The sequence below is a fragment of the Trebonia kvetii genome (genome assembly GCF_007827045.1).
GTDB lineage: Bacteria > Actinomycetota > Actinomycetes > Streptosporangiales > Streptosporangiaceae > Trebonia > Trebonia kvetii.
Genome location: NZ_RPFW01000007.1, coordinates 171126 through 396255 on the forward strand (window position 1 = coordinate 171126; position 225130 = coordinate 396255).

223 protein-coding genes, 2 tRNA genes and 6 pseudogenes (2 of these 231 only partly in view) are annotated in these 225130 nt (G+C 69.6%); 116 read left to right on the forward strand and 115 right to left on the reverse strand.

Features of this window, described 5'->3' with window-relative positions; translation table 11 throughout:
- Positions 1-603: the beginning of an MFS transporter gene (locus EAS64_RS32720; RefSeq protein WP_222849782.1), read on the reverse strand. Its footprint begins 879 nt before the window's first position; only the first 603 of its 1482 coding nucleotides appear in the window; it begins with the start codon at positions 601-603; its stop codon lies beyond the left edge, outside the window.
- A gap of 142 nt (positions 604-745) precedes the next feature.
- Here EAS64_RS32720 and EAS64_RS32725 point away from each other — a divergent pair, with 142 nt between their 5' ends.
- Complete coding sequence (locus tag EAS64_RS32725) at positions 746-1525, forward strand: hotdog family protein (protein ID WP_222849783.1); 780 nt, start codon at positions 746-748, stop codon at positions 1523-1525.
- A 57-nt stretch (positions 1526-1582) separates the two neighbouring features.
- Here the strand turns inward: EAS64_RS32725 and EAS64_RS32730 are convergent, their stop codons facing one another.
- A complete protein-coding gene (locus EAS64_RS32730) occupies positions 1583-2656 on the reverse strand; it encodes a metallophosphoesterase family protein (protein WP_145859348.1) in 1074 nt (357 codons plus the stop codon).
- Positions 2657-2911: 255 nt separating this feature from the next.
- A complete protein-coding gene (locus EAS64_RS32735) occupies positions 2912-3337 on the reverse strand; it encodes a pyridoxamine 5'-phosphate oxidase family protein (RefSeq protein WP_145859350.1) in 426 nt (141 codons plus the stop codon).
- A gap of 39 nt (positions 3338-3376) precedes the next feature.
- On the opposite strand from EAS64_RS32735, the gene EAS64_RS32740 reads away from it, so the two are divergent.
- The gene (locus tag EAS64_RS32740; protein WP_145859351.1) at positions 3377-4009 is read left to right on the forward strand and encodes a hypothetical protein; all 633 of its coding nucleotides are present in this window, start codon (positions 3377-3379) and stop codon (positions 4007-4009) included.
- A 17-nt stretch (positions 4010-4026) separates the two neighbouring features.
- Here the strand turns inward: EAS64_RS32740 and EAS64_RS32745 are convergent, their stop codons facing one another.
- From EAS64_RS32745 to EAS64_RS32760, 4 genes are all read right to left on the reverse strand, one after another.
- Positions 4027-4632 carry a class I SAM-dependent methyltransferase gene (locus EAS64_RS32745; protein WP_145859353.1) on the reverse strand — a complete coding sequence of 202 codons (606 nt, stop codon included), beginning with the start codon at positions 4630-4632 and terminating at the stop codon, positions 4027-4029.
- A complete protein-coding gene (locus EAS64_RS32750; protein WP_246115970.1) occupies positions 4629-5099 on the reverse strand; it encodes a transglutaminase-like domain-containing protein in 471 nt (156 codons plus the stop codon). The genes EAS64_RS32745 and EAS64_RS32750 overlap by 4 nt, the downstream gene beginning before the upstream one ends.
- A 28-nt stretch (positions 5100-5127) precedes the next feature.
- Entirely contained in the window at positions 5128-5619 is a 492-nt protein-coding gene (locus EAS64_RS32755; RefSeq protein ID WP_145859354.1) for a metallophosphoesterase family protein, read from the reverse strand.
- Between the two features lie 218 nt (positions 5620-5837).
- A complete protein-coding gene (locus EAS64_RS32760; RefSeq protein WP_145859357.1) occupies positions 5838-6488 on the reverse strand; it encodes a pyridoxamine 5'-phosphate oxidase family protein in 651 nt (216 codons plus the stop codon).
- A gap of 59 nt (positions 6489-6547) precedes the next feature.
- Here EAS64_RS32760 and EAS64_RS32765 point away from each other — a divergent pair, with 59 nt between their 5' ends.
- Positions 6548-6889 (forward strand): VOC family protein, encoded by a 342-nt coding sequence (locus tag EAS64_RS32765; protein ID WP_145859359.1) that lies wholly within the window; start codon positions 6548-6550, stop codon positions 6887-6889.
- 53 nt (positions 6890-6942) lie between these two features.
- Here EAS64_RS32765 and EAS64_RS32770 read toward each other — a convergent pair whose 3' ends face one another.
- The 4 genes from EAS64_RS32770 to EAS64_RS32785 form a co-directional block, all read right to left on the reverse strand.
- Positions 6943-7905 (reverse strand): alpha/beta hydrolase, encoded by a 963-nt coding sequence (locus EAS64_RS32770; protein ID WP_145859361.1) that lies wholly within the window; start codon positions 7903-7905, stop codon positions 6943-6945.
- Positions 7906-7977: 72 nt separating this feature from the next.
- Positions 7978-8805, reverse strand: a complete 828-nt coding sequence (locus tag EAS64_RS32775; protein ID WP_145859362.1) for an alpha/beta hydrolase — start codon at positions 8803-8805, stop codon at positions 7978-7980.
- Positions 8802-10103 carry an amidohydrolase family protein gene (locus tag EAS64_RS32780; RefSeq protein WP_145859364.1) on the reverse strand — a complete coding sequence of 434 codons (1302 nt, stop codon included), beginning with the start codon at positions 10101-10103 and terminating at the stop codon, positions 8802-8804. Before EAS64_RS32780 ends, EAS64_RS32775 begins: the two co-directional genes overlap by 4 nt.
- Before the next feature lies 1 nt (position 10104).
- Positions 10105-10884 carry an SDR family NAD(P)-dependent oxidoreductase gene (locus EAS64_RS32785; protein WP_145859366.1) on the reverse strand — a complete coding sequence of 260 codons (780 nt, stop codon included), beginning with the start codon at positions 10882-10884 and terminating at the stop codon, positions 10105-10107.
- 101 nt (positions 10885-10985) lie between these two features.
- On the opposite strand from EAS64_RS32785, the gene EAS64_RS32790 reads away from it, so the two are divergent.
- Positions 10986-11870 carry a fumarylacetoacetate hydrolase family protein gene (locus EAS64_RS32790; RefSeq protein WP_145859368.1) on the forward strand — a complete coding sequence of 295 codons (885 nt, stop codon included), beginning with the start codon at positions 10986-10988 and terminating at the stop codon, positions 11868-11870.
- Between the two features lie 58 nt (positions 11871-11928).
- Here EAS64_RS32790 and EAS64_RS32795 read toward each other — a convergent pair whose 3' ends face one another.
- From EAS64_RS32795 to EAS64_RS32805, 3 genes are all read right to left on the reverse strand, one after another.
- Positions 11929-12360: a RidA family protein gene (locus EAS64_RS32795; RefSeq protein ID WP_246115971.1), complete on the reverse strand. Its 432-nt coding sequence runs from the start codon at positions 12358-12360 to the stop codon at positions 11929-11931.
- A gap of 198 nt (positions 12361-12558) precedes the next feature.
- Entirely contained in the window at positions 12559-13338 is a 780-nt protein-coding gene (locus tag EAS64_RS32800) for a DUF899 family protein (RefSeq protein WP_145859370.1), read from the reverse strand.
- Between the two features lie 180 nt (positions 13339-13518).
- On the reverse strand, positions 13519-14352 hold the full coding sequence (locus EAS64_RS32805; RefSeq protein ID WP_246115972.1) for an IclR family transcriptional regulator: 834 nt from the start codon (positions 14350-14352) through the stop codon (positions 13519-13521).
- Between the two features lie 157 nt (positions 14353-14509).
- Between EAS64_RS32805 and EAS64_RS32810 the strand changes: the two genes are divergently transcribed.
- A complete protein-coding gene (locus EAS64_RS32810) occupies positions 14510-16087 on the forward strand; it encodes an ABC transporter substrate-binding protein (RefSeq protein WP_145859371.1) in 1578 nt (525 codons plus the stop codon).
- A gap of 99 nt (positions 16088-16186) precedes the next feature.
- A pseudogene (locus EAS64_RS47720) lies at positions 16187-16432 on the forward strand (hypothetical protein); the annotation flags it as partial.
- On the opposite strand, the gene EAS64_RS46330 reads toward EAS64_RS47720, so the two are convergent.
- Positions 16396-16629 carry a hypothetical protein gene (locus tag EAS64_RS46330; protein WP_246115974.1) on the reverse strand — a complete coding sequence of 78 codons (234 nt, stop codon included), beginning with the start codon at positions 16627-16629 and terminating at the stop codon, positions 16396-16398. The pseudogene EAS64_RS47720 and the gene EAS64_RS46330 sit on opposite strands and share 37 nt — an antisense overlap.
- Before the next feature lie 89 nt (positions 16630-16718).
- Between EAS64_RS46330 and EAS64_RS46335 the strand changes: the two genes are divergently transcribed.
- The 9 genes and pseudogenes from EAS64_RS46335 to EAS64_RS46345 all read left to right on the forward strand — a co-directional run bounded on the left by EAS64_RS46335 (position 16719) and on the right by EAS64_RS46345 (position 27450).
- Positions 16719-17132, forward strand: a complete 414-nt coding sequence (locus tag EAS64_RS46335; RefSeq protein WP_246115975.1) for an ABC transporter permease subunit — start codon at positions 16719-16721, stop codon at positions 17130-17132.
- Entirely contained in the window at positions 17129-18160 is a 1032-nt protein-coding gene (locus EAS64_RS46340) for an ABC transporter permease (protein WP_145859373.1), read from the forward strand. Before EAS64_RS46335 ends, EAS64_RS46340 begins: the two co-directional genes overlap by 4 nt.
- Positions 18141-19205 carry an ABC transporter ATP-binding protein gene (locus EAS64_RS32825; protein WP_222849786.1) on the forward strand — a complete coding sequence of 355 codons (1065 nt, stop codon included), beginning with the start codon at positions 18141-18143 and terminating at the stop codon, positions 19203-19205. The genes EAS64_RS46340 and EAS64_RS32825 overlap by 20 nt, the downstream gene beginning before the upstream one ends.
- Positions 19202-20320: an oligopeptide/dipeptide ABC transporter ATP-binding protein gene (locus tag EAS64_RS32830; protein WP_145859376.1), complete on the forward strand. Its 1119-nt coding sequence runs from the start codon at positions 19202-19204 to the stop codon at positions 20318-20320. Before EAS64_RS32825 ends, EAS64_RS32830 begins: the two co-directional genes overlap by 4 nt.
- Entirely contained in the window at positions 20317-21573 is a 1257-nt protein-coding gene (locus EAS64_RS32835; RefSeq protein ID WP_145859378.1) for a family 1 glycosylhydrolase, read from the forward strand. Before EAS64_RS32830 ends, EAS64_RS32835 begins: the two co-directional genes overlap by 4 nt.
- On the forward strand, positions 21566-24328 hold the full coding sequence (locus EAS64_RS32840; protein WP_145859379.1) for a glycoside hydrolase family 78 protein: 2763 nt from the start codon (positions 21566-21568) through the stop codon (positions 24326-24328). The genes EAS64_RS32835 and EAS64_RS32840 overlap by 8 nt, the downstream gene beginning before the upstream one ends.
- A gap of 8 nt (positions 24329-24336) precedes the next feature.
- The gene (locus EAS64_RS32845; RefSeq protein WP_222849787.1) at positions 24337-27048 is read left to right on the forward strand and encodes an alpha-L-rhamnosidase; all 2712 of its coding nucleotides are present in this window, start codon (positions 24337-24339) and stop codon (positions 27046-27048) included.
- Positions 26996-27193 (forward strand): annotated as a pseudogene (locus EAS64_RS47725) (mycothiol transferase); the annotation flags it as partial. The gene EAS64_RS32845 and the pseudogene EAS64_RS47725, both read left to right, overlap by 53 nt.
- Complete coding sequence (locus EAS64_RS46345) at positions 27163-27450, forward strand: mycothiol transferase (protein WP_281283363.1); 288 nt, start codon at positions 27163-27165, stop codon at positions 27448-27450. The pseudogene EAS64_RS47725 and the gene EAS64_RS46345, both read left to right, overlap by 31 nt.
- A gap of 31 nt (positions 27451-27481) precedes the next feature.
- Here EAS64_RS46345 and EAS64_RS32855 read toward each other — a convergent pair whose 3' ends face one another.
- From EAS64_RS32855 to EAS64_RS32865, 3 genes are all read right to left on the reverse strand, one after another.
- Positions 27482-28399, reverse strand: coding sequence for an SAM-dependent methyltransferase (locus EAS64_RS32855; RefSeq protein WP_145859381.1), 918 nt, complete (start codon positions 28397-28399; stop codon positions 27482-27484).
- A 170-nt stretch (positions 28400-28569) separates the two neighbouring features.
- Positions 28570-28992 carry a type II toxin-antitoxin system VapC family toxin gene (locus tag EAS64_RS32860; RefSeq protein ID WP_145859383.1) on the reverse strand — a complete coding sequence of 141 codons (423 nt, stop codon included), beginning with the start codon at positions 28990-28992 and terminating at the stop codon, positions 28570-28572.
- Complete coding sequence (locus tag EAS64_RS32865) at positions 28989-29234, reverse strand: FitA-like ribbon-helix-helix domain-containing protein (protein WP_145859384.1); 246 nt, start codon at positions 29232-29234, stop codon at positions 28989-28991. The genes EAS64_RS32860 and EAS64_RS32865 overlap by 4 nt, the downstream gene beginning before the upstream one ends.
- A gap of 240 nt (positions 29235-29474) precedes the next feature.
- Here EAS64_RS32865 and EAS64_RS32870 point away from each other — a divergent pair, with 240 nt between their 5' ends.
- On the forward strand, positions 29475-30743 hold the full coding sequence (locus EAS64_RS32870; protein ID WP_187366343.1) for a YncE family protein: 1269 nt from the start codon (positions 29475-29477) through the stop codon (positions 30741-30743).
- Between the two features lie 46 nt (positions 30744-30789).
- On the opposite strand, the gene EAS64_RS32875 is transcribed toward EAS64_RS32870, so the two are convergent.
- Complete coding sequence (locus EAS64_RS32875) at positions 30790-31740, reverse strand: sigma-70 family RNA polymerase sigma factor (protein ID WP_145859985.1); 951 nt, start codon at positions 31738-31740, stop codon at positions 30790-30792.
- A 164-nt stretch (positions 31741-31904) separates the two neighbouring features.
- On the opposite strand from EAS64_RS32875, the gene EAS64_RS32880 reads away from it, so the two are divergent.
- On the forward strand, positions 31905-32405 hold the full coding sequence (locus EAS64_RS32880) for a nitroreductase/quinone reductase family protein (RefSeq protein ID WP_145859388.1): 501 nt from the start codon (positions 31905-31907) through the stop codon (positions 32403-32405).
- A 447-nt stretch (positions 32406-32852) separates the two neighbouring features.
- Here EAS64_RS32880 and EAS64_RS32885 read toward each other — a convergent pair whose 3' ends face one another.
- Both EAS64_RS32885 and EAS64_RS32890 read right to left on the reverse strand, forming a co-directional pair.
- Positions 32853-33953: an IS110 family RNA-guided transposase gene (locus EAS64_RS32885; RefSeq protein WP_187366344.1), complete on the reverse strand. Its 1101-nt coding sequence runs from the start codon at positions 33951-33953 to the stop codon at positions 32853-32855.
- 336 nt (positions 33954-34289) lie between these two features.
- Positions 34290-35567: an MFS transporter gene (locus EAS64_RS32890; RefSeq protein ID WP_145859392.1), complete on the reverse strand. Its 1278-nt coding sequence runs from the start codon at positions 35565-35567 to the stop codon at positions 34290-34292.
- 20 nt (positions 35568-35587) lie between these two features.
- Here EAS64_RS32890 and EAS64_RS32895 point away from each other — a divergent pair.
- Positions 35588-36079 (forward strand): annotated as a pseudogene (locus EAS64_RS32895) (TetR/AcrR family transcriptional regulator); the annotation flags it as partial.
- Here the strand turns inward: EAS64_RS32895 and EAS64_RS32900 are convergent.
- The 4 genes from EAS64_RS32900 to EAS64_RS32915 form a co-directional block, all read right to left on the reverse strand.
- Complete coding sequence (locus tag EAS64_RS32900; RefSeq protein ID WP_145859396.1) at positions 36060-36434, reverse strand: hypothetical protein; 375 nt, start codon at positions 36432-36434, stop codon at positions 36060-36062. The pseudogene EAS64_RS32895 and the gene EAS64_RS32900 overlap by 20 nt on opposite strands.
- Before the next feature lie 89 nt (positions 36435-36523).
- Positions 36524-37213, reverse strand: coding sequence for a 3-oxoacid CoA-transferase subunit B (locus EAS64_RS32905; protein ID WP_145859398.1), 690 nt, complete (start codon positions 37211-37213; stop codon positions 36524-36526).
- 2 nt (positions 37214-37215) lie between these two features.
- Complete coding sequence (locus tag EAS64_RS32910; RefSeq protein WP_145859399.1) at positions 37216-37911, reverse strand: 3-oxoacid CoA-transferase subunit A; 696 nt, start codon at positions 37909-37911, stop codon at positions 37216-37218.
- Positions 37912-38167: 256 nt separating this feature from the next.
- Positions 38168-39385 carry a YeiH family protein gene (locus EAS64_RS32915; protein ID WP_145859401.1) on the reverse strand — a complete coding sequence of 406 codons (1218 nt, stop codon included), beginning with the start codon at positions 39383-39385 and terminating at the stop codon, positions 38168-38170.
- A 249-nt stretch (positions 39386-39634) separates the two neighbouring features.
- On the opposite strand from EAS64_RS32915, the gene EAS64_RS32920 reads away from it, so the two are divergent.
- Positions 39635-40594: a LysR family transcriptional regulator gene (locus EAS64_RS32920; protein WP_145859402.1), complete on the forward strand. Its 960-nt coding sequence runs from the start codon at positions 39635-39637 to the stop codon at positions 40592-40594.
- Between the two features lie 159 nt (positions 40595-40753).
- Here the strand turns inward: EAS64_RS32920 and EAS64_RS32925 are convergent, their stop codons facing one another.
- From EAS64_RS32925 to EAS64_RS32940, 4 genes are all read right to left on the reverse strand, one after another.
- Complete coding sequence (locus EAS64_RS32925) at positions 40754-41992, reverse strand: Dyp-type peroxidase (RefSeq protein ID WP_145859404.1); 1239 nt, start codon at positions 41990-41992, stop codon at positions 40754-40756.
- Between the two features lie 85 nt (positions 41993-42077).
- Positions 42078-44228, reverse strand: coding sequence for an iron uptake transporter permease EfeU (gene efeU, locus EAS64_RS32930; RefSeq protein WP_145859405.1), 2151 nt, complete (start codon positions 44226-44228; stop codon positions 42078-42080).
- A 109-nt stretch (positions 44229-44337) separates the two neighbouring features.
- Complete coding sequence (locus EAS64_RS32935) at positions 44338-45234, reverse strand: NAD(P)-dependent oxidoreductase (protein ID WP_145859407.1); 897 nt, start codon at positions 45232-45234, stop codon at positions 44338-44340.
- Between the two features lie 238 nt (positions 45235-45472).
- Positions 45473-48535 (reverse strand): chorismate-binding protein, encoded by a 3063-nt coding sequence (locus EAS64_RS32940; protein ID WP_145859408.1) that lies wholly within the window; start codon positions 48533-48535, stop codon positions 45473-45475.
- A 225-nt stretch (positions 48536-48760) separates the two neighbouring features.
- Here EAS64_RS32940 and EAS64_RS32945 point away from each other — a divergent pair, with 225 nt between their 5' ends.
- Positions 48761-50944 (forward strand): phosphocholine-specific phospholipase C, encoded by a 2184-nt coding sequence (locus EAS64_RS32945; protein ID WP_145859410.1) that lies wholly within the window; start codon positions 48761-48763, stop codon positions 50942-50944.
- A 188-nt stretch (positions 50945-51132) separates the two neighbouring features.
- A complete protein-coding gene (locus tag EAS64_RS32950) occupies positions 51133-52176 on the forward strand; it encodes a DUF3048 domain-containing protein (protein WP_187366346.1) in 1044 nt (347 codons plus the stop codon).
- A gap of 103 nt (positions 52177-52279) precedes the next feature.
- On the opposite strand, the gene EAS64_RS32955 is transcribed toward EAS64_RS32950, so the two are convergent.
- Positions 52280-53326 carry a LacI family DNA-binding transcriptional regulator gene (locus tag EAS64_RS32955; protein WP_145859413.1) on the reverse strand — a complete coding sequence of 349 codons (1047 nt, stop codon included), beginning with the start codon at positions 53324-53326 and terminating at the stop codon, positions 52280-52282.
- 45 nt (positions 53327-53371) lie between these two features.
- Here EAS64_RS32955 and galT point away from each other — a divergent pair, with 45 nt between their 5' ends.
- The 3 genes from galT (at position 53372) to EAS64_RS32970 (ending at position 57164) form a co-directional block, all read left to right on the forward strand.
- Positions 53372-54478, forward strand: a complete 1107-nt coding sequence (gene galT, locus EAS64_RS32960; RefSeq protein WP_145859415.1) for a galactose-1-phosphate uridylyltransferase — start codon at positions 53372-53374, stop codon at positions 54476-54478.
- Between the two features lie 75 nt (positions 54479-54553).
- Positions 54554-55747 (forward strand): galactokinase, encoded by a 1194-nt coding sequence (galK, locus tag EAS64_RS32965; RefSeq protein ID WP_246115976.1) that lies wholly within the window; start codon positions 54554-54556, stop codon positions 55745-55747.
- Between the two features lie 112 nt (positions 55748-55859).
- Positions 55860-57164 (forward strand): MFS transporter, encoded by a 1305-nt coding sequence (locus EAS64_RS32970; RefSeq protein WP_145859417.1) that lies wholly within the window; start codon positions 55860-55862, stop codon positions 57162-57164.
- Between the two features lie 51 nt (positions 57165-57215).
- On the opposite strand, the gene EAS64_RS32975 is transcribed toward EAS64_RS32970, so the two are convergent.
- Positions 57216-58100, reverse strand: coding sequence for an arylamine N-acetyltransferase family protein (locus tag EAS64_RS32975; protein WP_145859419.1), 885 nt, complete (start codon positions 58098-58100; stop codon positions 57216-57218).
- Entirely contained in the window at positions 58097-58603 is a 507-nt protein-coding gene (locus EAS64_RS32980; RefSeq protein WP_145859420.1) for a DoxX family membrane protein, read from the reverse strand. Before EAS64_RS32980 ends, EAS64_RS32975 begins: the two co-directional genes overlap by 4 nt.
- A 239-nt stretch (positions 58604-58842) precedes the next feature.
- On the opposite strand from EAS64_RS32980, the gene EAS64_RS32985 reads away from it, so the two are divergent.
- A complete protein-coding gene (locus EAS64_RS32985; RefSeq protein ID WP_187366347.1) occupies positions 58843-60984 on the forward strand; it encodes an ATP-binding protein in 2142 nt (713 codons plus the stop codon).
- Between the two features lie 128 nt (positions 60985-61112).
- Here EAS64_RS32985 and EAS64_RS32990 read toward each other — a convergent pair whose 3' ends face one another.
- From EAS64_RS32990 to EAS64_RS33000, 3 genes are all read right to left on the reverse strand, one after another.
- On the reverse strand, positions 61113-61895 hold the full coding sequence (locus EAS64_RS32990) for an AraC family transcriptional regulator (protein WP_145859423.1): 783 nt from the start codon (positions 61893-61895) through the stop codon (positions 61113-61115).
- A 71-nt stretch (positions 61896-61966) separates the two neighbouring features.
- Entirely contained in the window at positions 61967-64300 is a 2334-nt protein-coding gene (locus EAS64_RS46945; protein WP_145859425.1) for an HD domain-containing protein, read from the reverse strand.
- A 15-nt stretch (positions 64301-64315) separates the two neighbouring features.
- On the reverse strand, positions 64316-64672 hold the full coding sequence (locus tag EAS64_RS33000; protein WP_145859426.1) for a nuclear transport factor 2 family protein: 357 nt from the start codon (positions 64670-64672) through the stop codon (positions 64316-64318).
- A gap of 106 nt (positions 64673-64778) precedes the next feature.
- Between EAS64_RS33000 and EAS64_RS33005 the strand changes: the two genes are divergently transcribed.
- The 4 genes from EAS64_RS33005 to EAS64_RS33020 all read left to right on the forward strand — a co-directional run bounded on the left by EAS64_RS33005 (position 64779) and on the right by EAS64_RS33020 (position 68767).
- On the forward strand, positions 64779-65282 hold the full coding sequence (locus tag EAS64_RS33005; RefSeq protein WP_145859427.1) for a hypothetical protein: 504 nt from the start codon (positions 64779-64781) through the stop codon (positions 65280-65282).
- Positions 65283-65390: 108 nt separating this feature from the next.
- Positions 65391-65879: a hypothetical protein gene (locus EAS64_RS33010; RefSeq protein ID WP_145859429.1), complete on the forward strand. Its 489-nt coding sequence runs from the start codon at positions 65391-65393 to the stop codon at positions 65877-65879.
- Between the two features lie 176 nt (positions 65880-66055).
- The gene (locus EAS64_RS33015) at positions 66056-68287 is read left to right on the forward strand and encodes a DEAD/DEAH box helicase (RefSeq protein ID WP_145859431.1); all 2232 of its coding nucleotides are present in this window, start codon (positions 66056-66058) and stop codon (positions 68285-68287) included.
- 276 nt (positions 68288-68563) lie between these two features.
- Positions 68564-68767, forward strand: a complete 204-nt coding sequence (locus tag EAS64_RS33020; RefSeq protein ID WP_145859432.1) for a cold-shock protein — start codon at positions 68564-68566, stop codon at positions 68765-68767.
- 164 nt (positions 68768-68931) lie between these two features.
- Here the strand turns inward: EAS64_RS33020 and EAS64_RS33025 are convergent, their stop codons facing one another.
- Positions 68932-70080 carry an FHA domain-containing protein gene (locus EAS64_RS33025; RefSeq protein WP_145859434.1) on the reverse strand — a complete coding sequence of 383 codons (1149 nt, stop codon included), beginning with the start codon at positions 70078-70080 and terminating at the stop codon, positions 68932-68934.
- 182 nt (positions 70081-70262) lie between these two features.
- Between EAS64_RS33025 and EAS64_RS33030 the strand changes: the two genes are divergently transcribed.
- Both EAS64_RS33030 and EAS64_RS33035 read left to right on the forward strand, forming a co-directional pair.
- Positions 70263-70901 carry an alpha-ketoglutarate-dependent dioxygenase AlkB gene (locus EAS64_RS33030; RefSeq protein WP_145859436.1) on the forward strand — a complete coding sequence of 213 codons (639 nt, stop codon included), beginning with the start codon at positions 70263-70265 and terminating at the stop codon, positions 70899-70901.
- 23 nt (positions 70902-70924) lie between these two features.
- On the forward strand, positions 70925-71722 hold the full coding sequence (locus EAS64_RS33035) for an HAD family hydrolase (RefSeq protein ID WP_145859437.1): 798 nt from the start codon (positions 70925-70927) through the stop codon (positions 71720-71722).
- A gap of 88 nt (positions 71723-71810) precedes the next feature.
- Here EAS64_RS33035 and EAS64_RS33040 read toward each other — a convergent pair whose 3' ends face one another.
- The 10 genes from EAS64_RS33040 to EAS64_RS33085 are packed head-to-tail and all read right to left on the reverse strand — an operon-like array spanning position 71811 to position 79685.
- Positions 71811-72611, reverse strand: coding sequence for a ferredoxin reductase (locus tag EAS64_RS33040; RefSeq protein ID WP_145859439.1), 801 nt, complete (start codon positions 72609-72611; stop codon positions 71811-71813).
- Positions 72581-73180 carry a molybdopterin-dependent oxidoreductase gene (locus EAS64_RS33045; RefSeq protein WP_145859441.1) on the reverse strand — a complete coding sequence of 200 codons (600 nt, stop codon included), beginning with the start codon at positions 73178-73180 and terminating at the stop codon, positions 72581-72583. The genes EAS64_RS33040 and EAS64_RS33045 overlap by 31 nt, the downstream gene beginning before the upstream one ends.
- Positions 73177-73533 carry a UBP-type zinc finger domain-containing protein gene (locus EAS64_RS33050; RefSeq protein WP_145859442.1) on the reverse strand — a complete coding sequence of 119 codons (357 nt, stop codon included), beginning with the start codon at positions 73531-73533 and terminating at the stop codon, positions 73177-73179. Before EAS64_RS33050 ends, EAS64_RS33045 begins: the two co-directional genes overlap by 4 nt.
- Positions 73530-74981: an ATP-binding protein gene (locus EAS64_RS33055; RefSeq protein WP_145859444.1), complete on the reverse strand. Its 1452-nt coding sequence runs from the start codon at positions 74979-74981 to the stop codon at positions 73530-73532. Before EAS64_RS33055 ends, EAS64_RS33050 begins: the two co-directional genes overlap by 4 nt.
- Positions 74978-76654, reverse strand: a complete 1677-nt coding sequence (locus tag EAS64_RS33060; RefSeq protein WP_145859446.1) for an NAD(P)/FAD-dependent oxidoreductase — start codon at positions 76652-76654, stop codon at positions 74978-74980. Before EAS64_RS33060 ends, EAS64_RS33055 begins: the two co-directional genes overlap by 4 nt.
- Before the next feature lie 31 nt (positions 76655-76685).
- Positions 76686-77561 (reverse strand): SAM-dependent methyltransferase, encoded by an 876-nt coding sequence (locus EAS64_RS33065; RefSeq protein WP_145859447.1) that lies wholly within the window; start codon positions 77559-77561, stop codon positions 76686-76688.
- Between the two features lie 45 nt (positions 77562-77606).
- The gene (locus tag EAS64_RS33070) at positions 77607-78518 is read right to left on the reverse strand and encodes a 2-hydroxyacid dehydrogenase (protein ID WP_222849791.1); all 912 of its coding nucleotides are present in this window, start codon (positions 78516-78518) and stop codon (positions 77607-77609) included.
- Positions 78515-78850: a GNAT family N-acetyltransferase gene (locus tag EAS64_RS33075; RefSeq protein WP_145859451.1), complete on the reverse strand. Its 336-nt coding sequence runs from the start codon at positions 78848-78850 to the stop codon at positions 78515-78517. The genes EAS64_RS33070 and EAS64_RS33075 overlap by 4 nt, the downstream gene beginning before the upstream one ends.
- 33 nt (positions 78851-78883) lie before the next feature.
- Positions 78884-79168 (reverse strand): DUF167 domain-containing protein, encoded by a 285-nt coding sequence (locus EAS64_RS33080; RefSeq protein WP_145859453.1) that lies wholly within the window; start codon positions 79166-79168, stop codon positions 78884-78886.
- Positions 79169-79187: 19 nt separating this feature from the next.
- Positions 79188-79685, reverse strand: a complete 498-nt coding sequence (locus EAS64_RS33085) for a universal stress protein (protein WP_145859454.1) — start codon at positions 79683-79685, stop codon at positions 79188-79190.
- Positions 79686-80276: 591 nt separating this feature from the next.
- Between EAS64_RS33085 and EAS64_RS33090 the strand changes: the two genes are divergently transcribed.
- Together EAS64_RS33090 and EAS64_RS33095 are read left to right on the forward strand one after the other, a co-directional pair.
- A complete protein-coding gene (locus EAS64_RS33090) occupies positions 80277-80537 on the forward strand; it encodes an ABC transporter permease family protein (RefSeq protein WP_145859456.1) in 261 nt (86 codons plus the stop codon).
- A 36-nt stretch (positions 80538-80573) separates the two neighbouring features.
- Positions 80574-81560 carry a hypothetical protein gene (locus EAS64_RS33095; RefSeq protein WP_145859458.1) on the forward strand — a complete coding sequence of 329 codons (987 nt, stop codon included), beginning with the start codon at positions 80574-80576 and terminating at the stop codon, positions 81558-81560.
- 416 nt (positions 81561-81976) lie between these two features.
- On the opposite strand, the gene EAS64_RS33100 is transcribed toward EAS64_RS33095, so the two are convergent.
- From EAS64_RS33100 to EAS64_RS33125, 7 genes and pseudogenes are all read right to left on the reverse strand, one after another.
- Positions 81977-82585 carry a hypothetical protein gene (locus EAS64_RS33100; protein WP_145859459.1) on the reverse strand — a complete coding sequence of 203 codons (609 nt, stop codon included), beginning with the start codon at positions 82583-82585 and terminating at the stop codon, positions 81977-81979.
- 132 nt (positions 82586-82717) lie between these two features.
- Positions 82718-85600, reverse strand: a complete 2883-nt coding sequence (locus EAS64_RS33105) for an AAA family ATPase (RefSeq protein WP_145859461.1) — start codon at positions 85598-85600, stop codon at positions 82718-82720.
- A gap of 2 nt (positions 85601-85602) precedes the next feature.
- Positions 85603-86907 (reverse strand): exonuclease SbcCD subunit D, encoded by a 1305-nt coding sequence (locus EAS64_RS33110; RefSeq protein ID WP_145859990.1) that lies wholly within the window; start codon positions 86905-86907, stop codon positions 85603-85605.
- A 67-nt stretch (positions 86908-86974) separates the two neighbouring features.
- Positions 86975-87301, reverse strand: a pseudogene (locus EAS64_RS47730) (LytR C-terminal domain-containing protein); the annotation flags it as partial.
- Positions 87195-87611 carry an LCP family protein gene (locus EAS64_RS44040; protein WP_187366348.1) on the reverse strand — a complete coding sequence of 139 codons (417 nt, stop codon included), beginning with the start codon at positions 87609-87611 and terminating at the stop codon, positions 87195-87197. The pseudogene EAS64_RS47730 and the gene EAS64_RS44040, both read right to left, overlap by 107 nt.
- Positions 87612-88052 (reverse strand): LCP family glycopolymer transferase, encoded by a 441-nt coding sequence (locus EAS64_RS33120; protein WP_145859462.1) that lies wholly within the window; start codon positions 88050-88052, stop codon positions 87612-87614. It lies immediately after the preceding gene.
- A gap of 92 nt (positions 88053-88144) precedes the next feature.
- A complete protein-coding gene (locus EAS64_RS33125; protein WP_145859464.1) occupies positions 88145-89578 on the reverse strand; it encodes an MFS transporter in 1434 nt (477 codons plus the stop codon).
- A gap of 120 nt (positions 89579-89698) precedes the next feature.
- On the opposite strand from EAS64_RS33125, the gene EAS64_RS33130 reads away from it, so the two are divergent.
- Positions 89699-90514, forward strand: coding sequence for a MerR family transcriptional regulator (locus tag EAS64_RS33130; protein ID WP_145859465.1), 816 nt, complete (start codon positions 89699-89701; stop codon positions 90512-90514).
- Between the two features lie 134 nt (positions 90515-90648).
- On the forward strand, positions 90649-94689 hold the full coding sequence (locus EAS64_RS33135) for an ABC transporter ATP-binding protein (protein WP_145859467.1): 4041 nt from the start codon (positions 90649-90651) through the stop codon (positions 94687-94689).
- Between the two features lie 95 nt (positions 94690-94784).
- Here the strand turns inward: EAS64_RS33135 and EAS64_RS33140 are convergent, their stop codons facing one another.
- From EAS64_RS33140 to EAS64_RS33155, 4 genes are all read right to left on the reverse strand, one after another.
- Positions 94785-95666, reverse strand: a complete 882-nt coding sequence (locus EAS64_RS33140) for an SDR family NAD(P)-dependent oxidoreductase (protein ID WP_145859469.1) — start codon at positions 95664-95666, stop codon at positions 94785-94787.
- Positions 95666-96700, reverse strand: coding sequence for an ABC transporter permease (locus EAS64_RS33145; protein ID WP_145859471.1), 1035 nt, complete (start codon positions 96698-96700; stop codon positions 95666-95668). The genes EAS64_RS33140 and EAS64_RS33145 overlap by 1 nt, the downstream gene beginning before the upstream one ends.
- A complete protein-coding gene (locus EAS64_RS33150; protein ID WP_187366349.1) occupies positions 96697-98406 on the reverse strand; it encodes a sugar ABC transporter ATP-binding protein in 1710 nt (569 codons plus the stop codon). Before EAS64_RS33150 ends, EAS64_RS33145 begins: the two co-directional genes overlap by 4 nt.
- A gap of 163 nt (positions 98407-98569) precedes the next feature.
- A complete protein-coding gene (locus tag EAS64_RS33155) occupies positions 98570-99886 on the reverse strand; it encodes a sugar ABC transporter substrate-binding protein (protein WP_187366350.1) in 1317 nt (438 codons plus the stop codon).
- A 341-nt stretch (positions 99887-100227) separates the two neighbouring features.
- Here EAS64_RS33155 and EAS64_RS33160 point away from each other — a divergent pair, with 341 nt between their 5' ends.
- From EAS64_RS33160 to EAS64_RS46955, 6 genes are all read left to right on the forward strand, one after another.
- Entirely contained in the window at positions 100228-101103 is an 876-nt protein-coding gene (locus EAS64_RS33160; RefSeq protein WP_145859476.1) for a transketolase, read from the forward strand.
- Positions 101096-102067 (forward strand): transketolase family protein, encoded by a 972-nt coding sequence (locus EAS64_RS33165; protein WP_187366351.1) that lies wholly within the window; start codon positions 101096-101098, stop codon positions 102065-102067. The genes EAS64_RS33160 and EAS64_RS33165 overlap by 8 nt, the downstream gene beginning before the upstream one ends.
- A 9-nt stretch (positions 102068-102076) precedes the next feature.
- A complete protein-coding gene (locus tag EAS64_RS46950; RefSeq protein WP_273701387.1) occupies positions 102077-102649 on the forward strand; it encodes a UGSC family (seleno)protein in 573 nt (190 codons plus the stop codon).
- Positions 102650-102662: 13 nt separating this feature from the next.
- Positions 102663-103772, forward strand: coding sequence for a hypothetical protein (locus EAS64_RS33180; RefSeq protein ID WP_145859482.1), 1110 nt, complete (start codon positions 102663-102665; stop codon positions 103770-103772).
- A gap of 307 nt (positions 103773-104079) precedes the next feature.
- Entirely contained in the window at positions 104080-105618 is a 1539-nt protein-coding gene (locus EAS64_RS33185; protein ID WP_145859484.1) for a ribonuclease E domain-containing protein, read from the forward strand.
- Between the two features lie 92 nt (positions 105619-105710).
- Positions 105711-107027 (forward strand): LysM peptidoglycan-binding domain-containing protein, encoded by a 1317-nt coding sequence (locus tag EAS64_RS46955; RefSeq protein ID WP_281283354.1) that lies wholly within the window; start codon positions 105711-105713, stop codon positions 107025-107027.
- Positions 107028-107118: 91 nt separating this feature from the next.
- Here the strand turns inward: EAS64_RS46955 and EAS64_RS33195 are convergent, their stop codons facing one another.
- From EAS64_RS33195 to EAS64_RS33205, 3 genes are all read right to left on the reverse strand, one after another.
- Positions 107119-107589, reverse strand: a complete 471-nt coding sequence (locus EAS64_RS33195) for a helix-turn-helix domain-containing protein (RefSeq protein WP_222849792.1) — start codon at positions 107587-107589, stop codon at positions 107119-107121.
- Between the two features lie 97 nt (positions 107590-107686).
- Positions 107687-109105, reverse strand: coding sequence for a hypothetical protein (locus EAS64_RS33200; protein WP_145859487.1), 1419 nt, complete (start codon positions 109103-109105; stop codon positions 107687-107689).
- A gap of 152 nt (positions 109106-109257) precedes the next feature.
- Positions 109258-109497, reverse strand: a complete 240-nt coding sequence (locus tag EAS64_RS33205) for a hypothetical protein (RefSeq protein ID WP_145859489.1) — start codon at positions 109495-109497, stop codon at positions 109258-109260.
- A 262-nt stretch (positions 109498-109759) separates the two neighbouring features.
- On the opposite strand from EAS64_RS33205, the gene EAS64_RS46960 reads away from it, so the two are divergent.
- Positions 109760-110038, forward strand: a complete 279-nt coding sequence (locus EAS64_RS46960; RefSeq protein WP_281283355.1) for an FAD-dependent oxidoreductase — start codon at positions 109760-109762, stop codon at positions 110036-110038.
- Positions 110013-111134, forward strand: coding sequence for an FAD-dependent oxidoreductase (locus EAS64_RS33210; protein WP_222849826.1), 1122 nt, complete (start codon positions 110013-110015; stop codon positions 111132-111134). Before EAS64_RS46960 ends, EAS64_RS33210 begins: the two co-directional genes overlap by 26 nt.
- A 16-nt stretch (positions 111135-111150) precedes the next feature.
- On the opposite strand, the gene EAS64_RS33215 is transcribed toward EAS64_RS33210, so the two are convergent.
- Complete coding sequence (locus EAS64_RS33215) at positions 111151-111636, reverse strand: LuxR C-terminal-related transcriptional regulator (RefSeq protein WP_145859491.1); 486 nt, start codon at positions 111634-111636, stop codon at positions 111151-111153.
- A gap of 196 nt (positions 111637-111832) precedes the next feature.
- Here EAS64_RS33215 and EAS64_RS33220 point away from each other — a divergent pair, with 196 nt between their 5' ends.
- The 4 genes from EAS64_RS33220 (at position 111833) to EAS64_RS33235 (ending at position 115986) form a co-directional block, all read left to right on the forward strand.
- Positions 111833-113203, forward strand: a complete 1371-nt coding sequence (locus tag EAS64_RS33220) for a dihydroxy-acid dehydratase domain-containing protein (protein WP_222849793.1) — start codon at positions 111833-111835, stop codon at positions 113201-113203.
- Positions 113204-113247: 44 nt separating this feature from the next.
- The gene (locus tag EAS64_RS33225; protein ID WP_222849794.1) at positions 113248-114243 is read left to right on the forward strand and encodes a zinc-dependent alcohol dehydrogenase; all 996 of its coding nucleotides are present in this window, start codon (positions 113248-113250) and stop codon (positions 114241-114243) included.
- A 35-nt stretch (positions 114244-114278) separates the two neighbouring features.
- On the forward strand, positions 114279-115142 hold the full coding sequence (locus EAS64_RS33230) for an SDR family NAD(P)-dependent oxidoreductase (protein ID WP_145859493.1): 864 nt from the start codon (positions 114279-114281) through the stop codon (positions 115140-115142).
- Positions 115143-115215: 73 nt separating this feature from the next.
- A complete protein-coding gene (locus EAS64_RS33235; protein WP_145859495.1) occupies positions 115216-115986 on the forward strand; it encodes an SDR family NAD(P)-dependent oxidoreductase in 771 nt (256 codons plus the stop codon).
- A 48-nt stretch (positions 115987-116034) separates the two neighbouring features.
- Here EAS64_RS33235 and EAS64_RS33240 read toward each other — a convergent pair whose 3' ends face one another.
- Entirely contained in the window at positions 116035-116562 is a 528-nt protein-coding gene (locus tag EAS64_RS33240) for a GNAT family N-acetyltransferase (protein WP_222849795.1), read from the reverse strand.
- Positions 116563-116706: 144 nt separating this feature from the next.
- Here EAS64_RS33240 and EAS64_RS33245 point away from each other — a divergent pair, with 144 nt between their 5' ends.
- From EAS64_RS33245 to EAS64_RS33275, 7 genes are all read left to right on the forward strand, one after another.
- On the forward strand, positions 116707-117036 hold the full coding sequence (locus tag EAS64_RS33245) for an ArsR/SmtB family transcription factor (protein ID WP_145859496.1): 330 nt from the start codon (positions 116707-116709) through the stop codon (positions 117034-117036).
- A 113-nt stretch (positions 117037-117149) separates the two neighbouring features.
- Positions 117150-117635, forward strand: a complete 486-nt coding sequence (locus tag EAS64_RS33250) for an NADH-quinone oxidoreductase subunit B family protein (RefSeq protein ID WP_187366352.1) — start codon at positions 117150-117152, stop codon at positions 117633-117635.
- Complete coding sequence (locus tag EAS64_RS33255) at positions 117632-119713, forward strand: proton-conducting transporter transmembrane domain-containing protein (protein ID WP_246115978.1); 2082 nt, start codon at positions 117632-117634, stop codon at positions 119711-119713. Before EAS64_RS33250 ends, EAS64_RS33255 begins: the two co-directional genes overlap by 4 nt.
- Positions 119710-120669: a respiratory chain complex I subunit 1 family protein gene (locus EAS64_RS33260; RefSeq protein WP_145859498.1), complete on the forward strand. Its 960-nt coding sequence runs from the start codon at positions 119710-119712 to the stop codon at positions 120667-120669. Before EAS64_RS33255 ends, EAS64_RS33260 begins: the two co-directional genes overlap by 4 nt.
- 4 nt (positions 120670-120673) lie before the next feature.
- Positions 120674-121354: a hypothetical protein gene (locus EAS64_RS33265; protein WP_145859499.1), complete on the forward strand. Its 681-nt coding sequence runs from the start codon at positions 120674-120676 to the stop codon at positions 121352-121354.
- Positions 121354-122970 carry a proton-conducting transporter transmembrane domain-containing protein gene (locus EAS64_RS33270; RefSeq protein ID WP_145859500.1) on the forward strand — a complete coding sequence of 539 codons (1617 nt, stop codon included), beginning with the start codon at positions 121354-121356 and terminating at the stop codon, positions 122968-122970. The genes EAS64_RS33265 and EAS64_RS33270 overlap by 1 nt, the downstream gene beginning before the upstream one ends.
- A 19-nt stretch (positions 122971-122989) precedes the next feature.
- Positions 122990-124549 carry a hydrogenase large subunit gene (locus tag EAS64_RS33275; RefSeq protein ID WP_246115979.1) on the forward strand — a complete coding sequence of 520 codons (1560 nt, stop codon included), beginning with the start codon at positions 122990-122992 and terminating at the stop codon, positions 124547-124549.
- Between the two features lie 70 nt (positions 124550-124619).
- On the opposite strand, the gene EAS64_RS33280 is transcribed toward EAS64_RS33275, so the two are convergent.
- Both EAS64_RS33280 and EAS64_RS33285 read right to left on the reverse strand, forming a co-directional pair.
- Positions 124620-125801: a hypothetical protein gene (locus EAS64_RS33280; RefSeq protein WP_145859503.1), complete on the reverse strand. Its 1182-nt coding sequence runs from the start codon at positions 125799-125801 to the stop codon at positions 124620-124622.
- A gap of 5 nt (positions 125802-125806) precedes the next feature.
- Entirely contained in the window at positions 125807-126364 is a 558-nt protein-coding gene (locus EAS64_RS33285) for an RNA polymerase sigma factor (protein WP_145859505.1), read from the reverse strand.
- 220 nt (positions 126365-126584) lie between these two features.
- Between EAS64_RS33285 and EAS64_RS33290 the strand changes: the two genes are divergently transcribed.
- The 7 genes from EAS64_RS33290 (at position 126585) to EAS64_RS33320 (ending at position 133986) form a co-directional block, all read left to right on the forward strand.
- Positions 126585-127655, forward strand: coding sequence for a quinone-dependent dihydroorotate dehydrogenase (locus EAS64_RS33290; protein WP_145860002.1), 1071 nt, complete (start codon positions 126585-126587; stop codon positions 127653-127655).
- A 61-nt stretch (positions 127656-127716) separates the two neighbouring features.
- Entirely contained in the window at positions 127717-128322 is a 606-nt protein-coding gene (locus EAS64_RS33295; RefSeq protein ID WP_222849796.1) for an LOG family protein, read from the forward strand.
- Positions 128323-128452: 130 nt separating this feature from the next.
- A complete protein-coding gene (locus EAS64_RS33300; RefSeq protein WP_187366353.1) occupies positions 128453-129694 on the forward strand; it encodes an acyl-CoA dehydrogenase family protein in 1242 nt (413 codons plus the stop codon).
- 27 nt (positions 129695-129721) lie between these two features.
- On the forward strand, positions 129722-130828 hold the full coding sequence (locus EAS64_RS33305; protein WP_145859508.1) for a 5-methyltetrahydropteroyltriglutamate--homocysteine S-methyltransferase: 1107 nt from the start codon (positions 129722-129724) through the stop codon (positions 130826-130828).
- Positions 130829-130833: 5 nt separating this feature from the next.
- Positions 130834-131760, forward strand: coding sequence for an alpha/beta fold hydrolase (locus EAS64_RS33310; RefSeq protein ID WP_145859510.1), 927 nt, complete (start codon positions 130834-130836; stop codon positions 131758-131760).
- Positions 131761-131776: 16 nt separating this feature from the next.
- Positions 131777-133186 carry a 3-oxoacid CoA-transferase gene (locus EAS64_RS33315; protein WP_145859511.1) on the forward strand — a complete coding sequence of 470 codons (1410 nt, stop codon included), beginning with the start codon at positions 131777-131779 and terminating at the stop codon, positions 133184-133186.
- A 32-nt stretch (positions 133187-133218) separates the two neighbouring features.
- On the forward strand, positions 133219-133986 hold the full coding sequence (locus tag EAS64_RS33320; RefSeq protein WP_145859513.1) for a tetratricopeptide repeat protein: 768 nt from the start codon (positions 133219-133221) through the stop codon (positions 133984-133986).
- On the opposite strand, the gene EAS64_RS33325 is transcribed toward EAS64_RS33320, so the two are convergent.
- The 4 genes from EAS64_RS33325 to EAS64_RS33340 form a co-directional block, all read right to left on the reverse strand.
- On the reverse strand, positions 133972-135042 hold the full coding sequence (locus EAS64_RS33325; RefSeq protein ID WP_145859516.1) for an LLM class flavin-dependent oxidoreductase: 1071 nt from the start codon (positions 135040-135042) through the stop codon (positions 133972-133974). The two genes, EAS64_RS33320 and EAS64_RS33325, sit on opposite strands and share 15 nt — an antisense overlap.
- On the reverse strand, positions 135039-135839 hold the full coding sequence (locus tag EAS64_RS33330; protein WP_145859518.1) for a hypothetical protein: 801 nt from the start codon (positions 135837-135839) through the stop codon (positions 135039-135041). The genes EAS64_RS33325 and EAS64_RS33330 overlap by 4 nt, the downstream gene beginning before the upstream one ends.
- Positions 135840-135948: 109 nt before the next feature.
- A complete protein-coding gene (locus EAS64_RS46370) occupies positions 135949-137049 on the reverse strand; it encodes an alpha/beta fold hydrolase (RefSeq protein ID WP_145859520.1) in 1101 nt (366 codons plus the stop codon).
- Positions 137050-137140: 91 nt separating this feature from the next.
- A complete protein-coding gene (locus EAS64_RS33340; protein WP_145859521.1) occupies positions 137141-138016 on the reverse strand; it encodes an amidohydrolase family protein in 876 nt (291 codons plus the stop codon).
- Positions 138017-138187: 171 nt separating this feature from the next.
- On the opposite strand from EAS64_RS33340, the gene EAS64_RS33345 reads away from it, so the two are divergent.
- Complete coding sequence (locus EAS64_RS33345; protein WP_222849797.1) at positions 138188-138847, forward strand: AAA family ATPase; 660 nt, start codon at positions 138188-138190, stop codon at positions 138845-138847.
- 21 nt (positions 138848-138868) lie between these two features.
- Here the strand turns inward: EAS64_RS33345 and EAS64_RS33350 are convergent, their stop codons facing one another.
- From EAS64_RS33350 to EAS64_RS33360, 3 genes are all read right to left on the reverse strand, one after another.
- Positions 138869-140188, reverse strand: coding sequence for an FGGY family carbohydrate kinase (locus tag EAS64_RS33350; RefSeq protein WP_187366354.1), 1320 nt, complete (start codon positions 140186-140188; stop codon positions 138869-138871).
- Positions 140189-140347: 159 nt separating this feature from the next.
- The gene (locus EAS64_RS33355) at positions 140348-140926 is read right to left on the reverse strand and encodes an NADPH-dependent FMN reductase (protein ID WP_145859526.1); all 579 of its coding nucleotides are present in this window, start codon (positions 140924-140926) and stop codon (positions 140348-140350) included.
- A gap of 98 nt (positions 140927-141024) precedes the next feature.
- Positions 141025-142134, reverse strand: a complete 1110-nt coding sequence (locus EAS64_RS33360; RefSeq protein WP_145859528.1) for an NAD(P)-dependent alcohol dehydrogenase — start codon at positions 142132-142134, stop codon at positions 141025-141027.
- Between the two features lie 322 nt (positions 142135-142456).
- Here EAS64_RS33360 and EAS64_RS33365 point away from each other — a divergent pair, with 322 nt between their 5' ends.
- Complete coding sequence (locus tag EAS64_RS33365) at positions 142457-143758, forward strand: IS110 family RNA-guided transposase (protein ID WP_145859530.1); 1302 nt, start codon at positions 142457-142459, stop codon at positions 143756-143758.
- 58 nt (positions 143759-143816) lie between these two features.
- On the opposite strand, the gene EAS64_RS44045 is transcribed toward EAS64_RS33365, so the two are convergent.
- From EAS64_RS44045 to EAS64_RS33390, 5 genes are all read right to left on the reverse strand, one after another.
- Positions 143817-144320 (reverse strand): nuclear transport factor 2 family protein, encoded by a 504-nt coding sequence (locus tag EAS64_RS44045; RefSeq protein WP_187366355.1) that lies wholly within the window; start codon positions 144318-144320, stop codon positions 143817-143819.
- Between the two features lie 43 nt (positions 144321-144363).
- Positions 144364-145239, reverse strand: a complete 876-nt coding sequence (locus EAS64_RS33375) for an alpha/beta hydrolase (RefSeq protein WP_145859533.1) — start codon at positions 145237-145239, stop codon at positions 144364-144366.
- 21 nt (positions 145240-145260) lie between these two features.
- Positions 145261-146079, reverse strand: a complete 819-nt coding sequence (locus tag EAS64_RS33380) for a CmcJ/NvfI family oxidoreductase (RefSeq protein WP_145859535.1) — start codon at positions 146077-146079, stop codon at positions 145261-145263.
- Between the two features lie 104 nt (positions 146080-146183).
- A complete protein-coding gene (locus EAS64_RS44050; protein WP_187366356.1) occupies positions 146184-148457 on the reverse strand; it encodes a hypothetical protein in 2274 nt (757 codons plus the stop codon).
- 131 nt (positions 148458-148588) lie between these two features.
- Positions 148589-150007, reverse strand: coding sequence for a carotenoid oxygenase family protein (locus EAS64_RS33390; RefSeq protein WP_145859536.1), 1419 nt, complete (start codon positions 150005-150007; stop codon positions 148589-148591).
- 143 nt (positions 150008-150150) lie between these two features.
- On the opposite strand from EAS64_RS33390, the gene EAS64_RS33395 reads away from it, so the two are divergent.
- Entirely contained in the window at positions 150151-151122 is a 972-nt protein-coding gene (locus EAS64_RS33395; protein ID WP_145859538.1) for a helix-turn-helix domain-containing protein, read from the forward strand.
- A gap of 23 nt (positions 151123-151145) precedes the next feature.
- Positions 151146-151712, forward strand: coding sequence for a flavin reductase family protein (locus EAS64_RS33400; RefSeq protein WP_145859539.1), 567 nt, complete (start codon positions 151146-151148; stop codon positions 151710-151712).
- A gap of 33 nt (positions 151713-151745) precedes the next feature.
- Here the strand turns inward: EAS64_RS33400 and EAS64_RS33405 are convergent, their stop codons facing one another.
- Both EAS64_RS33405 and EAS64_RS33410 read right to left on the reverse strand, forming a co-directional pair.
- Positions 151746-153398 carry a thiamine pyrophosphate-binding protein gene (locus EAS64_RS33405; protein ID WP_145859540.1) on the reverse strand — a complete coding sequence of 551 codons (1653 nt, stop codon included), beginning with the start codon at positions 153396-153398 and terminating at the stop codon, positions 151746-151748.
- Positions 153395-154165 carry a cyclase family protein gene (locus tag EAS64_RS33410; RefSeq protein ID WP_145859542.1) on the reverse strand — a complete coding sequence of 257 codons (771 nt, stop codon included), beginning with the start codon at positions 154163-154165 and terminating at the stop codon, positions 153395-153397. Before EAS64_RS33410 ends, EAS64_RS33405 begins: the two co-directional genes overlap by 4 nt.
- Positions 154166-154378: 213 nt before the next feature.
- Here EAS64_RS33410 and EAS64_RS33415 point away from each other — a divergent pair, with 213 nt between their 5' ends.
- From EAS64_RS33415 to EAS64_RS33435, 5 genes are all read left to right on the forward strand, one after another.
- On the forward strand, positions 154379-155956 hold the full coding sequence (locus tag EAS64_RS33415; RefSeq protein ID WP_145859544.1) for an outer membrane protein assembly factor BamB family protein: 1578 nt from the start codon (positions 154379-154381) through the stop codon (positions 155954-155956).
- A gap of 73 nt (positions 155957-156029) precedes the next feature.
- On the forward strand, positions 156030-156479 hold the full coding sequence (locus EAS64_RS33420) for a VOC family protein (protein ID WP_187366387.1): 450 nt from the start codon (positions 156030-156032) through the stop codon (positions 156477-156479).
- Positions 156476-157822, forward strand: a complete 1347-nt coding sequence (locus EAS64_RS33425; protein ID WP_145859548.1) for a dihydrolipoyl dehydrogenase family protein — start codon at positions 156476-156478, stop codon at positions 157820-157822. The genes EAS64_RS33420 and EAS64_RS33425 overlap by 4 nt, the downstream gene beginning before the upstream one ends.
- Positions 157823-157861: 39 nt before the next feature.
- Positions 157862-158446, forward strand: a complete 585-nt coding sequence (locus EAS64_RS33430) for a muconolactone Delta-isomerase family protein (protein WP_145859550.1) — start codon at positions 157862-157864, stop codon at positions 158444-158446.
- A 68-nt stretch (positions 158447-158514) separates the two neighbouring features.
- On the forward strand, positions 158515-159345 hold the full coding sequence (locus EAS64_RS33435; RefSeq protein ID WP_145859552.1) for a nuclear transport factor 2 family protein: 831 nt from the start codon (positions 158515-158517) through the stop codon (positions 159343-159345).
- A 38-nt stretch (positions 159346-159383) separates the two neighbouring features.
- On the opposite strand, the gene EAS64_RS33440 is transcribed toward EAS64_RS33435, so the two are convergent.
- From EAS64_RS33440 to EAS64_RS33460, 5 genes are all read right to left on the reverse strand, one after another.
- Positions 159384-159602 (reverse strand): dodecin, encoded by a 219-nt coding sequence (locus EAS64_RS33440; RefSeq protein WP_145859554.1) that lies wholly within the window; start codon positions 159600-159602, stop codon positions 159384-159386.
- A 94-nt stretch (positions 159603-159696) separates the two neighbouring features.
- The gene (locus EAS64_RS33445; protein WP_145859556.1) at positions 159697-160737 is read right to left on the reverse strand and encodes a cobalamin-independent methionine synthase II family protein; all 1041 of its coding nucleotides are present in this window, start codon (positions 160735-160737) and stop codon (positions 159697-159699) included.
- Entirely contained in the window at positions 160734-161537 is an 804-nt protein-coding gene (locus tag EAS64_RS33450; protein ID WP_145859557.1) for an inositol monophosphatase family protein, read from the reverse strand. Before EAS64_RS33450 ends, EAS64_RS33445 begins: the two co-directional genes overlap by 4 nt.
- Positions 161534-162766: a PEP/pyruvate-binding domain-containing protein gene (locus EAS64_RS33455; protein WP_145859559.1), complete on the reverse strand. Its 1233-nt coding sequence runs from the start codon at positions 162764-162766 to the stop codon at positions 161534-161536. The genes EAS64_RS33450 and EAS64_RS33455 overlap by 4 nt, the downstream gene beginning before the upstream one ends.
- 45 nt (positions 162767-162811) lie before the next feature.
- Positions 162812-164584 (reverse strand): PEP-utilizing enzyme, encoded by a 1773-nt coding sequence (locus tag EAS64_RS33460; protein WP_145859560.1) that lies wholly within the window; start codon positions 164582-164584, stop codon positions 162812-162814.
- A gap of 173 nt (positions 164585-164757) precedes the next feature.
- Between EAS64_RS33460 and EAS64_RS33465 the strand changes: the two genes are divergently transcribed.
- Together EAS64_RS33465 and EAS64_RS33470 are read left to right on the forward strand one after the other, a co-directional pair.
- The gene (locus EAS64_RS33465; protein WP_145859562.1) at positions 164758-165432 is read left to right on the forward strand and encodes an alpha/beta fold hydrolase; all 675 of its coding nucleotides are present in this window, start codon (positions 164758-164760) and stop codon (positions 165430-165432) included.
- A gap of 202 nt (positions 165433-165634) precedes the next feature.
- Complete coding sequence (locus tag EAS64_RS33470; RefSeq protein WP_187366358.1) at positions 165635-166939, forward strand: glycosyltransferase 87 family protein; 1305 nt, start codon at positions 165635-165637, stop codon at positions 166937-166939.
- A gap of 97 nt (positions 166940-167036) precedes the next feature.
- On the opposite strand, the gene EAS64_RS44055 is transcribed toward EAS64_RS33470, so the two are convergent.
- Both EAS64_RS44055 and EAS64_RS33475 read right to left on the reverse strand, forming a co-directional pair.
- Entirely contained in the window at positions 167037-167189 is a 153-nt protein-coding gene (locus tag EAS64_RS44055; protein ID WP_187366359.1) for a hypothetical protein, read from the reverse strand.
- A gap of 424 nt (positions 167190-167613) precedes the next feature.
- Positions 167614-168444, reverse strand: coding sequence for a mycofactocin-coupled SDR family oxidoreductase (locus EAS64_RS33475; protein WP_145859565.1), 831 nt, complete (start codon positions 168442-168444; stop codon positions 167614-167616).
- 799 nt (positions 168445-169243) lie between these two features.
- On the opposite strand from EAS64_RS33475, the gene EAS64_RS33480 reads away from it, so the two are divergent.
- Complete coding sequence (locus EAS64_RS33480) at positions 169244-170665, forward strand: WS/DGAT/MGAT family O-acyltransferase (protein ID WP_187366360.1); 1422 nt, start codon at positions 169244-169246, stop codon at positions 170663-170665.
- On the opposite strand, the gene EAS64_RS33485 is transcribed toward EAS64_RS33480, so the two are convergent.
- Positions 170651-171562 carry an alpha/beta fold hydrolase gene (locus tag EAS64_RS33485; RefSeq protein WP_187366361.1) on the reverse strand — a complete coding sequence of 304 codons (912 nt, stop codon included), beginning with the start codon at positions 171560-171562 and terminating at the stop codon, positions 170651-170653. The two genes, EAS64_RS33480 and EAS64_RS33485, sit on opposite strands and share 15 nt — an antisense overlap.
- Before the next feature lie 223 nt (positions 171563-171785).
- Here EAS64_RS33485 and EAS64_RS33490 point away from each other — a divergent pair, with 223 nt between their 5' ends.
- The 3 genes from EAS64_RS33490 (at position 171786) to EAS64_RS33500 (ending at position 173077) form a co-directional block, all read left to right on the forward strand.
- Entirely contained in the window at positions 171786-171989 is a 204-nt protein-coding gene (locus EAS64_RS33490; RefSeq protein WP_145859570.1) for a hypothetical protein, read from the forward strand.
- Positions 171990-172604: 615 nt separating this feature from the next.
- Entirely contained in the window at positions 172605-172850 is a 246-nt protein-coding gene (locus EAS64_RS33495) for a hypothetical protein (RefSeq protein ID WP_145859572.1), read from the forward strand.
- A gap of 17 nt (positions 172851-172867) precedes the next feature.
- A complete protein-coding gene (locus EAS64_RS33500) occupies positions 172868-173077 on the forward strand; it encodes a type II toxin-antitoxin system RelE family toxin (RefSeq protein ID WP_145859574.1) in 210 nt (69 codons plus the stop codon).
- Positions 173078-173625: 548 nt separating this feature from the next.
- Here EAS64_RS33500 and EAS64_RS33505 read toward each other — a convergent pair.
- The 3 genes from EAS64_RS33505 to EAS64_RS33515 form a co-directional block, all read right to left on the reverse strand.
- Entirely contained in the window at positions 173626-173838 is a 213-nt protein-coding gene (locus tag EAS64_RS33505; RefSeq protein ID WP_145859576.1) for a site-specific integrase, read from the reverse strand.
- 215 nt (positions 173839-174053) lie between these two features.
- Entirely contained in the window at positions 174054-175121 is a 1068-nt protein-coding gene (locus tag EAS64_RS33510; protein ID WP_246115980.1) for a sensor histidine kinase, read from the reverse strand.
- Positions 175122-175129: 8 nt separating this feature from the next.
- Entirely contained in the window at positions 175130-175792 is a 663-nt protein-coding gene (locus tag EAS64_RS33515; protein WP_145859578.1) for a response regulator transcription factor, read from the reverse strand.
- Positions 175793-175878: 86 nt separating this feature from the next.
- On the opposite strand from EAS64_RS33515, the gene EAS64_RS33520 reads away from it, so the two are divergent.
- Genes EAS64_RS33520 through EAS64_RS33530 form a run of 3 tightly spaced genes read left to right on the forward strand, consistent with a single transcriptional unit; the run spans position 175879 to position 179158 of the window.
- Positions 175879-176814, forward strand: coding sequence for an ABC transporter ATP-binding protein (locus EAS64_RS33520; protein WP_145859579.1), 936 nt, complete (start codon positions 175879-175881; stop codon positions 176812-176814).
- Entirely contained in the window at positions 176811-178337 is a 1527-nt protein-coding gene (locus EAS64_RS33525) for an ABC transporter permease subunit (RefSeq protein ID WP_145859581.1), read from the forward strand. The genes EAS64_RS33520 and EAS64_RS33525 overlap by 4 nt, the downstream gene beginning before the upstream one ends.
- A complete protein-coding gene (locus EAS64_RS33530) occupies positions 178334-179158 on the forward strand; it encodes an ABC transporter permease (protein ID WP_246115981.1) in 825 nt (274 codons plus the stop codon). The genes EAS64_RS33525 and EAS64_RS33530 overlap by 4 nt, the downstream gene beginning before the upstream one ends.
- Before the next feature lie 833 nt (positions 179159-179991).
- On the opposite strand, the gene EAS64_RS33535 is transcribed toward EAS64_RS33530, so the two are convergent.
- The 4 genes from EAS64_RS33535 to EAS64_RS33550 form a co-directional block, all read right to left on the reverse strand.
- Complete coding sequence (locus tag EAS64_RS33535) at positions 179992-180378, reverse strand: hypothetical protein (protein ID WP_145859582.1); 387 nt, start codon at positions 180376-180378, stop codon at positions 179992-179994.
- Between the two features lie 131 nt (positions 180379-180509).
- Positions 180510-180583 (reverse strand) — tRNA-Ile (locus EAS64_RS33540).
- Positions 180584-180634: 51 nt separating this feature from the next.
- Positions 180635-181231 (reverse strand): endonuclease domain-containing protein, encoded by a 597-nt coding sequence (locus EAS64_RS33545; protein WP_145859583.1) that lies wholly within the window; start codon positions 181229-181231, stop codon positions 180635-180637.
- Positions 181232-181247: 16 nt separating this feature from the next.
- Entirely contained in the window at positions 181248-181580 is a 333-nt protein-coding gene (locus EAS64_RS33550; RefSeq protein ID WP_145859585.1) for a hypothetical protein, read from the reverse strand.
- Positions 181581-181917: 337 nt separating this feature from the next.
- On the opposite strand from EAS64_RS33550, the pseudogene EAS64_RS47735 reads away from it, so the two are divergent.
- A pseudogene (locus EAS64_RS47735) lies at positions 181918-182136 on the forward strand (SRPBCC domain-containing protein); the annotation flags it as partial.
- A gap of 102 nt (positions 182137-182238) precedes the next feature.
- On the opposite strand, the gene EAS64_RS33560 reads toward EAS64_RS47735, so the two are convergent.
- The 5 genes from EAS64_RS33560 to EAS64_RS33580 form a co-directional block, all read right to left on the reverse strand.
- Complete coding sequence (locus EAS64_RS33560) at positions 182239-183987, reverse strand: thiamine pyrophosphate-requiring protein (RefSeq protein WP_222849799.1); 1749 nt, start codon at positions 183985-183987, stop codon at positions 182239-182241.
- A 124-nt stretch (positions 183988-184111) separates the two neighbouring features.
- Complete coding sequence (locus EAS64_RS33565; RefSeq protein WP_145860012.1) at positions 184112-184663, reverse strand: GTP-binding protein; 552 nt, start codon at positions 184661-184663, stop codon at positions 184112-184114.
- Positions 184664-184700: 37 nt separating this feature from the next.
- The gene (locus EAS64_RS33570) at positions 184701-185186 is read right to left on the reverse strand and encodes a DUF742 domain-containing protein (RefSeq protein WP_145859589.1); all 486 of its coding nucleotides are present in this window, start codon (positions 185184-185186) and stop codon (positions 184701-184703) included.
- Between the two features lie 33 nt (positions 185187-185219).
- Entirely contained in the window at positions 185220-185657 is a 438-nt protein-coding gene (locus EAS64_RS33575; protein ID WP_145859590.1) for a roadblock/LC7 domain-containing protein, read from the reverse strand.
- 76 nt (positions 185658-185733) lie between these two features.
- Positions 185734-188754, reverse strand: a complete 3021-nt coding sequence (locus tag EAS64_RS33580) for a sensor histidine kinase (protein WP_187366362.1) — start codon at positions 188752-188754, stop codon at positions 185734-185736.
- A 687-nt stretch (positions 188755-189441) separates the two neighbouring features.
- On the opposite strand from EAS64_RS33580, the gene EAS64_RS33585 reads away from it, so the two are divergent.
- The 5 genes from EAS64_RS33585 (at position 189442) to EAS64_RS33615 (ending at position 196737) form a co-directional block, all read left to right on the forward strand.
- Positions 189442-190053: an FHA domain-containing protein gene (locus EAS64_RS33585; RefSeq protein WP_145859595.1), complete on the forward strand. Its 612-nt coding sequence runs from the start codon at positions 189442-189444 to the stop codon at positions 190051-190053.
- A gap of 78 nt (positions 190054-190131) precedes the next feature.
- Positions 190132-192321, forward strand: coding sequence for a hypothetical protein (locus EAS64_RS44060; protein ID WP_187366363.1), 2190 nt, complete (start codon positions 190132-190134; stop codon positions 192319-192321).
- 12 nt (positions 192322-192333) lie between these two features.
- Positions 192334-193350, forward strand: coding sequence for an acetamidase/formamidase family protein (locus EAS64_RS33605; RefSeq protein WP_145859601.1), 1017 nt, complete (start codon positions 192334-192336; stop codon positions 193348-193350).
- Between the two features lie 133 nt (positions 193351-193483).
- On the forward strand, positions 193484-194920 hold the full coding sequence (locus EAS64_RS33610; protein ID WP_145859603.1) for an ATP-binding protein: 1437 nt from the start codon (positions 193484-193486) through the stop codon (positions 194918-194920).
- A gap of 29 nt (positions 194921-194949) precedes the next feature.
- Positions 194950-196737: a VOC family protein gene (locus tag EAS64_RS33615; protein ID WP_145859604.1), complete on the forward strand. Its 1788-nt coding sequence runs from the start codon at positions 194950-194952 to the stop codon at positions 196735-196737.
- A gap of 2 nt (positions 196738-196739) precedes the next feature.
- Here EAS64_RS33615 and EAS64_RS33620 read toward each other — a convergent pair whose 3' ends face one another.
- The gene (locus EAS64_RS33620; protein WP_145859605.1) at positions 196740-197243 is read right to left on the reverse strand and encodes a VOC family protein; all 504 of its coding nucleotides are present in this window, start codon (positions 197241-197243) and stop codon (positions 196740-196742) included.
- Between the two features lie 288 nt (positions 197244-197531).
- Here EAS64_RS33620 and EAS64_RS33625 point away from each other — a divergent pair, with 288 nt between their 5' ends.
- From EAS64_RS33625 to EAS64_RS44065, 25 genes and pseudogenes are all read left to right on the forward strand, one after another.
- Complete coding sequence (locus tag EAS64_RS33625; RefSeq protein ID WP_145859607.1) at positions 197532-198038, forward strand: hypothetical protein; 507 nt, start codon at positions 197532-197534, stop codon at positions 198036-198038.
- Between the two features lie 519 nt (positions 198039-198557).
- A complete protein-coding gene (locus tag EAS64_RS33630; protein WP_145859608.1) occupies positions 198558-198884 on the forward strand; it encodes a hypothetical protein in 327 nt (108 codons plus the stop codon).
- A 158-nt stretch (positions 198885-199042) separates the two neighbouring features.
- Entirely contained in the window at positions 199043-199495 is a 453-nt protein-coding gene (locus EAS64_RS33635; RefSeq protein WP_145859609.1) for a DUF7574 domain-containing protein, read from the forward strand.
- A complete protein-coding gene (locus EAS64_RS33640) occupies positions 199479-199676 on the forward strand; it encodes a PD-(D/E)XK nuclease family protein (protein WP_145859611.1) in 198 nt (65 codons plus the stop codon). The genes EAS64_RS33635 and EAS64_RS33640 overlap by 17 nt, the downstream gene beginning before the upstream one ends.
- A 66-nt stretch (positions 199677-199742) precedes the next feature.
- Positions 199743-199877 (forward strand): hypothetical protein, encoded by a 135-nt coding sequence (locus EAS64_RS46965; RefSeq protein ID WP_281283356.1) that lies wholly within the window; start codon positions 199743-199745, stop codon positions 199875-199877.
- On the forward strand, positions 199867-200571 hold the full coding sequence (locus EAS64_RS33645) for a PD-(D/E)XK nuclease family protein (RefSeq protein WP_145859612.1): 705 nt from the start codon (positions 199867-199869) through the stop codon (positions 200569-200571). The genes EAS64_RS46965 and EAS64_RS33645 overlap by 11 nt, the downstream gene beginning before the upstream one ends.
- Positions 200572-200603: 32 nt before the next feature.
- Positions 200604-201023 (forward strand): hypothetical protein, encoded by a 420-nt coding sequence (locus EAS64_RS33650; protein WP_145859614.1) that lies wholly within the window; start codon positions 200604-200606, stop codon positions 201021-201023.
- 67 nt (positions 201024-201090) lie between these two features.
- Positions 201091-201450, forward strand: coding sequence for an SLOG family protein (locus EAS64_RS33655; protein ID WP_145859616.1), 360 nt, complete (start codon positions 201091-201093; stop codon positions 201448-201450).
- On the forward strand, positions 201450-201668 hold the full coding sequence (locus tag EAS64_RS33660; protein WP_145859618.1) for a hypothetical protein: 219 nt from the start codon (positions 201450-201452) through the stop codon (positions 201666-201668). Before EAS64_RS33655 ends, EAS64_RS33660 begins: the two co-directional genes overlap by 1 nt.
- A complete protein-coding gene (locus EAS64_RS33665; RefSeq protein WP_145859620.1) occupies positions 201668-201928 on the forward strand; it encodes a hypothetical protein in 261 nt (86 codons plus the stop codon). Before EAS64_RS33660 ends, EAS64_RS33665 begins: the two co-directional genes overlap by 1 nt.
- Positions 201929-201980: 52 nt before the next feature.
- Positions 201981-202775, forward strand: a complete 795-nt coding sequence (locus tag EAS64_RS33670) for an ATP-binding protein (RefSeq protein ID WP_187366364.1) — start codon at positions 201981-201983, stop codon at positions 202773-202775.
- Positions 202776-203045: 270 nt separating this feature from the next.
- A complete protein-coding gene (locus tag EAS64_RS33680; RefSeq protein ID WP_145859626.1) occupies positions 203046-203384 on the forward strand; it encodes a hypothetical protein in 339 nt (112 codons plus the stop codon).
- 157 nt (positions 203385-203541) lie between these two features.
- Positions 203542-204171 (forward strand): hypothetical protein, encoded by a 630-nt coding sequence (locus tag EAS64_RS33685; protein WP_145859628.1) that lies wholly within the window; start codon positions 203542-203544, stop codon positions 204169-204171.
- A complete protein-coding gene (locus tag EAS64_RS33690) occupies positions 204164-204538 on the forward strand; it encodes a hypothetical protein (RefSeq protein ID WP_145859629.1) in 375 nt (124 codons plus the stop codon). Before EAS64_RS33685 ends, EAS64_RS33690 begins: the two co-directional genes overlap by 8 nt.
- Before the next feature lie 109 nt (positions 204539-204647).
- Positions 204648-204899 (forward strand): hypothetical protein, encoded by a 252-nt coding sequence (locus EAS64_RS33695; protein ID WP_145859631.1) that lies wholly within the window; start codon positions 204648-204650, stop codon positions 204897-204899.
- An 8-nt stretch (positions 204900-204907) separates the two neighbouring features.
- Entirely contained in the window at positions 204908-205306 is a 399-nt protein-coding gene (locus tag EAS64_RS33700) for a hypothetical protein (protein WP_222849800.1), read from the forward strand.
- A 3-nt stretch (positions 205307-205309) separates the two neighbouring features.
- On the forward strand, positions 205310-205894 hold the full coding sequence (locus EAS64_RS33705; protein ID WP_145859634.1) for a hypothetical protein: 585 nt from the start codon (positions 205310-205312) through the stop codon (positions 205892-205894).
- Positions 205895-205948: 54 nt separating this feature from the next.
- Positions 205949-206101 (forward strand): annotated as a pseudogene (locus EAS64_RS47740) (CHC2 zinc finger domain-containing protein); the annotation flags it as partial.
- Positions 206102-206156: 55 nt separating this feature from the next.
- Positions 206157-206780 (forward strand): toprim domain-containing protein, encoded by a 624-nt coding sequence (locus EAS64_RS46375; protein WP_246115983.1) that lies wholly within the window; start codon positions 206157-206159, stop codon positions 206778-206780.
- Positions 206764-206964, forward strand: a complete 201-nt coding sequence (locus EAS64_RS33720) for a hypothetical protein (RefSeq protein WP_145859640.1) — start codon at positions 206764-206766, stop codon at positions 206962-206964. The genes EAS64_RS46375 and EAS64_RS33720 overlap by 17 nt, the downstream gene beginning before the upstream one ends.
- On the forward strand, positions 206964-207311 hold the full coding sequence (locus EAS64_RS33725; RefSeq protein ID WP_145859641.1) for a hypothetical protein: 348 nt from the start codon (positions 206964-206966) through the stop codon (positions 207309-207311). The genes EAS64_RS33720 and EAS64_RS33725 overlap by 1 nt, the downstream gene beginning before the upstream one ends.
- Positions 207304-207690: a DUF3310 domain-containing protein gene (locus EAS64_RS46380; RefSeq protein WP_145859643.1), complete on the forward strand. Its 387-nt coding sequence runs from the start codon at positions 207304-207306 to the stop codon at positions 207688-207690. Before EAS64_RS33725 ends, EAS64_RS46380 begins: the two co-directional genes overlap by 8 nt.
- A gap of 607 nt (positions 207691-208297) precedes the next feature.
- On the forward strand, positions 208298-209035 hold the full coding sequence (locus tag EAS64_RS33740; RefSeq protein WP_145859646.1) for a ribonuclease H-like domain-containing protein: 738 nt from the start codon (positions 208298-208300) through the stop codon (positions 209033-209035).
- Positions 209028-209735: a hypothetical protein gene (locus EAS64_RS33745; protein WP_145859648.1), complete on the forward strand. Its 708-nt coding sequence runs from the start codon at positions 209028-209030 to the stop codon at positions 209733-209735. The genes EAS64_RS33740 and EAS64_RS33745 overlap by 8 nt, the downstream gene beginning before the upstream one ends.
- Positions 209723-209860 carry a hypothetical protein gene (locus EAS64_RS44065; protein ID WP_187366365.1) on the forward strand — a complete coding sequence of 46 codons (138 nt, stop codon included), beginning with the start codon at positions 209723-209725 and terminating at the stop codon, positions 209858-209860. The genes EAS64_RS33745 and EAS64_RS44065 overlap by 13 nt, the downstream gene beginning before the upstream one ends.
- A gap of 328 nt (positions 209861-210188) precedes the next feature.
- Here the strand turns inward: EAS64_RS44065 and EAS64_RS33750 are convergent, their stop codons facing one another.
- From EAS64_RS33750 to EAS64_RS44075, 16 genes are all read right to left on the reverse strand, one after another.
- Positions 210189-210533: a hypothetical protein gene (locus EAS64_RS33750; RefSeq protein ID WP_145859650.1), complete on the reverse strand. Its 345-nt coding sequence runs from the start codon at positions 210531-210533 to the stop codon at positions 210189-210191.
- A gap of 34 nt (positions 210534-210567) precedes the next feature.
- Positions 210568-210858 (reverse strand): hypothetical protein, encoded by a 291-nt coding sequence (locus EAS64_RS33755; RefSeq protein ID WP_222849801.1) that lies wholly within the window; start codon positions 210856-210858, stop codon positions 210568-210570.
- On the reverse strand, positions 210858-211214 hold the full coding sequence (locus tag EAS64_RS33760; protein ID WP_145859653.1) for a hypothetical protein: 357 nt from the start codon (positions 211212-211214) through the stop codon (positions 210858-210860). The genes EAS64_RS33755 and EAS64_RS33760 overlap by 1 nt, the downstream gene beginning before the upstream one ends.
- A gap of 9 nt (positions 211215-211223) precedes the next feature.
- Positions 211224-211514, reverse strand: a complete 291-nt coding sequence (locus EAS64_RS33765) for a hypothetical protein (protein WP_145859655.1) — start codon at positions 211512-211514, stop codon at positions 211224-211226.
- A complete protein-coding gene (locus tag EAS64_RS33770; protein ID WP_145859657.1) occupies positions 211507-211863 on the reverse strand; it encodes a WhiB family transcriptional regulator in 357 nt (118 codons plus the stop codon). The genes EAS64_RS33765 and EAS64_RS33770 overlap by 8 nt, the downstream gene beginning before the upstream one ends.
- 101 nt (positions 211864-211964) lie before the next feature.
- Positions 211965-212366: a hypothetical protein gene (locus EAS64_RS33775; protein WP_145859659.1), complete on the reverse strand. Its 402-nt coding sequence runs from the start codon at positions 212364-212366 to the stop codon at positions 211965-211967.
- Between the two features lie 89 nt (positions 212367-212455).
- On the reverse strand, positions 212456-213112 hold the full coding sequence (locus EAS64_RS33780) for a hypothetical protein (RefSeq protein WP_145859661.1): 657 nt from the start codon (positions 213110-213112) through the stop codon (positions 212456-212458).
- A gap of 90 nt (positions 213113-213202) precedes the next feature.
- Positions 213203-213394 carry a hypothetical protein gene (locus EAS64_RS33785; RefSeq protein ID WP_145859662.1) on the reverse strand — a complete coding sequence of 64 codons (192 nt, stop codon included), beginning with the start codon at positions 213392-213394 and terminating at the stop codon, positions 213203-213205.
- A 2-nt stretch (positions 213395-213396) separates the two neighbouring features.
- Entirely contained in the window at positions 213397-213693 is a 297-nt protein-coding gene (locus tag EAS64_RS33790) for a hypothetical protein (RefSeq protein WP_145859664.1), read from the reverse strand.
- Between the two features lie 97 nt (positions 213694-213790).
- Entirely contained in the window at positions 213791-213943 is a 153-nt protein-coding gene (locus tag EAS64_RS44070; protein WP_187366366.1) for a hypothetical protein, read from the reverse strand.
- A 10-nt stretch (positions 213944-213953) separates the two neighbouring features.
- Positions 213954-214172, reverse strand: a complete 219-nt coding sequence (locus EAS64_RS33795; RefSeq protein ID WP_145859666.1) for a hypothetical protein — start codon at positions 214170-214172, stop codon at positions 213954-213956.
- Positions 214173-214259: 87 nt separating this feature from the next.
- Positions 214260-214454 (reverse strand): hypothetical protein, encoded by a 195-nt coding sequence (locus EAS64_RS33800; protein ID WP_145859668.1) that lies wholly within the window; start codon positions 214452-214454, stop codon positions 214260-214262.
- A 95-nt stretch (positions 214455-214549) separates the two neighbouring features.
- Positions 214550-215461, reverse strand: coding sequence for a DUF7192 family protein (locus tag EAS64_RS33805; protein ID WP_145859670.1), 912 nt, complete (start codon positions 215459-215461; stop codon positions 214550-214552).
- An 85-nt stretch (positions 215462-215546) separates the two neighbouring features.
- The gene (locus EAS64_RS33810; protein WP_145859671.1) at positions 215547-216368 is read right to left on the reverse strand and encodes a DUF7192 family protein; all 822 of its coding nucleotides are present in this window, start codon (positions 216366-216368) and stop codon (positions 215547-215549) included.
- Positions 216369-216456: 88 nt separating this feature from the next.
- The gene (locus EAS64_RS33815) at positions 216457-217773 is read right to left on the reverse strand and encodes an AAA family ATPase (RefSeq protein WP_145859673.1); all 1317 of its coding nucleotides are present in this window, start codon (positions 217771-217773) and stop codon (positions 216457-216459) included.
- 1842 nt (positions 217774-219615) lie between these two features.
- Positions 219616-219855, reverse strand: a complete 240-nt coding sequence (locus tag EAS64_RS44075; RefSeq protein ID WP_187366367.1) for a GntR family transcriptional regulator — start codon at positions 219853-219855, stop codon at positions 219616-219618.
- Between the two features lie 139 nt (positions 219856-219994).
- Between EAS64_RS44075 and EAS64_RS44080 the strand changes: the two genes are divergently transcribed.
- The 6 genes from EAS64_RS44080 to EAS64_RS44085 all read left to right on the forward strand — a co-directional run.
- On the forward strand, positions 219995-220288 hold the full coding sequence (locus EAS64_RS44080; protein WP_187366368.1) for a hypothetical protein: 294 nt from the start codon (positions 219995-219997) through the stop codon (positions 220286-220288).
- A gap of 282 nt (positions 220289-220570) precedes the next feature.
- A tRNA-Asn gene (locus tag EAS64_RS33825) sits at positions 220571-220643 on the forward strand.
- Positions 220644-220870: 227 nt separating this feature from the next.
- The gene (locus EAS64_RS33830; RefSeq protein ID WP_145859677.1) at positions 220871-221284 is read left to right on the forward strand and encodes a hypothetical protein; all 414 of its coding nucleotides are present in this window, start codon (positions 220871-220873) and stop codon (positions 221282-221284) included.
- A gap of 74 nt (positions 221285-221358) precedes the next feature.
- Positions 221359-222813: a hypothetical protein gene (locus tag EAS64_RS33835; RefSeq protein ID WP_145859678.1), complete on the forward strand. Its 1455-nt coding sequence runs from the start codon at positions 221359-221361 to the stop codon at positions 222811-222813.
- Positions 222804-224675, forward strand: a complete 1872-nt coding sequence (locus EAS64_RS33840) for a hypothetical protein (RefSeq protein WP_145859680.1) — start codon at positions 222804-222806, stop codon at positions 224673-224675. Before EAS64_RS33835 ends, EAS64_RS33840 begins: the two co-directional genes overlap by 10 nt.
- Positions 224676-224893: 218 nt before the next feature.
- On the forward strand, positions 224894-225130 hold the 5' portion of the coding sequence (locus EAS64_RS44085; protein WP_187366369.1) for a phage minor head protein. Its footprint extends 159 nt past the window's final position; 237 of the gene's 396 nt are visible here — the first part of the coding sequence; its start codon is at positions 224894-224896; the stop codon falls past the right edge of the window.

Here is a 225130-nt window from a genome sequence, read left to right on the forward strand (position 1 = left end):
GGCCGCCAGCACCGCGATGCCGATCGGCGCGTTGATGAACAGCACCCAGCGCCAGCTGGCGTACTCGGTCAGCGTGCCGCCGAGCAGCAGGCCGACCACCGAACCGAGCCCGGCCATCGCGCCGTACACGCCGAGGGCCTTGGTCCGTGCCGGGCCGGCCGGGAAGGTGACGGCGAGCAGCGACAGCGCGCACGGGGCGGCCATCGCGGCGCCGCAGCCCTGCACGATGCGGGCGGTGATCAGCACCGTCTCGTTCGGCGCGAACCCGCCCGCCATCGACGCCAGGACGAAGACGGCGATCCCCGCGCGGAACAGCCGCAGCCTGCCGAACAGGTCGCCCGCGCGGCCGCCGGCCAGCTGCAGTCCGCCGAATGCGAGCGCGTAGAAGCTGATCACCCAGTTCAGGCTGGATGCGGGCAGGTGCAGCGAGCGCTGCATGGCGGGCAGCGCGACGTTCACGATGGTGTCGTCGAGCACCAGCATCAGCTGCGCGGTAGCGATGATGAGCAGCGCCAGGCCGAGACCGCGCGGGCCACCTGTTCGGCCGACGGCTTGACGTGCGGCGGGGCGTGCGGCGCCGCCGGTTTCCAGCTTGTGGTCCACGGTTCCTCCCATAAGATGATCCCGAGACCATAATGAGTCTGAGACTCATTTAGTGTCAAGTCTTAAACGAGTCTTGATGTCTTTTGCAGCTGGGGGTTGGCAGGGGGCAGGTCAGGCAGTTGTATGGAGCGGAGGCTATGGCGTGAGAACCGGCGAGGGAGCAATGACGGGTACCCGCAGCTGCACGATTACCGCGCGCAATCCGGCGACGGAAAGCGAGAACCGTATCCATGCCGACGATGTCGCCCGTCGCTATGGCTTCCAGGGCGGCTTGGTCCCCGGCGTCATCGTCTACGGCTATGTCGCGACGGCCCTGGCTGATCCCGGCTGGGTCGCGCGCGGCAGGACCGAGGTGCGCTTCCGCAAGCCTTGCTACGAGGGCGATCTGCTGGAGATCGAGCTAGGGCCCGATGGCGCCATCGCGGTGCGGTCGCGAGGCGAGGTCTGCGTGACCGGGCGGGCATCGGCAGGTGCGGACGACCGGGGGCCGGCCGTCGTGAGCCGCGACCCGGCGCCCGCCGCTAGCCGCCGACCCCCCGCGTCGGAGTCCGCACTCGCCACCGGCACCTCACTCGGCTGGATACCGCTGCCGGCCGGCGAGGAAGCTCTGACCAGCTACGTCGAGAAGATCGGCGCCGGCGAGTGGACCCTTGACGCGCTCCATCCAGGCATGCTGCTTGAGGGTGCGAACTGGGTGCTCGCGGCGAACGTGGTCCTGCCGCCGTGGATCCACGTCGAGTCGTCCATCACGCACCGGCGGGCCGTCAGGGTCGGCGAGGCCATAGCGGTGCACGCCGCCGTCGCCGAGGAGTGGGCGCACAAGGGGCACCGTTTCGTCGCCCTGGATGTGGCCTGGCGTTCGGCCGACGACGTGGTGGCGGCGGGCAGGCACGTCGCCATCTGGCGGCTCGCCGGTTCATGAAACGCCGGTGGCGCGGGTCCGGCCGGCCCGGACCCGCGCCATCGCGGTTTTGGATGGTTAGCCTCGGCAGGAGGCGCTACCCGAGTCGCTGTAGCTCATCGCCGTGGCGCTCGCGTTAGGCCCGGCGAGCGCGGGCTGGTAGTCCCAGCTGTAGCTGTGCTCGTGCAAGGTCAGCTTCATCACGCCGTACGCCTGATCCTGGGCGGTGACCACGTTCGGGTTGCTGTAGCTGCCGTCGGCATTGGTCGCGAGGGTGTCCAGGGCCTCGCCGCCGCTGCCGACGATGAACTGCGGTATGCCGTTGCGCGGGTCGTAGTTGCCTGCCGGGTCCATCGGGCGGAAGCGCGCGTAGTAGTGCTCGTGCCCGTTGAGTACCAGCGTCGCGTGCGACTTGTACAGCAGCTTCCACCAGGCGTCGGCGGCGAGGCCCTCGGCGCTGTCCGCGCCGGGGACGCTCGGGTTCGGGAGGGTGGCGCTAACCGGATCGGCCGCGGTGAATGTCGGCTGGTGCCAGTAGGCGATCGTGCACGCCTGGCGGTTGCTTGCCAGGTCCGTCGCCAGCCACTGGGTCTCCTGGGCGAGCAGGCCGCCGTCGGTGGTGGAGCAGTCGTTGTTGAACGCCGCCGAGTTGCACTCGATGTTCAGCGAGACGATGTGCCAGTTGCCCACGTTGTAGGAGTACCAGCCCTGGTTGGCGGCGGTGTCGTCACCTGCCTGCCCCTGCGCGTTCGGGGTGCCAGCCTGGGTGTGGCCGTTGAAGTAGGCGAAGTAGCCCGTGCCGTTCTGGCCGACCTCGTTGTCGCCCTTCTTGGTGTAGGCGTAGTACTCGTGGTTGCCAGGAGCCGGGCGCTCGAGCATCTTCAGGCCGCCCCAGGCCTGCTCGAAGGACTGCTCGAAGTCGGTGAGCTTGCCCACTTCGTACTGCTCGTCGCCGAGCAGGGCCACCGCGTCGGGGTGCATCGCGTCGGCCTGCTGCGCCGTCGCGAACTCGGCGGAGAAGCCGCCGAGCGAGGGGCTGCCGCACTTCAGTGCCGCCGGCGTGGCAGCGTTCTGCGCGTCGTCGGGCTCGCAGGCGATGTCGCCAACCGCCGCGAGTGTGTAGGACGTGTCACCGTGGGGGGGCTGCGGCATAGGGCCAGTCGTTCAAGGCCCGCTGGTCTGCTACGGCGCCGCCGGCGACCGCGAGCATGGTAACTCCGGCCAGGCCAAGCGCCATGATGTACGAACGAGATCGCACCCTCGGCTCCTTCTGCTAGAAGAGGCGTATCCGGGGGGAACCTAAGTGGAAGCCTCAATCCGCGCGTGGCCGACAGGAGAGCGGAAGGTGAATGGAACCTCTGTTTTCGCTCAGAGAATTCTTTAGCCTTTGACTGGGGTGGCTCTGGTTCAGGCGACGTCGCGGGCGGAGGACTCGAACTGGCCGCCGTTGATGCCCATGGACACGACGCGGGTCGGGCGGATGAGTATCCATGCCTGGGCGAACTGGAACGGTGCGCCGAGTCGCTTCCCTGTCTCCTCGCCGCCGTCGAGGCGAGCCTCCGCGTGCCCGCGGACCTCGAGGATCCGCGGTGACGGCGCGTCGATGACGACTGCCGCCTTCGGCCGGCGCTGGACGTCACGGAACTTCTTCGACTTGACCATGACCGTCTCGCCGAACTGCGCGTTCGCGCCGATGACCAGGGCTTCGGCGTCCGCGTCGTAGAAGACCGCCACCGGCACCACGTGCGGCATGCCATCGGCACCGACCGTGGCAAGCCTGCCAAGGCGCTGACTGTTCAGGAACTCGATCTCGGCATCGGTGAACACGCTCATGGGCACGAGCCTAGGCCTTGGCGCCGTACGATCGAAGCCGTGACCGAAGTCCGTGAGTGCGTGCAGTGCGGACTGCCGTTCACGCCGAGACGCGAGCACGCACGGTTCTGCTCGGCACACTGCCGGATGGCGTGGAACCGCGAGCACGCGGGCGTGGCTTCCGCGCCCGCGGTCGCGATCGACTGGTCCGTCACGGCGATGACGGAGGCGACGGGGCGGCTCGCCGTGTCCGGCGCCTGGGACCTGCCTCGGCTGGCGCCGGCGGTGGGCGAGACGGTGTGGTGGATCACGCTGGTTGACGCCACCCTCGTCCGCTACCACCCGCACGACTACGAAAACGCCCTCGCGAGCAAGGCCGTGCGGCGGCGGAAGACCGAGGAAGCCCTGGAAGGACTGCGCTATGTCCGCAATCAGCTGGGGAAATCCGTCGAGCCTGCCGAGTTCGTCTGCTCGGCCACTCGCGACGACGGCAGCACGGCCTGGACGTGGCGCCCGCAGCCGGAGCCAGGACTTGGCGCACTCACGCCGCGGGCGCGGCGCTGGGAGCTGAGCCGGTACCGCGCCTACCAGGCACGGCTCGCCGGACGTGACATCGTCCGCACCTTCAACCGCTGCACGGAGTTCCTCATCCAGGCCGCCGACTTCGCCGCCGGACGGACCCTGCCGGACTGACGCATCCGGCCGGCCGGCTATATCCGGTGGAGGGCGGCCCGCCAGGCGTGCACGGTGGTGACCGGCAGTGCTCCCGGGTTGACCTCGAAGGTGTCCGCGTCGATGCCGTCTACCGTCCAGCCGTCGGCGAATGCGGTGCGCAGCTCGCCCTGGGTGACCCGGCGCGGGCCGTAGTCACCCGGCTGGCGGTCGCTGAAGCACATCAGGTAGCAGCGGCCGCCCGATGGCAGCACCGAGGCGAGGCTCGCGACGTACCTGGCGCGGTCCTCGTCGCTGAAGACGTGGAACACTCCGCTGTCGATGATCGTGTCGAACGTCATGCCGAGCTGCCCGAGACTCAGCACGTCCGCGACCTCGAAGTTGGCCTGCACGCCCCGTTCCGCCGACTTCGCGCGGGCTTTCGCGATGGCATGCGCTGAAATGTCGACGCCCGTGGCCTGCGCGCCCCTGGCGGCAGCGAGCAGCGTGTGCTCTCCCGTGCCGCAGCCCGCGTCGAGCAGCCGCCCGGTCAGCAGTCCCTGGTCGGCCAGGCGGAGGAAAGCCTGCTGGGGTTTGCCGATGTCCCAGGGCGGCGGGGCCCCATCCGGTTCGTACATCGCGTCCCAGCTCGGCGGCGTGGTCATGAGCCGCCTTCCGTTCCCGCTGAGTCGAGCGCCGCGGGAAGTCCGGTGCGGCACAGCTCGAGCACGTCGTCGCTGCCGCGCAGCGCGGCGAGCACGGGCGGCGCGGGCCGCGCCATGATGTCGGGATAGTCCACCTCGCCCGCGGCCGGGTCGGCGATGAAGGCGACTCGCTCGCGGTAGCACAGGCCGGTGCGGGCGGCGAGCACCTCGGTCGCGGTCACCGTGACCGTGGGGTCCTGAGCGTCTACCGAGTGGGTGACCTGGTCGCGGACCCATTCGTACGCGGACCTGGTGAACGCGACGTCGTCTGGTGCGCCTGCACGGAGTTCCCCGGCGAGCCGGGCGATTTCCGCGTCGTCGCTCTGCACCACGTCGTCGGCTGCGAGGTACGCCGACGGGTCGGCGGCGGCGAGCGGCGGCGGCGTGCGGGCGGTATCGACCGCGGCCTCCACGTCGTATGCGGGCATCCGGCGTGACCTCCTGCTTCGTTGGCGGCTATCCGACCTCGACGATACGCGCCTCAACCAGGGCACCATCCGTCACGTCCAGCACACCGAGGGTGCCGTGCGGCTGGCGGCGCCGGTCGGTCGGCGAGCCGGGGTTGAAGATGCGCAGGGTCCCGCCGGCGGCGTCGAGCGGGATATGCGAATGACCGAAGACGACAAGGTCCGCCTCGGGGAACCTGGCCCGCATCCTGGGCAGCCGCCCGGTGGCCTGGCCGCTGTCATGGATCATGGCGATCCGCAGGCCTTCCGGCGCGAGCGAGGCCGTCTCCGCGGCGCCCCAGGCTTCGACGTCTGGGCCGTCGTTGTTGCCGACGACCGCGGTCACCGGGGCGTACTGGGCCAGTTCGTCGAGCACGGCGGCTGTGCACACGTCGCCCGCGTGCAGGATCAGGTCCGCGTCGCGCAGCTGGGCCGCGACCGCGGGCGGGCAGGACTTCCAGCGCCGTGGAGCGTGCGTGTCGGACAAGACGACGATCCGCATCGTGACCGGCCTCCCGTCTTCTCCCGCGGCCAGTGACCTAGAGCGTGCCTCGCCGCTCTTGGCGCGTCATTCACTGTAGGCCGTGGGAATGGCCGCGCCCGGCCGGCCTGGAGATCCCAGGCCGGCCGGGCGCGGATGCGCCTGCCGTCAGTGGAACTCACGCTCTTTGCCCGGTTTTCACTTTGAGAAAGGCAGGGATGATTCCGGGGCCGGCCCGGTTACCGCGCTAGCTGGCGGACCGAGGCGGGGACGGCGATGCCTGGCCTGAGGTCCGGGGCCGCGACGGGTTCTCCGTAGCCGGTGACGATGGGGAGCACGCCGGCCCAGGCGTCGCCTGCGATGTCAGACTCCGGGTCCTCGGACCAGCCGTCGGAGATCTTGAGCGACCACTCGGCGATGGGCAGGGCGAGCACCAGCGTCGCGGCGAGCTCCTTGGCGGTGGGCCTGCGGACTTCTCGTGTCCGGCCTGGGATGAGGTGCTCGGTGAGCACGTCGAGCGCCGCCTGCTTCTGCTCGCCGTCGAGAGACTCGCAGACGCCGAACAGCACGGCGCTGCGGTAGCGCAGCGACGACTCGAAGGCGGAGCGGGCAACGATGATCGCGTCGGCGGCGGTTACCTGCACACAGACCGGTGCGCCGCTCGCGGCGGCGCGCATCCAGGGAGAGCCGGTCGAGCCGTGCAGGAGCAAGCGGCCGCCGTCCCTGGCGATCGCGGTCGGCAGCACCACCGGGTAGCCGTCCGGCCTGACGAGGCCCACGTGGCCCATGATCTGCTCGTCGAGCAGCCGGTCGAGTGCCTCCCTGTCGGCCGATGCGTACTCGGGGAGCCGGGTGATGGCCGTGCGGCCGCGATCTATGCGGGAACTCATGATCATTAGTCTCGCCTGCCAGAGGGAGTCCGCTGAACGGCTTCGGCTAGGATCACGGCGTGATCAACGGACTGCATGCGATCATGTTCTCTCCGCAAGCGGAGCAGGTGCGCGCGTTCTTCGCCGACGTCCTCGGCATGCCGTCGGTGGACGCGGGGGGCGGCTGGCCCATCTTCGCGCTGCCGCCCGCCGAACTGGCGGTGCACCCGGCCGACGGGGACGGCTACCACGAGCTTTACCTCATGTGCGACGACATCCACGCGACCCTCGCAGAACTGCGCAGCAAGGGCGTCGAGGTGGCCCAGGAGGTCACCGACCAGCGCTGGGGGCTGCTCGCGGCGATCCGGCTGCCCGACGGCTCCGAGTTGCCGATCTACGAGCCCCGTCACCCCCGGCCGTAAGACGACCGTCGGCTGGCGTGACGGGTGGGGGCGACGGGATGGGGCAGGACGAGTCAGGACGCGATCGCCGCGGGGGTGTGGAGCACGGTTGCGATCAGGTCGAGGGCCTCGCCGACCGGGCCGATCGAGGCGGGCAGGTTGAGGAACCCGTGCAGCATCGAGGCGACCATGACCTGCCGGACGTCGGCCCCGGCGGCGGCGAGCGCGGCCGCGAACGCCTGCCCGGAGGCGCGCAGGTTGTCATACTCGGCGTTGAGCACCAGCGTGGGGCACATTCCGCGCAGGTCGGCGAGCGCGGGGAAGGCATAGCCGTTGGCGCTGCTGACGGGACCGCCGAGAAAATTCACGTTAAGGAAGCTCGTCGCCTCCGGCGGGAACTTGAACAGCGCGGGCACCTCGTGCATCAGCGCGGCGTGGTCGGCGGACATCGGCGGAATGACGTGGTGTGCCACGCCGTAGGCGAAGATGAGGTGTGCCGGCGGGAGCCCGTCCACATCCCGGAGCCGCAGCGCGGCGCCTGCCGCCAGGTTCGCTCCCGCGCTCGCGCCGCCGACCGAGATCCGGTCCGCGTCGATGTCCAGGTCCGCCGCGCTTTCCCTGGCCCAGCGCACCGCCGCCAGCACGTCGTCGTGCGGGACAGGGAAGTGCACCCCGTCGTTGCACAGCCGGTAGTCGACGCTGACCACCACCGAGCCGGCCCGCAGGGCAAGCTCGCGCGCCGTCCAGTCGGCCTCGGGCATGGCCAGGTTCCCGGCGACGAAGCCGCCGCCGTGCATCCAGACCAGGCACGGGCGGTCTGTGCCGCCGGCGGACTCTCCATAGACGCGCACAGGCACGGCGCCGTGCGGGCCCGGCACCTCGGCGCAGCGGACGCTCACCTCGGGCACCTGGTAATCGGGGTGGGACTCGAACTGCGCGCGGACCTGCGCGTAGGCCGGGTCCTCCACCAGCGCCTGCATCGAGGGCACGGAGTCGAGCAGCGGGAAACGCGAGCTCATCGCGGCATGAATCGGCATGACCGGCAGTCTGCCGGCCGAACGCGGCCGGCCGGAAGACCCCGTTTCATTGATTGGAGCTGGTGCCCCGGGTCAGGCATGCCGGGGGCTGAGCGACTGGACGAAGCCGGCCGAGCGCGCCACGATGCCGGGCACGTCGGCCGCGCCGTCCCAGAAATGCGACGCGCCGGGCACGAGTTCGAGCGCCGCCGATCCGCCGGCATCATTGAGTGCCTTGGCGAACCGGATGCTCTGGTCGGCCGGCACCATGGCGTCGCTGTCGCCGTGCATCAGGAGCACCGGCGGCGCGTCCGGATGGACGTGCGTGACCGGGCTGGCCTCCCGTGCCAGGTCGGGGACCTGGGCGGGCGGCGCGCCGAGGAACAGCGCCTCACGGGACGCAGGATCGTCGCCGTCCAGGCCGGCCAGGTCGGTGACGGGGAACCAGGCCACCACGCCGTCCACGTCGGTGCCGGTGAGCGCGGCGAGCAGCGCCAGGTGCCCGCCGGCCGAATCGCCCCACAGCGCCACAGGGCCAGCGGCGACACCGGTGCCGAGTGAACCGGAGCCGGCCGGTCCGTAGCTATGCAGCGCGGCGCGCGCCCACGCCACGGCGGCGCGCACGTCGTCGACCGCGGCCGGGTAGCGCGCCTCGCCGCTGAGCCGGTAGTCGATGGCCGCCACGGCGATGCCGCGGGCGGCGAGACCGGCGTAGAAGTTCTCGCCGAGCGCGGGCAGGGTATGGCGGCGCGAGCCGCGCCGCCACCCGCCCCCGTGCACGTGGATCACGACAGGCACCGGGCCGAGGCCGGCAAGGGGCGGCAGGTACAGGTCGAGTTCGAGCGGCCGGAACCCCGGAATCTCGGCGTACTCGATGTCCCGGTGGCAGGTCACCCCGGCGAGGCCGGGCGTGTCGCTCATGCCGTCGCCCGCTCCAGCCGCTCGGCCCGCTTGTGGAACCGGCCACCCTGCACGATGGCCAGCAGGTTGTCCGGGTCCTGCAGCACGGTGACGTCGTCGGCGGGCAAGCCGTCGACGACGAGGATGTCCGCGTGGTAGCCGGGCGTGAGCAGCCCCACCGGCATGTCCAGGACCAGCCCGCCGTAATAGGTCGCGGCCCGCAGCGCCTCGGCCGGGGTGTAGCCGAAGAGCCGGACGAACAGGTCGAGGTCCCTGGCGTTCCTGCCGATCGGGTTGTTCGGGAAGCCGTAGTCGCCGCCCGGCAGCACGCGAAGCCCGCGGCTGCGCAGCTCTGGGTACAGGAAGGTCATGGCTTCCAGCGAGCGCACCGAGCCCATCCGTTCGGCCATCGCTGTATCGATTCCGTACTCCGCACCCTCGTACACGTTCGCCCACATGATGCCGACGGCCGGGGACAGGAAGATGGAGTCCTTCGCCTCGTCGAGCATGTCGATGGTCTCGGGGTCGGCGTAGGAGCAGTGGTAGATGGAGCGGAACCCGTTGCGCACGGCGAGCTGGATGGACGACGGGTTCTGCGCATGGCAGTTGAGCCAGACGCCGGACTCGCGGGCCTGCTCGCCGGCGGCGGCGGCCTCCTCCTGGCTGTACTGGGTGACCATCGACCCGCCCTCGAAGAAGACGTCGTCGTTGGACAGCAGCAGCTTGACGCTGTCGAAGCCGATGGCAGCCTGCTCGGCGATGAACGCGCGCACCGCACCCGGGCCGGTCTCCTTGGGCCGCGGCCCGTCCGGGCCCATCTGCACCGGGTTGTTGTCCCGCTCGAAGGACGCGGCGCGCAGCCGCGGTCCCGGGGTGGCGCCCGCCGCGATCTGGTCGCGCAGGAACACCTCGGTCGGCACCGGGGTCAGCGACCCGGCCGAATAGGCGCTGGTGAAGCCGTGGTCGAGGAGGATCCTGGCGTTCCGCTTGGCGATTTCCAGGTGCTCATCCGGTGTCGGCATGTGGTGGAAGAAGCTGACGTCGACCGGCGGGTTGAACGACGGGTCGATGTGGCCGAGCGCCGAGGGGAACGTCAGGTGGCAGTGCGAGTCGATCAGGCCGGGCATGACGGTCAGCCCGGCGCAGTCGATCACCTGGTCGCCTGGCTCGGCCTCGGTGCCGCCGCCGACGCGGACCGACTCGATGGTGCCGCCGCGGACCACGACGTCGCCTGGCACGGCCGGCGCGCCCGAGCCGTCGAAGACGAGGCCGCCGCGGAAGACGATGCGCTGGTCAGCGGGCGCTGTCGGGTCGGACATGTCACGCTCCGATCATGTTGTAGCCGCCGTCGGCCACAAGATAGCCGCCGGTGATGTGCCCCGCGTCCTGGCTGGCCAGGAACAGGGCGGTGCCTGCCACCTCTTCGGGCTTGGGTATGTGGTGCATCGGGGTCATCTCGCGCAGCTTGTCGCCGCGCCCGTTCTTGTAGTCCTCGCGGTTAAGCATGCGCTCGGTCTCCATGAACCCGGGTGCGAACACGTTCACCCGGACCTTGGGCGCGAACGCGTGCGCGTAGGACTTGGTGAGGCCGACGATGCCGTACTTGGCCGCCGCGTACTGCGGCGCGCGGGCGCTTCCGCGCACGATCACGGTGGAGCCGATGTTGACGATTGACCCGCCGCTGTCCTGCTCGAGCATGCGGGAGCCGAACTCGTGCGTGCACATCAGGGTGCCCTTGATGTCGACCGCCAGGGTGTGGTCGATTGACTCCTCGGAGATGTCCCGCCAGGACATCTGTTCACTCGCCATGTCGCCGACGTTGTTGATCGCTACGTCCAGCCGGCCGAAGAAGTCCCATACCGCGTCGGCCATCCGCTTGATCTGCGCCCAGTCGGTGATATCGGCCTGGACCACGAAGGCCTTGCGTCCCTCGGCCTCGACGCGGGCGGCGGTCAGCCGCGCGCCATCCGCCGAGCTGCGGTAGTGCACGGCCACGTCGGCGCCCTCTTGCGCCGCGCGCACCGCGACCTCGGCGCCGAAGCCGGTGCCCGCGCCGGTGACCAGGACAGTCTTGCCAGTAAAGCGCTGCGGAAACGTCATGCTGAGCAGTGAAGACCAGGGTCGCGATCCGGACAATGTGCTGTTCCATTGATTGGCAACTCAGGCGGTCGCTCGGCGGCTTTCCTGGTGGGCTACGTGGCATGAAACTCGTGACCTTCAACGACGGCGCCGGCCTTAATCGCGTCGGCTATATCGACGGCGACCAGGTGATCGAGCTCGAGGTCGCCTCCGCCAGGGAGTTCTTCGAGCGCGACCGGCAGGTGGGCGAGACGGGCAACCGCTACCGGCTGGCCCAGGTGCGGCTGCGCGCGCCGATCGTGCCGAAGAAGTTCTTCCACACCGCGGGGAACTTCCGCGAGCATCACGAGGACCTGGCCCGGGTCAACTGGTCGCACCCGGTCAACAAGGGCATCGTCTTCTTCCAGAACGTGGACGCGATCATCGGCCCCGACGACCCGATCGTCTACCCAACGCAGCTGACCAGTGAGCTCGACTACGAGCTTGAGATGGCGATCGTCATCGGCAAGCCAGGCAAGTTCTTCTCCGCCGAGCAGGCGGTCGAGCACATCGGCGGCTACCTGGTCTTCAACGACATCACCGCGCGCGACATCCAGCGCAACGAGATGAAGTCGGGCGTCTTCTCCTTCTCCAAGGCGATCGACACCTTCTGCCCGATCGGCCCGTACATCCTCACCGCGGACGAGGTCGACGACCCGCACGACCTGGACATGGAGTTGCGCGTCAACGGCCAGGTCCGGCAGAAGTCCAACACCCGCAAGATGTCGGTGTCGATACCGCAGCTGGTGGCCTACCACTCGCCGCAGGTCTACAGCGCGGGCGACCTGCTCACCACCGGCACCGTGGCCGGGGTCGCGGCCAGCACCGACGACCCGTTCGCCAACTACCTCAAGCCTGGCGACGTGGTGGAGGCCGAGATCGAGAAGCTCGGCATCCTCCGCAACACCGTCGTCTCGTGGCGCGACGCTTACGGCACGGAGCCGCCGCCTGCCGACAGCTGGGTCTAGCCACTCGGCGGCGTCAGGGGTGGTCGGGGTCTCCCTGGGGTCGTGCCGGGGACGGCGGTCAGTCGTCGACCAGGGCCCAGGCCTCTACCTCGATCAGGTAGCCGGGTGCGAACAGGGCCGCCACCTGGACGGCGGTGCTCGCGGGCGGCTTCGCGGTGTCGATGACAGCGTCCCTGGCCACCCGCACCGCGGGCAGGTCGGCGACGTCGAGGAGGTAGAAACCGAACTTCACCACGTCGCCGAACCCGGCGCCCGCCGCGGCCAGGCAGCGGCCAAGGTTCTCGAACACCTGCCGCGCCTGGGCGCCGGCGTCGCCTGGTCCGACGAGCTCGCCGCGGGAGTCCTGCGCGACCTGCCCGCTCACCACCACCAGCCGCCCGCGGCCGGTGACCACGTGGCTATAGCCCTGCCCCGCGGCCATCCCCTCGGGAGCCGCCACATGCCGCAGCACCGTCATCGCCTTCTCCCCTCCGCGGCACGACGTCGCCACCGCGTTCAGTCTCGTCGCTTGTCCCGCCAAGGCATCACCCCATCGGCATCAGCCTTAGACCGTCAACCGATTTCCGGCTAGGAGGCGCCGCGCCAAATATCATCCCGAACGGCTGCCTCAACCACCCCACTGGTCACGCGCTGCCCCGGGTCGATGGCAGACGATCGTGGGCGGTTCGTGATCCTTGGCGGGGGCGGGTCAGTGCTGGTCGCCGCTGCGGCCGAGGGTTTGCTCGGGGGTTGCGTTCGGCCGGGTCCACTGCGGTGCGGGGCGGCCGGTCGGGCCCCAGGTGGGGTTTCCGTCCACGTCCGTGCGCCAGTACCAGCAGGGGTGCTGGCCCTCGGGCCAGCCCTCGGGGGTGTCCTGCCAGGCCTCGCCGCGGCCGTAGGGGGTCAGGTCGAGCAGGGCGAAGGAACCGCTGGCCACCTCGGTGCCGCGGCCCGTCGTGGAGTAGGTGAGGAAGACGCGGTCGCCGTCGCGCAGGAAGCAGGCGAAGTAGCCCATGTCACCGCCGACCGGCTCGTCCAGGCCGCGCACCGAGTACCAGGGCTGGGTGTAGCCCATGAACTCGGTGAAGGGTGCCACCTCGTCCCACGGGCCTGTGGTCAGGATGGCAAACGAGACGCCGCGGGCATTGAGGTAGGACGCGTCGCGCGTGTGCCAGGCCGCGACGGTGCAGCCCTCGCACTGCCCCTGGTGCGGCGAGCCGTCCCACCACATGTGCTTGTAGACCAGGAGCTCGTCGCGGCCCTGGAACAGGTCGGTGAACGGGACAGGGCCGTCGGCCCCGGTGATCTCGACGGTCCCGTCGAACTCCACCATCGGCAGCCGGCGGCGGGCCGCGGCGATGGCGTCGCCCTCGCGGGTGTGAGCCTTCTCGCGGACAAGCAGCTCCTCGCGGGCGGCCTGCCAGGTGGCCTGGTCGACCACGGGCGGGCGGCCCTTCAGTGCGGCGGTCGGGTCCGGCGTAGTCGTCATGGTCGTCCTCCGTGGTGTCTCGTGGCGGGCTGGGCCATCTTGCTGGGTCGTCTGGCTGGGCTCCCCGGCGTGCTGCGACGGTCACCAAGGCAGACGAGCGACCCAGCCGGAAGTCATCGGGGCGGCGATCGCAGCCTCGCGGCCGCCGGGACCGGCGCGTCAGGCTGTCGCCGCCGCGGGTCAGCCCTGCTCGTGGGCGCCGTGACGGCTCGCGTCGAGCATGCTCGGGGCGCCGAGCTGGCGGGAGATGCTCTGCGCGGCGGTCTGCACGGCGTAGCCGATCCGCCGAGGCTGGGCCTCGCGCTCCGGCAGCAGCAGGCCGATCGCGGCGATGGCCTCCTCGCGCTCGCCGAAGATCGGCGCGGCGACCGCCACGATCGGCGGCTCTTCCATGCGGCGGTAGATGGCCAGGCGTTCGCGGCGGACCTCGGCGAGCGTCCTGCGCATCACCGCGGGCGGTATCAGGTTCTGGTCCGGCTCGCCACGCAGCGGCTGGGCGAGCACCTCCTCCTGCACCTCGAGCGGCGCGAACGCGAGCAGCGCGAGCCCCATCCCCGTGCAGTGCAGCGGCAGCTTGCCGCCGACCCGGTACCGCACGGCAACCGCGCTGTGCGAGGAGAACCGCTCCACCAGGGTCGCCTCGTGCCCCTCGCGCACCGCGAGCTGGACGTGCTGCCTGGTCACCGCCGCGAGGTCGCTCATGAAGGGAAGGGCGACCTGCCGCAGGCCGTGGCCGCGGGGCGCGAGCGAGGCGACTTCGAGCAGCCGCAGCCCGATCGAGTACCGCCCCTGGTCGTCGCGCTCGAGCGCACCCCAGGCGAGCAGCCGGCCTGCCAGCCGCAGCGTCGAGCTGACCGGGATGCCACTGCGCCGGGACAGCTCGCGCAGGGACAGCGTCCGGCGGGACGCGTCGAACGCCGCGAGCAGCGCGAGCGCGCGGTCCACCACCGGCTCACCCTCCGGCGGGCGCTTGCCACGGACCCTGGTCACCGGCTCGGTCGCAGCCGTCGTCACGGGCCACCTCCGCGGACGCGACGATCCTCACCGTTGAGACGATCACCACAATCGCGTTCCATTCAATGGCATCATTCCTGACTGGGGCGAGCCACGCCACTCATTCTTCAGGGCAAGCCGGGTGAAGCGCCCGGCATGAAAACCCCGAGAGGCCTCGATGACCGGCTCCCCCTTCAAGCGCATCGGCGTCAGCGTGCTGACCGTCGCCGCCCTGTCACTGACGGCGTGCGGCAGCGCGGCGAGCAGCGGCGCAAGCGGCAGCGGCGCAAGCGGCAGCGGCGCAAGCGGCAGCGGCACGCCGAGCCAGACGCTGACCATCGGATATGACTCAGACCCCGCGCCCCAGGGCTACGACCCGCTGCTGTACGCGGGCGGGCAGCGGCTGTTCTACGAACCCCTGTACCAGTCACTGTTCGTCCAGACGGCGAACGGCGGCGTCGCGCCGCAGCTCGTCACCAGCTTCAGCTATAACGCCAAGAAGACCCAGCTGACGCTGAAGCTCAAGTCCGGCGTCACCTTCACCGACGGGTCGAAGCTGACCGGACAGCTCGTCAAGGAGAACCTGGACCGGCGCAGCAACGCCAAGCTCCAGTCCTACGGCGCCTTCGCCAAGGGCGGCGCCGAGGAGATCGCAAGCGTCACGGCTCCGGACGCCGGCACCGTCGTGCTGAACTTCGCCGCGCCGCAGGCCACCTTCCAGACCAACCTGGCGGGCGAGCCCGGCATGATCATCGGCCAGAAGGGCGTCAGCGACCCGGCCGGCCTGCAGACCACCCCCGACGGCTCCGGCCCGTACACGCTGGGGCAGGCCGTCGCGGGCAGTAGCTACACGATGACCAGGAAGGCCGGCGCCGCCGCCTCGGCCTACCCCTACACGACGATCGTCTACAAGGCGTTCCTCGACAAGCAGGCCCGGGTCAACGCGCAGATCTCCGGGCAGACCGACGTCTCCATGCTGGACGCCTCCACCGCGGCGACGGCCCAGTCCAACGGCGTCACGCTGGCCAAGAACGGCGGCACCATCCAGACGCTGCTGATCTTCGACAAGACCGGCGTCACCGCCAAGGCGTTCGGCAGCAAGGACGCGCGGCTCGCGCTCAGCTACGCCATCGACCGCGCGGCGTTCGCGAACGCCCTCGCCAAGGGCAGCCACCCGACGGCGAACGCCTTCCCGCAGGCCTCACCCGGCTACGACCCGGCGCTCGAGACCACCTACGCCTTCAGCGACACGAAGGCCAAGCAGCTGCTCGCCCAGGCGGGTTACCCGCATGGCTTCTCGCTCACCATCACATCCTCACCGACCGACGAGGTACAGATGGAGTTCCTGCAGAAGGAGTTCGCCGCGATCGGCGTCACGATGAACATCACCGAGACCACCTCCACCGCGCAGCTCTTCGCCGCCGTCAACACCCAGCCGATGGGCTTCATCCCGCTGACCTGGGCCAGCGAGATCGGCATCACGGCCGGCGTGCTCGTCGGCGGCTTCGCCAATCCGCACCGGGCGAGCGACCCGGTGATCGGGGCCGCGCTCGGCGCCGCGTCCAACGCGACGGGCGACGGCTACCCGGCGGCGCTCAAGAAGCTGAACGACGCGCTTATCGACGAGGGATGGGTGATTCCGGTCACCGAGCAGTACGCCTACGTCGGCTACAACGCCAAGAAGGTCGCCAAGCCGGTCTTCCCCGGCCAGGACGGCTACCCGCTGCTGACGTCGCTGCGGCCCGCCGCAGCCTGACGTCACCCGCCCGCCCAGGCGGCCGCGAGTACCGCGGCCTCGCGCAAACCCCGCGGCCGCCTGGCGCACCACAGCGCGAAACCAGAGAAGGGACGTGACATGCTCACCTACGTCGCCCGCCGGCTCGCCTTCGCCGTCGCCACCGTCCTGGCGGCGAGCGTGGTGAGCTTCCTGCTTGTGCACGCCTCCGGCAGCACCCCGGGGGCGATCACGGCCGGCGCCGGGGCCACTCCGGCCCTGATCGCCAAGGAAAACCTCCGCCTCGGCTGGGACCAGCCGCTTGTCACGCAGTACCTGACCTGGCTCGGTCACGCGGTACAGGGGAATCTCGGCGTCTCGCTCATCGACGGGCACAACATCTGGTCCGACCTGACGAGCCGGCTGCCGGTCACCGCCTCCATCGCCGTCTTCGCCACGCTGCTCAGCGGCATCCTCGGCACGGCGATCGGCGTCGCCGCCGCGGTACGCGGCGGCGTGGTCGACCGGGTGGTCACCGTCGGCGGCGGCATCGCGCTGTCGCTGCCCCAGTTCTGGATCGGCATCCTGCTCGTCTACCTGATCGCGATCAAGGCGGGCCTGTTGCCCGCCCGCCACCGGCTACATCGCGTTCAGCGCGTCACCGGGCCAGTACTTGCAGAGCCTGGCGCTCCCGGTCGTCACCCTGGCCATCACCGGCACGGCGATCATCGCGCGCACCACCCGCACCGGGATGGTCTCGGCGCTGCGGCAGGAGCACATCAGGACGCTGCACGCGCTCGGCACCCCGCCGTGGCGGATCCGCTACGTGCACGCGCTGCGCTTCGCCGGCGCGCCGGTGGTCTCTGTCCTCGGCATCCAGTTCATCGCGCTGTTCGGCGGCTCGGTGGTCATCGAGCAGCTCTTCGCGCTGCCCGGCCTCGGCCAGGCCGCGTCGAACGCGATCGGCAACAACGACCTCCCGGCCGTGCAGGGCGTCGTGATCATCGCCACCGTCGTCGTGGTCATCACCAACCTGGTGCTCGACCTGGTGCTCGCCGCCCTCGACCCCAAGGTGCGTACCGCATGACCGCCTCGCCCGTTAGCCCGGCAAGCACCGCGACCACCGTCCCGGCTCGCGGGCACGCCCTCCGCCGGACCGGCAGGGCACTGCGCGGCGGCGGACTGCTGGCGGCCGGCTGGCTCGTGCTGCTGCTGCTCGCGTCGCTCACCGCCGCGTGGTGGGAGCCGTACCAGACCGACGCCCAGGATTCGGCGCACACCCTGGCAGGCCCGTCGGGCAGTCACTGGCTCGGCACCGACGAACTCGGCCGTGACGTGCTGACCCGCATCGCGGCGGGCAGCTGGATCTCGGTCGGCCCGGCGCTGCTCGCGGTCGTCGTCGCCTTCGGCATCGGCATCCCGCTGGCGCTCGCCGCGGCCGAGCACGGCCGCTGGGTGGAGCGCGGGTCTAGCCGGTTCGCCGAACTGCTGCTCGCGCTGCCGGCGATCGTCATCCTGCTCGCCTTCGTCGGGGCGGTCGGCGTGCATCCCTGGGCGATCATGACCGTCCTTGGCGTGCTGCTCAGCGCGCCGGTGTACCGGGTGTTCCTCATCCAGGCGCAGTCGCTGCGCACCCGGCTCTACGTGGACGCGGCCCGGGTGAACGGCGTGTCGTCGGCCCAGGTCAACCTCAGGCACGTGCTGCCAGGCATGCTCACCGCGATCGCGGTGCAGGCGGCGCAGCTGTTCGCGATCGGCGTGCTCATCGAGGCCGGCCTGGCCTTCATGGGCTTCGGCCCCTCGGTCCCCTCCCCCAGCTGGGGCGGGCTGATCGCCGCCGCGTCGCAGCACATCTACGACGACCCGTGGCTCATGGTGCCGACCGGCCTGGTGCTCGCGTTGACCGTCATCGCCGCCAACGTGCTCGCCGACGCCGTCGGCACCGGCGGCGGCGAGCGCGAGCGGGTGCGCCTGCGGCCCTCCGCCCCCGAGCGGGGGAAGCGCCGTCCGGCCGGGGCCGGGCACACCGGAGCTCGCGTTCTGGTTGGTAGATGGTGTTACAGGTACGGGAGGTGCGACAGTTTCCGGTGTCGCGGTGGGCGAGCCGACGGCTGATCCCGGTGCGCTGCTCGACGTGCGCGACCTCACCGTCTCGGTGGCGGGCGGACCGGACCTGGTGACCGGCGTCTCGTTCGCGGTGCACGAGGGGACGGTGCTCGGCCTCGTCGGCGAGTCCGGCTGCGGCAAGACGATGACCGCGCGCGCCCTGCTCGGGCTGCTGCCAGAAGGAGTGGCGGTAACCGGCGGGACGATCGATTTCCGCGGACGAGATCTCACCGCACTGACCGAACGTGAGCTGCGCGCCGTCCGGGGCCGCGAGATCGCGCTGATCTCCCAGGAGCCGATGGTCGCACTCGACCCGATGTTCAGCGTCGGCTACCAGCTCACCCAGCCGATCCGCAGGTTCCGCAGTGCTGGCGGGCAGAGGGTAGGCCGCGCCGAGCCGCGGCGGATCGCCGCGGAACTGCTCCGCCAGGTCGGCATCGTCGACGCAAAGCGGGTGCTGCGCAGCTACCCGCATCAGCTGTCTGGCGGCATGGCGCAGCGGGTCTGCATCGCGCTCGCGCTTACCGGGTCGCCGAAGCTGCTCATCGCCGACGAGCCAACCACCGCACTCGACGTGACCGTGCAGGCGGAGATCCTCAGCCTGCTCCGCTCCCTGGTCCGCTCCCGCGGCCTGTCCGTCATCATCGTCAGCCACGACCTCGGCGTCATCGCCGACCTGGCGGATGAGGTGGCCGTCATGTACGCGGGCCAGGTCGTGGAGTCGGGCACTGTCGAGACGGTGCTCGGCCAGCCCAGCCACCCCTACACCGCGGCGCTGCTTGGCGCCAACCCGCACGTCGCCGAGGGCCTGCCGGTGCCTGAGCGGCTCGCCTCGATCCCCGGTACCGTGCCCGCGCCCGCCGACTGGCCGGCCGGCTGCCGGTTCGCCGGCCGATGCGCACTGGCGACCGAGGCGTGCGCTCAGCCAGTGCCGCTCACCCCGATGCACAGCACAGGGGCGCACGGCACGGGGGCGGTCCGCTGCGTCCACCCGCTTCGCTCACCGCAACCGCTGCGAGAAACGCGTCCCGTCGAGCCCGGAGTCCCCTCATGAGCACCGCCGTCCCCGCTCCCGCCCCGTCCGGCACCGCAGCGGCCGGCCCGGCCCTCGAGGTCCGCGATCTCACCGTCCGCTACGGCCGCCCTGTCCGCTTCGGAGGCACTGCCAAAACGTCGCCCGCCGTGGACGGCGTGTCCTTCGACATCGCCCCCGGCGAGACCCTCGGCCTGGTCGGCGAGTCCGGCTCGGGCAAGTCGACGATCGGCAAGGCCATCCTCGGTCTTCAGCCGGCCTCCGCGGGTCAGGTGCTGCTGCACGGCAGCGACATCACCAGGGCGTCGCTGCGGCAGCGCCGGGTCACGGCGATCGACCTGCGCGTGGTGTTCCAGGACCCGTACTCCTCGCTCAACCCGGCGCAAACCATCGGCAAGACGCTCACCGAGCCGCTGCGGGTGCTGCGGGTGCCGAAGGATCAGCACCGCCCGCGGGCCGCCGAGGCGCTCGCCGCGGTCGGCCTGCCCGCCGACGCGATCGACCGCTACCCAGCGCAGTTCTCCGGCGGGCAGCGGCAACGGATCGCGATCGCCAGGGCCCTGGTCTGCGACCCGCAGGTCATCGTGCTCGACGAGCCGGTCAGCTCTCTCGACGTCTCGACTCAGGCTCAGGTGCTCAACCTGCTCGCCGACCTGCGCGACGCTCGCGGTCTCGCGCTGCTGTTCATCGCGCACGACCTCGGCGTCGTCCGGTTCCTCGCCCAGCGGGCGGTGGTGCTCTACCGCGGCCAGGTGATGGAGTCCGGCCCTATCGAGGAGGTCACCCAGCGGCCGGGGCACCCGTACACCATCGCCCTGACCGCCGCGGCCCCGGTGCCGCAGCCCGCCGAGCAGGCCCGCCGCCGCGCCGCCCGCGAGGCGCTCGGCATCGGCACCGCGGGCGCCACGCCGACCGCCGCCGGCGGCTGCCCGTTCGCGACCCGCTGTCCGCTGGTCACCGACGTTTGCCGTACCGAACGGGTTCCGCTTACTCCGGCCGTCGACAGCGCCACCTCCGGTGCGGGGTGGGTCGTCGCCTGCCATCACGCCGGCCAGGCCGCGGGAATGCGTCCGGCGGCCGGAGTCAGCGGCAACCGTTCCTTATCCGATTTCCTTTCACTCTTCTTATGGAGATGACTGTGCAGCAGTTTCCCAACGGCTTCCTGTGGGGCGTCGCCAGCGCCGGGCACCAGAACGAGGGCGGCAACACCGACAGCGACACCTGGTTCGCCGAGCACGTGCAGCCGACCGTGTTCCGCGAGCGCTCGGGCCGCGCGTGCAACGGCTGGGAACTGTGGCGCGAGGACATCGACCTGGCCGCGGGGATGAACCTCAACGCCTACCGGTTCTCCGTCGAGTGGGCGCGGGTCGAGCCGGCCGAGGGCGAGTTCTCCGCCGCGGCGCTCGAGCACTACGCGGCGATGGCCCGCTACTGCGCCGAGCTCGGCCTCGCTCCCGTGGTGACGTTCAACCACTTCACCTCGCCGCACTGGTTCGCGAAGCGCGGCGGGTGGCTCGACCCGGAGGCGCCCGCCCTGTTCGCCAGGTACTGCGACCGGGTGATGGACGCGTTCGGCGAGCTGATCGCCTGCGCGGTCACGCTGAACGAGCCTGACCTGCCCGCCATGCTCGCCTGGTCCGGGCTACCGCCGTTCGTCCGCGACCTGGAGCGCGCCACCCTGGAGGCGGCGAGCCTGGCCGCGGGGGTGCCGCGGTACCGGATGAGCAACCTGGTCCTGCCCGAGGAACGGGACGCGATCTGCGACGGGATGACCGCCGGGCACCGCGCCGCGCGGGCCGCGATCAAGGCGCGGCGGCCCGAGCTGCCCGTCGGCTTCGCCCTCGCCATCGTGGACGACCAGGTGTGCGGCGACGACCCGAGCCTGCGGGACGGCAAGCGGGCCGAGGTCTACCAGCGCTGGCTCGACCTGGCCCGCGAGGACGACTTCATCGCCATCCAGAACTACGAGCGGCACTATTACGACGCGCAGCGGCGGGTCAACCCGGACGGGACACCCGCGCTCGGCGGGCCGATGAGCGGGCGCGACCCCGCGTCGCTCGGCTCCTGCGCGCGGTACGCGCACCAGGCGACCGGGGTGCCGGTGCTTGTCACCGAGCACGGCATGCAGACGCACGACGACGCGGAGCGTGCCGCGTTCATCGAGCCGTCGCTGCGCGGGCTGCGCGAGGCGATGGCCGACGGGGTGCCGGTGCTCGGCTACCACCACTGGACGCTGATGGACAACTACGAGTGGATCTTCGGCTACGGCGAGCAGCTCGGGCTGCATTCTGTTGACCGGGAGACGTTCGTGCGCACCGCCAAGCCGAGCGCCGGCGTGTACGCGGCGCTCGTGACTGAATTGTCAGCCAGGGGGGACCGGCGTGGATGAGCTCTCCCCGGTCCGCTTCGAGCACCACCGGGAGGCACTCGGCATTGGCGAGGCGGCACCCCGGCTGTCCTGGCAGGCTCTGCCATCGGAAGACTTCGCGGGGCCCGCGGAAGGCTTCGCGGGGCCCGCAGACGACTTCGCGGGACCGTCGGCCGGCTGCTCCGGGGCCGCGAAGCCGGGCTGGCGGCAGGCGGCCTACGAGCTGGCGATCGGCGACGAGGTGTTCCGGGTCGCGTCGCCGGATTCGGTGCTTGTGCCCTGGCCGGCGACGCCACTCGCACCCCGCCAGGCGCGGACGGTGCGGGTGCGGGTCACCGGCGAGGACGGCCGCGTGTCCGACTGGAGTGACCCCGCCGTCGTGGAGCGCGGCCTGGACGCCGGCTGCTGGCAGGCGTCGCTGATCGAGCCGTCACGCGACGAGCGCGGTCCCGCCGCGCTGTTCCGTCATTCGTTCACGGTGCCAGGCGGCATCGCATCGGCCCGGCTCTACGCGACCGCGCACGGGATCTATGTCGCGGAGATCAACGGCCGCCGGGTCGGCGACGACGCCCTGGCGCCCGGCTGGACCAGCTACCACCACCGGCTGCGCTACCAGGCCTACGACGTGACCGACCTGCTACGGGCCGGGGCGAACGCGATCGGCTTCACGGCCGCCGACGGCTGGTGGCGCGGCAGGCTCGGCTTCGTCCCCGGCGCGCGGGACACCTACGGGACCTCGCTCGGCGTGCTCGCGCAGCTCGAGATCACCGGCACGGACGGCAGCCGGACGGTGCTCGGCAGCGACGGGAGCTGGCGCTGCGCGACCGGGCCGGTGCGAGCTGCCGACCTGTACGACGGCGAGCACTACGACGCGACCCGTGAGGTGCCCGGCTGGTCGCAGCCCGGGTTCGACGACTCGGGCTGGTCCCTCGTCCGCTCCGGCTCGGTCGACCTGTCCACCCTGGTGGCGCCGGACGGGCCGGCGGTGCGCGCCACGGAGGGGCTCGCCGTCCGCTCGACGACCGTCACGCCAGCCGGCTCGGCCGTGCTCGACTTCGGGCAGAACCTGGTCGGACGGCTGCGGATCAGGGTGCGCGGGCGACGCGGCGCGACGGTCACCATCAGGCACGCAGAGGTGCTCGACGCCGACGGCGGGCTCGCGATCGGGCCGCTGCGGACCGCGAAGGCCACGGATCGCTACACGCTGCGCGGTTCCGCGGGCGATGGCGGTGCCGGCGGCGCACCCGGCGTGGAGGAGTGGGAGCCTGAGTTCACCATCCACGGCTTCCGCTATGCCGAGGTGTCGGGCGGCTACGACGAGCTGACCGCGGTCGCCGTCGTCTACCACTCGGACATGGCGCGAACCGGCTGGTTTTCCTGCTCCGACGAGCTGCTCACCCGGCTGCACGGCAACGTCGTGTGGGGCATGCGGGGCAACTTCACCGACGTGCCGACCGACTGCCCGCAGCGTGACGAGCGGCTCGGCTGGACAGGCGACCTCCAGGTGTTCGCGCCGACCGCCGCCTACCTGTACGACTGCGCGGGCTTCCTCACCTCCTGGCTCGGCGACCTGGCGGCGGACCAGACGGCGGAGGGGACGGTGCCGCTGTTCGTGCCGCGGGTCGACTTCCCGGGGCCGTTCAAGGAACCCGCGCCGACCGCCGGCTGGAGCGACGCGGCGGTGATCGTCCCCTGGGTGGCCTACCAGCGGTTCGGCGACGCCGGGGTACTGCGGCGGCAGTACGACAGCATGCGGGCCTGGGTGGACGGGCTGACCGACCTGCTCGGGCCCGGCACGCTGTTCGACCGGCCGGCCATGCAGCTGGGCGACTGGCTCGACCCGGCCGCCCCGCCGGACAAGCCGTGGGCGGCGACCACCGACCCGCACCTGGTGGCGACCGCGTACCGGGTGCACACGGCGGAACTGCTCGCGCGGATCGCCGCGGTGCTCGGCGAGGACTCTGACGCCGCGAGGTACGCGGAACTCGCCGAAGGGGTGCGGCAGGCGTTCCGCGACGCGTACGTGACACCGCGCGGCCGGGTGGTCAGCGATTCGCAGACGGCTTACGCGCTCGCGCTGCGGTTCGGCCTGCTGCGCGATGCCGAGCAGCGTTCGCTGGCCGGCGAGCGCCTGGTTTCGCTGGTCCGTGCTGCGGGGCATCACGTGGCGACCGGCTTCCTCGGCACCCCGCTGATCTGCGACGCGCTGACCGACGCGGGCGCCGTCGACGACGCTTACCTGCTGCTGCGGCAGACCGAATGCCCGTCCTGGCTGTACCCGGTGACGATGGGCGCGACCACGATCTGGGAGCGCTGGGACTCCCTGCTGCCGGACGGGACTGTCAACCCGGGCGCGATGACGTCGTTCAACCACTACGCACTCGGCGCGGTCGCGGACTGGATGCACCGGGTGATCGGCGGGCTCGCCCCCGCCGAGCCCGGCTACCGGCGGCTGCGGGTCGAGCCGCGGCCCGGCGGCGGCCTGACCTGGGCGCGGACCGCGCACCAGACGCCGTACGGCCTCGCCGAAGTGTCCTGGCGGCGTGCCGACGGGCGGCTGACCGTAGACATCACCGTGCCGGCCGGCACGACGGCGGACGTGGTGCTGCCCGGGGCCTCGCCGGTGACGGCCGGGCCTGGGCGGCATGAGTTCCGCTGTGCGTACCGGGACGTGGCTGACGACCCGGAATGGCGCCTATCCCGGATCCCGCCGGAGAGCGACGCCCCGCATGAGGCAGCCCCGCATGAGGCCGCCCCGCACCAGGGGGAACAGTGACGGGGCGGGTGGAACACGCAACCGTTCGGGATGAAGAGGAGCGCACCGCGGCTGGCGGGCTGCGGGCCGAGCACCTCAGCCAGCCGTTCGGCATCGGGGAGCGACGGCCGCGGCTGTCGTGGCTGCTGCCGGCCGGCGCGGCCGGGCAGTCGGCGTACCGGCTGCGGGCCTCCGCTGGCGGTGACGGCGGTGACGGCGCTCTTGGCTGCGGGAGTGACAGCGGGTGGATCGACGGCGCGGACAGCGTGCTCGTGCCGTGGCCGTTCGGTCCGCTCGGGTCGGCGGAGCGGGTCACCGTGCGGGTCGCGGTGCGGACCGACCTTGGCGAGAGTCCCTGGTCGGAGCCGCTGAGCGTGGAGACCGGGCTGCTGTCTGCCGCGGACTGGGCGGGTTTCGCCGACTGGGTTTCGCCGGACTCGGACCCGATGGCGCCGGCCGGGCAGCGGCCCGCCTGCTCGCTCCGCTCCTTCGTGACGTTGCGGCCTTCAGTTCCGGTCGTCAGCGCGCGGTTGTACGCGACCGCGCACGGGCTCTACGAGGTGTTCCTCGGCGGGGTGCGGGTCGGCGACCTGGAGCTGACGCCGGGGTTCACCCAGTACGACGCGCGGCTCCAAGTGCAGGCGTACGACGTAACCGGGCTGCTCAGCTCCGGGACGACGGAGATCTCCGCGCTGCTGAGCGACGGGTGGTGGCGCGGGCAGGTGGGGGCGCTGCGTTCCGCCGACCAGTGGGGCACCGAGACGGCCTTCCTCGCGCAGTTGCGCGTGCGCTACGCGGACGGGACCACGCAGGTGACCGGGACCGGGGCGTCCTGGGAGAGCCGGGTGTCGCACGTGCTCGCCGCCGACCTGATCGAGGGGCAGCGCACTGACCTGCGGCTTGCCGGGCGCGGTGATCTCGACGGGGGCTGGCGGCCGGTGCGGGTGGGCGATCATGGCTTTGACCGGCTGGTGTGGTCGCCGGCGCCGCCGGTGCGGCGGGTGGCGGAGATCAGGCCGGTCTCGGTCTCCAGGATCGGGGCGGGCCGGCAGGTCGTCGACCTCGGGCAGAACATCAACGGCTGGTTGCGGCTGTCCTGTCTTGGGGAGTCTGGTCTTGGGCCGGCCGGTACCGAGATCACGCTGACGCACGCCGAGTGGCTCGGGCCTGATGGCGACGTGACGGCGGAGCACATGCGGCCCGCGTTCCCGTTCCTGCCGCATCCGCTGCCTGCCGGGCAGGTGGACACGGTGGTGTCCGACGGGCGTTCCCCCGCCTTCGAACCGCGGCACACCACCCACGGCTTCCAGTACGCGCGCGTCGACGGATACCCGGGTGACCTCTCCCCCGACTCCGTCAGCGGCGTGCTGGTGCACACCGACATGCGCCGTACCGGGTGGTTCTCGTGCAGCGACGTCCGGGTGAACCGGTTCCACGACGCCGCGGTGTGGAGCTTGCGGGACAACGCCTGCGACATCCCCACCGACTGCCCGACCAGGGAGCGGGCCGGCTGGACGGGCGACTGGCAGCTCTTCCTCCCGGCCGCCGCGTTCGTCTACGACGTGGCCGGGTTCTCGGTGAAGTGGCTGCGCGACCTGGCCGCCGACCAGCGGTCGGACGGCGTGGTCGCGAACATGTCGCCGCTGCCGCGGTCCGAGGGGTGGAAGGGCCCGGTCGGCGGCTGGCATGGCTCGGCCGGCTGGGGCGACACCGCGGTGATCGTGCCGTGGGAGTTGTACCGCGCGTACGGCGACGCCGCGATCCTCGAGGAGCAGTGGGCGTCGATGACCGCCTGGCTCCGCTACGTGGAGCAGGCGGCCGCCGGCTCGCGGCACCCGTCGCGGGTTGCGCGCCCGGGAGCGGCCGCCCCGCACGAGCGTTACCTATGGGACACCGGGTTCCACTTCGGCGAGTGGAAGGTGCCCGGCGAGGAGATCGCCGACATGGCCGCGTATCAGGCCGTCGACAAGGGACACGTCGCGACCGCGTACTACTTCCGCTCCGCATCGCTGCTTGCCTCGATCGCCGCTGTGCTTGGCAGGCCTGCGGACGCCTCGCGTTATGCCGCGCTCGCCGAGTTGGTGCGGGACGCCTGGCAGCGGGAATTCATCGGGGCCGACGGGCAGATCCTCCCCGGTGACCAGCCGAACCTGGTGCGCGGGCTGGCGTTCGGGCTTGTGCCCTCCGGCCTGCGGGACGCCGCGGCCGGCCGGCTGGCCGCACTCATCCGGTCGGCGGGGACGCGGCTGGGGACCGGGTTCCTGTCCACGCCGTACCTGCTCCCGGTACTCGCCGAGCACGGGCAGGCCGGGCTGGCCTACGAACTGCTGCTCGCGGACACGCCGCCATCCTGGCTGACCATGACGGACCGCGGTGCGACGACCGTCTGGGAATCGTGGGAGGGGATCGACGCCGACGGGGTGCCGCACGAGTCGCTGAACCACTACTCCAAGGGGGCCGTGATCGACTTCCTGCACCGGTACGTGGCGGGCATCAGGCTTGGCGACTCCCCCGCTTACCGGTCCTTCGTTGTCGAGCCGGTGACGGGGGGCGGGCTGACCTCCGCTTCGGCCGCGCACGAGTCGCCGTACGGCCGGATCGAGTCGTCCTGGGCGATTCATGATGGCGTGCTGAGGCTGCGGGTGCTCGTGCCGCCCGGCACTTCGGCCCTGGTGCGGGCCGGCGGCTGTGAAATGGCCGCCGGGCCTGGCCGGCACGAGTTCACGGTTCCCGCGAGCTAGCACTGGCTTCGGCCGCGACCCGGGGCAGCTGGCGCGCCGGTCGGTGCCACCGTCGACCATGTCCCTGCTGGGCTTGCTCCGTCATCTTGCCGAGGCAGAACGGGACTGGCGCAACTGGATCGCGCCTGGAGATCCGGCACCGAAACTGTACGGGCGGGTGACGCCGCCTTTGGCGGAGCGGTCGCGGATCAGGTGCTGGCCGATGGCGCGTTCGCTGACCTTGCCCGCGAGCAGGCGGCAACCGATGCGGTGCTGGGCGGGTACTCGGACCTGGGCACGCGAGTAGGCCGCGACGGCATCGCCGTCCGGGAGATGTGGGTTCACCGGATCGAGGAGTACGCCCGCCACTGCGGACACGCTGACCTGCTGCGCGAATGCATCGACGGCCGGGTCGGGCAATAACAAGAGGGCAAAGCCCGTGCACCAACCGCCATCAGGGCTGATTCTTGATGCCGATCCCGCACAGGTTCCACGTGCTGCGATCGACCTCCTGGGACGGTTCCGGTATGACTACCTTGAGCGCGGGCGCATCATCGCCGACGTCGTCCCCCCATCGATCACGGAGGGGATTGTCCAGGTCCGGCCGCCACTGCGCGGGAGTCACCAGGCCGGGCTCAACTAGCGTGAACCCGTCAAAGAACCGGGTGATCTCAGCCCGGCTGCGAGAGATGAGCGGGGTGTTCCAGTGCAGGTCCTGAGTCATCTGGAAGACCGCTTGGGCCGCTTGCTCGTGAGTCTCGGTGGTCATCTGGCTCAGCGCCAGGTAGCTACCCGGCACCACCGCGTCCCGGAACTGCCGCACCACTCCCCACGGGTCTTCTTTGTCCCACAGACAGTGCAGCACGCAGATGAATATGATCCCGACCGGCTGCCCGAAGTCGAGCAGCTGACGGACCTGCGGGTTGCCCAGGACTTGCTCGGGTTCGCGCAGATCAGCCTGGAGCGTAATGACACCGGAGCCACCCATCAGGGCGCTGGCGTGACTAGACACCATCGGGTCGATGTCTACGTACACAACGCGTGCCCCGGCTGCCGCCCGCTGGGCGACCTGGTGTGTATTGGCCATGTTCGGCAGGCCAGAGCCCAGGTCAAGGAACTGGCGGGCGCCCTGTCCGAGCATGTAGTCCACCATTCGCTGCAGGAGGTGACGAGTCTCAACCGCAGTGTCGCGGGGAGACGGTACGCCCATCTTGCGGAAAAGTTCGTTGACCGCCGCGGCTGCCTTCCGGTCGGGCTCGAAGTTATCCTTTCCGCGCAGATGGTAGTTCCAGATGCGGGCCGTGTTGGGATAGCGGATACCGAGCGGATCACCGGCCTCTGATTCGGAGGACTCCGGAGGCAGGGCAGACATCAAATATCTTCTTCCGCGCGTCGGGACAAGGCACTCCCGATGATAACCACTCACATGCGAAGATGCCTGCGGGTGCGGGAACCCCGCGCGACACCAGCGAGCCACGCATCGGCATCCTTTGGATCAGTCGCTGGCATCGCGGGCCATGCGCGCTTCCCATTCGGGTTTGGTTAGCTGAGCTTCCAGGGATCGATAAGCTCGATTCCCGTTTCCTCGAAGTCAGGGGTGTTGCGAGTGGCCAGGGTCCCCTCCAGGTCGCGGCAGATGGCCGCGATCTGAGCGTCGGCGACGCCGATAGGCCTGCCAATTCGCTCGCGCCCGGTAACGATGTCCGCGTACCGGACTGATGCGCGCTCATCGAAGGGGAGAACCCGGCCGTAGAAGTCTTCGGTCAGGATGCCGCGGATTATCACCGTGAGTTCCCTCTTACGGTGACCGTCAGGCAGCCTTGCAACCCCGCACCTCAGCTCGGCGGCAGTGACCGCGGTCGTGGCCACGTCGGAGATTTCAAGGGAGTCAAGCCAGGAGAGCACTCCGGGGTCAGGCGCCTGGCGGGCCAATTCAGAGATGACATTGGTGTCGAGGACGATCATCGGTCGAATTCCGCCGCACGAGGCAGTTCGGCGCTGCGGTCGGGAAGCTCAAGGTCACCTTCAAGCCCCTGGAAACGAGCTCGGATGCGGCTGCCGAGGCCGCGCTCAGCCGAGCTGAGCATCAGCCGCTCGTGAAGGATTGCCCGGACCTCGGCTTCCATAGACCGGCCGTGCCGTGCTGCCTCAACGCGCAGCCGCGCATGCGTGACCGGGTCAAGCCCCCGGATCGTAAGCGTCGCCATCGCACCCCCTCCCCAACGTAACTGACTGCAATGCTAGCAGTGCTTCTAATGACAGCGCAACGCCAAGGCCCTGTCCAGCTGGCCGGGCAGCAGGAAGCTCGGCAACTTCTCGCCCGTGACCGATGTCTGCCGCGAATTCGCGCCAGAGTTGGTGCGGTTTCCGGGGGATATGCGGCCGGCGGGCGAGGGGGCCGGCGCCGCGGGAGAGGAATGGTCAGCATGGTCCGTTCTGGTGCTCGCATGTCCGGTGTGCCGCGCTTGCGGCGGGGCCGGATTGCCGTGCCCGCTCTGCTGTCCGGGATTGCCCTGGCCCTGGGGGTGCCGGCCGCCATGGCCGCGACCTCGGCAACGGCCGCGCACCCCAAGGTCATCGCCACCGTCAAGGTCGGAAGCGAACCGTCGGAGGTCGCGGTCAGCCCGCGAACCGGCGCGGCCTATGTCGTCAACAGAGGCAGCAGCACTGTGACGGTGATCAGCGCTCGGACCAACAAGGTCGCCGCCACCATCTGGATCAAGCCCGGCATGCGCAATCTGGCCCCGTTCGCGGTCGCGGTCAGCGCAGTCACCGGCGATGTCTACGTCACCAACTTCGCCGTGACATCTAGCGCAAAGGGCACGGTGACGGTGATCAGTGGCCGCACCAACAAGGTGATCGGTACCATCCCGGTCGGAATCGACCCAGGCCAAGCCTTCATCAGCCCGAAGACCGGCGATGTCTACGTCACCAACGCCGGAGCCAGCATCACCAGCAGCACGGTCACGGTGATCAACGGCCGCACCAACAAGGTCATCACCACCATCAAGCTCGGCGGCTCCTCCGGGACGGCGCAAGAGACCGCGATCAGCCCGAAGACCGGCGACATCTACATAGCCAACCCCGGCAAGGACAGCGTGTCCGTGATCAGCGGCAAGACCAACAAGGTCATCGCGTCCGTCTCGGTCGCCTATGCCAGCGAGCCCTCGCGCGAGCCCGTGGATCCCTACCAGGTCGCGGTCAGCCCGGTGACCGGCGCGGTCTACGTCGTCAGCGAGGGCTATCACACGGGCAACCTCGTAACGGCCATCAGCGGGAAGACCAACAAGGTCACCGCTGTGATCCCGAACGAGGTGGGGTATTTCGGCGGTTCCGGCCAGATCGCGATCAGCCCGAAGACCGGCACCGTCTACGTCGGCAACGACATATCCGGCAACGTGTCGGTGATCAGCGGGAAGACCAACAAGGTCACCGGCTTCATCGAATTCCCCGATGGCTACCTGCACGCCGAGGACGTCGCCGTCAGCCCGGTTACCGGCGACGTCTACGCGGAAACCGTGATCTACGACGATACCGGCCCCGGCGGGGTGAACACCGGGGGCGCCTTCTGGGTGATCAACGGCAAAACCAACAAGCTCTCCGGCCACGTGATCATCAAGGATGGCGTCTCGATCTCCCAGAACGCGATCAGCTCGCGCACTGGTGACGCCTACAGCACCGGTTACGCCAATGACGTGTCGGTGATCTCGGGCTAACGCGATGGGCCTGCTGAGCTGCCCGGCGGGTTGACCGCCGGGCGGGTCAGTCGAGGACGTCGGACAGGTCGAGCCGGGCGAGGCGCTCGGGGTCGGCGAGGATGTCCATCTCGGTGATCCTGTCTTCCTTGACCGTGAGCGAGATGACGGCGAACGGCTCGCCGTTGGTCACGACCATGAAGCCGGGGCTGCCGTTGACCGTGACCGGTCGCGAGTGGCGGCCGAGCGGCGCGAAGCGCTTGGCCTGCGCGATCACCGCGTGGGCGCCGCGGACGATCTGGGACGGGCCGAGCGCGCTTGCGCCGACGTCGGCGCGCAGCACGACGTCCGGGTCGAGGATGGTGAGCAGCCGGTCGAACTCGCCGTCGCGCGACGCGGCGAGGAAGGCTTCCACGACGCGGCGCTTGCGGGCGAAGTCGGTGACCGCGCCAGGGGTCCGGCCGCCGGCCTGGCGGGCTGAGGCAGTGCCGGCTGAGACTGGGCCGGCTGAGACTGGGCCGGCTGAGGCGGTTAGCCCGGCGACGTCGTCGCCGTCGCCGTCATCGCTCTCGATCGAGCCCGCGTCGCGCAGGCGGCGCCTTGCCCGGCTCGCCAGCTGCTTGGCGGCGGCGGGCGAGCGGTCGAGAATCTGGCCGATCTCCTCGAACGGCAGCGCGAAGATGTCGTGCAGCACGAACGCGAGCCGCTCCGACGGCGACAGCGTGTCGAGCACCACGAGCAGGGCCAGGCCGATTGAGTCGGCGAGCACCGCGTGCTCCTGCGGGTCGTCGCCCGCCCAGTTGTCGCCCGCCCTGGTCACGATCGGGTCGGGCACGTGCACGTCGTCAAGGGAATCCTCGCGGCGGGACGCCCGCGAGCGCAGCATGTCGAGGCACACCCGCGACACCACCGTGGTCAGCCAGGCCCGCAGGTCCCTGACCGTGCCGGTGTCCGAGCGGTTCAGCCGCAGCCAGGTCTCCTGCACCGCGTCTTCGGCCTCGCTCAGCGAGCCGAGCATCCGGTAGGCCACCGCCCGCAGGTGCGGCCGCTGCTCCTCGAAGTACTCCGGCCCCGTGCCGTTGTCCGTGCTGATCGCTGTCACCTTTCGCCGCCTCCTTCCGTCTTACCCGATGACGATCGGGAAACGGTCGAGGTAACACACCTGGCGAAGGGAAACTTGAGATGACCGAGCAAGGCCAGCCGGTGACCGGCGGCGTGACGGCGGCGCCAGCCCCGCGCGCCCAGAAGCTGGCGCTGCAGGGCGTGGCGAACGGCGTGGTACGCGGCCTGCTCCGCGCGCCGGTGCTGAGCAGGTTCGCGGGCGAGCGGCTCGTCACGCTGTACGTGACCGGGCGCAAGTCGGGCAAGCAGTTCACCATCCCCGTCGCCTACACCAGGCAGGGCAAGGACCTGCTCATCGGCAGCCCGTTCGGCTGGGGCCGCAACCTGCGCACCGGCGAGCCGCTGACCATCCGGCTCAAGGGGCGGCTGCGGCAGGCCGACGTGCGCGTGATGCTCGACGAGGCGGAGGTGGTGGCCGCGTACGAGACCATGGTTCGAGACAATAAGGCGTTCGCGAACTTCAACAAGATCGGCTTCGACGCCGAGGGCAACCCGAACCCGGACGACCTGCGCGCCGCCTGGCAGGCCGGCGCCCGCGCCTTCCGGCTGACGCCCCGCTAAGGACCCTTTTGATGCGCCCCGCCGAGGCGCAGGGCCGGCGACGCCGGGCCGGCCTTCCGCTTTGCTCATATGAAACGGCCTGTCAACTTTCGTGGTGGACATTGCCGTCGGCTGGGGTTGGCTGTGTTCCGGGGGGCGGGTGTTGCGTCTCGCTGGGGCGCGGGGGGCTGGCCTCGCGGCGTGCTGCTGTCTGCGAGGCTGTCCCTGTTGGCCTGCTTTGGCGGGCGGGGGCCGGGGGCGGTGGGGGCGGCGTGCCGGGACGTGGTCGTGGCTGTCGCCACTGCCAGGCTCATATTCGCGTGTCGGGATCGCAGGTCGGCTGTGCGCAGGACGGTGCCCCTCACTTAGCGCGGGAATCGGATCGCCCAAAGCAAAGACGGGGGTCTTTTCCTGCCGCGGCGTCGTCTCCCGGCACGCCGCCGGTCTTGCTGCTGGCCTCACCGCAGGTCAGCTGGTCATCTCGGCCCAGACGAACCCCGCGAGCTCGCGGGCGACGGCGGTGATCACGACGCCGTGCGGCTTGCCGCGGGCGGTCATCTTCTTGTAAGTCGCGTGGAGTCGCTGCTGCGCCTTCCAGGAGCGGGCCAGGGTTTCCGGGGAGAGCCCGGCCTGCCTGCGCCGCAGCCCGGCGCCGATCGCGGGACGATGCTGGTAGGCCCAGGCCGACTCGGTCAGCGCGGTCCGCACTCCTTCCGGCCCGGCCTTGGTGATCGATCCGCGCCTGGTGCGCGAGCCGCTGGAGTACTCCGACGGGATAAGCCCGGTGAACCCCATGAACGCCCGGGCGGCCGGGAACCGGTGCCAGTCCACGACCTCGGACGCGAGGGTGAGCGCGGTCAGCTCCGCGATCCCGCGGTAGCCGCTCAGCCGCGCCACCGCCGGGGCCAGCGGCTCCCGCCCGGCCCAGGCCGAGAGCCTGGCCTCGGCCGCGCGGAGCTCGGCCTCGCGCGCCTCGAGGCCGGCCCGGTAGGCATCGAGGGCCTCCTGCAGCGCGTCCTCGGCGAACTGCTGCCGGTCTACCCACAGGCGGTGGGCGATGGTCCACTTCCTCCCGCCGCTCCAGATACGGCCGTGGCGCAGCAGGAACGCGTTCAGCCGCTGCTGCATCCGCTTGCGGTCATCGAGCAGGTCACCGCGGGCGCGGACCAGGTCCCGGACCGCTTCCTCGGCCGGCGCCGGAACCCGCACCGGGGTCAGGATCCCGGCCCGCAGCCCCAGCGTGAGCCGCACCGCGTCGCGGCGGCCGGTCTTGACCCGCTCCGAGCCGCCCTTCGGGACCAGCGACGGCGCGATGACCTGGCACGCTACCCCCATCGACATGATGAGCCGGTGCAGTTCGTATCCCGACGGCCCGGCCTCGTAGCAGACCGCCAGCAGGTGCCGGCTGCCCAGCTTCCCGATCAGCCGCCGCACCGATTCCTCGTCATTGGGGATCCGCTCCACCGCCGGGACATCCATCCCCGGCCGCAGCACCCCGCACACGATCTCCCGCATCGAGGTGTCCATGCCCACGTGGACTACTTCTGGCCCTGATGGCAAACTGGCCATGACGGCTGGCTCCCTTCTGCCTGTGGCTCCGTCTCTGGTCGGCATTCCTGCAGACCAGCGTGAGACGATCCACGACATAAACCAAGAGGCCCCGCCTCTAACGGCACCTCTACCGGCAGAACCACGGAGCCGGCCGTTTCATGCTGACTTAACCGGCCGTGTTTGCTTAGCCAGCCGTGGGACATTTGCCGCAAACCAGACGCGAAAGTGGTCCGCTAGTAAGCAAAGGTGAAGAAAGTGGTCGCCGGCTGCCGGCTAAGCAAAGCGGGGCGGGCCGGGTTCGCGGGGCCGGGGTTCGCGCGGTCGGGGTTCGCTCGTCGGCGCTTGCGGCCGGGGTTAGCTGCGACCGCTCCTGCGGGGGAGACCGATGAGGGCGATCAGGAAGCCGGCGAGGGCGACGCCCGCGGCGACCGTCATGCCGAGGTCCATGCCGCTGCTGAACGCGGTGCGGGCGGCGTGCGCGAGCAGTTGGCCGCTCGCGCCTGGCAACTGTGCCGCGACGTTCAGCGCGCCGCCGACCCCGGACTCGACGGCGCCGAGCACGGCGGCGGGGACGTGCTGGCCTGCCAGGGCCGCGCCCATGGTGTCCTGGTACCGGGTGGACAAAAGGCTGCCGATCACCGCGACGCCGAGCGCGCCGCCGACCTGGAGCGCGGTGGTGTTGGTCGCGGACGCGACGCCAGCGTTGGCCCGCGGCACCGAGCCGAGCACCGAACCGCTCGCGGTCGGCAGCGCGAGCCCGGCGCCCGCGCCGATCAGGATCATCGCGGGCACGAGGGCGGCGTAGCCGCTGCCCGCCGTGAGAGTGCCCGCGTCCCACAGGCCGACGGCGATGAGGGCAAGCCCGGCCCCCATGGTGAGCCTTGGGCCGAGGAACCGGACACCGACGGCGGACAGCGGCGCGAGCACCACCACCGCCGCGGCGGCGGGCAGGATGCGGACGCCGGCCTGGAGCGGGTCGTAGCCGAGGGAGAACTGAAGCAGCTGCGTCATCACGAACAGCGCGCCGAACAGCCCGAAGTTCACCGTGGCCGCCGCGGGTATCGCGGCGCCGAACGCGCGGTTCCTGAAGTAGCCGAGGTTCAGCATGGGGTGGCTGCTGACCCGCTGCCAGTCGGCGAACAGGCCGAGCACCACGATGCCCGCGACGCCTGGCCAGATGACTGTCGCCGACGACCAGCCGTCGGACGGGCCTTCGATGATCGCCCACAGGATCAGCGCGATGCCGGCGGTCGACAAGAGGGCGCCGAGAATGTCGGGGAAGGACGCGCCGACGTTGCGCGAGTCCGGCACGAGCAGCGCGGCGGCGATCAGGCCGGCGACGGCGATCGGGACGTTGACCAGGAAGACCGAGCCCCACCAGAAGTGCGCTAGCAGCAGGCCGCCGACGATGGGGCCGAGGGCGACAGCGAACCCGGTGGTGCCCGCCCACAGGCTGATCGCGCGTTGCCGCTCGCGCGGGTCGCGGTACATGTCGGAGATGATCGACAGGGTCGACGGGATCAGCAGCGCGCCGCCGATGCCCATCGCCGCGCGGGCCGTGATCAGCATCGCGACAGACCCGGAGAAGGCGGCCCACGCCGACCCGGCGCCGAAGACCGCGAGGCCCGCGATGAAACGACACCACGACCGTCAGCGACATCGCCGCGGCGGCCGAGGTGTCGCCGCGCACCGTCGCGATGTACTTCCCGAGCAAGCAGGACATCGCGCTGAGCCGGTTCACCGCGGCCGCCGACTCCCTCACCGCGGACATCAGGGCGCGCGGCGCCGGCCAGCGGGTTACCGACGTCCTCGCGCGCTGGCTGCACGACGACCACAAGCGCACCGATCCCGATACCAAGCGGCTGGCGCTGCGGATGTTCGCCGCCAATCCCGAGCTGAACGCGCTGCGCACCGCGCGGATGGCCCCCGCCATCGACGCGGGCGCCACCGCTGTCGCCGAGGAGACGGGCCTGACCGCGGACTCCCCCGGGCCGCGGATGGCCGCGGTCGCGGCGGCGGCGATGCAGATCGAGATCTCCGACCTGATGCCCGGCGCCGAACGCGACGCGGCGGTCGAGACGCTGGTGACCTTCCTCGAGGCCGGGATCGGGACCTTGGGGCAGGCTAGAGGCGCGCGGCGCTGACGATGAGGACGGCGAGCGCGAGCGCGAGGAACAGCAGGTAGGCGCCGAGCGCGCGGCCGCGATCGCCGTGGCTGAGCTGGCGGGACAGCACCCAGCAGAAGACGGCTGCCTCGATGGCGCCGCCGATCACGCCGGCCACCGGCGCGAAGAGGCCGACGATGACCGCCGCACATCCCGCGGTGTGCACGACGCCAAGCAGGGAGACGACCCACAGGTTCTTGCCCTCGAGGACCCCGAGCCTGGTGAGCTGGTCAAGGCGCGTCAGCCCTGCCTTGGCGCGGGTCAGCCCGGCTAGCGCGGACGGCAGCGACTCCAGGAGCAGCAGGATGGTCAGGACGAGGGCCAGCACGAACACTTCGGCTCCTTATGAGAAGACGCGAGGGGGGAAGAGTAAGCCACAACCGTTCGGGATGATGAAGTTGGTGGTTTTGATCTTCGCCGGGGTCAGCCGAGGAGCTTGACCGGCACCCGGTCGCGGAGCTCCTCAAGCGAGATGCCGTAAGTAGCGAGGACGTGCACGCCATCGGACTGGATGTCGAAGACGGCGTAGTCGGTGTAGACGCGGCTGACGCAGGCGACCCCGGTGAGCGGGTAGCTGCACTGCTGCACCAACTTCGACTCGCCCTTCTTAGTGAACAGCGTCATCATCACGTACACGTCCTTGGCGCCGATGGCCAGGTCCATCGCGCCGCCGACGGCCGGGATGTCGTCCGGCTTGCCGGTGTGCCAGTTGGCCAGGTCGCCATTGGCCGCGACCTGGTAGGCGCCGAGCACGCAGACGTCGAGGTGGCCGCCGCGCATCATCGAGAACGAGTCGGCGTGGTGGAAGTAGGACGCGCCGGGCAGCTCGGTCACCGGGACCTTGCCTGCGTTTGTCAGGTCCGGGTCGGCCTGGTCGCCTTGCGCGGTGGGACCCATGCCGAGCATGCCGTTCTCGGTGTGCAGGATGACGGTCTGGTTGCCGTCTGCGTCAGTCGGCAGGTAGTCGGCGATCTTGGTGGGCTGGCCGATGCCGAGGTTGACGTAGGAGCCTGCCGGGATGTCGCGGCCGATCACCGCGGCGAGCTCGTCGGTGTTCAGCGGGCCGCGGCCCGTGTTCTCAAGCGCTGTGTGCTCTTGCGCTGCTTCGGACATGCTCAGCGGGCTCCCTGCACGGTGTAGCTGCGGGTTTCGACCTGCACGATCCTGTCGACGAAGATCGACGGGGTGACCACCGCCTCCGGGTCCAGCGTGCCGACCGGGACGACCTGGCTGACCTGCACGATCGTGGTGCGTGCGGCGGTCGCCATCACGGGGCCGAAGTTCCGCGCGGTCTTGCGGTAGACGAGGTTGCCCAGCGTGTCCGCCCGGTGCGCGGCGATCAGCGCGTAGTCGGCCTTGATCGGGTACTCGAGCACGTAGGTCCTGCCGTCGATCTCTCTTGTTTCTTTACCCTCCGCGAGCGGCGTGCCGACCGCCGTCGGGCAGAAGAACGCGCCGATGCCTGCCCCGGCGGCGCGCATCCGTTCGGCGAGATTGCCCTGGGGCACAAGCTCAAGCTCGATCTTGCCCTCGTGGTAGAGGCCATCGAAGACGTACGAGTCGGCCTGCCTGGGGAAGGAGCAGATGACCTTCCGTACCTGGCCGGCCTTGAGGAGGGCGGCGAGGCCGACGTCACCGTTGCCCGCGTTGTTCGAAACGATCGTCAGGTCCCTGGCACCCTGCCTGATCAGCGCGTCGATCAGGTCGAACGGCATGCCTGCCAGGCCGAAGCCCCCGACAAGGACCGTCGATCCGTCCTCGACGCCGGCGACCGCTTCGTCCGGCGTCTGGAGTAGCTGGGCCCGGCTCACCGCGTCGTGTCCCCTTCGTTCGATCAACGTCGTTCGATCGTCCCCAGCTTGCCATATGTGCTTGCGCTGGCGTGGGTGCCCGCGGGGGCTTTATGGCGTTTTGGCGGTGTATGTATTGGGGCTTCGGACGGGGTGCGGTGCGCGGCTGCGCCGGCCCCCGAGCTTGTGTATTGGGTTTGCATAGCTGGCGACCACTTTCAGTGGATTTGAGGTGGTCACGGGGTGCCGGGGCGCGACACCGGGTGGCGATGCGGGGTCAGATGGTGCCGGTGAGGGCCTGGAGGCCCAGGCTTGCGCCGGCCACGGTGATCCACAGCAGCGCGCCGAGCAGCAGCGGACGGTGTCCCGCCTGGCGGAGGGCAGCCACATCGGTGGACAGGCCGATGGCGGACAGCGCGACCGCAACGAGGAACACCGACACGTGCTGGATGGGTACGTGCGCGCCGACTGGGATCACGCCGGAGGAGTTGACCGCGGCGGCGATGACGAAACCGATCAGGAACCAGGGCACGAGCTTGACGATGCGCTTCGGCGACATCCGGGCGGCGCGGGCGGCCGGTGCGGGGGTGGTGGCGGCGGGGTCGGCCGGCGATGCGGTGGCCGTGGCGGCGGTGCGCTTGCGGGCGGTTAGGGCGGCTAGGCCCAGGCAGATCGGGATGATCATGAGCGTGCGGACCAGCTTGACGACGACGGCGTGGCTGGAGGCGGCGGCGCCGTAGGTGGCCGCGGTGGCGACGACGGAGGAGGTGTCGTTGACTGCCGTGCCCGCGAACAGGCCGAACGACTGCTGGCTCATCCCGAGCGCATGGCCGAGCAGCGGGAAGGCAAGGACCGCCGCGATGTTGAACAGGAAGATCGTTGAGATGGCGTAGGCGACGTCCGCGGACGCGGCCTCGATCACCGGGGCGACCGCGGCGATTGCCGAGCCGCCGCAGATCCCGGTGCCGACGCCGACCAGCGTGCGCAGGTCGTGCGGGATGTTGAGCAGCCGCCCGTACAGCCAGGCCGCGCCGAGGCAGATGGCGAGGGTGACGAGCATGACCGGCAGCGACGAGACACCGACCCTGGCCGCCTCGCCGATGGAGAGCTGGGCGCCGAGCAGAACCACTGAGCACTGCAGGACGAAGGTGCTCGCCCACTTCAGGCCGGGAGCCAGGCGCGCGCCTGGCCGGATGGCGAGCGCGATCCCGGCGCCGATGACCGCGCCGGGCACGGCACTGCCGACGAGTGGGACGTGCTGCCCGACGACCGTCGCTACCGCAGCCACTGTCAGCGCGAGGAGGAGGCCGGGAGCGATAGCGGCCACCCGGCCGCGGGGGTGGCTGCCGGCAACTGCGCCACCGGCCGGACGGGCTGATGCGCAGGCGGGGCGCTCGCCCGCGGACGGCTGGGCCGTGCGTGGCTCGCCCGTTAGCGTATCGCCCGTTAGCGGGGTCGGCGCGGTGCGGTGCAGGTGCAGGTGCAGAACGGTCATGGCTATTCCAGGCTCGCCGGCTCGCTGGCCTGCGGGAAGGACAGCGGCCTTGTGAGGGTACAAACTAGCCTTGTGGCCCTGGAACGCCGGATGGCGGAACGATGGCCGGGCAAACCGCGGGACGCTGCAGCAGTGCCGGTCCTGGTGCTTGTGCTCGGACTCGTGCTCGGGGACGGGACGACGACGGGCGGGGCGGCATGAACGAGACAGCGACGCGCCAGGCGCGGACGGCATGAGCAGGGCGGTGCGATGAGCGAGACGGTGCGGGATCTCGGCGCGCTGCGTGCGCTGCGCGAGGTGGGCAGGCAGGGGTCGATCGCCGCGGCTGCGGCCGTGCTCGGCGCATCGCAGCAGGCGGTGTCCGCCCGGATGCGAAGTCTGGAGCGGGCGATGGACATCACGCTGCTCGCCCGCAACCCGGCCGGGTCACACCTGACCGAGCAGGGGAGGCTTGTCGTGGGCTGGGCGGAAGACGTGCTCGACGCGGCCGACCGGCTTGAGGCGGGACTGCGGTCCATCAGGTCGGGCGTCTCCCATCGGCTGGCCATCGCGGCGAGTCAGACGATCGCGGAGCACCTCGTTCCGCACTGGCTGGTGGAGTTGCGCGCTGCCGAGCAATCCGCCGGGTACCCGCCGACCGTCGTCGAACTCACCGTCGGCAACTCCACCGGGGTCATCGAGCTTGTCCGCGATTCACGGGCCGGGCTTGGCTTCATCGAGACACCGCACCTGCCCGCCGACCTGGTAACCACGCCGCTGCGAGACGACGAGATGCTCGTGGTCGCCGCGCCCGGCCACCCGTGGGCGCGTCGCCGTAATCCGCTGCCGCTGGCCGAGATCGCCGCGACGCCGCTTGTCATGCGGGAGGCGGGCAGCGGCACCAGGGACACGCTCACCGACCACCTGGCGGCGCAGGATCCGCCGCTGCGGCCGCGGGTCGCGATGGAACTCGGCACGAGCGCCGCAGTCCGCTCGGCGATCGCCGCCGGCGTGGGGCCCGGCGTGCTCAGCAGGCTCGCGGTCCGCGACGACCTGGTGCTCGGCCGGCTCGTCGCGATCGAGATCGAAGGGCCGCCACTGACAAGGCAGCTCACCGTCGTCTGGCGGGCGGATCACGATCCGCTGTCGCCGGAGGCGGTCCGGCTCCTGGCGACTGCCGGACGGCCAGAGCCGCAGGGCCGCCGGCCTGGCCGCGGGCCGGCGGGATAAATTTCCGGCTAGATAAGAACGCATACAAAACTCAGAAAAATGAGTATAATTGTGGCTTCTTGTGAACTAGTTCTTTACTATCTGAACCGGCGCGAGCCCTGGGCTTCTGGCAAGCTCGGGACTTGAGGCAAGCCCCGGACTTCAGGAAAGCCCCGGACTTCAGGAAAGCAAGGTGCGGCCGTACCAGTCGCTCTGGCTGCGCACGCCGGGGAGGGTGAAGAAGTAGCCGCCGCCGAACGGCTGCACGTAGTCGACGAGCGGCTCATTGACCAGTCGCTTCTGCACGGTCTCGAACTGGCGCTCCAGGTCCTGCTGGTAGGCGATGAAGATGTGCCCCGCCTGCAGGTTGCCGTTGAGGTCCACGCCGAGGTCGTAGTTGTAGGAGCGGCGGATGAGCCGCTGGTTGGCGGTCTGCGCGGTGCGCGGGTTGGCCAGGCGGATGTGCGAGTCGAGCGGGATCACATTCCCGTCCGGGTCAGCCTTGTAGTCGGGCGTGTCGAACTCGTTCGTGCCGTCGAGCGGCGCGCCGGTGTCCCTGCGGCGGCCGAACATACCCTCCTGCTCGTTGATGGACACCCGGTCCCAGAACTCGACGAGCATCCGGATCAGCCGCACGACCAGGTAGGACCCGCCGATCGCCCACACCGGCTCCTTGGGGTCGTCCACCCAGATGAGGGAACTCGCGAGTGTCCCCGTCGGGTTCGCGGTGCCGTCCTTGAACCCGAGCAGGTTCCGCCCGCTGCCCGACGGGCGCGGCGGCGAGTTGTAGCCCTCGATCTTCCAGCGCAGCTGCATGCCGTCCCTGGTGTGCTTGAGCACGTCCCTGATCGCGTGATGCACCGTGTCCTGGTGGTTGGCGCTGAACTGCAGGACGAGATCGCCGTGTAGCCACGCGGGGTCCGGCGAGTCGTTGGGGAACGCGACGAGCGGCTTGAGCTTGAGGGGCTTGCGGTCCGCCAGGCCGAAGCGGTCGTCGAACAGCGTGGAACCCGCCGACATGGCCACGGTCAGCCCGTCGGACGGCACCACGGGGCCGAGCACGTCGCTGTCCGACGGCGGCTGGCTGACGCCCAGGTTTGGCGGCGTGCCGCCAGCGGCGAGGAACCGGGCCCTGGTGGTGATCGTCTGGAACAGTTCGGCGAGTGCCGTCTTGTTCTCCGCCGTGACGTCGAAGGCCGCGACGCAGGTGGCCGCCTGCTTGCCGGACGGCCCAGGAGTGAGGATGCCTGACTGATGCTCGCCGTGGAACGGGTACGACGCCGCCTCGGCCACCTCGGTCCCCTGGGTGGCCGCGTTTGCGTCGGCCCGCGCACCGCCGATCAGCACGCCGCCGGCCAGCGCGGTGCCCGCGGCACCCGTCGCGGTGCCCTGGAGGAACTTGCGGCGGCTGAGGTCCACGGGATTGCGCTCCTAGGTTGGTTTCGTGATGGCGGTCAGGTTCGGGTGGCGGTCAGGTCTCGCGATGGGCGGCCGGTCTCGGGTATTAGTGAGTGACCGGAACTTCGAGCAGGTCAGGAACGGCGGCGAGCGTCTCGACCAGCTCGCCGGTGGCCGCGTTCACCTGCTGGCGCTTGTCCAGGGAGACCGCCGTTAGCGGCTGCCATTGCCCGTTGGCCTTCGTCGCCTCGAGGGCCGCGTCGAGCGTGCCGAGCTGACGTTCGGCCGTGGCCACCAGGCCCGGCTGGCGCTGGTTGAGCAGCCTCGCTAGGTAGCCGAGCACCGCCCGGTCGACCCGGGTGTCGGCGTAGGTCATCGCGTACGCGGCGCCCGCGCCCTCGTCGTCGATGCCTGACAGGTGATCGCGGAGCGCGTCCTCGATGATCTCGTGCGCGCGCAGCGACAGGTTGGTCGGATCGCCGGTCAGGTCGTCTGAGGTCAGGTTCTGCTGGATCGCGGCGACATTCCTGGCGACCGCATCCGCGACGGGGAGCAGCTCGCTAGCCAGCTGGCCGTGCCACAGGCCGTACTCCAGGCGGTGCAGGCCGGTGAAGCCCTTGTCGCTGACGCCGTCGGCCAGGCCGTCGGGCAGGCCGTCGACCGCGAGGCCGAGGTCGCCGAAGCTGTTGTAGGACGCGCCGACCCGCTCCCAGGCGAGCTGGGCGGTCAGCCAGTCCTGCTTCGCCCGCGCGATGTCGCCGCGGCGCAGGTCTGCCTGGATCGCGGTGACATCCGCGGCGAGGTCCGTGAGCTGGACGGCCGCATAGCCCTGGTAGAGCTTGTTCGGCGGAGTCAGTTCCGCGACGGTGACGGGCTTTACGGCGACCGGGTCGGACACCTTGGTCCCTGTGCCCGCCGACACCGCCGACACCGCCACGGCCTGCGAGGACGTCGCCGGCTTGGAGCCCATCAGACACTGGAAGGTGTAGCTGCCGGTGCCGAGCGTCGCGGTCAGCGGCGCCGACGTGCCAGGGCCGAGGGTCTCGATCTCGCCGATGATCGCGCCGGCGGCATTGTCCAGCCTGATCTCGCCGGCCAGCCCGGAGTTGTTGGTCACGGTGATCGTCTGGGTGCCGGCTCCAGCCGACGTCCACTCTGGTGCGCACTTGGTGCGGGTCACCGAGACCGTGCTGGCGCCGCTCGACTGCGCGGCGGGCAGCACCGCGATCGTCACGCCCGCGGCGAGGGCGGGCACTGCGACGAGGACGCCGCCCACCAGCCACGGGCTGCCCGCGGCCGTCCGCTCCCAGCGGCCGATCGCGGTGCCGTTCGCGGCGGGGGCGACGACAGGGGCCGGGCGGGCGGCGGACACGGTGTCGACGGCGGGTGCGGCGGGCTTGACCGCGCTCTTCGTGGCGGCGCGGCCCGCGTTCACGAACGCGGGGATGACGAACGCGAGGTAGGCCAGCCAGGCGGTGACCTGAAGGACGGTCATCCGCGGCGACAGTTCGGTGAGGCCGGTGACGATCGACGCCCACCAGGAGCCCGGGTCGATGGGCGCGGTCAGGTCGAATGCGACCCAGGTGTGACCAGGCAGCCAGCCCGCATCCTGCAGGTCGCCGAAGCCATAGGCGAGCACGCCCGCCGCTATCACGATGAGCGCGAACGCTGTCCTGTTGAAGAACACGCCGACATTGAGCCGGACCGCCCGGCGGTACAGCAGCCAGCAGAGCGCGATCGCGGCGGCGATGCCGACCGCGGCGCCGATCAGCGGACCGACCGTCTGCCCCGATGCCTTGGCCGCCGTCCACAGGAACAGCGTCGTCTCCAGGCCCTCGCGGCCGACGGACAGGAACGCGGTCAGCGTGAGCGCTCCCGCGCCGATCGCCACGGCCCGTTCCACCTCGCCGCGCAGATGCGACGACAGGGTGGACGCGGTGCGGCGCATCCAGAAGATCATGCCGGTGACCAGGCAGACCGCGAGGACGCTGAGCAGGCCGCCGACCGCCTCCTGCTGTTGGCTGGACAAGACGCTGACCGAGAAGGTGAGCACCGCGGCGAAGGCGCCGACCAGGCTCACCGCGCCGACCACGCCGAGCCAGATCGGGCCGGCCGACAGTGCCGGCTCCCCGCCCTGCTCGGCTCGCGCCGCCGCGGTCTTCTTCACCGCGGCGAGCAGGATGGTCACCACGAGACCCGCCTCGAGTCCCTCACGGAGCCCGATCAGCAGGTTAGGTACGCTGTCCGCCCAAGTCACGGTGACTAAGGTTAGGCTTACCTAAGCGATGCGTCCACCGAATGTGGCCTAGCTCATGGTCAAGATGCGATGAAACCCCGCCGCCGGCTACCGACCGTGCATTGGATTGTCAGTGTTCGCCGAACTTATCCGCCCACCAGGACTGGTGCGCCCGCGACTGGTCGGCGGCCGCACCGAGTTCACCGAGCGCCGCGGCCCAGCGTTCGTCGGTGAGGGCTAGCACCGGGGCGTCGGCTCCGGTGGCGGCGATGATGCTCTGCGCGATCGCGACGTCCTTGGCCATCAGGCCGAGTGCGAACCCGGTCGCGTAGGCACCGTTGACCACGTTGGCGCCGATGACGTTCGCGCTGACGAATGAGCGCCCGGTGGATGCGTTGATGATGTCGATCATCGTCTTCGGGTCGAGCCCGAATCGCGCGCCCGCCACCACCGCCTCGGCGGTGGCGCAGTAAGTGGCGGCGCCGACGACGTTGTTCAGCGCCTTCATGGCGTGTCCGCTGCCCAGGCGGCCGGTGCGGAACTGCCGCGCCGGGTCGCCGAGCACGCGGAGCGCCGGCTGTGCGCTTGCCACGTCCTCGTCCGCACCGCCCACCATGATGGACAGCTCGCCGGTCTGCGCGCGTGGCACGCCGCCGGACACGGGCGCGTCCACCACCCGGACTCCCCGGGCCTCGAGCGCCGCGCCGAGTCGCAGCGTATCGGCGGGATCGGCGGAGCTCATCTCGATGACCAGCGCGCCGGGTCGCAGGGCAGCGCCGATCCCCCAGCCGAGGACGGCGTCGGCGACGATCCGCCCGTCGGGGAGCATGGTGACCACGATGTCCGCGGCCGCGAAGTCATCCGGCGCGGTCGCGGCGGCGGCGCCTGGGTGCGCCGCGGCGAAGCCGTCCTGCCGGCCCGCGTCCACGTCCCTGACGACGAGGGGGAACCCCGCGGCGTGCAGGTTCGCGGCCATGGGCCAGCCCATGTTGCCGAGCCCGACGAATCCGATGGTGAGTGCGCCCATGCCCCGATTGTCATCGCGCGCCGGCGTGCTGGCCATCCCCGTGCAGCACAAACGTGCCGCACCGTGGTTGGTGGTGCGGCGCCGGGATGTGGTTGGGTGCTCCGCGCGGGGGCGTGGTGAGTGGCCCGCGCCGCTTGTGGCTGGAAGCCCCCGGTGGAGTGCGGTTGCCTCCGCGGGCCGGGATGTGGTTGGCGGTCCCGCGCGGGACCGTGATGAGTGGCCGCGCACCAGCAGGGCGCTAGAGCGCGGGCCGTGCCTTGCGCGTCAGCGCCGTGAAGTTGCCGATGATGGTCGCGCCATGGGTGGTCAGGATCGACTCGGGGTGGAACTGGACGCCCTCGATGGGGAGGCTGCGGTGCCGCACGCCCATCGGGAGAGTCTCGGTGCGGGCGGTGACCGTCAGGTCGCCGGGGAGGGTGGACTCGTCGATGATCAGCGAATGGTAGCGGGTCGCCTCGAACGGCTCCGGCAGGCCGGCCAGCATCCCGCGGCCGTCGTGACTGACGGGGAACGCCTTGCCGTGCACCGGAACCGGCGCCCTGACGATCCGCGCGCCGAACGCGGCGCCGATCGCCTGATGGCCGAGGCAGATGCCGAGCAGCGGCACGCCGGCCGACGCGCACGCGGTCACCGTGGCGATGCTGATGCCCGCCTCGGCCGGTGCGCACGGGCCGGGAGAGATGACCACGCCCGCCGGGCCGGCGTCGATGATCGCGGCGGCGGTCACCTCGTCGCTGCGGATGACCTCGACTCGCGCGCCGGCGGTCTCGAGCAGGTGGGCGACGTTCCCGGTGAACGAATCGTAGTTGTCGAGCAGCACCACAAGAGGGCGGCCGGCGGCGCCGGCCGCGGTGCGCCACGGGATCCGCGGGGCGGGGCGGTCTTGGAGGCCGGTCGGGGCCAGCGGGGCTGCCGGCGCGGGGGGTGCGGAGGCGTGGGCGGCGGGCGCGGGCAGAGCGGCGGGCGCGGGCAGAGCGGCGGGCGCGGGGGGTGCCGCGGGCGGTGCGGCGAGGATGTCCGCCTCATCTGCCGGGCGGGCGGCGAGCGACGCGGCGAGAGCGGCCGTGACCGGGCCCGACGGCCAGGCGCGTCGCACACCCGCGACGGCACGCACCGCTAGCAAGCCGACCACGGCGTTGGTCACGAACACCTCGCTCGCGTCGGCGAGCTCGTCGAGAGTGAGCGGCTTCTGGCCGGTCCGCACGCCGAGCGCCCTCGCCGCGCGGAGCACGGCCGCACGGGTGGTGCCTGGCAGCAGGCGGCCGTCGGCGGGCGGGGTGAGCAGCACGCCGTCGATGACCGCGAACACGTTCGCCCGGTCGGTCTCGAGCAGTTCGCCGGTCTCGTCGGTGAGCAGCACCTGCTCACCGGGCGCGGCGGCTGCTGCGAGCGCTGTGAGCAGCCTGCGGTCGCGGTACTTGTGGCCGCCGATGCCGCCGGCCACGTTTACCGGGCGCAACATGACCGTGGCGGGCCCCGCGGAGAGCGGCACGACCTCGATGGCTGCCTGCAGCGGCCCGCCGACCGGCCGGACCGAGATCCGCAGCCGGCCAGTCGGCCCGCCGGCCAGGCAGCGCGCCAGGTCGTCACGGAGCGAGCTGGGCAGATCCTTACCGTAGAGCGCGCGGACGCTTGCCGCCAGGCGGGCCAGGTGCGCGTCGAGGCCACGGGTCACGCCGCCGGTCACGGTCAGCGAGCTGAAGATGCCCGCCGCGGGGTGCGGACGCAGCGCGGCGCGCTCATCCGAGCCGAAGACCCCGGGGGCGGGGCGTGCGTGCGATGCGGCGGGATGCGGGCGGGTCGCGGCGCGGTCGTCCTCGCCGGCCTGCTGGTACACCGTGGCAGTGGCGGCAATGCCTTGGGCAGCAGTGTCTTTGGTGGCAGTGTCCTTGGCGGCAGTGTCCATGGCGGCACTGTCCGGCGCGGTGGCGGCGTTGGCGTCCGCGGCGTCCAGCCGTGCGCCGATCGCGGTCAGCAGCGGGGTCGCCTTGATGAGGCACTCGGCGTACTCGGCGGCGGGGTCGGAGTCGGCGACTATGCCGCCGCCGGCGCCGAGCCAGGCCCGCCCGGGCGCGCCGCCGCGGCCCGGCGCGAACTCGAACGTGCGGATGGCGACGTTCAGCTCGAGGCCCGCGGCCGGCGAGCGGTAGCCGATCGCGCCGGTGTACACCTCGCGTGGCGTGGCCTCGAGCTCGTCGATGATCTCCAGGGCGCGGACCTTCGGCGCGCCGGTCACCGAGCCTGGCGGGAACGTGGCACGGATCAGGTCGCCATCGCTGGTGCCCTCGTGCAGCTTGCCGGTGACGGTGGAGACCAGGTGCCAGACGCCGGGGTGCGGCTCGGGGCCGAGCAGAACGGGCACGGTCACCGAGCCGGCGACGCAGACCCGGCTGAGGTCCGCGCGCACCAGGTCGACGATCATCACGTTCTCCGCGCGGTTCTTCGCGGAGGCCTCGAGGGTGGCGCGCTGCGCCGCCGCCTCGTCCGCGCCGCCGTCGCGGCGCGCGGTGCCCTTGATCGGCTTGGAGGCGACCGTGTCCGCCTCCCGGCGCAGGAACAGCTCCGGTGACAGCGACGCCACGGCGGCCCGGCCCTGAACGTCTCCGCCCGCGCGGGCGGAGACGCTCACGAACGCGGCATAGGGCGGGTCGAGCACGGCCGCGGCCCTGCAGAACGCGTCGAGCGGGTCGCCCGCGTACTCCGCCTGCGCCCGCAGCGTGATGTTCGCCTGGAAGATGTCTCCCTGGCGGATGTACTCCACCGCCGCGCGCACCGCGTCGATGTGCCCGTCGGCGCCGGGGACGAGACGGAACGGGCCGAACTCGCAGCCCTGGCCGGTGACGCGATCCGCGTCCGCGGCGGCCGCCCGGCGTTCGAGCTCGGCGAGGCGGGCCTCGATCGCGTCGGCCCGGCCCGGCGTCCACAGCGCCTCGAAGAACCACTCGCCCGTCGCCCGGTCGCGGCGCAGCACGTGGTCGTAATAGCCGAACCACCACAGGGGCAGGGCACGCGGCCCGCTCGCGGGCAGCGCCTCCCCCGCCGCGCTGTAGCCGAGATAGCCGATCCAGCCGCCGCCGAAGACGGGACCCGCGCCGTCGGCTTCCGGGTCAGGCGCGGCGGGAAGCCCTGGGTCGAACACCTGGTACGGCGACCAAGGCGCGGACCGTACGGTGACCGGTTCCGACGCGATGATGTCGGCGCCGCCGGCCCAGTCGCCGAACAGCGCCACCGGATGTGGATCGCACCTGACCAGGCGCAGCGCCGCCTCCCGGCTGAGCTGCCAGCTCAGCGGCCTGCGCATCAGACGCGGTGCATTTCCCCCCGGCATAGCCCGAGGCTACCGGCGGCCACGCCTCAAGGCGTTAGCGAACCCGACAAATCACCCACCCCGGCGCCTGCGTGCGCCCACTGAGTCACCGCCTGAGTTTCCTCCGTCGTTTCACTTGCGTTAAATCCCGGGCCGACCCAGGCTCGGCCAGTGCCCGTAGGTTCGTGCCGTCTCAGCACGCACCTGGAGGTCACCCCCATGCCCGAAATCTCGCGCAGAAACCTCATCCGCGGCGCCGCGGCAGTCGGCGGCGCCGCGGCGGTGACGGTCACGGCCGCCGCGCAGGACGCGGATGCCGCCGCCCGCCAGCAGGGCGCCAAGGGCGGCGTACCGCGCCACGGCGACATCCGCGACATCAAGCACGTGATGATCCTCATGCAGGAGAACCGGAGCTTCGACCACTACTACGGCTCGCTGCGCGGAGTGCGCGGGTTCGCCGACAAGGCCACCATCCTGCTGCCTGGTGGCCTGCCTGTCTGGCAGCAGCCGTCGACCGCGCCCGGCCTGCCGGTCACCGCCACCCAGTACCCGTGGCCGCTCAGCTCGGGCACATTCAGCGGCGCGCAGCCGCCGTCGCCTGAGCAGGGCGCGCAGAACTACGGCGGTACCGACCACTCCTGGCCCACCCAGCACGGCGCGTGGTACGGCGGGCTGATGAACGGGTGGCAGTACGCCAAGGGCGGGCCCACCACGCTCGGCTACCTCGCCCGCAACGACATCCCGTTCCACTACGCACTCGCCGACGCCTACACCATCGGCGACGCCTACCACTGCTCGGTGCTGTCGGCCACCGGCCCGAACCGCACCTACCTGTGGTCGGGGACCATCAACGCCGACCAGGCCAACGGCAGCTTCATCGCCAACAACGGCGGCGACGAGCTCGGCGAGTTCCTGCCCTGGCAGTCCTATCCGGAGACGCTGCATGCGGCCGGGGTGAGCTGGAAGGTCTACCAGGGCAGCGACAACTACGGCGACAACGGCGCGCAGTACTTCAAGACGTTCGCCGACCTCGACCCGTCGCAGGGCGGCACCGCCCCCGCGCCCGGCACCAACGTCTACTACGACAACGGCCTCGCGATCGTGCCCGAGCCGCTCGACGCGGATCTGTCCAACGGCGACAACCTCGCCAACGCCATCGCGGCCGACGTCACGGCGGGCTCGCTGCCCCAGGTCTCCTGGGTGGTCACCAACCAGCGGTACTCCGAGCACCCGGACGGCGCGCCGACCGACGGCGCGTACTACATCGGCAAGGTGCTGCAGGCCCTGGCCGCCGACATGGACGTGTTCAACTCGACGCTTGTCATCATCGACTTCGACGAGAACGACGGCCAGTTCGACCACGTGCCGCCGCCGGTGCCCGTGGCGGGGACCGCGGACGAGTTCGTCCTCGAGACCTCGGTCGCGCCCGCGCCGCTTCCCGTCGGCCTCGGCTTCCGTGTTCCGCTGCTGCTTGTCTCGCCGTGGACCCGCGGCGGCTGGGTCACCTCCGAGGTCAGCGACCACACCTCGGTGATCCAGTTCCTCGAGCAGTGGACGGCGGCGATCGGCAAGCCGGCGCACTGCCCGAACATCAGCGCCTGGCGGCGCGGCGTGTGCGGCGACCTCACCGGGGCGCTCGACTTCAAGAGCCCGGTCTACGGCCTGCCGAACCTGCCCTTCGTCACCGCCACCGTGGGCGAGGCGCACTCCTACTACCCGGTGCCGGCGAGCGACGTGATGCCGGTGCAGGAGGCGGGCCGCAAGCCGGCCCGTGCCCTGCCGTACCAGCCGAACGCGAGCCTGGCCGGCTTCGCCACCGCGAACGGGACGGTCACCGCCCAGCTGCTGCTCAGCAACAGCGGTCCGCACACATCGCGGTCCAGTCACTTCTCCGTCTATGACAACACCCTCACCACCTCCCCCGGCATCGCCGCCTACCCGGCCGCGTTCCCCGGCCAGTACACCGTGCCACCCTCGGCACACAAGGCCGAGACGGTCACCGCGACCGGACCCGTCGCCGCGAGCGGGGCGTACGATCTGACGGTGACCGGGCCGAACCGCTTCCTGCGCCGGTTCACCGGCAACGTCACCACGGCCGGCGCAAACGTCGTGGTGACCGCGGACTACTTCACCGACGGCTGGGGCCCGCGTCCCGCGCTCACCCTGGCGCTGGCTAACAACGGCCACGCGGACGTCACCTTCACCGTGACGGCGAACCAGTACGCCGCTGGCCCGGCGCGCACCTACCGGGTGCACGCGGGCAGGCGCGCGTCGCACGCGATCGACCCGATCGTGACCGCGCACGGCTGGTACGACGTGACGGTCACCGTCGACACGGACGCGTCCTGGTCGCAGCGGTTCACCGGGCACCTGGAGAACGGCCAGCCGAGCATCACCGGCTGACGTCTGTCGATGCGCCTGTCCGCCGCGGCGGCCGCTGCGGCGGACAGGTGCTTACCGGACTGTTACCTGTCCGCGTGAAGCAACCATCCGCGGGCAGCTGTGCGTCTACCATGCGAGTGCGATCACTGGCCGATGGAAGGCGGGGCATGGACTGGCGGCTGCATGGACGGAGCCGGAGGCTGGCCATCGTGCTGGCCATCAGCCTCGCGGTGGTCACGGCGGTCACGGGCACCGTCCTCGCCCTCACGCTGCACAGCGGCCCCGCGCCCGCCAAGCTCGCATCGGCGAAGCTGCAGCCACGCCCGACGGTGAAGGCGACACCGCCGCCACCGCGGCCGCACAAGAAGGGGCCGCTGCTCGACCCGTTCACCGGGGAGCGGATCAAGAAGCTCGACCCGGTGCTCGCGGTGAAGATCGACAACATCGTGTACGCCAGGCCGCAGACCGGGCTCCAGTCGGCCGACATCGTGTACGTGATCCCGGTCGAGGGCGGCCTCACCCGGTTCATGGCCGTCTTCTCCTCGCACTTCCCCTCGGTCATCGGCCCCGTGCGCAGCGCGCGGCAGAGCGACCTCGACCTGCTGCGTCAGTTCGGCAAGCCCGCATTCGCCTGGTCCGGCGCGACACCGCACCTGGTGCCGTTCATCGAGCGGGCGCCCATCTACGACCTGTACGCCAACCTGGTCGGCGGCTACTACCGCTCACCCAACCGGGTCGCGCCCTACAACCTGTACGCGAATACCAGGACTCTGCTGTCCGAGGCGCCGCGCGCGAGCAAGGCCAGGGACATCGGCTTCCGGTTCGGCTCGCTGCCGGCCGGCGGCAAGCCGACCGCGAAGTACTCGGTCAAGTACCCCGCTGCGTCCTATACCTTCCGCTGGTCGGCGAAGGACGGGCGCTGGCTCACCTGGATCGACGGCTCGCCCGCCGAGGCCACCGAGAGCGGCCAGCTCGGCGGCCGCACGGTGATCATCCAGTACACGCGGATCGCCACGTCCCGGTTCGAGGAGTACGGCGGCCGCCCGCCTTACGCGCAGTCCGTCGGTCATGGCAAGGCGGTCATCCTGCGCAACGGCCGCGCCTACATCGTCCGCTGGTCCCGGCCGAACCTCGAGGTGGGCACCACCTACACGCTGCGCAACGGCAAGCGAATGCTCTTCCAGCCCGGACAGGTCTGGGTCATCCTGGCCCCCGACAGCCACGCCAGCTACGTCAACGCGGCGAAGGTCTGAGGACGGAGCTCTTGTCCGCGTAGGCGGACATCGGGGGGTACAGGGGGTCGTCCCCCGGGAGATATGCCGTGCCGCGGGCCTGATATGGTCGCGGTTTTTGCGATCAGGCCCGCGGCACGGCGGTGCTGGCGCGGATGATCAGGCGGGTGGGGACGATCGTGGTGCCGGCCTCCGAGGCGGCGCCTGCCGAGACCTTGGCGAGCAGCCTGCGCACGCTGAGCCTGCCCACGGTGTCGAAGTCCTGGCGGACCGTGGTGAGCGGCGGCCAGAGCGAGGCGGCCACGTCCATGTCGTCGAAGCCGACGACGCTGACGTCGCCTGGGATGTCCCTGCCCAGTTCACGCAACGCCCGCATGACTCCGAGGGCCATCTGGTCGTTGGCGGCGAAGATCGCGGTGACGTCGGGGCGACGGGCGAGGGTCAGCCCGTGCCGGTAGCCGGATTCCGCGGTCCAGTCGCCGTGCAGCGGCGGGGGCGGTGTCAGGCCGGCGTCCCGCAGCGCGGCGGCCCAGGACTCGGCGCGGTGCGCGGCGGAAAACGACGTCTGCGGCCCGGCGATGTGCCAGACCTGGCGGTGCCCGAGGCCGAGCAGGTGCCCGGTGGCCTGCCTGGCGCCGAGGGCGTGGTCGGTGGCGACGATGGTATAACCGGGACTCGTCCCCGAGTCGATGACCACGACGGGAACACCGGGCGGCAGCGTGAACGCGGTCTCGTCAAGGAACCGCGCCTGCAGGATGATGACCGCGCCGTCGACGGCCTGCGCGGTCATCCGCCGGTAGGCGCCTGACACTCGCGGCAGGGTCGTGTCGGCGATCGGCATGAGCAGCACGGAGTATCCCGCACGGGCGGCCTCGGTCGAGATCGCGTCAAGCGCGCGGATGTTGCCGAGCGTCTGCAGGGAGGTCATGATCACGCCGATGGTGTGGAAGCGGCCGCTCTTGAGCGCGCGGGCCGCGCCGTTCGGCCGGTAGCCGAGGGCCGCCATGGCCTCGAGCACGCGGGTCCTTGTCGCCTCGTCCACGTTGGCCTGCCCATTGGAGACCCGGGAGACGGTCTGCGCCGAGACCCCCGCCATGCGGGCCACATCGGCCATGGACGGGCGCTGCGGCACCGCGCTTGTTCCGCTGACTGGTTTCCTCGCCGACGTCATGTCACTATGTTTACGCAAACATGGGACTGGAGGAAACAGGAACCGATGGCTGGGATCACCAAGCGTGTCACCAGGCTCAGTGACGGCAGGGAACTGCTCTACTTCGACGACGCGGACACCGCGCTGCCGCCCGAGCGTCCCGCCGACGCGAGACCCCCGGAGCCGAGGCCCGCGCTGCCCGCCCTGCGCCAGGACCCGCTGACCGGCGAATGGATCTCCATCGCCGCGGCGCGGCAGAACCGGGCCTTCCTGCCGCCGACCGAACTCGACCCGCTCGCCCCGTCGACCCCAGGCAACCTCACCGAGGTCCCGGGCGACTACGACGTGGCCGTGTTCGAGAACAAGTCGCCGTCGTTCGGGCCAGCCCTGCCCGCGGGCAAGCCCGCCTATGACCAGGCCGACCTGGACCGCATCGGGCTCGGCCGGTCGCTGCCCGGCTACGGACGGTGCGAGGTGGTGTGCTTCGGCCCGCAGCACACCGGCTCCTGGGCCGACTTCAGCGTGTCCCGGGCGCGGACCGTCGTCGAGGCGTGGGCCGACAGGACCGCGGCGCTGTCGGCGGTGCCCGGCGTCCGGCAGGTGTACGTGTTCGAGAACCGCGGCGCGGAGATCGGCGTCACGCTGCACCACCCGCACGGGCAGATCTACGGCTACCCGTACGTCACGCCGCGCACCAAGAACCTGCTCGACTCGATCGCGAACTACGGGCCTGGGCTGATGGGCGACATCCTGGAGTTCGAGGCCAAGTCGGAGCGGGTGCTCATCAGTGGCGAGCACTTCACCGTGTTCGTGCCGTTCGCCGCCCGCTGGCCGATCGAGGTGCACATGCTCCCGCACCGGCACGTCCCCGACTTCGCCGCGACGACCACGGCGGAGCGCGACGAGATCGCGGTGCTCTACCGGCGGATCCTGCGCGGGCTCGACCGGATCTACGGCACCCCCACCCCGTACATCGCCGCCTGGCTTCAGGCCCCCGTGCATGTCGGCCGCGCTGACATCCGACTGATGCTCCAGGTCACCTCGCCGCGGCGGGCCGCGGACAAGATGAAGTTCCGGGCCGGCTCAGAGACCGGCATGGGCGCGTTCATCGGCGACATCGAGCCCGAGGCGGGCGCCGCCCGGCTGCGGGCGGCGCTCGACGGGCTCGACTGACGGGGCGGTACAGCCGGTACACGCGGTACCAGCGGTACAGGAGGTACAGGCGGCATGTCGGAGGGCGGAGGAACAATGGGCAAGACACGGGCAATGGGCCGGGCGACGGTGCGCGACCGCGCCGTCCGCGGCTTCACCAGCCGATACGAGCGTGCCCCGGAGGCGGTATGGTCCGCGCCAGGGCGGGCAAACCTGATCGGCGAGCACACCGACTACAACGATGGCTTCGTACTGCCGTTCGCAATCGGCGAGCGGACCGCGGTGGCCGCCGCCCGCCGCCGCGACGACACGATCGCGGTCGCCTCCACGGGCTACCCCGCCGTCCGGGTCAGGCTCGCAGAGATCGCCCCTGGCACCGTGAGCGGCTGGTCCGCGTACCCGCTCGGCGTCGCCTGGGCGCTCGGCCAGGCCCGCGACCTCAACGGTTCGGCGGGGGCCGGCCCGGCGGGCGCCGACCTGTTCATCGACTCCGACGTGCCGCCCGGCGCCGGCCTGTCCTCCTCAGCCGCGCTCGAGATGGCGGTGGCCGGCGCGCTCGCCGAATTGTGGGGACTTAACCTCGGAACCGCCGAGTTCGCCCGGGCGGGCCAGCGGGCGGAGAACGAGGTCGTCGGCGCGCCCACCGGGGTGATGGACCAGTACGCGTCGCTGCTCGGCCGGGCGGACGCGGCCGTCTTCCTCGACTGCCGCAGCCTGGTGGCGCGGTCGGTGCCGCTGCGGCTCACGCCGGCCGGGATGGCGCTGGTGCTGACCGACACCGGAGAGCGGCACGCGCACGCCACCGGTGGCTACGCCGCCCGCCGCGCCTCCTGCGAGAAGGGCGCGGCGCTGCTCAGAGTCCCCGCGCTGCGCGACCTGTCTGTCGCGGACCTGCCGCGCGCCGAGGCAGCACTCGACGCCGAGACCGGTCGCCGGGTCAGGCACGTGGTGACGGAGAACGCGCGGGTTGAGGCGACCGTCGCCGACCTAGCGGCCGGCGACCTGGCGGCGGCGGGCCGCCGGCTGACCGCCTCGCACGCCTCCATGCGCGACGACTACGAGATCACCACACCCGCACTCGACCTGGCCGTGGAGGTGGCGCTGGCGGCAGGCGCGCTCGGCGCCCGGATGACCGGCGGCGGTTTCGGCGGTTCGGCGATCGCGCTGATCGAGGAGGCTCGGGTGGCCGACCTGACCGAGGCTGTCGCGGATGCCTTCGCCGCGGCGGGCTTCGGGCCGCCGCGGATCAGCCGGGTGACGCCGAGTGCCGGGGCGGGCACGGAGATGTGACATACCGGTCACCGCTCGCGGGCCCCGTGTCGTCGCGGGCGGGAACGGCCCGGCCGTTCGCGATGATTCGCTGGCTTATCCTTGGCGGGATGTCAGGTCAGAAGAGCCGCGGATGAGCCAGGGATTTCACCGGAGGCTGGCCAGGCATATCCTTCTCGACCTCACGCCGCTGCGCCGGTCGCGTGACTACCGCGCGCTGATCAGCGGGCTCGGCATCTCGGTGCTCGGCAATCAGCTCACCACAGTCGCGGTGCCGTTCCAGGTGTACGCGATCACCCGGTCCTCGCTCGTCGTCGGCCTGGTGTCGCTCGCGCAGCTGTTCCCGCTGATCTTCGGCTCGCTGCTCGGCGGGTCGCTCGTGGACGCGGTCGACCGGCGCAAGCTGCTGATCGTCGTGGAGGCGATCGGCGCCGCGTCGAGCGCCGGGCTCGCGCTCAACGCCGACGTCGGGCCTGCGCTGTGGCCGCTGTTCGTCTTCCCCGCGGTCAACGCGTCGCTGTCCGGCATCGACAGCTCGGCGCGCAACGCCATGCTGCCCGGCATGGTCGGCATGGACCTGCTGCCGTCCTCCAACGCGATCTTCCAGTCGATGTTCCAGACCGGCGCCATCGTCGGGCCGGCCGTCGCCGGACTGCTGCTCGCCGGGGCCGGGGTGCACTGGATCTACTGGATCGACGCGGTCAGCTTCCTGGCCGCGCTGACCGCGGCCGTGCTGATCGCGCCGCAGCCGCCATCGGCAGCGCCGGGCAGCACGGTCCGGCCGGGCTGGCGTTCCACGCTCGAGGGGCTGCGGTTCGTGCGGCGCACCCAGCCGGTGCTCGGCGCCTATGCGATCGACCTGAACGCGATGGTGTTCGGCATGCCGCGGGCGCTGTTCCCGGCACTCGCCGCCACCGTGTTCGGCGGCGGCGCGACCACTGTCGGGCTGCTGTACTCGGCACCCGGGGCAGGGGCGCTGCTTGGCGCGCTGACCAGCGGCTGGGTCGGCCGGGTACGCCGCCAGGGACTTGCCGTCATCGCCGCCGTGCTTGTCTGGGGCGCGGCGATCACCGGGTTCGGCATCGTGCGCTGGCTGCCCGCCGCCCTGGTGCTGCTCGCGGTCGCCGGCTGGGCCGACGTGCTGTCCGCCGTGTTCCGCAACACGATGGTCCAGTTCGCCGGGCCTGACGGGATGCGCGGCCGGCTGATGGGGGTGCAGATGGCCGTGGTGGCCGGCGGGCCGCGCCTGGGCGACCTGGAGGCAGGCGCGGTCGCCAATGCCTTCGGCGACACGGTGTCGGTGGTGTCCGGCGGGCTCGCCTGCATCGCCGGGGCGCTGCTCGTGGCGTGGTCGCTGCCCGGGTTCACCCGGGCGCGGTCCGGGCTGTCGCGGCATGCGGCCGAGCACGCCGGGGAGCCGGCGGTCGAGCCGGAGTAGCGCGGCCGAGCACGCCGGGGAGTCCGCGGCCGAGCCGCAGTAGCGCGGCCGTCAGGTCCCAGGAGCCACGCCGGCGGCGGGCTTCTTGTCGTGGCCGGTTGGCGCCGCGACAATCGCCGCCAGTTCTTCGTCGCTCAGCGTCAGGCCGAACTCGCCGGTCAGCGCCTCGGCGAACTCGGCGTCCGTCAACTCGCGGCGCTCCTTCTCCTTGCCAGGGCGGTTGACGGTGTAGCCGCGGCCGAGGATCGAGCGGATCGCGTCCGGGTCGCGCCTGACGATCACCGGCTGCCAGGTGAACCACGAGTCCGGGTAGGTCGACGTGTAGTGGTTGGACAGGACCACGTCCACCGGCTGCACCTTGCCGTAGTCCCAGCGGTGCAGCGTCACCCACTCCCCCGCCTGGTACTCGCGGAGCTTCCACACCTCCGCGCCGTGTTCGGTGTCCGGGGTGATGTCGTAGACCCAGCCGTCGACTTCCTGGGGCGAGCCCGAGCGGTACCTGCGCATGCTGAGCGGTGCGGGCGGCGACGAGCCGAAGCCGGGGTCCGCCAGCCACACGCCGCCGTCGGCGCTGACCCGGAGGGTCATGTGGGTGCGCGGGCGCGCCGGTCCGCCGTCCGGGCCGACGCGGGCGAGCAGCCGCTCGACGCCGAAGCCGAGCCGCTCGAGCACCGCGCCGAACAGTTGCGCCTGCTCGTAGCAGTAGCCGCCGCGGCCGCGGAAGATGATCTTGTCCTGGATGTCGCCGAGCGCCACGCTCACCCGGCCGTGCAGCAGCACGTCCAGGTTCTCGAACCTGATCGCGGCAAGATGCGCGCGGTACAGGGCGGTCAGCGTCGCCTCGGACGGCTGCGTCGGTCCCGAGTAATCGATCCTGCGCAGATAGGCGCCAAGATCAAGGTCGCTGACCGACCAGTCATCGCTTTCCAGGCTCAAGAATTCTCCTGTTCCGGCTCGGCCGGCGCGGGCTTGCTGGTGACCATCTTCGCGATGAGCGCGCCGGCGGCGGCGCCGCCGACGAGTGCGCCGACCGCGGCGAGCCTGCCGGGGATCGAGGGGCCGATCTTGTACTTGCCCGGGCCGGTCGCGGCCAGGGTGAGGGCAAGGGTCGCGTAGGCGACGGGAAGCTCGACGCCGTTGCGCGCGGCCATCAGGCCGCCGCCGCGGTTGAAGCCCGCGGCCACCGCCATCGCGCCGGCCACCGCGAGCGGACCCGCCGGGTCCGCGAACCCGGTGATGGTGAGCACGCCGCCGGCGATCTCGGTCGCCGCCGCGGCCATGGCCATCTCCCTGCCGGGGGCGAGGCCATTGTTCTCGAAGACCGGGGCGATCCCGTCGAGACCGGGACCGTGGAACTTGCCGAGCAGCTTCTGGCTCGCATGGATGCCCATGTAGCCACCGAGCAGGAGCCGGGCACCGAGCAGGGCGGCGTCGCGCATGTGGTCCTCCCTCTGACTGGCCGCTTCGATCGGTACCTTTATACCTAGCCGGCACCGCGGAAACAGCGGCCAGGCCCCCCAAAGCACGGCAGTGGCATCAGTGCTTCTACCTATTCGATCATCAGGTCTGGCCTTTGACAGTGACGCGACGTCGCGCTGAGTGATAGTTGTAGGCGAGTGATCCGCCGGGCTGGTCCCACGATCGCCCGTGACGCGTCGAGTTGGCGGTGATGGGTTCAATGACCGGACGCTTCCCGAGGGACGGGCATGCCGACTTTGTCGGCAGGCACGAGGAGCTCGCACGGATTGGCGAGCTGCTCGCGGACTCCCGCCTCGTGACGATCGCTGGGCCTGGCGGTGTCGGCAAGACGAGGATCGCGCGGTCGGCTGCCTCGCAGGCGGCGGGCCGGTACCCGGACGGCCCGTGGATCGTGGAGCTGTCCGGACTGCGCGACCCCGCGCTGCTGCCCAACACGGTCGCCAGCGTCCTCGGGCTGCCCGAGCAGGACCCGCGGTCGGCGCTGCAATCGGTGCTCGAGTACCTGAAGGACCGGCGCCTGCTGCTCATCCTCGACACCTGCGAGCACCTGCTCGACGCTTGCGCCGCGCTGAGCAGCGCCGTGCTTCGCGCCGCGCCTAGTGTGACCGTGCTAACCACCACCAGGCAGCCGCTCGACATGCCGGACGAGCAAGTCTTCCCCGTCGGCCCGCTGCCGGTGCCCGGGCACGCGGTCGACCTGTTCGAGCTGCGGGCCGCCGCCGTCATCGACGGGTTCGCGGTGACCGAGCAGAACGCGCCCGACGTCATCCGGCTGTGCCAGCGGCTCGACGGCATACCGCTCGCCATCGAACTGGCCGCCGTCCGGCTGCGGGAGCTGCCGCTGCCCGACCTCGTCCGGCGGCTCGACCGCCGGTTCGCGCTGCTGACCGGCGGCCAGCCGGGCGCGCTGCCCAGGCACCAGACGCTGCGCACCGCGATCGAGTGGTCCCACGAGCTGTGCTCGCCCGCCGAGCGGCGGCTATGGGCCAGGCTTTCTGTCTTCGCCGGGACGTTCAGCCTGGCCGCCGCCGAGGAAGTGTGCGCCGAGGTGTCGCTCGAACGGCCCGACGTGGTCAGCGCGCTCGTCGGCCTCGTCGACAAGTCCGTGGTCATCCGCGAGGACGAGCGGTACCGGATGCTCGACACGCTGCGGGAGTTCGGCGCGCAGCGGCTCGCGGAGTCCGGTGAGCTCGCCTCCTGCCGGGAGCGGCACATCGCGCGGTACCTGGCGATGGCGCAGTACTTCGGCGGGCACTTCGCCGACGACGACCAGATGGACCGCTACCACGAGCTGCGGGAGACGCACCCCAACCTGCGTGCGGCGCTTGAGTACGCGCTCGAGCTCGACGACGAGGCGCCGGAGGCGGACGAGGCGGGGAGCTGGCAGGCCATGGCGGCCGTGGCCTCCGCTTCGGTGGTCACCTCGGTAGCAGCCCAGGAACGGTGGCGCAGCGGTGCCGACCTGGCCTGCTCGCTCCACGGGTACTGGCAGATCTCCGGGCTGCTCGGCGAGGGCGGCTACTGGCTGACCAAGACGCTCGACCGGTTCACAGACCCCGGCCCGGAACGGGCACGCGCACTGGTCAACAGGGGATTCCTGCGGTCCTTCATGGGAGACATCGGCAGCGCGCTCGCCGACTGCGAGGCAGGCACCGCGATGGCGGTCGCGCTCGGCGATGACGCCGTGACCGCTCGCGGCTACCAGCACACGATGCTGACGCTCACCTTCCTCGGCAGGCACGACGAGGCGGCGCAGGTCGCCAAGGAGGCCAGGGCGCGGCTGCGCGCCTGCGGCGACCTGGCGGGCGAGCTGATGCTGATGGCGCAGCTCGGGCACCTGCACCAGCTGTCGGGCAAGCCCGACGAGTGCGTCGCGGTCTGCGACGAGGGCCTGGCGATGCTCGGGCCCGACAACCGCGAGCAGTGGATCAGCACCTATCTGCACGTCGTTTCGGGCTTCGCGCTCTTCCAGATGCCTGGACGGGAGGTCGAGTGCGAGGCCGCGCTGCGCAGGGCGCTGTACGGCAAGCAGGAACTCGGCGACGTCATCGGCATGGCCTACGCGCTCGACGTGCTCGGCTGGCTGTCGGTCAAGACGGGCTCGCCGGCGCGGACTGCCTGGCTGCTCGGCGCGGCGGAACCGCTGTGGGAGCGCGGCGGCAGCGTGCGGTTCAGCGGCACCGCGATCATGGAGGAACTTCATCAGCAGGCGGAACGTTCGGCGCGCGAGGCACTCGGAGTGTCGGATTATGCGGTGTCATTTGCGGCGGGGACCTGGTACGTGCGGGAGCGGCTGAACGCCGGGCCTGGCGGCGGCGCGCTGCGGCTGGAGATTCCGTAGCAGTTTCCGTGGGGGACCGGAGTAAGCCTTACGAACTCTTTCATCCTGGCGTTTGCGGGCTGCTCGGACTCCGAGGGGTCGAGGGCAGGATGAAAGAGCTCGCCGTTCGGGATGATCCTTGTCGGTATTCAGGGCGTGTAGAACCGGCCGGGGGTGGCGCCGAAGGCGCGCCTGAACGTGTCGATGAACGCGCTCGGGTTGGACCAGCCGCAGGCCAGCGCGGTGCTGGTCACCGGGGTGCCGTCGGCGAGCAGCAGCAGCGCGCGCAGCAGGCGGAACTGGGTGCGCCACTGCGGGAAGGTCATCCCCGCCTCCTCGCGGAACAGCCGGCTCAGCGTCCGTTCCGACGCGCCGACCACCGTGCCGAACTCGGCGAGGGTGCGCTCGTCGGCCGGGTTGGCGCGGAGCATGTCCGCGATGGCTGCCAGCCGGTCGTCTGTGACGGCGGGGAGCCTGACGGGCAGCTGGTCCACGCGGCGCAGTTCGTCGAGTGCGACGCTGCGCAGGTTGGCGCGCTGGTGTGCGTCGCGGCCGTTGTTCTTGTCGTCCGTGGTGAGGGCGATGATGACCTCGCGGAGCAGCGGGCTGACCGCGACGACGGCGGGGGCGTGCGGGGTTTCGCTGTCTTCTTGTTCTTGTTCCTGATGGGGCATCGGGAACGCCAGCGTACGCATCTGCACGCGGCCGTGGGCGCGGTGCGCGTGCGGGATGCCGGCGGGGATCCACACGGCGCGCTGCGGCGGAACCACCCAGGTGCCGCCCGCGGCGGAGATGGACAGCACGCCGCTGCTCGGGTACACGAGCTGCGGCACATCGTGGTAGTGCCAGTCGATCGTGTCGCGGTGGCCGAGTTCGGAGTAGGTGGGGCCGGTCAGCTCACGCTTATAAGCGTCTTGGCGGGTTTCCGGCATAATTCGTCAGTTTACTGGCGGCCGGGGCCGCGGCTCAATGTTGCCGCCGGTCAGCGGCTCTTCGGTGTCCGTCACCGGCTCTGGCCGCTCCCTGACTCCGCTGGCAGATCCTTTCCGCCGGACGCGCGCCAGTCGGCGATGCGGACGATCGTCTCCAGGTAGGCGAGCGTGAAAGGACCGTACCTGGCCAGCAGGCGCAGGACGGTCTGCCGCCAGGTCCCCCCGCCGTCCTGCCCGAACTGCCCGAACTGGGCGAGGTCGGTCAGCAAGGTGGTCGCGGGCTGGCCGAAGATCGCGGGGATCGGCGTCTTCACCCCTTGTGCCAGGCCGAACGCCGGCGGCGGCGCCGCGCCATGGGGGGCAACCGCGGATTCGATCACGTCGCGGACCTGGACGCGGAGCAGTCCGTGGTGCGCGAGGACCAGGTACCTGGTGAGATCGGGGTCGGGTGACGCGGCGAGCAGCACGGCGAGCGGGCCGTCGAGCAGCAGCAGTGACGCCAGTTCGTGCCGGAAGCCGACACCGCCTGCGAACTCGAGCCTGCCGTTCCTGCCCGACTTGGCCCAGGGGCGGCCCGCCTCGACCGCCGCCGCCTCCGATTCACCGGCGAGCGCGCACAGCGCGTCCTGCCAGAGCGGATGTGCCTTGCCCGCGTCGTGCAGGTGGGCCGCGACGATCGTGGCTCGCGCGGCGTCGGGCGATACTCGCGGCGCGAGCACGGTAAGCAGCGCCGCCGCCTGGTCGCGGACCTGATCGCTGTGCTCGGCAAGGGACTGCCACGGGCGGGGCGCGTCGACCGGGACAGCGGCTTCCGCGGCTGCCCGTTCGGCGATCTCGTCGGGAGTCAGCAGCTGCGGGCAATCGGGAACCGGCCCGGACGCCGCCGGATCGACGCCGGTTTCCTGGTCGTAACCGCCATCCATGGCGTTAACGAGCAGCAATTCCAGCGGTCGCGGCGGCGTGCCCGGGTACTCGCCGAGCCGTGTCGACCGGTTCGCGGACCGGTCGAATCGCCACACCGGACGCTGGCCGGCGAGGAGCAACACGTCGCCGATCGGGACGCGGCACCGGTACTCGGCGGGCGGATAGCGCACCTCAGGGTCCGGTGCGCCGTCCGGTCCCGGTGTCCAGGTCGCCCAGGCGAGTTCCACGTCCGGATCGTCACCGTCGCGCAGGTACGGGCCGGCATCCACGGCAGACGCGGTGTCGAAAAGTTCCGCGAACTCATCCCTGCCGATCGCCGCGACGTGCTGCGGACCGGACGGGACGGCGCGCGCAGCCAGGTCTTCACTGGTGACAGCCATGCCCTCGAGCCTGTTGAGCTCGGCGCACGCGGCGTGGCAGTCCTGGTGGTCACGGCCCGGCGGCAGCCACCACAGTTCGGCATCCTGCACCGCGCCGTCACGGTTGCAGCGTCCCGCCCGTTGCACCACCGCCGGCCACGGCGCCGCCTCGGTCACCAGGACCGCGGCGGACTGGTCAAGTCCCTCGGCGACCTGAGCGGTGATGACGATCATGTCGCCGGGCGCCGCGATGTCCGCGAGGCGCGCGGCTCGTTCGATACCGCGCAGGCGCGGGTGGAGGAGCGTGCAGGTCACGCCCTCCCCCCGGAGCTGGCGGTGCACCTCCTGGGCCGCCGCCACCGTGTTCAGTACGACCAGGGTCATCGTGCCCGGCCGGTGCCGCTCCGCCGCTAGGCGGGCAACCGCCCGGTAGTCCCCCGGTTCCGCCGGCACCCGGCGGATCGTCCGTCGCGCAGCAAGCCTGGACGCCAGCTCGCCTGCCCGTTCCCCCGCGCCGACACCAACAGGCGCGGTCTCCGTCAAGGAAGACAGCAGAGTAAGCCCGAACGGTTCCGCTATCGGGACCCCCTCGGCCCACTCGGCGAGCCGCCGCAGGGTCGCGGTGGCCTGCGGGCACAGCCGAGCCTCGTCGATGATCCACTGCGCCCCGTTGGTGACCAGGCCGAAATCGATCGGCGACAGCGCTCGCCCGATCCCGTAGCCGCGGTTGAGCGCCTTGGAAACGACTGCGTCCGTGTTGCCGATGACGATCGCGGGCCGGTGCATGTTCTCCCGCCAGTCCCCCAGGTCTTCGCCCCACGGACCCATGACCACATGCAGGCTCACCTGTTCGGTGAGCTCGAGGCGGGCCAGCCAGTCGCGGGCCTGCGCGGCGGCATTGTCCGCAAGCCTGCCTGGTGGCAGCGCGTAGATCAGCCGCCGCGGAGTCACGGCCGGGCCTGGCCCGTAGAGCAGGCGCCACAGCCAGGCGAGGATCACGCCGGTCTTCCCTGTCCCGGTCGGCGTCGTCACCGCAGCAGGCAGGCCGTCCCGTGCTATCCGCGCCTGATACCTATACGGCCGGCAGCCGGTCGCCGCCTGGAAGAACGACTCGAAATCCACGTCAGGGACCGGGCCTCAGCCTGGGTGGACCGCGGTGCCCTGGTGGAAGCGGAGCCGCCACGCGTCACCGTCGCGGACCCAGATCGAGCTGCGGTTCGCGTAGTCGAGTTCCTCATGCCTGACGATGCTCCGGTAGGTGACGAGGACCGTGTCCGCCCCGAGTTCGGCGACCGTGAAGTCCGGCAGCGGGAGCACCGCGTCGATCTCGCCTGACTCCATCGCCATCGACTGCGCCCGGGTCCAGGTGCGGCCGGAACGGCCGAACTCGAAGAAGTCAGGGTGCAGCACGCGCTCCAGGTAATCGGGGTCGAAGCGGGTCTCCGCTCGCCACATGCTCTCCTCCAAGTCGCGGAACTCCTGCGATGTAGTCATGCCCAGAATTTTGAACTATTCGGGGCGGTCGAGCGTCTTGGTTGATGTGGGGCACACCCGAAAGGAGCCCCGATGCTCGGGCGGATGCCGAAGGGCGGACGTTGTGATGGACGTGTCTGGTGTGACGCCGCACCCGTTCAGGATGCTGGCGACGGTTCCTGAGGGCATGGTCAGCATGCCCGCCGACGGCGAGTGGGCCGCCTGGACCGGGTTCTGGAGCACCCCGATGGACGGGAGGGACGCGGTCATCCTGGTGTCGATCACCGTGACCGCGTTCGACGGGCAAGCGGCGGGTGAGGCGGGGACGGCTTGTGACGTGCTCGCCGCGCGGCTGCGGGTGCGGCATCCCGAGGCGACCGCGATCATCGAGGAATTCCGTACGCCGGGCGGCGACCCGGCGGTCTGCCTGCGGTGTTCCGTCACGGAACGGGTCCGCGGCCGGGATGTCACGACCTGGCAGGCGCAGGCGCTCGTCGCGTACCAGAGCGCCGGGGCGCTCGGCGTGGTCAGCGGGGTCGCGCTCGATCCGGACGACCTGGACAGGGCCGCCGCGCTCGTCGCGGAGATCGCGGCGGGCATGACGGTCACGGTCGCGCCGGCCGCCGCGTAGTCACGGTCCGCGTCGTTGCCTCGCCTTGAGCAGACGTGCAGCAAGTCAGAGGAAACGCATAGCAGATTGATACTGGTCACCGGCCTGTTGGTCAATACGGTGGTCGCCATGCTGCAGAAGGCCCTTGACCTCGTCCGCCTGGATTTCGCCCCCGCGCACGAGCAGCCCTCCGGTGCGCGGCTTGCCGTCGCCACCGTGGTCGCGCTCGCTGGCTCGCTGCTTGCCGACGCGCTACTGGTGGCCATCGCCCAGGCCGCCCTACCCGCGACGAAGGGGTACGAGCACTTCCAGTTCGCCGACTACGCCAAGCTGACGGTTATCGGCGTGCTCATCGCCTGCGTCGCGTGGCCGGTCACCACGCGGATCACGTCGGCGCCCCGGTGGATGTTCCTGCGGATGGCGGTCCTCGTCACGCTTGTGCTCTGGCTGCCCGACGTCTGGATCCTGATCAAGGGACAGCCCGCCAAGGCGGTCGCGGTGCTGTTCGTCATGCACGTGGCCATCGCGCTCGTCACCTATAACGCCCTGGTACTGCTCGCGCCGGTGCGCACGCCCGGCCGGCACGCCACCCGCCGTCCGCAGCCGGCAAGGCCGTGACGTAGACTTACCTGAGCGTAGGTCGCTTGATGCACCGAAACGGGATCCACGGACATCGGAGTGCATAGGCGTGGCGGCAAGGTCCACGCGATGAGCGGCGAGAGCACGAGCCTCTTCCTTTAACGCCGCCGAGTAGCGACCCCCGAGTCCTGGAGACGATTCCCCCGTTGACTGCCATGCCCGCAGAGTGTTCTGCCGCGCCCGAAATCACTGAAGTCCCCGTATCCGCCGAGCCAGTCACGTTCGCCGCGCTCGGCGTGCCCGCCGAACTCGTCGAGGTCCTCGAGGACCAGGGCATCACCACGCCGTTCCCCGTCCAGGCGGCCACGCTGCCCGACGCGCTGGCAGGCCGGGACATCCTCGGCCGGGCAAAGACCGGCTCAGGCAAGACCCTCGGGTTCTCCCTGCCCATGGTCAGCCGGCTGGCCGGCGGATCGACGCTGAGCGCCAGGCCGCGCGGCCTCGTCCTCGTGCCGACCCGCGAGCTCGCCTCCCAGGTGACCGCGGTGCTCAAGCCGCTCGCGCGGTCGATGAACCTGTGGGTGACCACCATCTACGGCGGCGTCTCCTACGGTCCGCAGGTGAACGCACTGCAGCGGCGGACCGACATCGTCGTCGCCACTCCCGGCAGGCTCGCCGACCTGATCGGCCAGGGCGAGTGCGACCTGTCCGACGTCGAGATCACCGTCATCGACGAGGCGGACCAGATGGCCGACCTCGGCTTCCTGCCGATCGTCAGGCGGCTGCTCGAAAGCACGCCGGACCGCGGCCAGCGGATGCTGTTCTCCGCGACGCTCGACGCCGCCATCGACGTGCTCGCGCGGCGCTTCCTCACCGACCCGGTGCTGCACTCGGTTGACGAGAACTCCTCACCCGCCGAGATCGAGCACCACGTGATCACCATCGAGCCGTCGCACAAGCTCGCGGTCGTCTCCGCGCTGGCAGGCGGCGAGAAGCGGTCGCTCGTCTTCACGCGGACCAAGCACGGCGCGGAGCGGCTCGCCCGCCAGCTCACCGAGGCCGGCATCCCGGCCGCCGAACTGCACGGCAACCTCCGGCAGAACGCGCGGTCCCGCAACCTGGCGGCATTCACCGACGGCATCGCCCGTGTCATGGTGGCCACCGACATCGCGGCACGCGGCATCCACATCGACGGCATCGACCTGGTCGTGCACGCCGACCCGCCCGCCGAGCACAAGGCCTACGTGCACCGCTCCGGCCGCACCGCTCGCGGCGGCGCCGACGGCGTGGTCGTCACGCTGCAGATTAAGTCCCAGGCGCGCGACGTCACCGCGATGATGCGCAAGGCCGGCATCACCCCGCACACGGCGGTCGCGGCGGACGCCGACTCCGCGGCGCTTACCGAGATCGCCGGGCCGCCCGCGCCGCGGGTCACGGTCGGCCGCAAGGTCGCGGAACTGGTGCGGCCCGAGGACCGTCTCGCCGCGAACGACCGGCATGGCATCGGCAAGCCGTGGGAGGGGCGCCCGCGCCGTGACCGCGCCCGTGGCCAGCACGGTGACCGCGACCGCAAGCCGCGCGACGACCGGTTTCGCAGCCGCGGGGCACGGGACGCGGGGCCGCGCGACGAGTTCACCGCGCGCGCGTCACGGCCGGCAGACGCCGGCCAGGCTCCCCGCGACGAGCGCGCGCCGCGATTCCAGCGGGACGACCGCCCAGCACGGTTCGACGGCAACGACCGCTCCGCGCGATTCGGCCGCGACGACCGCGCGCCGCGATTCCAGCGGGACGACCGGGCACCCCGGTTCGACCGTGACGACCGCGGCTCACGCGACCGCGACTTCGGCGGGCGCGACTCAGCCACCCGGGGATCGGGCGACCGCGACTTCGGCGGGCGCGACTCAGCCACCCGGGGAGCGGGCGACCGGGGCTTCGGCGGGCGGGACGGCAGCCGGGACGGCAACAACTGGTACCCGCGCGCCGGCGGCCGCTCCGCGCAGGCAGGCGGCCGGCGGCCCGGTTCGTTCGGCCAGAGCGGCCAGGGCGGCCAGTTCGGTGACCGGCGGCAGAGCCGGGACGGCGGGTCGTACCGCGGTGAGCAGTCGTCGCGCGGCTGGCAGTCGTACGGCGCCGGGTCCGACCGTGGCGACCGGCCCGTCGGCGACGACCGCCGCGACAACAGGTCTTTCACTGACGACCGGCCGTCCCGCGGCGAGCAGCCATCGCGCGGGCAGTCCTTCGGTGACAGCCGTCCTTTCCGTGACGACCGGCCGTTCCGCGGCGAAGGCGGTGCCCGCCCGCAGGGCGGCGGGCGGCCGGGTTCCGGCCGCACTGACCGGCCGCAGGCCGGGGGCCATTTTGGCGGATCATCCAGGCGTTTCGGATATTCCGCAGGCCAGCGCCCGGCCGGCAACCGGCGGGACTCGGGGCAGGGGAGACATTTCTGACATATCCATGTTGGCAGCGGGGTTGCGAGTCGGAACACTTTTCCGCTAGGAGAACACCAATCCTCGCCGCTGGATGCGGTAGATTGGCCTCAGCTGTTGACGAACTTAGCGATCGTAATTCGCGCTCGGATTCAAGTAAGTCGCGGCGCTTGCGGCGCCGCCCTTCATGGAGGCCAGGCAAATCACGACTGCCGGGTTCCGACGACGGTCGCCATCATGGCTGATTCGCGTGAAGTGCGCGGGTCTAGGGCTCTTCCAGAAGGACACACAGCAAAAATGGCTCAGGGGACCGTAAAGTGGTTCAACGCGGACAAGGGCTATGGCTTCATCGCCCCAGACGACGGTAGCGGTGACGTCTTCGTTCACTTCTCCGCAATCGAGGCGAACGGCTACCGCAGCCTCGAAGAAAACCAGAAGGTCGAGTACAGCGTGACCCAGGGGCCGAAGGGGCCGCAGGCCGCGCAGGTGCGAGCCGTCTGATTGACCAAGCGAGTCGACGGCGAGTCGGGAACGTATAAACGTCCCCGACTCGCCGTCGATTTTGCTTTCTGACGGCCGATGTTGCCGTCAAAGGTTAATTAGTTGCAAAGATTTTCCGGGGATTCTCTGTTAATCGAATTGGTCCCCCGGTCAGGCTCTGCCGGTCACTCTGCGGGCTGGAACGTGAAGACGTGCTGCCCGATTCGCAGCGCCCATCCGGGCTGCAGCGGAGCCGGCTCAATGCCGATCCTGGTCCATTCACTCGCACCGGGAGCGCCGATATAGGTGCCCTGAGCCGAGGATGCGTCCCTGATCAGCACGGTGCCGTTGGCGACCGAGACATAGGCGTGCACCCGGGAGACCAGGTTGTCCGGGTCCATCAGCCGGAACGGCGAGGCGTCACCCGAGCGCACCGCCGGGTCATTGGCGGGCTCGCGGCCGAGCACGTAGGGGCGGTCGAGCACGATCACCGTGCCGTCCTCCGAGCGCAGGGCGCCGTACTGCGCCTGCGGGGCCATGGCCGAGCCGCCGGCACGGCGGTGGCTGCCGGATGCGCGCTCGGCGACGGCCGGGTCTACCGCGCCCGTCGCGATGGTCGGGGCGATCTCCGCCCTGCGGGCACTGGTCGACTTGCCCGCCGGCGTACGCGGGGCCGACTCTTCGGCGACGATGGGATCGGGCTGCATGAGCGGCTCGGCCGGCATGAGCGGCTCCGCCGCGAGCACCGGCTCGGGGGCGGAAACCGGCTCGGCCTGGGCCATCGGGGCGACCGGCTCCACCGGCGCCGGCTGCGACTGCGGCTGGGACGCGGCCGCGTCCCAGCCTGGCGCCGCCAGTCCGGGACCGGCCACGCCGGTAAGTGCGAAGCCCTGACCGGGGACGACGCCGCCCCGCAGGTCGGAGATCGGGTCGGCCTGTACCGCCGCCGACGCGGCGCCGCCGACGGCCAGCCAGTCGAACGTGCCCGGCAGGACCTGATCGACCCAGGTGAGCGCGTGCTCACCGGAGAGCTGCCTTGTCGCCTCGCCTGCGGCGACCGCGCACCAGATCGGGCCGCGCAGGAACACCACCATGCCGTCGGCGACGGGCGTCACGATGCCGAACGCGGCGATGTCGCCCGACAGGTGGCCGAGCACCCAGGAGGCGAGCCGCGCCGCCACCCCGGTGGCGGGCGTCTCGCGATCGGCGGCAAGCTCGGCGACGAGGCCGAGCAGCTCGTTCGCGCTGGCGTCTGAGGCACCGGCGGACCGGGAAATCAAGACAATCGTGTCACCGAATCTGCCGACCAGGTCCGTCCCTGGTTCAATGCTCACTCGCATGGTCATCCCCCAACTCTCCAAAGCGGCCAGCGACAGCGCCGCGTTGCAAATCGGCGTGCCGGAAGATGCTGGCGGGCACGGTGAATTGTACCCAGGCAGGGAGTTCGCGTGGAAGCGCCGGTCCATCCGAGGGGGCGAGACTGCCGCGAACAGGGGCCATGCGATAGTATGTTCGTATGGATGTCGCGGTGCAGGAGTCGCTGCTCGATTTCGGCGACGACCCGCTGCCCAGCGCGCTGCGGCCGGAGCGGGCGCCGCTCAGCCGCGGTGCCTGGATCGATGTCCAGCGGGGCTGGCTGTCCGGCTCCGCGGCGCTGTTCGCCCGGCTGGCGGCGGACGTGCCGTGGCGCGCGGAGCGGCGGCGGATGTACGACAGGACCGTCGACGTGCCCCGGCTGCTGTGCTTCTACGGCGAGGACGCCGCGCTGCCCGACCCGGCGCTCGACGCCTGCCGCGACGCGCTCAACGCGCACTACGCCGCGGAGCTTGGCGAGGAGTTCGTCACGGCGGGGCTGTGCTTCTACCGGGACGGGCGAGACAGCGTGGCCTGGCACGGCGACAGGATCGGGCGCGGCGCGGCCGAGGACACGATGGTCGCGATCGTCTCGCTCGGCGAGGCACGGCCGCTACTGCTGCGGCCCGCACCGCCCGCCAGCGCGGCCGACGGGCCGGGCGTCCGGTACAGCCTCGGGCACGGCGACCTCATCGTGATGGGCGGCAGCTGCCAGCGGACCTGGGAACACGCCGTACCCAAGTCGGCCCGGCCGACCGGCCCGCGGATCAGCATCCAGTTCCGTCCACGGGGCGTCCGCTGACCGAGTGCGGTTAGGCTCGTTACGTGGGCGAATATCCGTCGCTTGTGGCGACCGACCTTGACGGGACGATCATCCGCGGCGACGGCACCATCTCGGCACGGACCGTCGCGGCGTTCGCCCGGGTGGAGGCAGCAGGGGCACGCTTCGTGCTGGTCACCGGGCGGCCGCCGCGGTGGATGGCGGCGATCGCGGCCACCTTCGGACACCGGGGCACGGCCATCTGCGCCAACGGGGCACTCGCCTACGACATGCATACGGGGGAGATCGAGGCGCGGCACCTGATCCCGCCGCCCGTGCTCGCCGCGGCCGCGACGGCGCTGCGGGCCGCGGCGCCCGGCATCGGGATCGCGGTCGAGTACCCGGACGGGCACGCCGCCGACCCGGTCTACGAGTCGGTCAACTGGGACGTGAACTTGTCACTGCCGCGCCTCGACGACGCGGAGCTTTTCTCCCGTCCCGCCTCCAAGCTGCTCGGCAGGCACTTCGGCTACACCTGCGACGACCTGCTCACCCAGGTGCTGCCCGCGCTCGACGGCCTGGTCAGCGTCACCCATTCCAATTCCAAGGGGCTCATCGAGGCCTCCGCGCTCGGCGTCTCTAAGGCAAGCGTCGTCGCCGAGATCGCCGCGCTGCACGGGATCGACCGCGAATCGGTCATCGCGTTCGGCGACATGCCCAACGACCTGCCGCTGCTGACTTGGGCGGGCATCTCTTGCGCGGTCGCCAACGCGCATCCCGCGGTGCTCGCCGCGGCCACGCACGTCATCGGCAGCAACGACGAGGATGGCGTGGCGACGTACCTCGAAGCGCTGTATACCTGACGGGGTGCAGGTGCAACAGGCGGTGACACGGCCACGGAAGCGGCTGGTGGTGCGAGAGCGTCCGACCCTGGTGCTGGTGGGTTCGGTGTTAGCTGGTGGGGCCGAAGCGTTCGGTCTTGATGACGCCGGGCAGATGGCCGGCGGCGACGAGCAGGTCGGAAGCCGCCTCCACGAAGCCAGACGGGCCGCAGACGAAGATCGCCGGGTTCTCCCGCGGGGAGAACGCCACCTCCGCCAGGGAGCTGGCGTCCAGGCGGTCGCCGTAGCGGCGCAGGACGCGGCCGCCGCCGGGCCCTGGGGCCGCCGGTGTGTCACACGGCGCGGAGGCCGGGCGGTACAGCGTCCGCGTGTAGAGATACGAGACGGTGAGGGGTGAAACACGAACCCGTTCGGAAAGCTCTGACTGGTAAATGACGTCGGCGGGGGTTCGTGCGCTGTAGATCAGCCGGACGGGGACCTGGCTGCCGGCCTCCGCGTGAGTGCGGATCATCGACATCAGCGGCACGACGCCCGAGCCGCCGGCGAGCAGCAGCAGCGGGCGCTGGTCAGCGGCCTGCCAGGCGAACCAGCCGCCGATCGGGCCGCGGACCTCCAGCTGGTCGCCCGGCCTCGCCTCGCCGGTCAGGTACGGCGAGACCTCGCCATCCGCCAGGCGCTGCACGGTCAGCTCGAACCGGTCGGGCTCCGGCGCGCTGGCGATCGAATAGTCGCGCTGCGTCGAGTAGCCTTCCGCCGCGGTGAGCTTGGCGGTAACGTGCTGGCCGGCGAGATGCCCCGGCCAGCCGGGGACGTCGAGGCTGAGGGTCCTGGCGGTCGCGGTCTCGTCCCTGGTTTCCTTGACGGTCGCGACCAGCCAGCTCAGTCGCCCTGATACCGCTGTTCGCGCCACGGGTCACCGTAGTCGTTATAGCCGAGCTGTTCCCAGAAGCCCCGCTTGTCGCGGAGCATCAGGTCCAGGCCGGTCACCCACTTGGCGGACTTCCAGAAGTACAGGTGCGGCACAAGCAGCCGGGCGGGGCCGCCGTGCTCCGGATGCAGCGGCTTACCGTCGTAGGAGTAGGCGATCCACGCCTTGCCGTCGCGCAGGTCGGGCAGCGGCACGTTGGTTGTGTAGCCACCGTAGCTGCGGGCCATGACGTAGCCGGCGTTCGTCTCGATGTCCGAGAGCAGCGTGTCGAGCGAGACTCCGCGCCAGTTCGTGCCGAGCTTGGACCACTGGGTCACGCAGTGGATATCGGTGGTGATGTCCTCGGCGGGCAGCGCGGTGAACTGCTTCCAGTCCCAGCGCGTGGAGTCGCCGGTTTCCGTGGTGATGGTGAACGTCCAGGTGGCGGTGTTCACCGGCGGCGTCGGCCCCGCCTGCAGTACCGGGAAGCCGTGCTCCAGGTACTGGCCGGGCGGCAGCTTCACGTCCCCGTCGCGACCACGGCCGTGGAAGCCGCGGGATACGACGTTCACGAGTTGAGCTTCGTCCGCCAGTCGTGGGGTACACGGCCCTTCGGGCCGGGCACCGGCTGATCGAGCGGGTGATGCTGCGGGTCGGTGAGATCCGGGCCGGTCTCGTAGAAGTCCTCGGCCGGGTAGGACCAGAACCAGTTCTCACCCGGCTCGAAGCTGCGGATCACCGGGTGGCCGGTCGTCTTGAAATGCCCGGTCGCGTGCTGGGACGGCGAGTTGTCGCAGCAGCCGATGTGCCCGCACTGGGTACAGCGGCGCAGGTGCAGCCACCAGCCGCCCGCCGCCTCGCATTCCTCGCAGCCGGTGCCGCTCGGCGGCACGGTCGGGTCGACGCCGACGATCTGCTCTGTCATGAGGCCTCCGGTTGGGTGTCTGGCGGGGCTTGGTCGAGCTGTATCGGAAGGCGTACCTGGAAGCGCGTGTCGCCGGGAACCGACTCGACGCGCAGGTCGCCGTGGTGCTTGTTGACGATGATCCGCCAGGCGATGTCGAGGCCGAGCCCCGTGCCCTCGCCGACGGGCTTGGTGCTGAAGAACGGCTCGAAGATCCGCTTCTGGATGTCCTTCGGTATGCCGGTGCCCGTGTCGCCGATCTCGACGAGCACGTTGCCGTCGTCGCGGGCGGTGCGGATGGTGAGCGTTCCCTCGCCGTGCATCGCGGCGGCGGCGTTGTCGATCAGGTTGGTCCACACCTGGTTCAGCTCGGAGGCGTAGGCGGGGATCTTCGGCAGCGTCTTGTCGTAGTCCTTGACGATCTTGATGCCCTTGAGCTTCGCCGACAGCATCAGCAGGGTGCTCGACAGCAGGTCATGCACGTCCACCACCTGGAACGGCGCGCGGTCGAGCTGCGAGTACTGCTTGGCCGCGCCGACCAGCGTGGAGACCCTGGTGGTCGCGTCCTCGATCTCGTTCATCAGCAGCTCGGTCTCGACCGTGTAGTTCAGCCAGCGCAGCGCGGGCTCGAGCATGTCCGCGCCCACGGTGTCGAGAACCTGGTCAAGCCAGTCGCTGTACAGGCCCGCCTGCACGAAGACCGGGGCGAGCTGCCAGCCGTCGTGGCAGCCGTGATCCTCGAGCCAGTCGGAGACCTCGTCCTCGCGGTCGGATGCCTCCATCGGGTCGAGTATCGGCGCCTTGGCGACCCGCTCGGCCGCGCGCTGCTGCAGCTCGATGAGCGGCTCGAGGCTGGCCTTGTCGTACTTGCCGCCGGCGATCATCTTGAGCTTCTGGCGCATGCCCGCGACCCGCTCGCGCAGGCTGGAGGTCGCCCGCACCGCGGCGGCGGCCGGGTTGTTGAGCTCGTGGGTGAGGCCCGCGGTCAGCGAGCCGAGCGCGAGCAGCCGCTCTCGCTGGCCGACCACCTCCTTGGTCCGCTGGCTGCCGAAGAACAGGCCCTCGAGCAGGTGCACCGGCATCGGGAACCACTCGGTCATGATCTGCGCGAAGCAGTCCGCGCCGAGCACGTAAAACCGGGACGGCTCGGTCACGCGAAGCGAGTTGGCGTAGGTCTGCGGCACCCGGTCCCCCAGGTAGGCCATGTACGCGCCGCTGTAGACGCCGCGCTGGCTGGTCCTGCCGACCTCGACGTCATCGTCGCCGACCCGCCTGCTCTGCACCACGGTGCCCTCGATCAGCACGTAGAAGCAGGTGGCCGGCTCACCCTCGGCGAAGACCCGGCCGGGCTGGATGATCTCGATGTGCCCCTCGACGCACAGTCGCGTCAGCTGGTCTTCGGTGAGTTTCTCGAAAAGGAAGAGCGTGCGGAGCTCTTCCGGGTCGCACGGGAATGTTGCTGTGCTCATGACAGGGTCTCCAGGTACCGGTGCACGAACATGACGGCCATCGCGCCCTCCCCTACCGCCGACGCGACCCGCTTGGCCGACTCGGCGCGCACATCCCCGGCGACGAACACGCCGGGGACGCTGGTCTCCAGGTGGTACGGCGGACGGTCAAGGGGCCAGCCCGTGTCGTCCAGGCTGAAGTCCGGACCCGCGAGCACGAAGCCGTGGTCGTCGCGGGCAAGGACACCGTCGAGCCAGCCGGTTCCCGGTGCCGCACCAATAAAGATGAACAGCTGCCCGGCGTTGACTATTTCTGTGGTTCCCGCGGCCATGTCGCGCAGCGTCAGGGACTCCAGGTGCCCGTCCCCGTTCACCTCCGTCACCTCGGTGCAGGTGCGCACGGAGATGTTCGGGATGCCCGCGATCTGCTGGATGAGGTAGTACGACATCGAGGCTTCGAGGCTTGGCGCGCGCACGAGCATGGTCACGGAGCTGGCGAACTTCGACAGGTAAACGGCCGACTGGCCGGCCGAATTCGCGCCGCCCACCACGTATACGTCTTGGTCCTTGCACCCCTCGGCCTCGGTGAGCGCGGCGCCGTAGTAGACACCCGCCCCGGTCATCTCGGTGCAGCCCGGGGCCGTTAGCTGACGGTAGGCGACCCCGGTCGCGAGGATCACCGCCTTGGCGTCGATCTGGGTGCCGTCGCTGAGCCTGACGGTCTTGGCTGGGCCGTTCACCTCCAGGCTGTCCACCTGGGCGGTGGTGAGCAGCTCGGCGCCGAACTTGACCGCCTGCCGCCGTGCCCGGTCGGTGAGCTGGCCGCCGGACAGGCCGTCAGGGAAACCCAGGTAGTTCTCGATCCTGCTCGACTGGCCCGCCTGACCCCCGGTGGCGAACCGCTCCACCAGGACGGTGCGCAGGCCCTCGGACGCGCCGTACACCGCCGCGCCGAGGCCCGCGGGGCCGCCGCCCACGACCACCAGGTCGTAGAAGTTCTCCTTGGGCACGGTGGCCAGGTTCACCTTGGCCGCCACTTCGGCGTTCGTCGGCGCGATCAGCGGCTCGCCGTCCGCGGTGATCAGCACCGGCAGGTGCGTGCCGTCGGTGCCCGCCGCGTCGAGCAGCCGCCGTCCCTCGTCGGTGTCCGAGGCGTACCAGCGGTAGGGCACCTGGTTGCGGGCGAGGAAGTCGCGCAGCTCCGCCGAGGGCGCCGACCAGCGGTGCCCGACGAGCTTGGCCTCGTTGACCGGCCTGCGCTCCTGCTTCTTCCAGTCGAGCAGCAGGTCGTCGATGACCGGGTAGAGCTTCTCCTCCGGCGGGTCCCAGGGCTTTAGCAGGTAGTGGTCGAGGTCCACGACGTTGATCGCGTCGATCGCCGCGTTGGTGTCCGCGTACGCGGTAAGCAGCACCCGGCGGGCGAACGGGTAGACGTCCATCGCCCGCTCGAGGAACTCGATGCCGCTCAGGCCGGGCATCCGGTAGTCGGCGAGGATGACCGCCACCTGGTCGCCGCGGAGCTTCATCTGCCGCAGCGCGTCAAGCGCCTGCTCGCCCGACTCGGCACGGACAATGCGGTGTCTTTCGCCGTACCTTCTGCGCAGGTCGCGGGAGATCGCCCGGGACACACTTGGATCATCATCCACAGTGACGATCACCGGGCGCAGTTCGGCCTCACCGGCTGGTCGGGTCATGCCCCCATCGTAAGCGGGTGGCGTCCCGTGGTCATACCGGGCTGCTCGGCGCCGGCTGGCCGGCGCCGCCGGGCTTCTTCGCGACGCCGCCCCACATGGTGGACTTGCCCGCCGCGTCCTCCGGACGGTCGGGGCGCCATTCTGGGCAGCGGATGACGCCCGGCTCGACCAGGTCCAGGCCGTCGAAGAAGGCGGTCACCGCGTCCCTGCTTCGCGGCTTGGCGCGCTGCGCCATGAGCTGGTTGAGCCTGGTCGTCGCGCTCGCCATCGCCGCCGCCTGGATGTCGGAGGCCGGGTGGGAGATCACCAGGCAGCTGCCCGCGGGCACGGCCTCGACCAGGCGGCGGACGAGCCCCTGCGGGTCGTCCTCATCGGGGATGAACTGAAGGACAGCCATCAGCACCACGGCGACCGGCTCACTGAAGTCGAGTATCTCCGCGGCCTTGCCGAGAATTGTCTCTGGATCGCGGATGTCGGCGTCGATGTAGGCGCACTGTCCTTCAGGACGGCTGGTCAGCAGCGCCCTGGCGTGCGCGAGCACCATGGGGTCGTTGTCGACGTAGGCGATCTTGCTTTCCGGCGCGCGGGCCTGCGCGACCTCGTGTGTGTTCGACGCGGTCGGCATACCGGTACCGAGGTCGAGGAACTGCCTGATGCCGGCTTCACCCGCGAGGAACCGCACGGTCCTGCCGAGGAAGGCGCGGTTCTGGCGCACCGAGGCGACCGTGTCGGGCAGCAGTGCGATCACCTCGTCGCCTGCGATCCTGTCGGCCTCGAAGTGGTCCTTGCCGCCGAGCCAGTAATCCTGAACGCGGGCGATATGCGCGATTGACGGGTCGATGGTCCTGACGACGGAACGCACCTGGTAGGCGGTCGGCTCGCGCCGCCAGTCATCATTTGCTGCCATGTGTCGTTAACCGCCCTGCTGCCACGATTTCGTCCCATGCCACGGCTAATATCCGACATCGCCGATGATATTGGCCAGCGGCTCGCCGGCCGCAAGCCGGGCGAGCTGTGCGCTGACGACGCCGTAGGCGCTGTGCCGGGCCTGGTAGACCGCGCCGCCGACGTGCGGGGTGAGCAGCAGGCCAGGCGCCTGCCACAGCGGGTGGCCGTCGGGGAGCGGTTCCGGGTCGGTGACGTCGAGCGCGGCCCTGATCCGGCCAGCGGTCAGCTCAGCGAGCAGCGCACCGGTGTCGACGATCACGCCGCGCGCGGCGTTCACCAGCAGCGCGCCGTCCTTCATGTTCGCGAGGAAGGCGGCATCCACCAGGCGCGTGGTCTCCGCGGTGACCGGCACCAGGATGACCACGACGTCCGCCCGGCCGAGCAGCTCAGGCAGTTCCGCGATCGCGTGCACGCCGTCCCTGGCATGCCGCGCGACCCGCTCGACGGTGACCTCCCAGCCGGCCAGGCGGCGCTCGACGGCGGCGCCGATGTCCCCGTAGCCGACGATAAGCACGCGCTTGCCCGCGATGGGGTCGCTCAGCGAGCCCTTCCAGTGGCCGTCCCGCTGCTGGACCGCGAACCGCGGCAGCTTGCGCAGGCTCGCGATGATGAGGCCGACCGTCAGCTCGGCGGTCGCGGCGGTGTGCGCGCCGCGGGCATTGCAGAGCGTGATGTGGCCGGGGATGTGCTGAAGGACGTGGTCGGCTCCCGCGGACAGGAGCTGGATCGTCTTCAGGCTGGGCAGCGCGCCGATCTTCTGGATGATCTCCGGCTGCACGCCGAAGGGAAGAACGACGAACTCGACCTGGTCCGCGGTGTCCGGCAGGTCGTCACCGCCGGTCCAGACGTCGGCCTCGATGCCGTCAGGCAGGCCGCCGAACGCCTCCGGCGGATCGGGGAGCCATACCCGTGTCAACTGAGGCCGAATTCGACCTGGCGGTCTTCCGGGACCAGCTCGGTGTACTCGGGGTGCTTCTTGATCCAGGAGTTGATGTACGGGCAGAACGGGAGGACGCTCAAGCCCCGGGCGCGTGCGTCGTCGAGGCTGAAGCGCGCCAGGTGGGTGGCCAGGTGCGCGCCCTGGAAGGCGGGCTCGACCTCGGTGTGGATAAGGCTGATTACCTCGGCGCCGTGGTCGTGGCGGAGCTGGTAGTCGATGAACCCGGCCAGTTCGCTGCCCATGTGCATCTCGTACCGAGAGGCGGCGGGGTTGTCTGTCATGACCGGCATGTCGGCGGCTGAATCCATGATCGTTACAGTACGCCGCGTTAGGGCGCCGGATTATCGCCCCGGGCCGAGCAGGGGGCCGAGCAGGGCATCCCGGCGGGCGGACAGCACGTCGGGCGTGCCGTCGATGTCCACGACCTTGTCCCGGCTCGTTGCCCCGGTAACCAGGGTGACGTCGCGTCGCCGCACGCCGAACGCGCCTGCCACCGCGCGCAGCGCAGCCTCCGTTGCCTTCCCGTCGACCGCGCGCTCGCTGACCGCTACCACGATCGCGTCGCCATGCCGCCCGCCGACCGAGGGCCTCGCAGACCCCGGCTTCACCCGGATCGCTACCCGCACCCCAGGTCAGACGTGGCCGCTAGACGCCGGCCGGAACCATGACCTGCGACCCCGCGTCCTCGTCGTGGTGCGCCGTTTCCTGTTCGGCGCTGATCACGACGACCGGGCAGGCCGCACGCCGCAGGCAGGCCCGGATCACCGGGCCGGCCGGGCGCGGCGCGCCCGCCGTGTCGCTCGCGGTGCCGAGCACCAGCATGTCCGCGCCGGCGCACAGCTCCAGCAGGATCCGCGCGGCTAGGCCGTCGACTACCTCGCCCTTGACCTCGACGTCCGGAGCGAACTCGGCCTTGATCTTGCCCGCCAGCTCATCGACGTCGAAGTCGTCGCAGCCCTGCTGACTCGACTGCGCTGGCGCCGCATAGCTTGGAAGGCTGTGGCAGCGCGCCTCCCGCACGTGCACCGCGTGCACCTCCGCCCCGCGAAGCGCTGCCTCTCGACAGGCCCAGCGGAGCGCCGCGACGGATTCGACGGAGCCATCGACTCCGACGACGATCCGCCGCACAGCAGGAACCGACATGCCGGAACCCCCTCATAACGTTCGCCGCCTGACCGCCCCCTCCGCCGTCCCCCGGGCGGTCCAGTCAGGTGTCCCTCTCTTACCAAGCCTTGATGCTAATCCTGGTCCCGTGTCCGCACGAGACCTCGTGCCGAGATTTTCCCTGCTATTAGCTGGTCAACCGAGAACTGTTGTTAAGATCTCATTTCGATAACTGTGCATATGCGGAACTTCTGGACAAATCTTCCACTGAACGGGTTCGGCCTCCGCGGCACCCGCCCGCCACGGCCCGCACGCCTGGCGGGGCGTGACGGCGTGATGAGCGGTGCGGCGCACGGGCACGGTGTGACCTGCGGGCACGTCGTGTGGCATCCGTGCACGGCGGAACGTGCGCCGCTGAGGGGGAAGCGGGGCTCCTGGGGTACGCATTCCCGGCTCACGGGCGGGCCTGAGGCTTCGCTCGGGGCCCGGCGGGGCGGCGGAATCCCAGAAAATCACGCAAAAACGGCCATTCGCGCACCGCGTCCGGCCGCCCGGGGAGCATGATCTGGAGGTTTCATGAAATTAGAGATAGGAAAATACTTTTCTTGAGCTCGGCTTGGCCACTATTGGGTGAAACCGCGTTTCGGCGACGTCCTCGGGGACGCCATACTGCAGAACTGGAACAACTTCCTGTTCCCGCTGGTGGTGACGAACAGCGAGCACCTGATGATGATCTCCCAGGGACTGACGGTGTTCCAGGGGCAGCTCACCGGCACCGCTTACAACCTGCTGATGGGGGGTTCGCTGATCGCAGTGGTCCCGGTGCTCATCGTGGCGATGTTCGCCCAGCGCAAGGTGGTCGAGGGCCTCACCCTCGGTGCCATCCGCTAGACGGAACCAGGACGGGGGTACCGGCGTCTAAGGGGCATGAGGCTCTCGTCCCGCTCACGGGTCACCGCACTCGCCGTCGCCGCCGCGGCCCTCGCCACCGGGGCAGCCGGCTGCGCGTCAGCTGCCGCGCCCGCGTCCTCGTCGTCGCCAGCTGCGCCCCGTCCGGCCGCCGCTTCCACCACGCCGACGATGACGTTCGGGCCGGCTAACGGCACTCCGAAGCAGCGGGCGGTGGCCGACGCGGCCGTGCTGGTCAAGCAGTTCATCCCGCCACCGGGGGCGCATCAGCGGGCGAAGTCGCCGGTGCCGTCCAGCCCGGTCAGCTCCGGACCGCAGGGCGGCGGACCGGAGGACCAGGACGTGATCACCCGCACCGGCTGGTGGCTGGCACCCGGCGGGCCGCTGGCACTGCTGTCCTGGGAGAAGGCGCACCTCGGGAAGGTGTACCGCTACGAGGGATCGGAAGAGAACGGCCCGGGTATCTACAGCAACACCTACGACGTGCCCCCGGCGCCGGGCCTGTTCGACTACCGGCACCTCGCGGTCACGGCCGTCGCCGCCGGCCACGGGCAGGTCGCGCTGCGGGTGGACGCCCTGGTCGACTGGATCCCGGCCCGGGCGAAGGGTGACACCGTCCCGGCCACGGCCCGGCGGGCGGTGCTGACCGAGACGAAGAGCGTGGTCGGGACGGCTAAGGCGCCGGTGGCCAACGCCACGATCGTGACTAGTGCGAAGGAGGTGGCCGCGCTGGCCGCCTACCTGAACCACCTGCCGGTCAACGTGCCCGGCGAGTCGTTCAGCTGCCCAGCCGCTCAGGGCAACGGCGGCGGCCTGTCCGTCTTGTTCCAGGCTCGGAGCGGCGGTCCGGCCCTGGCCCTGGCCAGCGCGGACCTCGGCGGCTGCGGGTTCCTCACGTACACGATGCCAGGCCACCCGCCGACCGGCCTGGGCGAAGCTGAGGCCGGGCTTCCCCTGCTGGCCGAGGTCAACCACGTCACCGGCTCGCATTGGAAGGTCCCCTGACCCCTCCCCTGGGCGGATGGTTGTGACAACCAGCCGGTTATATGCGGTTCGCTGCCACAACCGCTGCGTGGGCCCGGGCAGAGCGTAAGGTTCGCTGTCCGGCGCATCAGCTTGGGCCGCGCGGGTTGTGCGCGTGCCCGGGGGTGGCGGGCGGGGGCCAGTGGGCCGGGCTACGGCCGGCGCGACGCTCGGAGGCCGGCCGGCTTCCCCTTGTGACGGGAGCCGGCCGGCTCTCCAGCTTTCGGAGGCTAGAGGATGACGGTGACTTCAATCGTGTATTGGCGGGCACGGCCGGTGCATACGAATCCATCGTGCGCCGCTATCGGGGTTTTTGTTTCCATCAGGAGAAAAGTTTCCAAACGCCGGGCGAGGCGGGGCGTGGGAACGCTCGCGCCTCGCCGGCGTGGACTGCGCCGCTAGGCGGCGGGTCCCTCCGCTGCCGGGATGGTGTCGCGGGGGGCTGGGCAGTAGACGGTGCCGAGGAAGTAACCGTAGATCCAGTGCCACAGGAAGATGCCGAACGTCAGCTTCCAGCCGAGGCTCGTGGACAGGAAGCCCGCGTGGTGCGGGACGTAGACGGCCGGGACCCACCAGGCGGCGCTGATGAGGGCGAGCACAGTGCCATACAGGAAGGCCTTGACGAGGTTCCCGAGCATGGTGTTGCGCAGCGGGACCAGGGGATGGAAAAGCAGGGCGAACAGCAGGGCGAAGAACACGCCGTCGGCGAAATGCGAGAGCTCTCCGACGAAGTAGGTCGCCGCGGTGGGCGTGGAGCCGACGGTACCGAGAATGAGTTCGCCGTTGGCGACCGGCCAGTTCAGGCTCGGCAGGCCGAACCCGGGGAACCAGATGCCGAAGACCGTCGCGAACTGGGTGGCGACCGCGCCGGCGAGCATGGAACCGCCGATCGGGTGCCCGACGAGCCATGCCCGCCAACGGGGCAGTGATTCGTCCGTGGGAATGCGCACTATGAAACCGGGATTGTTTGGCGCGGCCGGTCTGCTTTCCGCGCTGACAGTGCTCACAGCGAAACCTCCTTGTTTCACCGCCCCAACTAGCAAAAGTGTGTTCCTGCAAACGGTTGCCGGCAAGATGTTGAAGGGTCCACAAGTTGGAAACTTTAAGCTCACGGGCCCCGTGAATAACGCGAGTTGCTTTTAGCCGGAATTGACCTCGACGTGGGAGCCGGACCGGGTCTTGCGGACGTGGATGCGGGCAGGGATGCGCTGGCGGAGTTCGGCGACGTGGCTGACGATGCCGACGATGCGGCCGCCCGCGCGCAGCCCGTCAAGGACGTTCATCACCTCGTCGAGCGTCTCCTCGTCAAGGGTGCCGAAGCCCTCGTCGACGAACAGCGCCTCCATCGGGGTGCCCGCCGACTCGGCGGTGACCACGTCGGCGAGGCCGAGGGCAAGGGAGAGGCTGGCCAGGAAGGTCTCGCCGCCGGACAGGGTGGCAGTGTCCCTGTCGATGCCGGTCCATGCGTCGCAGGCGAGCAGGGACAGGCCCGCCTTCGCGTTGCCCTTCCGCGCGTCGGAGTGGACCAGGCTGTAGCGGCCCGCGGTCATCGTGCGCAGCCGCTCGCTCGCGGCCGCGGCAACCTCTTCGAGCCGCGCCGCGAGGACGAAGCTGGACAGGGTCATCTTGTACTGGTTCGCGCCGCGGCCCTCGGCCAGATCGGCGAGCTGGCGGATCTGGCCGGCCCGTTCGCGCAGCGGCCCGAGTGCGCGCAGCGCCTGGTCAAGGCGCGGCCGCAGTTCCGCGAGCTGCCTGGCCCGGTGGCGTGCGGTGCCGAGCGCGGTATTGGCCTCGTCGTGCGCCTGATGTGCCGTGCCGGCCGCAGCTGCCGCTTCCGCCACCGGAGCCGGCGGGTCGAGGGCGACGTCGAGCTCGGGATCTGCGAGCTGTCCGGCCACCGCCGCCGCCTCGATCAGCACGTCCGCGAGCCGGGTCGCGTGCGCGATCGCGTCCGCCAGGTCACCGGCGTCGCCGAGCCTGGCGGCGAGCTCCGCGCGGTTCCGGGCGGCGCGCGACTCAGCGGCCTCGGCCTCGGCGATGGCGGCGAGTCGCTGCTCGGTCAGCTCGGCGAGCCTGGCCTGGCCGGCGGCGATGGACCGGTCAAGGTCGTCGAGCTCCCCTTGCCTGGCCGAGAGGGTCGCCGCGGACGCGCTCAGCAGGCTCGCTTCGGCCTCAAGCAGGTCCGCGCCGGCCTCCGCCGCTCGCACGGCACCGGCCAGCGCCTCGGCCCGCAGGACCGGCGCGTCGTCCGTGCCCGCGGCACGCGGAGCCCTGGCTTTCGCCGCCGCGGCGTTGCGGCGGTGCGTGCTCGGCTCGTCTGCGGGGTGCGTGCTCGGCTCGTCTGCGGGTGGCGTCTCGGCGATCGTCGGGTGTGACTCGAAGAAGCGGGCGGCGGTCAGGCGGCGGGTCAGGTCGGCGATCACGGCGTCGACGGCGGCCACCCGCTGGCCGGCCTGGTCGGCCGCGCGGGCCGCCTCGTCGGCGTGCGCGACGGCGGTGTCTTCTTCGCTGCGGCTGACCGGGGGGAAGGACTCGGCGTCGACCGGGTCGGGGTGGTCGAGTGAGCCGCAGACCGGGCAGGGACTTTCGTCGGTCATCTGGGCGGCGAGTTCGGCGCGCATGCCGTCGATGCGGGCGGCGCGGATGCGGAGCGCCTCGGCCTGCGCGGCGACGGCCTCCTCGCGGGCGGTCAGGTGCGCCTCACGCAACTCGCCTCGCCTGCCGTGCTCGGCGACCAGGGCGGCGGCGTCGCTGGCTACCAGGCGGGCGGAGTCCGCCCTGGCCCGGACGGCGGGGAGCGCACCCGCCGCCCGGGCGGCCTCGTCGCGGGCCTGCTCGGCCTCGGGGCGGGCGCCGCGGAGTCTCTGGACATCGGCGGTCAGGTCTTCTAGGTCGTCCTCGATGCCTGCCGCGCGGGCGCGGGCTGTCGTGGCGGACTCGTCCTCCACATCGGCCTGACGGGCCACGGCGCGCAGCGCCTCGAGCCGGCCTACCTGGGCCTGCTGCGCCTGGCCGGCCGCGCGCAGCGATGCCTGGTCGCCGGGCAGCCGCTGCAGTTCAGGCGTCGCGTCCTGGAGATCCCGCTGCCTGAGTAGCGCCCCCTGGCGACGGCGCTGGCGGTCGGCGAGCCGCTCGGCATGGGCCATGGCGGCAAGTGCCGTCTCCAGATCCGCCTTGCGGGCCGCCACCAGCGCCGCTGCCGCCTCCTGCTCGGCCACGGCCGCCCGTGAGAGGCCCGAGGCCCAGATGCCCTGCCAGCCGCTCGGGGTGCGTGAGACGTCGCCGGAGTCCGGCGTGAGCGTGTCGTGCAGGCCTACCGCTTCATGGGGGAGGGCGGAGGCGGACTCCGGGACCTCGACGTCGGCGGCCTGGGCTAGCTGGGCTACCAGGAGGGCTACGGAGTCTTCGGCGGTTGAGACTTCCTTGTCGGTGGCGCGGCGGCGGTCGGCTAGCCAGTCTTCTACCTGGCTGAAGCGGTCGGTGCCGAACAGCTTCTGGAGCAGGGCCTCCTTTTCCTGGGCCCTGGCGTGCAGGAACTGGGCGAACTGCCCCTGAGGCAGGAGGACTACCTGGAAGAACTGCTCGGCGGACATGCCCATCAGGTCGGCGATCTCGCGGTCGGCCTCGCCGAGGCGGCTGGACGTAACCGTCCAGCCGCCGTCGCGGTCCTGCTCCGCCAGGCGGATCGAGGCCTGGTCCTTGGTGGTACCGCCGCCTGACCTGCGGGGGCGGTCCTGTTCCGGCCGTCGGGTGATGCGCAGGCGGCGGCCGCCGATGGTGGCCTCGAGTTCCACCTCGGTGGCGACGCCGGCGGCGGCGTGGTCGGAACGCAGGCGCCTGGCGCTGCCGCGCTCGCCGGGAACCCGGCCGTAGAGGGCGAACGCGATCGCGTCGAGCAGCGTGGTCTTGCCCGCCCCCGTCTCGCCGTGCAGCAGGAACAGGCCGTCGAGGTCGTCGAAGACCACCTGTTCCGCGGCGGCGAACGCGCCGAAGGCGGTCACCCTGAGCCGGTGCGGGCGCATGGTCAGCCGTTCGCTTCCTGTGCCACGCGGACGGCGGTGAACGCCTGCTCAAGCAGGTCGCACTCGCCGGCGGACGGGACACCGCCGCGCACGTGCGCGACGAACTCGGCGGCGACCGTCAGGTCGTCGCGGCCCGCGACGCGCTCACGGTAGCCTCGCGGGTCGGCGGTCGCACCCGCGGGACGGAACTCCAGCGTCAGGATGTGCGGGAACCTGTCGCGCAGCTTGTCCATCGCCCCCTCGGGACGGACCGTGTCGGTGAGGGTCACGGCGAGGAAGTCCCGCTCGCGGCCGTCGTGCTCGCGGGAGGTCAGCAGCTCGTCGAGGCGGCCGGCCAGCACGGCGAGCCGCCGGAACACCGGGGCGGGGACCCACTCGGCGCTCACAGAACCGGCTGACGCGCCGCCTGCGTGGCCGGCGGCGCCCACCTCGACGAGCCAGCTGCCCTTGACCTGGTTCCGCTCGGAGAATGAGTAGGGCAGCGGCGAACCGCAGTAACGCAGGTGCCAGGCCAGGGTCTGCCTGCCGTGCAGGTGGCCGAGCGCGGCATAGCTGAATCCGTCGAACAGCGCCGACGGGACGTGGCCGATGCCGCCGACCGCGATGTCCCGCTCGGAGTCGCTCGCCTGCCGCCGCGCGGACTCCGCCCGTTCCGCGTCGTCCCGCCCGTTCGCCACCCAGGCGTGCGCCAGGACGACGGTGCGGTCCGCATTCCGCGCGGCGGCATCCGCCCGGATAAGACCAAGGGCCTCACGCAGAACGGTTGCGTGGCCCCGCGTCCCCGGCGCGGCATCCGGGGTGGGCGGGGTGGCCGCGGATGGCGCGGTGCCCTCAGGGACGGGGCCGTCAGGGATTGGGCCGCCAGGAATGGGGCCGCCAGCGGCGGTGCCGGGGACTGCGAGGGCGGGTTCCAGGTACGGAATCCCGTAGACGGCGACCTGGCCGTGCGCGTCGTCAAGGAGGACCGGCTCCGCGAGCGCGGCAGGCCGGGTCCGCAGGTGCACACCCGACGCGTCGATGAGCGAGCTGTTCACGCCGAGCCTGCGGGCCGAGTCGTGGTTGCCGCTGATCAGGATCACCCGGGCGCCGGCCGCGCGGAGCCTGGCCAGCGCGTCCTCGTACAGCGCCACCGCGTCGAGCGGCGGGATCGCGCGGTCGTAGACGTCGCCGGCCACCAGCACCGCGTCCACCCGCTCGGACCGCGCCGTCTCCACCAGGTGATCGAGGAAGGCGGCCTGTGCCTCCCTCAGGTCTGCCCGGTGCAGGGACCGCCCCAGGTGCCAGTCCGAGGTGTGCAGGAACCGCATGGCAAGGACGGTAGCGAACCCGTCGGACATTCGCGGACACCTGACGAGGGTCACTCAGTAGACGCAGGGGATGCCGTACTTGGCCTTCGCCTTCGCCGCCCACTGTCGGGTTCCCGGCGGTGCCGGCCGTGTACCCCTTGGCCGCGAGGGCCGTCAGCACGCTACCCGCCGTGCCCGACGGCGCGCCGTTGTTGATCACGTTCACGGTGACCTTGGCCGCGGGCAGCGCCGTCGGGGCCGGCTTGCCGTGCGCCTTCGCTGCTGACGAGGTGCTGCTCTTAGCGGAGTTACGGCCCTTGGCGGAACTGGCCGGCTTGGTGATGCCGGCCCCGGGCGGGGCCGAGAATGCCCGCTGCACAATCCGCTGGATGTTGCGGGTGTCGACCGTGGACACTGCTCCGACGCCGTTGGGGGCGGTCTCCGCCCCGGTCGTGGGCAGCGTGGCGAGCCTGATGCTCGACGGGGGTCAGGCCGCTGATCTCGCCGCCGAACTGGATCAGGTCCCAGTTCCTGGGGATCTGCACGTACTTCTTGGCGCTGCTCAGCAGCGCGCCCAGCTTGCCGACGTCGGACAGGACTCCGCCGGTCTTCAGGTTGTTCACCACGTAGTCGATCACGGCCTGCTGGCGGTAGGTGCGGCCGGTGGCGCCTCCCACGACGGGGTCGCTCAGGTTCGCGTCCTTGGCGAGGTATCCGCTCGGCATCTACTGCGCCATCGCATAGCCGTAGGCGTTGTCGATCTTGCTCGGGCTGGCGCCGAGGCCCATCGTCCCGACCATCGGCACGTAGGCGTCCCGGGGGATGGAGAAGCCAACCGCCTTCCGGCCGCCGGCGAAGATGTGCAGCAGGATCAACGTGTTGGCGGCATTCCCGCCGTTGCCGTCGGCGGCCGTCCCGATGTGGGTGACGACGCCGATGTGATGGTCAACCGACGTCCCGTCCCAGTAGGTCCGCGACTCCAAGCCGATGATCAGGATGTTCATCGGGCCCGTGGAGGGTCCACCGGACAGATTGGGGGACGTGCCGGGGGAATTGACCGCCCTGGTCCCGTAGTACGCCACACCGCTCACGAGCATGACGACCGCCGCGACAACGCATCCCAGCCCGTACAGGGCCTTTCCCACCAGCGTCTTAAACCCCAGCACGCGACCTCCGTGTCAGTGCCCGTCAAGGTTACCGGGCGAGCCGGCGCCGCAGCGAACACCTCGGACATTCGGCTGCGACACCCGGGCACGAGTCAGCCGGGATTCCTATGCGGGGTGGCGGCAGCGACGAGAGCGCCGGCGCAGCCGGCCGCTGCGCACAGGATCAGGGCGCCTACGTAGCCGACGGCGGCGGGAGCCCCGGTGCCGGCCTGCACGGAGGACACAATGACCGCGGCGGCCAGCTGGGTGCCGAGAGCGCCCCCCGCGTTGCGCACCACGGTGTTCACCGCGGTGGCCGAGCCGGTGCGGGCGGCGGGCACCGCGGCGACGACCTGGTTCGGCAGCGCCACGAGGCACAGCCAGAAGCCGACGCCGAGCACAGTGGTGGCCGCGTATACCTGCCACGGTGCGGCGTGCCACAGGGCGAGGCTCGCGAAGCCCGCCGCGCAGCTCACCTGGCCCGCGATCAGCTGCGACCGCAGGCTGAACCGGCGATGCAGCATCCCGGCCGCCGGGGCGAGCAGCAACTGCGCCGCCGCGGTGGGGAACATGAACAGGCCCGCACCCATGACCGACGCGCCGAAGCCGTAGCCGAGCCGCGCGGGCGCCTGGACAAGCTCGGGGATGATCAGGAACGAGGCATACATGCCGACGCCGGTCAGCAGGGCCGCCGCGTTCGCGGGCCACACACCGCGCAGCCGCATCAGGCTCATGTCCACCAGCGGACTCGCGCTGCGTGACTCCATGCGGCCCCAGGCAAGCAGCACGAGCGCGCCGGCCGCGAGCAGGCCAAGCGTCCTGGCGCTCGCCCAGTGCCAGGACGCGGACTGGGCCACCGCCATCAGCACCGCGGCGAGGCCGGCCGCCATCAGCAGGCTTGAGCGCCAGGGGACCCGCTCGCGGGACCGGGCGGCACCGTCGGCCGGGATGTACACGGCCGCCAGCACGAGCGCGGCGGCGATGACGGTGAGGGGCAGCCAGAACAGCCACTGATAGGACAGCCGGGTCATGATCGGTCCCGGCAGCACGAGGCCGAGGCCGCCGCCGATGCCGAGCAGCGACGACACCAGGCCGATGCCGGCCGGGACCCGCTCGCGCGGCAGGCGGTCCCTGATGATCGCGAATGCCAGCGGGTAGATGCCGCCCGCGGCGCCCTGGATCACCCGTCCGGTGACGAGCTCGGCCAGGTTCCCCGCGAGGGCGCAGACCAGCGTGCCCGCCGCGAAGGCGGCCAGGCTGGCCAGCATCATGCGCTTCTTGCCCGCCACCTCGCCGAGCCTGCCGATGACCGGGGTGAGGATGCTGGCGCTGAGCAGGTAGGCGGTGGAGATCCAGGCGGCGCCGTCCGCGTTGACGCCGAGACTGGCTTGGATCCGCGGCAGGGCCGGGATGACCAGCGCCTGCATCATCGCGAAGACGGTGCCGGCCAGCGCCAGGACGGCGAGCAGCGCGTTCGCGCGGGCCGGCGGTGCGCCGGCCGGATCGCGGGTAACGAGGTAGGTCTGCGGTTGTGCGGTAGTGCTCACGAGAGCCTCCGAGGCTTGGTCCAGGTGCTTCGGACCCACCCTCAGGGCTCCAGCCAGGGGAGAGTCAACACGCGCCGTGCCGCTTGACCCTCCCCTGGGTGGAGAGCCGAGACTTCTGCTATGCAGCGGCTTTCCATCGGGGCGTTCGCACGCCTCACCCACCTCAGCGTCAAGACGCTCCGGTACTACCACGACGTGGGTCTGCTTGAGCCCGCCCTGGTCGACCCGGACAGCGGTTACCGCTACTACCAGCCGGGCCAGGCGCACTCCGCGCAGCTTGGCAGGCGGTTCCGCGATCTCGGACTACCGGTGGCCGACGTGAAGGCCGTCCTCGCCGCCCCCGACCTCGCCGCGCGCGACGTGATCCTGGCCGGCCATCTCGACCGGCTGCGCGACCAACTGCGGCAGACCGAAGCCGCGGTCGACTCGCTGCGCCGGATGCTCGACGGCGGCCCGCCGGCCGGCGCCATCGAAGAGCGGCTGCTCGACGGCGGCCCAGCGGTCTCCGCCGCCACCTACCTGGCGAGAACCGACATCGACTCCTGGTTCTTCGACGCCCTGGCCGGCCTGCGAGCCACCGCCGTCGCGGCCGGGCTTGAGCAGACCGGGCCCGCGGGCGGCCTGTACGACGACGAGCTGTTCACCCAGGACGCCGGGCATGCGCGCGTCTACCTGCCGGTCAGGGACTCCCCCGCCCTTGACGGCACCGGCGCGCGCTGGGAGCTGCCGGCCGGCCGGTTCGCCGTCGCGTTGCACGAGGGCCCGCACCGCGACGTCGACCGCACCTACGCCGCGCTCGGCACGTACGCCGGCGCGCACGGCCGTGACGGCACCGGGCCGGTGCGGGAGCGGTACCTCACCGACCCGCTCGACAACCGTGACAGCACGCAGTGGCGGACCGAGGTCTGCTGGCCGCTCGCCCCCTGGCAGGCCTGAGAAAGTCGTTAGCTCGGGAAATGAATTATGTTTCCGCGGTGTTGCTGTGGTTTGACGCGGGGTGGCTCCAGTGACCCGGATCACAGGGACCTGGACCGGCCGACGGGGACGGGAACGAGCGGACGCGGAGTGGAATGAGCATCGGAAACCGGCACGACGAGGTGCTTTCTGCGAACCAGGGGCGCTGGATCCGGCGGCTCGCGAGGTACTGCTGGCGGTTCAAGCGGGATGTGATCATCTCGCTCGGCGGGTCGCTGCTGTTCACGGCGACCGCGCTGCTGATACCGCTGCTGCAGCGGTCGATCATCGACAACGTCATCGTGTCGCCCAAGGAGTCGGTCTGGCCGCTCGCGATCACGCTCGGCGCGGCCGCCATCGCCGGGTTCATCGGCGTCTACCTGCGCAGGTACCGCGGCGGGAAGATGGCGCTCGACGTGCAGCACACCATGCGCACCGACCTGTTCGAGTCGCTGTCCAGCCTGGACGGCGCCCGGCAGGACGAGATCCACACCGGGCAGCTTGTCGGCCGGTCGATCTCCGACATCAACATGGTGCAGGGGCTGCTGCAGTGGGTGCCGCTGCTGCTTGGCAGCCTGCTGCTCTTCGTCTTCTCGCTGGTCATCATGATCATCCTGTCGCCGCTGCTTTCCCTGGTGGCGCTCGCGGTGGCCCCGGCACTCTGGCTGATCGCCCAGGCGTCACGGCGCCGCCTGTTCCCGGCGTCCTGGCACGCGCAGCAGGTCGTCGGCGATGTCGCGGGGATCGTCGACGAGGCCATCGGCGGGGTCCGCGTGGTCAAGGGGTTCGGCCAGGAAGAGCAGGAAATGGAGCGGATGGAGGAGGCGAGCAGGGAACTGTTCGGCTCCCGGCTCCGGATGATCCGGCTCACCGCCAGGTACAACCCAGCACTGACCGCGATACCGAACCTGGGCCTGGTCGGCGTGCTCGCGCTCGGCGGCTGGCTTGCCATCCACGGCGACGTCACGCTCGGCACCTTCCTCGCCTTCTCCAGCTACCTGGCGCAGCTCACCGGGCCGGTGCGGATGCTGACCAGCCTGGTGACCATCGGGCAGGAGGCGCGCGCCAGCGTCATCCGGGTGTTCGAGGTCATCGACTCCAAGCCGACGATCACCGACAAGCCGGACGCCGCCGAGCTTCCCGCGGACGCGAACGGTATCGAGTTCGACGATGTCAAGTTCGGCTACGTGCCGTCGCAGCCGGTGCTGCGCGGGCTTTCGCTGACCGTCCGGCCCGGCGAGACCGTCGCCGTCATCGGGCCGTCAGGGTCCGGCAAGTCCACGCTGTCCCTGCTGCTCCCCCGGTTCTACGACGTGCGCGGCGGCGCGGTGAAGATCGGCGGCCACGACGTCCGCGACGTCACCCAGGAGTCGCTGCGGTCCGCGATCGGCATGGTGATGGAGGAATCCTTCCTCTTCTCCGACAGCGTCGCCGCCAACATCGCCTACGGGCGGCCCGACGCCACCAGGGAGCAGGTTGTCGTGGCGGCGCGGGCCGCCGAGGCGGACGAGTTCATCCGCGAACTGCCCGACGGCTATGACACCGTTGTCGGCGAGCAGGGCCTCACGCTGTCCGGCGGGCAGCGTCAGCGGGTCGCGCTCGCCCGGGCGCTGATCACCAACCCGCGGCTGCTGCTGCTCGACGACGCCACCTCCGCGGTCGACCCGCGGATCGAGGCGGAGATCCACGCCACGCTGCACCGGGTGATGGCCGGGCGGACCACACTGCTCATCGCGCACCGCAAGTCCACGCTTAACCTGGCCGACCGGATCGCGGTGCTCACCGCCGACGGCCGGGTCGCGGATATCGGCACCGACAAGGAGCTCACCCAGCGCTGCGAGCTGTACCGGGTGCTGATCACCGGGCCCGGCGAGGGCGTCGAGGGCGCGGACGCGGGCGAGCTGCCCGGTGTCGCGGTGGCCGCCGAGGCGAGCGCCGACACTGCGAGCCAGGACGGAGGCCAAGGCGCGGCGGGCCAGGGCGCGGCGGGGAGGCTCACCGCCGTGAGCGTTGACGCGGAAGGCCAGGACGCGCCGCGCCAGATCGGGGCGGCAGCGCTCAGGGCCGTGGGCGCCGATGCCGGTCAGGGGAACGGGGCGCGGTGGTCGGAGCCACGCAACCGTTCGGCGGCTGGGTCTAGGGACGTGGCGGCGAGCCGCGCGCTCACGGCGGCACCAGCCGTCGGACGCGGTGGTGCGTCGGTACGCGGCGGGCGCGCGGGCCGCGGCGCGGCGGGCGGCGCGCACATGGACGGAATGATCGGTTCGGTGCCGCCGAGCCCCGAGCTGCTCGCCAAGGTGGCGGAGCTGCCGCCCATCAAGGACGAGCCGCGGGTGGACCTGGGCAGAGCGCGGGCCGCCGACCACCGGTTCACGCTGCGGCGGCTGCTCGCGCCGATCGCGGTGGCGCTGATCGCCGGGCTCGTGCTCGACGGGCTCGACGCCGCGGCCAACTTGGCGCTGCCCGCGCTTGTGCGGGGCGGCATCGACTCCGGCGTGCAGGACAAGGCGTTCCACTTCGTCCTGCTGATGGCCCTGGCGGGTCTCGGGATCGTGCTCGGCGACTGGGTGGTCAACGCGGCGGAGACCATGGTGGTCGGACGCAACGGCGAGCGGCTGCTTTACACGCTGCGGGTGAAGCTGTTCGCGCAGCTGCAGCGGCTCGGGCTCGACTTCTACGAGCGCGAGCTGAACGGCCGGATCATGACCAGGATGACCAGCGACGTGGACGCGCTGTCCACCTTCCTGCAGACCGGGCTGGTGACGATGGTGAGCTCGCTGCTGACCTTCGCCGGGGTGCTCGTCGCGATGCTAGTGATCAACGTGCGGCTCGGGCTGCTCGTGCTGGCGATCGTGCCGGTGCTCGCGGTCGCGACCGTGGTGTTCCGGCTGAAGTCGTCCAAGGCCTACACCGAGGCGCGGGAGCGGATCTCGGTGGTCAACGCGGACCTGGCGGAGAACGTGGCCGGACTGCGGGTCACCCAGGCGTTCCGCCGCGAAGGCACCAACAGGGACCGGTTCGCCGGCCGCTCGTTCGCCTACCGGCAGTCGCGGCTGCGGGCGCAGCGGTACATCGCGCTGTACTTCCCGTTCGTGCAGGCGCTGTCCACGCTGGCCTCCGCGCTCGTGCTGGTGGTCGCGGTGAGCCAGGTGCGGTCGGGCGCCCTGTCGGTCGGCGCGCTGATCGCCTACCTGCTGTACATCGACATGGTGTTCGCGCCGATCCAGCAGCTGTCGCAGGTGTTCGACGGGTACCAGCAGGCCTCGGTCGGCCTGGCGCGGATGAAGGACCTGCTGCGGCTGCGCACCTCCGTGCCGGAGGCTCTGCCCGACGATGTGGTGCCGGTGCCAGCTTCCGGGTTCCGCGGCGAGATCACGCTGCGGGACGTGCGGTTCTCCTACACGACGGGGTCGGCGCTTTCCGGCCAGGCACAGTCCGGCACTGGCGAGAACGCGCGGGCGGCCGAGGCCATCGGCGGCGTCTCCTTCACCATCGCGCCAGGCGAGACGGTGGCGCTCGTCGGGCAGACCGGCGCGGGCAAGTCCACCATCGTGAAGCTGATCGCCCGGTTCTACGACGTGACGGGCGGCGCGGTGCTGGTCGACGGGGTTGACGTGCGCTCCTACGACCTGACGGAGTACCGGCACCGGCTCGGCGTGGTGCCGCAGGAGGCGTACCTGTTCACCGGCACGGTCGCGGACGCGATCGCGTACGCGCGGCCGTCCGCGTCGCTGGACGAGATCGTCGGTGCCGCGCAGGCGGTGGGCGCGCACGAGATGATCATGCGGCTGCCCGGCGGGTACGACCACGAGGTCGGCGAGCGCGGGCGCAACATGTCGGCCGGCCAGCGGCAGCTCATCGCGCTCGCCCGCGCGGAGCTCGCCGACCCGGACATCCTGCTGCTCGACGAGGCGACCGCCGCGCTCGACCTGGCATCGGAGGCCGCGGTCAACGCGGCCACGGATCAGCTTGCCCTGCGGCGGACCACGATCGTGGTCGCGCACCGGCTGACCACGGCGGCGCGCGCCGACCGGATCATCGTGATGGACCGCGGGCGGGTCGCCGAGACCGGCACGCACGACGAGCTGCTCTCGCGGGACGGCGTCTACGCCGGCCTGTGGGCGGCGTTCGTCGGCGAGACGGAGTACGCCGCCTAGGCGTGGCAGGCTCAACGAAGACTGGGTGTACTTCACGACCGTATGTGGTCGGAAGTACACCCGCTCTTTTTCGGCTGGGGCTGTGGTGACTGGGGTTAGTCAGGGGGCGGGAGGGACGGGCCCTGGAGGAGAGCCCCGCCGTCGATCGGGTAGATGCCGCCGGTCATGAAGCTGCCGGCGTCGGAGGCGAGCAGCAGGGCGAGGCCGCGGATCTCCTTGGGGTCGCCCATCCGGCCGAGCGGGACCACCGCGCTCCACATCGCGTCGGCCTCGGCCGAGGTCGGCTCCTTGCCGCCCAGGTGCGTCTTGAACGGGCCCGGGGCGATCGCGTTGACGCGCACGCCCCAGCGGGCCAGGTCGTGCGCCGCCTGCTTGGTGAAGTTGACGACGGCCGCCTTGGCGATCGCGTAGGAGTACGGCGTGTACGGGTCGTTGCGCATGCCCGCCGTGGAGGCGGTGGTGACGATCGAGCCCGAGCGCTGCTTTTTCATGTGCCGCGCCGCCGCCTGCACGGTGTACACGACGCCGTGCAGGTTCACGTCGATGAGCGCCTTGTAGGCGGCCATGTCCATGTCGTCGAGCCAGCCCGCGGGCAGCAGCGGCGGGCGGCCGCGGGCGATGCCCGCGTTGGCGAAGACGATGTCGATCTTGCCGTGGGTGGCCACGACGCGGTCGACAAGCTCGCTGACCGCCCTCGGGTAGCTGACGTCCGCGCCCCGGCCGCTGACGAGCGGCGGGCCCTTCATGCCGCCGGTTTCCGAGACGCCGCGGTGCGGGGGTTCACGCCCGGCCGCGAGCCCGGCTTCGCCGAGCGAGCGGACCGCCTTCTCCAGGGCGTCGTTGTCCCAGTCCGCGATGACCACGTTGGCACCGGCCTGCACCAGGATCTCGGCGAACGCGTAGCCGAGGCCGGACGCTCCCCCGGTGACCAGCGCGACCTTGCCGCGGACCGAGAACAGGTCGTCGACGACGCTCATCAGGCGGCCCGGCGCCGCTTGAAGAACCGGTCGCGGTTCACCTTCGGGATCGTGACCGACGCGACAAGCGCGGCACCGTAGAAGATCTGCTGGTAGTAGCTCTGCGCGCCGAGCAGTTCGAGTCCGACGGTGCCCGTCGCGAGGAAGTAGACCGCGATGAGGGCGCCAAGCGGGTTGATGCGACCCGGCTTGATCGCGGTCGCTCCGAGGAAGACGGCAGCGTAGGCCGGCAGGATCAGGGCGCTGCCTGCCCCTGGGTCCACCGTCCCGTTGGTGCCCGCGTAGGCGATCCCCGCGACGCCCGCGATGGCCGCGCCGATGATGTAGGCCCACGCCCGCTGGCGGTTGACCCGGACGCCGCTCAGCCGTGCCACCTCGCGCGACTGCCCGATCACGAGGGCCTTCTGCCCGGTCGGCGTGAAGCTGAGCACGTACCAGACGACGAGGAAGATCGCCAGGCCGTAGTAGAACTCGAGCGGCATCGACAGGAACTCGTTCGTGAAGATCCAGTTCGACAGGTTGGTCGAGACGATCCCGACGCTGTTGTTGCCGGACACGATGTAGATGACGCCCTGCACGATCGTCATCGTGCCGAGCGTCACGATGAACGGGTCGTTGTCGAAGTACACCACGAAGAAGACGTTGACCAGGCCGACCACGACCGCCGCGCCGATCCCGGCAAGGCAGGCGACAAGGACCGGCGTTCCGTGCTGCACGTTGAGCACGGCCAGGGTCATCGCGGACAGTCCGAGCGAGGAGCCGAGCGACAGGTCGACGAAGTCGCCCACCACCGTCGGCAGCAGCACGGCCATCACCAGGATGAACAGCACCGCCTGGGAGCCGAGGATGTTGGAGAGGTTGCCGACCGTAAGGAACAGGCTGGGCATGTCTATGCCGAACCCGGCGATCAGGGCGGCGAACACGATGACGATCGCGTAGCGCTGAAGCCCCACGCGCAACAGCGCCGATGGCGCCGGCCGCTCCGCCCGGTGGTCCTCCTGCCGGGCCTCATCGACTGGAGCTGGCGCGCTCATCTGTTGTCCTCCCTGGTCTGCCGCAATGCCGCGGCACTGATTGCTTCCTCGGTCAGCTCTTCGCCGGCCAGCGTCGCGGTGTGCCGCCCCTGGGTGACGACGATCACCCGGTCGCAGACCTCCGCCAGCTCACCGAACTCCGTTGTCACCCACAGCACCGCCATGTGATGCAGGGCGGCGGCCGATTGGACGAAGCGGTAGATGTCACGCCTGGCGCCCACGTCGACGCCCTGCGTTGGCTCATGCAGCAGCAGCAGCCTCGGCCTGGCGAGCAGCCACTTCGCGATCAGCGCCTTCTGCTGGTTACCGCCGGAGAACGTCGAGACGACGCTGTGCGCCCAGGGCGGCCGGATCAGGAACCGCCTGATGGCCTCGCGCGCGAGGGTGACGAGCTCGCCGCGGTGGAAGACGCCGCGCCTGAAGTGCTCGCCCTCGACGAGCATGACGATGTTCTCCCACAGCGTCAGCGACTGGCTCAGTCCCTGCACCGCACGGTCCGCGGGGACCAGGGCGATGCGCTCCCGCACGCTGCGCTGCGGGCTGAGCCCCGCGACGCCCATGGTCTCGGCGCCAAGGCGCAGCGTGCCGAACCCGGCCGGGCGCGCGCCGAACAGCAGGTACGGCAATTCCTCGGCGCCGGAGCCGATGAGGCCGGCCACGCCGAGTATCTCCCCGGCGCCGATCTCGAACGACAGGTCGTGCAGCCGCTCGTCGGTCAGGTGCTCGACGATCACGCTCTCACCCGCCGCCACCGCGGCCTGGTCGCCCGCGGACTCCATCGCCGCCAGCGTCAGCGCGACCGCGTGCTGGTCCTCGACCGGCGCCAGTACCGGCTGCGCGCTGTCGCCGTTCCGTGCGGGCGCCCCGACGATGAGGTCGACAAGCTCCTCCTCGCGGATGTCGGCGGTGACCTCCTCGCCGAGGACCCTGCCGTCCCTGAGCACGACGACGCGGTCGGTGATCGCGCGGACCGCCGTCAGGTCGTGCGAGATGAACAGCACCGCCGCCCCCTCGGCCACCACGGTCCTGATGAGGTCGAAGAGCCGGTCGACTTCCTCCTCGGGCAGGAACACGGTGGGCTCGTCGAGCACGAGCACCGAATGCTTGTAGCCGCTTCGCGTGCGGTACCTGCGGAGGTCTTCCGCTGCCCGGACGATCGCCAGCCGCGCCTGGTCGACCGGCGCCAGTTCGCCCGTCCGCCGGTCGAGGTCGAGCCTGACGTCATAGCGGTCGAGCACGGCCGCAGCGGTCTTGTGCTCCGCGATCCAGTTGATCGGCTCCCACGCGCTCAGGCCGCCGCCGATGCGCTGGCTGAGCGTCAGGTTCTCCAGGACGCTAAGCCCGGGCGCGAGCGCCAGGTTCTGGTACACGAAGCTGAGCCCGATCTGGCTCGCCTGGCCGGGGGCAAGCGGCAGCGCGACCTCCTCGCCGCCCACGAACAGGCGTCCGCCCGGTTCCGGGTCGTAGACCCCGGCAAGCACCTTGACCAGCGTCGACTTGCCCGAGCCGTTCTGCCCGAGCAGCCCGAGCACCTCGCCGTGCGCGAGGCTCAGGTCGACGCTGTCCAGCGCCCGGTTACTGCCGAAGTCCTTGGAGATGCCGCGCACCTCGACGGCGGGCACAGCCGCTGCCTGCTCGCCGGTCGCAGGAGGTTCCTGCAGGCTAACGCCATTGTCTGAGTCGCCCGGCGTTCCGCTGTCCGGCAACACACGCCTCCTGTCTGTCATACACAATTTCGTCCGCGCGGTCGGCCCCGCATTTGGGGGCCAACCGCGCGGACATCGGGGGGTACGGGGGGTCGTCCCCCCGGGAGATACGGAGTGCTGGGCGCCCGATACGATGGCGCTTCTTGCCATCGGGCGCCCGGCACTACGACTTTCCGACCATGGCGCCGTTCAGGGTCGACGCCGCGTGCAGCGCGCTGCCCGACAGGGCAGGCAGCCCGAGCAGGTCGCGGAAGCCGTTGACCCAGTCATCTCCGAAGCCGCCGGTGTTCAGGACCTCGACGGCGTTGTCCGGCGTGATGATCCGGTCCGGGCCGATGGCCTTGTCGTAGGAGATGGGCGCCAGCTTCTCAAGACCGCGGACGGCCTGCAGGAACAGCAGGTAGCCGGTCCACGGCGGTGACTCGCTGACGTCGCTCTGGATGATGTTCTTGCCCGGGCTGGCGGTCTGCAGCTGAACGAACGGCGTGCCGCCGCCGAAGGCGAGGTACGTCTTCACGTCGGTGCGGTGCGCGGCCTGGATGCCCGCGAGCACGTAGGTCAGCTCGCCCGCGTAGTCGGGGAACAGGACGTTCGCGTCGGGGTACTTCAGCAGCTGGGAGGTCACGGTGCTGGCGATCTGCGTCTGCCAGTCGGGCACCTCGACGTTGACCTCGGTCAGGGTGGAGCCTGGGTCGTCCTTCGCCAGCTCGGCCTTGATCGCGGCCTCCTCGATCGCCGTCGCCGGCCCCGTCGCGAGTGACGTGATCGCGATGGCGTGGAACGGCTTGCCGCCGTGCTGCTCGATCGCCTGCTCGGCCGCCAGGGTGGCGTCGAGCGCATAGGGGTCATCGGTGTTGTACGTGGTCCCGGCCCGCTTGTCCTGGTCCGGGGTTCCGCCGTAGACGCCCACCACGATGCCGGCCTTCTGCGCCTGGGCGATCGCCGGCGCGCTGGTCGACGGGTCCATCGCGCAGCCCATGATGATCGCCGCGTATCCCTGGTGGATCGCGTTCTCGATCGCGGTGTTGTGATCGGCGGTCGAGCCCTGGTTGTCGAAGATCGTCGGCACCATGCCCGCGGCCTTGGCGAAGTCAGAGGCCGCCTGCGCGATCTCCTCGCACGCGGCAAGCGCGCTGACGCCGGGGATGATCATGATCTTCTTCCCGGCCAGGTTCGCGATGCTGGGGATCTTGCCGCCGTAGTTGGGCCCGTAATCGCCGAAGTTCGGCTCCGCCGCGTACTTGTTGACGTCGGCCAGCAGCGCGGAGACGCCCGCACCGGTTGACGACGCGCCTGAGCTCGCCGTCGCCGCGGCGCTCGCGCTGCTGGGTGAGGCGGCCGGGGTGCTGCTTGTCGATGTGCTTGGAGTAGTGGTTGAACTGCTCGACGAGCACGCCGCGAGCAGCACCGCCGCGACCACCGCCAGGCCACCGAATGCGGCCCTTGCCGCCCGGTGATTGCGTTTGCTTATCCCATCCATGCGCCCTCGCATTTACATCTTGGGGGGTCCACCAGACCACTTAGCCCACAGAGTTGTAGGGCGGCTCTCGGACTGTCAACAGGCCTGTTGACAAAAACCGGTCTCGCTTCGGTTTCTATCATCGGGCCAGTACCGCAGCGGCCGGAACGTTGTCTTCCCAGCACATAGCCATGACCTGCGAACGTCTCATTAACAGGTATCTTCATTCACCCGCCTTATGAGGGGCATAACTGAGAACGATTTAAGCAGTAAATCCTTGTGGGCCGGCACAGTCAGATCGACTGCCGCGCTGATAACGCGGCATATTGTCAACAAGTTGCGGCGAATTTAGGCTGGGCGTCATGCCAGCAGACATCACCCTTGAGCGAGGCCGGGCGCTGACCGAGGCCGAGCTCCTGCGCAGGGCCGACTGGGTCAGGCTGCAGACGATCGACCTGATCGCCCAGGCCGGCCTCGGCCACTACTCGTCCACGTTCTCCTGCGCGGAGCTCGTGGCGACCCTGTACTACCACGCGCTGCGGCTGCGGCCCGCCGAGCCGAACTGGCCGGACAGGGACCGCTTCCTGCTCGGCAAGGGCCACGTGGCCACCGGGCTCTGGCCGGTGCTCGCCGACCTCGGCTACTACCCGCACGACTGGCTCAAGCAGTTCGGCAAGGTCGGCTCGCCGCTCAACGACCACCCGAACATGAAGCTCGCGCACGGCATCGACTTCTCTTCTGGCTCGCTCGGGCACAACCTGTCGGTCGGCGCGGGCATGGCGCTCGCCGCCAGGCTCACCGGCCGCGACTACCGGACCTTCGTGCTCACCGGCGACGGTGAGCTGCAGGAGGGCCAGGTCTGGGAGGCCGCGATGGCCGCCTCGCACTACAAGCTCGGCAACTTGGTCGCGATCATCGACGCGAACGGCTTCTCCGGCGCCGGGCCGACGTCGCAGGCGATGAACATCGAGCCGCTCGCCAAGCGTTTCGAGGCCTTCGGGTGGACGGTGCGCGAGATCGACGGGCACCACGCACCCGTTCTGCTGAGGACTTTTGATGAACTGCCGGATCCCGCGAGTGAAGAGCCGGTCGCGATCATCGCGCGGACGCGCAAGGGGCACGGCGTCGAGTTCATGGAGAAGCAGCCGCAGGCCTGGCACCTTGGCCTGCTCAACGCGGAGCAGTATGCCGACGTGGTCGCGGAGATCTCCGCCCGGATGGAGCTGGCCAATGGCTGAGAAGAAGATGGTCGACGTCTTCAGCGACGTCGAGCGCGAGACCGCCATGACCGCGAACCCGGCGGGCTACGCGGTGACCGAACTTGGCGCGGAGGACGAGCGGATCGTCACGCTGGCCGCGGACATGTCCAACACGGTCGCCGAGTTCATCGCGAAGTTCCCCGAGCGGTACATCGAGTGCGGCATCGCGGAGACGAACTCGGTATCCCTTGCCGCGGGCCTGGCCAGCGCGGGTCTCATCCCGTACATCTACTCGATGTCGCCGTTCGGCATGCTGAAGACCTGCGAGCAGTGGCGCACCGACGTGGACTACAACCATCTGCCCGTCCGCCTTGTCGGCCGGCTGTCCGGGCTCGCGATGGGGTACTTCGGCACCTCGCACTACGCGGTCGAGGACATCGCCATCGCGCGGACCATGAATAACACGGTGGTGCTGTCCCCCGGCGACGCTGCCTCCTGCGTCAGCCTGATGCGGTCCACCGCGTCGCTCGAGGTCCCGGTGTACATCAGGATCGCCGAGGCTGTCTCGCGGGTATACGACGAGGCGCCTGACTACGAGTTCGGTAAGTGGCCGCGGCTGCGGACCGGCTCGGACGTCACGCTGATCGGGCACGGGATGGGCCTGGGGCTGTGCGCTGCCGCCGCTGAGGCCTTGTACGAGCACGACAGCATCGAGGCTGACGTGTTCGACGCCGCGTACTTGCGGCCGTACGACGAGACGGCGCTGCTGGCGAGCGCCGCGAAGACTGGTCATGTGCTGACCGTCGAGGAGCACAGCGTGGCCGGCGGGCTCGGCTCCCTGGTCGCCGAGGCCATCGCGCGGGCCGGGCTGTCGGTCCGGCTCGGCCAGGTGGCGCTCCCGGACAAGGACCTTGAGGTTGGCGTGCCCGCCGACCTGTACGAGTACTACGGACTTACCCCGTCCAACGTGGCCGCCAAGGCCCGTAGCCTGGTCAGGAGGTGACCATCTTCGATGCTTGAGCCGCTGCTCGACCCGACAGGAGACGGCGACCGGGGGACCAACACGTCCCTCGCGCAGCCCCGGCCGCAATCACTCGCGGGCCTCACCGTGGGCCTGCTCGAGAACGCCAAGCCGAACGCGACGGTGCTGCTCGAGGCCGTCGCCAGGGAACTGAAGGACAAGTACGGCGTCCGGGAGGTCCGGATGTTCCGCAAGGGTTACTTCGGCACCCCCGTCGAGGAATCCGTCGTTCAGCAGATGCTGCACAACTGCGACTTCGCCGTCGCGGCCATCGGTGATTGAGGCTCGTGCAGCGCGGCCAGTTTGGCCGATGGGATCGTGCTGGAGCGGGCTGGCATCCCGGCTGTCAGCATCTGCACAACTGCTTTCCGTATCACCGCCGAGGCGATGGCCAGGTCGCTCGGGTTCCCCGGCTACCAGTACGTGACCGTGCCGCACCCGGTCGCGTCGCGGACTCAGGAGGAGATTGACGAGATCGCCGCGGTAGCGCTGCCGGAGATCGTCCGCGTCCTTGGCGCGGGCCTGACCATCCGGCCGTCCAGCACGTCCGGCACGTCCGGCTGAGGAGGTCACCCGCATGAGTTCAGAACAACCGGTCATCGACGACGCGCTGCTTGTGGACGTGGCCGAGTTCCGCCGGGTGCAGGAGTACTACCAGGAGCGCGGCTGGACCGACGGGCTGCCCGTCGTCCCGGTCACGGCGTCGTACCTGTCCGAGTTCCTCGCGTTTACCGCGCGGGATCCGGACGAGGTGCTGATCGACATGCCGCACCTCAACAAGGCGCTGACAGTGCGGCTCGCCGCGGTCAGCGCGGCACTGGCCGGCTGCCTGCCGTCCTATTTCCCCGTCGTACTGGCCGCGTGGGACGCGTTCAAGCGCGACGGCATGGTGTCGCGTTCGATCTGGCAGTCGACTACGGGAACGGCGCCGTTCTCGGTCCTGTTCGGGCCGCTGCGGACGACCCTCGGGTTCAACTCGCGCGGCAATGTGTGGGGTTCCGGGTTCCGGGCCAACGCCACGGCCGGCCGGGCCATCAGGCTCGGCGCGATCAACGGGCTCGGGCTGAAGCCGCACGAGTTCGACCAGGCGACCCAGGGCAACCCGGCCAAGTACTCCTGCTTCATCGCGGAGAACGAGGAGGACTCGCCCTGGCCGTCGCTCGCCGCCGACAACGGGTTCGCGGCTGGCGATTCCGCGGTCACCTCGACGGTCATCCGCTCCGTGCTGCACGTCGAGGCCAGGCACACGATCGTGCCCGAGCAGCTGGCGCAGGACTTCGCCGATTCGCTGTGCCGTACCGGAGCGCTGGTTCGGCCGATCGCGGCGGGGTTCATCGTGCTCAACTCCGAGCACGCCCGGATGTTCGACAAGCATGGCTGGTCCAAGAACGACGTGCGGCAGGCGATCGTCGACCGCGGCTCGCGGACGTACCGGTCACTCGCCGCGGCCGGCAAGGAGGCGATCGCCAAGGGCACCGGGTGGCGGCTGCCCGCCGACCACCCGGACGCGATCCCGGCCGAACCGCCAGCTGATCTCGACACTCCCGTGCGGTTGCTGCAGTCGATCGACTCGGTGCAGATCGTCGTCGCCGGCGCGCCGAACGCCGGGGTGTCGTCCATCGTGGAGACGTTCGGCTTCTGGGACCGGCCGCTGGCGATCGTCAAGGTCGAGGAGAAAGATCGTTAAGCCGATGCCCGTGTCATTACCGGGGCTCCCACCCCGGCAATGACACGGGAATCTTCGCGATGATCTTCGCCGGTGGCCAGATGCTGCCCTGGGTACCTACTTCCGCGGCGTTCGGTACCTAATTCCGGCGCCGTCGCGTACCTAATCGCGACAGGCATAACCCGATCCCGGACATGGCGTCGTACGGTGGCAGTCGTACGACTCGTCCGGCTACAGACCGTTGGGCAATTGCCGGCGGCCTTCGTGGTTTCAGGCGGACGATCGTGGGCAATCGAGGCAAGTTCCGTTCCGGCGAGGAGGAGCTTTCATGCCGCGGCCACGCACGCGTCGCATCGCTCTGCGAGCGGCTCAGGGCGTGATGGCGGTTGCCGGAATCTTCTTCGTCATGCTCATCTTCGCGCGGCAGGCGCATGCGGATACCGGTTCGTCGCCGGCTCTTCCGGCGCTTCCGGCCGTGACGGCGCCCGTGACCGCGGCGGCAGCGCAGGTCACCTCGACCGCGACGAGCGCACCCTCAGGCTCTCCGGCAGCTGGTACAGGCTCGGGCGCGGTAGCCAACGGGCCTGGTTCGGGTCCAGGCACAGGCGCCGTCGGCTCGGGGACCGGGACCACTGGGTTTGCCGGCTCCAGCGGCACGGGCGTCTCGGCCTCCGCGAGCGGCGCCGGTTCGGTGGTGACTGGTTCCACGCCGGTCGCGACGCCAACCGCAGTCGCCGGCTCGACCGCCTCCGGCGCCGCTCAGGCGGTTGGCGCGCTGATTCCCTCGGCCACGGTGCCAGCGATTCCCTCGGCCACCGTGCCGCCGCCGACTGCTACGCAAGGCGTAGCCGGGTCGGGCGCCGGCGCGGCCGTTCCGGTGGCGCCGGTCACTGGCGCGACAGCCCCAGTCGTGAAGGCGGTCACTCGCACACTGGCACCGGTCACCGCCGTGACAGCCCCGGTCGTCAAGACCGTCACTCGCACACTGGCACCCGTCACCGCCGTGACAGCCCCGGTCGTGAAGACCGTCGGCGACACACTGGCACCCGTCATCGCCGTGACGGCCCCGGTCGTCAAAACGGTCACTCGCACACTGGCACCCGTCACCGCCGTGACGGCCCCGGTCGTCAAGACCGTCACTGACACGATCACGGGCGTGACCGCTCCGGTTGTCAAGGTCACCGTGAAGGCGCTGGCGCCGGTTACGGGGACGCTGATCCAGATCGTGCAGCCGATCGTGGGCGTGGCAACTCCGGTCGTGGGCGTAGCAACTCCGGTCGTGCGGATCGTCGACACGCTGACCCCGATCACCGCGCCCCTGGCGCCCGTCGTCGGCACGGTCATTCCCAGCGTGACGACTCCCGTCGGCACGCTGGTTCCACCTGCCAGCCCGAAGGTGCCGGGCTCCGGTAAGACCCCGGTAACGGGCCACGGCAGGGCCGGCGTCGTATCGCCGGTCGTCCGGCTGCCGCACGCCGGCCGCCCGGGCAGCCGCTCCGGCCGCGTAGTGCGGGGTGTGCGCCTGCCGCTGGCGACGACCAGGAGTGCCGCGTCAGCCGCGGCCGCCGGACGCGCGGCGTCGGCGCTTGGCGCCGGGCGGGCCACGGCGGCAGGCAGGGGCGGCGGCGTCCCGGCGGCCCCGGCGCTTCCCCAGGCCCCTGCCGGGCCAGCGGCGCCGGGCGGTGGCGCGAACGGCGCAGGCGCCGGCGGTGCCGCAGGGGGCGGCGGAAACGGCGGCAGCGGAGTGTCCGGCGGCGTCACCGCCGCACTGCTCGCACTGCTCGTCCTTGTCCTGCTATGGCTGGCGCGTCTTCCCGACGCGATGCCGGTCTGGCGTGCCTTCCTGCCGGAGGTGCCGCCAGCTTAAGTCCTTTCCTTCCCACTGGTTCGTGCCCTTGGCGCCGGCCAGCAGCCTCCGGCGCTGATTCCCTGAGGAAGGAAAGTGACCCCACTGTGCGTATGTGGACCAAGTCCGCGTGCGTTCTGCTCGCCTGGAGCATCGTGCTCATCGTGACGGCGGCCGGTCTTAAGCAACCGGCCCGCCCGGCTCAGGCGAACACCCGCAACGCGAATAGCACGCAAGTAATCACGCTGACGAGCGCACTAGCCGCCAGCACGCCATTCATAACGACGGCGCACACTACTGCGAAGACCGCGGTGGAGACGGCCGCGAAGACCGCGCGGTACGTCGTGCAGCCGGGCGACACGCTGTCCGGCATCGCCGCCCGGTTCGGGCTGCCCGGCGGCTGGCGCGCACTGTACGCGGCCAACCGAACGGGCATCGGCCCCGACCCGAACATCATCCGCACCGGGACGGTGCTCACCGTCCCCGGCCCGGTCGTCCCTGCTCGCTACAGCGTCGCGGCCGGCGACACGCTGTCCGGCATCGCTGCCCGGTTCGGGCTGCCCGGCGGCTGGCGCGCACTGTACGCGGCCAACCGGACGGCCATCGGCCCCGACCCGAACATCATCCGCACCGGGACCGTGTTGATCATCCCCCGCCCGGCAACGGCGCGGACACCGACGACGGCACACCCGGAACACCGCCCGCACCGGACACCGCCGCCGACGGCGCACCCGGGCGACCATTCACACCAACCGGCGCCGCCCACGACGCACCCTGGCGACCGCGTGCACCAGCCACCGCCGCCCTCGGGCGGCAGGCACGGCGGGACGCAAGGGCTGACGCCTGTGCGGACAAGGGCTCCGGTGGCCACGGGCATGCCGGCCTGGCTGACGGTCCTGTTGCTGGCAGTAGGAGTAGTCATCGGCGGCGCGTTCCTGCTTCATCTGATCATGGCGGTGGGCCGCAGGGAGAGTAGGGCCGCCGTGCGCGCCGCCCTGGTCCAGTCGGCCCCGGTGGTCAAGGAGCCCGCTTCGGGGAGCCCCGCAGCAGACAAAGCCTGCATCGTCCTGGCGGACCATGACCGGCTGATCGTGACGCGCAGCAGCGCCGACGACACGATCTACGTGCTGCGCCCCCCTGGTGCGGATCCCGCGGCCATCTTGCGGGTGGCTCGGCTGGTGCTGGCCGAGGCCAGTTACCGCGACCTAGCCGAGCATCTCGGCCTGCCCGCGAGCTGGCCGATCATCGAGGCCGACTATCACCGTCTCGTCGTAACGCACAGCGCGGCCGACAACACGGTCTACGTGCTGCGGCCGCCCGGCGAGGACCCGCTGGCGGTCTTGCGTGCCGCCCGTCTGGTGCTACAGGAGGAGCCCTATGAGGAGCTGGCCAGCCAGCTTGGAGTGCCCGCCAGCTGGCCGCTGGAGTAGGGCTGCGCGCGGGTGCGGGCCCGGGTCGTCGCCTCGGCCCGCCGCGGGCGCTCGCCGCGGACGGCGGCGGCCCCTTCGCTGCAGCGTGCTGCTAGCGGTCTGCCGGCCTGCCCGATGACCTATTGCGCAGCGATTCGACAAGCGCGGCGACGTGCCGCCTGTCCTCGGGCGAGAGTTCGTCGATGCTGGCGATCAGCAGTTCCCGTTCGCGGTTGCCCGCCTGGTCAGGACCGGCCTGTGCCTCGTCGTAGTAGTGCAGCCCGGTGGACTCGGCGGCGACGGCGCGGACCGCCGACACCGGGACGTCGAGACCCCGGGCGAGCGCGTCGATGGTGGCTGGCCGCGGCGGCCGGACCAGGTTCCGCGTGGTGGCCAGCGTGTAGACCGTCGACCGCGGCAGCCCGCCGCGCCTGGCCACCTCACCGTAGGACCAGCCACGCTCCCGCAGCCGCTCCCTGATCAGGCGCTGCAGGGGGTTCTCCGCATACCCCGGGGCCATGGCGGCCTCCCCGGTGTCTTCACCCGGGTGGTCCTGCTTGCCCCCTGGCGCATGCGTCGTCATAGCCATCAACCCTACGCGTTCGCGACGAGATCAGCGCGGTCGCGCGCGGCGGCTGATCCGGGATAGTCCTGCATGGCGGGTCACGGTTTCTCGGTCCCTACCAGCCCGCGAACTGGCCCTGCACGGTCCAGAAGGCGGCAAGCGCCGTCAGTGCCGCAATGCCCCCCGTCGCGGCCAGCAGGCGGCGGCCATGGCCGCCCGCCGACCAGCCCAGAGCCGCAGCGGTGACCCTGCGGGCCAGCCCGGTCACGATGTAAAGCGAGCCGGCTAGCGACAGGGCGACAAGGGCGACGTCGAAGGCGCCGAGGGCGGCCATCGCGTAGCGGTGGCCGGCCGCCGCGGTGGTCGTGAGGTGCGCCTGCTGGCTTGCGGACCGCCATAGCGCCCGGTTGACCTTGGGGTAGTACAGCAAGAGGTAACCGAGCGCGAACGTCAGCAGCGGGATGATGCACAGCACCCAGCCGGTCACAGCTATCCGGGCGCCGCGGCGCAGGCCGCTGACCCGCGGATCCCGGCGGCCCGCGGGGAAGGCGCTCTTCAGTATCGGGGCGACGCGGGCGAACAGGTCAGGCACGCCGGTCAGGTCGGACAGGATGTAGTACCCGTCGAAGCGGACGAACGGCAGCAGCTGCTCCAGCATCTCGAGGTGCGTGACGGCGATGACGAGGAGCAGCACCTGATCCGCGGTGGCCGTGTAGATGCCGGCCAGGGCGAGCATGAAGACCGCGTTGAAGTACAGGCCGCCCAGGTCGGTGCGCAGCCGCCCCGCGCGCGACAGCCGGTAGGAGTCGGTGACGTCGGTGAAGAAGGCCGGCCAGACCAGGTAGATGCCTACGCCGATCCTGCCGGGCCGCGCGCCGCCGAAGTGGCAGCCGGCCGCGTGCCCGCACTCGTGGAACACGGCGGAGGCCAGCGACAGGCCGAGCACGATGACGAGGTCCGCCGGGTTGCACAATACCTGCCTGATCCCGCCGCCGAGTCCGTGGACGGCGAACAGCCAGTAGTCCACGGCCCCGATCGCCAGGACCACGGCAGTCACCACCGGCCACCAGAAAAGCGACCGCAGCAGCTCTCCGGCCAGGCCGGCGGCACGGGCCGGCAGCAGCGTCCCCCTGGCCCGCAGCGTCAGCAGCGGGCTGGCCGTCGGCGGGGTGACCGGGGCACCCTGGTCAGCGACGATGCCCAGAGGCAACAGCTTCTCGCCGATCAGGTAGCAAACCTGATCGGCGGTAAGCGCCCGGCCATGGTCGGCGCTGACCAGGGTGGCTATGGTCTCCGCATCGCGAACGCCATCGATGCGGGAGGTGACCAGATACAGCAGCGGTGACATCTGGATGACCTGGCCGTCGGGCCGCCGCACCAGCGATGGCGGCTGGCGATAGCCGGAGCCCTGGTATTCGCCGAGCAGCTCCACGCCGTCAGCCAGCCGGGGCACCTCGACGGGACTGGGCGCATCCGCAGGAGGCACGGCGAATGCCGGCCGTCCCGCGGCCACCTCTGTCGCGCCCGCAGTCACGAGTCTGCTCCTGTCTCGTACGGAGGTTCGCTGCTGACTGAAGCCGGCATGCCGGCGGGCCACCCCAAGGGGCAGGGCGGCCCGCCTCGCCTGCTGCGCGGCCCCGCTCCGGCACCGCGCAGAAGGCTGCTGCTCGGCGAGCCTGGCAGGCGCTACCAGCCGATGAAGTTGCCGACGGAGGTCGCGCTCGCGGACTGCCCGCCGCCCTGCTGGCCGAGCAGGTTAATCCCGTTGACCTGGACGTTGTTCCCGCTCGCGATGTTGTTGCCGCTCAGGAAGGCGAACTGCTTGGTGACCGACTGGTTGCACACGCAAAGGGTCTCCCGGCCAGGCAGCAACTCGGCGTGCTCGAACTCAAGGTCCTGCATCGTTACGGCAGGTGCTGTGGACATGGATCCTCCTCGATTGGAGAGCTTGTACGCTTATCTCCGTACTGTTTGTACGTTCACCACCGTACACTGTTGTCCGGGATGACGCAAGGCTCACAGCGGCTGTCGGTCATCGCCGGCTCGTAGCGCGGCACAAACCCAGCAGGGGCACGGGCTGGTCCGGAGACAACCGGGCCGTACCGCACCCCGCGCTGCTTGTCATGGCGGCGGGGCGGGGCCAAGCTCGGAACGGAGGCATCAACGAAGATCGAAGCCGGGAGCCGGATTGATCGCGATTACCGAGCCGAGCCGGCAGACGCCGGTGTACGGAGAGTTCGACGTGGTGGTGGTCGGCGGGGGGCCTGCCGGGATCATGGCGGCGACCGCCGCCGCGCGGGCCGGCTGCTCGACGCTGCTCATCGAGCGGTACGGGTTCCTCGGCGGCGCGGGCACGGCCGGCGGGCTGTCCACCTTCTGCGGGCTGCACGCCAGGACCAACGGGCAGGACGTGCGGGTGATCAGGGGGGCTCGCCGACGAACTGCTCGACCGGCTTGTCAAGCTTGACGGCCTCAACGCGCCGCACCTGACGATCGCCGACGGGATCGCGGCGCAGGCGTTCGACATTTCCGCCTACAAGATCGCGGCGGACGAGCTGGTGACCGGCTCGGGCGCACGGATCCTGTTCCACGCGATGGCCGTCGGTGCGGTGATGACCGAACGGCCGGCAACCAGTCAGGGCGTCATCGACGCGGTGCTCATCGAGTCCAAGTCCGGCAGGCAGGCGGTGCGCGGGCGGTTCTTCATCGACGCATCCGGCGACGGTGACCTGGCCGCGTGGGCGGGCGTGCCGTGGGAGAAGGCGCCGCCCATCGACGGGATGATGTACCCGTCGCTGATGTTCCGCATCAACGGTGTGGACGTGAACCGGGCGGGTCCCGCACCGTGGCGGACCGTCGAGCGGCTGATGGACGAGGCGGAGCGGGCGGGCACGCACACGTTCCCGCGCAAGAAGCCGATCGTCAGGCCGCAGCGCAACCCGCTCGAGTGGCGGGCCAACCTGACCCAGCTGCGGCGGGAAGACGGCGGCGCGATCGACGGTACCGACGTCGACGAACTGACTCGCGGCGAGCTGATAGGGCGGCAGCAGGCGCTTGACGCGTTCGCGTTCATCAGGGACAGGACGCCCGGCTTCGAGGACTCCTACATCGTCGACATCGCGCCGCAGATCGGCATCCGCGAGACGCGCCGCATCGTCGGGCCCTACCAGCTCACCGAGGACGACGTGCTCGGCTGCGCCGACTTCGACGACACCATCGGGGTGAACGGCTGGCCGGTGGAGGCGCACGTGGCGGGCACCGTCGAGTTCCGGTGGCAGCGTGATCCGCGCGGGTATAACCAGCTGCCGTTCCGCATCCTGCTGCCGGGGAACGTCGGCAACCTGTACGTGGCCGGCCGGTGCGCGTCGATGACCCACGGCGCCCAGTCGGCCGCCCGGGTCACCGGGCCGTGCTTCGTGATGGGCGAGGCGGCGGGCACCGCGGCGCGGATGGCGCTGTCGGCCGGCCTGCCCGGCGACGCGATCGACGTGCAAGAACTACAGCGGCGGCTGCAGGACCAGGGCGCCTACCTGGGCAGGACCGCGCCGGAGCCGATCCGCTGAGCGGGCGGCCCCGAGTTCAGGCGCCGCGCATCCAGGCGAGGACCGCGAGCACCCGCCGGTTGTCATCGGGTGTTCCCGGGATGTCGAGCTTGACGTAGATCCGGGTGATGTAGGACTCGATCGTCTTCTCCGTCAGGTTCGTGATCTTGTGGATGGCGTGGTTCGACCGGCCCTCGGCCAGGTGGGCGAGAATGTCCTGCTCGGCGTCTGTGAGCCGGTCGAGCTTGCTGAGCTGGCGCTGGTGGCTCAGCAGGCGGCCAACAAGCGTGCTGTCGATGACCGACTCGCCCGCGCATACCCGCTGGAGCGCGTCACGCAGCGCTTCTGCGTTGTCGACGCGGTCCTTGAGCAGGTAGCCGCGGCGGCTCGCGCCGTTGGCGAGCAGCCGGGTCGCGTAGGCTATCTCGGCGTACTGCGAAAGCAGCAGGATGCCCAGCCCCGGATGGCTCGCGGCCAGCTGCTCGGCGACGCGCAGTCCCTCGTCGGTGTACGTCGGCGGCATCCGCACGCCCCGCCGTGCCGCTCACGGCGATAGTTTTCCGGCAGGCACATTCCCCGTCTACCGGGAAAACCCGGTCATGTCCATCAACCTGACTGATATCGGCCAGTCGGCATGGTGGCAAGCCACAAACGGGGCGGAGGGTTTTGGCTAGTCTGCCCCTCTTGTCCGATGGGCGGCGAGGTATCAGGCTCAGCATGTGCCGGACCGCAAGCTGCGCTCCAACTTCACGCCAGGGACCACGCCGTGGGCGATGCGCCGCGCGCAGTGGTCCGCACTCGGGCTGAGCGACGAGGACCTGGAGAAGCCGAAGATCGCGATCGTCAACTCCTCGTCACAGCTCGCGTCCTGCTTCAGTCACCTGGACCAGATCGTCGCGCCGCTGAAGCGGGCCATCGAGGAGGCGGGCGGCGTCGCGTTCGAGGTGCGGACCGCCGCGCCGTCCGACGCGATCACGTCGGCCGGGGCGGCCGGGCAGTACATCCTGCCGTCGCGCGACCTGATCGCCTCCGACATCGAGGTGGCGGTCGAGGGCGCGCTGCTCGACGGCATGGTGTGCCTGGCCTCCTGCGACAAGACCACGCCGGGGCAGCTGATGGCCGCGGGGCGGCTTGACGTCCCGACGATCATCATCGGCTGCGGCTACCAGCCGTCCGGGATGTACCACGGGGAGCCGGTCGACTTCGAGGACATCTTCCGGTTCGCCGGGCACGTGAACGCCGGGCGGATGACGGTGTCCGAACTCGGCGAGATGTCCCGCTGCGCGGTCACCGGGCCAGGCGTCTGTGCCGGCATGGGCACCGCGAACTCCATGCACCTGGCCGCCGAGGCGCTCGGCATGGCGCTGCCTGGCACCACCCCGGTGCTCGCGCTCGGACCGCGGATGTGGGATGCCGTGGCCGCCGCCGGCGCCCGGATCGTGGCGCTTGTCGAAGAAGACCTAAGACCAAGGTCACTCCTAACGAGTTCGGCCTTCGCCAATGCCGTCATCGCGATTCTCGCCGTCAGCGGAAGCGTCAACTGCCTCAAGCACCTGCAGGCCATCGCAGTCGAGGCCGGGGCGGACGTGGACGTCTACCGGCTGTTCGAGGAGCTGGCGCCGAAGGTCCCGCTGCTGGCCGACGTCAAGCCCAACGGGAACACGCAGATCACCGAGTTCGAGGCGGCCGGGGGAACCCGCGGGCTGCTGCGGCAGCTCGCGCCGCTGCTCGACCTGTCCGCGCGCTCGGCACTGATGTTCGCGATCGACGGCGCCGGGCTCTCCGGGTCCGTCGCTGTGATCACCGACGGGCAGATGTCCGGCCTGGTCAACGGCGGTCTCGTGGTCGCCGAGGTATCACCGGAGGGCGCCGCGGGCGGGCCGCTCGGCCTGGTCCGCGACGGGGACATGATCTCGATCGATGTTGATGCTCGCGCCCTCGACCTGGAGGTCTCCGCGGCGGAACTCGACGCGCGCCGCGCGGAACTGCCGCCGCTGCGCGCGCCGGCCGGCTGCGGCTGGCTGTCGGTCTACGCGCGGACCGTCACGCCGCTTGGCGCGGGCGCGACCCTCGGCATGAGAAACCACTGAACAGCTAACGAGAGGCAAGGAAGCCAGTGCGCGCCGTTCTATATGTGGATCAGGAGACCGGGACGACGGTCGGCGAGGTGCCCGACCCGAGCCCGGGACCCGATGATGTCATCGTCGCCGTTGAGGCATGCGGGCTGTGCGGTTCCGATGTGCACTCCGTGCAGAACGGGAACTGCGCACCCGGGCAGGTGCTCGGGCACGAGTTCAGCGGGCGGATCGCGGCGCTCGGCTCCGGGGTGTCCGGCTGGGCCGAGGGTCAGGCGGTCGCCGCGTCGCCGATCGGCTCGTGCGGCAACTGCCGGATCTGCGCGCGCGGGCTGCCGTTCCGCTGCCCGGTCGTGGAGAACATCGGCATCACCATCCCCGGCGCGTACGCGCAGTACGTCAAGGTGCCGGCCAGGCAGCTTGTCGCGCTGCCAGAGGACCTGCCCGTCGAGACCGGGTCGCACGCCGAGCCGCTCTCCGTCGGGTCGCAGGCGGTGAAGCTCGCCCAGGTCGGTCCCGGCGACCCGGTGCTTGTGTACGGGGTCGGGCCAATCGGCCTCTACGCGATCATGGCGCTCAAGCTGGCGGGGGTCGGGCCGATCGTCGCCGCGGGCCGTTCGGCCGGCCGGCGGCAGGCGGCCGCCGACGTGGGCGCGGACGTGGTCATCGACACCCGGGAGATCCCCGTGGCCGAGTACGCGAAGCAGTCAGGCACGTTGTTCGCTGCCGTACTTGAGTGCTCGGCCGCGCCGGGTGCCTTCAATGAGGCACTGACGGTCACCGAGCCCGGCGGCACCGTGGTCGAGGTCGCGCTGACACCCGAGGCTGCTTCAGTGCCACTGTTTCCGCTGATCAGCGAGGGACACCACGTGGTGGGTTCGTGCGCGTTCTCCGACGAGACCTACCGGGAGTCGGTCGCGCACTTGGCCGCCGGCCGGGTCCCGGTGGAGCGGCTGGTCTCCGAGCGGGTGACGCTCGACGACACACCCGACGCGCTGCGCAGGCTGCAGACCCCTGGCTCGCTCGTCCGGATCATCTCCCATCCGAATGCCTGATTTCCGGCTGTCCTAGATAGGTAAGGAGCCTCTTCGTGGAAGAGTTCGCGGGTAAAACCGCCGTCGTCACCGGCGCCGGCAGCGGCATGGGCAAGGCGTTCGCGCTGCGCTGGGCGGCCGAGGGCATGAACCTCGTCATCGGCGACATCCAGCAGGACGCGCTCGACGCCACGGTCGCGGAACTCCAGGCGACCGGAACGCAGGTCGCGGCCCTGCGGATCGACGTGTCCAGGCTGTCGGACATCGAGGCCCTGGCGGACCTGGCCGAGTCGCGGTTCGGGAAGATCCACTTGGTGCACAACAACGCCGGCGTCGAGGGCTACCTGGACGGCAAGATCTGGGAGGCGACGGCCAAGGACTGGGACTGGACACTGGGGGTCAACCTGATGTCGGTGGTCTACGGCATCAGGACGTTCGTACCCCGGATGCTGGCCCATGGCGAGGAGGGGCATGTGGTCAACACGTGCTCGATGACCTCGGTGATCGCCGCGACCAACATGTACGGAATCTGCAAGCACGCGATCCTAGCGATGACCGAGGTGCTCGCGGCCGACCTGGAGGCCGCCGGTGCCAACGTCGCGACGACCGGGCTCTGCCCCGGAATCATCGCGACCAACCTGTTCCACGGGTCGCGGAACCGGCGGGCCGAGGTTTCGAACGACGGCCCGATGTCCGCGTCGGGGTCGGAGCTGCGCGATCACATGCACGCCGTGCTGTCTAAGGGGATGGCACCGTCCGAGGTCGCGGACAAGGTCGTCACGGCAGTCCGCGAGAAGAAGCTGTACCTGCTCACCGACCACGAATGGGACAGCAGGGTGGTGGCGCGGCACGAGGCGATCCTGGCCGGGGCGGTCGGCCCGGCCTCGACAGGAGCACTAGACGCGGAGGGCGTCCGATGAGCGAGCTTGCGAGCGAATCAAATAAGTACAGTGCGTCCGCGAATGCGGACTCCGAGCGCAGCGAGGTGTCCTCATGAGCGTGAAGTACGGGCTCGATGGACAGGTCGCGGTCGTCACCGGAGCGGCGAACGGTTTCGGCCTCGCGGTCGCCACCCGGCTGGCCGATGAGAGCGCGAAGCTGGTCCTTGTGGACAGGGACGAGCAGGCGCTGAAGGCGGCGGCGGAGAAGCTCGGCGGGCTCGCGGTCGTCGCCGATGTGTCGCAGGAATCCGAGGTCGATGGCTACGTCGCCGCGGCGGTCGAGGCGCACGGGCGGATCGACCTGTTCTTCAACAACGCCGGCATCGAGGGCCGGATGGCGCCGATGACCGAGCTGTCGGTCGCCGACTTCGACCGGGTGTGGGCGGTCAACGCCCGCGGCGTCTTCATGGGCCTGCGCGCCGTCCTCAAGGTGATGAAGCCGCAGGGCTCCGGCGTGATCGTGAACACCGCGTCGATGGCGGCGATCAAGGGCGCCGCGACGTTCTCTCCGTACATCGCCTCCAAGCACGCGGTGCTCGGCCTGACCAAGTCGGCCGCGCTCGAGGCCGCGCCGTACGGCATCCGGGTCAACTGCGTGGCACCCGGCCACATCGACACCCGGATGGCCCGCGACCTGACCGCGCAGATCGACCCTGCTGACCCCGACGGCGTGTTCCGCGCGGTGTCCGAATCGGTGCCCTACGGCAAGCGGTACGGCACCGCGGCCGAGGTCGCGAACCTGGTCATGTGGCTGTTGTCGGACGAGTCGGAGTACGTCTCCGGCGCGCTGCACCTGATCGACGGCGGGCTCAACGCCGGCTGAGGCGGCGGGCGCGATGATCGATGTGCCGTCGGGGCGGCTCTGGCCGGCCTACGGCACATCGGTGGCGCGCGAGGTGTTTCTGGGGCCTAGGTAGACGTGCTCGGTCAGGGTGTTGCCGTCCCTGAAGGTGACCGTGACTGTGCCGGCCCGGGTCCAGCCACGCGATTCGTAGAGGGCGATGGCGGCGGCGAGTTCTGTGTCCACGTCGAGGATGGGCCACAGGCCGCGTGCCGCCGCCTCGGCGGCCGCCGCGTCCAGGAGCAGGCGGCCGGCTCCGTGGCCGCGGGCGAGCGGTGCGACGAACAGCCGGGCCACCACGGCAAGCTGGTCTTCGCGGCGGCCGAGCGCGCCCGCGGCGAGTTCCATGGCCGCCGGCACGCTGCGCGGGACCAGGGCGATGTGGCCGGCGATCTGGCCGTCCAGCTCGGCGACCCAGATGCCATGCAGGCTGGCAGGGCTCAGGAAAGACGTGAGGTCGGCAGGGAGGTAGCGGGGATAGCGGTCCGCGGCGTGCACCTCGCGGACCAGGTCGGCGCAGGCCGTCAGGTCGTCGTCCCGGCGTGGGCGGATCAGCATGCCGGCATTGTCCCGTGGCCAGGGCGGATCTCTCATCAGTGGGTTGGTTGCACGGCAAGTGCCGACCTATGGGTATGCTGATGTTCGCTGGTTAGGAGTTGCGAAAATTTGCAATTGCTATAAGGATTGATAGGCTTCTGCCTTGTGAGTACACCGCTCTATCAGCTGAAGGCTGAGTTCTTCAAGACGCTTGGGCATCCGGCGCGGATCCGGGTGCTTGAGCTGCTGGCTGAGCGGGATCACGCGGTGAGCGAGATGCTGCCCGAGGTGGGCATCGAAGCCGCGAACCTCTCGCAGCACCTGGCGGTGCTGCGGCGCGCGGGGCTGGTGGCCACCAGGAAGGACGGGTCGTCGGTGATCTACTCGCTGACCAGCCCTGAGGTCGCCGAGCTGCTGCGGGTGGCACGGCACATCCTCACCGTCGTGCTCGCCGGCCAGGCGGAGCTGCTCGCGGACCTGCGCAGTCCGCGGTAGCCCCGGTCACCGCCGTCTGACATCGCACTACCCGGCAGGCACTACCCCTTGCCGTCGCCGGGCTCCCGCGCTAGCCAGTGTTGCTAGCACCCCCCGAGTAGCTGGAGTGTCTGATGCTGAGGTTGTGGCGCATGATCCGCGCCACCGGGCGGATCGCCGAGCCCACGCCGCCGCGGACCGCGTCCGCACCGAGCGCCCCGCGCGCACCGCTGGGCGGGTCCGTGCAGATCAGGCATGTGGACGCCGGATCATGCAACGGGTGCGAGGTGGAGATCGGAGCGGCATTCGGGCCGGTGTACGACGCGGAGCGGTACGGGGCGCGGCTCGTCGCCTCGCCCCGGCACGCCGACGCGCTGCTGGTAACCGGGGTCGTCACGCGGAACATGGCCGAGCCGTTGCGCCGCACCTATGCGGCGGTGCCCGCGCCCAAGCGGGTCGTCGCGGTCGGCGACTGCGCACGCAACTGCGGGGTGTTCGCAGGGGCCTACGGCGTTGCGGGCGCGGTCGGGGACATCGTGCCTGTCGACGCCGAGGTGCCCGGCTGCCCGCCCCGGCCGGAAGCGATCGTCGAGGCGGTGCGGGAGCTGACGGGACGGTGATCACCGCCACTGCCGCGCTCGCCGCGGCGCACCCGCACGGGACCGCGGGGCAGTGGGGTCTCGTGTGGGCCGGCCTGGCCGCCGCGGGCGCCCTCGCCGTTGCCGCCTCCTTCGTTTCGCTCATTGCCCCCCGGCGGTGGCGCGCTTGGGTGTCCGGCGCCGGGACCGCGCTCACGGGGCTTGCGGGGGCAGCCGCGGGCGCCGCCGCGGTCACCGGGCACCGCTCGACCGGGCTCTCCGCGCCCGGGGTGCTGCCGCTGTCCGGGTTGACGCTGGCCGTCGACCCGCTCGGCGGGTGGTTCATCGCGGTGACCGGGGCGGTCGCGGTCGCCGCCGGGATCTATGCGGTCGGGTACGCGGGCCACGCGGCAAGCAGGCCGTCAGTGGCGATGCTGCCGCTGTTCGTCGGGTCGCTGTTCGCCGTGCCCGCCGCCGCGTCGGCCGGGACGCTGCTCGCCTGCTGGGAACTGATGGCGCTCACCTCGCTGCTGCTCGTCCTGGCCGAGCACAAGCGGCGGGCCGAGGTCGCCGTTGCTGCCCGCTGGTACGCGGTGATGACCCACCTCGGCATGGTGTGCGTGCTCGCCGGGCTGATCCTCTTCGCCGCCCACGCGCACGGTGACTCGTTCGCCGCGCTCGCCCAGGCCGCGCCGCACCTGTCCCCCGCCATCAAAAGCACCGTGTTCGTCCTGGTCCTCGCCGGGTTCGGGTCCAAGGCTGGCCTGGTGCCGCTGCACGCCTGGCTGCCCCGCGCGCACCCGGAGGCCCCCAGCCACGTCTCGGCGCTGATGTCCGCCGCGATGGTCAACCTCGGGCTCTACGGCCTGATCCGGGTCGGGTCCTGCCTGCTCGGCGGCGGCTCGGCCTGGTGGTGGCTGCTGCTCATCGCGCTCGGCGCGATATCCGCGGTCTACGGCATCCTGCAGGCCGCGATGTCCACCGACGTCAAGCGGCTCCTTGGCTGCTCGACGACGGAGAACATGGGCCTTGCCTGCGTCGGCATCGGCGCGGGCGGGCTGTTCGCGACCACCGGGCATCCGGTACTCGCCGGGCTCGCCCTGGCCGCCGCGCTGCTGCACGTCGCCACGCACGCCGCATTCAAGACCCTGCTGTTCCTGGCCGCCGGATCGGTGCTGCACGCGACGGGCACCAGGGACCTTGATGCTCTCGGCGGGCTGCGACGCGGCATGCCCGCGACCACTCTGGCCTTCGGCTGGGGTGCCCTGGCCGCCTCCGCGCTGCCGCCAGGTACCGCGTTCGTCTCCGAATGGCTCCTCGTCCAGGCGCTCATCCACGGGCTGCGCGGCGCGTCGACGGCGACCGCGATCACCCTGCCGCTTGCCGTGTCGGCGGTCGCGCTCACCGCCGGCCTCGCGGTCGCCACGTTCGTCAAGGCGTTCGGCACGGGATTCCTCGCCAAGCCGCGCAATGCCGACGCGGCGGCGGCACACGAGTCCCCCGCCACCATGCTCGCCGGCCTTGGGCTGGCCGGCGCGGCCTGTGCCGTCCTCGCGCTGGCGCCTGGCGCGGTGCTGCCAGCGATCGGCCGTGCCGTCGCGGCGGCCGGTGCCGGGTTCGCCGCTGCACCGGGCGCTGGCGGCGCAGTCACGCTCCGCCTCGACGGCCTGTCCGGTGAGGTCTCCCCGCTGCTGCTGACCCTCGCCCTGCTCATCGTCATGGTCGGCGCGGCCGCCTGGCTGCGGGCCTTGCCCGGAACACGCGCCCGCCGTCAAGCGCGGCTCTGGGACTGCGGTGGCGGGCCGCTGACCGCCCGGATGGAGTACACCGCCACCTCGTTCGCCGAGCCGCTGCAGCGGGTCTTCGACGACGTGCTCGCCCCGGAGACCGACCTCGACATCACCCATCTCGACGAGGCCCGCTACCTGGTCGCCTCCGCCGAATACCGCCGGAAGGTCCCGGACAGGATCGAGCGACGCCTCTACGAGCCGGTGCTCAAGGCGGTCGGCGCGTGGGGCGACGCCGCCCGGCGGCTCGCGCCCGGCAGCGTGCACCGCTACCTGGGCTACGGCTTTTACGCGGTCACCGGGCTCCTGATTGTCTTGGCGGTGACCCGGTGACCGCACTCGGGCTGACCGGCGGCGTGCTCCAGGCCGTGCTCGTGACGGCAGGGGCGCCCGTGCTCACCGGGGTGATGCGCCAGGTCCGCGCGAAGCTGGAGGGGCGCTCCGGCCAGGGCATCGGGCAGCCGTGGCGGGACCTGCGCAAGCAGCTCCGCAAGGAGGCCATCGCCCCCGACGGGACAAGCGAACTGTTCCGCCTCGCCCCGCTCGTGCTGCTCGCCACCACGTTCACCGCGGCGGTCGCGGTCCCCTTCGTCACCACGGCGAGCGCCGCCCGCCCGGTCGCGGACCTGTTCGCCGTGGTAGCGCTGCTCGCCATGGGCACCGCGACGCTGGCACTCGCGGCGCTCGACACCGGGACGGCGTTCGGCGGGATGGGTGCCAGCCGGGAGATGACGATCCTCGCGCTCGTCGAGCCCACCCTGCTTGTCTCGGTGTTCGCGCTGTCGGTCCGCGCCGGCTCGACCAACCTCGCCGCGATCGTCGCCGCGACCGTCCATGACCCCGTCCGGGTGATCTCCCCCGCGAGCCTCCTCGCCGCCGTGGCCCTCGGCGTCGTCACGATCGCCGAGACGGGGCGCATCCCCGTCGACAACCCGGCCACGCACCTGGAGCTGACCATGGTGCACGAGGCAATGATCCTCGAGTACGCGGGACCGGACCTCGCACTGATCGAGCTCGCATCCTCAATGCGGCTGGTGGTGTTCCTCGGCCTGCTGTCCTCGCTGTTCCTTCCCTGGGGCATCGCGACCGCGCTCACACCGCTGGCCGTGGCAGGCGGCATCGGCGCTTTCGCCGCCAAGGTCACGGTGCTCGGCGCGGCGCTTGCGGCGGGCGAGGTGTTCATGGCGAAGATCCGCCTGTTCCGCGTCCCCGAGCTCCTCGCCGGGTCGTTCCTGCTCGCCATCCTCGCCGTCGCGTCCTCCTACTTTCTCGCCGGACCGAACCCGTGAAGCCATGAACCACACCGTTTTCGTCGAGCTACTCAACCTGGCGTGCGGCGGGCTGCTCGTCACCGCCGTGCTGATCCTGTGGCGCCGCCAGCTCGCCGCGATCATCCGCTGGTTCACCGTGCAGGGAATCGCCCTGACCGCGATCGCGGCGATCCTCGCCGTCGACGGCCATGACGCGCGCCTCGGCGCGGTCGCCGCCGGGGTCTTCGCGCTGCGTGTCGTGGCGCTACCGCTCCTGCTGCGCCGCGCCCTCGCCCGTGCCGACGCGGACGCCAGCGGCCAGGCGCTGCGCGAAACCAGTCCCCTGGTCAACGTCACCGCGTCGCTGCTGGCCGCCGCGGTGCTGACGCTGCTGGCTTACGCGGTATCCCGCCCGCTGGTGGCGCTCACGCCTGGCTCCCCCGCCGCGCACGCGATCCCGATCGGGCTGGCTGTCGCGCTTATCGGCTTCTTCGCCCTTGTCACCCGCCGCCGCGCCATGTCGCAGCTGGCCTCGTTCCTGCTGATGGACAACGGCATCACCGCCGTCGGGCTGCTGACCACGGCCGCTACCAGCCTGACCATGGAACTCGGCATCTCCCTCGACGTGCTGTTCGCCGCCGCGGTGCTGCAAGTGCTCACCAGCAGGCTGCGCAGCACCTTCGGCGATACCGACCTGGACGAACTGCGGGAGCTGCACGACTGATGAAGACGCAAGCGCTGCTGCTCGTCCCGGTCGTGGTGCCCCTGCTCGGGGCGGCCTGCTTCCTGCTCGCAACCCTGCGGCCCGGCCGGTGCTGGCCGCTCGCCGCCTGGGTGTCGCCGGCCTGCGCGGCGGTCTCCCTCGGGGCGGCGATCGCACTGGCTGTCGTCAGGTCCGGGCACGAGCCGGCGACCGCACTTGGCGGCCTGCTCCGCGCCGACCCGCTCAGCGAGTTCATGCTGATCGTGATTGGCGCGGTCGGCCTCCTCGCGACCGCCGCGTCGCCCGCCTGGCTGAACGCCGAGATCGCGGCGCGACGGGCCAGCCCGCGGGCGGCGGCCAGGCACTCGGCGCTCGTGCAGCTCTTCCTGGCCGCCATGGCTACGGCTGTGCTCGCCGCCAGCCTCAGCCTGACCTGGGTCGCGATCGAGGGCACCACCATCGTCACCGCTTTCCTCGTCGGGCAGCGCAAGACCAGGCAGGCCGTCGAGGCCGCATGGAAGTACGTGATGATCTGCTCCACCGGCATCGCGCTCGCGCTGCTCGGCCTCCTGGTGCTCAACGCCGCCGCCGCACACGCCGGCCTCCCCGCTGGCCTCGACTGGACGCGCCTCGTCGCCGCCGCGCCGCACCTCGACAGGGGCGTGACCAGGATCGCCGTCGCGCTTCTTGTCATCGGGTTCGGCACCAAGGCCGGCCTTGCCCCGCTGCACGCCTGGCTGCCCGACGCGCACGGCCAGGCGCCCGCCCCGGTCTCCGCGCTCATGTCCGGCGTCCTGCTGTCGGTCGCCATGTACGCGATCCTCCGGGTCAAGGCCATCGCCGACCTGGCGCTCGGCACCGGCTACCCGCGCACCTTGCTCATCATCCTGGCGCTCGCCTCGCTGCTTGTCGCCGCGTCGCTGCTGATCAGGCAGCGCGACTACAAGCGGATGCTCGCCTACTCCTCGATCGAGCACATGGGCCTGCTCGCCATCGGCGCGGCCGCGGGCAGCCCGCTCGCGGTCGCCGCCGTCCTGCTGCACATGCTCGGCCACGGCCTGGCCAAGGGCTCGCTGTTCATCTCCGCCGGGCGCGTACTGCAGCTGACAGGGACCCACCGCATCGACCAGGTCCACGGCCTCGCGAGCCGCGCGCCGCTGCTGGCCGGCTGCCTCGGCACCGGCGTACTTGCCCTGCTCGGCTTCCCGCCATTTTCCCTGTTCACCAGCGAACTCGGCATCGCCAGGGCCGGCTTCGCGTCCGGTCTCGGCTGGGTCACCGCCCTGGCCCTCGCACTGGTCCTGGTCATCGCGTCGATGCTGCTGACGCACGTCAGCCCCATGCTCCTGGGACCCGCACCCGCCGCGACGGACGGGGAACTGGCGGCGGGTGCCGCACCGCCCCCAGCTCGCACCGTGCGCGCCGGTACAGCGCCGGTCATTCAGAACGGGGGCGTGGCGACTGCTGCCCCGCCCGCGATCCGGGCGGCAGAGACGGCCAAGCCGGACGCGCGACTCCCTGGCTCCGGCCTGCTGCCCGTGGTCGTGGCCCTCGCCGCGTGCGCCGCACTCGGCGTCTACGCGGGACCGCTCGCCACGCTGCTGCACGCGGCCGCCCGCACGATCGTGACGCCATGACCATCGCCGCCGGAGAAACATGATGACGACGTCCTCCCTGGCCTCGGGGGACAACGCGGCCCCGGTAGCGCCGGTCCCCTCGGCCGAGCGGCGGGTGATCACGCCCGCGGAACTGCCCGGGCAGGCCGCCAAGCTACTCGACGCCGGGTTCCGCGTCGCGCTGGCCGCCGGGCACGAAGACGACCAGCCAGGCGGGCGGTCCCGGCTGCGGGCTGTCTACCTCTTCACCGCCGCTTCACCCGACCGGCGGGTGGAGCTGCACGTGCCGCTTGACCGCGGGCGGCCGGCGGTGCCGTCACTCGCCGCGCTGTCGTTTCCGGCCGGCCGGTTCGAACGGGAGATGCACGACCTGTACGGAATCGCGCCCGCGGATCATCCGCGGCCGGCCCGGCTAGTGCGGCACTTCCACTGGCCCAAGGGCTGGCATCCCATGCTGAGCGACGCGGGCGAGCCGCCGGGCTTCGGTGAGGTGGACGGACCCTACCCGTTCCGCACCGTCGAAGGGCCTGGGGTGTATGAGATCCCGGTCGGGCCGGTGCACGCGGGGATGATCGGGCCCGGGCACTTCCGTTTCTCCGTGGTCGGGGAGACGATACTCAACCTGAAGGCCCGGCTCTGGTTCACCCACCGGGGCGTGGAGAAGCTGTTCGCCCGCCGCGCCCCGACCGCCGGTGTCGAGCTCGCCGAGCGGGTGAGCGGTGACACCGCCGTCGGGCACGCGGTGGCCTTCTGCCTGGCGGTTGAGGACGCACTCGGCATCGCGGTGCCTGGCGACGGCTATCTCATCCGGGCGCTGCTGCTTGAGCTTGAGCGGCTTTACAACCACGCCGCCGACATCGGCATGCTGTGCAACGACGTCGGGCACTCCATCTTGAACATCCATGCCGGGCGGATCAGGGAGCGGCTGCTGCGGGTCAACGACGCGGTCACCGGGCACCGGCTGCTGCGCGGCGCGGTCTTCCCCGGCGGCGCGGCCGTTCTCGCGCTGCCCGATCCGGCCGAACTGGCCGCCGTCGGCGCGGACATCGCCGAGGTCGCGGCGCTCGCGCTCGGGCACAGCGTGGTGCTCGACCGGTTCACAGGAACCGCCGTGCTGTCCGCGGAGCAGGCTGCCGGGCTCGGCACCCTCGGTTGCGTGGCGCGGGCCAGCGGCCTGCGCACCGACGCGCGGCACGACCACCCGCTGCCCGGTGTCACCGTGGCGCGGACCGCGCACAGCCGCACCGAGGGCGATGTCCTGTCCAGGTTCATCGTGCGGGTAGAGGAGGCGGCGGCTTCCGTTCGGGACATCACCGGCCTTGTCGCCAGGCTCGACGGGCGGCTCGGGACCGCGCCGGCCGGTGACCTGCCTGCCCCTGGCGGGCCGCGGTCCGGGATGGGACTCGCGGAGGGGTGGCGCGGCACGATCGCGCACCGGATCGAGGTGGACGGCGCGGGGACGCTGACGCGGGTGAAGATCGTCGACCCGTCGTTCTTCAACTGGCCGGCACTGCCCGTCGCCCTGGCGGCGACGATCGTCCCCGACTTTCCCCTGGTGAACAAGTCGTTCAACCTGTCCTACGCGGGCAACGACCTATAAACAGGCGCCGGGAGACGCAGCGGGTGGCCGGGACGCGGGCGCGCGACTTGCCCGCGTCCCCGCCACGAGGCTAGCGGGCGGCGCCTGCGGGGGGCTTGTCACGTCCGATGATGGCGGTGACCTGGTTTCCGCCGTAGACGGGCACGTCGTGGACATACCAGTTGCCAGGCATATTCGACGGGTCGCAGCTGCCGCTCGCCTGGGTGTCCGTGCCGTCGATGAGGCACTGGGCGACGGTGACGTGGTGCCGCGCGAGCAGGGGCAGTACCTCGCTGACCCGATGGCCGACGATCTGGTTCCGCAGGCCGTAGAGAGGCTCGCCTGGGGTGAAGAACGAGCCTGAGGCCGGGTACGGCTCGGACTGGATGGTCAGCATGACCTGGTCCGGCGCCCAGGGGGTGACATCGCTGACGTACCAGGCGCCGGGCATCGTGGCCGGGTCGCAGATGCCGTTGCCTTGCTGGCCAGGGCCTTCCTCGCGGCACTGGGCGACCGTGATGTGGTGCCGCGCTAGCAGGGGCAGCACCTCATTGAGCGGGTGATCGAAAATCTGGCCCGTGAGTCCGTAGAGGGGTTCGCCGCGATTGAACGCCGAGCCCGCGTACGCGTACTGCTCGCCCGGGCGGGCGGGACGGCCGATCCACATGTCGACCTCGCCCTGGAAGCCGGCCGGGACCGTGAAGCCGATCTGGCAGTCGGTGCCGCCCAGGTCGCAGGAACCTGGCGCGCTAATCGGCTTGATCTCATCGCTGTGGCCGGAGGCGGTCCGACCGAAGGAGGTCGAGCCAATGAAACCGACAAGCGATGGAGGTGTCGGGGCCAGGCGCACTGTGATGTCCAGGTGGTGGCGCGCGAGGTCGGCGTTGTACCAGCTCGTGTCGGCGTAAAGGTTCTTGATGACGACCGTGATGGTGCCGTTCTCCTTGATGAAGGACATCGCCTCGATCGCGGCGGGACTGTCAGGGTCGTCGCCGCTTCGGTAAGTCACCGTGACTAGGCAGGCCGCCAGGGCGGCGAGGACGACAGGGACCGCCGTCAGCAGCACGAGACTCCGGCGCGGGCGGACGATGACGGGCCGGCGCGCGAGCAGGCCCGCCTTGATGGCGTCGGTCCAGCGGGCGCGCCGGCCGGAGGCGGGTACCGGCGTGGCCATGATCTGGCTGGCCAGGTCGGTGAATGCGGCTGGAGAGGCGAGGCGGGCGGCATCGGCGTCGGTGACGGGCGCGGTCCGGCTCAGGTCGAGATCGGGCATGGCCGTCATCCCCTCTGATTCTGGGCGGGGTGAGTGGAAAGTCCGGCCAGGTAGATCCCTGACTCGGTGTCACCGGTGCCGGCGAGTTCGGCGGCCAGCCTTAGCCGGGCGCGGTGCAGGCGGATGCGGACCGCGTTGCGTGAGCAGCCGAGGACGGCGGCGATCTCGCCGTAGTCGAGGCCCTCCCAGGCGTTCAGTGCCAGGAGTTCCCGCTGCCTGGGCGGAAGGCGCAGCATCGCTTCTGCGAACCTCGCGGACTCGCCATCGGAGTCGGCCGGGGCGCACGAGCTGCCAAGCTCCGCATGGAGGCGGTCGGCCAGGGCGGATCTGCGGCGCTCGCCCCGGTAGTAGTTGGCGAGGAAGCGCCTGGCGGCGCCGTACAGCCACATCTTGGCGTCATGGCCCGGTGGCAGTTCGTCGAGCCGCCGCCAGGCTGCGAGGAACGTATCGGCCAGGATGTCGGCGGCGTCGTCCGGGCTGGCCGTGCGGCGCAGAGCGTAGCCGAAGATGGCCGCGTGGTGATCGGCGTAAAGCGCTTCGAAGCGGGCTTGTCGCTCGCTCATGCCATCCTGGGGCGGACTCGGCATGCGTACTCCGGTCTCGTTTGATGCTGTCGGCTGTTACCACTGACCTCATGTCCGGCAGTCGGGGAAGCATTTCAGTCCGGGTGCCGCAAGAGTAGGAGACGGGGGCCAGGGATGCGGGCGCGTCTGAGACGGCTCGCCGGGCGGCGCGCGGCGCGGCGTAGAGTGGCCTCGCCGGAAAGCGATCGTGACTGGGGGCTTGGTGTACCGGGTTTTCTACGACTCCGTGCTGCGGCATCTGCCTCCCGAGGCGGCCCATCGGGGAGCGTTCTGGCTGATCAGGGCGGCCGCGCAGGTGCCGGGTGCGGCCTGGGCCGGGCGGCGGGCGCTCGGGTCGCGCGATCCCGTGCTGCGGGTGCGGGCGCTCGGGCTTGACTTTCCCGGGCCGCTCGGGCTCGCCGCGGGGTTCGACAAGGACGGCGAGGGCGTACTCGGGCTCGCCGCGCTCGGCTTCTCGTTCGTCGAGGTCGGCACGGTCACCGCGCGGCCGCAGCCGGGCAATCCGCGGCCGCGGATGTTCCGCTTTCCCGACGAACGCGCCCTGGTCAACCGGATGGGTTTCAACAACCACGGCGCGGCCGCGCTGGCGGCCCGGCTGCGCGCGCTGCGCGCCCAGCCGGGCGCCAAGCCAGTCATCGGGGTGAACATCGGCAAGAGCAAGGCCGTGCCCGAGGAGGAGGCGGTCGCCGACTACAAGGCGAGCGCCCGCGTTGTCGCCGACGTTGCCGACTACGTGGTGGTCAACGTCAGCTCGCCGAACACCCCTGGGCTGCGCAACCTGCAGGCCGTCGGCAAGCTGCGGCCCATCATGACCGCGGTCCGCGACGCGCTCGACGAGGCGTCGCCGCGGCGCCGGGTGCCGCTGCTCGTCAAGATCGCACCCGACCTGGCCGACGAGGACATCGACGCGGTCGCGGACATGGCGCTTGAGCTTGGCCTCGACGGCATCATCGCGACCAACACCACCATCTCCCGTGACGGCCTCGCCGACAGCGCCGCCGTGGCGGACGCGGGACCGGGCGGCCTGTCCGGCGCACCGCTCAAGCAGCGGTCGCTCGCGGTCCTTGCCCGGCTGCACGACAGGACGGGCAAGCGGCTCGTGCTCATCGCGGCCGGCGGCATCGAGACCGCCGCGGACGCCGAGGCACGGCTCGCGGCAGGCGCGACCCTCCTGCAGGCCTACACCGCGTTCATCTACCAGGGACCGTTCTGGCCGCACCGGGTGCAGCGCGACCTGGCGGCCCGGCTCCGCTCGGGGAAAATGCACTAGCGTCAAGTGGCACACGGTAATTGAGATGAGTCAGGCAGAGCCGTCATGGAACAATTCGGGCATGTCAGAAATTAGTTCGAGGAACCTGTCCGCGGTCGCCGTCTACTGCGGATCGAACATGGGGAACGAGCCGGCGTACGCGGCGGGCGCGGCCACGCTCGGCGGGGTAATGGCGGAGCGGGGCATCAGGCTCGTCTACGGCGGCGGCGAGGTCGGGCTGATGGGCGTGCTTGCCGACGCCGTCACCGGCAACGGGGGTCGCGCATTCGGCGTCATCACGCGGGCACTTGAGGCCAAGGAGGTCGCCCACCGCGGCATCGCCGAGCTGCAGGTGGTGGCGACCATGCACGAGCGCAAGGCGGTGATGGCCGACGCCGCGGACGCGTTCATCATGCTGCCAGGCGGCTTCGGCACCTTCGACGAGTTCTTCGAGGTGCTCACCTGGACGCAGCTCGGCATCCACGCCAAGCCCTGCGGCATCCTCGACGTGGGCGGCTATTTCGACCCGCTGCGCGCCATGCTCGACGGCGCGGTGGCCGCCGGCTTCGTACGCCAGGCGCACCTGGACATGATCATCGTGGACGACGATCCCGGCAGGCTGCTCGACCGCCTCGCCGCCTGGACGCCGGTCACCGTGGGCAAGTGGCTGGACCGCGCCGACCGCTGACCGGGCACCACGGAAACCCGTGATCTCAGCACAACGGCTTCCCTGACCCATGTGTCCGCTGGGACAACCGCCCGTTTCCGCACACTCGCGCATATTGCCTCTCCGGTCGACGCGTATCAGGCTCTTACTTGTGTCAGAGCAGACAGTTTCCCGACCGGACAGCATCCCGGCTCCCGAGCCGGACCTGACCCCGGAGACGATCGTTGCCCGCGCCAGGGCGCTGATCCCCGAGATCCGCGCGCAGGCCGACGAGGCGGAGCGCATCGGCAAGCACGTGCCGGAACTCGACAGGAAGTTCACCGAGGCGGGCTTCTACCGGATACTGCAGCCCAAGCGGTTCGGCGGCTACGCGTTCGGCATGGACACCTTCTGGAAGGTGATCATGGCGGTCGCCGAGGGCGACGCGGGTACCGCCTGGGGGCTCTGCCTCGGCGCGCACCACGCGCCTGGTGTCGGCTGCTGGTTCCCCGAGGAGGGGCAGATCGAGCTGTTCGGCGCGACGGGTGACTTCAAGTGCCCGCACCGCGCCGCGCCGATGGGCACCTCGACGCCGGTTGACGGCGGCTACATTGTCAACGGGACGTGGGACTACTGCTCTGGTGTCGGGTACGCCACCCACTTCATGTGCAACACGATGGTGCCGGGGCGGGAGTCCGAGGGCCCGCTGACTATCTGCACCCCGATCGAGAACGTCACCGTGCTGCCCGACTGGGGCAACGGCAACATCATCGGGATGAACTCCTCCGGGTCCAACTCGGTGCGGGTGGAGAACGTGTTCGTGCCCGAGTACTGCACCTGCTCGGGCAACTGGACGCACAACACCGACCGGGCCGCGCCCGGCATGTACCTGCACGACGACCCGCTGTTCTGCGGCCGGATCTACGCCATGTACCACGCCGGCCTGGTCATCCCGGTGATCGGCGCGGCCAAGGGCGCGCTGCACGAGTACGAGCAGATCCTGCTCACCAAGAAGACGTACTTCCCGCCGATCGTGCCCAGGTACACGGTCGAGGAGTACCAGCGGCACTACGGGCAGGCCAGATCGCTCATCGACTGCGCCGAGGCGATCATCAACCAGTGCGGCCAGCAGTACATGGAACTCGCCGAGCGCTGGCACCGGACCGGCGAGCCGTTCACCCGCGAGGATGACGCCGAGATGTACTCGATGATCCAGGTCGCCTCCCGGATGGCCATCGACGCGACGAACGAGCTGTTTGGCGCGGCCTCCTCGTCGGCCGCCAAACGGGGTGCCGCGATGCAGCGCCACTTCCGCGATGCCGCCATCTACCTGGGACACATTTCCGCGCGGCACGACGTCGTGGCGACCGAGGTGGCCAGGATGCATTTCGGACTGCCCGACAGCCTGTTCTAGGCCGACAGCCTCTTTTAGGAGAACTCGATGACACGACGCGCGACACCGCCGTTCCGCGCCGACCATGTCGGGTCGCTGCTGCGCCCGCCCGCCCTGCTCGCCGCGCGCGACGACTACGCGGCGGGGAAGATCGATGCCGCCGCGCTCGCCGCCGTCGAGGACGACGCGATCAGGGATGCGGTCCGGCTGCAGGAGGACGCCGGGCTGCAGTCCGCGACCGACGGGGAGTTCCGCCGTGAGCAGTGGCACTCAGACTTCCTGTACTCGATCTGCGGGATCGAGAAGGGCGCGCTCGGGCCCGCGCTGCCCGTCTATAAGAAGGACGAGACGATCGAGTGGGCGCCGAACGCCACGCTCATCACCGGGAAGCTGCACATCGACAAGACGATCTTCGGTGAGCATTTCACGTTCCTGAAGAACAGGGTCAGGACCGCCGTGCCGAAGATCACCATCCCCTCCCCCAGCATGGCGCACTTCCGTGCCGACCCGCCGGCCGCGGTGTACGGGAGCGTCGAGGAGTTCCGGTCCGATGTCGCAGCCGTCTACGCCGCCGAGGTCGCCGGGCTTTACGAGCTCGGCTGCCGGTACCTCCAGTACGACGACACGATCTTCGCGTTCCTCAACGACCCGGCGTGGCGGGCCAACATGGCCGGCCTCGTGGACACCGAGCACCAGCACGAGATCAACGTCGCGGTGATCAACGAGTCGCTGAAGGACAAGCCGGATGACATGGCGGTCACCGTGCACATGTGCCGCGGCAACTACCGCTCGGCGTGGTTCTCCTCCGGCGGCTACGACTACGTCGCCGAGGAGGTATTCGGCGGGCTGCGGGTGGACGGGCTGTTCCTCGAGTACGACGACGAGCGGTCCGGGTCGTTCGAGCCGCTGCGCTTCGTGCCCGAGGGCCAGATCGTGGTGCTCGGGGTGATGACCACCAAGACGCCAGAACTTGAGTCCAAGGACACGCTCAAGCGGCGCGTCGAGGAGGCGGCCAAGTACGTGGACATCGACCGGCTGTGCATCTCCGGGCAGTGCGGGTTCGCGTCCACGGTGGAGGGCAACGCGCTCACCATCGACGAGGAGCGGGCCAAGCTCGACCTGCTGGTCGAGACCGCGAGCGAGATCTGGGGATAGGGGACATGCAACCGCTGGTCATATCCGACCAGGGACATTTCTTCACCGGCGTGCAGACGGTGCGCACCTCGGCCGGCACGAGTGTTTACGGAACCCATGTGCAGTACCAGGTGCCCGAACCCGTTCGGGATCGGCTTGTGCTTGTGCACGGGGGCGGGGGTCAGGCGCTCGACATGCTCACCACCGCGGACGGGCGGCCCGGGTGGTCGACTCTCTTCTTGCGCGACGGGTTCGCGGTGTACACGGTGGACCGGCCGGGGCTCGGGCGCTCGCCGTACCATCCGGACATCTTCGGCCCGTACGCGCCGCCCGCGTCGTTCGAAGGCTTCGTGGCGTCGTTCGCGGCGCCGTCGCGGCCCGGGCTGCCGCCGCACACGCAGTGGCCGGGCAGCGGCGACGCGTCCGATCCCGCCCTGGCGACGTTCCTCGCCTGGCAGGAGCCGTTTCCGCCGGACGCGGTGCGGGCGCACGAGGACATGCGGACGGGCGCGGCCGGGCTGCTTGACCGTATCGGGCCGTCAGTGCTGCTCACCCACTCCTTCGGTGGCGGGTTCGGCTGGCTGGCGCTGTCCGAGCGGCCCGCGCTCGTCAAGGCGATTGTCGCGGTGGAGCCGGCCGGACCGCCGTTCGTCGAGCATCCGGCGCTCGGCTCGTTCAGCCACGGGCTGACGCCGGTGCCGGTCGCGTTCGGCCCGTCAGCCGGCGACCGAAAGCTGGACGGCGTGCCCATCGCGGTCGTGTCCGCGGAGTGCTCCGGTTTCGAGCCGTCGTGCCATCTCACCGCGGAGTACCTGCGCTCCTGCGGCGCGGCCGTGGACGAGATCAGGCTCGGCGAGCTCGGCATCCACGGCAACGGGCACGCGATGATGCTCGAGCTGAACAACGCCGAGGTCGCCGCGGCAATCACCGACTGGATCGACAAGCACACGTGAGGATGGTCGCTGTTCCATGGGCAAGCTGATGTCGGCGGCCGAGGCCGTCGCGGACATCGAGGACGGCGCGAGCGTCGGCATCGCCGGATTCGGCCTGTCGCACCGGTATCCGTCGACGCTGATCTCGGCGCTCGGCGAGAAGGGCTCGCGGGGGCTGACCGTGTACTGCAACGGTCTTGGCCAGCCCGGGTTCCCCACCGGGCACCTGCTCGCCGACAACCATCAGATCGGGCACCTGGTCACCTGCTTCTCCGCCCGCCCCGGCGTGGTGTCCGAGGCGGAAAAGCAGATCCTGGCCGGCGAGATGACGCTGGAGATGGTGCCGCAGGGGACGCTGGTGGAACGGATGCGAGCGGGCGGCGCCGGGCTGGCCGCCGTCTACACGCCGACCGGGTACGGGTCCGAGATCGCCGACGGCAAGGACATCCGCTACTTCGACGGGCGCCCGTACGTGCTCGAGCGGGCCATCACCACGGACTTCGCCCTGATCAGGGCGGCGAAGGCGGATCACTTCGGCAACGTGTCGTTCCGCGGCGGGTCGCAGAACTTCAACGTGTCGTTCGCCAAGGCGGCGCGGGTGACGATCGTCGAGGCCGAGGAGATCGTCCCCGCCGGCCAGATCCCGCCGCACGAGGTGGACCTGCCGGGAGTGTTCGTGACCCGGGTGGTGCCGATTACCGTGGCGATGGACATCAGGAACCTGCCGCAGCGGGCCAACAGGCCGGCCACGTCGGCCAGGCAGTACCTCGGCAAGCCCGCGCTGACCCGGGCCGAGATCGGGCGGCGGGCCGCCGCGCTGCTGCCGGACGACGCGGTGGTGAATCTCGGCGCGGGACTCCCGGTCCAGGTCGCTAACTGGGTTACCGAACGGCCGGTGGTGCTTCATGCGGAGAACGGGCTGCTCAATTACGGCGGGTTCGCCTCGGACGATGACTTCGACCCCGACCTGCACGACGCGGGCGGCGTGTTCATCACGACCCGGCCTGGCACCTCGTTCTTCGACTCGGTGACGTCGTTCGAGATCGCGCGCGGCGGGCGGCTGTACGCGGTCATCCTCGGGTCTTACCAGGTCGGCGGCAACGGTGACCTGGCGAACTGGGCCGCGCCGGGGATGACAGGCGGCGGCATCGGCGGCGCCATGGACCTCGCCGCGGGGGCGCGGCACGTGTTCGTGACGCTCGAGCACACCGACTCGCGCGGCGGGCCGAAGCTGGTGGAACGGTGCGACCTGCCGCTGACCATGCCGAACTGCGTGGACGCGATCATCACCGACCTCGCGCTGCTGCGGCGGGCGTCGCGGTCGGTGCCGCGGTTCACCCTTGAGGAGATCGCGGCCGGGTTCACCGTCGATGAGGTGCTGTCGCTCACCGGGATGGCGGTGGACGTGGCCGAGCAGGTCGGCGTCATGCAGGAGAACTGGATCTAGTCTCCTGAAGCCGCCCGGCTACGCTTGGTGTCATGACGACTCCGCCGGGGCTGGCCGCGAAGGCGCTCTGCGCCGCTGCCGACGAGGCATTGATCGAGGGGTCGTTTCGCACCGGGGATTTCGCGGAGGCGGAACGGCTGTTCACCGACGCGCGGGAGCTCGCCGCGCGCGACGGTGACGGCGAATGCGCGGCGCTCGCGGTCACCGGGCTCGGCATCACCGCACACAGCCGCAACATCAACCTGCTGGCCGACGGCGGAAAGCTGTCCGACGATGAGATCGCCGGCGAGGAGTCGCTGATGCGCGACGCGCTCGCCGCGTGGGAGAAGACCGGAAACGCGGCAGGCACCGCGCGGGCGCTGTGGGGCCTGAGCCTGGTGTTCCAGGTGCTGCGCCATGACTGGAACGGCGGGATGACTTACCTGTGGCCGGCGTTCGGGCTCGCCGACGCGGTCGAGGAGAGCGGCGACCTGTACGGTGCGTCGGAGATCCACCGGCACGTCGGCTTCTACTACCTGTACCGGGATCTGCGCCCCGCGGAGGCCGTCCGGCGGCTCGGGCAGTCACTTGCGCTGCGGGAGCGCATCGGCGACCTGCGCCGGGTGCCGAGCGCGCTCGTCGCGCTCGGCCACGCGGAGCTCGCCGCGGGCGACGCGCGGCGCGCGGCGGCGTGCGCGTACCGTGCGGTCGAGCTCGCCCGGGCGGGTGGCCTGCTTGAGTGGCGCCTGCGGTCCGCGGAGGAGATCCTCGCCAAGGCGGACGCGGCGGTCCGCGCGGGCGGGGCGTCAGGCGCTAGCTGAACCCGGTGCCGCGGCGGCCGCTGCCGCAGGCGGGCCTGCGGTGGCTCCCGCCGGAACAGCTACGGAACGCGGCGCTGCGGCGCGGAGGGTTGCCTCGATGACGGGCCAGGGCAGGCCGGGCGGCAGCATGACGGTGACAATGTCGGCGGCGCGTTCCCATTCGCTGAGCTGGTCGCTGACCTGCTCGGCGGTGCCGTAGGCGGCTAGCTGGCCGAGGACGGGCTCGGCGGCGGGCGGGACGGTCCCCCGGCGCGGGCTCGGGCGCGGGTTGGCCGCGATGATCTCCTTGACCTCGGCCGCGTAGCCCTGGCGGGAGACCGAACTGGCGTAGACGTCGCCCATGGCGGTCAGGTACCAGGCGACGCATGTCGCGGCGAGGTCGCGGGCCGATGCCGTGTCTTCGGCCACGACGGTCAGCGGGCCGACCGCGACCGTGAGCGGGCTCGCGTCCGGCGCGGCGGCCTGGCGCAGCTGGCGAAGCTTTTCCGTCAGGCCGGCCATGCTGTCCCTTGGCACAAAGGCGGGGATCCAGGCGTCGCCAAGCTCGGCGGTCACCCGGAGCGAGCGCTCGCCAAGCGCGGCGATCCAGATCGGCAGCTCGGGGGCGGGCGGCTGGCCAAGGCGCAGCGGGTACGCGCCGGCTGCCCGGGTGAGCCTGGCCGGCTCGCCTGCCAGCAGCGCGCGGACCTTGGTGACGACATCGCGGAGCTTGGCGGCCGGGTGCTCGAACGGGACGTCGTGGAAGCCTTCCGCCAGCGCCCGGGTGCTCGCACCCAGGCCGAGTATGTACCGGCCCTCGCTGATCTGCTGCAGGGTGGCGGCCGTCATCGCCAGGGTCGCCGGGGTGCGGCCCCAGACAGAAAGGACGCCGGAGGCGACGCGGATCGTGGTGGTGCGCAGCGCTATCTCGGTCAGCACCGGGGCCGAGTCGAGGCCCCAGCCCTCGGGGACGGCGAAGACCTCGTAGCCCAGTTCGTCGGCGAGGACGGCGGTGCGGACGATGACGTCGCGGCGGGTTTCCATCGGCGTCAGGCCGACGCCGCGCCGGGCGGTCACGACGCTCCTTCGGCGGCCGGCGCGGTGGTCGCGCGCGGAATGGTGAGCCACACGGTGCGCGCGGCCGCGAGTACCGCGCCGTCCGGCGCGAGCAGCGCGGAGCCGGCGGTGAGCTTGCGGCCGTCACGGGCTTGCGGCCAGGCGATCACCCGGCACTCGTCGCCCGCCGCGGGCAGTGCCGCGGACTGTGCCGCCGATGGTGCCGCCAGGGTGGCGGTCATGCGGCCGAGCACGATGGCGGTGTCAGCGGACAGCCCGGCGGCCTCGGCGGCGGCGATGCCGCTCGGGCAGTCGAGTGCCGCCCAGACCATTTCCCGGCGGACCGTTCCGCCGTCGTCCGTCACCGACTTGTCCGGTGTCCACGGCGCCGCCCACAGCGGCCTGCCGTATACCTGTCCGGGGAAGATGCGCAGCCCGTCGCCCGGCTCGCGGTCCGTGCCGCATACGAAACAGCAGGGGAACACCGGGTCGGCGTAATAGGCGGCGCGGCCGACCGCTGTGTGCGCCTGCTGCGCCGATACCCGTTCCGGCACCTCAAGGGGCGGGCCCTCCGCGGCCTGCGCCGCCTCGGCGATCAGCGCGCCGTCGTGCGTGACGCGCAGCGCGCCGTCGCCGTCATGTGCCACGGCCATGTGCGCGTCGAGCGGCGGCGGCTTGCGCAGCGTGACCGTCACTGGGCCGTCCAGGTAGGCGGCGACGCGTCCGCTGACATAGCCGCCGTTGCCGCTGCCCGGCGGGCCGCAGAAGCGCGGCGCGATGAGCAGGGCGGGGTCCGCTTGCTTCGCTGAATTTGCCATGTCTCGACGCTATGACCCCACGGCCAGGGGCCGCCATCGGGTAAATCACCGCCGCTTCGGCCTGCCCGCAGGCCGCCGCGGCTAGCTCTGGCCGGGAACGTCGGGTGAACTACCTAGCCGACTTCGGCCCAAGCCGGTGCTCGGTTACCCAGGCGGCGATCTGGGCGCGAGAGCGGACCTGGAGCTTGCGGCGGATGTTCTCCATGTGCGCCTCGGCGGTGCGCGGTGCGACGGACAGGCGGCTCGCGATCGCCTGGTTGGTGAGACCCTCGGCGACTAGTTCGGCCACCTCTAGCTCGCGGGCGGTCAGCTGGGGGGCCTGGTCCGGCTGTTCGGTGAGGAAGCCGAGGGTTGCGTCGAGCACCGACAGCCAGTCGCCGTGATAGAACAGGTGACTCGCACCGGGCAGCGGGATCAGCGTCGCACCGGGGATCAGCGCGGCGGCCTCGCGGCCTAGCTCGAACCTGGTGCCACGGTCCGCCTCGCGGTGCAGCACCGCCGTCGGCGCCTCGATCGCCGGGAGCAGCTCCCTGATGTCGGTGTCGTAGTACACCTCGAGCAGCCGGGCGGCCACCTCGGCCGAGGCGCTCGCCTGCTGGAACCTGGCGAGCCCGGCTATCTCCTCATCGGTGGGGTCGCTGACGAAGGCCCCGGCGAGCGCCTTCCAGCCGAGGCCGCCGTGGGCCCGCACCAGCGCCACGATCGAGTCCCTGACCTGGGCTGGCGCCAGGTCATGGCCGCTCGCGCACATGCCGTAGAGCACCTGCGCCTGGACCCGCTCCGGGTGCCGCGCCGCGATCGCGGCCGCGACCTGGGCGCCCTGCGAGGCTCCGAACAGGCGGAGCCGGTCGGCGCCCACCGCGTCGGCGACGGCCAGCGCGGCGGCCGTCTGGGCGTCGAACGACAGGTCGATGCCGTCCCCGCCAGCCCGGGGGGACGACCCCCCGGAACCCCCCGGCCTGCCAGCCCGGGGGGACGACCCCCCGGAACCTCCCGATATGTCGGACAGGCCGCACCCGGGCTTGTCGTAGCGGATCACGGTGAAGTGCTCGGCCAGCCTGTCGATGAAGGCGCCGTAGGACAGCAGCTCGAGCTGCGCGCGCAGGTGGGTGATCCAGCCGGAATCGCACAGCAGCGGCGGGCCGGTGCCGGTCGTCGAGTAGGCGACGCGGCCCGCCTGGGTGGTGCAGTACCGGATCCTCGGGGTCACGCGTCTAGGCTGGCATTCCCCGGGCGGGCAGTAAAGGAGCGGGGTGGGCGGAGCTACGAACCCGTTCGGGATGAGGTTGAGGGTTTGGGGTTCACTTGGCGAGGCCGAGGAGGCGGGCGGCGTTGGCCTTGAAGATGCCCGGCTTTACCTCGTCGCGGATGGCGGTCTTCTCCAGGTCGGACATCCAGCGTTCCGGCGTCAGGACAGGGAAGTCGGTGCCGAACAGCATCTTGTCCTTGAGCAGGGTGTTCGCGTACTGGACGAGGATCGGCGCGAAGTACTTCGGCGACCAGCCGGACAGGTCGATGTAGACAAGGGGCTTATGGGTGGCGACGCTCAGCGCCTCCTCCTGCCACGGGAAGCTCGGGTGGGCGAGGATGATCGGCATGTCAGGGAAATCGACGGCCACGTCGTCCAGGTGCATCGGGTTGGAGTAGGCAAGCCTGATGCCGCCGCCGCCCCTGGTGCCCGCGCCCGCGCCGGTCTGGCCGGTGTGGAACAGGGCGGGCAGGCCCGCCTCCTGGATCACCTCGTAGACCGGGTAGGCCAGCCGGTCGTTGGGCATGAAGGCCTGGCTACTCGGGTGGAACTTGAAGCCCTTGGCGCCCGCCTCGATCTGGCTCTTGGCCAGCTTGACCGCCTCGGCGCCGCGGTTCGGGTCGACCGAGCCGAACGGGATGAGGATGTCGGCGTGCTGGTCGCGGGCCCGTTCGATGATCTCCATCGGGGTCGCGCGTGAGGGGTCCTCCGGCGCTTCCCGCTGGTCGATCGTGAACGTCACCGCCGCCATGTTCCGGTCGCGGTAGTAGGCGGCCAGGTCATCAACGGTGAACGAGGCCGCCGCCGTTTTGAAGTACGCGGCCATGGCGGCAAGGTGCTCGTTGTCCTCTGGCTTGGCCTGCGGCGCGTTAACCGACTTGTGCACGTGAGTGTGTACGTCGATCGCGACCAGACTGTCGATGTCCATGGCGTGATTATCCTGGTGCCGTTTGGGCTCGTCACGCAGTGATCGCCCAGTTTCTGAGACCATTAACTTGTGGGGAAACTGAGCGACTGGACATCGGACAGGCGTCTGGTTCGCGCGTTTCGTCCCGTTGCTGGTTTTGCTGGCCTCGATCCCGTTGAGTGGCCGGCCACCGTGCCCGCCGCGGCACAGCTGTTGCGGGAGGGGCTGGAACTGCCCGGCGGGATCACGGTGCTTGTCGGCGAGAACGGGTCCGGGAAGTCCACGGTCGTGGAGATACTCGCCGAGGCGTACGGGCTCAACCCGCAGGGCGGGTCGGTGCTGGCGCCGACGGTCCGGGTGCGGGACAGCGAGCCGCACGCCGGGCAGCGGCTCTATACCGAGCTCGGCTTCGGCGGGCGGTCCGCGTGGGCGTACTTCCTGCGCGCGGACACCATGCACTCGCTTTATACCTACCTGGAGCAGAATCCGGGGAAGTCGCGCGATCGCTTCCACGAGCTCAGCCACGGGCAGGGGTTCCTCGAGATCCTGCGCACCCGGGTCAACCAGCGCGGGTTCTACCTGATGGACGAGCCGGACGCGCCGCTTTCCTTCGTCTCCTGCCTGAGCCTGGTCGCGCTGCTGCACGACCTGGCGGAGGCCGACTCACAGGTGGTGGTTGCCACGCACTCCCCCATCGTCGCCGCGGTGCCCGGGGCGACGATCTTCGAGCTTGGGGAGTGGGGGATCCGGCCTGCCCGCTGGGAGGAGCTCGAGGTGGTGCAGTCGTGGCGGACGTTCCTCGGCAACCCCGAGCGGTTCCTGCACTACCTGTTCACCGACGATGCCGAGTGATTGTGATCATGAATGCTGGGCCTACGTGGCGGCGGCTAGGCGGGCGGCGCCGGCGGGGGTTAGCCAGGTGGTGGGGGCCGGGGTTAGCGGGAGGGCGAGGGTTTCCTCGAGGAGAGTGCGCCAGGCTCGGTGGGTTGTGCCGGCGCCGCCGAGTATTGCCTGGGCTGGGTGGTGGCCCGCGTCGCGCAGGTCGTCTAGGCGCTGCCTGAGCAGGGTCGCCACGCCGTCCAGGGCGGCGCGCATCAGGTCTTCCCTGTCATGGGCGAGGTTGAGGCCGGTCCAGGCGGCGGTGGCTCCGTGCTGCCAGCGCTCGGGGGTTAGGCAGGGGTCGAAGACGGGTGCGGCCCGGCGGCTCGGGCGGGCCGCGGTGTCGTAGAGCTCGTCCCAGGTGGCGCCGAAGAGGTTGCGGACCCAGTTGAGGGTGACGCCGACGTTCTGCACCGGGGCCGCGCGGTAGCAGGCGTCGCCTACCGCGCGGAACAGGTTGGTGGTGTCCGCGGGGCGGAGGTCTGGATTCGTTTCGTTGACTGCCCACTGGGCGCCGCTGCCCAGGGTGAGCATGGCCTGGCCTTCGCTGAGGCGGGCGGCGTGCAATGCCGCCGCCGTGCCGGCCGCGCCGACTGTTACCGGAATGCCCTGCGGTAGGCCGAGGTCCGCGGCGGGGCCGGACAGCAGCGGGCCGGCGACGGCGGTCGACGGCAGGACCGGCGGGAGCAGTTCCCTTGGCAGGCCGAGGAGCTTGACGAGGTCGACTGCCCAGTCGTCGCGGTCCAGGTCGAACAGCAGGGTGCCCGATGCGTCGGTGGGGTCGGTCGCGACGCGGCCGGTCAGCCGCAGGCGCAGCCAGTCCTTTGGCTGCAGCGCCCACCAGGAGGCGCGCAGCGTGTGCGGTTCATGGGCGGCCAGCCAGCACAGCATTGGTCCGGCCATGCCGGGCGACGGGCGGTTGCCGAGGACGGCGGTGTAGTCACACGGCAGGTCCGCGTAGCCCGCCGCCTCAGCCGCGGCGCGCTGGTCGAGCCAGAGGATCGCCGGGCGCAGCGCGGCGCCGCGGTCGTCCACCAGGACCACGCCGTGCATCTGGCCGGCGACGGCGAGGCCGGTGACGGTAACGCGGCCCGCATCGGCGGCGGCTTCGGCGAGCGCCGCGTGCACGGCGGTCCGAGTGGCCGCCCACCAGTCCTCCGGCTCGGTCTCCGCCCGGCCGGCGGCGGGCACCCGCACCTGGTAGGCGGCAGCCGCACGGCCGAGAACGCGGCCGTCCCCGCAGGCCGCTAGGACCTTGACGCCGCTGGTCCCGAGGTCGATCCCGAGAACCGCCGCCTGTGGGTGACCGTGCACGTACCCATTGTGCACAGGCGGGTCATCTTACGTAAAGTGACTTGACTGTCGCAATTCGTAAGAATACGGTATGTAGGGAAACGGTTGCAGAAATGCTAAACCGCTTCCCGTGGAGGGGATCATGGGAAACACATGGGGATGACCGGAGTCAGCCGGTAGTTACTTATTCTTCGCCCGCAGCGTGGCGAGGGATTCGGTCCAGCGCTGCAGTTCGTCGAGCATCGCGACCGCGGAGGCGTCGATCAGCTCGGTCGACTTGAAGCGCTTGTCCTCATCCAGGTGCTGGAAGACGAACGGGATGTTCACCGCCTCGGGCACCGGCATGACCTTCAGCGCGGTCAGCACCTGCTTGAGCATCTGCGTGGCGCGGGTGCCCGCCGAGACGCCACCGTAGCTGACGATGCCGGCCGCCTTGTGGTGCCACTCGTGGTACAGGTAGTCGATCGCGTTCTTCAGCGCCGCGTTGAAGCCGTGGTTGTACTCGGGCGTGACGAAGATGAACGCGTCGGAAGCGCCGGCAAGCGCGGACCAGTCCTTGGTGTGCTGGTTGACGTACTGGCGCAGCCGCGGGTGGTTGGGCTCGTCGTACAGCGGCAGGTTCAGCTCGGCCAGGTCGGTCACCTGGACGTCGAAGCCGCCGTGTTCCCTGGCGCGCTCGGCGATCCAGGTCGCCACTGACGGGCCGATGCGGCCTGGCCTGGTGGAGCCGATGACGATACGCAGCACGGGCTTAGCCAACGCGTTTCCTCCGTTAATGAAGACGAGTAACGGGATGTCATGCTACATGACGCGTCAGCTAGATTCGTTATTCCCCGAAGCCGTGGGGGGTACGGGGGTCATCCCCCGGGCAGACAGAGCACCGGCTTGATCGTTTCGCCCGAAAGCGAGTCCGCGATCGCCTGGTTGACCTCGGCGAACGGGTAGTTCTTGACGAGGCGGTCGACGGGGAACCTGCCCTTGGCGTGCAGGTCGAGAAGCCTCGGTATGAACACCGTCGGGTTGATGTGCCCGCCCATCGTGCCGCGCAGCTGGCGGCCCTTCAGCAGCAGCTCGCCTGGCGACAGGGTGACCGGCGCGCCGATGCTGGTGATCACCGAGGCGGTGCCGTGCGTGGCCAGCGACTGGACCGCGGCGAGGATCACCAACGGGTTGCCGGTGGTGTCCAGGGCCACGTCGGCGCCCCGGCCGGTCAGCTTGACCACCGCGGTGGCCACGTCGGCAAGGTCCTGGCCGCTGGTGTCGATGGCGGCGGTCGCGCCGAGCTCGGCGGCGAGGGCGAGCCGGTGACCCACCCGGTCAAGCGCGACGATCTCCGCCGCGCCGGACGCCTTGGCGGCCATCACCGCGGCGAGGCCGACCGCGCCGGTGCCCCAGATGGCCACCCTGCTCGCGGTGTGCACCGGCATCGCGTTCAGGATCGCGCCCGCGCCGGTCTGCACGCCGCAGGTGAAGCCGGCTAGGTAGTGCAGTGGGGCACCCTCCTGGACCGGGACGATGTTCCGCTCGGTGACCAGCGAATGCGTGGCGAAGCTCGACTGGCCGAAGAACGAGGCGCGCACCGGCTTGCCGTCCTGGTGAGCACGGGGCGAGCCGTCGGGGCGGGTGCCGATGAACGTGACGGGGACGACCTGGTCGCAGTACGGCGTGCCGCCGAGCACGCACTGCTCGCACTTGCCGCAGTAGTCCGGGGTGAACAGCACCCGGTCCCCCGGCTTGACCTTGGCGACGTTCCTGCCAGTCCGCTCCACCAGGCCGGCGCCCTCGTGGCCGAGGATGATCGGGAACACCACGGGCAGCCGGCCGAGCCTGGCGTTGTCGTCGGTGTGGCAGACGCCCACGGCCTCGACCTTGACCAGGATCTCGTCATCGCGCGGCTCGTCGAGGTCGAACTCCTCGATGGACAGCGTGGCGCCAGCCTCCCAGGCGACGGCGGCCTGGATCTTCATGCGGGTCCCCTTTGGCTGGTATGAGTACCGTTGGGCCGGCTACTGCCGGGCTTTTGCCGGCCGGTACTCGCATGGCCGGTTTTCAGATCAGTCCCTGTATCGCTGCGCGGCGCCGTACCGGGGTGAAAAATGGCGGTGGTACCGCCCGTGACGCCGTTTTCTCTCTGGCCTGGCTGAGGCCGCGGATCAGTCTGGTGCTGGGAGCCGGTCACCCTAGGGGCTGTTCACTGTCGCTTCGAGCACGCGGGTCAGATTCTTCCGCACGCCCCCGGTTCCCCGGGCGGTGCCGCTGACGCAGGCTAGCGCAGATAGCGGAGGACGCGTGGAAGAGGTGACCGGCGAGCCGCTCTACCGCGACCGGGTATGCGGCATCGACATCGGCAAGGCCCAGATGGCGGCGACGATCCGGGTGCCGTCGGACCGGGATCCGTCCCGGCGGGCCGCCGAGACCCGCATGTTCGGCACCACGAAGCGGGAGGTGCTGGCGCTGGCGGACTGGCTGCGCTGCTGGCAGGTCCCCGCCGTGGTGATGGAGGCAACGGGTGACTACTGGAAGCCGATCTTCTACCGGCTGGAGGCCGAGGGCCTCGAATGCGTGCTCGCCGACCCGAAACAGGTCAGGAACCTGCCCGGGCGGCCCAAGCGGGACCCGTCGGACTCGGCCTGGCTGGCCGCCTGCTTCGAGCGCGGCACCGTCACCTCCTGTTTCGTGGCCACCCCGGAGTTCCGCATCATCCGGGAGCACACCCGCTACCGCCGCGACCTGACCGAGGACCGGACCCGGGAGAAGAACCGCGCCGAGAAGCTGCTGGAATCGGCCGCGGTCAAGCTGTCCTCGGTTCTCACCGACCTGCACGGGGTCACCGGCCGGGACATCATGGACCAGCTGATCGCCGGCCAGCGCGACCCTAAGGCCCTTGCCCAGCTGGCCCGCGCCCGCGCCCGCCGCAAGATCGGCGAGCTGGAGCAGGCCCTGGAAGGCGCGGAGTTCCTCACCCCCGAGCTCGCCGCCTTGCTGAGGGTCATGCTGGAGCGCATCGACCGGATCAACGAGGAGATCGCCCGACTGTCGCAGGTGATCGAGCGGCTGCTGGCCCCGTATGAGGAGCAGCTCCAGCAGGCCGAGTCGATGCCCGGCTGGGGCAGGCGCGCCGCCCAGGACGCCATCGCCGAGACCGGCGTCGACATGAGCAGGTTCCCCACCCCCGGCCACCTGGCCTCCTGGGCCGGCCGCACCCCGCTGGAGCACCAGTCCGGCAAGCGCGCCGGCCCCGCCCGGCGCAAGCACGGCAACCGCTACCTCGGCGCCATCACCGGTGAGACCGCCGTCGCGGCCGGCAAGACCGACACCCGCGAGGGCGCCCGGCACCGGCGCCTGGCCCGCAGGCGCGGCAAGGCCAAAGCCTGCGTCGCCACCGGCAACACCCAGATGCGCGTCTACCACGCCCTGCTGTCCAGGCCCGGCAGCCGCTACCAGGACCTCGGCCCGGACTACTACGAACGCCAGCGCGACACCGCCCGCCAGGTCAGCCACCACGTCGGCAAGCTCGCCAGCCTCGGCTACGAGGTCACCCTCTGCAAACGCCCCGAACCAGACGAGACCGGCCCCAGCCAGCCCGCCTAGCCAGCAGCACCCCCGAAGCCGACGGCACGAACCGCCGCCGGCTGCTGCCGCCTGCCCGCTAACTCTCCATTTTTCGGGTCAGCGGGCCGGTGGGGGCGGTGATCTTGGCGCAGTCGTCGCCCACCCAGGGCACGTCCTCGCCCATCCACTTGTGGATGCGCATGGATTTGAACAGCCACTCGCCGGACGCCTTGGTGAGCACGTTGTCCCAGTTGGCGAGGCCGAAGACGAAGTTGCGCTTGTAGTCCACCTGGTACTGCACGAGCGTGGAGTACGCCTTGACGTGCATCTCCTGCTCGCTGAGCGGCGTGAGGATGAAGTGGCAGGCCAGGTGCTGACGGCCGATGAACCAGCCGGGCTTGTCGTACCACAGGTGGCTGAGCAGGATCTTGATCTGCTCGTGGCCGTGGAAGATGCCCTGCGGCTGGTGCTCGAAGCTCGCGTCCTCGGTGAAGCAACTCAGCACCTGCGCCTCGTCGCCGGTGTTCAGGCCCCAGGCGTAGTAGGCGAAAAGCTCCTGGATCTCCAGGCGGTCCTCGACGGGGATCTTGGGACGGGGCATGACGCGGTCTCCCTCTGGCTGGCGCTGGCGGTCTTGTGCGGTGCTATGCGGTGACGCGGTTGACGAAGCGGGCGAGGGCCGCGCCGAGCGCGGCGTCGTCCACGCCGACCGAGCCGATCCCGGAGATGTGGTTGTGCCCGGGTACCCAGACCAGGTTGGGCGTGACCTGGTGGGCGGCGAACCAGGCAGCGGCCAGCCGGGCGGCCTGTGTCTGGAAGAACAGCGGGTCGCGTTCCGCAACGCTGAACAGCAGCGGGATGTCCGCGCCGACCAGGCCGTCGAGCGTCGCGACATCCTGCGCCGGGGTGTCGCCGTAGTAGGCGCGCTCGAGATCGCTGCGCTCGTCGAGTGCCACCTGGTAGAAGCCGGACAGGATGGCCGCGCCGCGCACGCCGTCGAGCGAGCCGCCGCCCTGGCCGGTGACGTAGGAGGCGACGTGCACCGCGCCCGCCGAGTTGCCCGCGACCACGATCCGGTCCGGGTCACCGCCGTAATCCGCGATGCTGTCCCTGACCCAGGCGATGGCGTTGGCCACGTCCTGCGCGCCCGACGGCCAGGTGTGCTCCGGGGCGAGCCGGTAGGTGATCGTCACGCCGGCCCAGCCGTTGCGGACGGCCAAGGCGCCGAGGAAGTCGTAGGCCGGGCTGCCTGGCACGTGCTTGTCGCCGCCGATGAAGCCGCCGCCGTGCACGAAGACGAAGACCGGCGCGTTCGCCGCCTCGCCTGAGGTGTGCACGTCAAGGCGGTGCCGTTCGTGGTCGCCGTAGCGCAGGTCGCGGGCGATCTTCGGCGCGGTGTAGCCGTTCTTCTCGTGGAACGGCCGCAGGATTGCCCAGCTCGACGCCACCAGTTCCGGGGTGATCTCCGGGTCCAACGCGGTGAGCTGTGCGATCACGTCCGGCGGTAGCTGCTCGGTCACGGTGCCTCGATTTCGTCTCGGTTAGTAGAAGAACGCGATCGTGCGGAACTCGACCGATTCACGCGGGTTCGCCTGGGCGGCGTACGGCGCCTCGAACGCGGTGTGCGGCGCGCGCCAGGCGACGCTGTGGTCGGAGTCGTGCAGCTTGAACAGCAGCGCCTCGTCCGCGCTCAGGTCGGGGAAAAACCACCAGCGGTGCCCCGGCTGGTGGGCGAAGATCGACCCGGCGGGCATCGAATCGGGGTCCTCGATGTCCGGCACGTTGTCCGGGTCTGGCAGCCGGTCCACGAACAGCAGCAGGTTGGGCTCGCCCTCGGCGTCGTCCACCGACCGGTAGTCAAGCAGCGCCAGCGGCCAGTCCTGCGGCGGCGGGCTGAACGCGCGCCACAGCGAGGTCATGACCGCCCGCCGGTACGGCTCGCCGCGCGGCGACGCGGCGGACATCCGGCCGTGCGCCCGGCCCGGGTGCATGTCGACGTGCACGTCGGAGGCCGGCGGCTGCGCGCCGTCAAGCGGCCGGTTCGCGCGGCGGATCACCCAGCCGATCGGCACCACCTCGTCGGCGCCCATCGCCTGCTTGACAAGATCCAGGACTTCGGCGGTGTACGCCGTGTCGAGCTGCGCCTGGTCGCCGAGGTCGGCGACCGCGCTGCGGTGGCGCAGCAGCGTGAAGCCGCTGCGGTCGAGGCCGAAGTCGGCGACGTACGGCCGGCCGTTGCCGATGGTGACCGTAGTCGGCGCGTACTCGGTAGTGGTCAGGTGGCCGCCGGGCGCGACATAGAGCCTGTTACGCCGCGATCCTGGGCGCAGGTAGTTGAGCGTGGCCGTGACACCATCCATGAGACCCACTATGCGCCGCGGCCACCGGCCGCTCCAGATGCCAGGGCACAGGCTCGGCGCCCGGGTTTTGGCCCGTGCCCCGCACCCGCGCTCGGTGTGGACGATCAGTCGCCCGAGCGGAGCGCGGGCTTCGCCACGCCCTTGAAGTCGGGCACGTGCCCGGAGACCGCGGGGACCGGCGGCTCGAACACCGGGATCTCGCCCGGCCGGACCGGGGCGACCTGCTCGGTGCCGACGATCGCCGGGTCGATGACGAGCGCGACCATCTTGCTGTTGGTGTCGCCGGCGGTCACCGGGGTGCTCCCGGCCGGGCCGGTTACCGCGCGCGACTCGACTATGTGCGGCGCGAGCATCTGGTCCTCGGGCAGCGCCATCAGCGTCTCCGGGTGGACCTTGTGGTCATAGACGAGCTCGTAGCCGATCTCGTCGCCGACGCTTACCCCGTCGGTGCGCGACTGCGATGTCGTCGAGGTGTGGCTGGTCTCCTCGGTCCTTGCCCAGGACTGGGTCTTGGCCTCGCTCTCGTGTTGCGCGCTGAACTTGGTATGGGTCTTCATGATGTCTGTCTGCGGCCTGCCGCCGCCGCCGCGCTCGCCGACCACCCGCACCCCGCCGCCGTTTCTGGCGCCGCCTCCGCTGCCCCCGCCGCGGCTCGCGCCGCCTCCGCCGCGGTTCGCGCCGCCCGACCCGTTGCGGGACGGCTCGCGCTCGCCGGCCGCCGTCCGCGGTTCTGGCTCCTGCGCCCGGTCGCCGCGCCGGTCCTCGTGCGAACGATTGTCCTCGCGCGGCCTGTGGTCCTCGATGTGCACGTTGACCTGCTGCTGCTGCCGCGGCACCTCTGCCTCGGAGTACGCCTGCCCGGACGTGGTGCCCGTCGTGTGCGTCACCGCCTCACCCTCGGTGCGGCCGGTGGTGTGCGTGACCGACTCGCCCGTGGTGCGGGTCCGCGACCGGCTGACGCTGTGCCGGTGCGAGAACCGCCCGGCGACGAAGCGCCGCTCGAGCCCGATGTGCTCGGCCGCGCGCAGCGCCTCCGGCCTGGTGGCAAGCCGCAGGAAAGCCGTGTGCCTGGTGTCGAGATGCCTCGCCGACTCCTCGGTCAGCCGGGAGAAGGCGCGCACCAGCGGGATGTCGTACCGCTCGCACATCGCGGTCAGCCGCGCCAGGTGCCTGACGGACTGCTCGTCGGCGCCGGCCAGGATCACCGCCGGCCGGAACCCGGCACCGCCGGTGCTGTCGCCGGTGCCGCCGTTTTCCGCGACGGCGCGGGTGACCCACTGGACGACGAGGGCCGCGGTCAGGTCGGCCGCCACGTCCCGCGGCCCGTCGGCCAGCGACAGGCAGGTCAGCCGGGACGGCTGGCGCGGCCCCGATTCGGCGCCCACCCCGCTGAGCGGCTCGACGACCGCGGCGAGCGTGACCAGGTTGCCCGCCACCTGATGCAGGAATCCGGCGCCGAACAGGCCGCGCAGGCCGGCCCGCTCGTCCTCAGTCAGCGCGAGCACCGCCGCCGGGTCCTGGCGGTCCTCGCCGCCGGACAGCAGCAGGCCGAGCGCGGCGTGCAGCCGGACCATGGAGACGTCGTCGCCGAGCACGCCGATGACCTTCCTGAGGATCATCAGGTCGGTGGCACGCCCCGCCGCGGTCGCGCCCGCGTCATCGGCGTGCACTACCTCGACGATCAGCGACGCGATCTGCTCCCTGCCAAGCCCGGCGAGCAGCGGCGTCGCGTTCAGGTCCCTGGGCAGCTGGTAATCCTGCCAGGAGATTCCGGCCCGCGCGGCGGCCGCGAGCAGCCCGTCCGCCACCCGGTCCTGTGACAGGTCGAGTACGATGACGGCGCGTTCCGCGAGCAGTTCCCAGCCCAGTCCTGTCACCATGTTCTGCCGTCCCGGCACGGTGCCGCCGAAGACGTCGAGCCTGCTCATGTCCTCGTGCGCGGCCACCTGGAGCCAGCGCGGCGCGGTGGCGATCCGCTCCTCCTCGGAGCGCGCCCACAGCGCCTTGCCCTCCTCGTACTCCTCCAGTTCTGTCGCGTGCAGCCACGCGCCCCGTTGCATCTCCTCCCGCAGGTGCGTCTCGGCGCGCCGGCGCTTCGCGCCAAGCAGCACCACCGGCAGCCAGCAGCACAGCGCGAGCCCGCCCGCCGCACCCCACGCCCACCGGGCGTGGGCGAGCGCGGCGAGGGGGCCGAAGAGCACCACCGCGAACAGTCCGGTGACGATCAGCAGCCGCGCCCACATGCCGCGGGCGTGCTGGGCGGCGGCCAGCGCCGCTACCTTCGCCGGATCGGGCTCGGGCTCAGGCGGCGCCGCGCGATCGTACGCGCGAGAGCGCAGCCCCGGCTCGTTGGGAATCCAGCCCAGGTGCAGTCCCATATCGGGAGATTAAAGGCATGCCGGGCGCACAGCAATTAGGCGGGCATCGAAAACCTGGCGACAGGACTACGCACGGTGAACGCGTGATTCAGATACGCTTCCGGCCATAAATTGGCAGCACAGTGACGTGTCTAGCCCAGCCGTGCCCGCTGTTCCTCCAGTTCTGAGTCGGGAATCCAGTTGCCGTGGAAGCCGATGGGCACCCGGTGCGGAATGTGAATGCTGGCCACCGGCCCGGCGGCCAGGTCCTGCGCGTGCAGGATCACCACGTCGGCGGTGCGGGTGGTCATGTCGGTGACGTAGGTCATCAGCCAGCCATCGTCCTCCGCCGCGTCCGGCGTGCGCGGCACGAACACCGCCTCCATGCCGAACCGGCCGGGGCCGTAGGCGTAGGTCTCCTTGGCTGGCGCGTCGAAGTCCCGCTTGATCAGCGTGGAGATGCCCTGGTCGCGGCTGCTGAAGTAGCCGTACCTGAACTTGTCGCCGGTGATCCTGTCGTCCATGCGCGGCATTTCCTGCGGCTGGTCGTCGAGGATCTCCACCTTGGTCCTGCCGGTCTTCGGGTCGATGAGGAATAGGTTCAGCGTGCCCGGCTTCTCCCCTGGCCCGGTGTGGTCGGTGACGAACAGCTGGTCGTAGCTGGCGCCGACCAGCGCCACCTGGCCGTCCGGGCGGTCGTAGGCGCCGAGGATGTGGAACACCGCCCAGCGTTCCACCTCGACAGAGATGGGCTCCACAGAGACGGGCTCGCCCGCCGTGCCGTCGCGCGGGATCAGTACCCAGCGGGTCGGGTACTCGAAGTCCCACAGGAACGGGAAGTCGTAGCCCGCCCTGAGCAGCTCATCGGCGTAGTTGACCGGCCCGTCGAGGAAGACCGCGTACCGCTGGGTGAGCGCGAAGTCGTGCACCACGGGGCGGCCGGGCGTCGGCACGTCGACGGTGCGCCGCACCTTCCCCGTCGTGTCGACCACCTGGTAGGAGACGTGCTGCCAGCCGTGGTAGTAGCTCATGCCGTGCAGTTCGCCTGACCGGGGATCGCGGTGCGGGTGCCCGGTCCAGGAGCCGTTGAGCGTGCCGGCGAAGTCGCTCTTGGCCAGGCACTCCAGCTCGTAGGACAGCTCCACGGGCAGCACGCCCGCCTCCGCGAACGCCCAGGTCTTGCCCGCGTGCGCGAAGGTGTGCGTGTTGACGATGTTGTCGGCGACGTACTGGGCGCCGCCACCGAGCTGCTCGGGCCCTGGCAGCCGGGGCAGGCCCCGGGACCTGGCCACCTCGTCGTCGCGGACCAACCTGCTGCGGTACCACTCGGCCTTGCCGTCGCGGATCCGCACGCCGTGCAGCATGCCGTTGCCGGTGAACCAGTTGTAGGTCACCGGGTTCCGCTGGTCGACCGGGTTCGGCCCGACGCGGAGCAGCCGGCCGTCCTCGAGCTCCGCGGGGATCTTCCCGGTGACCTCGAGGTCGTAGGCGGTCACCTCCTGGTCGGCAGGCGCGAATGGGCCCTGCAGCCAGGTGTTGACGAATTCCTCTGGTAGCGCGTCCTCGGTCATCTATCCCCTCGTTCCATCGCCGGCGCGCGCCACGCGATCGCCGCGGCCGCTTGGGGACAGCGCATCATGCCGAGGGCGTTCTGTCACTGGCCGCGGGTGCAAGCGACATAGTCTGCGGCTATGGCCGGACATAGGGGGACGCGGTGAGCGGGGAATTCACCGAGATCCGCGGGACGGCTCATGACCCGCAGGAGTGGCATGAGCTACTGGCCGGGGTCGAGCCGCCGTTCCACCGGATTGAGGCCGCGCGGGACGGCAGCGGGTTCTCCGGTCGGCTGCACCGCATCTTGCTCGACCAGGTGGCGGCGAACGTGATCGAGATCGAGGCGAGCGAGCACATCGTCAGCAGGACCGCCGAGCACGTCAAGGCGCCGGCGGCACCCTATTACGTGGTGCATTTCCAGCTGCGCGGGTCGTCGCTGTTCCGCCAGCACGGGCTGGCGTCGGCACTACGCGCCGGCGACTTCGTGGTCACCAGCGGCGCAGACCCGTACAGCTGGGAGTTCCGCGGCGACTTCTCGACGTTCTCGATGAGGTTCCCGCAGTCCTTCGTCGACTTGCCCGAGGCGGCGCTGCGCACTGTGCTCGGCAGGCCGGTGCCGGCCGTCAGCCGGTTCGGGTCCCGGCTTTCCCCGTTCGTGGCCGCCGTGACCACCGACGACAGCCTGCTGTGGGGACCGCTCGGCGCCCGGGTGGCGCGCAACCTGATCGACCTGTTCGCCACCGCGCTGTGCGAGGCGGTGTCTGAGTCACCACTCCCCCGTTCGGTGCTTTCCTTCATGAAGATCACCGACTACATCGGCCGTCGCCTGCAGGAGCCTGGGCTCGATACCGCGAGCATCGCGCGTGCGCACCACCTGTCCTCGCGGCACCTGCAGGCGGTGTTCGCCGAGCAGGGGACGACGGTCACCGGCTGGATCAGGGAGCGGCGGCTCACCGGCTGCCGCCGCGACCTGGCCGACCCCGCCCTGCGCGACCTGCCGATCGGCGACATCGCGGCCCGCTGGGGGTACCGTGACCAGGCGTACTTCTCCCGGCTGTTCCGCCGGTCGTTCGGGGAGACGCCGCGCGAATGGCGTGCCACTGCGCTGCGGTCCGTCTCGCGCCGGGACTGACCCCGGCCACTAACATCGGTGGCATGGCCTTCCCGTCGCCACAGGAGCACCGGCCCGCCGCCGTCGGCCCGGTGGAACTGCGACGGGCCTTCGGGCACTTCGCCACCGGCGTCACCGTGGTGACCTACGAGGCCGCCGACGGCGAACTGCGCGGGACGACCGTCAACTCGTTCACCTCGGTGTCGCTCGACCCGCCGCTGGTGCTTGTCTCGCTCGGCCGGCAGACCCGGGCCGCCGCGACGCTGCGGCCAGGCTCGGCGTTCGCGGTGAACGTGCTGCACCATGGGCAGCGCGACCTCGCGATGCACTTCGCCGGGCGGCCCAACCCCGAGGCGAAGGTCCGCTGGGAGGTGCGCGATGGCGTCCCGCACCTGGCGGGGTGCTCCTCGTACTTTTGGTGCACCGCGCAGGACGTGCACGGCGCGGGCGACCACGTGATCATCGTCGCGCGCGTCGAGGAGTTCCACGCCGAGGGGCTCCCGCCGCTCATCTTCTACCGTGGCGCCTTCGAGCGGCTGGACGAGCCGACAGCCCAGCCGGCACCGGAGGTAGCCAGCCACCTCTTCGGCGACTTCCCCGAGCTGTGGTGAGGGCAGCGTCCTGGGGCTGATGAAGGGCTGGGGTCAGTGACCGCGGAAGGCTTCCTCTAGCCACCAGGACGGCTTGCCCCGTGTGACCTTCGCGTCGATGAGCATGGGCCGGTCGCGAGGGCCGGCCAGCCAGGCCCCGACGGCCTCCAGGTCGGCCGGCTCGCGGACCGTGACAGCCGCGTAGCCGTAGCCGCGGGCGATCGCGGCCAGGTCGGCGGGCGGGAAGGTCACGTTGGCGAGCGAGTCGCCGTGCGGGCCGAAGTGATGCACCTCGGCGCTGTAGGCCTCGTCGTCGTAGACGACGACGAGCATGTCGCGCAGGCCGAGGCGGATCACCGTCTCCAGTTCGCTCGCGGCCATCAGGGCGCCGCCGTCGCCCAGGGCCGCGACGGTGAGCCGGTCCGGCCGGGCGATCGCGGCGCCGATCGCGGTGGCCAGGCCGAGGCCGACCGACTGGAACGCCTGGGTGAACACCATGCCGTGCTCGTCGGGGACGGCGAGGAACATCGCCGGGTAGCCCATGAAGTTTCCCGAGTCGGTGGCCAGCGTGCGCTGCGCGGGGAGCAGGTCATCGAGGGCGATGGTCAAGGTGCGCGGGTCGATCCTGCCGTCTTCGCGCTCCGGTTCGAACGGGACGTCGCGCCAGCGGCCCTCGGCGGCGAGGCGGGCGGCCACCTCGGCTGTGCGGTAGCCCTGGGACGCCTGCTGGCCCCTGCGGTCCAGTTCGGCGGTGACGGCGCGGGCGGCGGTGGCGACGTCACTCGGGATGCCGAGGTCGATGCGGTGCTGCACGCCGAGCGCGGCCGGGTTCGCGTCCACCTGGATGACGGTCGCGTCCTTGCCGATCAGGGCTCCGTGCCTGGTGGTCCACATGCTCAGCGAGCAGCCCCAGGCGACGACCAGGTCGGCGGCCGCGATCAGTTCGGCCGCCACGGGGGTGGCAAAGCCGCCGCTCACGTCGAGGCTGAACGGCTCTTCGCGGAACAGGCCCCTGGAGACCGCGGAGGTGGCCAGGAGGGCCCCAACCCGTTCGGACAAGAGTTTTAGGTCTTGCTTTGCCTGGCGAGCGCCCCGGCCGGCCAGGAACACCGGGCGCTCGGCTGAGGTGAGGGCGTCGGCGAGAGCGGTGACCGTGTGCGCGGCGGGGCTGAGGCGGGGCCAGATCCTGATGGGCGGCATCGTGACGTCGGTGAACGGCTGCGCCTGGACGTCGAGCGGGAGGCTGAGCAGGACGGTGCGGCGCTCGATGAGCGCGGTGCGGTAGGCGCGGCGCAGGTCGTTGCGGACGGTCGAGGCGGCGGTGACCCGGTCCGGTATGACGCCGATCGCGGCGGCGAGCGCGGCCTGGTCGATGTAGAAGTTGCTGGCCGGTGCGGTCGCCTCGGCGGCCAGCAGGAGCAGCGGGGTGCGCGACTTGGCCGCCTCGGTGAGCCCGGTCAGCGCGTTGGTCAGGCCGGGGCCCTGGTGCACGGTCAGCACGCCGACCTCGCCGCTGACCCGCGCGTAGGCGTCCGCCATCACCGCGGCGCCGCCCTCGTGCCTGGCGGCGACGAACCTGGCGCCCGCCGCGGTGAGCGCGTTGGTGACGTGGAAGTTGCCGCTGCCGACGACGCCGAACACGGTGCGGACGCCGGCGTCGCGGGCGAGCGCGGTGCCGATCCAGTGCGCGACCGTGCCGTCCGTCATCGTGCTACCAGGGCCAGCACTCTCGCCGGGGATCCTGAGCCACCCGCGATCGGCAGCGGCGCCGCGATCACGATCGCGCCGGTGACCGGCAGCCGGTCCAGGTTGCGCAGCTGGGTGAGGCCGTACTTGCCCGCGCCGAGCACCGCCTCGTGGCAGGGGAACGCCGGGGTGAAGCCGAACGCCTGGCCCGCGTCGGTGCCGACGGTCTCCACGCCGAAGCCGAGCAGGCCGGTCGCGGCCAGGTAGCTCGCCGCGGCCGGGCTGACGCCTGGCGTATGCGGGCCGTCCTCGTCGGCGTTGGCGAACGCCTCCGGGTCCTCGCCGCGCGACGACCAGCCGGTGCGGAACAGCAGCCAGCCACCCTCGGGCAGCGCGCCGTGCTCTGCCTGCCAGGCCTCCAGGTCGGGGACGTCGAGCAGGAAGTCGGGGTTGGCGCCGGCCTCGGCTGTCTTGTCGATGACGACGGCGGTGCCGATCAGCCGCTGGGGAGGGATCTGCGCGACGTCTTCCCTGTCCTTGCCGGTGACCCAGTGGTTCGGCGCGTCCAGATGGGTGCCGGTGTGCTCGCCGGTGCGGATGTTGTTCCAGTACCAGGCGGGGCCGCGGTCGTCGTAGCGGCTGATCTCCTCGAGCTGGAACGGCTGCGTCTGGCCCCACTGGGGCGGCAGCTGCAGGATCGGCGTGCTCGCGTGCAACGGCGCGGTGAGGTCGATGACCTCGATGTCGCCGCTCAGGAGCTGCGCTGCGAACTCGGAAAGATCGGCCATGACGGTCCCTTCGCGCGATCGAGGCTGTGACGCGGTGACGCGGGTGATCCGCTGGTGACCGTAGCGGGGTGCCGCCGGTGAGTCAATCGCTGATAAGGCGTTGACGGCGGCGAGTTCCGAGCTATCATTGTGATATCAGATTTTTTGGGCGGTCGCGGACGTCTTACGGGTGGCAGCGGACACCATGAAGCCAGGGAGCAGAAGGTGATCTTAATGAGAGGGAACGCCGTCATGTACGGTCGCGCAGCCGCCGTGATGGTCGCGGCCGCGAGTCTGGCGGGCGGGGCCGCCGCGTGCAGTAGCTCAAGCCAGCCCGGCGGCACGACAAGCACGTTCCCCGGCGCGGCGAAGCCGTCGGGAACGTGGGCGGAGCCCAACGGCGACCTGGCCAACACGCGGGACGCCACCGGGTCGACGATCTCGTCGTCCAACGTGGCGTCGCTGCGCGAGGCGTGGTCGTTCAAGCTGTCGGGACCCGCCGCGCTCGGCGTGTTCAGCAGCGGGTCATTCGCCGCGGCGCCCGTCGTGGTGGGCGGGACGGTCTATATCCAGGACCTGGACGCGAACGTCTACGCGGTCAGCCTGGCGACGGGGAAGCTCGACTGGGAGTACCCGGTGAACATCCCGGAGAAGTCCGGGCCGGGGCCCGACGGGGTGGCGGTCGCCGACGGCGTGGTCTACGGGGACACTTCGACGGCGGTGTTCGCGCTGAACGCCGCCACCGGGAAGGTGGTGTGGAACGACACCAGCCTGCTCAACAGCGGGCAGGGGTCGTTCGAGATCCAGCCCGCGGTGGCCGGCGGGCGGGTGTACCTGGCGAGCGCCTACGGCTCGGGGCCTGGCGGCGGCATCCTGCTGGCGCTCGACGCGGCGACCGGCAAGGAGCTGTGGTCGTTCAACACGGTGACCGGCGGCGAGCCGGCCGGCGTGCAGTCGCTCGGGCTCGGGTCCGCCGGCGCCTGGGAGACGCCGCTCGTCGGCACGGATGGCTCGGTGACGTTCGGCGTCGGTAACCCGTATCAGTCGATCGGCCAGGCGATCAGCCATCCGTCGCGTGACCTCTACACGAACAGCGAGGTCAACCTCGACGCGGCCACCGGCAAGCTGCGCTGGTACTACCAGGCGGTGCCGAACGACTTCAAGGACTGGGACATCCAGCTCTCCCCCATCGCCACCACGGTGCACGGCACGCCGGCCATCGTCGGCGGCGGGAAGATGGGCGACGTCTACGCGTTCGGCGCGTCGTCCGGCGCGCTGCTGTGGAAGACGCCGGTCGGCACACACGACGGGACCGACAACGACTCGGCCCTGCTGCTTTCGCACAAGCTCTCGATCAAGCTGCCCTACACCTACGAGCCTGGGGCGCTCGGCGGCGTGCTGACCGACATGGCGGCGGCCGACGGCAGCGTGTACCTGGCCACGATCGACCTGCCGTTCACGGAAACGAAGCTGAGCCAGGTCAACGGCCTGCCGACGCAGAAGCCGACCGGGGAAATCGAGGCGTTGAACCTGGCCAACGGGAAGGTCGAATGGGACACCAGGGTGCCGACCCTGCCGCTGGGTGCCGCCACCGTGTCCAACGACCTGGTCTTCACCACGCTCTACAACGGCGTACTGATCGCGCTGAACAGGGCGACCGGCGCGATCGTCTTTCAGAAGAAGCTGCCGACGTCGACAAACTCCCCCATAGCGATCGCCGGCAACACGATCATCGTCCCCGCGGGCGGTCCGGCGACGACGAAGAACACCAACGCGGTCAACCCGCAGCTGGTGGCCTACACGGTGGGGTAACCCATCGTTTCCGACTGGACGGCCGGCGTCAGCGTCAACGCGGGACATCGCGGGTACCGACCTGTTCGTGGACATGAGACTCGAGGTTGTGGTGCTGCCCGTTTCGGATGTCGACCGGGCACGGGACTTCTACAAGGCGCTCGGCTGGCGGCTTGACGCCGACTTCCCCGTTGAGGACGGCTATCGCGTGGTGCAGCTGACGCCGCCCGGCTCGGCGTGCTCGGTGATCTTCGGCACCGGGGTCACCGCGGCGGCGCCCGGTTCGGCTCAGGGGCTGCAGCTCGTGGTCGAGGACGTCAACGCGGCCCGCGACGAACTCGCCGACCGCGGCGCGCCGGTCAGCGAGGTGTTCCACGACAGGACCGGCGTCTTCCATCACGCCGGCGAGCAGGCCCGGGTGTCCGGGCCCGCCCAAGACCGCGCGAGCTACGGCTCGTGGGTCTCGTTCAGCGACCCGGACGGCAACGGCTGGTACGCCCAGTACATGGCGGACGAGGCCGCCGGGGACACGGCAAGCGCATGACCGGCTACGACTACGACGTGATCGTCATGGGGGCGGGCGCTCCCGGTGAGCATTGCGCCGGGGCGCTGGCCGAGGGCGGACTGCGCGTCGCCGTGGTCGAGCGAGAACTCGCGGGCGGCGAGTGCTCGTACTGGGCGTGCATACCGTCCAAGACGCTGCTGCGGCCCGGCGAGGCTGTCTCCCAGGCGCGGGAGGCGGCCGCAAGCGCGGAGGTCGACGTCGCGGCGGCGCTGGCCTACCGGGACTTCATGGTGTCGGACTACTCCGACGCCGGAGCGCAGGCGTGGCTCGCCGGCAAGGGCATCGACCTGATCCGCGGCACCGGCCGGCTGGCCGGCACCGGCGTGGTCGAGGTGAACGGGACGCGGCACACGGCCGAGCACGTCGTCGTGGCCACCGGCGCGGATCCGGTCATTCCGCCCATCCCCGGCCTGCGTGGGCTGCCAGGCGTCTGGACCAACCGCGAGGTGACCGGCATGAAGGCGGTGCCGCGGCGGCTGGTGATCATCGGCGGCGGCCCGGTCGGCGTGGAGATGGGGCAGGCGGTGCGCCGTCTTGGCGGCGAGGTCGCGATTGCCGAAGGCGCGCCGCATCTGCTGGCACGCGAGCCCGCTCCGCTCGGCCAGGCGCTCGGCGAGGTGCTCGGACGCGAGGGCATCGAGCTGTTCCTCGGCGTGCAGGTGACCGCCGCGCGGCTTGACGGCGATGACTACGTCCTCGTCCTCGCCGACGGGCGTGAGCTGCGCGGCGACCGGCTGCTGGCCGCCACCGGACGGCGGCCCCGGGTGGCGGGGATCGGCCTGGAGACGGTCGGCGTCGAGGCAGCGCCGCACGGCATCCCCGTCGACGCGCGGCTGCGCGTCGCGGAGCGGCTGTGGGCGATCGGCGACGTGACGGGCATCCACCCCCTGACCCATGTCGGTGAGTACCAGGGCGAGATCGTCGCGTCCAACATCCTCGGCGAGCCGCGCAAGGCGCACTACGAGGCGATTCCCGACGTGGTCTACACCGACCCGCAGGCAGCCGCGGTCGGCGCCGCCGAGGCGCCGTTCAGCGGGACCGCCCGGCTTGCCGAGGTGGCCAAGACGGCCACCTACACCCATGCGTACGCGCAGTCCAACGGCTTCCTGACGCTGCTGTCCGACGGCGAGGTGCTGACCGGCGCCTACGCCCTCGGCCCGGAGGCAGGCGAGTGGCTGCAACAGGCCACGCTCGCCATCCGCGCCCGGGTGCCACTCGATGTGCTGCGCGACGTCATCCAGCCGTTCCCCAGCTTCTCCGAGATTCACGCCGCCGCACTGAAGGCGCTGCGCGCCGCGATGTCCGCGGCGCGAGCATCCTGACGCGAATGACCGCAGCGGGACAACCGAAAGGCAGGACCCGTGGAATATCTCGTCACCATGACCACCCGCGTGCCTGACGGAACCGCAGAGGCCGAGGTCGCGGACGTCCGCGCGCGCGAGGCGGCGCATTCGGCCGAACTCGCGGCGCAGGGGCACCTGGTCCGGCTGTGGCGCCCGCCGCTGCAGCCGGGCGAGTGGCGCTCGCTTGGCTTGTTCGCCGCCGACGACGGTGACGCGCTCGAGCGGGTGCTCGCCTCGATGCCGCTGCGGGTGTGGCGCAGCGACGAGGTGACGCCGCTCGGGCCGCATGGCAACGACCCTGGATTGCCGGCCAGCAAGGGCGTGGCGGAATTCCTCACCACCTTTACCGTCGCGCCCGCCGCGGGCACCCCGGCGGAGGTCGTCGACGACGCCAAGGCCCGCGAGGCCGTGCGTGCACGGGAGCTCGCCATGACTGGTCATCTGCGGCGGCTGTGGGCGCTGCCCGGCCAGGGACGCTCCCTCGGCCTGTGGCAGGCCTTCGACGGCGCGAAGATGCGGGAGATCGTGCGGACGCTGCCGCTTGACCCGTACATGACGACGGAAATCACGCCGCTGACCGCGCATCCGAGCGATCCTGGTTAGCGAGCCTGCCGCCGCGGCCCGCCGGACCAGCGCCGAGTAAGCCGAGCCGAGTAAGCGAGAGGTGCCAGATGCCGTGGTTCCCTGAATTCGCGAACGCCGCGGAACTCGCGCGCCAGCAGGTGCGCGCCGCGGGCCGCGCCGATCCGGTGGGGCAGTACTTCACGGCGCTCAACCGCGGTGACACCCACCCGCTCGAGGACGTGTGGCCGGGCCGGGTCGTGGTCTTCGATCCACGTGCCGGTGAGGTCCACGGGCACCGCCAGTTGCGGCACCTCGTGAGCGACAACCAGTCCTGGCAGGCGGCACGGCACATCAGGATCGAGACCGTGGCCACCACGCGCGCCGGCGACCGGGCCGTGGTTGAGCTGCTCGCGCATCTCGACGGCAAGGACGGCGCCGGTGAGATCGCGTGGCCGGTGGCGGTCGTCGCGCAATCACCAGATGAGCTGTCGGTGACGTTCCGCACCTACTGCAGCCAGCGGCCGCTCTTCGGGGAGCATCACCTCCGGCCGCCGATCCTCGCGGCAGGCGATGCCGGCCCAGGCGACGTGGCAGGCCGCTACCTCGCCGCGCTCGACGCGGGCGACACCGAGGCGATCGTCGCCACCTTTGCGCCTGACGGCTACCTGCGCGAGCCGGACGGCCCGCAATTCACCTACCGCGGCGAGGCGGCACTGCGCTCGCTGTTCGCCGGGTGGTTCGGCGCCGGCGGCGGCATCCGCCTGGAGCATTGCGCGGTGACCGACGACGGCGCGCGCTGCGGGCTCGAATACAACTGCGTCCGCTGGGGCCGCAGGAACCTGGCGCCGCAGGCGGGTCTCGTCGTCTGCGAACGCGGAGCCGACGGGCTGCTCGCCGCGGTCCGCGTCTACGACGACGTGGCGCGGCCTCGTCCTTAAGAAAATCCTCAGCCCGAACGGTTGCCTGGTGCCAGTGGTCAGTCCTCGTGCTCGTCGAGCCGGAAGCCGACCTTCAGCGTCACCTGGAAGCGGCAGCGCGCGCCCTCTTCGATCCGGCCCCGGATGTCACTGACCTGGAACCAGTCGAGGTTGTGCAGCGTCTTCGAGGCGCGGCCTATCGCACCCTTGATCGCGTCGTCCAGGCTGACCGTCGAGGTCCCGACGATCTCGCTGACCGAGTAGACGTTCTCTGACATCGCTTCTCCTGTCCGCGGCCCGCCTTGACGGATACTGCCTGGCTGGGCACCGCCTGACGGACGGTGTACCCGCTGCCGGGCGCGGTGACCCGGATCAGCCGGTCTCGCGAAGAAGCCTGGCGGCCTCGGCGGCGGCGGACATCTTGCTGATGGCCAGCGAGCGGGGCACACGGCGCAGGCCGCAGTCGGTGGAGATCTCGAGCCGTTCGGGATCGCGGTACTCCAGGCAGGTGCGGACGCGCTCGATGATGTCCTGCGGCGTCTCGCTGTAGTGCGTCTTGATGTCGATAAGCCCGGCGGACAGGATGCGCTCGCGGTCCCAGTCGCCGACCAGGTCGATCTCGGCCATCTCGCGGGCGCCGAACTCCAGGCTGAACCCGTGCACGTTGGCATCGAGCAGGGCGGGGAACAGCCATCGGTAGGTCCGCTTCGCATACGGCAGCCGGCGGAACGAGCCGAAGCAGATGTGCACGATGAAAGTGCAGCCGGTGATCCCGTCCACGACCGCGTTGATCGTCTCGACCAGGTTCTGCGGCGTCCGGTCCTCGGCGGCGTGCGACGGGGTGAGCGGCTCCTCGATCTGGATGCAGTCGCAGCCGGCCGCCACCAGTTTCTCGATGTCGCTCCTGATCGCGGGCACCAGGGCGTCCGCGCATTCGCGGCGGGTGCGGTAGGTCGGGCCGAAGTCGAGTTCCGTGGTGATGCCGTAGGGACCCGGCATGCCGATCTTGGGACGGCGGTCTGTCCGAGCCCGCAGGAACTCGTACTCGGCGGTGTAATCCCAGATCGACTCGACCTGGTCGAGAGGCTCGCGCACCTCGTAGACGGGGAGCATGTCCCAGCCGATCGCGCCGAGCTTGCGCGGCGACGGCTTCAGCGCCAGGCCGGCCATCTTGCCGGTGATGCCCTCGATCCAGCCGCCCCGCCGGTGCTCGCCGTCGGTGAGCATGTCAAGGCCCGCCGATTCCTGGTCGTGGATGGCTAGCTGGCAGTAGTCGTCGAGGAGTTCCTGCCGGTCGGCCGGGCCGAAGCGGCCGGCCTTCTCGCCGTCGGCCACGACGTCCCACCAGCCGGGCCTGGCCCAGCCGCCGGTGGTGGTGACCGGCAGTGCCGCCGGGTACTGGTAGTCGCTCATGAAAGACCCCTCAGCGAGCTGATCAGTTCGGTGTGGATGTGCCCGTTGCTTGCTGCTACGTCCGCGCGGTCCGCGGTCTGGTGCGGGCGGCCGTCGAACAGCGTCAGCATGCCGCCCACCTCCTGGAGGATCAGCTGACCCGCGGCGATGTCCCAGGCGTCCATGGCGTACTCGCAGTACGCGTCGAGGCGGCCCGCCGCGATCGCGCACAGCGTGAGGGCGGGCGAGCCGAGTGAGCGCACCCCGCCCGCCACCGACATCAGCCGCTCCGCGAGACGCCCGTACGCCGCGATCTCCGCCGGGTCGACGGACTGAGCCTGCGCGACGACCAGCGCCCTGTCGAGTCTCGTGATCGGTGAGACGCGCAGCGCCTGGCCGTTCAGCGTCGCGCCGCCGCCCTTGTCCGCCGCGAACAGCTCGTCGCGGACCGGGTCATAGACGACGCCCGCGATCGTCTCGCCGGCCGTACTTCCCGTGGCGCTGGTGCGCAGCGCGACGGAAACGCAGAAGAACGGCAGCCCGTGCGCGTAGTTGGTGGTGCCGTCGAGCGGGTCGACGTACCAGGTGTGCGCCGCGTCCTTGTCGCCGGCGGCGCCCTCCTCGCCGTCGATCGCGTGCCCGCTCGGGAACGCTCCGAGGATGACGTCAGTAATCGCCTGCTGCGAGCGCCGGTCGGCGAGCGTGACCAGGTTCGCCCGCGCGTCCTTGTAGTCGATCCGCAGGTCGCTTTCGCGCGCTGCGGCGAGTTCGGCGGCTCCCGCCCGGGCAGCGGCGACCGCGACCTGGAGTTCGCGTGTCATGTACCGGGAACCTTGAAGACGTTGCGCAGGGCGTATTGCACCGGGTCGAAGGCCTGCTGGCTTGACGTCGCCGGGTCTGGTTTCGCTGCGTCTGGCTTCCCTGCGTCTGGCTTCGCTGTGTCTGGCTCGGCGGTCGCCTCGTCGGCCCGCCACGTCGTCTCCGGGCGGTGCTGGAGGAAGAAGACAGAGTCAGGGAAGTCCAGGTCACGGGCGATCGCCCATTCGACGTCCTGCGGCATCCCCTCGGCCGCCTCGATCTCCGCCGCCCGCTGGCAGATGTAGCGCACCTCCTGCTCGGACAGGCAGGGCCTGGCGGCCAGGTCTGCCGGAAGCGGCTCGAGCACCACCCGGCCGGCCTCGGCGCTGAAGGTGGCCCAGGACTGTTTCCTGCCGGACCGCTCGGTCAGCACGCGCCAGGTCGCGCGGTCCACGGTCCAGTGGTCGGGCGAGACGTGCCCGGAGACCACTGACTCGCCGAAACCCCAGTTGCCCTCGACGACCAGCCTGGATCGGTCCCCCGTGACCGGGTCGAGGGTGAACGCCACGCCCGCGGAGCGCGCGTCCACCAGCTCGAGCACGCCGACCGCGAGATCATGCGCGCGTAGTGGCCCCGCGCCGCCGAACCGGCGCCGGTACGCGAGCGCGTGCGCCGAGTATCCGCTGGCCCAGCACCGCCTGATATGGCGCAGCACCTCGGTGACGCCGGACACGCCGAGGTAAGTCTCGTACTGCCCGGCGAAGCTGGCCGTCTGCCCGTCCTCGCCCACCGCCGACGACCTGACCGCGACACGCAGCGGCGCCGCCTGATCGGCGGCCCCCACGGCCTCCACGTCCCCCGCGACCTCGGCGGCGCCCGCGGCCTCGGTGACCCCGGCGGACGCGGTGCGGCCGGCGCGCCGTTCCAGCCGTGCGTGCGCGTCCGCCACGGCGTCCTCCAGCCAGGCCGGCAGCGGCTGGCTCTCGATGAGGCGCCTGGCGGGCTCGGCCAGCCGTGCGTCGTGGCCGCCGTCGTCATCGGCCGCCGCCGTGGTGAACAGCCGCTCAAGCTCCGCCCGGGCCGCGGCGGGCAGCCAGCCGTCAAGCGCGCCCGCCGTGATCGCGTAGCCGTCCGGCACCCGCCAGCCGGCCGCCGCGAGCTGACCGAGCCGCGCCATCTTCGGGCCGACCAGCGGGGCGTGCGACGCCCTTAGTTCACTGAGGTCAAGGATGCCGTGGGCGGCCAGTGTCACCACGCTCCCGTTCGGTGCTGATATCGACGGCGGCGTGCGCGCTGGTCACGCGAGCACCCGCACCGTGCCGGCCCTGCCGTCTACCCGCACCCGGTCGCCTGTCTTGATCACCTGGGTGGCCACGGCGGTGCCGACCACGCAGGGGATGCCGTACTCGCGGCTGACGATCGCCGCGTGCGTCAGCGAGCCGCCGGTGTCGCACACGCACGCCGCGATGATGCCGAAGGCCGGCGTCCACTCGGTCGTGGTGCCGCCGCAGACCAGGATCTCGCCCGGCAGCACGCTGTGCAGGTCGGTCACCGTGGTGATCACCCGGGCGACGCCCTCGACGACGCCCTTCGCGGCGGGGAAGCCGCGGATCTCTGTTCCCTCTTCGCCGGTGCCGTCACCGCCGCTGCCGTCGCCGCGCAGCGTCTCGAGGAAGTGACCCGACAGCCCGAACACCTCGATCATGATCGGGTCGGGCACCGTGTGCGGGATCGTGCCGAGCATGGTGGGCAGCGACGGGCCGCGTTCCCGCCAGTGCTCGAAGTAGGCGCGCCGGTCGGGGATCATCGCGGCGAGTTCCTGCCATGATGTGCCTCCGCCGGATTCCATAGCGGCGAACAGCTCCGGCTTGAACAGGAAGAACATGTCGTCGGGCCGCTCGATGCGGCCGTCGGCCGCGAGGCGCGCGCCGAGCTCAAGCGTCGCACGGCGCACCGGGATCGCCGCCCGCCTGTCGATCAGGTAGTTGTGCTCCTCGTTCCACCAGGCGAAGTTCGCGGCCTGGTTCGACGCGAGCGCCTCGTTGAACCGCCGCAGGTCGCCGCCGTTGACATGGCGGCGTGCCTCGTCGATCTGCGCGTCGCGCTCGGCGATCGCGGCGGAGCGCGCGTTATGGAAGTCGAAGCCGGCGGGCTTGGCCAGGAACCCGCCGATCGCGTACAGCGCGGGCGACGGGTCCTCGATCCAGGACGGCGTGTCGACCCGGCAGGTCTCCTCCGTGCGCTGCCCGTAGACGGCGAGGAACGCGTCGAACTCCGACAGCCAGGCTTTCCCGCGAGGCAGTGCCGCGATCTCCGCACGCATGCTGGCGGGATCGCTGTGCGTGAGGGGTGCGGTCACGTCCAGGGACCGCGCGAGCCCCGCCAGCCGCCAAAGCTCCTCGTCGGTTCTGCCGTAGAAGGTCTGCTGGCCGGCGAGGAACGCCGACACCTGCGATCCCGACAGCCCGATCTCCTCGGCGAGCGCGTAGAACGCGAGGTAGTTCGCGGTCAGCACGTACATGACCTCGAAGTGGATGAACCAGGCCCGCCGGTGGAAGGCGTACGCGTCCTTCAGCACGGTCCACAGCTCGGCCGGCGGCATGGCGGACAGATCGAGATTGTCGAAATGCTCGTAGGCGGCGGTCAGTTCGGCCGCCCGCATCGCCCAGTAGGAGTCGAAGTCGGCGAGGATCGGCGACACGTACTGGCCGAATCGCGCCGCCCGCGCCTGCACCTGCCACGGCGTGTCCACGTCAATGGTGCCGATGTAGACGTGCGTGCCCGCCAGCCGGTTGACCGAGCCGCGCGTCGGCGGCACCCCTACGATCTCCGCGCCGAGTTGCGCTCCCCAGGTCTGCGCGTCGTCGAGCGTCGCGATCGACGCGGGCACCATTCCCTCGCTGAAATGCAGCGAGTCGCGCAGCCAGTAGCGCTCGTTGTCGGCCAGGGAGAACGGCCGCACCGGCCCGGCCACGAACGGCTGGCTGCCGAACGCTTGCCGGTACCCCGGGTACAGCCCTTCCTTCACGAAGTCATCGACGGGAAAAATGCGCTGCGAATCTGCTGGCACGGGCTTACCTCACCTCGACCTTGAAGCGGGCACGCGATCAGGAAAAGTCTTGCCCAGCGCGATTACCCGCGACAAGAGTGTCCGGCGATAAAGACGCGGCCCCTTGATATGGAGCCAGGCACTGCCGTCGGCCATGCTGGTAGCACACGGCGCATCGCGGGATGGGAGATTAGGTGCCAGACGCGGCAACAGTGCAGAAAACGTGCGGAATCGTGCTGGTCGCGCACGGCGGCCAGGAGCGTAGCACCGCACCCGTCAGCGCGAGTCAGCTCGCGGTGCTGCGCATGATCCCCATCGCGGCGGCGATCAGAAACGCCGTCGGCGGCGACGCTATCGACGTGCGCCGCCCGCTGTTCAAGGTCCGCGGCTGGAACGGCGCCCAGGCCTCTCCCGTCGCCGATCTCACCGCTGTGCTCGACGAGATAGCGCTGCGGTCGCCCGACATTCCCGTCGTCCTCGTCGGCCACTCCATGGGCGCGCGGGCCGCCGTCCGGGCCGCCGGGCACCCCGCCGTCATCGCGGTCGCCGGGCTGGCGCCCTGGCTCCCGCCCGGCGAGCCGGCCAGCCAGCTCGCCGGACGGCGGCTGCTGCTCGCGCACGGCACCGCGGACCGGATCACCAGGCCCGCCGACACCTGGGCCTACGCCGGTCGTGCGCGTGACGTCAGCGACGTGACCGTGATCGAGATACGCGGCGGCGATCACCCGATGATCCGCCGCGCACTCCTGTGGCATGGGATCGCCGCGCAGTTCACCCGGGTGTCATTCGGACTGCCCGCGGGCGGTGGCGAGGCCGCGGCGGCCATCACCGCGTCCGCGCGCGGCGCGAAGATGGTCACCCTCTGGTAGCGGGGTGCTCGACACCTGGTAGCGAGGCGCTCGACATCTTGGATGCGGGGCGCTCGACATTGACTACAGAGAGTGATATGAAGATCATCGGCGGCTCGGCCGGGGGCGTGACGGCGGGTAACTCACCGCCGTCACATACCCCGTACTAGCATCGTGGTCAGCGAACATGACCAGACTGGTTTCCGACGCAGGAGACAGAGCGGTGACCCGGATACGGCCAGCCGCCTGGCTCATGGCCGCGGTCGCGCTGTTCTTGCTGGCCGTGGCCGGTTACGCGCTGCTTGTCCATGCGTACCCGCAGTACTACTGGCGGCAGATCGACACGGCCGTCTACCGGGACGGCGGCGTCGCGGTGCGCCACCAGCCGGCGATGCTCTACGCGCTGCGGCTCGGGCCGGCGAAGCTGCCGTTCATCTACACGCCGTTCGCCGCGCTCCTGATGGCCGCGGGCAGCGGTGCGTCGTTCGCGGCCTGGCAGGCCGGGCTGGCGGTGCTCACGATCGGGCTGCTGCCGATGGTGACGTACCTGTGCCTGGGACTCGCCGGGCGGCCCGCGGGCCTGGCCAGGGCGGCGGCGTCGTTCGTGATCGCCGCGGTGGGCCTTTGGCTCGAACCGGTCGCGATGACGCTGTTCTTCGGGCAGATCAACCTCGTGCTGCTGGCCCTGGTGGTGGGCGATCTCGCGTTGCCGAACCGCTTCAAGGGCAAGGGCATCGGAATCGGGCTGGCGGCGGGGATCAAGCTCACGCCGCTGATCTTCATTCCGTACCTGCTCTGCACCCGGCGGGCAAGGGCAGCGGCGGTCGGCGCGCTGACCTTCGCGGTCACGGTGGGACTTGGGTTCGCGCTGCTGCCGCACGCCTCCGCGGTCTTCTGGCACGAGCAGTTCACCGAGCTTGGCAGCAGACACTTCCACCTGACCAACCAGTCACTCAACGGCGTCATACTGCGCCTCACCCACGCCGGCCCCGGCGCTCACGCGTACTGGCAGGTCGCAGCGGTCGTCGTCGGCACCGCCGGGCTCGCCACCGCGATACTGGCGAGCCGGCGCGGCCACGAGCTACTCGGCCTGGTCGTGTGCGGCGCGACCGGCCTGCTGGTGTCCCCGATCAGCTGGTCGCACCACTACGTCTTCGTGGTGCCTGCACTTGTCCTCGCCGCATACGGGCCACAGCGCCTCGGCTACCGGATCCTCAGCGCCGCGCTGGTGGTGGGCTTGTTCGGCTGGTGGCCCCTGCCCATCGGCAGCCAGGGCGGCTACGACCCCACGGCCCGGCTGCTGCCGCGCGGGTTGCTGCTTCTCTCGCCGAACGAGGGCAACAACGGGACACTCGAGTTCACCTGGCGCGGGCTGGAACTGATCGCCGGCAACTACTACGTGCTCACCCTGCTCGCGTTCATCTCGGCCACCGCGTGCGCGCTGGCGCTCAGCAAAAACCCAGGTGGGGCGGGTGAGGCTCGAACCCACGACCGGCAGATTACGAGTCTGCGCCAGCGGTCAGGCTGAGTGTCCGTCCGCAGCTGTCCCTGCACAACACTTGTGCCCGCCCAGGCCGTTGGCCGGGCGGGCACAAGGTGTGGTGTGGATTGCCTGGATGTTGTCGTTAGAGGATCTCGACGATAACTAGGTCGTACATGTCCGCGACCGGGGCCGTGTCATTGATGGTCACTGCCGTCCCGGGTACCGGGGTGGCGGCGCTGGTCGACTGGACCCAGTCGGTATTTCTGGCCGTCGTGTCCTTGGGTTGCTGGAACATGGTCTGACCCGCTCCGACGGCATGGTTGGCCGTGGCCGTCCAGTCGAAGCCGACGCCCCACGTCCACGAGTGATCCTGGGTCGTCGTTACAGTGCCGGTTGGCGCACCGGAAGCGGCTGCGGACTTCCCTACCGCACCGGTTGTCCTCGCAGCTGGTGTCGGCGTACGCGCCGGTTGCGCCCGACACCCCGCCGGCATGAGCAGGAATTGCGGTTCGCGCAAGTTCACGCAGTAACCGACAATGCCAAGGTGCCCAAACGCGTTGGCAGCCGACAAATGCGATCAGGTTACCGAGGGCGGCCGACATCTTCGCCCTCGCCGTTAACAATCGCATTAGCAAAAGCCCCGTCCGTTCATTGTGCGGCCAGAACGCGGGTAGGTTCTAGTGTCTAGTCGGTGAAGAAGCCGACCGAGTCGTAGCGGTTCAGCCGAGCGCGCCGGCATCAAGGGGGACGACGATCCCGGTGACGTAGCGCGCTTCGTCGGAGATGAGCCACAGCGCCGCGTTGGCGATGTCGACCGCCTCCAGCCAGGGAACGCCCATCGGATTGCCCCTGGCGGAGCGTTCACGCAGGTCCTCGACGGTGGGCGCCTCCAGGTCGGGGCAGAACAACCGGAACATCGCCGGATTCAGCATCATGTCGGTGCCGACGGCGGCGGGGGCCAGGATGTTGACCCGGATGCGATGCCGGGCGAGCTCCTTGGCCAGGGTTCTGCCCAGTCCCACCACGCCGTGCTTGGACGCGTTGTAGTCGCCGAGGTTCGGCGCTGCCATGATGCCCGCGGCCGAAGCGGTGATCACGATCGACCCGCCTGCGCCTCGGTCAATCATCGAGGGCACCAGCGCGCAAATCGTGTTCCAGACTCCCTTGAGGTTGACGTTGATCACGTCATCCCACTCGGCCTCGGGAATCTCCCACACCGGCGTGCCCGCGGGAGCGATACCCGCGTTGATCACGGCGGCATCGATCTTCCCAAAACGACGGACTGCCCGGCCGACTGCCGCCTTCAGCCCGTCCCGGTCCCGGACGTCGACTCGTTCGGTGACAACCTCCCGGCCAGTTTCCCGGACCAGGCGAGCCGTCTCCTCCAGGTCCTCCTTGGTCGCCATCGAATAGCCGATCGTGCTGTACTCCACGAGCGCGTCAATGGCCACGATGTCGGCGCCCTCTTCCGCGAGTCGCCTGGCGTGCGCGCGGCCCTGGCCGCGTGCCGCTCCAGTGACGAGGACTACCCGCCCGTCCGCGCGTCCCATGACGATTCCTCCCGGTTGTAGCTCAGGATGGGCGTGACACTCTCGTACCACTTATGAATCTGCAAGTCCGCTCAAAGTACTGTGAGCCACATCGCGGGTCAATGAAGGCGTGGTCGCTAGACCAGCGGCACTGGAGTCGCCTGGCCACCCGTTGAACTGGGCGCCATGAGTGGCGCGGGCGGGGACGGAGCAGCGGAGTCACAACTTGCCGGCAACGGCTCCGCCGCAGCTCAGACGTGGTGGGGCGGGTGGGGCTCGAACCCACGACCGGCAGATTATGAGAAGCACGCTCGTTCGCAACGGGCGCTTGACCTGCAACGATGCCTCGCGTCAATGCCCTGATTGCACCGTTGGCACTGGGAGTTCCCCGGGGCCCAGTCCACGCCCCGGTCCACGCCGAGACCCTCGTCAAGGGCCATCGCGGTTACTCCGCGTAAGCTCACAGCGATGGGTACGGTCCAGGTGTACCTCCGACATGCCCCGTCATGTGTAGCACGTGCATGACCGCAGGCCCTGGCGTTCTGCATCCGAGCCCTCAGCCGGACGGACCGGAGAACTCTCACTCGGGACCGACCCCACGGGGCAACTAGGAACGTCCCTGCAGGTCAGGACCAACGCCTGTGCCGCGGGCAAGGGGGCGCGCGCAAGACTGATGACCATGATGGCGCCGCCACCGCCCTGTGCGGCGAGCTGTCGCTGGGCTCGGCGATCGTCGCCGGAGAGTGGGTCGGCGCCCACGAGCGGCTCGGCCGCAACCGGCCTGCTTTACGCGGCTTCAACAGCGAAAAAGGGAGGCGTCATGGACAGGTTGAAGACACTGGATGCCGTGTTCATCGACGCGGAGGACGAGGACCGGCACACTACGATGGCGATCGCGTCAACCGCGATATTCGAGGGGCCGGTACCGTCCCAGAAGGAGTTCCTGGCCTACATCGCCCGGCGCCTGCCGCGGGCGCCGCTCTACCGCAGGAAACTCCGCACGGTACCGTTCCGCCTTGGCCGGCCGGTCTGGGTGGAAGACCCGAACTTCGACCTCGGCTATCACGTCCGGCGGACCGCCCTGCCGGAACCCGGCGGCGACAAGCAGCTCGCCGACCTGATGGCGCGGGTGATGTCGCAGCGGCTCGACCGCGATCACCCGTTGTGGGAGTACTGGGTGGTAGAAGGGCTCGCGGGGGGGCGCTGGGGGCTGATCTCCAAGGTGCACCACTCCATGGTCGACGGGGTCTCCTCCACCGATCTGTACCGCGTGATCTTCGAGCTCACGCCTGAGCTCTTTCCGCTGCCCGCCCCCGACGACCGGACGGTCGGCGCCGAACCGTCATCTGTCTCGCTCGCCGCTCAGGCCGTTGTGGACATGGCCATACTGCCGGCGCGGCAGGCTCTCGCGCTTGGCCGCGCCGCGGCCGCTCCCGGCCGCTCGCTCAAGCAGGCGGTCGGCGCGGCGCGGGCCATCGCGAAGATGGCGCCGGCGGTCCGGCCTGCGGCCAGGTCCTCCCTGAGCGGGCAGATCGGCGGGCAACGGCGGTACGCCTGGGCTCGCGCGTCCCTGGCGGACATCAAGACGGTCAAAGGCGGGTTCGGCGGCACGGTGAATGACGTCGTCCTGGCCGCGATCAGCGGCGGGCTTCGTGCGCTTCTGCTCGCCCGGGGCGAAGAACCCAAACCGCATGAGGTGCCGTCCCTGGTTCCCGTCTCCCTGCGGGCCCAGGGCGAAGAGAGCATCTACGAGAACCGCGTGTCGGCGATGGTCGCTGACCTTCCGGTTCATATCACCGACCCGGTGGAACGGCTCACGGCCGTCCGCGCCGAGCTGGAGGACCTGAAGGAGAGCAGGGAAGCGCTCGCGGGCGAGGCGCTGGTCACCCTGGGCGGCTACACTCCGTACCCCCTGGCGTCCTGGTGGGTCAGGCTGGTGCTCGGGCTGCCCCAGCGGGAGATCGTCACGGTCACCACGAACGTGCCGGGTCCTCAGCAGCCGTTGTACGGCATGGGGCGGCGCCTCGTGGAGATCATCCCCTACGTTCCCATCGCCACCACGGTGCGCATCGGCATTGCGATCTTCTCGTACTGCGGAAACGTGACGTTCGGCCTCACTGGCGACTTCGCCGCGAATCCCGACCTCGACGTGCTTACCAAGGGCATCGAGGACGGCATAGCCGAGCTAGTGGCCGCCGCCGGCGAGCACTCAGCCCAGAAAAGGCGCTCAGTCCAGAAGTGACGGCGGCGGCTCCACCGGTTCGCCGTCCGCCCAGACGCGGTCGAGGAAGTCGCCGATCTCGCCGGTCAGCCGGGCAGGCTGCACCCACAGCTCCGCGAAGGTGCGCGTCCGGATCAGCCTGGCGTCAGGAAGCTGTTGCGTGAGCCGTTCCGCGTCCTTGAAGGAGTGGATGACGTCGATCCCATGGCCAAGGACTAGCGCCGGCGCCTTGATCGTCCGGCGCTGGTCGACCGTCGGCGCCACGGGCCCGAGCAGGATGCCGTGCAGCACGGAGGCGATTACCTCCGGTTCGTTAGAAGCGGCGTTGAAGACCGAGTCGATCGCGTCGATCCCGAAGCGGGGGAGCATGGACACGGCCCGCGTCGCCAGCCGCATGACAGGACGCGTGTAGTACGTTCCCAGCAGCAACGGGATGAACGTCAGCGCCGCCGCCGGGGCCGCCCGCTCGAGCACGGGCATCTCCAGGACCAGGCCGCGGACCCGTTCCGGTGCCCGCACCGCGGTCAGCAGGCTCACGTTGGCGCCGAGCGAGACCCCGCCGAGCACCACCTGATCGGCGCCGAGCTCGTCGAGCAGGCGGAGCACCTGCTCGGCGTAGAGATCCATCCGGTTCGCGGCGGCGTGCCGTGGCTTGTCGCTGCGGCCATGGCCCAGCAGGTCGAGCAGCACGACCCGGTTGCCGCGGGCGGCCAGCCTGCGGGCCAGGCCGCGGCCCAGGGCGGCGTCGAACAGTAGCGCGTGCAGCCACACGAGCACTCTGTCGCCCGAGCCGTAGACCTCGTAGGAGAGCTGGTACTGATCATAGGCCAGCGTGTGCTGCCCGCCTTCGAGACCCGGCTCCAGATCTGCCGGGGCGCCACGAGCGCCGGGCTGGGTGAGCCAGACTGGAGTATTCATTGGCGGCATTCACCCCCACTGGCGTGTTTTATTTGGGCCAGCACCGTAAGTATATGAAATTTTACGGGTCAGGGGCCGATAGGCGGACTGGAGCGGCCAGCAACCTCGTGCTCGGAGAACCTTCGGTCCTGGTCGCCTGGCTCCATCGCCGCTAGCTTGCGAACAAGCGTAGAGGAGGCTGGACCTGGCTGTGGGGGCCGCGATGCAGGGATTCTCTGTGCCCGTGGCATACGTCGTGCAGCCGGACTACCACATCACCCTCGACGTCTTCAAGAACGCGAGTGGCTGGCCCGACGCGGTCAGGCTGAAACGCCGGATGGCGCGCCCGGCCCGGCGTGTGAACCAGACCGCCAGGGCTCCCGCGGCGACCACGACCAGGACTCGCGCACCCTGCCACCCCGGTGAGCCGTCCAGCCCGCCAGGGTAGCCAGCGCTGCTCCCTCCACGGCGCTCTCGGCCTCGCCCTCCTGCTGCAGGCCGAGAACAGCGTTAGCCAGTGTCAGCAGAATCAGCAGAAGGCCGGTTCCCGGCTGATTGAGGGGATAGAGGCTGAGGAGACCGGCTACACAGCTGCAGCCTCGCCGGTCCATGGGACAGCTGAGAGATGCACCGAAACCGCAGGTGGGGCGGGTGGGGCTCGAACCCACGACCGGCAGATTATGAGAAGCACGCTCGCCTGCAGCACCCGCGTGGCCTGCATCGATGCCCCGCGCAGATGCCAGGGGCGCACGCGCGGCACTGGGAGTTCCGCGGGCGGCGGTCCACGCCCCGGTCCACGCCGGGAGGCCTCACCCAGGGCCATGACGATTACCCCAGGTATGGGCGCGGGGTGGAAGCCACACGGGGACTTCCACCCCGCATCTTCCCCATTGTGCGGAGCAACCGCGGTGGCGCGACCAGCGGGCCATAGCGGCAAGGCACACGTCCGTGAAGAGGACAGGATTCCAGGCGGCCATGACAGCCCCCTACCATGTTGAAGCCGGCTGCGGCCGGGCCGTCTTTGCTCCCGTGTCGCCCGCGATTCTCGCGGTACCGTATCGGCATGAGCGCGCAGCCTTCAGAGCACGACGGCCACGATGTCATCCACCTGGGCGGTGAGGCCGCCGTCGTGGTCCCGGTGCACGAGTACCGCACGCTGAAGGCGCTGAAGGACCGCGCGGCGCCGGGCGAACTGGACGAGGCCGAGACCGACGCGGCCATCGCCGAGTACGAAGAGTGGGTCGCAGCCGGGCGGCCCGGCGAGATGACCCATGAGGAAGCGATGGCACGGCTCCTCGCCGACCAGTGAGGATCCGGTGGTCGGAGATGGCCGTCGCGTCCGCCGCGAGGTTCACAGCCGACCAGGACGGCATGCATGCCATCAACGCGGCAGTAACCGCGCTCGCCGATGACCCTGAACCGCCGGAGGCATTCATCCGCGGCTCCTACCGGCGGCTTCGAGTAGGCGCCTACCGGGTCATGTACGCGGTGGAAGACGACCTAGTGACCGTGATTCGGGTCGATCGGATCCTCTGACAGCACGCGAGTCCGGATGTCGAGGACGTGAGCAACCAGTGAGTGGTGACCGAGAGCGTCGATCGCTTCGCGGCGATCCCTGGTGCGCTGAAAATGGGCGCTGGGATCGGAAACTATCAAAACCCAGGTGGGGCGGCTGGGGCTCGAACCCACGACCGGCAGATTATGAGTCCATCAGTCCACGTCGAGGCAGCATAGCCTCTGACCTCCGATGGGACCTACTTGGCCATCCAGAAATCAAGCCACTTGACCACGTATTCGCCACGCGGGCCCGTGAAGCCACTCGCCGACGCTCTACAGGGCTGGCCGGGCCCGCGCCAACGTCGGCTGAGCCAACGGTTTTACAGCACGCTCCTCCTACCAGAGGCGGGTGCCGCTGACCAGCGCGGACGCGCTTCGAGGCTCGATTCCGGGCCGCCGCCGTCCGCTTAGTGTCCGTGCGCTCAGGGCCCTGGGGGGCGGGGCGCACGGACGGGCACGGACGGCGGCGTCAGGAGGCTGCGCCTTCACGAACCGGCCCGGTTCCTCTAGCCTTTGACCTACCACTTTCAGGATGCCTGCTCGCTGTCGCCGTCTTCCTCGCCACTGGATTCTGGCTCGGCGTCCTTGGCGCCGAGGGCGTCGGTGATGCGCCTGTTGGCGGCGGCGGCCTGACCGTCGATGCAGTGTCCGGCGCGGCGGGCGACCTCGGTCGCGGGCACCCCGGAGTTCAGCCGCAGGGACACCGCCGCGTGCCGCAGGTCATACGGGCGGCGGCCCACTGGCCGGGACCGGCCGACATATAGCCAGCGAGCCCGTCTCCACTACGTTGCCACGCCTTCACAGTGCCGCTCGAGCCTTCACCCACCCATGGCACGTTTGCTTGCCATTCTGACGGCGGTGCTGGCGTCCGCTCAGGCGGTGCTGGTGGCAACGGCGCGGCGCTGTCCGGGTGCGTGCTGTTGGGTGCGGCCGGGTGCTGCTTACTTCCCCGTGCCTACGGGCGGGGGAAGGTGACGGTGATGTCGAGGCCGCCGCCGGGGCGGGCGGTGGCTGCCAGTTCCCCGCCGTGTGCGTCCGCGATGGCGCGGACGATGGCCAGGCCGAGGCCGTGCCCCTCCCTTCGGCGGGTTCGGGAGTTGCCGAGCCGGCGGAACGGCTCGAACAGCAGGTCCACCTGGTCTGAGGGGACCTCGGGGCCGCTGTTGCGCACTGAAAGCAGGGCCTGCCCGCCGACGGTCGTCGTCGTTACCTGAACCCAGCCGCCAGGCACGTTGTACCGCAGCGCGTTGTCTACCAGGTTCGCGATCAGGCTCTCCGCCAGCGCCGGGTCACCGGTGACCGGTGCGGTCTCCAGCCTTGCGTCCAGCCTGACCTGGTGGTGTCCGGCCGTCTCCGTGCGGTCCCGTACGACGGCTGCGGCGATGCCGCCGAGGTCGGCGGGTTCGCGCCGCTCCAGGCCGCGTTCGCTGCTGGCCAGGGTCAGCAGCGCGTCGATCAGCCGCTGCTGCTGGTCGCCGAGCCGTAGCACCTTCTCGCAGGCGGACCGCAGCGTGGCGGCGCTGGCATTTGGGTCGGCGAGGGCGACCTGCAGGACGGCGCGCTCGGCGGTGAGCGGCGTCCGCAGCTCGTGCGAGGCGTTGGCGACGAAGTGCCGCTGCGACGCGAACGCCGCCTCCAGCCGCGCGAACAGGTCGTTGAGCGTCCGGCCGAGGCGGGCGAACTCGTCGTCGTGCTTGCCTGGTCGCAGCCGCCGGCTCAGGTTGCTGGCCGAGATGTCCATGGCGGTCGCGGTGATGGCGCGCAGCGGGCGGAGCAGCCGGCCGGCGATCAGCCAGCCGAACGCGACCGACAGCACGGCCGTCACCGCGATCACTGTCGGCCCGGTGCCGGAGCTGAGGATCTCGCGGTAGAGGTTCGCGGCCGGGTGGGTGACGGCCGGCGGGCCGCCGGACCCGACCTGCTGCACCGACTTGACCGCCAGCAGCGGGACTGAAAGCAAGATCGCGACTGCGGCGAAGAACAGCGCCGCGTGCACCAGGGTCAGCCGCATCCGCAGCGTCATGGCCGGCATCATGCCGCCCCGATCTGGTAACCGCCGCCGGGCACGGTGCGGATCACCGGCGGGTCGCCGAGCTTGCCCCGCAGCCGCCTGATCGTGGTCTTGACCGTCGTGGTGAACGGGTCGGCCATCTCATCCCACGCCCGTTCAAGCAGTTCCTCCGCCGAGACGGCCCGGCCGCCGGCCGCGAGCAGGCACTCCAGCACGGCGAACTCCTTGGGGCTCAGCTCGAGCCGCCGCCCGGCCCGGTGCGCCACCCGCCGGGCGGGGTCGAGGACCACGTCGCCGCCGGACAGCACCGGCGGCGTGGCCGGCGCTGAGCGGCGGCCGAGCGCGCGGACCCGGGCGACCAGCTCGGCGAAATCGAACGGCTTGGTCAGGTAGTCGTCAGCGCCCAGGCCGAGGCCCTCCACCCGGTCCCTGACCGTGCTCGCCGCGGTCAGCATCAGCACCCGGCTGCCGGTTCCCGCCGCGACTACCTGGCGGCACACCTCGTCGCCGTGGATGCCGGGCAGGTCCCGGTCAAGCACGATCACGTCGTAGCGGTTGACCGTCAGGTGCTCGACCGCGTCGTCGCCGTCCAGGGCGACATCGACCGCCATACCCTCCCGGCGCAGCCCGTCCGCCACCGCCTCGGCCAGCACCTCGAAATCCTCCGCGACCAAGATCCTCATGCCTCCACGATGCCAGGCCGGCGGTGCCAGCCGGGTGCCTGCGACGGACACCGCGCTGTCACCGGCCGGCGCGTAGAAACGGCCGCATGAACACTGCGGCTATCGAAGTCGCCGGGCTGCGCAAGCGGTTCGGCGGGACAACGGCGCTTGACGGCATGACGTTCACCGTGCGGCCCGGCCGGGTCACCGGCTTCGCCGGGCCGAACGGCGCCGGAAAGTCCACCACGATGCGGGTCATTGTGGGGCTGGACGCGCCCGACGCGGGTACCGCGCTGGTCGGGGGCCGGCCCTACCAGTCGCTGCGCCGCCCGCTCACCCACGTCGGCGCGCTGCTGGATGCCGCCGCGCTGCAGCCTGGCCGGTCGGCCCGCAACCACCTCCTGTGGCTGGCCCACTCTCAGGGCCTGACGGCCAGCCGGGTGGACGAGGTCGTCGCACAGTCGGGCCTCCAGGGTGCCATCCGGCGGAAGGCGGGCGGCTACTCACTCGGCATGCGGCAGCGGCTGGGCATCGCCGCGGCGCTGCTGGGCGACCCTCCGGTGCTCATGCTCGATGAGCCGTTCAACGGCATGGATCCCGAGGGGATCGTGTGGATGCGCGGGTTCCTGCGGTCGCTGGCCGTCGAAGGCCGGGCGGTGCTGGTCTCCAGCCACCTTATGAGCGAACTGCAGGACACCGCCGATCACCTGGTCGTGATCGGCCGTGGCCGGGTGATCGCGGACGCCAGCGTCGCGGAGCTGACCGCGGACGCGTCCGGCGGCCGGGTGTCGGTGCGCACCGCCATGCCCGGCCGGGCGGTGGAGGTGCTCAGCGCGGCGGGGGCCGAGGCCGCCGCGACCGGTCCCGGCACGCTCATCATTACTGGCTCCGGCGCTGAGCAAGTGGCGATGCTGCTGTCGCGGAACGCCGTGCCGTTCTCGGAGGTGTCCGCGCACCGGGCGACGCTGGAGGAGGCGTACCTGGAGCTGACCAGGGACGCGGTCGAGTTCCGGGCCGCCGCGCCGGGAGGGGAGGCCCGATGACCGCCGATCCGTACCAGTCGCGCCTGCGGGAAGGACCCTACGGCTTCGCGGACCTGGTGCACGCGGAGTGGACCAAGTTCCGGACCGTGCGCGGCTGGGTCATCGCCGTGGCGGTCGCGGCGCTGGCGATCGTGGTTTTCGCGCTGGCACCGGGCCAGCAGGGTTCGTGCAACACCGTCGGCTGCACCGTGCCGACAGGCCCGGGCGGGGAGGAGGTGTCCGACGGCTTCTACTTCGTGCACCAGCCGCTGACCGGAAACGGCAGCATCACGGCCCGGGTCACCTCCCTCACCGGCCAGATCCCCGACCTCGCGGGCGCGGCTATGCGGTCAGGGCTCGTCCCGTGGGCTAAGGCCGGGATCATCGTCAAGGCGAGCACCACCCCGGGATCGGCGTACGCGGCGATGATGGTCACCGGCAGCCACGGGGTGCGGATGCAGTACGACTTCACCCAGGACCTGCCCGGTCTTGTCGGCGCCGCCTCCGCAGCCTCCCCGCGATGGCTGCGGCTGACGCGCTCCGGCGACACGATCACCGGCTACGACTCGGCCCACGGCACGCACTGGGCCAGGGTCGGGACCGCTACCCTGGCCGGGCTGCCGCCGGCCGCTCAGGTCGGCCTGTTCACCACCTCACCGCAGTACCTGCAGACCTCGCTCGGCGAGGCGAGCGTCAGCGGCGGGCCGAGCGTGGCCACCGGCGTCTTCGACCACGTCAGCCTGACCTGGCCCGGCGGCTCGTGGGCCGGCGGCAACCTAGGCGGCGGAGGCGGCGGGCCGGGCAATACGGGATTCAGCCAGGCCGCGGGCACGTTCACCATCACCGGCAGCGGTGACATCGCCCCGGCTGTATCCGGGGGCGGGGGCGTCGGCGTCACGGTCGCGCAGGCTCTGGTGGGCACGTTCGCCGGGCTCATCGTCCTGGCTGTCGTGGGGGCGATGTTCATGACCGCCGAGTACCGGCGGCGCCTGATCCTCTTCACGCTCACCGCAGCCCCCCGCCGCGGCCGGGTGCTGGCCGCCAAGGCCGTCGTGGCCGGCGCCGTCACCTTCGCGGCCGGGCTGGCCGGCGCTGCCATCGCCGTCGTGCTCGGCCAGCGGGTCCTGCGCGGCAACGGCGCCTACGTGTACCCGGCGGGCGCGCTGACCCAGGTGCGGGTGATCGCCGGCACCGCAGCGGTGCTCGCGGTCACCGCCGTCCTCGCGCTCGCCATCGGGACGATACTGCGGCGCGGCACCGCGGCGGTCGCCGTGGTCGTCACGGTGATCGTCTTGCCCTACCTATTCACGGTGGCCGCGCCCATCCTGCCGTCCCGGGCCGCCGGGTGGCTGCTGCGGGTCACTCCGGCCGCGGCGTTCGCCGTCCAGCAGACCCTCATCCAGTACCCGCAGGTCAGCAACACCTACACTGCCGCCTACGGCTACTATCCGCTGCCGCCCTGGGCGGGCCTCGCCGTGCTGTGCGCGTGGGCCGCGCTCGCCCTCGGGCTGGCCGTCTTCCTGCTGCGCCGGAGGGACGCGTGAGCTGCGTCGCGCGCCAGGGAACGCAGCGGGCGGACCTGCGGGGCGCCCGGTACGCGCTGCACGCGGAATGGACGAAGACGCGCACGGCCGGCGGCACGGTCTGGCTGCTGCTCGCCCTCGTCGCCGCGACCGTCGCCCTCGGCGCTGCGGTGGCCACGGCGACGCGGTGCCCGGCCGCAGGCTGTGGCCAGGATCCCGCCAAGGTCAGCCTGTCCGGCGTCGACCTCGGCCAGGCGGTCGTCGCCATCCTGGCCGTGCTGGCGATCAGCGGCGAATACGGCACCGGCATGATCCGGGTCACTCTCACCGCGATGCCGCGCCGGACCACCGTGCTGGCCGCCAAGGCCACCGTCCTCACCGGCCTGGTGCTGGTGGCGGGCACGGTCGCGGTGCTCGGGTCGGTGCTGGCCGGGCGGCTCATCCTACCTGGCAACGGCTTCACGCCGGCGCACGGCTACCCGCTGCTGTCCCTGGCGGACGGGCCGTACCTGCGCGCCGCCGCCGGGTCGGTGCTGTACCTCAGCCTGGTTGGCCTGCTCGGTCTCGGCGTGGCAACCGCGATCCGGGATTCCGCGGCAGCGATCGGTGTCGCCCTCGGACTGCTGTACCTGTTCCCGGTCATCGCCGCCGCGGTGTCGAGCCCGCAGTGGCAACGGCACCTGGAGCAGATCGCACCCATGTCCGCTGGGCTAGCCATCCAGGCGACAACCGGCCTGCGCGGCATGACCGTCAGCCCGTGGGCAGGCATCGGGGTACTCGCGGCCTGGGCCGCGGGAGCGATGCTGGCCGGCGGGCTGCTGCTGCGGCTGCGCGACGCGTGAGCCCGCCCGGGGCAGCAGGACGCCCGGTGGCGGCACCAGGCGCCCGGCGGGTAGTCGCGCTCTGGGGATGGGCCGGCAGGCGGCGGTTTCCGCTCCTGGCCATGGCGGGCCTGATCGCCGCCGGGATGTTCGCGACGACGTGGGCGTTCACGCTCACAAGGACCTGGGAGGCCCAGCTCACCGGGAAGGCGGCCTTCGCGCTCCCAGCGGACCTGTGGTCGAGGCTGGCCGCGGCCATCGCCTGCTGCACCTGGAACTTGGCAGCCTGTACACCCGCCGACCTGTCTGATCTCCTTTCCCGGTACGGCGCTGATCCTCGTCTCGGTCGTCGCCATCATCGAGGCGGCGGCCTCGGGCTCGCGCCGCCGCGCACGGCCAACCCCCATCCCGGTGCGTGGCTGCTCGCGGGGCCCTACGCGAGGGCGCTGTCCGGCACGGCACTGCTCGCCGCCGTGGGGCAGTTGCCCTCGGTAACGTCTCGCTGGCGGGGTCGGGCACCCAGAGGATGCCGTCGCGGTCGGGCTGTTCCTGAGCGGATTCCTGGCGCTTTCCAAGGCAAGAGTCACCCGAGTTCGGCGAGGCGGTCCCGTCCGCGGTGGATTCGGCGCTCGGGGCTTACCGGGACGAGAGCCGCCGACTTGCCGTGGCGGTGAAGGGCATCGAGGCGGTGGAGCGTGCACTGCGCGGCGAGCCGTTCTAATCGCCCCGCCACTGGAGCCGTGAAGAGCGCGCCGGATGAATAAGCATGACCTGTCAGTAGCGTGCCCTCCGGTTAGCTTTCCCAGGTCGTCGGCGTCCCGCTCACCCACATGGCGTAAGTGAATATGCTAGGGCTAATCGATATTCGGAGCCCCGGTTCCGCCCGTTCGTGCTGCCTCCGCGGCGCGCCGGGCGGCTGCGGCCGCAGCAGCGGCGGCCCGCTCGGCTTCTCGGTGATCCAGCAGCGGACCGCGGACCTTGCGTACTTCCTTGATCCCGAGTGCGGGCTTGATCGTGCGCCGGATATTGCCGAGGTTGGTCTCCATCGTGGACACGTCCCACCCGGCCACAGGAACGTACTCGTCGAGCTGCTCGGCGACGGTGACGTCCGAGTCACGCTGCCGCCCCGCCTGCGCGAGCGCGAGCAGCTTGCCGAGCTCGATCTGCGCCTCGACCTCGGTCTTGCGGGACTTCCGGAACCGGAGCTCGCGGCCGGCCAGCGGGTCCCTCCCGGCGTACACCTTGGCACGCCACGACCCGCTCGGCAGTAGCTCTATGTGACCGGGCGGCTAGCCGGGCCGACTGCAGAGCAGCAGACTCGTCGGTCCACGAACCAGCCAAGAATCGACCTGTGAAAGCGTAAAACCGCAGGTGGGGCGGGTGGGGCTCGAACCCACGACCGGCAGATTATGAGTCCGCTGCTCTGACCTGCTGAGCTACCGCCCCTTGCCAGGCGCAAGGGTATCGCAAATCCGGCCCGCAGTCGGCGTCGTCGGTTCAGCCGCGGTAGCCGGCACGGTGCAGGGCCTGGCGGATCGTGCGTGCCACCTGTTCCGGGTCGGTCCTGATCAGCCAGGCGGGAAAGCGGAGCGTGCGGTAGCCGCCGGCGCCCAGGTCGATGTCGCGTGCCATGTCGTCCCAGCGTTGCAGCGGGTCCTCGGTGTGCTGTGCGCCGTCGATCTCGACGGCGAGCTTGTATTCGTCCCACGACACGTCGGTCCAGCGTCGCCTGCCCCGCGCGTCGCGGCGGGCGGCCTGCCTGGTGGGCTCCGGCAGGCGGAAGGCGCGAACCACGCTCCTGGTGAAATCGAGTTCGGACAGCGCCAGGGCGCCGCCGGCGATGTCGCCGAGGGTCTCCAGGATGAGCTTGCGGCGGCGGAACCTGACCACCTGTTCCGCGGCCTGGCGGGCGTCCTCGACGCGTACCAGTCGCTGCTGCACGCCTGCCGCGAGGACGGCCATGGCGCCGCGGTCGGTGGCCATCCAGGAGGCGGCGTCGACGATGGACCGCGCGATGCGAGTTCGCCGTGGCTGTTTCGCTGGATGGATGTCTTCGTCGCTGAGTCGCCGCGAGTAGTGGGTGACGACGGTCAATCCGAGTGGCGCGTTTCTACGCCGGTGGCCATAGGGGACGAGCAGGTAAATGGGGGTCGGAGTCCTTTCCCTTGTCGTCGAATCCGGTCAGGCCGTCGAGCCGGGCGGCGGTGAGGCCGGCCAGGGCCGCCTGCGGGCCAGCCGCGAGCAGCGCGACCCGGAGCAGTTGCCGGTCCGTGAGCGGGCCCGACTGGGCGACGAGTACGCCACGGGCCGGCTTCTGCCAGCGGCCAGACGCTACCTTCCAGCGCAGTTGCTCTTCGCTCAGATGCCGCAGCGCGGCGGCGGAGCTGAGCACGCCTTCTGAGTCGACGAGCGCCTCGGAGAGCGCGGAATTCGGGTGGTACATGCGTCAATCGTGAGAGGAGGCTCGGAGCGTCGTCATCCGCGGACAGGAAGCTGTGGATAGTTCGCCGATTATCCACAAGATGAAGATCGTTTAGAAAATGCCCGTGTCGTTGGCGGGGTCATAACCCCGGTAACGACACGGGCAACGAGTGGAGGCGCGGTTTGGGGCGGATGACGGAGAATTCGAGGGGGTCGCGGGGACGGAGGGAGAGACGTGTGGGTGGTGGGGTGACTGTTGAGGATGTCGGGGCGATGGTTGAGGCGACGGTGGCGCTGCCGGGGTGTTCGGCAGAGCGGGCGCTTGCGGCGTTTACCGATCCTGCGTTGCTCGCCGGGTGGTGGGCGCGGGGACGCTGACGACGGATCTGGTGCCCGGGGGGCCGTACTCGGTGGAGTTCGCGGCGCTCGGGCACACGATGAGCGGGCGGGTTGTGAGCTATGAGCCGGGGCGGTCTCTCGTGTTCACCTGGGGATGGGCGCATGAGCCTGACGGGCCGCCGGAGACGGTGGCGATCACGGTGACCGGTTCGCCGCGACCAAGATCAACGTCAGCTACAGCGCGCAGAACCCCGACGGCAGTCTGGGCAAGACCGAGACGTTCTGCTTCAACTTCGCGACGCAGCGGACGTGTTAGCGGAGCGGCGGCAAACGCCGACTGGTCAGGCCGGGGTGCCCGGCTGGGCGACGGGGATGTGCGCGGCGACCACGGCGGAGCGGCCTGCGTGCACGGCGGCGAGCGCCTCCTTGAGCACGCCGGGCAGTTCCGCCGGGTCGTCCACCGTGGCGGCGTAGGCGCCGCCCGCCGCGGCTGCGATGCCCGGCAGGTCGGCCTCGGGCTCGAAGGAGACGTGGAAGTCGTCGGCGGCCCAGGCCGCGCCCTTCGGGTGGACGCCGAGGGTTGACTGCTTCGGCGCGCGCCAGCCCCGGTTGTCGTAGATGACCGTGAGCGACGGCGTGCCGTATCTGCGCGCCAGCCAGTGCACCGAGGCCGGCACGCTGAACAGGTAGGTGCCGTCGCCGACCAGGGACACCACAACCCGTTCGGGCGATGCTAGCTTGGCGCCCACCGACCCGCCGCCGTGCCAGCCGAGCGAGGCGCCGCCCGATCCCAGGTAGGAGCCCGGCTTGTTGACCCGCAGGTGCTCGGCCACGGTCTGGAAGTTGGTGACCGACTCGGTAAGGATCAGCGCGTCCTGGTCGGCCAGGAGGTCGCGGACGCAGGCGGTCAGGTACGCGGGCGTGATCAGGCCGTTCTCCGGGTGCTCGTCCGCCTCCCAGGCGGCGCGCTGCGCATCATGCTCAGCGGTCACCCGCGCCCGGCGCTCCTCGACAAGACCAGAGTCAAACCCGTGATCCCGAACGGATTCGGCGATCTGCCGCACCGCCACCCTGCTGTTCGCGCCGGCGCTGCGCCGGGCCGGCACGTGCCATAGCGATATGCCGGCCTTGACCGGGTCGATGTCGACCACGTAGATCGCCGCGTCGTCGGCCGGGCTGCTGTTCGACTCGATGTACGGCACGTCGCTGTCCAGCACGAGAAGCACGTCCGCGGCGGCGAGCAGCGGATTCTGGGTGGCGGTGGTGAACTGCCATCCCCGGTGCATCGGGTGGTCGGCGGGGAAGTTCATCCGGAACGAGGCGGACTCGATGACCGGGATCGCGAGCAGCTGGGCCAGCTCGACGAGGGCGGGCACCGCCTCCGGGTCGCGGCCTAGGTGGCCGGTGATGATCAGCGGATTGCGCGCGGCGGCAAGCGCGGCGGCGATTTCGCCGGCCACCTCGGCGGTCAGGGCGGCGGGCTCGACTGGGCGGTAGGCCGCGGGGTCGACGGCGTGCGGCTGCAGCGGCTCCTCCATCACCTCACGCGGTCCCGTGAGGTAGACGGGCCCCTTGGGCTCGCTGTTCGCGATCTGGAGCGCACGGTGCACGAGCTGCTTGACGTTCTTGCCGGTGCGGATCTCGTTGTCGTACTTGACGTAGCCGCGCATGATGCCGCGCTGGTCGCGCACGTCCTGGATCCAGTGGATGAACTCGTTGCGGGTGCCGGGCAGCTCGCCGCGGAGCGTGAACGGAGAGGTGCCGGCGAAGACCAGGACCGGGGCGCGGCCCGCGGCCGCGTTGGAGATGGCACCGCCCATGTTCTGGGTGCCGCCGTCCACGTGCACGATCACGGCGCTCGGCTGGCCGGAGACCAGGGCGTAGGCGTGCGCGGCGCTCAGCGCCACCATCTCGTGCGGGCAGACGACCAGCTTCGGCAGCTTGCCCTCGCGGCCATCGGCGCGGGCCTGAGCCATGGCCTCGATGATGCCAGGGTGATCGCTGCCGAGATTGGCGAAGACATGGGTGATGCCCGCCTCTGCCAGCGCCTCAAGGAACGCGGTGCTCGTCGTGTAGTAGCGCTCGCTCACCTGCGGGGTCCTCCTGCGTCCGGGTACCCCAACATTGTGCCGAGCCGCATGCGGCATGACTAGGACGAGAGCGCACGACTGTGCCAGTCCCACAAACGAGTGCGGGGCCTTTCAGCCCCGCACTCTAGTAACGACCGGCAGTCTGCATCGACATCGCGTGCTCGACCAGGGTCACCAGGGTGGCCTTGGTCGACTCGCGATTACGCGCGTCACACGGGATGATCGGCACCGTCGACGGGATCGCGAGCGCCTCGCGGACGTCGTTGGACCGGTGCGGGAACTGCCCGTGGAAGCCGTTGATGCCGATGACGAACGGCAGCCCGCTCGCCTCGAAGTAGTCCACGGCGGGGAACGAGTCGGCGAGACGCCGGGTGTCGACGAGAACCACGGCGCCGATGGCGCCCTGGATCAGGTCGTCCCACATGAACCAGAACCGGTGCTGTCCGGGCGTGCCGAACATGTAGAGCACCAGGTCCTTCTCCAGCGTGATCCGGCCGAAGTCCATGGCCACGGTGGTGGTGTTCTTGTCAGGAACGTGGGACAGGTCATCGACATCGGTGGACGCCACGGTCATCACGGCTTCGGTGGTGAGGGGGGTGATCTCCGACACCGAGCCGACGAAGGTCGTCTTGCCCACGCCGAAGCCACCCGCGACGACGATCTTCACCGACGTCATCGCCGACGCGTCGCCGCCTCCGTGCGGCCGGGCGACGCTAGATCTTACGGAGTCCACTAAGCACCCTTTCGAGCAGGTTGAGGTCCGGACGTCCCTCGGAGTCGTCACGCTGGTGGATGCGCACGAGGCCGTCCGCGCTCATGTCTGCGACCAGGATCCGCGCCACGCCGAGCGGCATCCGCAGCACTGCCGAGATCTCGGCGACAGAGCGCCAGTCCAGGCAGAACTGCAAGATCGCCTGGCACTCGGGTGCCAGCACGGACAGGTCGCGCGGCTCGTAGACGGTCGCGGTAACCAAGGCTTCAAGCGCGAGCTTGTACCTCGGCTGTGTCCGGCCACCGGTCACGGTGTACGGCCTGACTAGACGCGTCGAGCCGCCGCCGTCCTCCTCGGCCGGGAACTGTTGCTGGGCTGGCGGGTACGCCTGGCGCTGCGGCGGCGACTCGTCCCATGGCCCGGTCCTCGCAGGACCCTGCCATGCGGGCGAGCCGCGGTCGTCACCGCCGCGGCCGAGCCCCGACACCACGTTCCCCAGAGATGGGCACTACCGCGCTCATCATCGCCTTCCGTCTCCTGGCATCGCGCCCTGCATGACACCGCCGCGCGCGGCGGGGGTGAGCACCCGGCCCGCACGCTCGACGAGCAACGTCATCTCGTAGGCGACAAGGCCCAGGTCGCAGGTGGATGCCGCCAGCACGGCGAGGCTTGCACCATTGCTTATCGCCATGATGACAAGCACACCGCGCTGCATTTCCACCACGGTCTGAACGACCGCGCCGCCTTCGAAGACCCGGGAAGCACCCTGGGTAAGGCTGGTCAGGCCCGATGTGACAGCAGCAAGCTGATCCGCGCGCTCCTGCGGGAAGCCGGCGGAGAACGCGAGGGGCAGCCCGTCCGAAGACACGACCACCGCATGGGCGACGTCCGGGACCCGCTCCACGAAGTTCGTGATCAACCAGCTGAGGTCCTGGACCGGGCGTCCTGGCGTGCTCACGCGCGCTCCTCTCCTCGCCCGTGCATACAGGCTCCTCCTCTAGTTCCGGTGGCTATATTCGTGGGTCTCATCCGTCTTATGACTCCTCAGTCTGGGGTCCGGCGGCACGCGCTTCGCGAACACCGCGCTGGAAGCTCGACATCCGGCTGCGAATCGCATCCGCGGAACGGGCCGGCGGTGCCTCCTCAGTGCTGTCGCCGTTGCCTACCGATCCAGGCACGAGATTAGCTCGTGGAACGCGCTTTGGCAGGCCAGCTGTGGTGTTTTCCCCGGCTTCCGGAGAAGCGACCACACGCGCGGCGCGCCATCCCTCGTCGGCGGGCGAGTTCCACGTCTGTCCCGCGGCGGCCGGAGCGTTCGAGCTCAGCGGCTTGCCGCTGCGCCTGAACCAGTCCGACTCGAGGGAGTCGAAGATCGGCAGCCGGTGGTCAGCGGTGGCGCCGGCCGTCGGCGGAATGGTCACCTGGGTGCCGTCGGAGCCACCGAGACCGGAGCCTGCGGGGCTGGACGGCGGTGACGACGGCATCGTGCCGGTGCCGGCCGATCCCCCGTCGCCGCCGAGTGCGGGCATCCGCGTGGTAGCGAACTCGCCGTCGCCGAACGTGTCGCTGCCGAAGGCTGAACCGCCGACAGGATCGCCGGCTGGGCTGCCGCTCGGCGCGCCCGGCCCGAGCGGGTGGTGCCCCGGCTGCCGCACGGGCAGCGGACCGCCCGGCGCGTTCACGGTCGGGTTCGGTCCAGAGCCGCCGGGCACCGGCGGCACGGGCGGTGCCGACGGCGCCGGCTTGGTGGTGCCGCCGGAGCCCGGGGCACCGCCGTTCGGCCCGAAGGCGCTGAAGCCGCCGTTGCCATTGCCGCTACCGTTGCCCGTGCCTGGGCCGCCGCCGAGCCGCGGGATGCGGGATGCGGTCGCCGCGGCGCCAGTGAAGCCGCTGTTTCCTGTTCCCACACTGCCGCCGCTGCCGCCGTTGCTCGGGGCACCGGGCAGGACGATGGGACCGCCTCCGCCGAAGGTGCTGCCGGGGCCGCCGGGCGCGCCTGCCGGGACAGGCGGCGCCGACAGCGACGGGGCGGGACCGTAATCGTCGGTCTCGAACTTGCGCAGGCGGCCGAGCGGCTGACCGCTCTCCGGGGCTGCGACAGACTCGGGCAGCCAGATGAGCGCGGTGAGACCGCCGGACTGCGCGTGCCGCAGCCGGACCCGGACGCCGTGCCGTGCCGCCAGGCGGCCGACCACGAACAGGCCCATGCGGCGGGACACCGCCACGTCCACGACCGGCGGGTTGTCCAGCCGCCAGTTCGCGTGCGCCATCTCCTGCTCGGAGATGCCCACGCCGTTGTCCGTGATGTCGAGCAGCACTCCGCCGCTGGACAGCGGCTGGCCCGTGACATAGACCTGGGTGTCTTCCGGCGAGAACGTGGTGGCGTTCTCCACGATTTCCGCGACGAGGTGCACCACGTCGTTGACGGCCTGGCCGACGACCTGGATGCCGGGCTGCACGTTGAGCACGACTCGCTCGTACTGCTCGATTTCCGAGATCGCGGCGCGGAGCACGTCGACGAGCGGAACCGGCTGGCTCCACCGCCGGCTCGCGGCCTCGTGGCCCGCGAGGACCAGGAGGTTTTCCGAGTTGCGGCGCATACGGGTCGCCAGGTGGTCCAGGCGGAACAGGCTGGACAGCCGGTCGGCGTCCTGCTCCGTCTGCTCCAGGTTGTCGATCAGGGACAGCTGGCGCTCGATGAGCGACTGGCTGCGGCGCGAGAGGTTGACGAACATCGCGTTCAGGTTGCCGCGAAGCATGGCTTCGTCGGCGGCCAGCCGGACCGCTTCCCTGTGTACCTGGTCGAAGGCCCGCGCCACTTCACCGATTTCGTCGGTCGAGGTGACGCCGATCGGCTCGATCTCCGCGGAGGCGTCGCCGCCCTCGCTCTCGCTCAGCCGGCGCACCATGTCAGGCAGCTTGCTGCCCGCGACCTCGAGCGCGTCGGCACGCAGCTTACGCAGCGGCCGGATCATGGACCGCGCCACGAAGGTGGTGATGAGCAGGACGAGGATCAGCAGCAGCAGCGTCGCGACGGAGACGATGAGCGCGCTGTGCAGCGAGTTCGACTCGAGCGTGTTGGCCTGGGCCGTGATGTCGCCGACGATGCCGTTGCTGACCGTGCGCATCTGCACGATCTGCTGCGTCTGGGTGGACATCCAGCAGGCGGCCGCGTCAAGGTTCGCGGCGGTACAGGTCTGCTGAGGGCCGATCTGCAGCGGTTCGCCCGAGCCAGCGGTGGCGATCGCGAGCTTCTCCGCGCTCTTCGCCTCGTCAACCGACGGGCCGGCCACGGTGTTGTTGAACGTCTGCTGCTGGGCGACGGTCGCGGCCTGGTTGAAGGCCGCGGTGTCCGCCTGCTGCTGCTCGGCCGCCTGGTTGAGGTCGGCGAGCGCGCCGGGTGTGAGGCCCGCTGGCGTGCTGGCCAGCGCCTGGTAGAGGTAGGCCCGCTGCAGCGAGGCGTCGTCCTCCATGCGCAGTTCCGCGTTGAGCACCGCGACGTCCGACCCGAGGGTGGCGTTGCCCGTGCCCGCGGCGACGTCGTTGCTGAACGTGATGAACGCCTGGATCGCGCGGTCGTAGGTGAGGATCACCTGCACCGCGGGGGACTTGGTCTTCAGTGCCGCCTGGCGGATGTACTGCAAGTCGGCGATGTTGGCGAGCACGCCGTTGCTGAGGTCGAGGACCGTCTGGGAGCGGTATCCGTCGCCGTTGACGACCGCCTGAGCGGCCGAGCTGATCTTGGCCACCGTGGCGTCGGTCGCCTGCTGGTCGTTCGTTACCTGCTTGCTGAGCGACGCGAGCGAGGCCGGCGTGGTGGCCGCCTGGCCGCCCGCGGCCACGAAGCCCGCGGTGTGGTCGCGCTCGTCGGCGAGCTGCCCGGCGCCTTGGACGACCAGGGCGTTGAGGTTCGCCAGGTTCTGCACGCGCTTGAACGACGAATAGTTGTTGACCGAGCCGACGATCTGGATCACGCCGAGGATGAGGGCGGTGACGGTCGGCACGGTGATGATCGCGATGAGCCGCCAGCGAACGCGCCAGTTGCTTATCGACATGCGGGAACCCTTACGGGGGGCGAGGCCGGAGGCAGCCGGCGCGGGGACGCGGCGGGGCTCCGATGCGGGAACGGGCAGGTTTCCGGGGGGGCTCTGGAAAGAACCGGCCCCCGGGACGCCCTGGCCCGCGCCGACGGCCAGCGGTCCGCCCTGCGGCAGGCCCCCGCCGCCGTTAAGCGGAAGGCCGGAAGCCGGCGTCTGGGGACCGCCGTTTCCGTCGGTCATCGAACGTCTACGCACTGCGCTACACACCTCGCAGCTTCAAAGGCCACCTGGACCAGCACAGGGCAACTCTTCCAGTTAGCGCTACAAAACGGGTAGGGACATATAATCATCAATCGTCAGCTCCCGACCGGGCATTCACCGGGAATCACCCTGAACTTTGGTGGATACTCACCCACTCCACCTGGTATGGGCTAGGCCGGCATGGCCCGCGAGGCTCATGGAAGGCTACCGCCGCCGGGGACCATGTGACACAAGAACTCATAAGGTGCGGCAGGGACCTTCTGACGATGCTCAGCTCTCTGGTCCGGGCCAGGTCAAGATATGGCCTACCCTTTTGCCCTCCGGCTGTCCGTGGCCGGGATCGCCTGGGGCACGGCGAGCCGTCCCCACGGCGAACTACTGCGCTAACCGCCCTCGGGCGGTATGGTAGCTGGCAACGGCTTACCGCCCTAAAGCGAGGAGATGGCGATCCTGACCTGCCCAAACTGCGGCATCGGGGTGCAGCCGGAGGACCTGATCTGCTTCCGGTGTGGCGCCAACCTGCCGCACGCCCCCTACCCAGACGACGACATCCCGTCGCCCACGGTGTCGCAGCAGTACATCCGGCCGGGCGACAGCAGGGCCATGTGCCCGAACTGCGGCACGCCCGTCCAGGACCCCGCCGACGTTGTCTGCATGCACTGCCGCCAGCCGCTGCCCGGCGCGCGGCGGCGCCCGTCCCTTGTCGTGCTGCGGATCTCGTTCCCCACCGGGAACGTCGACGTGCCAGCGGGGACCTCGGTCATCCTCGGCCGCGACCCGGCACAGTCCCTGGTCGCCGCGGCGTTCGGCCAATATGACAACGTGTCGCGGCGGCACGCGACGGTCATGGTGGACGACAGCGGCCGGGCGACGATTCGCGACGAGGGATCAACCAACGGAACCTTCGTCAACGGCGAGCGGGTGCTCCCTGGCAACGAGGTACGGCTCGTCGACGGCGACCAGATCAGGCTCGCAGCGGACGTGTCCGGCGATGTCTCGCTGCCACGCGGAGAACCTGACCCGGCAAGCCTCAGCCGCAACGGCTTCGTCTGACGCCGTTCCCAACTACTACTATCCCTGGGGTCGGGGGATCTTCCTCCGGGCGATATAGCAGGAACGGATTAGCTGGTCATGTCGTCGTCTGCCTCCGAGCCGCCATCCCGCCACGGCGGGCCAGTTCCGCCTGCCGGGATGCCCGGCCGCCGGGCGCGCCCCATCCCGGCGCTTCCCGCCGCCCCTACGAGCGGCGACGAGATCGACGGCGACACCGTCCCGAGGGCGTCAAGGCCGGCCGGCGACGCCTATCCGAGTGCGCCTGGCGGCGGTTATCAAGCACCAGGTGCCGGCGGCGCGGCCGACGATGACAGCTCCTGGTTCAGTCGCTCGACCGGCAGGCACGCCGCCAATCCCGGCCGCCAGGACGGCTACGGTCCCGGCGGTACGCCGAGCGCACCCAGCGCTCCTGGCGCGCCCGGCTCATTCGGCGGATACCAGGGCCAAGCCGGGGACTTCGGCGGACACGGCACGGCAGGCGGCTTCGGTCCGCAGGGACAGGGAAACCCGGTGTCACCGGCGCATGACGCGCCGCGTCCCGGCGGCTTCCCGCCCGGCCAGGCGGGCTTCGCCGGCGGGCCTTCCGGCTTCCAGCCGCAGACCGGCTTCGGCGGTCAGCCGGGGTTCGGCCCGCAGCCCGGAGCCGCCGCACCGCAGGGATTCGGGCCGCAGCCCGGCTTCGGCCAGCAGCAAGGATTCAGTCAGCAGCAGGGAGCCGGTTCCCCGCCTGGATTCGCGCCGCGGCCCGGGTTCGGCGCGGACGGATACGGGGCGCCCGGCGGGTACCAGCCGCAGGGCGGTGCCAACGGGCAGGGCGGTCCCAACGGACAGGGCGGCCCTAACCCATGGAACGGGCAGCCCCCTTCGTTTGGCGCGCCCGGATACCCGGGCCGTGACGGCTACGACTCGCGCGGCGGCTACGCGCCGCCCGCGCCTGGCACCTTCCCCGGCGGCCCTGGCACCTTCCCCGGCGGTTCTGGCACCGTTCCCGGCAGTTCTGGCGGCGGCATTGGCGGAGGTCCTGGCGGTCCTGGTGGAGGACCGGCAAGCCAGCAAGGCTTCGGGGCACCCGGCGGGTACCGCGCGCCGGCCGGACCGGGCAACGGGTTCGGCCCGGGCAACGGGTCCGGCCCGGGCAACGGGTTCGGCCCCGGTGCGGGTTTCGGTCCAGGCGAGGGGTTCGCGCCCAGGGACGGGTTCGGCCCCGGTGGCGGGCAGTTCGCTGGTCCAGGGCAGCAGGGCGGCTTCGCGTCGCAGCAGCCGGGCAGGTTCGGGTCACAGCAGCCAGGCGGGTTCGGCGGGCCGCAGCAGGAGCAGTTCCCGGCGGGCAGGCCTTTCTCCGGGCCCGCGTCGTTCGCGCCGGCGCCGACCGCGCCGGCACCTCAGTTCCCCGGTGGACCTGAGTATGGCGGTCCCCCGCCGTTCGACGGGCCGGGATCGTACCAAGGGCATGGTCCGGGCCAGGCGGGCTTCGGCAACGGTCCGGGCCAGGCAGGCTTCGATTCGCGATTCGGGCCCGGCGGTCCCGGTGGCCCTGGCGGTCCTGGCGGTCCTGGCGGTCCCGGCGGCCCCGGTCCTGGCGGTTCTGGCAGCGCGCTCGTGCCGGCCGGGCCAGGCTTCTCCGGCGGTCCCGGTGCCCCCGGCGGTCCAGGCATTTACGGCGGTCCCGGTGCCCCCGGCGGTCCCGGCGGTCCCGGTGCCCCCGGCGGTCCAGGCGCTTACGGCGGTCCCGGTGCCCCCGGCGGTCCCGGCGCTTACGGCGGACCCGGCGGTCCTACCAAGTCCCGCGGCAACACCGGTGCGTTCGCCCGCTTCGGGTCGCTCACCCCGGCGGCGGGCCTGGCCGCTGTCAAGCGCGCGAGCGCAGGCGGCCTGTCTACGAGGCGGAACAAGGCGCTCGTGGGCGGAGCTGGCGTGCTCGCCCTGGCGGCGATCGGCGCGGTGATCGTGGTGCCCCGGCTGGTGGGACCGACCGACCCCGGCTGCAAGGAGTACTCCGGCCCCGCGATCACCGCCTACAACAAGACGATCAACGACCTCAACGCGCAGGCCTCGCAGGCCACGCTTACCGCGGACATGACCGCGGCGATCAGCAGCCTGAACACCGCCATCGGCAAGGCGCACAGCACGACTGTCAAGGCCGCACTGACCGGCCTGCTCACCGACCTCAAGGGCGTCCAGGCGGACGTGAGCAAGGGCTCGGTACCGACGAAGACGGTGGACACGCTGAACAACGCGTCCAACTACGCCGACCAAGTTTGCTCTTAGGAGCGACCGCAGATGAGTGACCTGCCCGTCATCACCTATCACCCGGTGGCCGGTGAGTACGCCTGGACGTTCGGCGGCGCGCCTCCCGTCATGCGGATCAAGACGCCCTGCGTGCTCGACCTGTCCACCGAGGACTGCTTCGCGGGCCGGGTGACCAGCGAGGACGACCTGGTGTCGCGGCTGAACATCACCGGGCTCAACCCGCAGACCGGCCCGTTCTTTATCGAGGGTGCGGAGCCAGGCGACACCGTCGCGGTGCACTTCGTGTCGGTGACGCCGTCGCGCGACTGGGCGGCGTCGACGACGGTGCCGCTGTTCGGTGCGCTGACCGGGACCCACCTGACCGCGCTGCTCAACGAGCCGCTCGAAGAGATCATGTGGATCTGGCAGCTCGACAGGGACAAGCAGCTGTGCCGGTTCACCGCGCGCAAGTCCGACTTCATCGCCGACCTGCCGATGTCGCCGATGCACGGCACGGTGGGCGTCGCCCCGGCGGGCGGGGAGGTGCGCTCCGCGCTTGTTCCCGACGCGTTCGGCGGGAACATGGACACCCCGGAGATGCGCGCGGGCACCACCTGCTACCTCGGCGTCAACGTGCCTGGCGCGCTGCTGTCGCTCGGCGACGGGCACGCCCGCCAGGGCGAGGGCGAGACCTGCGGCGTCGCCGTCGAGTGCGCGATGAACACGGTGCTCATCGTGGACCTCATCAAGGGCAACGGCTCCGGGCTGCCCGTGACGCCGTGGCCGCGGCTCGAGAACGACGACTACATCATGTCCGCCGGCTCGGCCCGCCCCCTGGAGGACGCGTTCCGCATCGCGCAGCACGACATGGTGACCTGGGTCGCGGGGTTGTGCGGCCTCGACAAGCTGGACGCCTACCAGTTCGTCACGCAGGCCGTGGAGTCGCCGCTCGCCAACGTGTGCGACACGAACTACACCTCGATCGCGAAGATGCCGAAGCGGTACCTGCCCGGGCGCGCGTACGAGGGCATTCACGCTCACCTCAGGGAGCTCGCGGCGGGGGTGTAGGGCGGCGCACGCTCCCGTTACGGCACTCCTTGACTTGCGGGTTGCCGCCTTTGGTTGTTGGCGGGACGGTACGCACTGGGCCGGTGCGGACCATACTGTGGAGGGGTGGCATTCAACATCCCGGAACTGGCGCATGGAACCTGACCCGCTCCTGGAAAGCCTGCGCAACGCGGTGGGCGCGATGCCCGACGACGTGCCGCTACGCCTGCACCTCGCGACGATGCTGCTGCGCTCTGGCCACCGCGACGAGGCGGTGCGGCACCTCGGCGCCGTGCTGCAGCGCGAGCCGGGCAACGCCGAGGCGATGAGAATGCTCACATCGCCTGCGGGTGTCTCCGGCCCGCCCGCGTCTCCCGCGGCGAACGCCGAGGATCCGGCCGAACGGGTGCGTGGCTCCGCCTCCCCCGCCCCCGGCCCCGAGGGCGGCCCGGCGAGCCCCGGCCCCATCGAGGACGTCCCAGGGGACCGCGCTGCGGCCGATGCCGGTGCTGGCAATGCCAGCGCGGCGGACGGCAGCGTTGGCAAGGATGGGGCTGCCGAGGACGGGGCTGCCGAGGATAGGCCGGCCGGGAGACGCGACGACGCGACCGAGGGCTACGACTGGTCCCAGGCCGAGGACGAGCTGCGCGACGTGCTGCCCGCCATGTTCGTCGGGGAGGAATCGGTCTCCGCCGGCCTGGACGAGGCAAGCGCCTATGACGCCGAGCACACCGGACTGACGCTGGCCGACGTGGCCGGCCTCGACGAGGTTAAGAAGCGGCTCGAGGCCGCGTTCCTCGCCCCGATGCGCAACCCGGAGCTGCGCAAGCTCTACGGGAAGTCGCTCCGCGGCGGCCTGCTGCTCTACGGGCCGCCCGGCTGCGGCAAGACGTTCATCGCCCGCGCGGTCGCCGGTGAGCTCGGCGCCCGGTTCATCACGGTGTCGTTCGCCGACCTGATCGACATGTTCGTCGGCCGCTCCGAGCGCAACATCCACGAACTCTTCGAGGTGGCGCGGCGCAACGCGCCGTGCGTGGTGTTTCTCGACGAGGTCGACGCGATCGGGCAGAAGCGCTCCCAGCTGCGGAACACCCCGATGCGCTCGGCGGTCAACCAGCTGCTGCTCGAACTGGACGACGTTGCCTCCGACAACACCGGGGTGTTCCTGCTCGCCGCGACCAACCACCCGTGGGACGTGGACAGCGCGCTGCGCCGCCCAGGGCGGTTCGACCGCACGCTGCTGGTGCTGCCGCCCGACGGCCCGGCACGCGAGGGCGTGTTCCGCTTCCACCTGCGGGACCGGCCGGTGGCCGGGATCGACCTGGCCAGGCTGTCCCGGCTGACCGACGGGTACTCGGGCGCGGACATCGCGCACATCTGCGAGACGGCGGCGGAGTCGGCGCTGCTCGACTCGGTGCGCACCGGCGAGCCACGGCTGATCGGCCAGGCGGACCTCGAGGCGGCCGTCGCGGAGGTCAGGCCGTCGCTCGGCACCTGGTTCGAGACGGCACGGAACGTCGCGCTGTTCGCCAACGAGGGCGGCGCATACGATGATCTGGTTGCATACCTGCGCAAGCGGCGGCTGATCTGACGGTGCTGGGCTGAGCTGACGGTGCGGCAGTGGACGAAGGAGCGGCCATCCCGGAGCTAAGGCAGGAGCTGGCGCGGGCCGCCACGATGCTCGACCTCGGGCGCTATGACGAGGCCTCGGTGCTGCTCGCCCGCCTGGTCTCCGCCGAACCGGGCAGCGGCCGCGCCTGGTGCCTGTTCGCCCGGGCGCACCTGGGCGCGGACCGGTTCGCCGAGGCGGTCGAGGCCGCCAACCGGGCCGCCGCCATCGAGCCCGGCGAGGAGTGGCCGCACCGGCTCGCTTCCAACGCGCTCATGCACCTGGGCAATCACGCCGAGGCGCTGCGGGCCGCAGCGGAGTCAAGGCGGCTCGCACCCGCCTACTGGCAGACGCACGTCTGCGTCGCGCAGGCCGCGCTGGCGGCCGGCCAGCCGGCCGCCGCCGCCTCGGCTGCCGACGAGGCGCGCAGGCTGGCGCCCGATGAGCCCGACGTGCACTTCCTTTCCGGCAAGGTGGCCCTCGCCCGCGGCGACCTGGACGGCGCGCGACGGCACCAGGAGCGCGCGCTCGCGCTCGACCCGGCGCACAGCGGCGCCATGAACGAACTCGGCAGGATCCGGCTGCGCCGCCACGACACGGTCGGCGCGATCAGGCACTTCATCAGCGCGGCGCGGACCACGCCGGGCGAGCACATCTACAGCAGGAACATCGACGTGGTGATCGTCAGGTCGGTGTCACGAATGATCTACATCTTCGTGCTGATCGCGATGCTGCTGCTGTGGATACCGGCCGTGACGCACACCGGCGGGCTTCCCGTCGCCGCCGGGTTCGGCGCGCTCGCGCTCGGCACGCTGGCGTCCTTCGTGATCATGATGAGCCGGCTGCCGCGCGAGGCGCGGCTGCTCGCCCGCCGCACGGTGCTCAGCCGGCGCGTGATGGCCGCGCTCGCTGTCGCGCTCGGCGGGGCGACGATCGCCGTCGCGGCCGTCACCCTCGTCCCGCAGCAGGAACTGCCCCAGACGCTGCCGATCGCGATCGTGATCACCATCGCGGCCAGGATCGTCGCCACCGCCAGGCTCCGCGCCCCCCTCGGCCCCAACCCGCCAGGGAACCGCACCAGCCCAACGCAGCCCCTTCCCCCCACCCGCCGCCGCTTAGGCCCAGGAACCCTCCGACCCCACTGGTTCCTCGACGAGCCCTCCGCGGCCGCCTCCCGAAGATCGTTTAGCGAATTCCCTTGCTATTGCCGGCGCCATGACCCCGGCAATAGCAAGGGAATCTTCGGGGTGATCTTGGGGCGAAATTTGGGGATATCGCGGGGGGGGCGGGGGCGAATGTCGGGGGGCGGCGATAGCGTTGCCGGGAGGAGATTTCCCGGGGAGGTTACTGCCGCGATGGCGTATGAGTTCCAGGTGACGGTGGACTGCGCGGAACCGCACGTGCTTGCCGGCTGGTGGGCCGAGACGCTCGGCTGGGTGGTCGAGCCGCAGGACGAGGCGTTCATCCGGCGGATGATCGACGCCGGGCACGCCAAGGAGAGCGACACCACGGTGCACAACGGGGCGCTCGTGTGGCGGGAGGGGGCGGCGATCAGCCATCCCGAGGGCACGACGCGCGCGCCGCGGATGCTGTTCCAGCTGGTCCCCGAGGCCAAAACGGTCAAGAACCGTGTTCATCTGGACCTGCGCATCGGAACCGACGACTTGCAGCGCACCGTGGCGGACCTGGTCGTGCGCGGCGCGAAGTTCCTGCATGAGGGGCAGCAGGGGCCGCACGCCTGGGTCACGCTCGCCGACCCCGAGAGCAACGAGTTCTGTGTGTCGGGCTCGGCCGGCTGACGCTAGGTGGGGGAATTGGCGGCGGCGCCGGTCTTCAGGTTCGGGTCCCAGCGGGACAGGGTGCGATCCCAGTCGAGCGGGACGGTGAAGCCGCCGTCGCGGGCGAGTTCGGACTCCCAGTCCGCCACGGGAACCCGCCACAGGACCTCGAACTCGATGCCGCTCGGGTCCTTAGCGTATAGGGACTTCGACAGGCGGTGGTCGCTCTCTCCGACCAGGGCGCCTGCGTCCACCAGCCGCTTGCGCGTCTCCACCAGGTCGGCCAGGGTGCCGACCTCCCAGGCCAGGTGGTACAGGCCCACCTTCGGGCGACCGTCGGCGTGGCCGGTCCCGATCTCGAACAGCCCCAGGTCGTGGTCGTTGGCCGAGTCTGGTGCGCGGAGGAACGCGGCCTGGCCCGGTATCTCCATGCGCACCTGGAAACCGAGCGTCGCGGTGTAGAACTCGACCTCGCGGGCGAGGCCGTTGACGTACAGCACCGCGTGGTTCAGGCGACGGACTGCCATGATCGGACTCCTGTCGATGTGTACGCCCTGATCTGGGGTTTCAGCGTGACGTGGGGTGAGTAAACCGCATCCGTTCGGGATAATGGGTTTGTGAAGATCTTTATTTCCTTCGATAACCGTCTCGGCTCTGACCTGCGGGTTTGCCTCAGTCTAGGGCTAGGTCCCCCCTCCGGCCGGACGAGATCGGGCGAAACTCGCCCGAACGCTTGTGTCCGATGGCGGGAGGACGGGTATGATTGAGCCGGTATCACGAACGCGCAACGGAAGCACCGACTAGGGAGGCCCGTTATGGCCCCGCCGAGATCGTTCGACTGGGACCTGCTTAAACGCCTGGCCATCGAGCACCCAGACTGGGGAATCTTCCAGTACGGGAAAGCACTAGACAACGACAACGCCGAGCACGGGCGCCCGCCCGTGAACCTCTCGTCAGTCAAGACCGTCTTGTCCCGCAAGGGACCGGAGTGGGGGTACGCCCCCAAGGCGGTCGTCCGCTATGACGAGATGGCTCCGCCGCCGGGGACACTGGCCACCGAACATAAGATGCACACGCTCATGCGCTACCTGCGCGACCTGGCCGCGGCTGATCGCGGCCACGAGCCCGACACCGCCTCCGGCCGGATGCTCCGGCAGACATCCCTGACCTGGCGGGAGGAGATGATTGCCGACAGGAGGATAGTCGACCTGACTGCTGACGGACAGCCGATCGTCCGGGAGGCGCGAAGCGAGGAGCTGAGCGCCGAGGGTGAGCCGCTGAGTCTCATGGCGTGGATGATCCACGGCTGGCGAGCTGCGTGACGCAGCTCACATGGCTGATCGCCTGAGGTCGGTATGAGACTGTATCCGCCTGCGTGTATACTGCTCTTGACCTTCTAGTAGTTAGTAACTAGTAGTTAGTAATAGCCCGGCCCCCTAAGGGGCCGGGCTTATTTAATACCTCAAGTAGTACTTTAAGTACTAGCAAAACCCTTAACGGTTCTTAGTAACTTCCTAGTAATTCTCTCAGTAACTTCTGTAACTAAGGGGCGGCCTGCGGGCCGCCCTTCTTTTATGAACAGCCGTTCATCTTTTGCTCGTAAACGATCCTGAGTTTCTATTTGATTAAGGAACACAACGTCTCAAGTTCTAAGCGCCCGCTCAGGGGCGGGCTGCGATCCTGCTCAGTCGCTTGTTTCGAGCACGTGTTCTGGTATGATGACCGTCGATGCTGTGACGCGTGATGTGCGTGGTTCCACTTGTGTACGTGCTGGCCCGTGTGGTCAGATCGGCTAGTGATTTGCAAGGTTGGTTCGATGGCAAAGGCTGGGAAGACTTCGCATGACTAGCAGGACACCGCTTGCGATACCTGTCACCGCGATGGCGCATGTTTGCGCTCGCGTGGACGCGCTCTTGGGCCTGGGGGCACGGGTCGACAACGAATGGGCGTGGTACATCTGGCCGACAGCGGAGGCCGCGTGGGACCGGGAGGGAAAGCTACTCCTCATCGCCGCCGATGAGGAGTGCCTGCCGGAGGACTTCAAGTCCGTTTGCGATCTCCTGCGGGACGCGGGTTGGATGCGAGGCCACCCCGAGTATGACGACATCGGCGAACCGACCCACGACCAGCCGAATCATGTGTGGACCTGGGTACTTAGGTGCCCCTAGTTAATCGTTAAACTAACGCCCCCCGGCCGCCAGCCGGGGGGCTTTTTTTGCCCTGAGCAGACATCGGGAATCTTCTATCCCCGCTGGCCACGTGGCGATTGAGCCTGTATCATAGAACATGTGATCCAGAATTACACCGATGTAGTTCGGGGGGCCTGATGGGCTGGTCAACCCCCGACGTTTACAACCAGCCGGAGGCGTTCGGGCTAGAGATCGTGGCGACGGTCGAAGACGAGTACGCGTCGTACTCGTTCACCACCTTCGTCATCCTGCGCGACCCTGCGACCGGCGAAGTCTTCTACGCGAGTGACAGCGGGTGCTCTTGCCCGTCTCCGTTCGAGGACTACACGTCCCGCGAGTCGCTGGCCGTTGCCCGGTCAGGCCAGGAGCTTCACAACGCCCTTGACGAATGGGTGCGTGACAACACCTGGAATGACGACGCCGAGCACCGCTTCCCATCCGCGGCCGAGGCTCACGCGAAGATCGCGGACCTTCGGTTCGCCGTTCAGGGCCAGGTGGTCACCGACTCCGGAGAACTGACCGCCGGAGGCAACGACCTTCGCGCCGCCATCATGGCGGCGGCTAGGAACTCCGTTGTCCGCGCCGTCTGAGCCGCGCCGTACGCGGTCCTACTCCCAGATCTCCCAGTACGGGCAGTGCCCGCGTCAGTTCCAGCTACAGCGCATCGTCCGCGTTCCGCGGGTGCCCGCCTGGTACTTCCCTGGCGGCACGGCCGTCCACGCCACGATCGAGCGCTACCTGCGCGAGTCCCTTAAGGACGGCAATGGCTGACGACGATGACGACGACTGGGCCGGTCCCGGCTTCACCAAGCCCTACGTAGAACAGGACGACGACGAGTGAAGATCTTCCGCAAACTCCGCAAGCGCTGCAAGCACTGCCGCGAGCTGATCATGAGCGACGGTTACGGCGAGCCGGTCCACAGCGACACGAACCGCTACGCGTGCAAAGAGGGCGACACCCTTGCCGAGTGACTTCGACGTTGAGGCCGTCTTTGCGGAGGAGTTCACCAGGGCCATCGCGGAGGAGTCGGCTAAGTCCGGCTACCGGCCGGACCAATTCCAGCTCGGCGGGCGGTGGAACGACCAGGGCGAGGACTTCTGGCGGGAGAACGGGCCGCAGTGGGCGGCCAACTTCATCCACTGGTACGAGCGACAGACGGATGTGGGGGTCTGGATCGCTCCGGACGGGCGCCCGGCCATCGAGCTTGACTTGACGGCCGACTTCGGGGACGTGCCCGTCCGGGGGGTCATAGACCTCGTGCTGACCTTCGGGAAGGTTAACCCGGCACTGGTGGTGACCGACATTAAGTCGGGCTCCACGTACCCGGACAGCGCCCGGCAGCTCGCCATCGGCGCTGGCCTGATCGAGCAGAACTTCGGCATCCGTCCGCGCTACGGCGCGTTCTTCATGGCCCGCGGTACCGGCCGGACGACTAAGACGTACTTCCAGCCCGTAATTGAGATGGACGGCGCGGCTAACAGCGTGCCCTACCTCGGCGGTGAGTTCGCGTTCTTCGATCTCTCCGCTAACTCCGGGAACTACCCCGCGCACCCCGGCGACCACTGCCGCCGATGCCCGGTGGCCCATGCGTGTGTCGAGCGCGGCGGCCATGAGGCCGCACGTTACGACCCGAACTATCCGACGCCGCTAAGGCGAACCAAGTAACCCACTGATCCGGAAGGGATTGGTCTTAACGCATGTCCATTACTGAAACCTACGACTCCCCTGCCGCCCTTGAGGCGGCCGTGCTCCCCGAGCCTGAGGAGCCCCTGTCGGTGTCGTTCAAGACCCAGCGCGGGACGTTGATCAGCGTCCGCGGCCGGAACGCTCCGGAGTGGGCTGACCGGCTCGCCATGATCTCCGCGCCGATCGGCGAGGAGGGCGAATCGGTCCTCGACATGATCGCCGCGATTGACGCCACACTCGCTGGCAGCTCCGCCAGCTCGGACAGCGCCCCGTTCAACGGCGGCCAGCAGCAGCAGGAGGTCACCCCTCCCTGCCCCGACTGCGGCGGGCGCACGGAGAAGCGCGAGGGCACCAGCAAGAGCACCGGCAAGCCCTACAAGGGCTTCTTCTGCTCGGTCAACCGGGACCACAAGCCGAACTTCGTTCGCTAGCAGTTCGGGATCAGGGATAAGTCGGCCCCCGCTTCGGCGGGGGCCGCTCCCGTCTAAGGGGAAATTAATGAGGATTCTTGTTACCGGCTCCCGTGACTGGGATGACGCAGCGGCCATTGACGAAGCCATTAAGGATGCCACGCAAGGCATTTCCTGGCACAAGGTCACCATCGTAGTTGGCGATTGCCCAACGGGCGCCGACCGTCTCGCTGACCAATGGGCACTTGAGCGCGAGGTCGACGTTGAGCGCCACCGCGCCGCGTGGAACACGTATGGCCGGGCCGCTGGCCCGATCCGCAATCTCCAGATGGTCAACTGCGGGGCCGATCTCTGCCTTGCATTCATTAGGAACGGCTCTCGCGGCGCCTCCGGCTGCGCCGACTATGCGGAGGCTAAGGGGATTCTCGTTAGGAGGTTTACGGCGTAATGCCATACGTAAAGCGCAACGTCCGCGAGGTCGGTAAGTGGGATACGCCGGGTCAGGCGGAAGCGCAGTTCTCTAAGTTCGCCGAATGTCTCGATGATTCAACCCTGGCGGACCTCACTCGGATCACCATGCTTGCTAACGGTGATCGCTCCCTCATGATCCTCGAGGGCATGGCCAGCGCAGCCGAAAGAATACTAAGCGACAGGGAGTTTGAATAATGACCTACAGCGAAAAGCTCGGCGGCGAGTGGGTTCCGGCTCCCGCCGGATGGCGGGTGCGTTATGACCTTCCGGATGGCGATGTCGAGGAACTCGATGTAGTGGGCTGGCTCACCGAAGAGGACGGCGAAATTACTCCCCTCGTATGGCACGAGGCAAGTCTCGGCGTCAGGAGATGGATGGATCTTCCCGAGGCCATCTTTGATTACCAAGAGCTGCTTGGCCCCAGCCACGGGCAGGGAATTGTGGCCAATGCTTAGCCTTGCGCAAGCGGCTACCCGCCGCGGCAAATCCGGCCAGCCCCTACCGGGGATGTGGCCGGGCCTCGCAAGACGCGAGGCGTTCTTTAACAGGTCCGAACTCGGCCTAGTAGTCGGGCCTCCCTCGGCAGGTAAGTCACTGCTGATGATGAACTACGCGGTAAGGGCGCAAGTCCCGACGCTGGCATTCTTCCTTGACAGCGACCGCCTCACGGTCGCGTCCCGGTTCGGGTCAATCCTCACGGGTGACACCTTCCGGGAAGTTAAGGAAGACATCGACTCGTACAAGGGCGCACTCGACCGGATGGAGAACACGCAGGTTGTGTTCACCGCCGACGACCTTGACGACATAAGGCTCCAAGGCGAAGCATTCGAGCAGCGTTACGGGGTTTATCCGTCGCTGGTCATCATCGACAACCTTGGCAACCTCACGTCGGCGATGGGCGATGAGTGGGCGCTACTTAAGGCGCTAACGCTCGAGTTCAACAACCTGGCCCATGAGTGGGAGTGCGCCATTGTCGCGGCGCACCACATGACGGACTTGGTTACGTGCGAGCCGTTGCAGCGAGACAAGATGCTCGGCAAGGTGAGCCAGTACCCGCGGCTAATCCTTAGCATCGGCTTTAACCCCGCTAACCGTGAGTACAAGGTCGCGGTGGTCAAGAACAGCTCCGGCCCGTCTGATCCGCAGGCGGCCAATCCTGTTGTCATGTACGCGGACACGTCACGGATGAAACTGTCCGAAGACGACCCGCTATGGAGTCCGAGCGGTTCACTTGAGGCGAACCGATATTCCTTGCCCGAAAGTTCTCACTCGGTTGCAAGAGGAGGATGGTCTGCCCTATGATTGAGACTGTATCCGAGAGGAACACAGAAACGGTTCCGACCCTCAGCCAGCCGAAAGCTGGCAGCTCTGCGGCAGCCCGTCGAAAGGACCGCGAGAGTGAGTGCGACCCGAAAGGTCCGGTCATGAAGGCACCGAATCCCGCGTCCGTTCAGATGCTCATCGCATTCAATGCGCTGAATTACCGCGTGTACGAAGGAACCGTCCCGGAGGCAGTGGTACGCAGGCGCAGGAAGCGAGACAAGGCAGCCCGTATCAGCAGGAGACAGAATCGTGGCAGAGCTTAAGGTCGACCGTCGCCAATGGGAATTCGTGGTCGAGTTCGCAGACGGCGAAACGCCCGATGTTCGCAAGCGGTACTCGACCGGCACTACCTACCGGCCTCACGACTTCACTTTCACCGTCAGGGCTTGGGGCTCCGAGGCTCCGGAACTTGCCACCGGCATCATTCACGGCCGTTACGTCAAGAACGACGGATCTCTTGGGTCCGGCGTTAACGAGACGGTCTACGGCATTAACAACCTACGCGAATGCTTTCCGTGGCTAGAGGCGTACGTCAGCCTGGCCATCGAGAGAGCGCTTAAGGAGCTGAATCTCGGTGTCTTCGCGTAAGAGCACACTCCCCCGCGTTTCCTCTCCTAAGGGCGTTGCCGCCCGGATGGAGAGGCGGATCAAGGGATTCAACCCCGCGATCCCTAAGGGCGCACACGGCACCACCAAGGGACACAAGCCCGGTTCGCAGAACCGCCGGAAGATTGGACGCTAAGGAATGACCAACCCCCGTGGCACTCGCTGGGAAACGGCGATCGTTAACTACCTGAACGAGGCCAACCTGCACGCGGAGCGCACCGGCTCCGAGCTGCTTGACGAGAGCGACATCGCTTTCGGCCAGGTCAAGGACAAGGGCGAGTGGACGATCGAGGCGAAGGACCAGGCGCGGATTAACCTCCCCGCCTACCTGCGGCAGCTCGAGGCCAGCCTTGTCCGTAAGGACGCCATCCCGTTCAAGGGCGCCGTGGTCGTCAAGAACCGCCGCGCCGAGGACGGCGGCGGTCACATCGATGACGCTTACGCCGTGATGCGGCTGGAGCGTTACCGCCAGCTCGCTACCTACGTGCAGCTTCTCGAAGTCCTGGTGCTGGACCTGGCGGGCCGGGCGTTCGCCCTGCCGGAGGAACTGCGCACCTACCTGGGTCACCTGATCACGCACAACCCGAACCTCGCGGCCGTGTTCCCGGCGGATGAGTACCCGAACGTCCTCGGCTCCTGCGGCGAGGACGACGAAGAGGACGACGAGGAGGACATCGAGATCCTTACCGGCCAAGCCGCGCTTGACTTCATGCTCGGCCTTGTCTCCACCGAGGAAGAGGCACCGGCCGAGTCAGGCGCGGATGCCTGACCTGTTCGACCTTGCCGCTAACGGCGGCACGGAGGAGGAGGGCGAGAGCCTAGCTAAGGCTCTCGCCCAAATCCTAAAGATAATGGCGCTGGCTAAAGAGAACGGGTGGACAGAAAACCCGTTCTTCTCCCTGGCCTTGCGGCTGAAGCACCCGGACGGGGTGCCCATTTATGCAGTGTGGGGGATAAACGGAGTCACCCCCACCGGCCGCCCGTCCGTCCGCTTTAGGTCCGCGCAAGGGGCCAATGGTCAGTTCATGACACTGGACGACCTAAAGGAAGTGCTCGTAAATCCGGAGCTTATCTTGCCTGAGCCTCCGGCCAACCTTGAGGAAGAGGTTAACGGTAATGACTGCAATGACTACTGAGGCTCCGGCCCCGGTGGGACCGAGCGCTAAGGCGCTAAGGGGGGCTAGGAAGATCCTCCTTGCCGCCCGGAGCGTTCCGCTTACGGCCGCCGTGTCGTGGGCGTCCGGCGTGGCAGCTCGCCACGGCTGGCATGTGTCGCTCCCGTTCCTGGCGACGTGGGTCGTCCTGCTCCTGGTCGTGGTGCTGTCGCACCACTTCACGCAGATCATCGGCGCCGCATGGCACACCGAGAAGATCAGCGCGACGCCGGAACTTAAGGCGATCGAGGCGGCCATTCAGCACTACGCCATGACGAACCTGCTCCCGCAGGTCATGGAACAGGCCACGCAGGCCGCGGCTAAGGCAGCGGCCGGACTGTGAAGGGGATCTTGGGAGGGGCGGGTGCCATCCTTGGCACCCTCGCCCTGATAGCCGGGATCGTCTTCGGCGGCTGGCAGCTCGGATGGTGGTTCCAGCGAGCGAACAACACACGCTCTAACGAGCTGATCCAGCAGGGCTACTCGAATCAGCTCACGCTTAGCCAGCAGGTCACGAGCAAGCTCGCCGAGGTCGAGAACATCACCGTTCAGATCGCTAAGGCGGGTAACGACACTGCCCTTACCGCCGCGCTGTTCCCGCAGCGTGCGGCTATCGCGTCGATCGTCTGCCAGGACGCGGACCAGATCCAGAGCATCCAGCTCCCCGCCGACCAGCTCGCGTGGATCGGCGCTAACTGCGAGGCCGGTTCCCTCTCCCCCAACAGCTCCCTTTACCAGGCAGGACAGTAACAAGTGAATAAGATCATCGGCCTTAGCGCCGCAGCTCTCATCACTGCGGGTGCCCTCGCGGGGTGCTCGGGCATCGGCACGCAGGACGCCAACCAGGCGGAGTCCGCGGCGCAGCGGGCGGACGCATCGTCGCTCGAACAGTCGCAGCCTCTCCCGCACTTCAACTACAGCCAGATCCGGGCGACGATCATCGACGCGGAGACGATCGAGGCCAACGGCACGCAGACCACGAGCTTCTTCTTCCAGATGGGCTCGCGTGATCCGGTCTTTAGCTGCCCGTCGCTGGGTGAGCCGGTGTCAAACACGGCGAGCCTGTCCAATCCCTACCAGGCGGTTACCGCGGACGCGCAGGGCAACGGCTTCACCGGGGCGGCTGTCATCGGCCAGATGGACCCGAACGGGATCTACGCCCCGTCGTCGTCCAGCGGGACGTACGTCATCTGCGTTGCCGCCAACGGCAGCAAGTACATGCAGTACTGGGAGGGCGATGTCATGACCGTCACCGCTGGCGCGGTGTGGGATGCGACAGCGCACACGCTTAAGGTGATCGGCGCCCCGACTGCGGCAATTCACACCGCCGCTAAGTAAGTGAGCGAAGCGCCGATCGGTCCCGTACTCGAGCATTACGGCTGGGATGGCCGGATGACCGGGTACGGGGCCTGGCCCAAGACAAGGTGCCCTTTCCACACCGACCGGAATCCTTCCGCGTCGGTTAACGAGGAAGCGGGCCTCTTCCAGTGTCATGCAGGGTGCTTTGAGGGAAGAGTCATAAGCGCCTACGGCATTGTGATGGAGATGGAATCGTGCGATTTCACTATCGCACGCGAAAGAGTTAAGGAACTAACGGGGCATGACGGCGACAACAGCCGAGATGGCGTATCACTATCACGTCGCCCTAGCGGACGACTCGCAAGCTCTAAGCTACCTGCGTGGACGCGGGATCAGCGAACTCGCAATCGCCTCGCATCGTCTCGGCGTAGTCGACGGAGCTTACCCGGAGCACGCCGAGTACCGCGGCAGGATCACGGTCCCTTACACGAGCAAGCTCGGCGGGGTCCACGGCTTTAAGTTCCGCTACATCGGCGAGTCGGACGCGGAATCAAAGTACAAGTCGAGCCACATGCCGACGCGGATCTACAACCCGATGGCTTTCGAGGCGGCGGAGAAGCTTGGTTACATCGGCATCTCTGAGGGCGAGTTCGACGCGGTGATTCTTACTACCGAATGCGGAATCCCTACGGTGGGGGTTCCGGGCGTCGACACCTGGGCCAAGCACAAGGAATGGCGTCTCTTGTTCGACGGCTTTGAGTCGGTGCTGATCTTCCGGGATCAGGATGAGCCGGGCCTTAAGCTGGCTCAGCGGATCATGTCTGACGTTAACAATGCTCGGGTTGTAAACCTACCCGGCAAGGACCCCAATGAGACGTTTCTTAAGCACGGAAGGGAAGCGATCCGCCATGCCGCAGGACTCTGACGCCCTTAAGGGAGTCGAAAACGACGACTTCTTTAAGGCAGTCACCTTCGCCGTTAAGGATGCTGAGGGTGACTGGTGGGTTGTCGAAAACAACCAGTGGCAGTGCGTCACGAACCGTTTCGGCGGCGGGATGGGCTCCCTCGATGAGATCGAGGCTGAGTTCGGGCTTGCGACTCTCCGCTAATGTCCGACACCCTGTCTCGCCTTAAGGCTAACGTCGGCACCTATTACATGGTGCCGGACTGGGTGCGGGAAGAAATCAAGGGCGACTTTGAGACGGCTTACGCCGATGGCTTTACGCAGGGCAAGGCGGAGTTCGCACGCACGCTCGCCGAGCGGGTTAACCAATCCGATCCGGTCGGCGAAGAGATAACGATCTCCCTCGGGGGCGAGGTCGTTAACGTCGAAACGCAGAAGTGGTACAGCGTAGTTCGTTCCGATCGCTCATTCCTTTGCGCGATCATCGTGGATACTGACGGCCTTTGGTGGACTAAAGACGAGGCCGAGTTTGAGGAGTGGCTCAATGGATGAGACGCCTATGGCGATCATAGACAAGGACGGCGATGTCTGGGAGCGCCAGCCGGACGGCCGGTATAAGTGCGAGGTCGACGGCGGGCAGACGGGAAGTCTCGATTCAATCCGGGACCTGTTCGGGCCGCTTTACTTCGTCCCGGCCGCCGAGATTGCGGCGGCTTCACTGGCGGCCGACATGGTTAACTCCCCGCCGCATTACATCGGGACGAACGGCATCGAAGTCATCGACATCATCGACGCTTTCGAGCTGGGGCATTACGAGGCGACGATCGTTGCCTACGTGATCCGGGCGGAGCGGAAGCACGGGCTCGAGGATCTGCGCAAGGCCAAGTTCTACTTGGACCGGCGCATTAAGAACTTGGAGGCGGACGACTAATGCCTAGACGACCAAGGCCCTATGTGGCGCCAGGTCTTAAGCGGGTCACCAGCACGCAGCTTATCGAGATCCGCACGGTGCTAAGCCGAGCGCAGACGGCGTTCGAGACTTACTTCCCGTCGAGCGATATCGACTGGCGTGTGAAGCATTCTCCAAGCGAGATGCGCAAGATGCGTACGGCGCTCGCGGATGCTATCCGCATCCTTTCGGACGTGGAACTCGCTTGCGGCTACAAGGAGGTCGACTAATGGCTGTCACCTGCGGGACCACCAAGGAAGTCAGCGACATTAACCCTAAGAGCCGAATCATAACGCTCGAGTGCTGGCTAGAAGAGGGACACGGGGAGGGCTTCCATTTCGACTTCTGGAACGGCCTTTACTGGCGAGCCGATAGTGATGGAGACGGACATGGACGCGACAGCGGAGGAAGCGCTGCTAATCCTGCGCCATCTCCGGGACCAGGGATTCCCTGCGCGGGTGCTCTCACTCCAGCCACTTAGCATCCTCATCGAGTTCTCGGCAGATTCAGAAAAAACGGGCTTAAGGCCCCTCTTAAAAAATTCCCAGATTTTGGCCCTAAGGGGCGGACAGGACGGAGATCCTATCGGGTGCTATCGACCCTCTTCCTAGACATCGAGAACGCACCGCTCCTAGTCGACACCTGGGGGCTGTGGAATCAGAACATCGGCATTAACCAGATCCGCGACTCCGGCGGGATGATCTGCTTCTCCGGGAAGTTCCTCGGCGATGAGCTGGGTTACTTCTACTCGGATCACAATCCCGGCCGCGAGGGCATGGTTAAGGCGGCGCATGACCAGCTCGACCAGGCGGACATCGTAGTTACGTGGAACGGCAAGCGCCATGACATCCCGCACCTTAACCGGGAATTCCTCGAGCTGGGGCTAACTCCCCCGTCGCCTTACCGGCAGGTTGACCTTTATCAGGTCGCTAGGCGGGTCTTTAAGTTCCCGTCTAACAAGCTCGATTACGTCTCGCAGGCGCTCGGCTTCGCCGGGAAGGTGGGCCATGAGGGGCACCTTCTCTGGGTTAAGTGCATGGAGGGCGACGAGGACGCCTGGCGGCGCATGGAGGAATACAACCGTAATGACGTGATCCTGCTTGAGGAACTGTACGCAAGGTTCCTCCCGTGGATTCCGTCCCACCCGGCCGCAGTGGTCGACGGTATCGCCTGCCCTAAGTGCGGTTCCGGGAGACATCAGAAGAGGGGATATGCCCTTACTCAGCAGTCATCATTCCAGCGTTACCAGTGTCTCGATTGCGGAGGCTGGTTTAGGTCTACTAAGCGCGAGTCAGGCTCGCATGTAAGGGAAGTCAGCAATGGCTAACGCCGTCACGGAAAACGATGTGCGGGCGTATTTCTCCGCCGCACTTAACGAGTACCTAGAGATCTCCGTTCCTAAGGTTGCAGAGACAGCGCACCAGCGTTACCGCTACATACCGGCGGAGGACTACGCCCAGGCGATGTGGCTCGGCATCCTGACCAAGCCGATCCGCTTCTCTGACCCGTGGGACAAGGGCGACTACGCCCTAGTGAAGGTCCGGCTCTGGGATGAGGTCCGTAAGGTCACCGCGGCCGACGACCGCTTTAGGCGGTCGGTGCGGGCCGCGGAGGCGGGCTACGCAACCGATGACATCGCGTTCTACTCGACCGGCCTTATCTCGCTTCTCCTGCCGGTCATGGTTGAGGCGGACTGGGACGTGGGCGCTGCCATGCAGCGGGCCAGCTCCGGCGTGGACGCCGCAGGCGTCTTCATCCGGGCTAACGACCCGTTCTCGGGCGCGGAAAACTACCAAGTAATGCTGATCGACCTTAAAGCAGCCTGGCGGAAGCTCACGGAGGGACAGCGCCGTCTCCTGACGGCTTACTACTCCTGCAACCAAGAGGACACGGACGACGGCCGTTGGGAGAGGGACGGCCTAGCCGCGTCGATGGGGCTCACTGGGAATGCGCTTCGCGTGCGCGTCTTCCGCGCCGTACAGCGCCTACAGGACGAATTGGGGGGCGCTGACCCATGGAGGAGATAGAGCGAGTCGCAAAGTCCGCCATCGCGGCTACGTGCGCGGTGTGGGCGCTGTGCGCCTTGTTCGGCGTGGCGTTCTGGGTCGGCGTGGCCTGGCTGGCGCTGCGGACCTTCCACGTAATCCACTAACCCGGTCGGATTGGTAGGGAATTGGGCACAAAAAAAGAACCCCCTGGCGGGTGGGCCAGGGGGTTTCTCTTTAACCGTACCTCGTAACTTCGGGGGAGGCTCGTGGGGCTCGCGCATCATCACCGCCCAGACGCGTCGGCCGCGTCTCTTGCCAGTGCTGATCGTTACAGGCTCGACCGCGAAGCGATGCCGCATCCCTAGACGCCTGTCGGCCTCGAGAAGCTCGATCGCGCTTGCCCAAGCCTCATCCCACTCATCGCGTGTGTCCACGCGCCTCGCCATCGCCCTACCTCCCGGAAGCACTAACGCCCTGGTCAGGGTACCTCGCTTAGCTCGCGGCCTCTTCGCGGGCCGCTGTGATGATGGCTCGCCAGTCGGCGTCCAGCTCGGCGATCCGGTCGAAACGCTGCGGGCCGCCGGTGGCGTCGAAGCCGTGCCCTTCGGCGTGGTCGTCCCAGGTTGCCGTCATCTCTTCGGTCAGGTTGAACAGCTCCTTCATCCCGAAGTGGTAGGAGCCGTACGCGTAGCCGAGCACGCACCGGCTCGCGCGTCCAATGGTGAAGTCGTCCAGGTCGACCTTGGCGAGCCAGCCCTCCGGCCCCTTCTCGTTAAGCAGGGCGAAGCCCTTCGGGGCGTTGGTCTTGCAGTTGGCGAGGACTTCGGTAAGAGTCATTTCCTTAACCTCTTCTCGATTAACCACCAGTTCCTTACTGGCACGGAAAAGGCCCGGCCGGGGAAGTGGCCGGGCCTAACCGAACTGGTAAGGACAGCGTGAATTCTTGCGTTACGTCTTTCCAGTCATCGGGCACGGTGACGCGCTCGACCTTGATTTCGACCAGCGGGTACGACTGCCCGTGATCCCGGTTATAGCGGGACCGCTGGCGGTTGATGCTGACCACTTCCCGCTGAATCGCCCTAGCGCGGGTCTTGTTACCGATCCGCGTGTAGGACTTGTGCGGCGTATGGGGGTCGGTCTTGGTGATCCGGTAAAGGTCCATCACATCTGGCTCCCTCTCCGGCGCACCAGGACCGGGTTAAGGTCAAGGAAAGCACGGTCGTTAACCGTCTCATCCCAGAGAGGGAATGCCGATAGGGTCGTGCTCTGCGGGGATGCGATAAGCCCCCTGGCCGCCGCGCGGATGAAGTACTCCATGCCCTCTGCCTCCCAGATATCTCCCGCCTGCGGCGGCCAGTTCTCCGGGTCGGCGAGGGTGATCGTCACGCCCTCGCCATAGGTGTGGTTCCGGCCGTCCGGCCCCTTAACCTCAAAGAGCGCGAACGCGCCGGAGACGAAAACAACCTCGCCGTCGTACTCGACGTGAACGCGCTGGCCTGCTTTGAACTTCTCTTCCATTAGCCCTCCCTAAAGGGTGTTAATCCACGCCCGGTCGGCGTTGGCCATGTCGTAGACCTCATCCCACGTCCAGTCGAAGTCCTCTTCGTCTGACGCGTCCTCAAGGTCGGTGATCGTTACGCCGAGCAGGAAGTCATCGGCGTTAACTGCCCTGTCGAGCTTTTCGGACGCCTCCATTTCGGCGTCCCTGTACCATTCCGACTCGCGGATGCGCTTAACGATCTCGTCGCGCCTCTCCTCAAACGGAATGTCCGCATGGAAGATGTCCGCGAGGTCGATCGTGTATAGCCAGCTAGGCACTAACGGCCTCCCTTTCCTTACGTGCCGCGACAGTGCGGCGGACCTTGATGGTCCGGCGCTCACCAGGGGTTGTGTTGCCCCAGACGCCGAACGTGTCGTCCGTGTCAAGGGCATACTTAAGGCAGTCGCTAACGACCGGGCACCGGGCGCAAAACCATTTCGCCTTGCCGTAACGGTTAAGGGTCGCTCGAGCAATCTGGTTGATGTCCTCGGAGTAGTCCGGGTCACCTTCCTCGGGCGGGTAAAAGAACCGCTTGTCCGTGTCCGGTGCAGCGCACCGGGCAAGGGCCTGCCAGGTCAAATCCCCGACCGGAGTGATCTTGGGACCTATCGGGTTCGTGTTAGTCACGTCCTTTCCCTTCTCTTAACGCCCCGTTCGGGCACGGAAAAGGCCAGGGGGCCGACAATGAGCTGTCGCGACGCACCTGGCCTAACCGTGAGCTAACCGGGTTAAAGCTGCTCGCGGATCAGTGGCGCGAGGTCCGCGAAGTCGAGATGCGGGATGTAGCCGTCCGGGTCGGTCGCGTCGTTGAACTCGGCAAGGCTGTGGCTCCTACCGTTGTCGTACTTGACGTTCGGGTTGTTGTCGTCCAGGCCCGCCCACTTCATGACGGCGTACGGCAGGGTTGAGCCGTTCTCGTCGGTCTCATCGCCGTAGATGACATGGCCAGTGTCGGGCCTAACCCGAAGCCGCTTGATCACGCCCGCCTTGACCGCGAGCTTGCACAGCACACCAAGACAGCAGTCCCTTTCGCTGCCGTCCGGGGCGACGATCGTAAGCCGGTCCTGCCCCTGCTCGTACTCGTCGGACTCAAGCGCATCCGCCCACATGTCTCGGATTTCAGGCTTCATAACTTAACCTCTCTTTCGTGATCAGCCTGCGGTTAGCAGACATGACAAAGGGCGGCCACTAAGGGCCGCCCCTCATCAAGAGTGCTAATTCAGTCCTTACTGTCGTCGCCGACCCCAAGGAACGACGTGGACATGTTGCCCACGAGCCATTCCGCGTCGTGCCTCTTGTCGCAGTTCGGGCAGAGGTACGTGAACCCCTCCGGCCCCAGCTCGATCGACGCCAGGAGCTTCCGGTACATGGCGTCGGCGTCATCGGGCGCGGCCTCAGCCGCGGGCTGGTCCTCGTTCTCGTACGAGCGGACCAGCTCGTCACCCAAGAGCACGCCGACAGACGGCGCGTTGCCCGTCCGCTGGTAGTAGAACGCCAGCTCCGCCGTGGAGTTAAGCGCCTCATCGAGCCACTTCTTAAGCTCCCGGTAGGCCCGGCCGCCCTTGCGAAGCCTGTCGAGCCTGGCGTCTGCGCGGATGCACATCTCAGCCGCCCATGCGAGGGACTGCTCGAAGGTCAGTTCCGAGACCAGCTCGCCGTCCGCGATTGCCTGGAAACAGGCATGGCAGCGGTAGAGGCCCGGAACGGTGACCTTCGTCATCTCCGCGTAAGGCGTCCGCTCGGTCGTGCGCTGACCGTCGCCCCCCGTCCGGATGACATCGACCCCGAATGCGTACTTGACCGGGTATCCGCCGACCCCGGAGAGGTCGGCACCGCACTCGCAGCACTTGTTCGGGGCGAAGTCGTTAATGTCCATTTCCCTTAACCTCTCTCGTTGTTTAGTTCGCTAAGACTTACTTAGCCAACTTGACCGCGGAAGGGGCTAAGCCCTTCCGGATCAGGCCGGTTAAGTTGCGTAGTCATCGCAGGCGATCTCGATAACTTCGCAGTCGTCCAGGTGGCTCATGTCGGGATACATGAACCGGATTGCTCCCGCGTCTTTCACGTACTCAAGAGCCTGTTCGATCATCAGCTCCACGTCCGCGCCGCACAGGTCGTCGGGGATGCTTAGCTTTACCGTTGCCGTTCTCTCTTTCACGGCTAACCCTCTTTCCGGTAGTCGTCGCAGGCGACTTCGATCACGTATTCGGTGACGGTCGTTTCGGTGACGATCATGTCCCGAGAGCCGCCCTCGCGGTCCTTAGCCGGGCCGTGCTCGCAGCCGTGCTCGCAGAAGAGGCCACCGGGCAACGGCCCCTCGATGACCTGCCCTATGTCCGAGCCGATGTCTCCGGCGCGGGTTTCGTCCGGGCACTCGGAACAGCGCCCCTCGAAACACTGAATGCTGATGACCTCGCCGTCAGCGAACTTGACGAAGCCCTCGTATTGCAGTTCCATTTACCCTCTCCCTTAGTTGACTCGGCAGAAATAACAAAGCGCACCGCCCAACACTTGCGTGTTGAGGCCGTGCGCTCGGGTTAGCCCTGCCGGGCTGTTAGCCAACGTCGGTAGTGACATCCACATTCGGGTCAGCGTCTTCGTAAACGTCGATCAGTTTGCTGATGACGCACTCTTCCAGGTCGGTAGCAACCTCGTAGGTGTCCAGCGCCGCAGGCGTGTCGACAACTACCGTGAACGTGTACTTCATAACCTCTCCCTTAACCGTGAACGATGTTCCGCTTAACGAACAGCGGGTCCATCAGTGAGAACTCCGCGATCATGTCCGAGTAGGCGTGAGCGTCCTTCCTGCTCCACCAGTACGAGCGGTGCCCCATCCGCGCCTTGCGACGGGCGGACTGGAACATGGCGCTAAGCGCGCCCAGCTCGACATCGGTAAGAGCGGCGAACAGGCCGCCCTTGATGCGCTCGATCTCCATAACCGTTAACCTCTCCCTTAGTCCGGTTGGACATGGCGAAGGGCCGGACGAATCCGGCCCCCACCATCAGCTAACCGGGCTTAATTGCTAAACCCATTCATCCGGCATTGCGCCGCCGTTGCTCATGTGCTTGTTGAGGTTGTGGAACGCCACGGCCATAGTCACGGCCAGGTCTTCCCAGTTGACTCCGGTGCCGCCCTGACTTGCGACGATCTTTTCGGCCGTTTCGTACAGCTCATCCACGGTCGCGTTCGCACTGTCCAGGCCCTCAAGCTCACCCATAACCTTTAACCTTCTCTCTCTTTTAACCGTCCGAATTGACGCAGCAGCCACCCGGAATGGACAGATCTAAGATCCGTCCATGCGGGTGACCACTGTCACGATTCGGCGACAAGCCCGAGCTTCCGCATGTACTTCATGACGAAATCGACAGCCGCCGCGAGGTACATGTCAGGAACTTCCCAGTCCCCGTCAAACTCGCCGTTGTTGTAATGGGCTCGCACTTCCTCCTGATGCATTGCCGTGTAGAAACTGGTCGGCTTAGGCAGGATCAGCGCGCCCTCCGGATACAAGTCCGGGCACGGATCGGCCGCCCCAGCTCCGCGTTGGCCCCGGCGCCACTTTCTTTCCAGGTCCTCGTTAATCCGGCCGTCAAGGCGCGGGTAGATCGAGTCGCCGAGCGTACGGCCCATCCCGTAATTTGCCAGCGCGAAAATAAGCTGACCGGGATCGAGCACATCGTTAGCGCCCTTAATCTTGACCTTAACCGTGTGCGTTTTAGCCCTCGGGTTGTCCTGCCACCGGCCCTGAAAGGTGGTCACATTGTCGGACCACACTTCCACGTTGCGGCCGGTAGCCTGAATCGCCATGACCAGAGCGCATACTGCACGGCCCTGAGCCAGGACTTCCGAGGCGCTAACCGCGCCAAGGCTCATGGACGTGACGATCGTGATAACCGGCTTGCCGGTCACCGCGGCTGGCGGGAAAGCGATCATGCATTCCGGTTCGTTACTGACGAACCGGCCCACATCGACAACCGACCCGGCGACATCCCAGGTTGCCTTGAACGCAGGCTCGATTAGCTTGTCACGGATCAACTTCTCCGTAACCGACTCGACTACTTCCAGGGCTTGCGGCAGCTCCTCATCCCAGCCGTGCCGGGCCTTGTCAAGCAAATCCCCGACGCGCTCACTTTCGTAGACGTACGCGTGTTCGACCAGGCTGTCAGCGAAATCGCCGAGCGAGTCGAACTCATGAATCAGCCACCGACCTTGTGAGTAAAGCTTCATAACCGTAACCCCTTCCCTCTTTAGCTGCCTAGCGAGTAGGCATGGAAAAGGGCCGGGGTTAACCGGCCCTAACCAAACTTGCTCGCTAATCGGCCAGCAGGCCGAGCGTGCGCAGATGCTCACGGAGAAACGACTCCGTGTCGAGATCGGTGGCACTGAACACACCCGGAAGCAAGATCGCCTCTTCCGGGTAAAGGTTCGCCGATGGCATAAGCGGCTTGCCGATCATGCCTGAACGATTCCGCTCCGTCCCCCATCGTCCGGGGAGCGTCCAAAATGACTGGAATGCGAGATGCCTTGACATCGCCGGGTGAGCGAACGCGAACATGATCACGGCAGGGTCAATAACATCATCGACACCCTTAACCTTGACGGCTATCTCGGCTTCCGGCTGGTAGTCGCCGGTTCGCATCGACACCCACAGTTCCGTGGAGTGACCGAGCTGACCGAGCAACAGGGCCAGGGCCACGATCAGCCGGCCGCGCTTCATGATGCTCTCCGAGCTGATCGCGCCGGACACCACGACGTTAGCGGCCAGAGTGATGACCGACCCGATATTCGAGCGCTTAGCGAGCGGGAACGAAATCATGCATTCCGGCTCGCCTGTCACGAATCGGCCAATGTCGACCGCGCCGCCCGCAACATCCCATGCAGGCTCGTAAGAGTCCACAAGGTGACGCTTGCGAGCAATCTCGACAGCGGAGCTAGCAAGCTCCATTGTCGCGCTTAGCTGATCCGCCCACCCGAAGCGAGCGGCGTTAAGAGCGTCATCGTAGCTGAAATTACCAGTCCAGCTATCGGAGCCATGCAGATGAAATCGCCGTCCGGTTCCAACCTCATCGGCAAACTGCGCCATTGAGTCATAGGTCCGGGTGAGCTTTGCGCCCTCGATAACATCCGTGCTCATAACCTTAACCCCTCTCTCTTTAGTGTGCGTTAATCGCTCAACACACTCTCGGACACTCAGAGGTAACCCCTGAGTATCCGAGGCAGTGTTAACCGAATGACGGAGCGCCCTCCGTCACCTTGCGCCAGTCGGAATCCGAGATGTCCCGCCGGAGCGAGATCTCGACAGCACGCTTAGGCGTGCGACCGATTGACTGCCACGTGCAAAGCGCGTGCGACCGCCTAAGACCGAGCATGAGCGGCAGCTTGCTAACCTCCGCCCGTTCCCGAAGGTGACGGACGTAGGTGAGCGTGCGCTCAACCTTGGCCTTGTCCAGCCCGGTTCCCAGGCACGCCGCGTCCTCGATCGCGTGATCGTAGGGCACGGGGACCGGCTCGAATCTGTCCATCGTCGCCGCGTCAAGCGGCTGACGAAGGTACTGCCGATCCGGCCCACGGCCATAGGTGTTAGCCGAAGCCAGGCCGATCGTGCGCTCTGCCTTCTTAATCCGGCCGTCCGGGAACTCAAGCTCCGCCTCATCGTCGCGGAGCTGCGCCATAGCTGCGTTAATGCCAGCCATGATCGACGCGTGACCGTTGTCAAGCTCATCGAAGTGGAACACTCCGCCGAACTCCCACCAATCACGGAACGCCGTGCGAACGTAACGACCTTGCGCATCCATGTAGCCGAACAGACGCGACTCTGCGGTCTGCGGAGTGAGAGAGATCTCTCGCACCGTCATTCCGAGCGCTTTACCGACCTGCTTAGCCATGAATGACTTCCCGGTGCCCATCGGACCCACCATGAGAATGTTGAGTCCGGCCGCCGCACCCTCGATAACATCCGGGAGCGCAGCGTTAGCCACACCGGGGACCGGCCGCACAATGTCGGCCGTACGGTCGTGTACCTCGAGCCGGGTAACCGGGTTAAGGTGCATCGTCGCCGCGACAACCGCATCCGCAACCATGTCCGGAACCATTTCCGCGATGATCTCGCGGACCTGTCCGGCGTCGACCGTGGCCGGTGCTGCGAACATGCCCAGTGCTTCCGCGAGCTTTGCAGCCGCTTCCGCTTTCTGGTCAAGAGTCGCAACTGACGCGTGGCCGTTCGCGTGAGCGATCGGCCGTGGCGCCGGAGTAACCGGCACCGGCGTCCACGGCGACGGAGCGTCATTATCCGAGTCAGACTCGGATGCAAACTCGGCATCCGGCACCGTGCCATCCGCGCATTGGTGCAGCGAGTCGTCCTCGTTAAGAAACACGAGGAGATGCCGCTGGCCGTAGCTCTTGCACCATGACTTATTGCAGAGCCATGATCCTGTCCGCTCTGAGTCGTGTCCGAGGTAGTAGACCTGGACCTTACAGTTTGGGCAGTAGCGCGGCGCGGTAGGACGGAACGTACGCTTGCTGTGCTTGTTAATTGCCATTTCCTAACCTCTTTCCCAATTGCTCTCTTTAGACTCTGCGAGTAAACGCATTAATGGGCCGCCGTCCGCAGACGGTTGCCCAATGACACGTTCAGTCAAAGTCGGCCATGCGGATAACCGGGACGGAAGTCTCCGGCTTAGCCTCACGAACCGTGTTAACGGTTCGCTTAGCAGCCTCGGCGCGAATTGGCGTCCACTGCTCGCCACGCAGGTCATAGCCCGCGCTAGCGCCAGGGCGCCAGGTCATTGACATGCCGCCATCAATGCCACGCGTCATGGTGTTGCGTCGCATTGGCTTACCGCCGTTAGTGCCATCGTTCCGAACTGGACCGATGAACTGGCCACGGTCACGGGGACCGCGCTTAGCAGCGTTCATCTCACGCTTGCTTAGTGCCATGATCTCTTCCGTTCACTCACTGCCCGGACCATTCCGGGCAGTCTGGGAAAGATGGGGAATCGCTTTCACAAGAGCGTTACTTGCGATGCCCCACCCAACCCTTTTGAGAGATTGGGAGGTTAGGTTATGTGCTTTGTTTTGGCTTAACCCTCTGCGGTGTGACTCGCTTAGGGAGGATGGTTGCATCACCCTGTCTATTCCGCACGATTCAAAGATTCACGTTGCTAACGGGGGGCACTCTGGGATGGCTACGGGGAGTCGCTATGTGCCCGTTGGCGATGCCATGCGTCATGAGAACGGGAACACTTCCCTACCCGTTTCCCTGTATCGCTGGGGATGCGCTCGGATTCACTAGGGGACGGTATCCCTCGCTAGCCAGGCCAGAAAAACGGGCCTGATCCTCGCTTAGCAACGTGCTCGGTAATGAGCGAGCTACGTGCGGAACGTCAATGTTTAGTTCTCAAGAAACCGTGGCGCTGGTCAGTTCCCGCGTTTCCGGGGGGGCCGACCGGCCCGCCGGGCCGTTCGTGCTGGCCTGACAGTGAGAACACTACGGATACAGGCTCAATCGCGTCAAGACTTTTGGGGAAAGAAACTTGAACTTTCTTGTTTCCGCTGGTCAGTGGCCCAGATGATACGGGCTCAACCGTGCCCGGATACGGATTCAACCCCTCCGCCGGATACAGGCTCACGGCCGTTAGAACGGCCGGAGAGGCACGCTAAGCCGCTAAGCCTCACTAGGTGACCAGCCACGGCCGTACGGCCGTTCCTGGCCCGTTCCTGGCCCGTACGGGCTACGCCGGAAGACCTTCCGGCTAGCTAGCGGGCACGGTGTGCCCGCGTAGCGCCATAGCGGCCGCATCGCCGACCTGGGAAACCTAGCGTCGTCACGTTAGGTGAGATCACCGTTACCGCTACCCATCGGGTGACGGTCGGTTTTGCCTATCTAAGAATGCCCTGTGACCAGGGGAGATGCCCTTAACTGAGTAGTCATCTAGCGGCGCTAGGATTCTCCCAAAATGGGAGCTGGGAAAGCCATTGTGCCTCTGACCATGGTGTATAGACACTCATGAGTGTTCGATAGCATGAGTGTTCGATTAGTAAGCACGTTCGATAGAACGCCTAATCGACTAGGCCGTACAGCTCTGAACACGCGTTCATGTTCGGTAGTGGCTAGTGGTGGCTACCGCTCGTCACGTAAGCGACGCTAGCTAAGCCTCACGCTAGGACTAAGACCCAACCCTGTACGCCGTACATGTGGCCTGATCTGCGAGTACGTTATTGGTGGCAATACAAAGGCAGTTGTCTAGCTGGACCGAAACGACCCCAAACCCGCCCGGAGCGGTTCTGCGCAAATTATTTGTAGCTCCAGCTCCGACCGCGGGGCATGACACTAAGAAGACGCAGGTCACTTAGGGTGAGATTTTTTCCTTAGGAAATCTCCCCTAGGCGACGAAGGACCCTCGCACGGAGGTCTTCACCAGGCCGCGGTCCCTGAGGACCGCGATTGCCTTACCGGCCAGTTCGGTACTGGTGCCGGTCAGCTCGCCTAGCTCCCGCTGTGCGGGCAGCCGGTCCCCGCTGCGGAGGTTCCCGGCCTCCATCTGGCCCTGTATCCAGTCAGCCAGTGCGATGTACCAGACTTCCGCAGGATGCGGATGGAAGTCTCCCCAGGTCACAGACATGATGATCAGGCTAGAATTCCCCTGATGATGCAGTGTCATGCCTCCCCATGCCAGATCTTGTCTTGACAGGCTATGATTGATGTAGCCCTCCGGCCGCCCGGAGGGCACCCGGACTCGAGCAGGAGGCAGGCATGGGGCCATGGGGATTTCGATAAGCGACACCGGAGAGATAACCGACATCCCGTTCCCGCCCATGGGCGAGGTCGCGGAAGTCGACCTCGGCAGGCTGACCGATGGCGAGCTGCGGAAGCTCGCTATGTACCGCGGGTGGGTTCTGGATGGCACTCCGCAGGACCATGAGATGTACGGGGGCGCCCTGCGGGCGGTCGAAGAGGTCACCGTGGAAATGGCCACGCGTCTAGAGGCCCGCGCAGGGTTGCGCGGACATGACCCGAGCCTGTGCGAACATCCTGTTCGCTGCACCCTTAGATAACGCCGACATAACAATTAAGAGCCCCGGGTCTTGCGACCTGGGGTTCTTTGTTTATGTGACGGAGATCACATGTAATGCACCCCCCATATTACATTGGTTATATAAGTAGGGGGGAAAAGACGGGGCCTTACGCCCCGTCTAGTAACCGGGGGGGTTAATAAGGGAGAGCTGTGTCCTTTTCAGGACCCTCCCCCACTTCCTAGGCGGCGTCCAGCGAAGCCGACAGGCTTCGCGCAAGCATCCCCGCCAGAGAATAAGTTGCTGTTATCAGGTTTGCATCCATGGCTTCTAGCTCAATTGGCAGAGCACCCGGCTGTTAACCGGGCGGTTCCAGGTTCGAGTCCCGGCCGGCCAGCGCGAGTGTCTACTTTAAGGGGATCTTTGCCGGGCAGACCGAAGGGCACTATTCCGCCCGATGACAAGCGGTGCGTTAACACCGTCTCAGTTGAGGTCAGCCCTGACGGCCGCTGCCGCGGCTGGCGCCAGAATGGCGGCACACAGTGCCGGTTCCATGGAAACGCCCCGCAGGTCCAGAACAAGGTTAAGCAGCGTGCCGCCGAGCATATGGCACAAGTAAGGGCGTTGAAGCGATTGGAACGCGAGGGCTACCCGGTTATCTCCGGCCCCGAGGCTGTTATCGAGATCCTCGAGGAACGCCTTAGCGTTCAGGTCGGTTTTGCCCGTGCCCTTGACACGCTAGTCAAGCGCCTGGCGGAGACTGAGGCACTGCGCTACGAGAACCGTGCGGGCGAGCAGCTCCGCGGCGAGCTGCAAGCGTGGATGAAGGTCAACGAGCAGGTTGCCAAGCTCGGCATGGACTACGTGAAGATCGGCCTTGATGAGCGCAAGGTGCGCCTCGCCGAGGCTCAGGCCGCGATCCTGCTTGGCGTCATCGACGCCGTGATTAGGCGTCTCGAGCTGTCGAGTGACCAGAAGCGGATAGCCGCGGTGGTCATCCCCGAGGAACTTGAGCGCGTCTCGATCGAGGGCTCGTAAGCAGCTCCGTACTCCGCAACGCGTTCGCCTCAGCGGCGAAGCTCTCCGGCGGTGCCAAGTACACGCATGACCCCGTGCTATGGGCTCATGAACGCGCTAACGCGTTCCTGTGGAGCAAGCAGCGGGAGATCGCCTACTCGGTCGTCAATAACAAGCGCACGGCCGTCCACAGCGCTCACGGCATCGGCAAGAGCTATCTCGCCGCCACGCTGGCCGCCTGGTGGGTCGATACCCACCCGGCCGACGAAACGATGGTCGTCACCACGGCCCCGTCTCTCGATCAGGTCCATGCGGTTCTCTGGGAAGAGATCCGCGGACTGCATGACAAGGCCGGTCTTAAGGGCGTCGTCCAGAGAACAGACAGGTGGGTTGTTGATGGCCGCTTGGTCGGCATGGGGCGCAAGCCGCCGGACTACTCGGAATCGGCTTTCTCCGGTATCCACCGTCGTTATGTCCTTGTGCTTCTGGATGAGGCTTGCGGTATTCCCGCCTGGCTCTGGACCGCTGTCGAGACGATCACGACCGGGGATGACTGCCGAATCCTCGCAATTGGCAACCCGGACGACCCGCAGTCAAGATTTAGGTACGTCTGCCAGGGTATGCCTGGCTGGGAGTCGTTCAAGATCTCGGTCTTTGACTCCCCGAACTTCACAGACGAAGATATCCCGGCTAACTACCGCGAGGTCTTTAGCAAGGTTCTAACCACTCAGCAGTGGGCTAAGGACATGGCTGGCGCCTGGGGGATGGACAATCCCCTGTACGTCGCTAAGGTTCTCGGCGAGTTCCCCACTGATAACCCCTGGTCTGTTGTCCGAATGTCGGACGTTTCGAGCTGCCGCATCGCGGCGCCGCGTCTTGACTCGGAACGGATGCCCGTCGAACTTGGTGTCGACGTTGGCGGCGGTCTTGATGAGACTGTCATCCGCGAGCGCCGGGGGATGGTGGCTGGTCGTGAGTGGCGCGAGCTTTCCGACCAGCCCGAAACGATAAGCCGCCTGATTCTCGGCGCGATTAAGCAGACCGGCGCGACCGCAGTCAAGATTGACAGCATCGGCGTAGGCGCCGGAGTGGTCGGTGAGATGAAGAATCTTAAGGCCGCAGGCGTTCACAACGCCAAAATCTACGGGGTTAACGTCGCCGAGAAGGCGCACGACCCGAACAAGTACTTTAACCTCCGCTCGCAAATCTGGTGGGATCTCGGACGCCTCCAGTCGCAGGAACGCGAATGGGATTTGTCCCGCATGGACAACGCCGATTCAACTGTGGCGCAGCTCCTTGAGGTCCACTACGAACATGACTTGAAGGGCCGCGTGAAAGTGGAGCCAAAGGACGAGGTTAGAAAACGCATAGGCCGCAGCCCCGATAATGCCGATGCGCTTCTCCTGGCGTACTACGTTCCTAAGTCGGGCGCGACTGACTGGTTTGACGCTGCGATGAATCCTGGCGCGGCCATGCCCGCTAACTTCGCACTCGGGGCGCAGATTAACCCGTTTGTCCCTGACCAGAACTTTAGGCTTCCATGGGAATAAGGGACGCCATTAAGGCGCTCCGGACCCCGCCTAGCGGCGGGCGGGACATCTCCGCCGATGTCCAGGCGCTCACGCATCAGGTGAAGCTCGCTAACGACGGCATCTCCCAGCGCAACATGCAGCTCGCGCAGCTCCCCGTCGACCCGGAGTGGCGTAACGCCACGTTCGGGCCTGACTGGTCACTGCCGCCGGACGCGCTGGACAAGCCTAACGAGCAGGGCTTTGTCGACCCGCGCCAGTACCAGTACCCGGTTGCATGGAACATCCCCGGCCGTCACGTCTTCCGCGGCCATGTGTCCTGGGATCTTCTTAAGGAAGCGGCCGACCAGCCGCTATTCCGGGCGTGCATTGAGATCCGCAAGCAGCGGATTTCCACCCTTGACTGGTGTTTCCGCATCTCGCCGCAGTACGCGGCGAAGATGGCTAAGTCTTCCGGTAAGTCTCAGCAGGAGATTGAGGAAGATCTTCGCAAGCAGTACCAGGATGAGATTGACGAGCTAACCGCCTTTTGGCAGGTTCCCGATCGCAAGAACGGTTACGAGTTCAGCGATTGGATGAACCTTGTTCAGGAGGAACAGCTTACTTGGGATGCCCTGGCGATCTTCCCGTCTAGGACTTACGGCGGCGATCTCACTAACCTTACGGTCCTCGACGGCAGCACGATTAAGCCCCTGCTTGACGAAAAGGGCGGGCGGCCAACGCCGCCGTTCCCGGCCTATCAGCAGATCCTTTACGGTTACCCCCGCGGCGACTACACCGCGGACACGGTTGACCGTGACGGGAAGCTAGTGGTCCCGGACGCCTACAACTCGACCCAGCTTATTTACCGCCGCCGCGTTGTTCGGACGTGGACGCCTTACGGCTTTTCCCCGACCGAGCAGGCGCTACTTGACGGCCAGCTTTGGGCTAAGCGTTTTCAGTGGATGCTCGCCGAGTACACCGAGGGCTCGCAGTCCACTCAGTACCTTGTGCAGAAGCAGCAAAGCGACTGGGACGCTAGGCAGCTTCTCCAGTACGAGAAGTACCTTAACGACCGCAACTCCGGTAAGACCGGCCAGCGTTACCGCTCGCCCCTCCTGCCTTACGGCGTTGAGCCTGCTAATTCTCCGGCGATCCCGGAGCGCTACAAGGCCGATTACGATCTTTTCCTGATCAAGCTACAGGCGATGCATTTCGGCGTCACCATGCCGGAGCTTGGTTTCAGTGAGCCGGGCGGACTGGGGTCCGCGGGTTATCACGAGGGCCAGGAAGACATTCAGTTCCGTAAGGACCTGACTAGCGTCCGCTGGCTTAACTCGTTTGTTACTGGCATTAGCCGTACGCACCTGAACATGTCCGACGCAGTTGAGTTCTCTTTCCTCGGGCTTGACGAGGAAGACGAAACTGCGGCCGACCAGATCGACCACAACCGCCTGGCCGATGGCCGGGCGACGATCAACGAGAACCGCGTCAAGATCGGCCTTCCGCCGTTTGATTTCAAGGAAGCCGACATGCCGATGCTCCAGACGGCTCGAGGCGTGGTCTTCCTTAACGGTGCTGCGGAGGCAGCCCCGCCCGGCGTCCTCATCGAGCCTGCCGAATTGAACGGCGAGATTACGCCGGGCACGGCGGACGGTGTTGGCAGTGCCAAGGTGCAGGGCAGTCCTAAGCCTGCCCGGCCAGTTAAGAAGGCGCCGAGCGCCGCCGATGCCGCCAAGGAAATTGAGCAGTTCGGCAAATGGCTCGCTAAGGGCTCGCCGGGCGAGTTCGAGTTCCGCGCCTTGGATGACGAAACAGCCGAGGCGCTTCTCAAGGCGTCTGGGGGCGGGCAGCCCCCAAAAGTCAGCCCCTCCCTCCAACCGCTGTACTCACGGGCGAGATAGTCGCCGCTCTCACGGCGGCGGTCCCGGCTCTCGCTCTCGCTGAAGCATGGCTTGCCCAGTACCACGGGCCGACACAGCAGGCGACGGCTAAGCAGTGGCTACAGGGCCACGGCAGCCAGCAGCAGATTCAGGCGGCGCTCTCCGGCGTCCTGACGCAGATATGGCGGGCCGGGTTCCAGGCGGGCCTACAGGCCGTCGCCAAGCTCGGTGTGGCCGCTGTGGGCCTACTTGTGGCCGACCTGCTTAAGCAGCTCGCCGCGGAGTGGCTTGACGAGATCACGGACACCAGGCTTGACCGCCTGGCCGCGGTGCTCGCCAACGGCGGCACGGCCGCCGAGCTGGAGGCCGCGATCAACGCGGTCCTCGCCGATCAGCACTCGGCGCAGATGATCGCGCAGACCGAACTTAACCGGGCCGACAACGCGGCACGCATGGCGGCGTTCCGGGCCGACCGG

Excerpts from the sequence above, each read along its gene's own strand:
- EAS64_RS32770 (WP_145859361.1), bottom strand. The coding sequence starts at position 7,905 with ATGCCGATTCATGCCGCGATGAGCTCGCGTTTCCCGCTGCTCGACTCC.
- EAS64_RS32790 (WP_145859368.1), top strand. The coding sequence starts at position 10,986 with ATGAAACTCGTGACCTTCAACGACGGCGCCGGCCTTAATCGCGTCGGC.
- EAS64_RS44080 (WP_187366368.1), top strand. The coding sequence starts at position 219,995 with ATGGGGATTTCGATAAGCGACACCGGAGAGATAACCGACATCCCGTTC.
- EAS64_RS33510 (WP_246115980.1), bottom strand. The coding sequence starts at position 175,121 with ATGACGCTGCGGATGCGGCTGACCCTGGTGCACGCGGCGCTGTTCTTC.
- EAS64_RS33180 (WP_145859482.1), top strand. The coding sequence starts at position 102,663 with ATGAGTTCAGAACAACCGGTCATCGACGACGCGCTGCTTGTGGACGTG.
- EAS64_RS33250 (WP_187366352.1), top strand. The coding sequence starts at position 117,150 with ATGCTGAGGTTGTGGCGCATGATCCGCGCCACCGGGCGGATCGCCGAG.
- EAS64_RS33015 (WP_145859431.1), top strand. The coding sequence starts at position 66,056 with ATGCCCGCAGAGTGTTCTGCCGCGCCCGAAATCACTGAAGTCCCCGTA.
- EAS64_RS32835 (WP_145859378.1), top strand. The coding sequence starts at position 20,317 with ATGACTGTGCAGCAGTTTCCCAACGGCTTCCTGTGGGGCGTCGCCAGC.
- EAS64_RS32885 (WP_187366344.1), bottom strand. The coding sequence starts at position 33,953 with ATGGCCAGTTTGCCATCAGGGCCAGAAGTAGTCCACGTGGGCATGGAC.
- EAS64_RS33185 (WP_145859484.1), top strand. The coding sequence starts at position 104,080 with ATGCCGCGGCCACGCACGCGTCGCATCGCTCTGCGAGCGGCTCAGGGC.
- EAS64_RS44075 (WP_187366367.1), bottom strand. The coding sequence starts at position 219,855 with ATGTCTGTGACCTGGGGAGACTTCCATCCGCATCCTGCGGAAGTCTGG.
- EAS64_RS33095 (WP_145859458.1), top strand. The coding sequence starts at position 80,574 with ATGAGGCTCTCGTCCCGCTCACGGGTCACCGCACTCGCCGTCGCCGCC.
- EAS64_RS33515 (WP_145859578.1), bottom strand. The coding sequence starts at position 175,792 with ATGAGGATCTTGGTCGCGGAGGATTTCGAGGTGCTGGCCGAGGCGGTG.
- EAS64_RS33495 (WP_145859572.1), top strand. The coding sequence starts at position 172,605 with ATGAGCGCGCAGCCTTCAGAGCACGACGGCCACGATGTCATCCACCTG.
- EAS64_RS33475 (WP_145859565.1), bottom strand. The coding sequence starts at position 168,444 with ATGGGACGCGCGGACGGGCGGGTAGTCCTCGTCACTGGAGCGGCACGC.
- EAS64_RS33145 (WP_145859471.1), bottom strand. The coding sequence starts at position 96,700 with ATGAGCGCGCCAGCTCCAGTCGATGAGGCCCGGCAGGAGGACCACCGG.
- EAS64_RS33235 (WP_145859495.1), top strand. The coding sequence starts at position 115,216 with ATGAGCGTGAAGTACGGGCTCGATGGACAGGTCGCGGTCGTCACCGGA.
- EAS64_RS33630 (WP_145859608.1), top strand. The coding sequence starts at position 198,558 with ATGACTAGCAGGACACCGCTTGCGATACCTGTCACCGCGATGGCGCAT.
- EAS64_RS33440 (WP_145859554.1), bottom strand. The coding sequence starts at position 159,602 with ATGTCAGAGAACGTCTACTCGGTCAGCGAGATCGTCGGGACCTCGACG.
- EAS64_RS33360 (WP_145859528.1), bottom strand. The coding sequence starts at position 142,134 with ATGAAGATCCAGGCCGCCGTCGCCTGGGAGGCTGGCGCCACGCTGTCC.
- EAS64_RS33405 (WP_145859540.1), bottom strand. The coding sequence starts at position 153,398 with ATGACGGACGGCACGGTCGCGCACTGGATCGGCACCGCGCTCGCCCGC.
- EAS64_RS32810 (WP_145859371.1), top strand. The coding sequence starts at position 14,510 with ATGACCGGCTCCCCCTTCAAGCGCATCGGCGTCAGCGTGCTGACCGTC.
- EAS64_RS32865 (WP_145859384.1), bottom strand. The coding sequence starts at position 29,234 with ATGGCGACGCTTACGATCCGGGGGCTTGACCCGGTCACGCATGCGCGG.
- EAS64_RS32785 (WP_145859366.1), bottom strand. The coding sequence starts at position 10,884 with ATGACGTTTCCGCAGCGCTTTACTGGCAAGACTGTCCTGGTCACCGGC.
- EAS64_RS44045 (WP_187366355.1), bottom strand. The coding sequence starts at position 144,320 with ATGCCCCGTCCCAAGATCCCCGTCGAGGACCGCCTGGAGATCCAGGAG.
- EAS64_RS33635 (WP_145859609.1), top strand. The coding sequence starts at position 199,043 with ATGGGCTGGTCAACCCCCGACGTTTACAACCAGCCGGAGGCGTTCGGG.
- EAS64_RS46955 (WP_281283354.1), top strand. The coding sequence starts at position 105,711 with ATGTGGACCAAGTCCGCGTGCGTTCTGCTCGCCTGGAGCATCGTGCTC.
- EAS64_RS33580 (WP_187366362.1), bottom strand. The coding sequence starts at position 188,754 with ATGTCGATAAGCAACTGGCGCGTTCGCTGGCGGCTCATCGCGATCATC.
- EAS64_RS33810 (WP_145859671.1), bottom strand. The coding sequence starts at position 216,368 with ATGAGCACGGATGTTATCGAGGGCGCAAAGCTCACCCGGACCTATGAC.
- EAS64_RS33670 (WP_187366364.1), top strand. The coding sequence starts at position 201,981 with ATGTGGCCGGGCCTCGCAAGACGCGAGGCGTTCTTTAACAGGTCCGAA.
- EAS64_RS46380 (WP_145859643.1), top strand. The coding sequence starts at position 207,304 with ATGGATGAGACGCCTATGGCGATCATAGACAAGGACGGCGATGTCTGG.
- EAS64_RS33030 (WP_145859436.1), top strand. The coding sequence starts at position 70,263 with ATGGATGTCGCGGTGCAGGAGTCGCTGCTCGATTTCGGCGACGACCCG.
- EAS64_RS33315 (WP_145859511.1), top strand. The coding sequence starts at position 131,777 with ATGGGCAAGCTGATGTCGGCGGCCGAGGCCGTCGCGGACATCGAGGAC.
- EAS64_RS33205 (WP_145859489.1), bottom strand. The coding sequence starts at position 109,497 with ATGTCCACAGCACCTGCCGTAACGATGCAGGACCTTGAGTTCGAGCAC.
- EAS64_RS33550 (WP_145859585.1), bottom strand. The coding sequence starts at position 181,580 with ATGTACCACCCGAATTCCGCGCTCTCCGAGGCGCTCGTCGACTCAGAA.
- EAS64_RS33720 (WP_145859640.1), top strand. The coding sequence starts at position 206,764 with ATGCCGCAGGACTCTGACGCCCTTAAGGGAGTCGAAAACGACGACTTC.
- EAS64_RS44050 (WP_187366356.1), bottom strand. The coding sequence starts at position 148,457 with ATGGGACTGCACCTGGGCTGGATTCCCAACGAGCCGGGGCTGCGCTCT.
- EAS64_RS33500 (WP_145859574.1), top strand. The coding sequence starts at position 172,868 with ATGGCCGTCGCGTCCGCCGCGAGGTTCACAGCCGACCAGGACGGCATG.
- EAS64_RS46375 (WP_246115983.1), top strand. The coding sequence starts at position 206,157 with ATGACGGCGACAACAGCCGAGATGGCGTATCACTATCACGTCGCCCTA.
- EAS64_RS33800 (WP_145859668.1), bottom strand. The coding sequence starts at position 214,454 with ATGGGTGAGCTTGAGGGCCTGGACAGTGCGAACGCGACCGTGGATGAG.
- EAS64_RS32745 (WP_145859353.1), bottom strand. The coding sequence starts at position 4,632 with ATGACCACGCCGCCGAGCTGGGACGCGATGTACGAACCGGATGGGGCC.
- EAS64_RS33750 (WP_145859650.1), bottom strand. The coding sequence starts at position 210,533 with ATGACTCTTACCGAAGTCCTCGCCAACTGCAAGACCAACGCCCCGAAG.
- EAS64_RS33790 (WP_145859664.1), bottom strand. The coding sequence starts at position 213,693 with ATGGAACTGCAATACGAGGGCTTCGTCAAGTTCGCTGACGGCGAGGTC.
- EAS64_RS33690 (WP_145859629.1), top strand. The coding sequence starts at position 204,164 with ATGCCTGACCTGTTCGACCTTGCCGCTAACGGCGGCACGGAGGAGGAG.
- EAS64_RS33400 (WP_145859539.1), top strand. The coding sequence starts at position 151,146 with ATGGCCTTCCCGTCGCCACAGGAGCACCGGCCCGCCGCCGTCGGCCCG.
- EAS64_RS33305 (WP_145859508.1), top strand. The coding sequence starts at position 129,722 with ATGACACGACGCGCGACACCGCCGTTCCGCGCCGACCATGTCGGGTCG.
- EAS64_RS33085 (WP_145859454.1), bottom strand. The coding sequence starts at position 79,685 with ATGTCGGTTCCTGCTGTGCGGCGGATCGTCGTCGGAGTCGATGGCTCC.
- EAS64_RS33055 (WP_145859444.1), bottom strand. The coding sequence starts at position 74,981 with ATGAGCACAGCAACATTCCCGTGCGACCCGGAAGAGCTCCGCACGCTC.
- EAS64_RS33270 (WP_145859500.1), top strand. The coding sequence starts at position 121,354 with ATGAAGACGCAAGCGCTGCTGCTCGTCCCGGTCGTGGTGCCCCTGCTC.
- EAS64_RS33525 (WP_145859581.1), top strand. The coding sequence starts at position 176,811 with ATGACCGCCGATCCGTACCAGTCGCGCCTGCGGGAAGGACCCTACGGC.
- EAS64_RS33265 (WP_145859499.1), top strand. The coding sequence starts at position 120,674 with ATGAACCACACCGTTTTCGTCGAGCTACTCAACCTGGCGTGCGGCGGG.
- EAS64_RS32915 (WP_145859401.1), bottom strand. The coding sequence starts at position 39,385 with ATGACCGTTCTGCACCTGCACCTGCACCGCACCGCGCCGACCCCGCTA.
- EAS64_RS33425 (WP_145859548.1), top strand. The coding sequence starts at position 156,476 with ATGACCGGCTACGACTACGACGTGATCGTCATGGGGGCGGGCGCTCCC.
- EAS64_RS33135 (WP_145859467.1), top strand. The coding sequence starts at position 90,649 with ATGAGCATCGGAAACCGGCACGACGAGGTGCTTTCTGCGAACCAGGGG.
- EAS64_RS33610 (WP_145859603.1), top strand. The coding sequence starts at position 193,484 with ATGGAACCTGACCCGCTCCTGGAAAGCCTGCGCAACGCGGTGGGCGCG.
- EAS64_RS33050 (WP_145859442.1), bottom strand. The coding sequence starts at position 73,533 with ATGACAGAGCAGATCGTCGGCGTCGACCCGACCGTGCCGCCGAGCGGC.
- EAS64_RS33155 (WP_187366350.1), bottom strand. The coding sequence starts at position 99,886 with ATGGATGGGATAAGCAAACGCAATCACCGGGCGGCAAGGGCCGCATTC.
- EAS64_RS33195 (WP_222849792.1), bottom strand. The coding sequence starts at position 107,589 with ATGACGACGCATGCGCCAGGGGGCAAGCAGGACCACCCGGGTGAAGAC.
- EAS64_RS32920 (WP_145859402.1), top strand. The coding sequence starts at position 39,635 with ATGAGCGAGACGGTGCGGGATCTCGGCGCGCTGCGTGCGCTGCGCGAG.
- EAS64_RS33165 (WP_187366351.1), top strand. The coding sequence starts at position 101,096 with ATGGCTGAGAAGAAGATGGTCGACGTCTTCAGCGACGTCGAGCGCGAG.
- EAS64_RS33775 (WP_145859659.1), bottom strand. The coding sequence starts at position 212,366 with ATGAAGCCTGAAATCCGAGACATGTGGGCGGATGCGCTTGAGTCCGAC.
- EAS64_RS32945 (WP_145859410.1), top strand. The coding sequence starts at position 48,761 with ATGCCCGAAATCTCGCGCAGAAACCTCATCCGCGGCGCCGCGGCAGTC.
- EAS64_RS33310 (WP_145859510.1), top strand. The coding sequence starts at position 130,834 with ATGCAACCGCTGGTCATATCCGACCAGGGACATTTCTTCACCGGCGTG.
- EAS64_RS33565 (WP_145860012.1), bottom strand. The coding sequence starts at position 184,663 with ATGACGTCGGTGAAGATCGTCGTCGCGGGTGGCTTCGGCGTGGGCAAG.
- EAS64_RS32905 (WP_145859398.1), bottom strand. The coding sequence starts at position 37,213 with ATGTCCGAAGCAGCGCAAGAGCACACAGCGCTTGAGAACACGGGCCGC.
- EAS64_RS44070 (WP_187366366.1), bottom strand. The coding sequence starts at position 213,943 with ATGAAGTACACGTTCACGGTAGTTGTCGACACGCCTGCGGCGCTGGAC.
- EAS64_RS33340 (WP_145859521.1), bottom strand. The coding sequence starts at position 138,016 with ATGGACATCGACAGTCTGGTCGCGATCGACGTACACACTCACGTGCAC.
- EAS64_RS33110 (WP_145859990.1), bottom strand. The coding sequence starts at position 86,907 with ATGCGGTTCCTGCACACCTCGGACTGGCACCTGGGGCGGTCCCTGCAC.
- EAS64_RS33480 (WP_187366360.1), top strand. The coding sequence starts at position 169,244 with ATGGACAGGTTGAAGACACTGGATGCCGTGTTCATCGACGCGGAGGAC.
- EAS64_RS33840 (WP_145859680.1), top strand. The coding sequence starts at position 222,804 with ATGGGAATAAGGGACGCCATTAAGGCGCTCCGGACCCCGCCTAGCGGC.
- EAS64_RS33410 (WP_145859542.1), bottom strand. The coding sequence starts at position 154,165 with ATGGCCGATCTTTCCGAGTTCGCAGCGCAGCTCCTGAGCGGCGACATC.
- EAS64_RS32875 (WP_145859985.1), bottom strand. The coding sequence starts at position 31,740 with ATGCTCGGCTCGCTGAGCGAGGCCGAAGACGCGGTGCAGGAGACCTGG.
- EAS64_RS33215 (WP_145859491.1), bottom strand. The coding sequence starts at position 111,636 with ATGCCGCCGACGTACACCGACGAGGGACTGCGCGTCGCCGAGCAGCTG.
- EAS64_RS32860 (WP_145859383.1), bottom strand. The coding sequence starts at position 28,992 with ATGATCGTCCTCGACACCAATGTCATCTCTGAATTGGCCCGCCAGGCG.
- EAS64_RS33105 (WP_145859461.1), bottom strand. The coding sequence starts at position 85,600 with ATGCGCCCGCACCGGCTCAGGGTGACCGCCTTCGGCGCGTTCGCCGCC.
- EAS64_RS32935 (WP_145859407.1), bottom strand. The coding sequence starts at position 45,234 with ATGGGCGCACTCACCATCGGATTCGTCGGGCTCGGCAACATGGGCTGG.
- EAS64_RS33815 (WP_145859673.1), bottom strand. The coding sequence starts at position 217,773 with ATGGCAATTAACAAGCACAGCAAGCGTACGTTCCGTCCTACCGCGCCG.
- EAS64_RS33485 (WP_187366361.1), bottom strand. The coding sequence starts at position 171,562 with ATGAATACTCCAGTCTGGCTCACCCAGCCCGGCGCTCGTGGCGCCCCG.
- EAS64_RS33160 (WP_145859476.1), top strand. The coding sequence starts at position 100,228 with ATGCCAGCAGACATCACCCTTGAGCGAGGCCGGGCGCTGACCGAGGCC.
- EAS64_RS33795 (WP_145859666.1), bottom strand. The coding sequence starts at position 214,172 with ATGGAGATCGAGCGCATCAAGGGCGGCCTGTTCGCCGCTCTTACCGAT.
- EAS64_RS33435 (WP_145859552.1), top strand. The coding sequence starts at position 158,515 with ATGCCGTGGTTCCCTGAATTCGCGAACGCCGCGGAACTCGCGCGCCAG.
- EAS64_RS33075 (WP_145859451.1), bottom strand. The coding sequence starts at position 78,850 with ATGGATTCAGCCGCCGACATGCCGGTCATGACAGACAACCCCGCCGCC.
- EAS64_RS44060 (WP_187366363.1), top strand. The coding sequence starts at position 190,132 with ATGTCGTCGTCTGCCTCCGAGCCGCCATCCCGCCACGGCGGGCCAGTT.
- EAS64_RS33420 (WP_187366387.1), top strand. The coding sequence starts at position 156,030 with ATGAGACTCGAGGTTGTGGTGCTGCCCGTTTCGGATGTCGACCGGGCA.
- EAS64_RS46340 (WP_145859373.1), top strand. The coding sequence starts at position 17,129 with ATGACCGCCTCGCCCGTTAGCCCGGCAAGCACCGCGACCACCGTCCCG.
- EAS64_RS33725 (WP_145859641.1), top strand. The coding sequence starts at position 206,964 with ATGTCCGACACCCTGTCTCGCCTTAAGGCTAACGTCGGCACCTATTAC.
- EAS64_RS33445 (WP_145859556.1), bottom strand. The coding sequence starts at position 160,737 with ATGAGCGACTACCAGTACCCGGCGGCACTGCCGGTCACCACCACCGGC.
- EAS64_RS32755 (WP_145859354.1), bottom strand. The coding sequence starts at position 5,619 with ATGCGGATCGTCGTCTTGTCCGACACGCACGCTCCACGGCGCTGGAAG.
- galK (WP_246115976.1), top strand. The coding sequence starts at position 54,554 with ATGGGCAAGACACGGGCAATGGGCCGGGCGACGGTGCGCGACCGCGCC.
- EAS64_RS32780 (WP_145859364.1), bottom strand. The coding sequence starts at position 10,103 with ATGTCCGACCCGACAGCGCCCGCTGACCAGCGCATCGTCTTCCGCGGC.
- EAS64_RS33020 (WP_145859432.1), top strand. The coding sequence starts at position 68,564 with ATGGCTCAGGGGACCGTAAAGTGGTTCAACGCGGACAAGGGCTATGGC.
- EAS64_RS33585 (WP_145859595.1), top strand. The coding sequence starts at position 189,442 with ATGGCGATCCTGACCTGCCCAAACTGCGGCATCGGGGTGCAGCCGGAG.
- EAS64_RS46330 (WP_246115974.1), bottom strand. The coding sequence starts at position 16,629 with ATGCCGATCCAGAACTGGGGCAGCGACAGCGCGATGCCGCCGCCGACG.
- EAS64_RS33295 (WP_222849796.1), top strand. The coding sequence starts at position 127,717 with ATGTCAGAAATTAGTTCGAGGAACCTGTCCGCGGTCGCCGTCTACTGC.
- EAS64_RS33065 (WP_145859447.1), bottom strand. The coding sequence starts at position 77,561 with ATGGCAGCAAATGATGACTGGCGGCGCGAGCCGACCGCCTACCAGGTG.
- EAS64_RS33240 (WP_222849795.1), bottom strand. The coding sequence starts at position 116,562 with ATGCTGATCCGCCCACGCCGGGACGACGACCTGACGGCCTGCGCCGAC.
- EAS64_RS33275 (WP_246115979.1), top strand. The coding sequence starts at position 122,990 with ATGATGACGACGTCCTCCCTGGCCTCGGGGGACAACGCGGCCCCGGTA.
- EAS64_RS32940 (WP_145859408.1), bottom strand. The coding sequence starts at position 48,535 with ATGCGCAGGCCGCTGAGCTGGCAGCTCAGCCGGGAGGCGGCGCTGCGC.
- EAS64_RS32800 (WP_145859370.1), bottom strand. The coding sequence starts at position 13,338 with ATGACGACTACGCCGGACCCGACCGCCGCACTGAAGGGCCGCCCGCCC.
- EAS64_RS33660 (WP_145859618.1), top strand. The coding sequence starts at position 201,450 with ATGCCATACGTAAAGCGCAACGTCCGCGAGGTCGGTAAGTGGGATACG.
- EAS64_RS33010 (WP_145859429.1), top strand. The coding sequence starts at position 65,391 with ATGCTGCAGAAGGCCCTTGACCTCGTCCGCCTGGATTTCGCCCCCGCG.
- galT (WP_145859415.1), top strand. The coding sequence starts at position 53,372 with ATGGCTGGGATCACCAAGCGTGTCACCAGGCTCAGTGACGGCAGGGAA.
- EAS64_RS33805 (WP_145859670.1), bottom strand. The coding sequence starts at position 215,461 with ATGAAGCTTTACTCACAAGGTCGGTGGCTGATTCATGAGTTCGACTCG.
- EAS64_RS32750 (WP_246115970.1), bottom strand. The coding sequence starts at position 5,099 with ATGCCCGCATACGACGTGGAGGCCGCGGTCGATACCGCCCGCACGCCG.
- EAS64_RS32775 (WP_145859362.1), bottom strand. The coding sequence starts at position 8,805 with ATGAGCGACACGCCCGGCCTCGCCGGGGTGACCTGCCACCGGGACATC.
- EAS64_RS33140 (WP_145859469.1), bottom strand. The coding sequence starts at position 95,666 with ATGAGCGTCGTCGACGACCTGTTCTCGGTCCGCGGCAAGGTCGCGCTG.
- EAS64_RS33625 (WP_145859607.1), top strand. The coding sequence starts at position 197,532 with ATGGCCCCGCCGAGATCGTTCGACTGGGACCTGCTTAAACGCCTGGCC.
- EAS64_RS33285 (WP_145859505.1), bottom strand. The coding sequence starts at position 126,364 with ATGAGCGAGCGACAAGCCCGCTTCGAAGCGCTTTACGCCGATCACCAC.
- EAS64_RS33620 (WP_145859605.1), bottom strand. The coding sequence starts at position 197,243 with ATGGCAGTCCGTCGCCTGAACCACGCGGTGCTGTACGTCAACGGCCTC.
- EAS64_RS33655 (WP_145859616.1), top strand. The coding sequence starts at position 201,091 with ATGAGGATTCTTGTTACCGGCTCCCGTGACTGGGATGACGCAGCGGCC.
- EAS64_RS33415 (WP_145859544.1), top strand. The coding sequence starts at position 154,379 with ATGAGAGGGAACGCCGTCATGTACGGTCGCGCAGCCGCCGTGATGGTC.
- EAS64_RS33605 (WP_145859601.1), top strand. The coding sequence starts at position 192,334 with ATGAGTGACCTGCCCGTCATCACCTATCACCCGGTGGCCGGTGAGTAC.
- EAS64_RS44065 (WP_187366365.1), top strand. The coding sequence starts at position 209,723 with ATGGAGGAGATAGAGCGAGTCGCAAAGTCCGCCATCGCGGCTACGTGC.
- EAS64_RS33060 (WP_145859446.1), bottom strand. The coding sequence starts at position 76,654 with ATGACCCGACCAGCCGGTGAGGCCGAACTGCGCCCGGTGATCGTCACT.
- EAS64_RS33450 (WP_145859557.1), bottom strand. The coding sequence starts at position 161,537 with ATGACACGCGAACTCCAGGTCGCGGTCGCCGCTGCCCGGGCGGGAGCC.
- EAS64_RS32970 (WP_145859417.1), top strand. The coding sequence starts at position 55,860 with ATGAGCCAGGGATTTCACCGGAGGCTGGCCAGGCATATCCTTCTCGAC.
- EAS64_RS33330 (WP_145859518.1), bottom strand. The coding sequence starts at position 135,839 with ATGGCAAATTCAGCGAAGCAAGCGGACCCCGCCCTGCTCATCGCGCCG.
- EAS64_RS32980 (WP_145859420.1), bottom strand. The coding sequence starts at position 58,603 with ATGCGCGACGCCGCCCTGCTCGGTGCCCGGCTCCTGCTCGGTGGCTAC.
- EAS64_RS32735 (WP_145859350.1), bottom strand. The coding sequence starts at position 3,337 with ATGAGCGTGTTCACCGATGCCGAGATCGAGTTCCTGAACAGTCAGCGC.
- EAS64_RS33755 (WP_222849801.1), bottom strand. The coding sequence starts at position 210,858 with ATGGACCTTTACCGGATCACCAAGACCGACCCCCATACGCCGCACAAG.
- EAS64_RS32955 (WP_145859413.1), bottom strand. The coding sequence starts at position 53,326 with ATGACGTCGGCGAGGAAACCAGTCAGCGGAACAAGCGCGGTGCCGCAG.
- EAS64_RS33780 (WP_145859661.1), bottom strand. The coding sequence starts at position 213,112 with ATGGACATTAACGACTTCGCCCCGAACAAGTGCTGCGAGTGCGGTGCC.
- EAS64_RS33685 (WP_145859628.1), top strand. The coding sequence starts at position 203,542 with ATGACCAACCCCCGTGGCACTCGCTGGGAAACGGCGATCGTTAACTAC.
- EAS64_RS33665 (WP_145859620.1), top strand. The coding sequence starts at position 201,668 with ATGACCTACAGCGAAAAGCTCGGCGGCGAGTGGGTTCCGGCTCCCGCC.
- EAS64_RS33520 (WP_145859579.1), top strand. The coding sequence starts at position 175,879 with ATGAACACTGCGGCTATCGAAGTCGCCGGGCTGCGCAAGCGGTTCGGC.
- EAS64_RS33130 (WP_145859465.1), top strand. The coding sequence starts at position 89,699 with ATGCAGCGGCTTTCCATCGGGGCGTTCGCACGCCTCACCCACCTCAGC.
- EAS64_RS33380 (WP_145859535.1), bottom strand. The coding sequence starts at position 146,079 with ATGGATGGTGTCACGGCCACGCTCAACTACCTGCGCCCAGGATCGCGG.
- EAS64_RS33760 (WP_145859653.1), bottom strand. The coding sequence starts at position 211,214 with ATGGAAGAGAAGTTCAAAGCAGGCCAGCGCGTTCACGTCGAGTACGAC.
- EAS64_RS33320 (WP_145859513.1), top strand. The coding sequence starts at position 133,219 with ATGACGACTCCGCCGGGGCTGGCCGCGAAGGCGCTCTGCGCCGCTGCC.
- EAS64_RS32760 (WP_145859357.1), bottom strand. The coding sequence starts at position 6,488 with ATGAGTTCCCGCATAGATCGCGGCCGCACGGCCATCACCCGGCTCCCC.
- EAS64_RS33280 (WP_145859503.1), bottom strand. The coding sequence starts at position 125,801 with ATGCCCGATCTCGACCTGAGCCGGACCGCGCCCGTCACCGACGCCGAT.
- EAS64_RS32985 (WP_187366347.1), top strand. The coding sequence starts at position 58,843 with ATGACCGGACGCTTCCCGAGGGACGGGCATGCCGACTTTGTCGGCAGG.
- EAS64_RS33390 (WP_145859536.1), bottom strand. The coding sequence starts at position 150,007 with ATGACCGAGGACGCGCTACCAGAGGAATTCGTCAACACCTGGCTGCAG.
- EAS64_RS32730 (WP_145859348.1), bottom strand. The coding sequence starts at position 2,656 with ATGCCGCAGCCCCCCCACGGTGACACGTCCTACACACTCGCGGCGGTT.
- EAS64_RS32830 (WP_145859376.1), top strand. The coding sequence starts at position 19,202 with ATGAGCACCGCCGTCCCCGCTCCCGCCCCGTCCGGCACCGCAGCGGCC.
- EAS64_RS33650 (WP_145859614.1), top strand. The coding sequence starts at position 200,604 with ATGTCCATTACTGAAACCTACGACTCCCCTGCCGCCCTTGAGGCGGCC.
- EAS64_RS32870 (WP_187366343.1), top strand. The coding sequence starts at position 29,475 with ATGTCCGGTGTGCCGCGCTTGCGGCGGGGCCGGATTGCCGTGCCCGCT.
- EAS64_RS33005 (WP_145859427.1), top strand. The coding sequence starts at position 64,779 with ATGGACGTGTCTGGTGTGACGCCGCACCCGTTCAGGATGCTGGCGACG.
- EAS64_RS44040 (WP_187366348.1), bottom strand. The coding sequence starts at position 87,611 with ATGCCGAGCGGATACCTCGCCAAGGACGCGAACCTGAGCGACCCCGTC.
- EAS64_RS32990 (WP_145859423.1), bottom strand. The coding sequence starts at position 61,895 with ATGCCGGAAACCCGCCAAGACGCTTATAAGCGTGAGCTGACCGGCCCC.
- EAS64_RS44055 (WP_187366359.1), bottom strand. The coding sequence starts at position 167,189 with ATGTTCCAGCAACCCAAGGACACGACGGCCAGAAATACCGACTGGGTC.
- EAS64_RS33745 (WP_145859648.1), top strand. The coding sequence starts at position 209,028 with ATGGCTAACGCCGTCACGGAAAACGATGTGCGGGCGTATTTCTCCGCC.
- EAS64_RS32880 (WP_145859388.1), top strand. The coding sequence starts at position 31,905 with ATGACCGAGCAAGGCCAGCCGGTGACCGGCGGCGTGACGGCGGCGCCA.
- EAS64_RS33000 (WP_145859426.1), bottom strand. The coding sequence starts at position 64,672 with ATGACTACATCGCAGGAGTTCCGCGACTTGGAGGAGAGCATGTGGCGA.
- EAS64_RS32855 (WP_145859381.1), bottom strand. The coding sequence starts at position 28,399 with ATGTCTGCCCTGCCTCCGGAGTCCTCCGAATCAGAGGCCGGTGATCCG.